Raw genomic sequence first — 230686 nt, 5'->3', positions numbered from 1 at the left:
TTATCCACGTCCGAAAAGCCACTGATTTTATTCCAGGCCGGAATCCATGCTGGAGAAATCGACGGGAAGGATGCGGGAATGATGCTGCTTCGCGATATTAGTCAGGGAGAGAAAATAGACCTATTAGATTATGCCAACCTACTTTTTATCCCGATTCTCAACGTGGACGGACATGAGCGCAGTAGCGAATACGGAAGGGTCAACCAGCGGGGACCAAAAGTGATGGGCTGGAGAACCAATGCACAAAACTTAAATCTCAATCGGGATTACACGAAATTGGAAACTGCAGGAATCAATGCGGTAGCAAAAGTTATCAACAGTTATGATCCGGATCTCTATATTGATATTCACGTCACGGATGGTGCCGATTATCAATACGACATCACGTATGGTTTCGTAGCTACCGGTGGGTATTCACCTGAGATTTCAAATTGGTTGAGCAGCTATTTCCAACCAGAAGTGAATCAGGCATTGAAGCAGGAGGGACACATTCCCGGACCGTTACTTTTTGCGGCAAACAATGAGGATTTTACAGAAGGAAATATCGCTTTTTCTTTTAGTCCACGTTTTTCGCATACCTATGGAGATATTCGCCACTTGCCATCCATTTTGATTGAAAACCACTCTTTAAAGCCATTTGAACAGCGCGTACTTGGAACCTATGTATTTCTAGAGCAAGCAATCAAATCCGTAGGAACTCACTTCTCTGAGTTGCAATCTGCTGTAGAAGCTGACAAAAAACAGGTAAAAGAAGCTGTGGTGGTGAAATATCAATTTCGCGATACACCTGCAGATTCTATGGAATTTCTAGGTATCTCCTCGAAAAAAGTGAAATCTAAAAACACAGGAAACGAATATGTGGCTTGGGAAGGAAAAGCAATCACCCAGCAGATCCCAAACCTGTTGATGGACAAACCTTCTGCTTTAGTACCTGTTCCCAAAGCTTATTGGATCCCAGCAGAATGGTCTGAGATCATCGGAAAACTTAGAACACATGGCCTTGAGATGGAAATCCTGAAAGAAGCAAAGGAAGTAAACATGGAGTTATCCACAGTTTCTGAATACAAACTCAGCAATCAGCCTTATGAAGGAAGATTCCGGTTTCAATCCTTCGAATTAGAAAAAGAATATAGAAAAGTGATGCTCAATCCAGGTTCTGTTCGTGTGGGAACAGACCAACCTTTGGGAGAACTATTGGTTATTTTGATGGAGCCGGAATCCGTGGACAGTTTTTTCCAATGGGGGTATTTTCACTCCATCCTTTCGCAAACCGAATACATGGAAACGTACATCATGGAGCCTTTGATCGCGAAAATGCTGGCGGAAGATGCTGATCTGAAAAAGCGGTTTGAGCAGAAGAAAGCGGCTAATCCTGAGTGGGAAAAATCACCGAGACAAATCTATAACTGGTTTTATGGGCAAACACCCTATTTCGACAAAAACTGGAAAGTCATACCGATTGGACGGGAATGGTAAACAGACATAACTATGAAAATTGAGCATCTCGCAATCTGGGTAGATGATCTGGAGAAAATGAAGGATTGGTATCGCCAGTCTTTCCACATGACATCCGGGGAAAAATATGAAAACCGCGACAAAGGGTTTAGCTCATATTTTCTCAGCTTTTCATCCGGAGCCCGGATAGAATTGATGAAAAGATCTGATAGTTTGAAATCCCCCAAGCCTAGAGGCATGGCTACCGGTCTGGCACATGTTGCGGTTTCGGTAGGATCAAAAGAAAAAGTAATACGGATGACTGAGCAACTTCAAACTCAGGGAATAACTGTCATAGGAAATCCCCGGACTACCGGAGACGGGTATTTTGAATCCGTGATCGAGGACCCGGAAGGAAACTGGATAGAGATTACTGTTTGATTTTCATCCGGCAGAATTGATCAAACCGGGATTTTCACACTTCAGTCCCTCAATTCCGCACTTCAGTCAGATTGACTTTTTTAACCTACCATGCCGGTTCATATTTGGTTCAAATCAGAGCCGAAATGAAGCCTTTTATCTTTTCAACAATATTTTTCATCCTCCACATGAGCCTAGCTTTAGGACAATGCACCATTTCCGGTAAAGTAATGGACGAAAAAAGCCAAGCTTTGCCAGGTGTGAATGTTTTTATCAAAGGGAGCTTCGATGGAAGTAGCAGCTCAGTAGATGGTTCCTTTGAATTAAAAACTGCTATTCAAGGAAATCAAACCTTGGTATTTCAATTTCTTGGCTTTAAAACACAGGAAATAGAGATCATCTGTGATCAGGAAATTGTTAGCGTTCCTGATGTCCATTTGATAGAAATAATCACTGAAATGAATTCCGTGACCATTTCCGCAGGAGCCATGCAGGCTTCTGACCAAAGCAAATCCGTCATTCTCAAACCGCTCGACATCGTCACTACACCAAGCGCGATGGGTGACATTATGGGTGCTTTTCAGACACTTCCCGGTACCAGCACGGTGGGAAATGACGGACGGCTATTTGTGCGTGGCGGAGATGCCAGTGAAGTCGGCATCTATATAGACGGGATGAAAGTGGGAAATGCCTATGGTACCACGACAGGCAATGTCCCGACTCGAACGCGTTTCAATCCAAACTTATTTAAGGGCACATTTTTTAGCACCGGGGGGTATTCCGCAGAATATGGTCAGGCACTTTCCTCAGCTTTGGCCCTGAATACGAAGGATCTTTCCATCCGAAGCCAGGGAGATCTGAGCCTGATGTCGGTCGGAGGAGGCTATTCTCACACCTTGGCAAATGAAGAGCATAGCATCACCGGCAGCATCAACTATTTCAACCTAGGTCCCTATCAGGGTTTGATCAAACAGGACATAGATTTTGTGAAAGCTCCCAAAGGATGGGATGTGGAGATGGCTGCGCAAAAGAAGACCAGCAAAAACGGATTGTTGAAAGTAATGGCAAGAACAGAATCCGGAGGTATGAGCCTGTGGCAACCCCTGCCAGGCTCAGAAAATAAAATCCTGATAGATCTCAAAAACAACTATTCGTACCTCCAGGCCAATTGGAGTAGTGCGCTGAAAAATGACTGGACGATTTTCACGGGAATTTCTTATTCCAACAACCTCGATAACATCTCTTATGACAGCTTAAACGTGGAAAGAAGCAATGAACTTACCCACCTGAAAGCTACTGTTATCAAGGACTTCTCAGACCGGCTTTCTGGCAAATTCGGAATGGAACATTTTATCCACCCCTTTTCAGAAAAATCGGTTAAGGAAAAATTGAGGAGAGCTTTCGAAGATCATGAAACCTATCTCTTTACTGAATGGGATTATTATTTCAACAAAGACCTGGTTCTCCGCACAGGCTTAAGAGCAGGTACCAGTTCTGTTTCGGGTGAAAGCTGGCTTGATCCCCGGATTTCTTTTGCCCATCAAGTAGGTAAGAACGGACAGCTCTCCCTGGCAGCAGGAAGATTCCATCAGCTACCCATAGAAAATTACCGGGTTTTAAACACGGATTTACAAAACTCAGAATCCGAACATCTGATTTTAAATTACTTGCTTTCAAAAGAAGGCTATACATTCCGTGCCGAGTCATTTTATAAATCCTATGACAATCTTGTAACATTCAAAGGGACAGAAGAAAGCCCGGAAGTGCTCAGCAATGGTGGCTCGGGCTATGCCAGAGGTTTTGATTTTTTCTTTCGGGATCGCAGAACTTTTAAGGATACTGACTACTGGGTCACTTACAGCTTTGTGGACAGTAAGAGAAGATTTAACCAATACAAAACCCAAGTCCACCCCGGATTTGCTCCTAAGCACAATCTCAGCGTGGTAATCAAGCGATTCATCGCTCCCCTAAAATCCCAATTAGGATTTTCCATGACCTATAACGACGGTTATACCTACACTGATCCTAATGTGGATGCCTCAGAGATGAATGCTAAAACCAAAAGCTTTCAGAATCTAAGCTTATCCTGGAGCTATTTGCCAAAACCTCATCTCATCATCCATCTGGCATGTTCAAATGTGCTGGGAAGAGAGAATGTGTTCGGATACACCTTCAGCCGGGAAGCAAATTCCCAAGGGACTTATGAATCCATCCCGCAGGGGCAGGTAGCACCACGATTTCTTTTTTTGGGAATCTTCCTGACGCTATCAAAAGACAAAACAGCAAATAATCTAAACAACCTTTAAAAACTATAATCATGAAAAAATCTCTCCTTACGCTCGCAGTGATGTTTATGTGGATCACCGTTACCTCTGCAAATGATCCGGCTTACGAAGCTGCCATGCAAAAGCAGATTAAAGCAATGAATTCCATTACAGATTTAGAAACTTCTCAGCAGGTAACCAATGGTTTTCTACGTATTTCGGATGCTAAAAGCGATGAATGGCTACCCCTGTACTACGCCGCATACAATCAGATTATTTCCTCATTTCGGTTTGATGTGAATAAGGATCAGTACTTCGACCAAGCCCTGGAACTGATCAGCAAAGCGAGTCAAATGGCTCCAGATAATTCAGAAGTCACGGCTCTTCATGGATTTGCCATCATGGGGAAACTGAGCGTAGATCCTGCTTCCCGTGGTCAGGAACTCAGTCCAAAAGCCATGCAACTGTTTGATAAGGCAATCAATCTGGATCGTGAAAATCCCCGTGCTGTTACATTGATGGCTCAAATGGAATTAGGTATGGCTCAATTCTTCGGCTCCGGACCGGAAAAAGCCTGTGGGATGGCTAGAATGGGGCTGGATCTTTTCAAAAAAGAAGCGGCAAAAACTACGGAAGACTACATTCTCCCTACCTGGGGAAAGTCACAAGCCCAAGAAGTGGCTGCAAAATGTGATTGATAAATCCTTAGGCATGTAATTCCATTCTTTCTTATCGGAGGAGAATGGAATTCTATTTTTAACTAAATTCCGTTCATGACAGCTACCTCAAAGAAAAACTGCAATAAATCCAATAATGGAATATGGTATGGATTGTCAAGTTTTTTGCTGATCAACTTAGCAATTGCGAGTATTCTGATGATTTATTTCTGTCCATCCTGCTTTCTGAGTTTAGAGGGTTTAAAAGGGCTATTTCCCGAATACTTGTTTTCATTTTTCATTTCGATGGTTTTGAGTTTTGGAGGAAGCCGGGTGGAAGACCTTATAGATCAGAGAATCTCTTGGGTTGATCATCCTTTTAAGCGATTGCTGGTTACGGTGAGCCTATATATGGCATATGCGTTTTTAGCTTCCTTTTTAGTGATATCCTTATACGCCTGGATAGACGGCCAATTCACCGCTGACAATATTCCATGGAAGAATATCGCATTGTACACCAAAATGCCCATGACCGTAGCGCTGGTCTTTATGGCGATATTCACTACTTGGTCATGGCTAGGCGAATGGAGAAAATCTGCACTGGAAGCTGAGATCTTGCGTAATGAAAAACTGGCCAGCCAATACCAGTCTTTAAAAGACCAGCTCAATCCCCATTTCCTCTTCAATTCCCTAAATGTTCTTTCCAATCTGGTATATGAAAATGCGGATAAATCAGCCGCTTTTATCCAGAAGCTTTCCCGCATTTACCGCTACGTCCTTGATGCCCAAAAAGAAGAACTGATCGAGCTGGAAAGAGAAGTTGATTTTGCTACAAATTACCTGGAGCTTCAGAAAATCAGATTTGAGGATAGCCTCCAATTTTCAGTTGACATCAAAGAGCAAACTGGAATGATCCCACCCTTATCACTTCAACTGCTCTTGGAAAACGCCATAAAACATAATATTATAAGCGAAGAAAACCCATTATTTATCCACATCTTTAGAAAGCAGGAAAATTTATGGATCAGCAATACCTTCCAGCCAAAATCGAGTCAGACTGAGTCCTCAACAGGTGTAGGTTTACAAAATATAAAAATGAGATATCAACTGATTTCTAACCGGGAAATGGAGGTCATACAAACAAAAGATGAATTCTTGGTAAAGCTTCCAATTTTAGAATTATCCACATGAGAATTTTAATCATAGAAGATGAAAAACCTGCCTTTAACCTGCTTGTAAAGCAAATAAAGTTGCATTATCCTGATGCTCAAATATTTGGAAATTTGGATAGCATCACAAAATGTATTCAGTGGTTTTCAACTAATTCACAGCCGGATTTAATATTCTGCGACATTCAATTGGCAGATGGTATCAGCTTTGAGGTTTTTGAAAAAGTACATTTATCCACACCTATTATTTTCACTACTGCATATGACCAATATGCCATTAAGGCTTTTCAGGTAAATGCGATAGACTATTTATTGAAACCAATTGATGCGAAGGAATTGGCTAGAGCTGTGGATAAGTTCAAACTCAACAGCATTCCGTCATCACTTGAAATAGATTTGCTAAAAAGCCTGCTTTCTCCGAATAAACTGACCTTCAAATCCAGATTTTTGGTGAAGTTCGGGGACAAAATCCAGAGCGTCCCGGTAGATCAGATTTCCTATTTTTATAGCGAAGAGAGAGTGACATTTCTACAGACAATCGAGGGCAAAAAATATGTTATCGAGAATACATTAGAGCAAACAGAAGCTCAGATAAATCCTGCTGATTTCTTCCGGCTTAACAGAAAATACCTGTGCGGTTTGAAATCTATCGACGGGATTTTTGCTTACTCCAACAGCCGTCTAAAAGTGAAATTAAAAAACTGCTCCGATCAGGATATTTTGATAAGCCGGGAAAAAGTATCGAATTTCAAATCCTGGCTGGATCAGTAATTTAGATTTTCGGAAAATCCAGTGTATTTTTTAGGTAATGAAAAAAGAAATAGATTACGACAGAAAGCAGGAAGAGCTCACCTGGCTGGAAAATCTTCAGCGGAATAGCTGGGAGCCGGAAGTTATCATCTCCGGCATCACACTTGCTTTTCTGTTTGTCTTTCCGGCAAAGATCTATGAGTTCTCTGTATATCTGATCCAGGAAGTAGGCATAGGATATTTGGGCAGCCTGATGATATTGTTTTACCTCACCACCATTGTCTCAGTCTTTAAAATCTTCTTTGTTGTTCATCTGTGTCTGAGGTTCGTCTGGGCGGGTCTTTTAGGACTTAGCTACGCATATCCGAAAGGTGTGATCAACCGGAACTTATTCAAAATGTCACAAGACTACAGCTACCAAAAGCCCGCTGATATGGTGCTGAAACTGGAAAAAACCTGTAGTACTACCTTTGCCTATCCGGTTTCCTTGATTCTGCTATTTCTTATTATCACCATATATCTGGGGTTACTGATCGGGTTTTATCTTTGGTTTAACCTTAACTTTTTCATCATTTATGTGATTATAATGATTAGCCTGGTCATCTTTTCGGTGCTGATGCTGAGCAAAAAAAAGACCAGGTTCAAGGTATGGTACGTGCAAAGCATGCTCAGTTCCATCTCAGCCATTTACCAAAGTAATCTAGGTAAATGGACAGCTGTAGTCTATGCGGTTTTGATTTTCGCTTTCGCTGTTCCTCTTATTATTTCGGACACGCAGGATTTTTCTATGTTCAGAAATGATAGGGCCATTGCTGAGAAGGAGATCGAGTGGCCGGCAAAATACCTTCATTTTGCAACTGATCACGAGATCGGTTTTAGATATCCCCGGGCATTTATACCTTCAGAGGAGATTAATGACGATTATCTCAGGCTTGGCATAGCCCGCTATGAGGGGGATGGGAAAATCATCGAGGAGCTCAATTCTGATTTTAAGAAAGTGCTGGATTCCCTGGCTTGGAGGCCACTTCGGGAGACTGCTGACCTTCACCGGATTTACATAGATGAGGTGCCGATAGAAATAGCTTCCTGGTCCAAGCATAGAATAGGTGTTCCCAAACAAAAAATATATCAGACAGGAATAGATATTTCACATTTGGAAGAAGGTACGCATACCCTGCGCGTAGAGAAGTTACTCTTGCACTATGGTTTCGTGGATAACTACGCGGAATTGATCAGTATAGAGCAATGGGATCAGTTTGAGTTTATTAAGCGGTAAGTTTTTATGTGCCGATTTGTTTAAATTTCAATACACTCTAAATCCTCTATTTATGAGAAAGATTGCTCTACTGAGTTTTTTAGCCTTGAGTTTACTTGGAATTTCTTGTTCACCTAATTCTCAAAAAGAAATACCTGTCCTCGATTTAAAGAATTTGATAGTGGATACGCTGTATTTGGAAAAAGATACGCTGACCAAAAATCTTGGGACAAATTTTAACTATGTAAAAAGTGGTGATGAGGAATTTCTCCTGACTTCAAGCCAACATAGATTCATGAAATATAGCTATCCTGAGGGAAAGCTTATCCGTGACCAATTTTATTTTGCAGAAGGGCCTGATGGAATAGGCAATTTTTTGCAGGTAAATTTCACTGATGACTCATCAGCTTGGTTTGTTTCTTTTCAAGAATTGATTAAAGCAGATCAATACGGCAGCGTTATATCTCGATATGATCTTCCGAAGGGTCCTGCAAAAAGATTAGCAATCAATTATAACACGTTGATGGGAACAAAAGCTATAAACATAGATGGGAAAATCATTATTCCCGATGTCCCATTTGTGCTAAAAGAATCCTTACTAGATTATGAAAACTGGCTATTGGAATTTGATACAAAAGATAGCTCAATCAGCTATGTAAAATTTAACTATCCAATGAAGTATGTAGAATTTTTGGATGACCCAACTTTTGCCGCTTATCAAAATGGGTACAATGAGGCAGACAATCTACACTTGATTTCCTTCCCGGCAGATGATTCTTTACTGGTCATTTCTCAAAATTTCAGAAAATGGGTCTATGCAGGTGTCTCAGATAAAATGCAGTTCTTAGTTGGAAGAACTGAGCAGAAAGGTGAGAACACCATTTTTTTGCCAAATGGTAATAGTAGCGTATACAGTTGGGTGGATTATGATCCAACGGGACAGGTATACCTTCGAGAAGCCATAATAACCAGTGATACAGAAACAAACCGCGATCAGGGCAAAATGCCGCTCACTAAACTAGTGGTTCTGGATAAGAATTTTGAAAAAATCGGGGAAGTGATTTTGCCCCATCTTTCGCGTGGTTTTTCAACCCCGGACGGCTACTATTTGTACATCGGTTATCCTCACTCCGAAGATGAAGTAGCTTTCGCGAAACTGGATTTTTCGAAAATATTTGGCTACTACTGAACAAGAAAAGTAGTTTTTCTTTCTGTAAATTACGAATGGAAGCCAATTTACACCCGCGCCCTTTGCGAAACCTTTATGGTTAAAAAAATCTCATAAAAAAAGCGAGACTATTCAGTCTCGCTTTTTACTTGTAGTTCGATTTCCTCTCCAGATTCATCTAAGAATCTGTATTCCGTCACGGGTAGGGAAGAATCTTTGATCAGTTTTATCCACTTATTATACTTGAAAAACCACTTCACTCTTCGGCTGATTATGCCTGTAGTGAAATATGCGTGCAGGTAGGGATGCAGCCCAATTTGTATTTTACTCACATTCTGGATAGTAGCAATATGATCCACGTCTTTTTCCAGCTTATCGGCGATCAAAATTGAAGCCTGGATTTTGCCGGTGCCGTTGCATGCCGGGCAAGTCTCTTTAGTCACTATATTGACCTCGGGTCTTACTCGCTGTCTGGTGATCTGCATGAGCCCAAATTTGCTCAGAGGCAAAACAGTATGCTTAGATCTGTCAGACTTTAGCTCATTATTCATCGCTTCGTAGATGGCCTTCTTATTCTCTGCCTTCTTCATGTCTATAAAATCGACCACAATGATTCCTCCCATATCCCGGAGGCGGAGCTGTCTACCAATTTCTTTAGCGGCGACCAGATTGGTTTTTAATGCCGTTGATTCCTGGTCACTTTCCTGGTTGGACTTATTACCACTGTTCACATCAATGACGTGCAGGGCTTCTGTGTGCTCTATGATCACATACCCTCCCTGCGGAAGGCTGACCGTCTGTCCAAACAGGCTTTTGATCTGCTTTTCTATTCCAAAACTTTCAAATAGTTTGGCTTTACCGTTGTAAAGCTTGACAATTTTTTCTTTTTCAGGAGCTATATTCCTGATGTAGGATCTGATCTGATCGTAAGTAGATTCTTCTTCTACGGTGATTGCGTCGAATGATTCGTTGAGCAGGTCTCTCACAAGTGAGGAAGCCATGCTCATCTCTCCGATAATTTTGTCGCGACTCTTGGCTTTCATCAATTTAGCCATGCCCTCTTCCCAACTGCTGAGAAGATTACGAAGGTCTTTATCTAAGTCACTGACTGACTGACCTTCTGCCACAGTACGGATAATTACTCCGAAATTGGCTGGCTTGATAGAATTGATGAGTCTCAAAAGACGTCTTCTTTCCTCATTGCTGCGGATCTTCTTGGATACGTTTACCGAATCCGAAAAAGGTACCAGCACGAGGTAGCGACCTGGTAGAGAGAGCTCACAGGATAGTCGAGGCCCCTTCGTAGAAATGGGTTCTTTGACGACCTGAACCAAAATCTGTTGATTTTTCGACAGTGGGCTGGAGATTTTTCCAATCTTGTCGATTTCAGGTTCGTTCTCAAAACCCTTCAAATTATAATTGCCGTAGTTGTTGTTGCGCACCATTTTGGTGAACTTCGTCAGGCTGTTGAAATTTGCCCCGAGGTCCTGGTAGTGAAGAAAGGCGTCTTTCTCATACCCTACGTCAATGAAAGCTGCATTGAGCCCATTGACGATTTTGCGGACCGTACCAAGGTAAATATCCCCAACTTTAAACGAGTTGTCCATTCCTTCGGAATGCAACTCAACCAGACTTTTGTCTTGAAGGAGGGCTATTCGACTTCCGTTTTGAGCAGAATCGATTAACAATTCCGTACTCAAAATCTCGTCTTATTATTATGTAAATGAACGTGTACTTAAATGACAATAAGAAGAAGTGTATTACTTCTTCTTATGTCTGTTTTTTCTTAGTCTTTTCTTACGCTTGTGCGTAGCGATCTTATGTCTTTTTCTTTTCTTTCCGCAAGGCATAGTCTTTGGATTTAGTAGTGATATGAATAATTTATAGCTTGTCGAGATAGCTTTCGATACTTCCGAGGATCATCTCATCATCAGTCATCGTTTTTACTTTCTCGAACTGGGCTTTCGCTTTGTTTTTTTGATTGGCTTCGAAATAGCTCACACCCAAATAAAACTGCCCCTGAAGATTGTCCGGATGATATTGAATCAATTCTTCGAATCGCTCCATGGCACGCTTGTACTGGCCTGATTGCATAGATAGCACGCCCATATTGAACAACCCGTCCTCATTTTGCGGATCCTCTTCTAAGATCTCTCTTAGCATCGTGATTCCTTGCATTGGATTGGACGAGGACACATAAGTCATCGCTATCTTGGTTTTCAAATCCATCCGGGTGGGATCATTATCCAACGCCTGGCTTAAATACTTTCGGGTCTGTTCGGCCGTGTAGTTTACTTTCTCTGCATCCAGCGCAAAGCTGAAAGCCTCATAGTAGGCGTTTCCTGCTTTTTCTGCTAGATCCGGGTCTGACTGCTGATCTGCCGCCAGACTAAGATAATATCCTGCACTATCGTACTTCCCAAGTTCCTGATAGATCCCGGCGATTTCCTCTGCGGAAGATTTCAGCTCTTCTTTGGAAGAATTCTCCGCGATCTGCAGCTTCAGCGTATTTATCTGAAGCCTCTGATCAGGACTTAACTCAGCCTCATGCATGGCTACCGGGTCAGTGGAAGAGGTGGCAGTTGATTCATTTTCCTGAGAAACTGCATCTGCCTTACTTTCATTGTCCACCACCACACTAGGAAGGACATACAGTCCTCCAACTGCGATGATCCCTAGTGCAATGAGTATGAGTTGAGATCTTTTCATGTCAAAAACTCTTCAGGATTAATCCTGAGGAGCTAGTTCCTTAATTTTCTTACTGTTTTTGATCTTCTCTACAAACACCTTAGAAGGCTTGAAAGCTGGTATATAGTGCTCGTCGATAACGATCGCTGTGTTTTTGGAGATGTTCCGTGCGATTTTTCTAGCTCTCTTCTTATTGATGAAGCTACCAAATCCTCTCACGTAGATGTTGTCTCCTTCGGACATTGAATCCTTCACTACTTTGAAGAACGCCTCAATGGCTTGTGTTACATCATCCTTCTGGATACCTGTCTTGTCCGAAATCTTAGTGATTACTTCTGCTTTAGTCACTGTAATATTAATTTAGAAATTACGAAATAAGCTTAACAACCTATTAACCAAGTGTTTTTGGGACTGCAAATGTAAGACAACCATTGTAATTAAAAAACATATTCATAAAAATTAGCGTGATTTGTATATTAGATTGTAATTGACTATGGATCATAAAACTACTGAATATCAGGCTTTTTCACATCAAATACTAACTTGGTATAGAGAAAATCCAAGAGATTTACCATGGAGAGGAACAGATGATCCATACAAAATTTGGCTCTCAGAAATCATTCTTCAGCAGACCCGCGTTGCTCAGGGATTACCTTATTATTATGCTTTTGTAACCGCATATCCCACAGTTAAAGATCTCGCTTTGGCTTCGGAAGAGGAAGTTCTAAGACTATGGCAGGGTCTTGGGTATTATAGCAGAGCGAGAAATCTCCATGCTTGCGCCAAGAGTATCTGGTTTGAAATGTCGGGAGAATTCCCAGATACGTACGACAAACTCCTAAAATTAAAAGGAGTCGGCAGCTATACTGCCTCAGCAATTGCAAGTTTTGCCTACGGCGAAGTAAAAGCGGTTGTGGATGGCAATGTATTTCGGGTACTCGCGCGCTATTTCGGCATTGAGACCGATATCGCAAGTTCCAGAGCAAAAAAGGAATTTGAAGCACTGGCCAATCAGCTTATTCCAAAAGATCATCCCGGAGAATTCAATCAGGCAATGATGGATTTTGGCGCCCGGCTGTGTACTCCCAGGAATCCAGACTGCGAATCATGTCCCTTCAAGACCTCCTGTTTTGCCAGACTACATAATATGGTGTCGGATCTACCCGTAAAGATCAATAAAGTGAAAATTAAGGAACGGCATTTCCATTACTATGTCATCAAGTGTGGAAATAGCTGGGTATGGAAAAAACGGACTTCAGGTGATATCTGGGAAGGACTACATGACTTCCCTCAGGTGGAATCAAGTGAAGAACTGCCCTCTCTGACTATGGATATTCCCTCTGCCTTAAAAGAAGAACCTCTGCTTTTGCCAAAAAATTACAGACACGTTTTGTCACATCAACGATTAAATGCCGTTTTCTCAGAAATGAAAATAAAAGAAGAAAATTTTGAGGAGCTTGAAAATTGGTGCGAAAATGAAGGATTTATGCTAGTGGCAGAAGATAAAATTGAATCCCTGGCCAAGCCAAAGTTAATCGTGAACTTTTTGAACGATCAAGGGATTTGACTAACTTCAAGAATTAGATTTTTTCAATCTAAAAATTAAACTAATTATGGCAGGAGTAAATAAAGTAATCCTAGTAGGAAATCTCGGTGCAGACCCGGAAGTAAAGTATTTGGAAGGCGACAACGCAGTGGCAAATGTAAGCCTGGCAACTACAGAAGCATACAAAAATCGAAACGGAGAAAGGGTAGAACAAACAGAATGGCATGATTTGGAAATGTGGGGAGCACAGGCAAAAATAGCTGAACAATACCTCAAAAAAGGGAGCCAGATCTACGTTGAGGGAAAAATAAAAACTGATAAATGGCAGGACGAACAAGGGCAAAATCGCTACCGAACCAAAATCAGAGTGCTAAGCTTCACTATGCTTGGCAGCAGGCCCGACGGAGCGGGAAGCTCTGGAGCTCCCCAACAATCCTCCCAACAAAGACCTGCATCGGCGGCGCATACTTCAGCGCCTAAAGCGCAAGAAATGGTTTCAGATACAGAAGATGACGATCTGCCGTTTTAATATTCCATTCCCCTGGAACCTATTTTCGGGGGAATGTTTTAATTTTGCATTAACCATTGCGGTTTAATACATGGACGATCCCTACCCGAGTTACCATTTACTCGCCCAGATTAGCTCACCTTCGGTAAGTTATCTGATTATAAATGGATTGCTTTTTATACTTCTATTAATAGGCTCTGCCCTAGTTTCTGGTTCAGAGGTAGCATTTTTTTCCCTTTCCAATGAAGACCTGGGCAATATCGAAGAAGAAAACAGCTCTCGCGGAAAAAAAGTAATCCGTCTGGTAGAGGCCCCTAAAAATCTCCTGAGCACTATCCTGATTCTCAATAACCTCATTAATATCGGGATTGTGACGCTAACAACCTTTGTGGCATGGTCCATTTTTGGAAAAAATGCCACTGGGATACTAATAATCTTAGTCCAAACAATAGGAGTGACTTTCGCAATTGTGTTTTTTGGAGAGATTGTCCCAAAGGTCTATGCCAATAAAGCCAAGGTGGAATTCAGTCTTATCATGGCGCCAAGCATCACTTTCTTTTCCACTATTCTAAGGCCTTTTTCCATGTTTTTGATGGCTTTTAGCAACCTGCTGGAAAAGCGGATCGAAAAGAAAGGCTATTCCCTTTCGGTAAACGAGCTAAATCAGGTGCTGGAATTGACTACCGAAGATGCCCCAAATGAAGAACGGGAGATCCTACGTGGGATAGTAAACTTCGGTACACTTACGGTGAAGCAAGTCATGCAAAGCCGTATGGATATTACGGCCGTTGATACGGATATGGATTTCCATGAGTTAATGGACAAAATCAACAAGAGTGGCTATTCCAGAATCCCTGTGTATGAAGAGACCATTGACAACATTCAAGGCATACTTTACATCAAAGATTTACTTCCGTTTATAGAACGGGATGAAGATTTCGCCTGGAATGAACTTATCCGCAAAAGTTTTTTCGTACCGGAAAACAAGAAAGTAGATACACTTCTGAAGGATTTTCAATTAAAAAGAGTCCATATGGCAATCGTCGTGGATGAATATGGAGGAACATCAGGACTAGTCACTCTTGAAGATCTGATCGAGGAAATAATAGGTGAGATCAACGATGAATTTGACGACCATGATGACATTTTCTTCCAAGAGATTGACCCGGCAACTTTTATATTTGAAGGCAAAGTCTCTCTGAATGATTTCTGCAAAAAACTTGACCTGGATTCCCAGTTATTTGAAGATGTGAAGGGTGAAAGCGAATCTCTCGGTGGATTGCTATTAGAGCTTAATTCTAAATTGCCGAAGAATGGCTCCAAGATCAAATTTGGAGATTTCGTCTTCACCATACTGGCCGTAGATGCCCGAAAAATCAAAAAAGTAAAGGTTCATATCAATTCTCTGGACAAGGACGCGCTAGGCCCTCATACCGATTGAGCAACAGCCAATTACAATATTCTTAGTTTTTCCAATTATTCAGAATATTATTCTTTTCTTTTATAACGGGTCGGCGATTCGAAGAGTTTGCTTCGAAATTCACGAAAAATAATTTTATTTTTTTTGACAGTATATTTTCGAACCCAAAAAATAGGATTTTCACATATTTTTTACTGGTTTTGGGTAAAAAACCACCCTATTTCTTCTAATTATGCTGTAAATTTTATCGACCAGTTCTGTTTTATATACCAAAAAGTTAATTGCCAAAAAGTCAAAAAAGTCAAAATCCATAAATAATAAGGCACTAAAGCAGCCGTTTTGTTGCCGAAATTTTAATAGGACAATTTTTTTCTGTAATTTTTGGAAATTTTGAACCTAATAAATTCTATAAAAATGCAAGAAGGTTTGTATCGATCGGAGTTTGAGCATGACTCCTGCGGTATAGGTGCGGTTGTTGATCTGAGCGCAGTACCCTCACATGAGACGATTAGCGATGCCTTATATATGCTAAGCAATATGGAGCACCGTGGCGGTCGTGGATCTGATCCTAAGACTGGCGATGGAGCTGGCATATTGATTCAGGTGCCTCATCAGTTCCTAAGGGATATTACTGCGCGTACAGAGATCTCGCTTCCTGAAGCTGGATCTTATGGTGTGGGTATGACCTTTTTTCCAAAGAATAAGCAATTATTCCACCGGTCAAAAGAGCTCCTCAATCAGCTGATTGAAGAGCTGGGTTTTGAACTGATAGGCTATAGATCTGTGCCTGTGGACGAAACAGTGCCAGGGTCCGGTGCACTGGAAGTGATGCCTAATATTGAACAGCTTTTTGTCAAGCATAAAAAGGGGCTTACCGGAATTGAGCTGGAGCGTAAGCTGTATGTGCTTAGAAACTACGCTACCTCAGAGATCAATACCAAAATCCCAGGTGTAAATCAGTCCTTCTATTTTGCCAGTTTGAGTAGCCAGACACTTATATATAAAGGACAGCTACGTACTGACCAGGTTTTGGCCTTTTACAAAGACCTTCAGAACTCCAAAATCGAATCCGCTTTTGCGATCGTGCACTCCAGATTCTCGACCAATACCTTTCCAAACTGGAGACTGGCCCAGCCCTTCCGTTTTCTTTCCCACAACGGTGAGATCAATACGATCAAAGGAAATCTGAACAAGATGAAATCAAAGGAAAACCTCATGAAATCCAAGTATTTCACTGATGAGGAGCTTTCCAGGTTGATGCCTATTACCGATAAACAAAAATCTGATTCGGCTAATCTCGATGCAATGGTGGAGCTTCTGACCCTGAGCGGAAGATCTCTTCCTCATGCCATGATGATGCTCGTACCAGAAGCCTGGCAGGATAACGAGGTAATGGACAGGGACAGAAAATCTTTCTATAAATTCCACGCATCACTTGTGGAGCCTTGGGACGGTCCTGCAGCTTTGTTGTTTACAGATGGAAAATCCGTAGGTGCTACACTGGACAGAAATGGTTTACGTCCATTAAGATATTTCATCACAAAAGATAACCGACTTATCCTTTCCTCAGAAGCCGGAGCCTTACCTATCCGTGAGGCTACCATTATAGAAAAAGGAAGAATTAGCCCAGGGAGAATGATTTGGGCGGATTTGGAAAAAGGCCGGGTAGTATTTGACGAGGAAGTAAAAGGAGAAGTATGTAGCAAGCAACCCTATGAGAAATGGGTAGCTGATCAACGAATCAAACTTCGCCTGGAAGATGCGCCTGTCACATTGACCCATCCTTATTCTACCGAGAATATTAAGAAGCATCAAACTATATTTGGATATACTTCTGAGGAGCTCAAAGTAGTATTAAGCCCCATGGGAGATATTGCTTATGAGGCAATCGGTTCTATGGGAGCGGATACGCCCCTTGCTGTTCTTTCCAAAGAAAGCCAGCATATCTCCAATTATTTCAAGCAGCTGTTTGCTCAGGTGAGTAATCCTCCGATTGATCCTATCCGGGAGCGGTTGGTCATGTCGCTGTTCACCCGGCTGGGCGTCGGACAAAACATCTTGGAAGAAAGCCCAAAACATACACGTCAAATCCACATTTCCCAACCTGTTCTTTTGAATGAGGATTTGGAAAAGATTCAAAAGATGGAAGGACAGGGCTATAGATGTGCTACTCTTTCGAGTCATTTCCTTGCCGATCATAAGCCGGGAAGACTTTTGGAAGCTCTCGACAAGATTTGCAATGAAGCAGAAAAGGCGATCAGTGAAGGGAAAAACATCATTATCATCTCTGACCGTAACAGCACTGTAGAATATGCACCGATCCCGTCTCTATTGGCGATAGGTGCCGTGCATCATCACCTGGTCAAGAAGAAGATCAGAACCAGCGCTGGCTTAGTTTTAGAATCCGGAGATATCCGTGAAACGCATCATTTTGCTACCGCTATTGGCTACGGAGCCTCTGCCATCAACCCGTATATGGCCCTAGAATCACTTTTGGCTATGTTTGAGAAAGGTGAGCTCCCAAATGTGAAAAGCCAGAAGAAACTATTTTCGAATTATCAAGCCGCGATAGGAAAAGGACTATTGAAAGTTCTTTCCAAAATGGGTATCAGTACACTTCAATCCTATCAAAGCGCCCAGATTTTCGAAGCCATAGGTCTTGGGCCTGATGTCATCGACAGATGTTTTAAAGGAACCATATCCAGAATATCCGGGATTTCCTTTGACGAATTGGCAGAGGAGGTATTAATCCGTCACAGAGCCGCTTATGAAACTGAATCTCCAATTCTAGAACAGGGTGGCGTGTATCAGTGGAAGCGAAGAGGTGAAAAACACTTGTTCAATCCTGAAACAATCCACTTATTACAAAAATCAACGCGCTTAAATGACTTTGGTCTGTATAAGAAATTTGCAGCCAAAATAAATGAGCAAAGCAAAGATGCATTGACATTGAGAGGCTTATTCGAATTCAAAAAGCGAATCACTGTCCCGATCGACGAGGTAGAACCGGCATCTTCTATTATGCGGAGATTTGCCACCGGAGCCATGTCTTTCGGTTCTATTTCCCACGAAGCGCATTCTACTTTGGCGATAGCCATGAACCGAATCGGAGCCAAAAGCAACTCTGGAGAAGGAGGGGAAGATGAGATCCGCTTTGCCAAAAAAGAAAATGGAGACTGGGAGCGCTCAGCCATCAAGCAGGTAGCCTCAGGTAGATTTGGAGTGACAAGTAATTATCTCACCAATGCAGCCGAACTACAAATCAAGATGGCACAGGGTGCCAAGCCAGGAGAAGGCGGTCAGCTTCCGGGGCATAAAGTAGATGATTGGATCGGTAGAGTAAGACATTCTACCCCTGGAGTGGGATTGATCTCCCCACCTCCTCACCACGATATTTATTCCATTGAGGATTTGGCCCAGCTGATCTTCGATTTAAAAAACGCAAATAGAAAAGCCAGAATTAACGTTAAGCTTGTTTCTCAAGCCGGTGTAGGTACTGTGGCAGCTGGTGTGGCAAAAGCTATGGCTGACGTGATCCTTATTTCTGGTGCGGATGGCGGAACCGGAGCTTCTCCGTTGAGCTCCATACGCCATGCAGGGTTGCCTTGGGAGCTTGGCCTTTCAGAAGCTCACCAGACCCTGGTAAAAAATAATTTGCGAAGCCGCGTCGTACTTCAGACCGATGGCCAGCTTAGAACCGGTCGTGATCTTGCAATAGCGACACTTTTGGGAGCTGAAGAATGGGGTATTTCTACTGCTGCACTTGTGGTAGAGGGTTGCATTATGATGAGAAAATGTCATTTAAATACCTGCCCTGTAGGTATCGCAACCCAAAATCCGGATTTGAGAAAACTATTTACCGGAGATCCGGATCACGTGGTAAATTACTTCCAATTCCTTGTTCAGGATCTAAGAGAAATCATGGCGTCATTAGGATTCCGTACTATAGATGAAATGGTAGGACAGAGTAACGTCCTTCAATCTACTGGCCACTTGAATCACTGGAAGTGGGATAAAGTAGATCTGAGCCCTATTTTCCACAAAGTCGAAGTTCCGGACCACGTGGGAATCCACAAGCAAATCGATCAGGAATTTGAACTAAAAAGAGTTTTGGATCGCCAGTTGATCAAAGCTGCGCTTCCTTCCCTTGAACAAGCCATGGCTTCATCGGGCAACTTCCAGATTAAGAATATAGACAGATCAGTGGGTGCAATGCTTTCCAATGAGATTTCTAAAATATACGGAAGTCCAGGATTGCCAGAGGATACGATCAACTTCAAATTTACCGGTTCTGCAGGCCAGACTTTCGGCGGATTCCTTACCAAGGGTGTCAACTTCGAACTAGAGGGGGAAGCCAATGATTATTTCGGAAAAGGTCTTTCCGGCGGCAAACTCATTATCTATCCAAGCAGAAATGCCAAATTCGCTCCGGAAGAAAATATCATCATCGGTAACGTAGCGTTCTATGGCGCCACTTCCGGAGAAGCATATATAAATGGAAAAGGCGGAGAGCGATTCTGTGTAAGAAACTCAGGGGTACAAACCGTGGTAGAAGGAATAGGCGATCATGGATGTGAATACATGACCGGGGGATTAGTGGTGAACCTTGGAGAAATCGGAAGGAACTTTGCGGCAGGAATGAGCGGTGGTATCGCTTATATACTCAAAGACTACATCACGGAAATCAATCCGGAATTGGTAGACATAGATATTCTCGAAGATGAGGATTTCACTACAATCAAGACATTCCTCAAAAGACATGTGAAACTGACCAAGTCGGCTTTAGGCACTAAATTCCTTGAAGATTGGGATAAAACCAAAGAGAAATTCATCAAGGTAATTCCTAGAGATTACAAGGCAGTTTTAGAGAAAAGAGCATTAGAACAATCAAAATCGTTGGCGTAAAATGGGAGCGAAAGAAGGATTTATTCAATTCAAAAGAGAAACCCCGGTTACCCGTGACGCGAAAGCTAGAATAGGTGACTACAAGGAAATATATGAGCCCTTCTCGGGCGAAAAATTAAATAATCAGGCTGCGCGATGCATGGACTGCGGAGTACCGTTTTGTCACAATGGATGCCCTCTTGGTAATGTAATTCCGGATTTTAATGATGCGGTGTACAATAACGAGTGGGAGCAAGCAATTAAAATATTAAGGAGCACAAACAATTTCCCTGAATTCACTGGGAGAATTTGTCCTGCTCCTTGCGAGGCCAGCTGTGTTTTGGGAATCAATAAAGATCCGGTTGCGATTGAATTGATCGAAAAAAACATTGCTGAAAAGGCCTATGAACTTGGCCTGATCAAAGCAAACCCTCCTAAAACAAGAACAGGAAAGCATGTGGCTGTGATTGGATCAGGTCCGGCAGGACTTGCAGCAGCAGACCAGCTCAATCAAGCGGGACATGAAGTGACGCTTTTCGAAAAAGACTCCAAACCTGGAGGACTCCTTAGATTTGGTATCCCCGATTTCAAACTGGAAAAATGGGTGATTGATCGACGGATAGAATTCATGAAGCAGGAAGGAGTGATTTTCTCCTGTGACACAGAAGTTGGCTTCAATATCAAAGCAGAAAATATTCTCAAGAATTTCGATGCCGTGGTGCTTTCCACCGGGGCAGGGCAGCCTAGAGGTTTGAGCATTAAAGGAGCCCAAGCCAAAGGAGTTCATTTTGCAATGGAATTTTTAGGTCAACAAAACAAGGTTGTGTCGGGTGAGATCAAAGAAAACCCGATATCGGCAAAAGGCAAACATGTGATCGTGATCGGCGGTGGTGATACAGGAAGTGACTGCATAGGCACTTCCAATAGACACGGAGCGGCTTCTATCATGCAGCTTGAGTTACTACCCAAACCTCCTCAGCAAAGAAATACACTCAATCCATGGCCGGAATGGCCTATGACCCTGAGAACTTCCAGTTCTCATGAAGAGGGAGCTGAGCGGGTATTCTCTGTGCTCACTAAAGAATTTGTCGTGAACGAAGCAGGTCAGGTCACTGGGTTGAATCTAGTCGATCTGGAATGGGTTCATAAAGACGGGCGAATGGTTTTTGAAGAAATCGCCGGAACAGAACGTACTGTTCCATGTGACTTGGCATTCTTGGCCATTGGCTACACTGGTCCTACTCAAAATGGCTTGCTGGAAGCTTTCGGAGTAGAATCTATGGAGAATACGCTTCCAAAATCAAAAAATTACCAAAGCACAAATTCTAAGGTTTTCCTGGCCGGTGATATGCGCAGAGGACAGTCCTTGGTCGTATGGGCAATATCCGAAGGTAGAGAGGCTGCAGTAAAAGTGGACGAATATCTAATGGGAGAATCTACCCTTCCCCAGAAAGACGAATCTTTCTTTCAGGTAGAAGAGGAGATTGCAGATTAAGCGAAATCTCTATCTCTTTATTCATACAAAAGCCATCTCGATTGATTTCGGGATGGCTTCTTTGTTGGAGACAATTATAATAGGGATTAATTATCCCCTTTTCTCCCTTTTCTGGGGTCATTTTCAATTTGAGCATTTGGTCTTCCTCTGCGGCGATCATTCATTTTCTCAGCTTTGATTTCAGTCCACTTCGCTCGTTGTTCCTCAGTCAATACAGCCTGTATTTTGGCGTCTTGCTCCCTCAACTGAACCCTTTTAGCTTCCATCTCTGCCTTACGGGCTTCCATCATAGCTTTTCTCTCCGCCATTTCTGCTTCATTCTTTTTGGCATATTCCAAATTGATAGCTAGAACCTGTTCCTTCTGGGCATCTGTGAGGTTGAGTTCCTCAGCAATCCGTTCGGTGTTTCTTTTAGCTCTATCCTCCGCACTTGGTCTTTCTCCGTCTCTTTTCTGTGCCATTGTGCTTAGGCTGATCATTACCATCAACCCTGTCGCGAAAATCCATTTCTTCATGTGTCCGTTGTTTAGTTACATGGATTAGACTGGACTTGCTTTAATCGGTTTAATCTGATCCAGAAGAGATTCTGTTAACAACAGTTAAAGCGCTCATCTTTCTTCGGTCAATTCCTTCTGTTCACTTGGACGTACCACCTTTGGCTTTATCAGTAACCTGAGACTTGGGTCAAAGCTCAGATAGTTCCAAGACCAATCCAGAAATATAAATACTTTATTTTTTACTCCGAGAATAGCCATCAAGTGCACAAATAACCAGGTAAACCAAGCCAATATCCCCTGGAACTTAATAAAAGGAAGGTCAACGACCGCAAGTTTTCTACCTACTGTTGCCATTGATCCGAGATCTTTATATTGAAAAGCCTTTCTTTCCTTTCCTTCTTCAATCTTGTGGAGGTTATGGGCCAGACATACCGCCTGCTGTATGGCTACCTGCGCGACTTGAGGGTGTCCCTTCGGATAAGCATCCTGAGTCATTAAGCTAATGTCCCCTAAGGCATAAACATCCGGACACCCTTTTACTTCTGAGAAATCATCTACAAAAATTCTTCCATTCGGCGCATACCTATCTTCTTCCAATCCTCCGATCCTGTTCGGTTTAATTCCTGCAGCCCAAAGCAATGTCTGAGTCTGGATCGCTTCTTTATCAGCAAGTATTACTTCATTGCCATTATAATCCTTCACCATGGTGTTCAACATTACCTCTACGCCAAGATTTTGAAGGTATTTTAAAGCACATTGTTTGGATTCTTTTGACATTGGTCCAAGTAATTCCGGGCCTGCTTCTATGAGTACAATTTTCATGTTGTGAAAATTCAACTCAGGATAATCCTTCGGTAATACCGTATTTCTCAGATCAGCCATCGCGCCGGCCAGCTCTACCCCTGTGGGTCCTCCCCCCACAATGACCACATTCATAAGAGATTTACGGTCTTCTGCTTTCTCGATATTGATAGCCCGTTCGTAATTAGAAATTATCTTGTTCCGGATATAAAGTGCCTCCGAAACAGTTTTCATCGGGGATGCTGATTCCTCTATGCTTTTTGATCCAAAATAGTTCGTGTCAGCACCCATTGCCATCACCAGATAGGTGTAGTCAATGAAACCCATATCTGTATAGAGCCGTTTGATTTCAGGATCAAAGTGATCCACCTGGGCCATGCGGAAAGTCACATTTCTAGAACCGTGAAAAACTTTGCGGAGTGGAAATGAAATCGCACTCGGCTCTAATCCTGCAGTTGCCACCTGATAAAAAAGCGGCTGAAACTGATGATAATTGTGCTTGTCCAATAAAATGACCTGAAACTGCTTATTCATCAACTTCATGGCTAATTTTAACCCGCCAAAGCCCGCCCCTACGATCACTACTTTTGGTAAATCCGATTTAGGAATATTCGGGAGGGGGTGTAATAGAAAATCCGACATTTTAAACGTGTTTTTAGTGCTTACAGTTTATGGGCTATTTTGGACTGATTCCTGGGCTGAAATTACCAAATCTTTGTCTGAAGGTCTTCATTTTTCAGCCTAAACGAAAAGAATTGCTAATTTTACCACCCTAATATTACTAACCATGGGAAGAGCATTTGAATTCAGAAAAGAGAGAAAATTCAAGCGTTGGGACAAAATGTCCAAAGTTTTTACGCGCCTAGGCAAGGAAATCGTGATGGCAGTGAAATCGGGAGGTCCCGATCCCGCTTCAAATCCAAGACTTCGTACCATTATCCAGAATGCCAAAGGTGCTCAAATGCCAAAGGACAGGATAGAGGCGGCAATCAAGAGAGCCTCCAATAAGGACGAAAAAGATTACGAAGAAGTAGTCTATGAAGGTTATGGTCCTTTTGGAATTGCGGTCATTGTGGAAACCTCCACGGACAATATCAATCGAACGGTTGCGAATGTGAGAAGCTATTTCTCTAAGGCCGGGGGCTCTTTGGGAACTTCTGGTTCAGTTGTCTTTATGTTTGACAGAAAAGCTGTGTTTCGTTTTGCGAAGGGTGACTTTGACTTAGAAGAACTGGAGTTTGAGTTGATTGATTTCGGGTTGGTTGATATCGATGAAAATGAAGGAGAAATTTTCGTTTACACCGAATTTGAAGATTTTGGGACCATGCAAAAAGTACTGGAAGAAAAAAATATAGAAGTGATCAGCGCAGATTTCCAGCGCTTCCCATCTACGCTTACTGAGCTCGATGAAGAGCAGGAAGAGATCATCAATAAGATGATCGAAAAGATGGAAGAAGATGACGATGTAAACCAAATTTTCACCAATATGGCCTAGGCATCCGCCTAGGTTTTTTTATTCTATGAATTTCCCCAAAAGAGAGAATTTTCAGGCTTCAGAAAAACCTTTAGTAATTGTAGGAAGTAAAAATCCTGTAAAAATAGCCTGTACCGAATCGGCATTTACAGAAGCATTTGCCACAGGATTCATCGTAAATGGAATCAATGCCGCCTCACAGGTATCTGACCAGCCAAAAGGCGATGAAGAGACTTATCTGGGCGCTAGAAACCGTGTGCTCAATTCTAAAAAAACTTTCCCGGAGGCAGATTATTGGGTAGGAATAGAAGGTGGCATAGGAGAAGACGGGCGAGGTATGTATGCTTTCGCCTGGATTTATATAGAAAATAAATCCGGACTTCACGGCAAAGCGAAGACAGGGACCTTCTACCTTCCTAAAGCTATCGCTGAGCTAATACGCTCGGGAATGGAACTGGGCATAGCCAATGATCAATTTTTTGCTCAGGAAAATTCTAAACAAAATGGCGGGGCCGTAGGAATACTCACTCGCGGGACAATTACAAGGCAAACTTATTATAATCAGGCAATTGTGCTAGCGTTAATTCCGTTTCTAAATAACGAGCTCTTCTAAAGAAAAATAATTTTTTTGTGTAAGTCCCTTTTAATTGGAAAATAATTGACTATTATTGAATAATTGAAATTTAAAACTTTGATTTATCCAAAAGGCGCGGAATATTACAAACTCCTTTTAGAAATCAACCGTAGTAAAAGTTGCTTATATCACCCCTAGCATTAAGTAGCTGTAGACCTCTCGTCCGAGAGGTCTACTTTTTTAAATTCTTCAAAAAACTATCTAACGCAACTCTCCAGTCCGGATCAGCATCCCATTCAGGGCCAATATAGAGTTCTTCCCGTACCAGGAGTTTAATGTAATATTTGACCACTATACGCGAAGACGACTCATCAGTTTTAGGCTCGAGTCCCATGCTTTTCATTAAATCTGCCTCCCTACCCTCCACTTTCACCAATAGAAATTGTACTCTATCGCGAATCAATTCCTCTACAGATTTTGGCTCTGTCAGCCATTCTATCTGATACGGATATTCCTGCTTGAGTACCTGCTCGATTCCAGCTTTCTGAGCGGCCTGTTCGGCCATAATAATTTCAGACGATTTACCATACCTATCGTATCTGAAATAACTTAACAAACCAGTCGCAGCAGATGATCCTTCAATGGGAATTCCCAATTTAAAAACATTCAGATTAAGTGGGTTTTTTGCCAAAAATTTCTGGCTTGAGGAAGACTCAGTGGAACCAATGGTAAGAAACGCTGGCACGTCCAACACAAGAAGATTTTTGGAAGGCTGATTCTCACCTATTGATTTAAATTGGTTGGTAACCTCTTCTATGTCAGCCCCACTGATACCAAATAAAGCGATGGAAGGAATGATCTGCCCATCTTCAGAAAACGGTGCAACATGAATACTCATCTGGTTTTTCTGACGGGTGACCAGGACAATATTTTTCACAAGCCGCTGTTGGAATATTTTGGCATAATCTGCCTGAACGGCTTCCGAGAGAGCGATCTTCTCCAGCTCAAAATAGGCCACAGGATCAGCTCCTGCCTTTACCAAAGAATTATGCACACTATCAGCCACTTCTTTCCAGGTCATCTTGGGTCTGGCACTGGGGTCAGTAGAGATAAAAACCACTGATTTACCATCAAAAAATGATTGGGGCAAACTCCCCTGGGCCGAAACCAACTGGAGATTTATCAAAAGAATAAAAGCAAGCAGGGTATTATATTTCATGAATTCAGAGGTGTGATCCACTAAGCTTATTAATTTTACCAATATACATAACGCAAAATACTTTCCCTGATGCAACCCACAATCAAAAACACGCTAAGTTGCTTATTCTTTCTGGTATTTTTCCAAGTAAATGGACAAAGTATTGCTGGCAAAAGCCTTATAGAAAATATTGAGTTTTTATCCGCAGACGCGCTTAAAGGTCGAAAAACAGGCAGTGCAGGCAATTCCAAGGCACGTGATTTTATTTTGGACCAGTTCACAAATATCGGACTTGAAACCCACTATACCGATTTTCAGCAAGAATTCAGTTTTGAAAATAAAAGAGATAAAAAGAACTATGAAAACGCGGTGAACATCGTTGGATTTGTTGCAGGCAGTTCTTCGAAAAAATTAATCGTAATCACAGCACACTACGATCATGTAGGCGCTGGCAAGCCAAATGCTGAAGGTGATTCCATCTACAACGGTGCAGATGATAATGCTTCGGGAACCGCTGCGTTGATAGAACTGGCAAAGTATTTCAACAAAAACAGACCAGCACATTCTATGATTTTTGCTGCTCTAGACGGTGAGGAGATGGGATTACAGGGTGCAAAAGCATTGGTAAACGATTTCCCGTTTCCTTTGGAGCAAATCGTCTTAAATATCAATATGGATATGATTTCAAGAAACGAAAAAGGTGAATTGTACGCCTCTGGAACCTATTACAATCCAAGTTTAAAAACAATCCTCAAAAGCGCGGCTGCGGGCTCCACACCGAAATTGATGTTTGGACACGATGAGCCAAACACAGGCGCAGACAACTGGACACAATCCTCGGATCATGGTCCATTCTTCAACGCCAATGTTCCGCACATTTATTTTGGAGTAGAAGATCATCCCGATTACCATAAACCGAGTGATTCATTCGAAAATATTGACCAGCAATTTTATATCAATGCGGTCAATCTTATCTTGAAATGTACCTTAGCACTGGACGCGGAATTGCCTAAAGAGTAAACCCCTTCTTTTCATTCATTCATATCTTACTTACCTTAGACTATAAAGCACGCTACTAACGCGAAATTTTGGCTAAAACAGACTTCATCACCAGGCTCTTGATATGGAGGCTCAGACACATGAGCAACCAAACCTTTATTCTCATTCTCAGTGGGATAATAGGAATTCTTTCGGGCCTTGCAGCAGTGATTCTAAAACAAGGGGTGCATGCCATCCAGCATTTTCTTACTGAGGGGTTTTATAAAGAGTATGCAAATTTTCTTTACATCATTTATCCGCTCATAGGTATTTCGGCGGCGTATCTTATAGGTAAATTTATTTTTAAAGATGCGGGAGGGCATGGGATCCCGGATATTTTATTTACTATTTCCAAAAAGCAAAGTATTATTGCCAGAGTAAAAACGTACAGCCGTGTTTTTACCTCAGCGATAACAGTCGGTTTTGGAGGGTCTGTAGGACTTGAAGCCCCTATGTTGGTAACAGGTTCTGCTATTGGTTCAAATGTGGGCTCTCTGGTGCATCTGAATGCAAAAAAACGCACATTATTGATTGGATGCGGTGCTGCAGCAGCGATTTCCTCCATTTTCGGTGCCCCTATTGGAGGCGTGATTTTCGCTATTGAAGTTATTTTAATGGAAATCAGCACAGCCAGTTTTATTCCATTACTAATTGCCACTGTAACCGGTTCGCTCACCTCTATGGTTCTTATTGGGAAAGACTCCGTGTTCAATTTCAAATTGACAGAAAGTTTCCAAGCTTCCCATATGCCTTATTACCTACTTTTGGGAATTGCATGTGGCTTAGTTTCCCTGTATTTCAGCCAGGCTGTAAGAAAAACTGAATCTCTCATGGAGGGGCTAGAAAGCCAAGCATTACGGATCCTATATGGAGGGGCTATATTAGGAATCATGGTATTCTTCCTACCTCCCATTTATGGGGAAGGATATGATACGCTCAACACGCTGATAGAGGGTAACTCCAGCCAATTACTTGAAAAAAGTCCGTTTTTCTCCCTTATAGAAAATCCCTATTTGATCATTATTTTTCTTGCATTTATTATTATGGTAAAGCCCATTGCCTCAGCAGTAACCCTCGGAGCTGGTGGCAGTGGCGGTATATTCGCCCCTTCACTCTACGTAGGGGGTATATTGGGTTTTCTCTTTGCTTACTCCAGCAATCTTTTTGATTTTACGATTCCTCTCCCACTCGCTCATTTCACTCTGGTGGCTATGTGCGGGGTGATGGCGGGTGCCCAGCATGCGCCGCTCTCAGCGATATTCTTGATAGCAGAAATTACCGGAGGCTACGAACTGTTCATTCCTTTGATGTTCGTCTCTGCAATCTCGTACGTCACAAAGACAGCCTATCAGAAGGACAGTATCTACATGATACAGTTGAAGGAAAAAGGGAGACATCTGCCAGAATCGAAAGATCAAGAACTGCTGGAACTCATAACGATTACCAATGTAATCGAACGGGATTTGTTACCAATTCATCCTGATGCTAAATTAAAAGACTTGATCAGCTTGGTTAAAATCTCCAAGAGAAATATTTTCCCGGTAGTAGATAAAAATGGCGCTTTGCGAGGCATAGTGACTCTGGATGACATCAGAGACATTATGTTTGATCGGGAAAAGCAGGAAATAATTTTGATACGGGAGCTTATGCATAGCCCTCCCGAAATCCTATTGGCTACTGAGAATATGCAAAAAGCGATGGAAAAATTTGAACTTTCCGGAGCTTGGAATCTTCCTGTAATTGAAGAAGGCAAGTATTTAGGCTTTGTTTCAAAGTCCAGAATCTTTAATGCATATCGGAAACGCCTGATCCGGCAAAAGCAAGATTAATCAATCTAAGAATAATCTTTGGGTTTGAATTTATCCACTATTCTGAATAGCAGTTTTTTGAGTTAGGCTTCTTTATCCACAAAATTACCTTTAAAAATAGCTATGTAACTCACTGATACACTTATGTTTAGAATAAAGGTATTTATAAGTGTGGATAAATTATCGAAAATGTGGATAAAAAACACTTGCATTTTTTAAACCTCAACAAGAGCCTCTAAACAAAGATTTTGAATCTTACCTCCTGCCCAGAAGGAAAATAAAAAGTGTATTTCCAAATGTCCAATTTCGCCCTATTCTAAAAGAAAATTTTGTTGGTCTTTTTACTGGTTTCAACCTAGTGGGTATTGGGCTCCAAAAAGCATCATTAAACTGATTCATTTAAATCCAACTCAGGAAAATCCAATTTTAACAGCGACAATACAACTCTTAAATCCCCATGCCGATTGGTGCCAGATTGTTCATTTGTCTGAGAATCCATTGTTGGCGACCAATAATATAGGAAGTGGGATTAGCAGGTGACCACCTTCTTGGATTGGGAAGTACTGCAGCTATCCTTGCGGCCTGATTGCGGTTAAGTTTGGACGCAGGTTTATTAAAATACGCCTGAGACGCTGCTTCAATCCCGTAGATACCCTCTCCCATTTCTATTACATTCAGATAAACCTCCATGATTCGCTCCTTGGACCAGATTAACTCTACCAAAACCGTGAAATAAGCCTCCAGTCCTTTTCTAAGGTAACTTCTTGATGGCCATAAAAAGACGTTCTTTACTGTCTGCTGAGTAATCGTACTAGCTCCTTTTATTCTTTTACCCTTTTTATTGTTCTCCCAGGCTTTTTCCATCGCTTCGAAATCAAATCCTTTATGCTCTAGGAATCTCTGATCTTCGGAGGCGTATACAGCCTGGGGGGCATGCTTCGAAATTTCGCTAATCGGAACCCAATCTCTGCTGTATCGAACTTCTTTCTCAGGATCAAATGTCTGTTCAAAAAAACGAATCACCATCAATGGAGTGAGGGGAACGGGCACAAAGCGATAGATTACCGTCATTCCTATAGACAGAATAAAAAACCAGATGGTAGCTTTCCAAACTATACGCCAAAGTCTTTTTAATAGCTTCATAGGAACTTAAACTGTTGCACTTACCTGTACAAATTGACAGAAAAAAACATCATTCCCGTCATAGCTAATAGTTTCTAAATCCTTTTCCATAGTAAAAACATCGTAACCGATAATTATTGTACAATGTAATCAAGATTTTCAAAGATATTCTCTGAATGCTTGACCAGGGTATCCAAAAGCTCAGCGCTTATTTCCGTCCAAGTCGCTCTCGTTTCATCAGTTACAGAACTTACAGAAAAGCTGATTTGAGCACTTCATACACGTGGCTGGCTTATCATACAAGCCTACAGATAATGTCATCGACGTTTCCCTCGCACCTATAACTACCGAAGAAATCCTCGGAAAGTTCTTTATCCGTCCGTAGGGGACACCCTTATCTGACACACAGCAAGCTGATCACACAATTTTTACAAAATTGCCCTAAGTTCATATATCAAGTACCTGAGTAGTTATACGAACCCAACGAAAGTGTAAACAAGACTTTTACTTACCCCTCACTTTTCCATACATTTAAACTTTTAAAAGACACAAACTCCATACGTAGCCCATGGCTCAAAATACATACGGAAAAACTTGGTGGGGAAGTCAATGGCTCAACTCCCTTAACGACATAGATTACGACAATCGCTTGCCCCGGGGCAAATCCTACGCCAACAAGGGAATGGTAGTTTCCATAAAAATCAAGGACAACCAGATTAAGGCCAAAGTGGCCGGTAGCCGGCGCACCCCGTACAAGGTGGATATTATCCTACCCCCATTTTTTGATCCAGACCTATCAGTATTTCTGCAAAAACTGGCTTCAAAACCCACCATAATTTCCAAATTGTTAAACCGTGAACTGGATGGTGAAGTATTACCCTTAGCTGAAAGTCTAGGTTTAAAGGTATTCCCCAGTAAATGGACCGATTTCAAAATGCAGTGTTCCTGCCCGGATTGGGCGGTTCCCTGTAAGCATCTGGCAGCTGTGATTTATAAACTGTCAGCAGAAATAGACAACGATCCTTTCTTGGTGTTCAAGTTACACAAGGTGGACCTTATCCAAGAATTCAATAAACAGGGTGTTTTCGTATCCGTAAAAACTACGAAAGTACCCAACCTCATTCAATTGTATTTTGGAAAAAAAGATAAATCATACCAAACTTTCAATCCCGAGGAAGCCTATCAAAAATTATCATTTTCCAAGCTTAGCCCCATACATGAGGCGCTGACTAAATTATTGAGCGACTACCCCGCTTTTTATCAGGGATCCGGAAATTTCAAGGAAAAGTACCAAAAATGCATTACCCGTACGGTAAAGAATGCCCAAAAAGTAGTCCAGGGCAAAATTTCAATGCAGAGTCTTTTCCTAAAAGCTATTGACCGGGAAAATATCGGTCACCATGCAACGCAAACCATTGGGATTGACCCTCAGTTTCAACCGAAAGTGTATGTAAACAAGAAATCATTCTCCTTTTTGGATTTCTTGAACCAACTGGCTCAGGTACCCGGCAATCGTACGGCTGATTATCAGCCCACCACTGCCGCCCTGCATACCGTGTTGCATTTTTCCGTTCATTTGTTGGCCAACGGAGCCATAATTCCCCAAATCATTCAACTTAAAGATAAAAGTTATACTATAAGGTGGCTACCGGCCATGCTGAGCAAAGAGATACGGGAGTTGGTAAACAAACTGGAAAGCATTGTCCCGCCCGGTTGTTTTGTCTGGGAAGAAGATGATTCCCAAAAGGAAATCAACAAAGACAGTACGTTCAACCTGCTAAGCCTGTTTCTAACCGAGCTGGTGGATATCCTCAACGACACTTCCTTAAATGATACCTTCCTGCAACTGTTTTTTCAGAAGTATAGTTACCCCTTTGAAAATCCGGGAGAGGAGGCTCTTAGCGGTGGAATCATGGCCTGGGTGCAAAAATTCTATATCACCCAAGGAAATTACCAGCCACAACTGGTGGTAGAAGAACTCATCAACGACCGGTTTGGGATTTCGGTCAATATTAAGGACAAGAGTACAGAGCTTCTGAGTATGCCCACCCCCCTGGCCGAAGTACTTACCGATAAAATACACGAACAATCGCGCTATGAAATTCTGCAAAGTGTTGTCCAGATCAGCGCATTCATAGCCGGCCTGGACGAATACATCAATAGTGACGGTAAAAAGACCATCGTGATGGATACCGGCAACTTCGCCCCATTTCTAATGGACATCATTCCTGCACTACAACTGCTGGATGTAGATATCCTACTGCCAAAGTCCTTGCAGGAAATATTGAAACCCAAGCCCAGTGTCAAGCTCAAAAAGACACAGAACAAATCATATATAGGACTCAAGGATATTTTCGACTTCGATTGGCAGGTAGCCCTAGGTAATGATCTGATCAATGAAGATGACTTTAAAGTTCTCATGCAGAAATCGAAAGGATTACTCAGGTACAAATCCAACTACATTTATGCTGACGAGCAGGACTTAACTAAACTGTATAAACATTTTGCAGCATCCAAGACCTTAAATTCTTTCCAGTTATTACGTACAGCACTTTCCGGTGAATACCAGGGTGCACCCATCGCCCTGACAGATGAGGTACGTGACATAATAAGAGAGTTTACGCAAATAGATAACATACCGCCACCAAAAGGACTCAATGCATTACTCCGCCCATACCAACAGCGCGGTTATTCCTGGATGTACCGCAATTCCAAAATCGGCTTCGGTAGTGTGATTGCCGACGATATGGGTTTGGGAAAAACCCTGCAGGTCATCAGCACCTTGATGAAATACAAAGAAGAACGCCTGCTGGAAAAGGAAAAAGTTCTGGTGGTTGCCCCGACGGGCCTCTTGAGCAACTGGCAAAACGAGATTGAAAAGTTTGCCCCGGGACTAAAGGTCAAAATTTACCACGGTCCAAAAAGGCGTATAGAAAAAGATGAGGACTTTGATGTACTCCTTTCCAGCTACGGCATTGTCCGCAGCGATGCCCAAAATCTGAAAAAACGCAAATGGCACTCGGTTGTCATCGATGAAGCCCAAAACATCAAAAACGTAGGAACCGAACAGGCGAAGGCTATAAAATCCTTGCCGGCCCGCAATTATATAGCTATGAGCGGTACGCCTGTAGAAAACCGTCTCAGCGAAATGTGGAGCATCATGGATTATTCAAACAGGGGCTTTTTGGGGAGCATCAAGGAGTTTAACGAAGAATTTGCCATTCCAATCGAGCAGCAGAATAATGAAGAGGCAGCCGAAAAACTTAAACAAACCGTTGCCCCGTTTATGATGAGACGGCTGAAATCAGACAAACGAATTATTTCTGATCTACCGGAAAAAATAGAAATGGACACGTATGCGACACTGGCCAAACAGCAAGCGAGCCTATATGAAGAAACCCTGAACAAAGCGATGGAAGATATTGAGGGGATCGAAGCGACCGATGCCAAAGCCATGTTTGCCCGCAGAGGGTTGGTATTGCAAATGATCCTGGCTCTGAAACAGATATGTAATCATCCCACCAACTTCCTGAAAAACAAAATATTAAAACCAGAATTAAGCGGAAAAACAGAACTATTGTTCAACAAGCTGGACACTATCCTCGAAAACGGTGAAAAAGTGCTCATTTTCACTCAGTTTACCGAGATGGGAAGGATGTTGCAATACTTCATCAAAGAAAAATATGGAGACACACCCCTTTTCTATCACGGTGGATGTAGTATGAAACAGCGCAACGAAATGGTCAATAATTTTCAGACCAACCATGCCGATAAAGTATTTATCCTTTCACTGAAAGCGGCCGGTACCGGCCTGAACCTCACAGCTGCCAACCACGTCATCCACTACGATCTTTGGTGGAACCCGGCCGTAGAGGCCCAGGCCACTGACAGGGCATACAGGATAGGTCAGAAAAACAATGTGATGGTACACCGCTTCATCACCAAAAACACCTTTGAAGAAAAGATAAACCAAATGCTGTTAGATAAAAAAGCTCTTGCCGAAATGACCGTGGCCACCGGGGAAAACTGGATTGGAAACCTAAGCAACAGGGAATTGAAGGATCTGTTTAAACTGTAATATCTTCTGGGCTCTTTCCCGATTGTAGGATTTTATGGTTTTCTATACCGTTACCTAAAACACATTGTTTCGGGACAGCTACCAGCAATACAAGTAGATAGAAATCAGGAATAAATGCTCATAAAGTTTGTGCTTTTTTCAAAACTAACTACGTCTTAAGCTATTTCTTAAGCAGATTTTTTTGAAAAACGCCGCTAATTTCCACTAGTTACTCAAGCTGCCGGGCTTGTAAATTCGAGCAAAACTTCCCTAATTTGGCCTTTTACCAATAGAAAAGCATGCCTCCAGTAATAATAGATAGCTTTGATGAGTTTGAAAAGTACAATGGTCAAAGCCTAGGTACATCCGAATATTTTCAAATTACCCAGGAACAGATTAATATTTTTGCAAAAGCCACACATGATCATCAGTGGATTCACACGGATCCTGAGCGGGCAAAGCAGGAAGGTGCTTTTGGAAATACCATCGCACATGGCTATCTCACGCTGAGTATTGTGCCGTTTCTGTGGGAGCAAATCGTAGAAGTAAGAAACCTTAAGATGATGATCAATTATGGTATCGAATCACTGAGGTTTGCAAATCCTGTGCTGGTGGACAGTGAAGTACGGCTGGCTGCAACACTCAAAAATGTAGCAAACCTCCGGGGAACAGTCAAGGCTGAAGTAGCAGTAAAGCTAGAAATCAAAGATCAAAAGAAACCTGCCTTTACGGGCGTTTTGATCTTTTTATACCACTTTCAGTAGGGATTTTTCAGTACATAGTCATAGCTGTCTTTTTTGGCTGCGGATCCCCCGGTGCAAACTCGACACTTGAAAATCCGGACCTCGTTTTAGTGACTGTCGATTCAATCCGGGTGAATTACATTGGCACGCTGAATTTAATGGATGTCAACCCTGAATTCGAAATGGTGCTGCTTTTTAATCCACAGAACATGAAATTTGTCAGCGCTGATTTTGATGGAAACATCTTGGGCCAGTTTAGCAAGGAAAGGGATGCTCCTGACGGATTCGGCTTCTATCCAATGGCCGCTGGCAAGTTCAACGCTTCGAGAAATATCCAAATCGTTTCTGCCTCTGGGATATTCGAGTATGACGTATCTGGAAATCTACTAAACAGTGCCAAAAGATGGAATCAAACCATTGTTGGGTATAGCTTTTTATTCAGACAACCTATTTTTCAAGTCCATTCGTTCGTGTAAAATTCTGATGACCTCAATTTTGTCTTCTGAAAGTGATTGGTAAAATATGATATGTTTCCCGGATTTTAGTCCGAGTAAGTTTTTACTTACTCCGAAATATTCTTTTCCAGCATCTGGGTTTTCTCCAATTCCGTTACAAGCAAGTTTTATTGTCGCATAATATTTGTCAGCTTGTTTTTCAGACCATTTTTCGAAAGTATAGTCCCAAATGTCATTCAAGTCATCAGGCTTCTTGTCGTAATATAACTTTAGCCATTTTCCCTTTTTTGAGCTTTCAATTTCTTTAGGTATTCATCAAAGTCAAAGTCCTCGACTAAAGGACTGTTCAAGCCTTCTTGAATGGCATTTCTTAATGCTATCACTTTACTTTCCTCGTTTTCTAAAAGTCGAAGTCCAGCTCTTATTACTTCGCTGACATTTTTATATCGTCCAGCAGAAACTTGACTTCTCACGAACTGGTCAAAATAATTTCCGAGTGATATTGATGTATTTTTCATAATTTCTATTTTTATTAAATTTACCAAATATTGGTAAAAACCCCGAATTTAACGATTTCGCTCAAATTACTCCCAACGAGCGTAAAGGGCAGTATTAGGAAAATAAGAGGGCTGACAGTTACTATACACAGGCTTCAACATTGACCAAACTTAAAAAGCAGGAAGATACTAGCTGGCTTAAAGAGGTTAACAGCCAAGCACCTCAATTTGCACTACGTTAGATACTGCCTATGTGAACTTTTCTAGAGGGAATGCACAATTCCCTAAATTCAAATCACGTAAACACAAAAACACTTCACAATACTCCAATTTGGAAAAATTGAAAACAGTAGATTGGACAGGTTGAATGAAGTAAGTTATGGGCTGGTTAAAGCTAATCAGGTACTAGCCATTGAAGACTTGAATGTAAAGGGTCTGGCCAAAAACAGGAAACTATCCAAGAATATAGCAGATGCAGGTTGGGCTAATTTTGTAAACCTGTTACAATACAAATGCGATTGGTATGGCCGTGAACCTGTTAAAGTGGATAGGTTCTATCTCACATCAAAAAAATAGAAAAGCCGGATCAATGATCCGGCTTTTTCAATTGATATTAACCTTTAGTCTAATCTATTACGCTCTTCTGAGCTTCCTGAGTTGCTTTTCACCTTGAAGCTTTCTCCTTTGGAGAAGGTATATTTCAGCGTAAATCGCACGCCTTGATTGCTACGATATTGCCGGAAACTTGTATCGATGGCAGCAAAGTCTATATCCGCTTTGATCACCTGTGTACGGAAAAGATCAGTGCCATTTACCGAAATCGTGAATTTATCCTTCATGATCGATTTGGTCACACCGGCATCTACCCAGCCAAACCCTTCAATTCTTCCTTGTCCCCAGATTTGTGGGCCTAGATAAATTCCCATTATCTCTGCTTTAAAACCTAACGGTAAGGTGAAATTATGCTGAGACCTTACCATAAAGGAGGTGTTGGAATTGTTCAGATAATCATCACCTATTTGGGATTTGTACTGATTATAATTCACCTGTACCATATTGGAAGTCGCCCACCATTCTTTAATATCTACCGGAATAATCGCTCTGAAGTTGGCATTTCGCGTTTTATCAAAGTTATCAGTATAGGTGGTTGTGGTTCTCTCTTCTTCATTCTGAACAAATACTTGCATAAAAGCATCTTCGGTCTCACTATAGCCGAGGGTAAATTGGTAAACACCCTTTACTACATGGTTCATCTCAAAGTTATTTGAATACTGAGGAGTCAAATTCGGGTTGCCGGTTTCTGTGGTCAGCGGATCAATGTAGTATACAAACGGATTCAGTAACCTATAATTTGGCCGGGTAATTCTGCGGTTGACATTATATACGATCTGATAGTTGTCACTTAGCTTATGCTGTAAGAATGCGCTAGGGAAAAGGTTGAAATACTTCTGGTTATTTACCTGGTTCAGTGTAACTGAATTCCCTGTGATATCAGAATGCTCCCCTCTCAAACCCACTTGATAAGACAATTTCTCTGAAAATTTACCCTTATAAGATACATAAGCCGCCAAAACATTTTCATTGTAAATAAACTGATTACTGCTTGGGTCTGGGATAAATGGTCCATCTTCCTGCGATTTGCTTAGGTCAAGGTTGTTATCAGACTTGACCCAACTTCCTTTCACACCTGTTTCTATTGTGTTTCCTTTTCCTACAGGTTTGACAAAGTCCACTTTCGCGGTAAAGATATTGTAATACATATCATTCAGGGTAAGAATCTTACTATCCATCACATCTGATATATTTTCTCCCACCCACTGCATATTTGTAAGCAAGGATTTACTGTCAGAATTCATTCTGGTGAAATCCACATCTGAGCTAATCTTCGTTCCCAATGTATCCAGCTTCGCATCATAATGAAGGTTTGCGAAGATTCTGTTCCCGGTTCCGGTAGCATCGTTTTTGGAGTCCAGATAACTTACCTCCGACATATCCGGAACAATAATATCTGTCAATGAACTGTTGTCATTCATATCATTATAATCCGATGCCTGTACATTTAGAGCGATGTTTTGATTCTCATTTATCTCATAATTCGCAGCCCCGTTGAAGAAGAGATTTTTATTTCTTGTTGTGATTCTGGACGTTTGGCTAAAGTTTGAGACACCTTCCGGCAACGTGAAATTCCTATAAATGTTCAGGTCATTATAATTTCCATAGTAGTTGTAGTTCAAATTGGCATTTGTACTCCATTTTCCTTTCTTCACATTAAGTGAAACCCCTGTATTTGGCAACCACTGCCCATTATACAATGCTCCAGCCTGAATATTCCCAAACATCCCATCTACTGTATTCTTTTTCAATTTTATATTAATCACGCCTGCAGAACCCTCAGCATCAAACCGTGCAGAAGGATTGTTGATCACCTCAATACTTTTGATGTTTTCCGCAGGCATGGCACGAAGGAAGTTGGCAAGGTCTGTAGCGCTCATATAAGTCAATCGGTCATTGATCATGACTGTAGCCCCGGTGCGACCATTGAGATTGATTATCCCGTCTTGATCCACATAGATCCCAGGAGATCTACCGATCACATCCAACGCATTTGCTCCTTCAGCCATTACTGTTCCTTCTACATTTATGGTTGTTTTGTCAGGCTCGATGATGATTTCAGGGCGTGATGATTTCACTGTCACCTCATCCAATCCTGTCATTTCATCTTCGATGGTCACAGATCCAAAATCCTTGATCAATCCTGGTTTGAGTTCAAACACCTCGGATTCAAACTGGGCAAAACCGATGGATGAAACCACTAATTTGACCTTCGCCGTCTTTGTCGATTCAATTAGAAAAGCTCCATTTTCATCTGAAACAGCACCATCCACAAGGTGGCCATCAGTTAAATCAATCAATGCTACATTTGCGTAAGGCACTGCCTGTTCGTTTTGGTCAGTAATTTTTCCTGATATCCGGCTGATATCTTTGGCAGCTAGATTACTTACTCCAAGAAGGTAAGTCAGTAATGTTAAAAAAAGCAAGTTGGTCGTTTTCATTTCAATAGTACTTTGTGTGTCGTTCTGTGCCATCTATTGAAAAACAAATGCCAAGGGTAGAAATCCTGCCCAATTAGCTCTACGGGTCACTTTATTCAAATCAACAAAAAGTAACTGTCTCGAAATCGTACAGTTTTATTTCAGCTGTGGACATAAAAAATCCCCGGACAATAGTCCGAGGATCTTAATAGAAATCCGTTTGCGAAGCTTATTTTTTCAATGCTTCTATGTAGTTGGCATTTGCCTGATCCCAATTGATCACATTCCAAAAAGCCTCAATATAGCTCGGACGCAAATTCTGGTATTTTAAATAGTAAGCATGCTCCCAGACATCAAGTCCGATGATAGGAGTACCCTTGACTTCGGCCACATCCATAAGAGGATTGTCCTGATTTGCTGTAGATACTACTTCAAGTGAGCCCGCAGCAGTCAAAATCAACCAAGCCCAACCAGAACCGAATCTGGTAGCTGCAGCCTTGTTGAATACTTCTTTGAAAGCATCAAAGTTTGTAAACTTAGCATTGATGGCATTAGCCAATTCCCCCGTTGGAGCTCCGCCACCTGCTGGGGACATGATTTTCCAGAAAAGGCTATGGTTATAGTGACCACCTCCATTATTTCTTACAGCGGTATTAGATCCTGCTACTTTAAGCAGCTCTTCTAGGGATTTGCTTTCTAGGTCTGTTCCCGCGATTGCGTTGTTAAGGTTAGTTACATATCCATTGTGGTGTTTACCATGGTGGATTTCCATAGTTTTTGCATCAATGTGTGGTTCCAGTGCCGTAGTGGCATAAGGTAAGGATGGAAGTTCGAAAGCCATTTTGTTTATAATTTAAGGTTAAAAGATTGATTGAAAATCCTACAAATAATCTGCCTTAGCAACCAAGGCGGAGAGAAAAAGGTTCTCAAGGAATCAATTTCCTCTTATTTTCTCAGTTTTTTGAAAAATTCCAATAAAAGCTGTTCACATTCCCGGGCTAGGCTACCTGAAAAGACCTTTGTTTTAGGGTGCAATATCCCCGGATTGCTTTGTAAATACCCTCTTTTCGGATCAGATGCCCCATAATGGATTTCTCCGATCTGTGACCAAAAAAGTGCTCCCCCACACATCACACAGGGCTCCAGAGTCACATACAGTCTGCAATCATTCAGGTACTTTGCCCCCATATAATTAGCTGCAGAAGTGATGGCGAGCATTTCAGCATGAGCCGTCACATCGTTGAGCTTCTCTGTCTGATTGTACGCTTTGGCGATAATTCTATTCTTCGAAACAATTACTGCACCTACAGGTATTTCCCCCTCTTCCCAAGCTTGTTTTGCCTGCTTTAGTGCTTCATTCATGAAGTACTCGTGGCTGTATAGTTCTATTTCCAAAATAGCCTAGAAAAAATCCAGTATCTCGTTTCTCACACCATCATTGATGATAATAGCAAGAATCAATGATACTACCAAGCCTATGAATGCTTTTGCCACGTCCTTTCTCGCCAATCTAAACGCCCTGAAAAGCCAAGCATTTCTTTTCTCCGCTTTAGCATGTTTTCCAAGAGCAATAGCTATTTCCCTACCTCCCAGCAAACCAATAAATACCCAGGTGGTACTCATCGGTACATTACTATACAGCTTGAAGTAGAACAGGATTATCGCATAGACAAAATCCACAATCGTCGCTGCTCGTACATCAGTTACATTGGTCTTCTCATTAACAATTCCTTGGATTTTATCCCCTTTCATATAGAAAAGGAAACCTAAACCTACAAATACAAAACCTGTATATACAGAGAACTCAGCTACACTCAATTGTCTGGGAAGGAACACTGCAATATTAGCCGCGTCCTGCATGATCCATACTGCCCAAAGCGTCCCTGAAGTGATCCACTGCAAAAAGATCCAATAAGGTGCTGGTTTCCCCTTTAGGTAATTTTTGACAAATCGCTCTAGAACAAACCAAACAGCTATTGCAATGGAAAAAGCCAACAGATACCCCACAAAACTTTTAAACATTACACTTACAATCGTGCCCGCTTTGTAAGTAAATACATTCAACAAAAGAAACGTAGTAGAAACCGGCATTCTCAGCCGGGTCATGATAAGGAGCACTATAGGCGCAGCCAGCTGAAGAAAAACAAAGTTTGTAGGTGCTCTGTCCAACCCAGGCACACTTAATCGTTGATAACTTACATCTCCATCAAAAGTAATCCAGCTGTACGTAACTGTTCCAACAAAAATCAACCCCATAAATAACCATAGCCAATACCACTTCTTGCTGTGATTAGAGGCTATAAATGTTCCGATGGTCTGGATACTATCATTTGCAATCGCAGAATATGCTGCCAGCGCAAACCCAAACCACATGGCAACATAAGTGTAAGGCGTCACTAATCCTGCGACAGAAATCAGGACACAGATGACTATCAAAAAAGATTTCTCTTTTTTGGTAAAATCGAACAGCGAATAGGCGGTTTTGGAGAGCTTATCCTGATTAATGTTTTGGTCTATTTTTTTCTTGGCCATGATTTGCCTTTTGGTCGGTCGCGCAAAATTAAAGAAGATATCCTTCTATCTGTGTTATCAAATTGTTAAGTAAACACTATTTCACTTTCAAACGGTAGTTTCACCTTGTTTTTCGCAAAAAAATTTCAACTTTTGCCCTAATATTTTATCAAAATTCTGGATTCTGGGCTGAAACTGCATGCGCTATAAACCCTTTCTCCCTTAGATAAATAGCAATCAGAATAAAATTCTATCCCTACCAGATGGAGAGCTTGGAGCTGAAAAAAGACAAAACAAATAAAACTAAAAGCTATCTGATGATGCTTTTGGCTCTTCTGCTATTCATCTTTGCGATAGATTTGCTCACTGTTGCGATGAGTAATCTGAACAATGATGTAGCTGAAAATATCCTTCTAGCCACTAGAAATCCCTTTGTCAGCCTTTTCATTGGGCTATTGATGACAGCCCTGATCCAAAGTAGCTCCACTGTTACTGCCAGTGTAGTCGCTGTGGTGGCATCAGGAAATCTGACATTGGAGCAAGCTGTGCCCATGGTGATGGGGGCAAATATTGGGACCACTCTGACTTCTACGCTGGTCTCACTTTCTTACATCATGAATAAGAAGCAATTCAAGCGAGCCTTATCTGCAGGGATGCTGCACGATATTTTTAACATCTTCACAGTTATTATTCTGCTACCATTGGAAGTTAGCTTTGGTTTCTTATCCAAAATATCAATAGCTATAGCCCAATTTTTTGTACCGGACGAATCCTATTCGGGTCCCATCGTTTATAATAAAGTCTTTACCAGGCCGGTCTCAGAATGGATCTCAGTTACCATAGATATTCCTTTCTTAACGATGATTCTTTCGGTTTTCTTGGTATTTGCAGCTATTAAAATCTTATCAACCTCTGTTTATAAAGCATTTGTAATCAACAGTTTCCAAAATATCAGTAAGTTGATTTTCAAAAATCCTTACATGGCATTTATATATGGAACTTTCTTTACAGCAGCCGTGCAGTCTAGTACAGTCACTACTTCTTTGGTAGTGCCTCTGGTCGCCAATAAAAAAGTATCAGTAAAAAAGGCATTCCCCTTTATTATTGGTGCCAATATTGGAACTACAATAACCGCGGCTATAGCAGCTATTTATAAAACAGAAGCTGCCATCGCACTGGCGATTGTTCATTTTCTCTTCAACTTAATAGGAGCTCTGATTTTCCTGCCATTCCCTTCGATGAGAAATATCCCTGTGATTTTGGCTTTATATATGGGTAAAAAATCCGTTAAAAGTAGATTTTTAGGCTTTGCCTATGTTCTTCTGACCTTTTTCATCATTCCTTTCTTGCTGATCTACTTCAGTAATGACTGAGAATTTCTCCAGGAATCCATCAGTGCTTTTGCTGAGCTGGTGCCTATCCTATCTGCCCCTGCCTGAATCAGTGCCAGAGTAAGATCCAGTGTTTTGATCCCTCCACTCCCTTTGATGCCGACAGAAGATGATAAAGTCTCTCGCATCACTATAATATCAGCCGCTTGGGCTCCGGTCGAAGCATATCCAGTGGATGTTTTGACATAATCTGCCCCAGCATCCTGGCAGATCAAGCAAGCTTCCACAAGCTGTTTTTCATCAAGATTGGCTGTTTCAATGATAACTTTCAAAATTCGCTCTTCATCATGACAAATCTTTGCGATTTGGGCGATTTCAACCTTTGGCCAATTCATCCCCGAATGATAAGCCGTCTGTGACCAAACCAAATCCAATTCATCTGCGCCCTGCCTGATCGCTTCCTTGCTTTCAAATACTTTTGTAGCGGAATCAGAATAGCCGAAGGGAAATCCGATAACGGTAACTAATTGTACATTCTCTTCGCCTAGCTCTCTTCTAGCTTTTTTCAGCCAGAAAGGTGGGACGCAGACTCCTACAAATTGCTCTTCGATTGCCTCTCTGATCAGTGAGTCCACCTCTGAGCCAGTCATTGTAGGCTTTAAAAGCGTGGATTCCAAAAAACGGTTCAGCTTATTCATCTTGATTTACAAAGTCTGCTAGGTACATAAACTCAATCGTCAGGTCTCCATCACGGGCAATAGTGGCCCGCTCCAAAATTCTCGAGTTTTCTTCCATAAGCGCAGGAATTACCCATTTTGTCAGCTGAATCCCAAACTCCCTGCTTGCCTCTCTTGGTAGCTCACAAGGCAAATTATCAATTGCCATTACCGAAATGCTCGTCTGACTTCCAAATGCCGGGATTTTCTCTCCCGATTGACGGTCTACATCATATACCGGATCAGTAATTGTAGAGGAAGAAATCGTAGTGGGAATAGCCCCACCCACATCGCAGCTCACATCTGCGATCACAGATAGCTGAAAATCTTCCCCTGAAATATCCCTCAGAGCAAATAGACGAGGTGCATCCGGATTCCAAAATGCCCCGGAAATCAGCATCTCTCCAGCTTCTGCGAACTTCTGAAAGTGGCTTTCATACCGCTCAGGGAACGTGTAAAATTCTTGCTTATCAAAACCTCCATCTGATTTTCTCCTATTGTAGTCCGCAGATCTCAATTTCACATACACAGGCTCATCAAAATACAGATGTAGGAAATCTGGAACCGAAACCTCTCGAATTTTCAAGGAATTCAAGACCTCTATGGCCCCATCGCCCACACGCCCTGAACCGGTAAGGACTATTTTAATCGGCGGGAGTTGCACCTTTGCGAGTTCACGATGAAGTTCTTGAAGATTTTGGCATTCATTGGCACGCCTAAGTTCGAAAAGAGCTGTTTTTTTTCCATATGTCCAAAAGGCATTATACGTACCTATTATTCCAGCCCATCTTCCAAAGGCAACAACCCTTCTTCCTTCATCATCCTTTAATACTTCATAATCAATTAGTCGAATTCTTTTATCCAAAATTGTCCTAAGGAGCTTCCTATTATAGGGTTGCTTTTTGATCGTATGGGAAAAGAAAAAATACGTCTTTCCCTCCACCAGCTGATCAACTGGCACTTCCTTCACTCCGAATAGCACTTCACAGCCAGATATATCTTCTACAACATCAATTCCTGCATCAAGAAATTCCTGGTCCGTATAGGCGCGGAATGGACTGGACTGCACTTGGAAAGTAAGTTCTCCCTGGTAATCCTGCTGAATAGTTTTCAGCTGCTCAGGAGTGAAGGGAACTCGTTTGTCAGGAGGGTTTTTTCCTTCGCGGATTATTCCGATTTTCATAAAAATTTTAGGTTACTCTGGAAATTACTATACGCAAATGAATTATGTACTGCTAGGGCTGAGCTGGGCCGTATTTTATTCACTTCATTCATTTCTGGCTGCAACCAAGATAAAAAGAATTCTGGAGGGAAAATTAGGAAATGCCTATAAATGGTACCGCTTGGCTTATATGCTGGTTTTACCGTTCCTTTTCTTCGGCATCATGATTCAAACGCTGCTAATTCCCAATACCTTTTTGATGACCAAAAGTGCTCTTACCGATTACCTCGGTTACATGATTGCAGGATTTGGTACTATCATCGCTACGAAATCCTACAAAAAATATTCATTGAAGAGATTTTTGGAATTTACTACTGCCCCACTAGATGAGCCTTTAAAAACTACGGGGCTATATTCTAAGGTTCGCCATCCACTATATGCAGGTTTGATATTGATTTTTCTTGGCTATTTCCTGGTTGCCGGGACGCTAAGTTCAGCCATTCATCTAGGTTGTTTACTTCTATATTTACCTTTTGGGATATATTTTGAGGAAAAAAATCTGGTGGCACAATTTGGTGAAGCTTATCAAAACTATCGTTCAGAGGTCCCAGCACTCATTCCTAGGTTTTGGAAAGGAAGAGCATAATTGCCGCCTAAACTGAACTCTAAAAAAAACGAAATATAAAGAAGCCCAGCATGAAATTTCTTATCCATGCTTTTTCCCCACATGCTTGATCTGTCCTCCTTTCACTTCCTTGATAGTCTGTAGGTAGAGAAATGCCGTAGGATCTATTTCCTGCACGGCCAACTTGATGCGGTGTACTTCCAGCCTAGTCACGACCGTCATAATGATATCACAGGGATTCTTAATATGAAAGGTCTCTGGCAGATATCCCCTTTCTCCTTTGTATACTGAAATCGCCTTTCCGAACTGGTTTACAATCAGATTTTTTACGTCCTCATCCTTTTTGGAAATAATTGTCAAGGCGGTATATTCCTCAAGTCCATCTACTATATAATCTGTCATCTTAATGGCTGTGAAGTAGGTAATAATAGAATACATCGCAGGCTCAATACCAAAGAATAAAGCGGCAAACAGAAAAATAAGGGAGTTGAAAAACATTGTGATCTCGCTTGCAGAGAGGGGGGAATTCTTATGGACAAATTCGGTAATCACTTCAAAACCATCGATCAGCCCGCCGCCGCGTAAAATAAGACCAATCCCCACTCCCATCAAAATCCCCCCGAATACCGCACTGAGCACCAGGTCATTTGTGACCGGAGTGAAAGTGATCAACTCAAGTACTAGAACCAATAAGGAAATTGAAAAAGTACATTGGACGGCAAAGGTTTTCCCGATTTTCTTCCATCCAAGCCAGAGAAAGGGAATATTAAGTGCCACAAGCAAAACATTGATATTGACCCCAAAATGTAAATTGACAATAATTGCCATACCTGTCACCCCACCATCTAGAAATTGGTTTGGCAGCAGAAACATTTCAAGTGCTGCAGCGGAGCAAAATACTCCAGCTATGATATAGAGAATAGAAAAAGGATCCAAAACGGATCTCCAATCCACGTGATTTTGAGTGAGATGCATATTAGCCTAGCTTATATAAGGGATATTCTTCCGACAAACCCGTGCTCAATATAATGCTATATTCACTCCGGATCACACTAATCCAACCTGGGAAGACTCAGTTTATACTTCATTGAAATCATTCTGATCGCAATAATCACTACTATGGATGCCAACAGATTAACATCTCTTGAAACCCCGATAGAATTTAGAATCAGATAGAATATTGCTCCTGCCAGACATGCCGACGCATAAATTTCCTTTCTGAATAAAATAGGTATTTCGTTGGTGAGGGTATCTCGTATTACACCACCCATTACTGCAGAGAACATACCCATAATCGCAGCAATCTCTGGTCTTACTCCCAAATGGAGGGACTTTTCTACACCCAACACAGTAAAAAAAGCTATTCCAAGCGTATCAAAAAGGAAGAACGTCTTACGTAACTTGCTTAGGAAATTAGGAAAAATAAATGCTGCCAATATTCCGGCCAATATCGCATACAGAAATTTAACATCCCCGATCCAAACAAGCGGATAGCTATCAAGCAATATATCCCTGAGCGTTCCGCCACCAATAGCGGTGATAAAGCCAGTAAATCCTGCCCCAAACATGTCGTGCTCACGCTCTCTGATTGCCAATGCACCAGAAATCGCAAATACAAAAGTCCCAATCAGTTCCAGTCCGTATTGTAATTCCATTTAAGAATCAATAGTGTCTATTCTCTTGACGATGTTAATCTCTTCACAAACATAAACTTTGGTTCGCAAGACATGAAGTTAGCCAGGTTGGATCTTCAAATCCTGTTTAGCTCAAATTTCCGGACTGGATCCCAGCTTAAGCTGCCTGCTGACCTATCAGTGCTACACATCAAAACCACTTCTCCATCACAAAAACCCCCATGGAACGCTGCCCATGCACCAAGACGGATTTTGGATGTTCCAGAAATTTCATGCCCATTCCCGCCAATTTATCCAAATGATTCTGGGTCAGCAAAAATCTTTCAGATGCATCAGGAAGCAGGTATTTCCCTCCTTCTAGCGCATGGCTTTGTTCTAAAATCCCTCCAAATGCTGTCGTCATTCTAAACCAGAGAATGCCTCCTGGCTTTAGGACACGCAGCATTTCATCGATCATCTGCCAGAAATTGGCTTCATCATGTGCAAAATGCAATACCGCCGAACAGATGACGGCATCAAAAGCCTCTTTATGAAAAGGAATCTCTTCCAACCCACCTACCTGAAATCGATGCACATCATACTCCTTATCCAGACTTTTTGCCATAACCCGACAATACTGTATGGCTGTTTCATTCTGGTCTATTCCAAATGCCTGATAGCCACCATTGATAAAATAAACTGTATTTCTTCCCTCACCACAGCCAGCATCAAGAATCTTCATGTCCGCTGAAAACCTGCCTTTCAGAATCTGGTCCAGCAGGTAGACATCAATATTTCCAAGTAATTTATTCAGTTCAGCGATTTCCATTTTCCCAGATATCTAAGGCCATAGCAGCTTTTTCCCTACCGATTTCTATCAGCTCCTCCGCACGGTAAAACTCCAGTATTCCCGCTTGATTTCTGGCCACTTGAACGGTAACATCTACATGATGTCTCTCAATCAACAAAGCAGAAAATCGGTCTTGAAGCAGATCAAACGAGCGCGTCATAAGACTAATTGAGCTGAGTGAAGCCGGCTTTTCAATTTTTCCTTGTTCTGGGAAATACTGCCTCATTTTATTCCTGTACTCAATCACCCAAGCTGGCATAGAAATGAATTTCTTGCCTTTGGAATCCTTTTTAGGAGGAACTACCAATTCAGAATCCCCGGCATTCAGGCCCACCACTACAACCATGTTTTCCGCTGCTTGTTGCAAAAGTGAAAGTGGGATGGGATTTAAAACGCCACCATCTATAAGTTCATAACGAAGATGCCGAGCAGGCTGAAAAACTGTAGGAATACTTCCTGAAGCCCGAATGGCAGCATATAAGCTGCCCGTCCTAAAAACCACCTCTTTCCCACTTATGTAGTCGACAGCATTGCAGTAAAAGGGAATGCTTAAATCCTCAATCTGGCAATCCTCAATCACTTTTTTCAGGGCATTGTATACCTTCTCCCCCTTGATAAATCCACGGGTCGAGAGTGTGAAATCCATTAACGAAAAAACATCCAGCCTATCCAGATTGCAAATCCAATCCCTAAATTCCTCCATTTTGCCCGCTGCATACATGCCTCCGACCAGTGCCCCGGCCGAGCAACCTGCAATTTCGGCAATATGATATCCTCTCTTCTCAAGCTCCTCTATCACCCCTACGTGTGCTAATCCCCGCGCACCGCCACTGCTCAAAACCAATGATACCGATTTACTTTTCTCCATAGTAGTTAGGGAATAAACAACTAAATTGAAGCCGAAAAACCCTCAACGAAAGTACACATTTATGAACCAATTTAAACCCTTTCATCTGGCTTTCCCTATCAGGGATATTGCAGAAACGCGGGAATTTTATGGAGAACTACTTGGCTGTGAGATTGGAAGAAGCACCGACAAATGGATCGATTTCAATTTCTTTGGACATCAACTTTCCGCACATGTCAAACCCGAGGAATTGGCATTGGCACACACGAATACTGTGGATGGCAAATATGTCCCTGTTCGTCATTTTGGTGCGATTTTGCCTTGGGAAGAATGGCACGAGCTTGCCGATAGATTAAAAGCCCGTGGCGTGGCATTTGTGATCGAACCATACATCCGTTTTCAGGGCGAGGTAGGGGAGCAGGCTACTATGTTTTTCCTGGATCCCTGTGGCAATGCCCTGGAATTTAAATCCTTTCAGGATGAAACTCAGATTTTCGCAAACTAATTACCTGCTTTGAAAAACCACTACCTAAATTCAGGAATCAATAGAACAATCACACTGCAGAGCAAGGAATACCTTTATTTCAGTGGAACTTCCTACCTGGGCATCGCACAGGACAGAACTTTTCTGAAAGCATTATCAGATAATCTTTATCTTCTTGGGGCAAACCACGGACAGAGTAGGATCAATAATATTCGATTACAGGTATTTGATGAGTTTGAAGATCACTTCTCGAATAAAGCAGGAGCTGAATCCGCTGCCGTTTTCAGCTCTGGATATCTGGCAGGCATTGCTGCTTGGAAGTCCCTTTATAAAGACTCAGATGAAATCTGGATAGCTCCAGATGCACACGCTGCAGTCGTTCCAGACAGTTATTTTCCTAGCACACAATTAAATTTTACACAATGGACAAGACATAACTCATTAATTTCCACTGACCTATCTCCAAGGAAAATTCTAATTATAGGGAATGCTGTCGATCCATTTTCCGGGGAAATCCATAACTATGATTGGGTAAAAAACATAGCTCAAAAACACGAAGTGACTCTTCTGATAGACGATAGCCACGCTTTCGGAACGTTGGGAAATAGTATCTATGGCACATATCAACAATGGGATGACCCTTCTATCAATTTGATTGTATCAGGATCTTTGGGAAAAGGACTGGGATTACCCGCAGGAATAATTTTGGGAAGAACTGCCCAAATCAACAAAGTCAAAGCAACTCCACTATTCGGAGGAGCTTCGCCTGGTTCTCCAGCACATCTGAAAACTTTCTTGGATAGGGAGAAGCTTTATCTAAAGAAAAAGCAGTGGCTAGAAGATGCCTGTGGGATTTTTGCTCAGGAGACTGCCGATATTCCCCAAATCAAAGGAAGCAGCTATTTCCCTGTATTCGTTTATACGGATGCCGATTGGGTATCTGAACTGGAAAAAGCGGGAATTATCACCTCTTCATTTTCATACCCTACACCTGAAAGCCCCAGTGTGAACAGAATCGTGATTTCTGCCTTTCATGAATTAGAGGATCTGATGTATCTCAATCAAGTATTACAACGTCTATCACGCTGATGAGATATTTTGCACAATTGACACTTTTAGCCATTCTAATCAGCTCTTGTTCGCCAAAGGAAAAAGTGCCGTTTGAAGATGGGCTGGAAAATTTTCCAACGCTCAGAAAAGTTCTCGAAAATGCAGATAAGTACAAAGTCCAACTAATCTATACCAGGATAGACCGGAATGAGCATGGCAATGCATTGTTCACTGATTATTCTGTAAATCTAGATGATACGCGATATTTCTATCCCGCCTCAACAATCAAATTGCCGGTCGCAATTCTTGCATTGGAATGGCTGGAGGAGCAAAATATTGAAGGGTTGACATCAGAGACAAGCATGTTGATTGATTCAGTCCGACCTTCTCAGGTTCCCGCATGGAAGGATTTCTCCGCAAAAGATTCTTTACCAAGCATAGCACATTATATCAAAAAGATCTTGCTGGTATCAGACAATGATGCCTATAATCGCTTGTATGAATTGCTGGGACAAGACTATCTCAATAAAAAACTCAAAGAAAAAGGGCTTGAACACATTATTATCAATCATAGACTCAGCTACTCTGCCAATGCTGAGGAAAATAGAATCTTCAACCCAATCCGTTTTGTGGATACCACTGGCAATGTGATTCTGGCCTTACCCGAACGGATCACTGACACTGTCTATTCAAACGTGGATAATCCAATAGTTGGGAAAGCCTTTTACTCGGATGATTCTCTGGTTCAGCATGGAATGGATTTCTCCAACAGGAATAAGCTCGCACTGTCTGACCTCCATGGAATAGTCAAAAGAATTATTTTCCCCATGTCATTTGTGGAGTCTGAGCGTTTTGCCATCACCGAAGTTCATCGGGAATTTATTTTGAAATATATGAGCATGCTTCCTGCTGAGAGTGATTTTCCCAAGTATGCACAGGACGAATATTGGGACACCTACTCAAAATTCTATCTGAATGGGAATGACAAAAATGATTTCCCCGAAAGTATTCGCATTTTTAATAAAACAGGACAAGCCTATGGCCACATGCTCGATGCGAGCTACTATGTGGATTTTGATAAAGGAATAGAGTTCTTTGTATCAGCCGTCATTTATGTGAATGAAAACGAAATCCTCAATGATGACCAGTATGAATACGATGAAATTGGATTCCCCTTTTTTGCAGAATTAGGAGAGTATCTGTACCAATTGGAAACTGAACGGAAAAAATCGGTTCCTGCAGATCTGAAAAGGGTTAAATTTGGGTACTAAAGGAATATTACTCCAAAAAATCACATGAAATCGAGCATGACTCCAGCGTCACACACAGGGATGATTATCTCCCATGCGAGATTCCATATGGCCTTTAAAAGACAAAATATAAACAGATGAATAAAACCCCATTCCTATACCGCTCAATTTTCAATTTTTGGCTAATCTATATCCTTCCAGCAAGTATTCTGACAATCATAATAATCCAGCTTTTCAAGGGCGAAATAAGCTGGGAATTCTTCAAGTTGCCTTCCACCTATGTCAAAATGTTTATTTTTCAGATTATTTTCGGGGCTTGGATGTATTTTAGAGATTTTAAGCCTAAATCCAAGAGATTTAAGGATGGTTTTTAATCATCCAGAAAGAGCTCTTTTCTTGCCAAATGAAAAACCGTAACTTAAAAAGTCTTCCTCCTACAAAGAAAATCCCCTTTCTTTATCGCTCCTTTTTCAATTTTTGGTTGATCGTCATACTTCCAGCAACAGTAATTGCTTTGACTATTTCCAAACTATATTATAATAACACAATCAATTTTGAACCGTTAAAATATCCACCAACTTGGCTTTATTTCGGGATCCTACAGATTTTTGCCACCTTTTTCATTTACCTGTGGGTGTATAGACTGAAATCGAAAAAATACCGGGACTAACTTCAAATACTAAGCAAGCGCAGAAAATTTATATCTTGGAACAAACAACAACCCAAGATGAAAAACCTGAGCTACTTACTATTTCTTTTGGCATTTTTGCCAACTTTTGCTTTTTCACAAAACCTAGCTGAAAAGCTTGGATACCCCGCGGATGCAAAACTTCTTATCATTCACGGTGATGATGTGGGTGTGTCACATTCCCAGACCAAAGCAACTTTCGATGCGATGAAAAATGGTGTGGTTAACTCCACCAGCATGATGGTTCCCTCCGGTTGGTCTGCCGAAGTGGGTGAAATGGCCAAAGAAATGCCTAATGCTGACATTGGAATCCATATAACACTGACGAATGAATGGCTGAATTTCAACTGGGGACCTGAAGCAGGAAAAACCGCAGTGCCTGGCCTGACAAATGAAAAAGGGCATATGTATCCTGACTGTGCGCAGGTCACTGCCAATGCCAGCCCTGAGGAAGTGGAAAAAGAAATCCGAGCGCAGATCAAAGCAGCCAATCAGATGGGGATCAGACCCACACATTTGGATTCTCACATGGGCTGTATCTTTTATGGCCGTCCCGAGTACCTGGCTTCTTATCTCAAAATCGCTCAGGAACTGAAAATCCCAGCCATGATCAACGAGCAAATGATAAATGGAATAGTGAAAAACAATCCAGTGCTTTTTTCAGAAATTGATGTAGATAAATTCCCTTTGGTCAACAAGATTATTATGGCTGAGCCAAAGGATTACGAGTCGGGAATGGACATCTTTTATGCAGATGAGCTAAACAATATTCAGCCAGGATTGAATGTGATTCTTATCCATTTGGCGTTTGATGACGATGAAATGAACTCAGTGACAAAAGGTCATGACTTCTTCCATGCTCCCTGGAGACAGGAAGATTATAATTTCTTTACCAGTGATAAAGCCAGGGAATTAGTAGAAAAAAACAACGTGAAACTGGTGACATGGAGAGAAGTAGGCAAAGCGATGCAGTTTTAAAGGAAAACAAGTATACCATGTCCCGCTACCATTTAGTTTTTCTTACTCTTTTTATAGTGAATTTTGCCTGCAAGGGACCGCAATCCGAGGAGTCTCTGCTCTTGGGAAGTTTAGATAAATTACCTTCTGTTGAGATTAAAGACATATCAGAATTCTCATTTGGAAATGAGCATATTTTGATCAGTGGGCCCCAGCAGGCTATTTCCCTAAAGACCATTCAGCTAGTAAGCGGATTTACCGTTGCTATCAAAACTGAAAAGGAATTGATCTGCTTAGATTCTCCAGATAGAATCATTAAATACCCCTTCGCTAACAAACAGTATTTTCCGCTTGAGAAAACTGGTTTGGATGTAAACCAACTCCAAATCCTCAGCCAGGATAAACTTGGAATTACAATGCTCTTTTACATCAAAAATGTGGGTAATTCAGTAAAAAATATGCAGTTCCAAGTTCAAGTCAGCACAGACCTTAAACCTAATCTCTTGATGGACAGCCTCTCTGAAAGCAATGCTGCAGATCAGGTTATTTTTGATGAAATGACAGACCTCTTCACCGCAAAAGATAGAAAATATGACTGGTATGCAGTCTGGGGAAGTACCGCAGATATAAGATTGAACCCCATTAATTCAGCTTGTTTTTCCCACATATCAGAATTGGGAGCCAGTGCTGGGTTTGAAATTTCCCTGACATTGGCTCCCCAGCAGGAGCAGATGATTCCTCTTTTTATCGCCGGTTCAGATCAAAATGAATTCGCAGCCATGGAGGTATTGGCAGATCTTCGTTCAGACTTGTTTTCAGATTGGAATGAAAATTTTGCTTTACTGGATTCTCTTCAGTCCACCTCAAAATTATCGGTTCCTTCTCCGGAAATTCAAGAAGCATATGAATGGAGCAAGTATAAGACTGGCCTATTTCAATTTAGTATCGATTCAAAACCGGACACTACAAGAACAGATTTCAGGGAAGACCTTTTCGAAGGAGTTCAATTTATAAGTAAGGATTTTGCACAGCATGTTGATCAAGCAATTTTTTCAACTAAAACGCCACGACACGTGTCCCCAGGATATCAGTTAATTCAGCCACTTCTACTACATCTTCTGGGAATCCGGGGCGATATAGAAAATCGGGTAACTTTCATTCGTCCAAATTTGCCTGAGGAATGGAAGGAAGCTTCCCTCGAAAACCTTTGGATAGATGATAACAAATTGAAGGTAAGTATCACTTCCGAGGAGAACCAAATGACAGTTGAAGTTACCCAAACCCAGAAGAAAGCCGGTATTTCAATTGAGCTCCCCCAAGAATTTTCAAAAATGAAAGTTCTTGGCAAAGAAATCAATTCAGATACCAAAGATGGGTTTCGTAGGATCTTAATGACCGGAGATCACGTGAGGATCGAAGCCAAAAAAGACAAGAACGCTACATACTTTCTCCAAAAGCTGTGAGAATTAAGCTCCTTCTGCCTCCATTTTTACGAAATTCGCACAGATAAATCCCCTGCCAAATTCCCATCACAAGTTTTCCACTGGAAATGGGGATTTGAAGGTTAGTATCAAAAAAGCTTGCTTTAATGTGTGCTGGCATATCATCCGGCCCTTCATAAGTGTGGATAAACCGTGGATAAGATTCTGGAATTAACTCGTTTACGAACGTCTGAAAATCCTTTCTCACGGTGGGATCCGCATTTTCATTGATGGTCAGGGCAGCAGAAGTATGCTGGATAAACACCTGCAAAAAGCCCGTTTTAATTTTGGCAATCTCAGGGATTGCATCTTCTATTTCATTGGTGATCAAATGATATCCTGCAGGAAAAGGTAACAACCGAAGTTTGTGCTGATAGAACTTAGTCATTCACAAAAATAGTATTCACTTATATATCTCAAAACAACCCTTCCAGCATTATTGCCTATTAAAATACAGTTTGTTTCCTTCGCATGCATCCCAAGTTCCCGTCAGCTGTCCCTTACTATTTAAAAAGTAAGTTTCCTTACCGTTAGTGCAACTGTGAATTAACTCTGAGTTTGGGTCCTCGAATTGGAATGTAAACTTCCTCAATCCATCCTCGAAACGCTCCTCATAGGTTCCTCCTATTCCTTGCTTTCCGATAGATTTCCGAAATGTTCCATCAGAAGCAAGGGAGTAAAAATAGGACGAATCCCGGATGGTACTATAGCTGGGATTCGGAACGCGACCGTCTTGATAACCTGCTAAAATCCACTTTTGATCACCTGACCTTGGACCTGAATCGTCATTAAAATCGCATGAAAATGCGAAAACAGCTAAAATTAAGAAGGGAATAAGATTTTTCATTGAATCACATGGCTACTACTTCTTTCCGTAGAAGTTTGAAATTCAATTACTTTGCCAGCATCCTAATTAACCAGTCTTATTATTTACTTCTTTTGGCAATAGGATTGTATTCTAAAGCTTTTTCTACCCAGAATTCCCAGTCTTCATCCAAATCAAAGCCTTCAGGGTCTACGTAAACAAATCCTCTCATCGGTCTGCCCGTAAACTCCATTTTTCGACAACCTGTCCGTTTCATACACAGACCTTGGGTTAATTCCCCGACTCTGACCATCATACGGTCTTCGGATGTAATCTTGTCCCGATTCAGACCTATACACATTTTATCATCAACCATGAAAAGCATTCCACCCATCATCTTTTTGGTGGTAAAAGCCACCCCTCTTCTCCGAAAGCTGGAAGCCAATCGCTCAACTAGGTATTCGTCGTAGGCCATAATCGATAATTAGTTCGGTAAAGATAAATTCAATGCTGGCCCATCACATGGAGTACTTCCTCCGACGAGCATCTGATTTTCACCACTATACATGTTCTCAAAGTTTGCAGCACAACCAGGTCTTAATTTATCATCAGGAAAATAAGTTTATAGCTTGTTCTTTTACCGTCCACTTCATACCCTACAAAACGCTACGAATCAAATCTTTTCGATGAAATTCTCCAGCACACCGATTTCATCAATCCCGATTCTTATCCGGTCCCCAACTTCAAGTGTAAAGTCATCCGGTACAATTCCTGTTCCTGTCATCAAAAAGCACCCAATTGGAAATGTATTCGCCCGGAAAAGCCAATCTGCCAATTCTTGGGGTTTACGCTTCAATTGCGTCAGGGGAGTTTCTCCCACAAATGCTAAAACATCACCTCTGAAAATCTCCAATCTGATATTGGCAGTTTCCTCCAGATCCTTATCGGTGATATAAAGACAAGGTCCAATCGCTGCACAGCCTGCATATACTTTTGCCTGAGGTAAATAAAGTGGGTTTTCTCCTTCAATGCTTCTACTGCTCATATCATTGCCGCAGGTGTAGCCTTGGATTTTTCCAGAGGGAGAAACTACCAAAGTCAATTCCGGCTCAGGCACATCCCAAGTAGAGTCTTTTCGGATATTCACCGCAGCTCCGGGAGCCGAAACCCGACTTGCAGTTGCTTTGAAAAACAACTCAGGCCGATCAGCATTATAGACTTTGTCATAGAAATCCGCTCCACCTGCATCTTGGGATTCTTCCATTCTGGCAGTTCGGCTTCTGAAATAGGTCACCCCTGCGGCCCAGATTTCCTGATTTCCCATGGGCGCCAAAATTCCCTTTGCAATCAGTTCTTCTCCTTCTTCCTTAGAGAGGGTTTTCCACGTTTTCGATTCCTTTTTCAGAAACTCTTTCAGATTTTCTTGGGCCAGCATGGTATCCCAGTTTATTTCCGGTCCAAAAAAAACTTGATTTTCATGAAGCAAAAGTGTGCCCGTAAGCAGTTTATAGATTTTCATAGGTTAATAGGGTTTGATCAGAAATTTAGGAAAAAGAATCGAGAGAAGATCAAAGAACAGATAGGAAAGACGTCATAAAAACTGATTAATTAAGATTCATGAAGATTATTTTCCCAAACATCGGATTTGCGAAGCAACTTTTCCCCATTACCTTTGTTCCTAGATCATAGGGGGTGCCTTAACAAAACGGGCTGAGATCATACCCATACGACCTGATCCGGGTAATGCCGGCGAAGGGAAATGAACAAGTGTAGCAGCCAACAAAACCAAAAAATTGAAGCGATGCCCTTCTGGATTTTGGATTTTGTCAATGCGACCGGGTAAACAAAAACGGGGAGCTTCCCTAGCGCTTTCTCATGTTTCACTCAACCTCCCGCAAGGGAAAAATTACAAATGAAAAATATATTTCTTGGCTTGGCTCTTTGCCTTGCCGCTATTTCTAGCTGGGGTCAGCAAAGCCTTAGTGGAAAAGTGCTGGACGCCTCATCTGGCGAAGCTTTGGAAGGAGCCTCAGTATGGGCAGAAAATCAAGGAAAAGGCAGTGTCACAGACGAAAATGGTCTGTTCACCATAAATAAACTACAATCGGGGAGGCTAGAACTTCGGGTTTCATACATAGGCTACCTTACTGTCAAGCAGACATTAGAAATTCCAAATTCCGGGGAATTAACCATCCGATTGAAGGCGACCGACTTGATGACAGAGGAGTTTATCGTATCTGCTACCCGAGCTTCCCAAAGTACTCCAACCACTTTTCAGGAGATCAGCAGGGAAGACCTTGCTAAGCGGAATCTCGGTCAGGACATGCCGCAACTCTTAAATTTCACGCCTTCAGTGGTGACTTTCTCTGATGCAGGAGCCGGAATCGGCTACACCGGAATGAGGATCAGGGGCTCGGACCAAAGCAGAATCAACGTGACAGTAAACGGTATTCCTATGAACGATGCCGAATCGCATGGCGTCTTCTGGGTGAACATGCCTGACTTTGCCTCTTCGGTGGACAACCTTCAGATTCAGCGTGGTGTGGGAACTTCCACAAACGGAGCTGCCACTTTTGGTGCTAGTTTGAACTTCCAGACAGACACTAGAAATGATGAAGCTTATGCCCAAATTGATAATTCTGTCGGATCATTTAACTCATTTAAACACACTGTAAAAGTAGGATCTGGACTATTGAACAATCGATTTGCGGTGGATGCAAGGCTTTCAAAAATCACCTCGGATGGTTTTGTGGATCGGGCTAGCTCAGATCTGAGCTCTTACTTTGTTTCAGCAGGCTATTTTGGTGAAAATCACGTATTGAAACTGAATGTCTTTTCCGGTAAGGAAAAAACCTACCAAAGCTGGTACGGGCTACCGGAATCAAAACTTGTGGATGACAGAACCTTCAACTACTATACCTATGAAAACGAGACGGATAATTATCAGCAAGACCACTACCAATTGATATATGCGGGTAAAATTGGCAACAACTGGAAAGCAAATGCCGCTCTCCATTATACCTACGGTCGCGGTTATTACGAACAGTATAGGGAGGATGATGCTTTTGAAAACTACAGATTGCCTAATGTGACGATCGGAGATTCTGTCATTACAAATTCAGATATCATCCGTAGGCTCTGGCTAGACAATGACTTCTACGGTGGTGTCGCTTCGATTAATTACGTCTCAGATGACGGCAGGTGGGATGTAGTCCTCGGAGGAGGTGCAAATCGCTACGATGGAGATCATTTTGGGGAAATAATCTGGGCGAGAATAGCCGGAGCTACCGAGATCCGGGATAGATACTACGATAATAATGCTGTAAAAGACGACCGGAATATCTATCTGAAAGCCACTCGGGAACTTGCCTCGGGTCTAAGCCTCTATGGAGATTTGCAATTACGATCCATAGATTATTCTTTTGTAGGTGTCAATGACGATGGAAGAATCGTGGATGGAGAGGAAAACTATACCTTTTTCAATCCGAAAGTAGGAATAAGTTATGAGGAGTCAGGCAGGACTTGGTATGCTAGCTATGCTGTGGCAAACAGGGAACCGAAAAGATCCGACTTCACTGACAACCCTATCGCAGAAATCCCAAGACCTGAACGATTGAATAATATCGAAGCAGGACTTAGAGCCCGAAGTGGAAGTTTCACATACAATGCTAATTTCTACTTTATGGACTACAAAGATCAACTGATCCCTACAGGTCAAATCAACAATGTGGGAGCCAGCATCCGGGAAAATGTCGCCGATTCCTATCGTGCGGGAGTTGAGTTGGACGTAGCCTATCAGATGTTTAAAAAGTGGACTTTGGGCGCTAATGTGGCACTTAGTCAGAATAAAATAAAAGAATTTACCGAATATGTAGATGACTACAGCACGGCAGAATTCACTCAGGAAACGTTCACTTACAGAGATACAGATATTGCGCTTTCTCCAAACGCGGTCGCCTCTGCAATGATCGAGTATAAGCCTGTCAAAAATCTATCACTGAACTGGCTGAGTAAGTATGTGAGCAAACAGTATTTGGACAACTCAGGTCTTGACGCTCGCTCGCTTGATGCTTTCTTTACAAACGATATCCGCATCAGCTACTCGGTGCAGCCCCGGTTTTTCAAAAGCGTGGAGTTGAACCTCTTGGTGAACAATATTTTCAATGAGATGTACGAGCCAAATGGCTATACGTTCAGCTATTTCCTTCCCGGAGAAACAGAGAAGGAATTGGTAACAGAGAATTATTACTACCCGATGGCCGGAACCAACTTTATGTTAGGGCTGAGTTTGAAGTTTTAAAATTTAAAAAAGAGATCCTTCAAATTGTTAAAACCGAAGGGTCTCTTTATTATTAAGGAATCCGTTATACTTATTAAGCCGGAAGATTTTCTGTTGGGACTTGGGTCTGCATAATTTTTTTTCAGGATGGATCATCCAAATTCCAATTGTTGCCTAGTACAGAAGCCTGAAGGAAATATAATACTAATCTAAATTTGCTTGCTTAATTTCTCTATCAAATGATATCCCCAATCCCTTCTCTATCTCATCCAAAGCCGCTACTGCATCCTTTTCTTTGGTATAATCCAGCACTAAAAACTTTTTGTTATTTGCTAGGAGAACAACCTTGTACAGTGTGATTTGACCATTGAGGGTAGGGGTAATCCCATTAGGAATATATGAACTTCGGAAGCTGTGATGAATCAATTCCAAATGTCCGACTTGCGGTAATGCTTCCCATTCACCAAAACTGAACCATAGGATCCTTTTATATTTTTTGAACTGATAGTTTTGAAAATCAATGAGAATTCCTGACTTAATTGAGGCCAAAATAAACCCAATAACTACCGCTCCCCCTGCTACTAAAACAACCTTCAGAGGGTCTGTCTCTACCTCAACAAAAAATGCTACAAGAATCACTAACAGGCCAGAAGCAAGAAAAATCTGACCAAGTATTCTGGGGCCCTTAGTCCCATCATTTTGATTTTTATAATTGAAATGCTTCAATTGAAATTTAAGCTGTTTATCTGCTCAATAACGTAAACTATCCCTTATTTACATAATAATTAACCCCTTAGGATTATGCCTCTATCCACCAAGGTTCGATCTATCCAGCTTCCGCTGTAAGCAATATCCCATAAAAAACGCTTAAGTTCGAGGTGTGTTTTGAAATGATTCATACCTACTTTTTCTGCCACAAAAGAGATAGGATTTGTGATTCCTTTGATAGTGAGAGAGCCTGTCAACAGGATTTTAATTTCCTGAGCTCGCTTGGCACTCCGTATACGAAGATGACATAGGATGCTTATCCACATCAAAAAAGTCAGGTCCTTTGAGATGATCCGTTAGGTTTTTAAGAGGAATGGGATCGCTCTTCGGGATATCTGTGACACATATATTCTGCATGTTTACATCCATTTCTCCTCCCGTAATTCTATTATTCTCAATCAATAAAAATCCTCCCTGTATTTCGATTTCTCCCTCATGCTTACCCAATCCATACATTTTCGTCCCTTTCCAGAAAATTTTTGAACGGGTAAGGTCCACTTCCAACGTATCTTCCTTATTGGACCAAGTGGGCTTAAGAATCTCCTTTGCCCCAATTGGAAAATTTTGACTTCTTGTATCTGGGTATCCCAAATAGATAAAAATCAACAAAGCCAGATAATATCCCATTTTTTTACTCATAGTCTGGGATGTTTTGACCCAGGATAATATCTCTATGAACTATAAGAATACCATTGGCTTGGTTTGGTTTCATTATTCCCGATCCTCCTCTATCAGCTAGGTTTTCTCTTTTTTCCTTAGTCAAAAGCGGATCATCCTCAAACACAAAATCGTCTAGATAATATGCAGTTTTTCCAGGTTCTTTAATGGTGATATGGATATGTTCAGGTTCATCTCTAGTCGGATAAGCAGCTGGTCTGAATGTAAAAAAAGAATACTTCCCGTCCCTATCCGTTTTCGCCCATCCCCGGATAATCCCGTGACGCGTTGCCCATCCTTTTTCACCTCCGAAAGTTTGATATTCTCCTTCCCGGTTCGTGTGATAGATATAGATAATCACATTAGCTGCCGGAGTTGTTCCATCTTTCTGAAACACACTGCCGTTAATTTTTAGTTTTGGCTCATTTTCGGAAAAAAGGGGAAGCGTATCTACGGGACTTAACTTCTTTGCGCCAAATTCAAAAACGGCTTCGCATCCTTCACAACCACCTCCCACTTCCCTATCCTTTTGTAAAGATGTAATTTGCGCCTGGCATGAAATTGAAGTCCATAAAATGACCAGCAAAAACAGAATATTTAGCGTTTTCATAGCGACTTGATTTATCCGAAAAATGGGATTTGATTTCGCTATAAAAAAACCGACTATGCCAAGCTGTGTATTTTTCTACTCAAGAGGATGAGCGTCTGGCAAATTTACTTTTGAAGTTTTCAACATAGTTTCTACTCAGACGCAAATCCTTCTGATTGGAAAGCCTCACATCGTAATCTCCGTTTAGCCGAGAAGTGTAGGATACAATCCTGTGAAGATTGACAATCGTAGACTTATGGATGCGGACGAAGGTGTCTGGATCCAATTTTTCGAGAATGGCCTTGAGCGTATCGGCGTGTAGCTCCTTTTTCTCCGCAGTATGGATTGCGATATAAGGGGAAGCGGCGGTGATATAAAAAATATCACTTGTTCTGATTGAAGTTATTTTCCTTCCTGAACCAATAATAACCTGATCGATGGGATACGGTACCTGATCTTTCGATTTTCGTTTTTTAATCAGTACCAGAGAAACTATCGAATAGATCAGCAGGTACTTATAAAAATCCTGAGAAATAGTATAACCCAGATTCTCCCCAAATGTAAATGTGTGTGCATAGAAAACCGCGGAAATCAGATGTACCAATGCAGCAAAAACTAGAATGTGGAAAATCGAAGCTGCCAAAACAAACATGAGTCTTTTCACCAACAACTCCCGAGTCTTTGCAAGTGCAGAAATTTTAGTAAAAACAACATTAAAAATTAGAGCTACCGGCAAGATCAAAATCCAGAAGATATTGAAAAGGAAAGATTCCGAAGCATAAAATGAATAATTGTTGTACCGTGAATGCAGGTAATCCTGGAAGATCGTCACCAGCAATACCAGCACAAGAATGGCTATGTATTTTAGGGTTGCTTTGATTCTTAGCTTTTTCTGTTGAAAAATGGGGGTCATGCAATCAGCAGTTTGCGTTGCTTTAAGTTACATAATTAAAAATTGGGGAGCTTTATTACATCTCTCACGTACTTTTATATTTGTACCATAAACCCCCTTCATCGCTTTAATGTGGATGGGATGTAAATCTCAAAGATTCTGACCTTGTGAAAGGATATGTTGACGGATAGTTCAGAAAAGCTACCGTTTCTTTGCAAAGAGAAAATGATAGGTAAAGATTTTGCAATTTTCATTTCCTATCAGGCGGAGTATGTAAAGCTGCTTGACATGTTATGAAGAAACTATGTACGAATCAACCTCCCCCTATTCATAAGTCTAGGAATTTAATTTGGCACAGATCCAAGAAGCCTCTGCAACAGGTTCGTTAATTACATAAGCGACCCCTTCTTGTTTAATTAATCGGTCACTAACCCGAATATTTTTTATTATGTATTTGACTTCAGTCTCGTAAGTGACTCCTTTAAAAACCTAACTTTATCCATACTGACAAGCCCAAAAAAACCATTTGCAAGTCCTAGTTTTTTAATACCAGCACCTCCACATTGAGCCATTGATTCAATCAAAATCATTCCGGGAATATAGCCGAAACCCGGAAAACTGCCACCTAGCATTTCATCCTTGGTTTTGCTAAATGTCTTCGTTCCGACAATTTCGTCGACCGAAACGCTAAGAATTTCACCTACAAACAAAAAGGGATATCGGTGAGGAATTAATGTTTCGATGTAATTATCCATAATTAAGAATATTCCATGGCGGAAGTGAATATAATCATATCCGTGCAATGTTTTGTCTTAATCTGGGAAGATGCTTCTATCCATTCCCGGCACAATCCGCAACGCATTTTTATAATACAACTTTTTCAAAACCTCATCCGAAAGACCCAGTCCGTACATCGCCCAAAATGCATGATACTTTTTGTAGTACGGAAAATACTCGTCCTCTGTCTCCAACACGCGGAAATAGGTGTAATACTCTTCCTTATTATAAGCATCTTTTCCAAATAGTAGCCTGTCCTGATACTTTTCAAAAAATTCTTTGGCACGTCTCGGCTGCCGTCCAAATTCTGCGATTACGGCTCCAATTCCAAAATTGACATTGGGATATTTCTCCAAATGCTCACTTGCAGCATCCAGATCATTTGCCATCCAACCCATGTGCGCATTGATAAATGTTGTCCCGGGATGCTTAGCAAAAACATCGTGTTGTTCTGCCATAATCTGCTCAAAAGGTGCAGGATTATCAGCTCCCCTTTGGCGATTGGGATGGGTCTTGAGTTCAAGCCAGCGTTCATTATTCGCATCCATGGGCTGCCAGAATTGGGCAGGATCTGCTGAATGTATGATCACAGGAATTCCCAATTCACCGGCTTTGGCCCAAACTGCATCCAAGTCTGGATGATTGACCGGAACCCGGTTTCCATCTATGTCATTCACATTCAGGCCAAGGCTTTTATAGATTTTTAGTCCACTAGCTCCAGCGGCTACATCTTCTTCAAGTTCCTTTAAGGCAATTCTGGTCCAATTTTCATCTCCAAATCCCGCAAAATTCAGATTGGTAAACACCATAAATCTCCCTGGGGCGTAGGTATTGAATTCCTTCAGCATGGATTTGATATATTCTTGCTGTGAATTGCTATCTCCACGGCCAAACCCTCTTCCACTCAGATTCACCAAAACGCCCATGTTCAATTCATCCATTTCTGAGACCAGTTCCCCGATGCGTTTCTCATTGATGCCGCCCTGATGTGAGTGAATGTCTACGAATGGAAACTTTGCCTTGATCACATGATGCTCAGCTACTTTCATTGTAGAGGGTGGATTGTATTCCTCAAAACCCATTTCCTGGGAGAAAGAAGGGGAACATAAGAGTGAAAAAGCTGAAAAAATCATGACTCTTGTAGAAATAGGCATAGACTGTTTTTTAAGAATTGATAGACCTGATTACGCAAAATGATTCCTAGTTGTTCGAATGATTCAAAACAGAAAATCCCGGACCTAAACCCGGGATTTAAAATGATTGTAATTCACTTAGTCGTACCACTTTGGATGACCTGGCCAAAGAAGATCGCGTTCATGTAAAGTTTGTTCGTCCCAAACCAGAATGCTCTAAAATTCATATTATCTGCAAAAGCGACGATACGTCCTCTCCCAATGCCGGAAACCTGGATCACAGAGCCATTCTGGATTCCCGGAAGATTGGAAGGATGAAGGTACCCTGAAGCCAATGGCTTATCAGTGTAAACCAGTGGATTTGCATACGGATTTTCTGAAGGTTCCAAAAATAAATTGTCATTTCTGAATGTATGGATAGCTGAACTGAGATAACCATAACCAATTGGGTGTGTCAGGTCAAGTTTCGAATTGAAAATCGCCCCTCCCGTCACTTTTGCTCCTCTTGCATTGTCATAGTCTGCATAGCTTTTTTGCAATCCCGCTTCTGGAGCTCCTGCCTCCCTAAATTTAAAATCCCCAACTTCATTCTCTGCAAGGAATTGAAGTGCTCCTCCTTTGGCCAGTAGCGTTCCTCCACGAGCTACCCAAGACTTGAGTGTAGCTGCACCGGACTTTCCTAAATTGCTGTATCTGCCATCGGGCATTAGGATAACGTTGTATCTATCCAGCGTATTCCCCCCTAGCTTATCCATTGAAAGTAATGTGATCGGTATTTCAAAACGCTGATCCAGCAAATGCCAGATTTCACCTGCTTCATAACTATCCACTCCGCCTTCTACAAGCAAAGCAATTTCCGGTTTTTCCAGTGGTATCATATTGGGAGAGCCAATATTCATACCCCCGGTATATCCGGTAGTCAAGCTATGGATATCCACCGTGGATTTTTCTGCTACTTCAGATAACTTATTGAAAAATGCCTGATCATCCATTCCACTTTCACCTTTACCAATCAATAAGGTGCCTCTTCCAAAACTCCTACCGTCTTCAGTTGTAAACTCACCGGTAGCAACTCTTATCTGAAAGCCTTCATCCATCAATTTGTAGGCGGCTTTTGGAGCATAGTAGTCCGTCCATTCCATGGCATATTGGTACGCCCCCACATCGCCCAAAACCTTTCCAGGAGCTAAAGCAATAGAACTTTTTGAAACTTCATTTACACTTGCCAGATTCAGAATCTGACTGTTCAGCGCCATGTAGTCCAAGTTGAAAGCCATAGGATAAGTCCAGGCTGAGATATCATAAAATAAGCTATCCTTGAACGTATTTCTAGTTTCAAACATTGCCTTGATCAGTCTATACTGTGGTTGGCCTGCAGGAACGATGTACGAATTTTCTTTCTTAAACTCCTCGCCGTTTACAGTAATATCATCATTTAGATTAAAGACCTTGATGTCGTGTTGCAAGATCAAATCGGCCAAATGATAGCTTCTGGCATCGTCTCTGGGACTTCCAAAAATGTAAGCTTTGTTTGGATCTGAATCCGCCTCTTGCTGTATGTCATTGTAGAAATCCTTCATGAATTGATTCAACTCCTGACGCATATCTTTGGCAGCTTGAAAGGAGGAGAGATTTGCTGTGAACTGGTTTCTGATGGTAAATGGAAAACTCAACATACCGTTCACACTTTCCTGTAAGTGACCCCTCGAGCTTGCCTGCTCAAATAAAATTCCAATGGAGCCCTGCACGTCCGGATAAGTGGATCCTTTCCCATAATAATAATCGTCATAATTCTCCTGATTAAAATATAGTGACCCTATTTGATCCAATGCCTTTGCATGGTAGGTACCAATTTTCTCTGTCAGCTCAAAATTTTTCTCAGGTGTGAGGGGATGCATTCGTGCAGGTACTCCTGGCTGGAAAAAGAACGTGCTGTTTGTCCCCATCTCATGGAAGTCCAAGTGAATATTTGGTAGCCATTCCTGAAAAACCCGTACTCTGTTTCTTGACTCAGGATGCTGAACAGGCAACCAATCCCGATTTAAATCAAACCAGTAATGATTTGTTCTGCCTCTGGGCCACGCTTCACTGAATTCAACATTATTAGGATCGCCGTTCATATTATACGACTTATGCGTATTTACCCACGAAGCAAACCGGTTGAGTCCGTCAGGATTAATGGCAGGATCAAGTAGCAAAACCATGTTTTCCAAGTCCCCAGCTACTTCTTTGGCGGCAGCAAAATGGTAAGCGGCCAATAGAGCGGCGTTGGCTCCACTAGCTTCATTACCATGAACTGAATACCCCATAAACATCACTACAGGCATCTTCGCAATATCCACCGATGCATTGGCCTCTCTGAGTTTCTTCCTATCGTCTTTGATCTGATCGATCTTGCCGAGATTAGTCGGAGAAGAAATCGTCAGGAGAACCTGAGGTCTTTTCTCGTATGTTCGGCCTGTTTCTTCGAAAGTCACACGATCTGAAGCCTCCGCTACAGCCTTCATATACATCACAAGCTGATCATGACTTACATGCCATTCTCCCACATCATATCCTAAAACTTCCTTTGGGGTCGGGATCGATTCATCGTAAGTATATCCCTCAGGCAGATAATAGCGCAAATCTACCTGAGCATAACTCAAGAGCGCAAAAAAGGATAAAAGCAGCGAAAGAGAGCTTTTTTTCATAGAGAATGGTGGTTTAACTTTTGACTAAATTCTTACTTTTCTTACTTAAAAAAAGCTATTTTGGTTCAGTGGTTAAAATAATTGAAGAAAATAGATGGTTTTAATACCTTCCGGAGACGGGCAGATGTTTTGGCAAATTTCATTCCTCTTTAGCATCATATACTTATGTTTCTGGGCATATGCCCCTTTTTATGTCTTATACCCAGAATTTAGAGTTACTCAAAGTAAATTTTCGTGAAAACTTTGATTCTTTTTGTGCCAGTCATCGCACCCTTTCTTTGTTAGCTATGGCCAGAGGCATCAGTAAAGACAGCAGTAATTATAATTCGATATTCTCAAAAAATAAACGCTCTATCTAATGACACTTTCTTTTATTCAAAACATGGGAGGTGGCTCCATTGTAGTCTTTCTTCTGTTTGGCATTCTCTACACAATCCTTTGGATTTATTGCCTAGTGGACATCCTTCGTTCAGAATTCAAAGATCCGAATATGAAATTAATCTGGATAGTGATTCTTCTATTTGCGCAGGGGATAGGGCCGATTATCTACTTGATTTTAGGAAAAAGTACAAAAACCTCTTATTCATCTTAATATGTTTGGACTTGGAATTATAGGCCTGGCTATTTATGCCTTTACGATTTATGATGTGATCACCAGTGACTTCGCCAATCAAAATGACAAACTCATCTGGATCATTATAGTAGTGCTGGTTCCACTTGTAGGGGCCGTACTTTGGTTTTTGGTCGGTAGGGGAAAGAGAATTTGAGGTAGATCTTTGAAGCTAAAGCACTTAGAAGAACATATACCTTTTCATTACGTAAGCCATAGCACATGAGAAGCCTATTTTTATTCTATAAAGAGATTCATAGTTTTAATATCCCTTTTTCTCTCGCGGTGGCCTTACTTGCCTATGCAGAAGGGGGAAGTTTTGATACCTTTTTCTTTCTACCACTATTGACACTTGGCTACCTATTTTCTCTTTATCTTTTTGAAGTCAGGTATGCGGACCAATACTTTTTCTACTACAATTTGGGTTTTGGCAAAGTTAAGTTGATTGGATTTTGCTTCGGAATAAATCTCGCGATTGTACTGCTTTATTTGTTGATATTTTAGATCACTATGAAGGAGCATAGATTAGAAGCTGACAGTATCATCAAAGGTTTTGGCAACAGTAATTTGCTCACGGATATTTATCTGAAATGTACCACGGGCGAAGTTTTGGGAATTTTAGGCAGAAATGGTGCGGGCAAATCAACTCTCCTTCAAATCATCTTCGGTTCTTTACAGGCGGAAAATAAAAGCATCAGAATAGATGGAAAACACTATGAAACTCCGTATGCTTTAGGAGACAAAATAGCTTACCTCCCCCAGAAGGCTTTTTTACCGAAATCTTTAACTGTGAAATCTGCAATTTGTACATTCCTCTCGAATGAAATCAGCAGAAATAAAGTCTTCGCAAACACAAGAATTCAAGCGCTACTCAACAGTAAAATTTCTTCACTTTCAGTGGGTGAAAAACGATACTTTGAGGTGGTATTGATTCTCAATTTACCGACGCTTTTTGCAATGCTAGATGAGCCCTTTTCTCAAGTTGAGCCTGTTTACAGAATTGATATCAAGTCACTTATAGATGAGTACAAAAAGGACAAAGGAATAATTATCACTGACCATGATTATATAAATCTGATGGATATCAGTGACAGAACATTTCTCTTAACGGGAGGAGCATTAAAACCGATCCTAAAAATAAACCAGCTGATCGAGTACAATTATCTACCTCCAGAAAAGTCTCAAAAAGAGGTGGAAGTTGCTGAAGAAATTTTTTTCATAGATAAGCAAACTTCCCGTGATCTGGGCTTGTCAGTCAACTATGATGAAGATAGTCTTTTGTCACTTTTTGACAAGCCAGAGTCAAAAGGAGGTAAAGCCTTTTTGGAAAAATTGTTTTGCAATCCGGTCCGCAGCAGGACTACTTTACAAAACAGGCAAGATTCCATCCGGTTTTTCCAGGAAAACGATGCATTGTTGAAGCTCAACAAGAAGCAGTTGGATTTTATCAGTGTATATCTGGATTCTGGTACCTCCGTTCTCTCACCTTCATATTACCAGTCCCTTAGCATTTATCTGAAGAATCTGTACCGGACTTCAAACAATTTCTACATTCAACAAACCGGGATGAGTTATGTCTTTGCACTGCTAGGTGAAGCATTCCAATTATCTCAAAAAATCCAAGAGAAAAATCCTCCTTGGTACTTATCAGACCTCGCCTTTAGATTCCAGGAGGCTATCAATGGAACAGATATACGGAGCTTTGTTGCCGATTTCCGCCTAAAACCACATCAGCTTCGTTTTTCCCATCACGATTATATTCTTCGAAAGAAGGCTCGGGCAGAGCTTCAGTGGCTTCTTGATGTCTTTTATGAGTTTGATGCTTACAATGCGGTAGCAAAAACGGGTAAAAGATTAAATTTTTCCTTTGCCCAGTATGACCTCGGGCGTGAGTCATCCATTGAAATTGAAGGGCTTTTTCATCCAAAGCTTAAGAAAGCTGTAGGAAATGACTTTCGTATCTCGAGGGATGAAAATATGTGTTTTTTGACAGGTGCGAACATGTCTGGAAAATCTACTTTCCTGAAAGCTTTTGGAATTTCTATATATCTTGCCCACCTCGGATTTCCGGTGCCGGCAACTAAAATGAAAACGGATATTTTCACTGGGCTTTTTTCCACAATTAACTTATCGGACAATATAAATCTTGGCCATAGTCATTTTTACAGCGAGGTGCAACGCGTAAAAGAAGTTGCCAGAGAAATTAAAAACAATAAAAAACTGGTGGTGATTTTTGATGAATTATTTCGGGGCACCAACGTAAAAGATGCTGCAACAGCTTCATCAATGATTATTTCAGCTCTCTCCCAACAAAAGGGAAGCGTTTATGTCATCTCTTCCCATATCATGGAGATAGCCCCTGAGCTAGCGAAGCAACAAAACATTTTTTTTAAGTGCTTTGATGTGAAAGTCGTCAATGGAGAGGTAGTATATACTCATAAGTTAGTAGATGGGGTCTCGAAAGACAGCTTGGGGCTACATCTCGTCATAAAAGAAGAAATCTTAGAATTATTGCTCGGAAAAACTCCTTCTATGCTCTAGCTTCTCCCTTCAGATCATCTATGATAAATATGCTTTAGTGCAGGTATCAAATCAGGACATTCAAATTCAAACCCTGCCTTTTGTATTTTTTGGGAAGAAACCCGATTGCCTCCCAAGACCATGGCAGCCATTTCTCCCAAAATAATCCGCAGTAAAACCCCGGGCACTCCAATCCCCACGTATGGCTTTCCCTTAGCTTTGGCAGCAGCTTGCGTGAGTTGTTGATTGGTCGCCGGATTTGGACCTACCGCATTAAATACCCCTTGCAAAGTCGTCTTCTCCAATGCAAAAACAAACATTCTAGCCAGATCCTCAATTGTAATCCAACTCATCCATTGATCTCCTTTTCCGAGCGGGGCAGCAATGGGGGGCTTCATCATCTCAGCAATTGCGCCACCATTAGCGTCCAATACTATTCCTATCCGTAGCATCACGGTACGCAGATGCAGCTCTTCCATTTTCTTTACCTCATTTTCCCATGCCACCACTACTTGAGCCAAAAAATCATCGCCCGGCTCATGATTCTCATCCATCAAGGACGCACAGGTATCAAAACCATAATAACCCACAGCTGAGGCAGAGATAAAAGCATTTGGCTTTTTGACCGCACTTTCTACTGCTTTATAAAGCAAGCGGGTGCCCTGAACCCGGGAGTCCAAAATGAGTTTCTTGCGCTCATCTGTCCAGCGCTTATCCGCGACTCCGGCACCTGCAAGATGGATTATTGCATCTGCCCATTCGACCGCGTCAGGCGCTATGGTTTGCTTTTCTACATCCCAGAGAAAACTCTTTTGCCTCTGCGATGATCGGCTCAGCCAGGCCACTGAATATCCTTTCAGTTCGAGCAACTGGGTAATTTTCTGGCCAATAAGACCTGAACCTCCAGAAATAAGAATATTTTCCATAATTGGATGATTTGTATCTAGATAACCCAGAAACTTCCGAATAAGTTGGGCGACTCTAAATGATTTAGGTTTATACTTGTCTCATTAAATTCAATATCTATTCCTAATTTGGGCTAACTAATTGGAAAAACTAGTTTGAAAAGCGAATCTATTTTTAGGTATTTACTACTCTGGATCGTCCTAGGCCTTTTGGTTGGTTTACTTTCCGGAGCTGCCTCAGCCATATTTCTTCTTTCCCTCAATTGGGTCACTTCCTATCGACAGGCCAATCTGTGGATCATTGGTTTACTGCCTGTTGCTGGGTTTATTATTGGATGGACCTATTATCGTCTTGGTGAAAATTCGGTGAAGGGAAACAATCTCTTACTTGACGAGCTTTACAAAACCGAAAAGCCAATTCCCCTCAGAATGACTCCTCTGGTGCTTTTAGGAACTATTATGACTCATTTATTCGGAGGATCTGCAGGAAGGGAAGGTACAGCAGTGCAAATGGGAGGGTCACTTGCCGATCAGCTTACCAAGTATTTTCACCTTGATCCGGAGAACCGAAGAATCATTTTGATCGCAGGAGTTGCCGGGGGATTTGCCTCAGTGTTCGGGACGCCGTTGGCAGGAGCTATTTTTGCATTAGAGTGGATGCTTCATCGGAAAATACGTTGGAAATCCCTATTTCCTGCGTTTTGGACAGCTTTGGTAGCCAATTGGGTTTGTGCATCCCTTTTCAGTGTAGAACACACCCATTATTTGGTAGATGTTGTCCCACCACATTCGTTGATTAATTTACTTTGGACCCTTCCCGCTGGAATAGCCTTTGGATTGGCAGGGAGATTATTTGCCCAATCAACTCACTTTTTTTCTCATCAATTTTCCAACTATATCCTTTACCCTCCGCTTCGTCCGGTCATAGGCGGACTGTTGATTGCCGCATCTGTATTCATTTCGGACAATACTACCTACATTGGTTTAGGTATTCCCAGGATTGTAGAAGCTTTTCAGACGCCCCTTCCATGGTACGATTGGTTGGCAAAAACAGGTCTGACCAGTTTTACTTTAGGAGCTGGGTTCAAGGGGGGCGAAGTCACTCCTCTGTTCTTTACAGGGGCTACATTGGGCAATGCACTTTCGGCTTGGATCCCTCTTCCGTTGGCTCTTCTTGCTGGAATGGGTTTTGTAGGAGTCTTTTCGGGAGCTACCAATACGCCGATGGCATGTACTGTGATGGGAGTAGAGCTTTTTGGCTATGAAAGCGGAATATTCCTGGGAATTTCCTGTCTCATAGCCTACCTTTTCAGCGGCAAATCAAGTATCTATTCTTCTCAAAATCTTGATAAGAAATTCCATTTGTACCCTGCTGAAGGGCTTTTTACATTTTTTCGAGATAAGACTCATACAAATGATTGATATTTCTCCAATGTCCATTTCTCAAACATGAACTTTAAGCTTAAAATCTTTTCCAACCCTGATCGAAATATCATCTTTCTAAAAAAGACGGTGAAAATCCAGGAAAAAGTAGTTCAGGTCAGCAGTTTTTTGGCTTTTGGAATACTACTTTTTCACTTGGGCTATTCTATAGACCCCCAAAACCAGGTCGCTACTTCTTTACTCTTCAATATCTTTCTGATTCTTATCGGACTGGGTTACTTCTTAAAAGTATTGTTAGTAGAGAAATCCTTCATCCCGGCCCGGGTAATCCTCGAATTACTTCTTTCGGTAGTATTAATATGTGCTGCATTAATCCGTTGGAATGTGCTCGGAGACGAAATAACACAACTTATTTTAGAATTTACAGGCCATTATCATCTCATTAACGGCTTAGTAATCATTCTCTTTTTTATAGAACTCAGCAAGTTCAGCCTTACTATAAATGAGCTCAAACTGAGCCCCTCGTTAGTATTTATTCTTTCTTTTATCCTTCTGATTCTTGTAGGTGCGGGACTTCTAAGTCTCCCGGAAGCCAGTACTGAGGGTATTAGCTTCATAGATGCGTTGTTTACTTCTACTTCCGCAGTATGTGTGACAGGTCTGATAGTCTTGGATACTGCCAAGGATTTCACCTTTTTTGGTCAGGTAGTCATTATGATTTTATTCCAAATCGGTGGGCTTGGAATCATGGTTTTCACGAGTTTCTTCGGGTTCTTTTTTAAAGGCAGCTATTCTATAGAAAATAGGCTTTTCATCCGGGATTACATCAATGAAAATAATGTAAACGAGATCTATACCACCTTATTTAAGATCATCTCTTTCACGGTTTTAGTGGAAGGCGTCTCCGCTTTTATGATTTACCAGTTTACTGATGTTGCGCAATTTTCGGGTCGGGCGGACCACCTGTTCTTCTCTATTTTCCATGCTGTATCTGCTTTCTGCAACGCCGGTTTTTCTACATTAAGTAACGGACTGTACGAAGAAGGTTTCCGGGAAGCTTACAATATGCATTTAACTATTTCCATAGCTATTATACTGGGCGGGATCGGTTTTCCTGTCGTTTTAAACTACTATTCTTATCTGAAGCATGTAATCGTAGGAAATGTAAAACACATCCTGGGTATAGAAAAATACCGGCACAGCCCAAGGGTTTCCAGTGTCAACACACGATTGGTAATCTATACCACAGGAATTTTATTGGTCATAGGAATGGTCGTGTATGCTATCTCAGAACAAGAAGCTACGCTGAAAGCACTAAGTCCATATGGTAAATTTGCGACCACGATATTTGGCGCGGTGACACCAAGAACAGCAGGATTCAACACAGTGGATATGCGGGAACTGGCCGTTCCTACAATATTGATTTATCTTTTCCTGATGTGGATTGGTGCATCTCCCGGGTCTACTGGAGGCGGATTAAAAACCAGTACTTTTGCGGTGGCAATGCTCACTACATTCAGTATTGCTTCAGGAAAATCCAGAGTAGAAGTCTTTCGTAGACAACTCTCCAATGAAACCCTTAAAAAGGCTTTTGCAGTAATTTCTCTTTCTGTTTTAGTAATAGGGATTGGCGTATTTCTTCTCATGATCTTTAATCCCGAACTTGCATTGATGGATGTCGCTTTTGAAGTGTTCAGTGCTTTTTCCACTGTCGGACTCTCGCTGGGGATCACTTCACAATTAAGCACAGGCAGCAAATTAGTAGTAATGGCGATCATGCTCATAGGTAGAGTAGGGACGTTGACCATCCTAATAGCAATCGTCCGTAAAATCGGTGAGCAACGATATAAATATCCTGAAGAAACAGTCTTTATTACTTAATCATGCACATAAAATCGAGCTTGACTAAAGCGTCACACACTAGGATGATTATTCAGCCATGCGAGGTTCCTTGAGACCTATAAAAATCAAAATATAAACACATGAAATCGAGCATGCTACAGGCAACACACAGAGGAATAATTATAATGCATGAGAGATTCCATATGGCCCTTTAAAGACAAATTATAATCATATGAAATATATCATAGTAGGCATAGGCAATTTTGGAGGCTACCTGGCAAAACGCTTGACAAATCTTGGACACGAGGTAATCGGTATAGATTCCAGCGAAAGCAAGATAGAAATGATTAAGGATAGCATCACTCATTCAATCGTAATGGATGCAACAGATCAGGCTGCCGTGAAAAATCTGCCTCTTAAGGATACAGATGTGGTCATTATAGCTATAGGTGAAGATATAGGTGCTTCAATAATGAGTACAGCTATTTTCAAGCAACTGAATTCCAAGCGAATAATTGGCCGCGCAATTAATGACCTTCATGAAACGGTGATTCAAGCTATCGGGATTGATGAAATCATACATCCCGAAGAAGAGACCGCTGATAGACTTGCTAAAAGACTACAAATGAAGGGTGTGCTTGATTCATTGGAAATTTCTGATGAATACAATATCGTAGAGGTGAAAGTCCCAAAACGCTATTTGGACATGACGGTGGCAGAAGCCAACATTCGAAAAGAATTTTACTTAAATATTCTCACAGTCATCAAAATAGAACAAAAGAAAAATCTCCTTGGAATTAATTCACCACACAAAAATGTGATCGGTGTGGTCACTCCTGAGTATAAGTTCGAGTCAGAAGACATTTTATTGCTTTTCGGAAAAATCAAAAACATAAAGGAATTCTTGCAACTCGGAGATTAGTTTAGCTTTTCACCGCAGAATTTACAATACTCATCCCATTCATCCAGGCCAGAATGCCTACAGGCAGGACAGGTAACCTTATTTTTATTTTCCATCTTTCTTTTCTCCGAGGCCATCTCAGAAGATACTATTCCTGTGGGGACAGCAATAATAGCGTACCCAAGAAGCATGATTAGCGAGGCCACGAATTGACCTATTGTAGTCTGGGGTGTAATATCACCAAAACCCACGGTGGTCAAGGTCACGATAGCCCAATACATCCCCATAGGAATACTATCAAATCCGTGCTCAGGCCCTTCTATAATAAACATCAGCGTACCCATAATAAGCACAATCGTCAATACAAAACCAATGAATATCATGATCTTGTGGGAGCTTGCTTTTAATGATTTAGTTAAGTATTCCGCTTCTGCCACATACCTTCCCAATTTCAAAATCCGGATTACCCTTAGCAATCTCAAGGCTCTGACCACCGTGAGTAGCTGGGAATTCACAATTAGAATGCTCAGATAAGCCGGTAAAATAGCCAGCAGATCCACCATACCGAAGAAACTGAATATATATCCGCGTGGATTGCGGGAGAGCCATATTCTTAGGGAATATTCTACCGTGAACAAAATAGTGAACAGCCATTCAAACAATAGAAACACTTCTCCATATTGTCTGTGCAGGCTAGCCACAGAATCCAAAATTGCTACTAGAATACTGCCAAAGATCAGAAACAGCAACACGATATCGAATGTCTTGGAAGCCCAATCGTCTGACTCAAAAACTATATGGGCCAATCGCTCTTTAGTGATTTTCATAGAGGAATTTAGAGAAATTTAATAGCCAAACCCAAGCTAGTCCAAGTAATAAACCCGCTTTACACGAGCACTGATATTTGTTAGCAATTCATAAGGGATGGTTCCTATCTGATCAGCCAGTTCTTTCAGCGATATTTTTTCGCCATAAATAATTGCATCATCCCCAACCTTCACGTCCATCCCAGTGACATCAACCATACACATATCCATACAGACATTTCCAATTACTGCCGCCTTCCGGTCATTGATCAGCACGTAGCCTTTGCCATTGCTGAATCTCCGGTCATAGCCGTCTGCATAACCGATGGCAAGTGTTGCAATTTTACCACCTAAAGGCAAAACACCTTTCCGGGAATAGCCTATTGTCTCGCCTGGACCAAGTTCTTTGATCTGAGAGATAGTAGTTTTGAGTGTACTGATAGCCCGAAGAGCCAACTCGTGCCTGCCCGTCACTTCTACCCCATATAGGCCAATACCCAATCTTACCATATCAAATTGATATTCAGGAAAGGCCACTATTCCTGCTGAATTGAGCGCATGGATCAGGGGTTTGTACGAAAGGATGTCGAGCACTTCATTTTTCATTTCTTCAAAATCCGCCAATTGAGCCAAAGAGTACTTCCTGTGCACTTCTTCATCTGCGCCAACTAAGTGGGTATAAATGGATGCAACTTCCAAGTGTGGATTCAAACGTATCAGGCTCACCAGGGTGGATAATTGTTTCTTCTCAAAACCCAATCTGTGCATTCCGGTGTCCAAATCCAGATGTATTTTTATCTTCTTATTGTGTACACTGCACCAAGAAGCAAGGCTCTCGAAAAACTCCGGGCTGAAAACCACCGGCTCCAAATCAAACTCGCTGCAAAGTCCAAAGGATTCCTGCATCGTATTGAGTACCATAATTGGGAGCTTGATCCCCTGTTTGCGCAATGCAACTCCCTCGTCCGAAAAGGCAACTCCGAGATAATTTGCGCCCATCATTTGGATTTGATTGGCAATCTCTACCGCCCCTCCACCGTAGGCAAAAGCCTTCACCATCACCATTATTTTGGTCGTAGGTGAAATAAGCTTCTTGTAAAAATTATAATTGTGTGTAAGTGCATTTAGATTGATCTCTAGCGTAGTGCCATGAATTCTCTGTTGAAGCTGATTTACAACTTCTTCGAAGCCAAAAACCCGTGCACCCGTCACTAAGATCAGGTCATTATGAAACATCTCAGGATCAAGACTCTTCAAAAGCTCCTGAGTCGAGCTAAATCCTTTGAATGTTTCTTGAAATATTTTTCCCAAAAAGAAAATCTCCCGGCCTACACCATACAGTTGATCGAACTCATATTTCTTGATCAGCTCAGCAACTTCTCCATATATTTTCTCTGCGGAGCCTTGTTGAAGTAAATCTGATAAAATCAGGATTTTTCTACGCTTAGGCCGCTGCTGCTGCATAAAGTCAAGCGCCACTTTCAATCCCGCCAAGTCGTTATTGTAAGTATCATCTATCAGCAGGGAATCATTTATCCCTGGCTTCAGCGTCAATCGCATATCTACGGATTTCAGATGGGAAATCCCCTTCTGGATAGCTTCTGCACTTTGTCCTAACGTCATCGCCGCAACGATCACATGAGTGATGTTTTCCAGAGAAGCGGCATCTGTAAACGGCACCTGAAAAGTATGGGTGCTTAGATCCGGTTTCATTAAGATCAAGCGTGCTCCATTTGCCTTCACTTTTAACGATCTGGTAAATTCCGTTCCTGCTCTATCTGACCAGCCGACTAGTTTTTCTGCTGAAAACATGGCCTCTATTTGCTCAGAAACCTCTTGCTGGTCCCTACAATAAATCAGGTAAGATGAGTTCTCAAAAAGAGAAAGTTTCTCCTTGAGCTTCTCTTGCGGGTTTTCAAATCCCTGTTGATGTGCGGTTCCAAGATTCGTGAAGATTCCAAGATTCGGCTTGATCATTTCTTCCAGAATAGCCATTTCCCCTGCTCTGGAGATTCCTGCCTCCAAAATCGCTACTTGATGATAGGGCTCTATCCCAAAGATTGAAAGCGGAACACCAACTTGGGAATTATAACTTTTTGGGCTTTTGGCCACGGCATATTTCTGTCCCAAAATCTGCCCCAGCCATTCTTTGACAATCGTTTTTCCATTGCTTCCCGCAATGCTTACCACAGGCTTCGAAAATAACGCCCGCTGGTATTGGGCCAGTAGCTGTAATGCTCTCCGGGTATCGGCAACTTTGATAAAACACAGATCAGAAAAGCCTCGCCCATCAAAATCGTGATGAACCAAAAATGTGCTTATCCCCAATTCTGCCAACTGTGGAATAAAATCTTTCCCATCAGCTTTAGCTCCTTTCAGAGCAACAAACAGCGTTTTTTCAGGATGAAGTATCTGTCTAGAATCAATGGCTATTTGAGAAATCATCAAGTCCCCATATCCATTGAGAATATCTCCATGGGTGATTTGAGCGATTTGTTCTTGATTAATTTCCCGAAACATCCTCCCTTGAATTTATTGTCTTTTTCTTAAAAAACACCTGTTTTACCCACCGGGGCAAGAAAAATGCTCCTAAAATCAAATAGGGATAGTAGGAAAGTAACCTCCACAAAATACTTGTAGGCAACGTGTAGTCAGTTAAGAATTGTGCAAAAAACTCACCAAAGAAAAACTCTGCGGTGCCGCTGCTTCCCGGAGTAGGGGAGATCATCATCACGATCCACATGATCACCTGTCGGGCAAAAATGATGATATGATCGTTAAGATTCAGCGAAACAAAAGCCGAAATCAAGGCATTCAACATCAGATACCTTGAACTCCAAATAAATATAGTTGCCAGAATAATAGGTAACCAATAATTCCACTTCTTGCCCGCAAGTTCTTTGGAAGCTTCTATGATCTGGTTTCCATATTCCTGAGCATCGTGTTTCCATTTTCTGAGCCATTTGATTGAAAAAATCTTTATGAGTACCCATTTAAAAACCCTTGGTCTATAAAATAGGGCTAAAGCCATTACCAGACTATACGCGGCATAAAGTGAGTAAGAAATCCAGAAAATGGCCTCCATGCTATTTTGGAGTTGCATTTCTAACATTTTGCTTTGTGGAAAAATATTCCCCTGCGCAAAAAATAAAATAACCGGTGCTCCTATCACAAAAAACAGATTGTCCAGAATCGCAGTTACCATCACAAAAGCTATGGCTCTGCCAAGCTTAATCCCTTCTTTATTTAAGATAAAAATCGCTACCGCTGTACCTCCGACCACTGATGGTGTCACTGCAGAGGCAAACTCCCAAAGTATTATGACATAAATAGACCGTTGCCAAGTAAGAGCTTGGTCAGTAATCTTCCTGATCCTATACACATAGCCCAGATCCCTAAACAAGATGACAAGTATGGCTAAAAAAATCCATGGCAGGGAAGCATCAAAAACGCCTTTCATCGTATTTGCATTGACCGAAGGGTCAAAATAAAACATAGCAAACACTATACTAAAGCCTATAAGAACAGGAACCCAAATCTTATTCGGATTGAGGGTTTGGAAAATCTTTTTGTTATCCAATTTCATACGCTATGTAGCAACTATTGGCTCAGTCTTTTCCACCCAAAAGTTATTGAAACCATCACCTATGACGATTGTAACCAGGGAAAGTTGAAGTAATTCTAAAATTGCCAGAAAGGTATAAATCACAAAAATTTTATCGGGTTTGTAGCTGATAAATTCAGCAAATGGTACTTTTTTCTTGAAACTGATTTTCTCTAAGACAAAGTCTTTTTGTTGGGCGATAGTATATGGATACTGAATTACGGTATGTTTTGTTTCATCCACCCGTGCGGCCATTTTGGCCATGGTCCGCTGGAAGACTTTCAGCAATTTATATAAATCCATATCCTGCATTTCTGCATCTACATCATCCACCTTGTTCAGCATCTTCAATTCTTCTGCTATATTTCCCCGCTTTTGCTTGGACAGCTCTTGCTCTTCCATGGAGCCTAGCACTTCGATGACTGACTTGTACTTTTTGTATTCCAATAAATTCCTTATCAGTTCCTCGCGGGGGTCTATTTCTTCCCCATCTTCATTCAACTCTGGTCTTGGCAAAAGCATCCGTGATTTGATCTTCATGAGCGTAGCCGCAAAGAGGATAAAATCACTGGCTACTTCCATTTCCATTTGCTCCATCTGATGGACATAATCCAGAAAGTCATTGGTAATCTTGGAAATAGGAATATCATAAATATCCAGTTCATCACGCTCGATGAAGAAGAGCATCAGATCAAAAGGACCTTCGAAGAGTGGTAATTTGATTTCGAAACTCAAAGGATATTTAAATTATTGGTTAATTTTGCCACCTTGTAGCCAAAGATATTCAATTAAGCTAAATTAATTGGAAACGGCAGGAGAAAGAGGCAATCGCCTTTTGTCCAAATTTACTTGATTGGAAAAACAAAGAAGCATAATTGTTGTTATTCTAATTTGACCATATTACCGCTGAAAAATGCTGATTGAACCAGGAAAATTATTAGCCCAAATAAATAACCCCGCAGACCTTAAGAAGTTTCCAAAGGACAAACTGGTTCAGATCTGTGATGAACTCCGGCAATTTATCATTGATAATGTATCGGTATATGGTGGCCATTTCAGTGCTAGCCTTGGAGTAGTCGAACTTACTGTTGCCCTTCATTATGCCCTCAATACTCCAGAAGATCAGCTGGTCTGGGATGTAGGACATCAGGCTTACGGGCACAAAATACTTACCGGAAGAAGATTGCGTTTTCATACCAACCGCGTGTATGGAGGGCTTTCTGGATTTCCAAAAAGAAAGGAAAGTGAATACGATACGTTCGGGGTTGGGCACTCTAGCACATCGATTTCTGCAGCTTTGGGAATGGCAGTAGCTTCGCAATACAAAGGTCTTACCCAAAAACAGCATGTTGCCGTGATCGGTGATGGCTCCATGACAGGCGGGATGGCTTTCGAAGCTATGAATCATGCCGGGGTTAGTGACACTAACTTATTGATTATTCTGAATGATAACTGCATGGCTATCGATCCAAACGTCGGTGCACTTAAAGATTATCTCACAGATATTACCACTTCAAAAACCTACAATAAGGCAAAGGATGAGGTATGGAAAATTTTAGGGAAGCTGAGCAAATTTGGAACTAGCGCGCAGGATGTGATTTCTAAAGTGGAAGGGGGAATTAAATCTGCCCTCTTAAATCAAAGCAATCTTTTCGAATCATTAAATCTCCGGTACTTCGGCCCCGTAGACGGGCACGATGTCAATCATTTGGCAGAAGTATTGAAAGATCTAAAAGATATTCCGGGCCCCAAAATCCTCCATTGTATCACAATGAAAGGAAAAGGATATGCCCCCGCAGAAAAAGGTAATCAAACTACCTGGCACGCGCCGGGAACATTTGATAAAGTGACTGGTGAAATATATAAAACCACTCCAAGCACTCCACAGGCTCCCAAGTATCAGGATGTCTTTGGGCATACCTTGGTGGAATTGGCTGAGCTGGATGATAGGATCATGGGGGTGACTCCTGCCATGCCCTCCGGTTCTTCTCTCAATATTATGATGAAAGCCATGCCACATCGGGCGTTTGATGTGGGAATCGCCGAGCAACATGCGGTGACATTCTCAGCCGGACTGGCAACTCAGGGACTCATTCCTTTCTGTAATATTTATTCTACTTTCATGCAGCGCGCTTATGATCAGGTGCTGCACGATGTATGTCTCCAAAATCTTCCCGTGGTGTTTTGCTTAGACAGAGCAGGATTTGCAGGAGCTGATGGCCCTACACACCACGGTGCTTATGATATTGCCTTTTTTAGGTGTATTCCAAATCTGGTCGTCTCGGCACCTATGAATGAGGAAGAACTTCGAAATATGATGTACTCAGCATCTATCCACAATGGCCCATATTCTATTAGATATCCAAGAGGAAAAGGCGTGATGCCAGAGTGGAAGACTCCATTTGAGCAAATCCCGCTAGGTCAAGGCCGTATTGTTAAAGAAGGCAAAGAGATCGCTATTCTGACTATTGGACACATTGGAAACTATGCGGTGGAAGCCTGCGAAACCCTTGAAAAAGAGGGTTTGGATCCAGCACATTACGATATGCGGTTCGTAAAACCACTTGATGGGGAACTGCTTCACGAAATATTTGGCAAATTCAAAAAAGTGATCACCATAGAAGATGGCTGCTTGATGGGCGGTTTTGGTTCAGCTGTGATCGAATGGATGATGGACCATGGATATCAGGCTCAAGTGAAGCGTCTGGGGATTCCCGATGACATAATTGAGCATGGTGAGCAACATGAGCTACATCGTGAATGTGGCTTTGATCCTGAAGGAATCGCCACCGCAGTGAGAAGCATGGCTTCAGTCACAAAAACGAGTTAAGTTATGTCCGAAATTTACTCTTTTGAGAAAGGTTCAGGACACCCAATTATTCTTATTCATGGCTTCTGTGAAATCAGCGAAATGTGGACGGATTTTGCAGCGCATCTATCTGATAAGTTTTGGGTAATCTGTCCCGATCTTCCAGGTTGCGGAAAATCCCCCATGACCCTATGCAGTAATACCTTAGAGGAAATCGCGCTTCTTTTGAAAGAATGGATGGAAGAGAAAGCTATCCAAAATCCAATCGTAATCGGTCATTCTCTTGGTGGCTATGTGACACTGGCACTGCTACAATTGATGGGGTCTAAGTTAAAGGCTGTAGGCCTTTTTCATTCTACTGCATTTGCCGATGATATAGAGAAAAAAGAGATGAGGGACAGAACAGTTGCATTTTTGCAAAAACACGGAGTAGACACATTTGTAACTTCATTCGTGCCTCCACTTATTCCAGAGAAAAAACGTGACGAATTCCAAGCGGAAATAACGTTGGCTATTGAACAAGCGAAGCAATCGACTCTAGAAGGCTTAATAGCTTACACTAAAGCTATGCGAGATAGAACAGACCGATTTGAGATCTTAAAGAATTATCCCGAACCAAAACTCATGATTGCCGGTACTGAAGATGGAGCTGTGAAAATCGATGCAAGTAGAGCTCATAAGCAAGCAATACCTGATTACTATGAGCTAAAAGGTGTAGGACACTTGGGAATGATCGAGCAGAAAAAAGCCTGTATTGATATTATAAGGGAGTTTTGCCTGAAGGCCGCTACCCATTAAAACCCTCCTGAAGACAGGTTTGAATTGTGAAAATAAGGTAGCTATCCTTGTGTCACTAGACAGCTCGACTACACCCGGAAATCAGGTATTACTCATTAGGAATGGAGGGGAGGTCTTACAGCTGCTTACCCAGCACACCCATCAATTTTTCCAAATATTCCTGGTCCACAGCATCAAAATCACCTAATTGGTCAGAATCCACATCAAGCACCATGGCGACCAATCCTCCTTTGAAAACAGGGACAACAATCTCTGATTTGGAAGCTGAACTACAGGCAATATGACCAGGAAATGCATCTACATCAGGAACCAATACCGTTTCTCCTTTTTGCCAAGCAGTACCACAAACTCCTTTGCCCAAGGATATTCTCGTGCAGGCGATTGGGCCCTGAAATGGACCTAAAACCAGCTGGTTCTCCTTTGCCAGATAAAACCCCACCCAAAAAAAGTCAAAAGCTTCCTTCAACGCCGCAGAGATATTGGCAAGATTAGCATAGAGGTCTGGTTCACTACTGATTAACGCTTCGATTTGAGGCAAAATTACTTCATATTTTTCGGCTTTTGTTGCCGACTTCGGAATGTAAAGACTTTCAGACATGACGATAAATTCTTAATGTGTCTTCCAAGACCTCAAACGTCTCGGAAACTGGGGCAGGGGGTATAGGTGCTTTTATCCCATTGCCAAATGTGATACTGCTTGTAAACACCCGGGCTTCGTCCCAAAGTTCGGATACCAGAAATTTATTCAGTAAATAGCTTCCTCCCTCGACAATCAAACTTTGAATTTTCCGCTGATGCAGGTCTTCCAAAATATCCTTCACGTGAAACCCTGGATTCAACTTAACATATTCCAAAGTTCCTTTCACTTCTGTTCTCTGCGAATTATAGCAAACCGTTGGTACTGCTTCATCAAATAATTTGAGCGAATTAGGAAGTTCCATTTTACTGTCAATTACCAGCCTGAGCGGATTTTTCCCTATCCAATCTCTTACATTCAAGGATGGGTCATCGTATTTTGCAGTATTTTTCCCCACCAGAATCGCATCTTCTTCCGCTCGCCATTTGTGTACTAGCTGGCGACTAGAGGCATTAGTAATCCACTTGGAAGAGAAATCTTCCCTAGCCACAAATCCATCAAGTGTCTGAGCCCATTTCAAGATCACATAAGGGCGGTTTTTCTCAATCATCGTGAAAAATCGCTTATTCTGAGCTCTAGCTTCTTTCTCCAGAAACCCTGTTTCCACTTCGATACCGGCTTCCTGTAAAATCCTAATCCCTTTACCTCCTACCAAAGGATTGGTGTCAAAAGCTGCTATAATGACTTTTTTCACTTTCTTCTCAACCAATAAATTGGCACAAGGAGGTGTTTTTCCAAAATGGGCACAAGGCTCGAGTGTTACATAAACTGTAGCCTCAGCAAGTTGCTCTTGGTTTTCCACAGAATTCACCGCATTTACCTCTGCATGTTCCTTTCCATAATCCTCATGATATCCTTCCCCTATAATTTTATCCTGATGAACGATTACACATCCCACCATAGGATTTGGACTTACTTTTCCCCTGCCAAACTCAGCAAGCTCAAGAGCTCTCTGCATGTAAAGTGCGTCGGCAGCCATCAGGGTTTAACTTTAAAAGTAATCTCCTTCAAGACACTATCAACATCTGCTGTGAGATCTAAACTAAACGTGGTGTCCTGGTAAAGCTCATTTTTTGGATCAAAGTAAAATCCATATTTACCCATTGGAACCCTAAAAAGGTACTGACCCGAGGTGTTGGTATGGGTAGTAAAAGTATCCGTTTCACTTATCATAAAGATGGCTGGAAATAGGGTAAGCGGCTTTAAAATCCCACTCAATTCGATAGTTCCTGCGCCCTTTACCAATTCAAAAGTCGGATCAAGTGCATAAGTCAACGGGGATTCCGAAGCTTGGACGATTGATTTTTCAAGATCCATATCCAGCAAAATATCATAAGATATTCCCTGCTCAATATCAATTGATGTTGACAAACTTATTTGATCGTCAGATGGATCAATGAGTTTCAATATATATTCCTTCTCATCAATAAACATGGAATGTTCATCGCCCAAAATAATTGTTGCATTGATAATTTGCCCTATTGGCAATTCATTTCTTCCTAAAAGTAAAGCATTGCCGCCGACCAGATCGCTTACTTTTATGCGCTTGTCCCCCGATTTATATTCTAGAAAAAAAATCTGGTTTTGATTCTCTCGACCATCCGCTAGAACCTCAATATCAACACCCTCTATTTCTACAAAAACAGAGTCCCATTTAGCTGGGCTATCTACCAAAAGAACGTTTAAAAGTGCTTTAGGGCTAGAATCCGGATCCTCACAGGCAGCGAAGAATAGCACGCAGATGATGGGCAGGAGATAAAATTGCAGTTTTTTCACCTGGTAAATTTAGCCCAAAACTTTGCAAATACTGAATCTCAAATGCTTGGACAGTAAAAAACCGGCCGAAGCCGGTTTCACATTTACTATTCTTTAAGTGAAAGTGTCACAGGATCGATAGAAGTAATCTCTCCATCCACTACCTGAACATCTTCAATGCTGGTAGGAAAATAAAGTTCATTCGGACTAAACGTGATGGAGTATATACCATCATCTAACCCTATGATTTTGAAGTTGCCATTTTCGTCCACAAAAGTATTGTATTGATCATCGCCATCATTGACAGTGACTTGTACAGGCTGTGCGTCAAGTGGTAAAACCTGCCCTGTAATACCCGCAGCAGCTTCATCCAAAAACGCTCTTAAGACTGGTTTTAAGATAATCTGACCAGAATTACCTGCCTCTACTATAGACTTTGCCGCATCAAAATCGATGATTAAATCATAAGTCATCCCACCGTCAATATCCTCATCCACTTTTATTTTCAATCCACTTTGTTGCGCGCTTGGAGTTTTCAATTCATGACGCTCCCCATTCTTGATCACATAATTATCTTCCCCAAGAATCAACCTAATCTGATCAATTTCCCCTTCGGGAAAGTCTTCCGCACCCAGTAATTCACTGTTGCCGCCCGTCAGCTCCAAAAGATTTATGGGTTGGCTTTCATCGTAGGTGATCTCAACCCATGAGGACTCATCATCGTCCTCATCCATCTCATCATCAACTCCATCCTGGTCCACTTTGACACGAACCGCCAGCACTTCTATCCACACTTCATCATAGGATGCCGGAGCATCTACAAGATAGAAATTCACTCGTGCAGAACCGCTGTTTGGATTGTCATCATCGGAAGAGCATGACATTGCTACTAAGGCAAGTCCTGTAAGAACCAGGTAAGAAAATATATTTTTCATACGATAATGTGTTTGGTATATCTAGTCCGTGAGATCCAATGACCATGCCAAGTCAAAAATCACAAATAATAAAGTAATGTCTAAAGAGCTTCTTATTTTTGGGGATGATGAAATGGGAAAAACTGCTCGCACGCGGGAGATTTGGTGATAAACCGGGATTTATACCTACACAAGTGGTCAGAAGTGAGTTTGAGGTTGATTACGACCGAATTATTTTTTCGGCACCGTTTCGAAATTTACAGGATAAAACCCAGGTTTTTCCCTTACCCGAGCAGGCATTCGTACATACCAGACTGACTCACAGTCTGGAAGTCTCCAGTGTAGGAAGATCCTTGGGAAAAGCAGCAGGGGAAATTTTACTCAAAAAATACCCTCAATTGATAAGTAATGGTATTTCCGCTTTTGAGATAGGAGCTATTGTGGCCGCTGCAGCTTTGACTCATGATATAGGAAATCCTCCTTTTGGTCATGCCGGAGAAGAAGCTATTTCAGATTTCTTCAAGTTTCACCCCTCAGGAAAAATTTGGGAAACCCATGTGCGGACCGAGCAGCTTGCAGATCTCTGCAATTTTGAAGGGAATGCTCAAGGATTCAGAATGCTGGTTTCAAAACAATTTGGGTTGAAATTAACCTATGCTACACTCGCGGCATTTACCAAATACCCAAGACCAAGCATGATCGCACAGCGGGATATTGCTCGTAGAAGTCAGAAGAAATACGGATTCTTCATTAATCAACTGACCGATTTTGAACAAATGGGTGTCGTCCTGGGAATAGAAAAATCCAGCCCTGAATGTTGGTATAGACATCCTCTTGCCTTTTTGGTAGAAGCTGCAGACGATATTTGCTATAGCATCATCGATCTGGAAGATGGCTGTACACTTGGTCTGGTCAGTTTCGATGAAACGGTGAAGCTTCTTGCCCCGATTTTGAAAGACAAGTTTGACCCTAAAAAACTAAAGGAGCCACGCACTGACGCTCAAAATCTTGGTGCTCTAAGGGCACTGGCGATTGGTGAACTAATCAACGAATGTGTGGAAGAATTCGCCAAATATGAAGAAGGTATGTGTAAGGGAAATTTTGACAAGGCGCTTACCGATGTCATTCCTTCTGCCAAATTCCTACAGAAAATCACTGAAGTCTCCATTCAGAAAATTTATAGATCACAGGTAGTTTTGGAGAAAGAAGCTGCAGGATTTCAGGTGTTAGAAGGTTTATTGGAGGTTTTTTCCAAAGCACTTTATCATCAATTTTATGATCCTGAGAAGTTCTCAGGTCAGGACAAAAGCATTCTACGCTTGCTTCCAGAGGATTTTCCGCTGAAAGGCTGGGGGGCAGAAGTAAATCCGTATCCCCTGCTTCGGTGCTTAGTAGATTTTATCGCCGGAATGACAGATAAATATGCACTGAATCTTTACAGACGCGTGAAAGGAATCTCATTCCCCGGATCTTAAATCACGGAAATAAACCACCAAAATCCTTGATTCCTCCGCTTCGATGGAACGCTATTGAACTAAAAAAAAATGCCCTAAAAGGTCACCGTCTTCAAATCATGCACTGTGCCCAGCCAAACCGTGCCGTTGTTTAGCTTGAGATCTGCACGGCTGGTAATTGAGAAATGCGGGGAAGAAAAATCAAAGAAAAAATCCAGTTCTTCTCCTTTTGGTACTGTTCCGAGGTTATAAGAAAATTCGAATACCTTGGATTGATTTCCACCAATCTCTGCAAGCCAGTCATTCGTCCAATAATTCCAGGGCTCGGGCGCTTCTCCTATAGTTTGGTCATATACATATTGGGGAATTTCAGGATTATAAAAGGTCAGACCGTTGGTGAAATAGTGAAACAGTGCATTCCCCATTTTGCCTGGATCAAGATGGTAATAGGAAATGGGGTCGAGATTTTCCAGCCTAAGTTTGGCTTTGATGTCTGTTCCACTTTTCTCAACCGAAACGATTTCTATGGAGAGACCTTCTCTCAATTTGCCGTGGGCCTTTAGGACTTTTCTAATAGTAGGATCTATTCGTGGGTCAGCGGTGATACTGCCTGAACCGTCATCCAGCTTGACAAAGCTGATTCTAAATGCAAAATCACCAAACATGTCCATCATTCGATTGATTTGAGTACCTGGAAAAATAGTAGAGCTGTGTATTTCTTGAATTTTCAGGGAGTAGATTTCCACGCCGTCTACGACAACGGAAGCACCCTCAAGTTTATCAAAATCACCATTCAGGCGATTGTTTTCATTCAAATAAAATATATGAGCTGAAAAATCATAATAGTCAATATCCGAAAGATCCAAGACGACTTCGCCATCCTTCAGGATTTTCAATTCTCCTGCCTCATCTAAATCCTCTGCGATTTCACAGCCTGATAACATCAGGGCCATTATCCAAAACAAGAACATAAATTGATTTTTCATCGCCACGTCTATTTTTCAAGCAAATAAGTTAAGCAAAATAGCAGATCAAAAGTGGAATTAGACGAAGAACTTCCTGTCCTAAGGTTCTCTAGATTGGATTCTAGTGCAGATTTTATGGATATCTTTGCCAAGTTCATTTATCATTCAATGTATGAGCACGGCTTAAAATTTGTTAGTAATTCATCCCCTATAGCCCTGGGTAGGTAATTCATCTGGATCTCTCCAGTCACATACATCCAATTTAGTTCACTAAGACCTGGTTTAAAACATTATCCATGAAAAAGACCCTGATCATCATTCTAGGAGTATTCCTATTTTTACTAGCCGCGGCAGTAGCCGTTCCCTTCATTTTTAAGGACAAAATCGCTGCCCGCATTGACCGGGAAATTGCCCAATCTGTGAACGCAAAGGTCATTTATGACATCGATAAGGTGAGCTTAAGCCTCTTTCGAAGATTCCCAAATGTTTCCGCCCGGATCCAGGATTTGGATATAGTAGGAAATGCCCCATTTGAAAATGATACGCTGGTCTCTCTTCGCGAACTTGCGGTTGATTTCAATCTGAGCTCTGTCCTTTTTGATGACTATCCTACCTTAACCGGCGTGCATTTGAACGGCGGAAATGTCTATATCAAGGTTCTCGAAGATGGTACAGCCAATTATGACATCGCTTTTCCCACAGAGGAAGTAACGGAAGAATCCACAGAAAGCAACTTTAAAATCGGAGTAGATGAAATGGAAATCAGCAATCTGAATGTGGTTTACGATGACAGGCAGCTCAGTTATTTTATGGCTTTGGGAGGAATACATGCTAAGGGCGCAGGTGAATTCACTGCTGATGTCTATGATCTTCCTATCGGCATGGAAGCATTGATTGCAGATATTACCTACGAAGATGTGAGCTATCTTTCCGATAAAACTTTCAAGGGTGAAACACTCCTGAATATCGACATGAAGAATATGAAATTCACCCTCGGAGAAGGTGATTTTCAATTGAATGACTTTCTGTTTGGCCTCAACGGCTATCTCGCCATGCCTGGTGAGGATATAGAAATGGATTTATCTATGGAAGGAAAAGACAATGAATTCAAGAATATCCTGTCGTTGGTTCCGGGAATTTACACGGAGAGCTTTTCGAGCTTGAACACGTCCGGCACGATGGATTTTCATGGAAAAATCAAAGGAATTTACAATGAGGCAAAAACCCCGACTTTCGATATTTCTCTCAAAGTAGCTGATGGGATGTTCCAATATCCCGACTTGCCAAGACCTGTAAAAAATGTAAACCTTGACCTTCACATAAAGAATGAAACGGATAATATCGACAACACGTCGGTGAACATTCCAACTTTCAATCTGGACTTTGGCAGCAATCCTATCTCCGGTAAGCTATACCTCTCTGATCTGGTCAGTTATACAATCGATGCAGCGCTGAAAGGTAAACTAGACCTGGAAGAACTAACCTCTATTTTCCCAATTGAAGGAATGACTTTGAAAGGAAATCTGGATGTAGATGCTACAGCAAAAGGCCGATATGATTCTGTGGCGGGTGTTATTCCAGCAATAAATGCAAGGTTGCTTTTGGCAAATGGCTATGCAAAAAGTGCTGATTATCCAGCTCCGATAGAGAAACTGAATGTCAATGCATCTATCCAAAACCCAAGTGGAAGCATGACTGATTTTTTTGTGGATTTGAGCCGGTTTGGATTTGAACTGGAGGGTGAAGCTATTAATGGCACGATGAAAATCAGGGATTTTGACAGGCTGATCTGGGACGGACAGATCAAAGGCGGAGTAGATCTAAAGAAAATTCTGGCCATTTTCCCTATGGAAGGAATGGATATGGAAGGCCGCATTCAGACAGATCTTAATACTAAGGGCTCTTATGCTGCTGTGGAAGCCAAAAATTACAATCAATTGGAGACTCGGGGCTTAATGGATGTGAGCAACTTCAAGTATTCCGCAACCGATCTACCCCAAAGCATACAGATCACCAAAGCCAAAGCGGAATTCAATCCTTCAACTATACTCCTCTCCGAGTTTGACTCGAAAATCGGCTCAAGTCCACTCCAGGCTACTGGATCCCTCACCAATTACATGGACTATTTCTTAGGAGAAAATGGCACATTGAAGGGGCAATTGGCCTTGATAAGCAGCAAATTCAATGTGAATGAGTGGATGGGCGAACAGACTGCTACGGATACGGGCAGTTCAGAACTCACAGTGATTGAGCTTCCCTCCACCATTGACTTTACCATGTCTGTCGATGCAGAGGAGGTACTTTATGATGATATGAATCTGAAGCAAGTGAAGGGAAATATGACGCTAAAAGATGGTATTTTGAATTTCTCAGACGCTTCGATGAATACAATGGGAGGAACCATCGCTTTGGACGGAACCTATGATCCAAGAGATCGTACTGCCCCTTTGTTCAATTTCAAACTGGACATCGCTGACCTTAGCATTGCTGAGGCTTTCAAATCATTTAATTCGGTAAAGGCTTTTGCCCCTATTGCTCAGCACTTAACAGGTAAATTCAATTCCAATCTTGATTTCTCGGGTAAACTGGGTCAGGACATGATGCCTTTGCTATCCAGTCTGGATGGGAAAGGATTGCTAAAAGTGGCTGAAACTGCCCTGAAGGATAGTAAAATCCTAGAAGGCATCACCAGTCTCACCAAGCTTAAAGATGTAAATACCCTGCAAATGAAAAATATTTCCATTCCGATCAGTATCGACAATGGGGTGATGGACGTGAAACCTTTTGATGTGAAACTCTGGGACTATCAGGCCAACGTCCAAGGAACGGCAGGCTTTGACGGTTCGATCAACTACCTAATTAATATGCAGATACCTGCAAACAAATTCGGTGCACAGGCAAATTCACTCCTGGCTACCCTCTCAGGTACATCTGTAGATGAAAACACAGCCATTCCCCTCGCACTTAATCTATCCGGAACATATAATTCTCCGAAAATAGCCCTTGCAGGAGGAAATAGTATCGAGTCCTTACTGGCGAATGCTTTGAAAGCAAGAGTAAGCGGTGAAGCACAAGGGCTACAAACTCAAGCCACAGAGCAGTTTAATGCTGCTCAGGATAGCATGAAGCAAGTGCTGAAAGCAAAATCTGAAGTGGCCCAGGACAGCGCAAAAAAGGAACTTGAGAAGCAAGTAGATGTCGCCAAGGATAAAGCTGTGGACGAGGCTAAGAAGCTCCTTAAAGGCTTTTTCCCGAAAAGTACTCCCGCTGCCAAACCTGATACTGCGACTGTGAAAAAGGATTAAACGTAGCAGTCATCGCCATACCTCCGCGAAGGAAATAAAAAAACAGGAGCTTCTAGCTCCTGCTTCTTGATTAATCTCTTTTTTTACTTTCCTTTTTAGCGGCTTTGGCGGCTCGCTTTTCCTTCAGCGTCTTTGTCGGCTGAGACTTGTCGTTTTTTGGTTTACCTTCTGGTTGCTTAGCCATAGTTTCATTGGAGAAATGATGTAACTGATTCCTGTTAAGGTAGGGGGAATTCTCCAACTCGCAATCCGACACCACAACTATTTTTCATCCAGTCTATTCCCTAAAATACTTATTTCACAGCAATGAATATCTCCACTTCCGAAGCATCCCCTAGTTGACACTTAGGACCATATATTTCAAAATCAGCACTATATTTTCTGTTTAATTCCCCGTCTTTTGCCCAGATTTCCTTCCAAGAATTTACGACTGCTTCTGGCATTATTCCCTTAGCTACAAACTTATTATATTTGCCCCCGTCAAATTCTCTCCCAACTAAACCTTCAGCTATTTTATTCAGGTTATTTACCTCATATCCAATCAGACAAGTATATTCTCCGGTGTAGTCAGTCTCGTAGTCTGTGTAGATTGCAAAAATTTCCTCACTGACTTTTCCCGATATTTTTTCCCCAATCTGCTCTACAAAGAATCTTTCCCAGAGAGCACCCAAATCTTCGGAAGCTTTATTATTTGCATTGGAAGTTCTGAGAGCTATTCCAATAATTTTAAACGGTCCTATAGCATACATTCTGGTCTTGGTCTTGGGTGTACTTCATTGTATTAAAGCTACAAGGTAACCAAATAGCCTCCGAAACTTTTCATTCCGGAGGTATGATATTTCAAGTAATCCTACTATTAAAAAGGATATTTCCCTTTGTCAATCATGTAATCAGCAAGCTGTCTGCGGAGCTCTTTTGTGTTATAGAGTTCTGATTTCGTAAAGCGCTTCAGACCCATCAGCATTACTTTCTGCTCATCACCTTTGGTGAAGCTACCTATTGCTTCTTTCGCAGCAGTGTTAATTTTGTCCACCGCTTCTGAAAGGTAAATCTGAGCCATGATAATCTGGTTTTTACACGCTTCCTCACCTTTCAGGGAAACGAGTTTTTCGGTTCGGAGAATTGCGGACTCGCTCGCGTAAATCTCAATCATTACATCTGCAAGATTCATCATAATCTCCTGCTCATCCTCTATCTTGTCCTGAAGTGCCATCGCAGCTTTTCCGCCAACCATCAAGAATACTTTCTTCAGTTTTTTCAAGACTTCTTTTTCAGCTGCAAAAAGCTCAGAAGTGTCAATGGTTTCAAATGAAGGTACTGAGGTAAGTTCTTTGGAAACTGCCATAGCTGGATCGAAAATATTGATCTCTCCTTTCATTGCCCGCTTCAGAAGCATTCCGACCATCAGCATACGATTGATTTCATTCGTCCCTTCATAAATTCTGGCGATACGTGCATCGCGGTAGGCTCTCTCCATAGGTGCCTCGGCTGAGTATCCCATCCCTCCATAGATTTGTACACCCTGATCGACTACATAATCCAATACTTCGGAACACTGCACTTTGGCAATGGTACATTCGATCGCAAAGGCCTCTACCCCTTTCAATTTGGCCTCGTTCGCTTCCATCCCGTCAGCTATCATTGCCTCAATTTTATTTTCAATATCCTGACCGGCCCGGTAGCATAATGCTTCAGAAACAAAGCACTTAGTAGCCATTTCACCCAATTTGGATTTGATCGCTCCGAAGGAATTGATACTTACTCCGAATTGCTTACGCTCAGTAGAATACTTGATTGCATTGGTAATCACTGTACGAACACCTCCAAGCACTCCTGAACCTAGTTTTACCCGACCAATATTGAGAACATTAACGGCGATTTTAAATCCGTTCTGACGTTCTGAAAGCATATTCTCCACAGGCACCGGACAATCATTGAAAAACACCTGACGTGTAGAGGAGCCTTTGATCCCCATCTTTTTTTCTTCCTCATTCATCGTGATTCCACCAAATGACTTCTCTACGATAAAAGCGGTAAGATTTTTATCATTCTCTATTTTAGCAAAGACAATAAAAAGATCTGCAAATCCCGCATTGGAAATCCACATCTTCTGACCATTGATGAGGTATGTTTTCCCATCTGTAGAAAGCGTAGCTTTTGTTTTTCCACTGTTCGCATCAGATCCAGCTTCTGGTTCTGTAAGGCAATAGCAAGCTGCCCATTCACCTGTAGCAAGCTTAGGAAGGTATTTTTTCTTCTGCTCTTCTGTCCCATAATATAGAATAGGTAGCGTGCCGATCCCTGTATGTGCTCCATATGTGGTAGAAAAAGAACCTGCTGCACCGATGATATCAGCAATCAGCATAGATGTAGTGAAGCTCATGCCCATTCCTCCATATTCCTCGGGAACAGCGATGCCCAGAAGGCCAAGATCTCCTGCTTTTTTGAATATGGATGGAACAAGCTCAGGATTCTTCATACTGTCGATCTCATCTATACGTGGAGTGATCTCCGTATCAATAAAATCCTGACAGGCCTGAGCCATCATTTGTTGTTCTTCGGTAAACTCTTCAGGAATAAAAATGTCTTTCGCATCAGTTTCCTTAATGAGGAATTCTCCTCCTTGGGTGGATTTAGTTTGGGTGGCCATTAGTATATTTTAAGACTTAAGATTTTAAATGCTAGACGTAAAACTCAGTATAGAACATGGTTATTCATCGCTTCTTATTCATTTGAGATTGAACTTGTAGAATGGTAAGATGATTAAGAAGCTTATTTCAAAAGCTCGTAAACCCCAGCGACTCCCTGACCGCCTCCGACACAAGCTGTGACTAACCCATACTTCTTATTCTGGCGTCTAAGCTCATTGAACATTTGAATAGAAAGTTTTGCTCCTGTACATCCCAACGGATGTCCAAGTGCTACAGCTCCACCATTTACATTGACAATTTCCGGATTGAGGTTTAACGCTTTGATTACCGATAATCCCTGAGCGGCAAATGCCTCATTCAATTCAATCAAATCAATGTCATTCAAACTTAGCCCTGCTTGCTTTAGTGCTTTCGGAACAGCCAATTTTGGCCCTATTCCCATAATTCTAGGGTCTACACCGGCAGCGCTATAAGACATCATCCTTGCAATTGGCTCCATATTCAATTCCTTCACCAGTCGTTCTGACATTACAACTACGAAAGCAGCTCCGTCAGAGGTTTGAGAGGAATTACCTGCTGTGACCTGGCCGCCGTTTTTAAATGCCGGCTTCAATCCTGCCAGTACTTCCATTGTGGTTCCGGGGCGTGGTCCTTCATCTGTATCAACTACATATTTTCGGGTTTTCTTTTTCCCCTTTTCGTCGAGATACGTTTCTTCTACTTCCACTGGCACGATTTCATCTTTAAACTTTCCCCCTGCTATTGCCGCTAAGGCTTTCTCGTGCGATTTCACAGAAAATTCATCTGATTCTTCACGGGTAATACTATATTCTTTTGCCAACTCCTCTGCTGTCAGTCCCATGCTGAGGTAATAGGAAGGATGCTCAGTGGCAATTTTATAATTCAACACAGTCTTATATCCCATCATCGGTACAAGGGACATAGATTCAGTCCCACCGGCGATGATACAATCCGCCATTCCGGTTTTTACTTTCGCAACTGCCAATGCAATAGCCTCGATTCCAGAACCACAGTATCTGTTCACGATAAACCCCGGGTTTTCTACTCCCAGAGCCAGAAGAGAAATCATCCTTCCCATTTGCATACCTTGTTCCGCCTCCGGGACTGCATTTCCAACGATCAGGTCATCTACCATTTTGGTTTCCAATCCTGGAGTATTTGCTACTAAGTGCTTGATCACATCTGCTGCCAGATCATCTGGGCGATAAAATCTGAATCCGCCTTTTTTGGCTTTTCCTACCGCCGATCTATATCCATTAATTATATAAGCTTCCATTTGAGATTATTGTAGTTACATGTTGAGTTACTTCGCACTTGGCCCTTCTTTCGTCGGGTTTCAATTCCGAAGCGGTTTTCCTTTGAATAAAATACTGTGGATACGTTCCAGTGTTTTCTGCTCACCAGTCAGGCTAAGAAACGCTTCTCTCTCCAAATCAAGAAGGTATCGCTCTGAAACTTCAGTAGGGGAAGACAAATCTCCACCCGACATGACCCATGCTAATTTTCTGGCGATTTTCGCATCATGCTCAGAGATGTATGCACCATACTGCATTCCAGTCACCCCTGCATCAAACAATGCCAACGACTCTCTGCCCAATACTTTAATAGTTGTCTGCTCTATTGGCTGGGTGTAGCCCGCTTCATACATGGAAAGCACCTTGGATTTTGCCTCTGCCAATTGGCGCTTTCTGTTCAGCGTAATTCCATCAGATTTTCTCAAGTAACCCAGATTTCTTGCTTCCTCCGCAGATGTGGACACTTTAGCCATGGCTATATTCATGAAATATTCCTGCAACTGGTTCAATTCCACGTCTCCGGAAATCAGACTATTGGAAAACCTCAATGTCATCTCCTTGGTACCGCCTCCGGCAGGAATCAAACCAACACCTACTTCCACTAACCCCATGTACAATTCAGCGTGGGCTTGAACGTGATCCGAATGAAGTGAGAGTTCACATCCACCTCCTAAAGCCATATTATGCGGCGCAACTACAACAGGCACCGAAGAAAAACGAGCGCGCATCATGGTGTTTTGGAATTGGGAAATCATCAGGTTGATCTCATCGAAATCCTGATCTCCCGCAAACATAAACAGCATAGCAAGATTAGCTCCAGCTGAGAAATTTGCCCCTTCATTCCCGATTACCAGTCCTTTGTGAGACTTCTCTGCCAAACCGATCGCTGTATTGATCCCTTCGATCACCTCAGCTCCCATAGCGTTCATTTTGGTATGGAATTCCAATCCAATCACCTCATCTCCCATATCATATACTGAGGCGCCAGCATTGTTCCAGATTTTTTTTCCGGCAGATTTTAGGGTGTCTAGAATAATAAATTCTTCAAGCCCCGGAATCTCTTTGTAGGACTTACTTGAAATGTCGTAATAGTGTTTTTTACCATTTTCTACTTTGTAAAAAGAATCGCTTCCTGCTTCCAGCATCTCATACACCCAAGCTGCCGGTTTTTCTCCGGCTGATTCCATCTTTTCTACCGTCTCTGTGACACCGAGCACATCCCAAGTCTCAAAAGGGCCAAGCTCCCAGCCAAAGCCGGCAGAAACTGCCTGATCAATTCTATACAACTCATCCGAAATCTCCGGAATACGATTGGAACAATACCTGAACAAATCATAATACGTGGCCCGGTAAAATTCTCCCGCACGATCATCAAAATTCACCAGAAATTTGATCCTTTCCCTTAAATTTTCAAATTCCTTGGAAGCTTCCAACGCTTTAAATTGTGGCTTTTCTACATCCTTGTATTCAAAAGTCTCAAAATCGATTTCTTTCAATTCTTTTGATCCATCATCATGGCGGATCATTTTGAAATATCCCTGACCTGTCTTATCCCCAAACCACTTATTTGTATGTAGGACTTCAACTATCTGTGGAAGCTTGAATTTATCCCTGGATTCGTCATTTGGTAAAGCTTTATAAAGATTATTGGCAACATTCACTGTAGTGTCCAGTCCCACCACATCCATCGTTCTAAAAGTGGCGGATTTAGCTCGTCCAATCACCGTTCCGGTCAATTTATCTACTTGAGATACTCCCAGCCCCATTTTCTCGATGGTGTGCATCGCGGAAAGAATTGCATAAACGCCTATCCTGTTCGCAATGAATGCAGGAGTATCTTTACATAGGACGGTTTCTTTCCCGAGAAATTTGTCCCCATATTCCATCATGAAGTCAACAATTTCAGGCTTAGTTTTGGGCCCTGGGATTATCTCCAGGAGTCTGAGATATCGGGGTGGATTGAAAAAGTGAGTTCCGACAAAATTCTCCTGAAAGTCTTCTGACCTTCCTTCACACATTAAGTGCATGGGTATTCCAGAAGTATTTGAGGTAATCAGCGTTCCTGGCTTTCTATGTATTTCGACTTTTTCAAAAAGAGATTGCTTGATATCCAATCTTTCGACTATTACCTCAATCACCCAATCGTAATCTTTTATTTTCGGAAGGTCATCATCAAAGTTTCCTGTGGTGATCCTGGATGCAAAAGCCTTATCATAGATAGCTGAAGGATTTGACTTCAACGTGCTTTGCAAAGCTGCAGTAACTATTCGATTTCTGACAATGGAGTCTTCCTTAGTGAGTCCCTTTTTCTGTTCCTGTTCTGTGAGTTCAAAAGGTACAATATCCAATAAAAGTACCTGAACGCCAATATTGGCAAAATGACAGGCTATTCTGGATCCCATAACTCCCGAACCTAAAACGGCAACTTTTTTAATGGTTCTATTCATATTCTTGGGCTTTTGGTCTTATTAATTTGTGGTTTTTGGTCTATAATTCAAATATCGGTCTGTTTATATCTATCCCTTTGTCCATCTGCACCTGGTCAATGACAAGCTGTATCCTTTCGAATACGCTAAAAAAGTGATTTAGATCTTCTTCAGAAACTATTTCACGTACCTGTTCATTAAACTCCCGAATGGTATTTACAGAAATGTTCTTCTTTCTTTTTCCTTCTTCGGTAAGGTAAATCCGCACTGAGCGCTTATCGATTAAATCGGGCTTTTTGAAAATGAGTCCCTTTTCTTCCATCGTCTTCAACATACGTGTTAAGCTTCGGGTCTCCAAGCCTATTTGCGGCGCAATCTTGGTAGCCGGGGTTCCTTCTTTTGAGTTAATGTTGATCAATACAAAACCGATAGCGGTGGTAAATCCCTCCGCAGCAGCTTGTTGGTTGTACATTCTAGATATGGCATGCCAAGCACTTTTAATATGATAATCAACTGTTTCTTCTCTCTTCATCGCTACTGATTGATTCAATTTTATTGATTTCTAATTTACAAATAATAATGTATGCATGCATACTATATTGAATAAAAGTTATGCATGCATCACAAATTAGGTCCTCGGGAAATTCCAAGTAAAAGTCAGGTTGCTATTGAACGCGAAAAAAAGCTAGCCGAAACAGAATATTTGCAAGAAATTAAGCGCTTAAACAATAGAATTTACTATTGTTAAAAAATTATAAAGTAATCTAAATCAGTGTATCACTCCTGGTAGATGCGCTCGATTTGGGATTGGAATTTCTGCAAAATCACTTTTCTCTTTAATTTCATAGTCGGAGTCAATTCTCCCGATTCAATTCCCCAAGGCTCTGCCAATAAACTAAAACGTTTGACTTGCTCCCACTTGCCAAAGTATTTGTTTAACTGCTCCACCTCTCTGTCGTATTTCTCCTGGATTTCAGGCTTCTGAATCATCTCCTCATTTGATGTATAAGGAATGCCTTTGTGTTGGCAATAATCCTTCAGACCACCAAAACTTGGGACAATAAGGGCAGCAGGAAAATTCCTGTTTTCTCCTACTACCATCAATTGATCAATCAGAACAGATTCCTTGAATTTATTCTCCATCAATTGAGGCGAGATGTATTTCCCGCCGGAGGTTTTGAACATTTCTTTCTTACGATCTGTAATTTTTAGAAATTCTCCGTCTAACGTCCCGATGTCTCCGGTATGAAACCAGCCGTTTTTAAGTACCTCTGCCGTCATTTCGGGCAGCCTATAGTAGCCAAGCATCACATTGGGCCCTTGGACCAGAATTTCGCCGTCTTCTGCTATTTCAACTTTTACATCCTGCACAAGCTTTCCTACCCAGCCGATCCTCATCTCATTCGGAGTACAAATAGAAGCAGACACTACCGGGGATGTCTCTGTCAGACCGTATCCCTCACAGACTTTTATACCTGCCGACCAGAATACCCTGGCCAATCTTGGCTGTAAGGCCGAAGCCCCCGAATTAATCTGAAGAACTTCATCTCCCAAAGCTTCCCTCCATTTACTGAAAATAAGCTTGTTGGCTATTTTCAGCTGAAAGTCATACCAAAATCCCATATTCTTCGCAGGATCATATTCCAGCCCAAGATTTAGCGCCCAAAAGAAAAGGCCTTTCTTGATACCGGTAAGCTCATATCCCTTGGTGACTATCTTATCATAAATCTTCTCCAAAAGACGTGGAACAGTATTAAAAGTATGTGGCCTGATTTCTTTCATGTTTTCTGCCAATGTCTCCATACTTTCTACATAATATATGGAAAATCCCAAGTACATAAAGCAAAATACGCCTGTACGCTCATATATATGGCAAAGGGGAAGAAAACTCAATGCTCTTGATGAACCAGCAGGAGGTGTCATTATCGAAGCAACCGCCAATACATTTGAAAGAACATTGGTATGGGAAAGCATCACCCCCTTTGGCCGGCCTGTGGTGCCTGAGGTGTAAATGATCGTAAACATATCAGCTGGCTCAACTTCAGCTTTCAATCGTTCCAGCTCAACTATACTCCCATTTTCCCCACTGGCCAAAAAATCCTCCCAAAAGACTGCACCTTCCAAAACCGAAAAACTACAAATCATCCGTTCGCCTGAGACCGTTTTAGCTTTATTATAAATATCCTGGTCACCGACGAAAATCATCTTGACATCGGCATGTTCAAAAATGTATTCAAAATCAGACGAAGTGATAGTAGGATAAACCGGAACTGAAATGACTCCGATCTGCTGAAGTGCCATATCAACGAAATTCCATTCTGGACAATTTTCAGAGATAATTGAAACTTTCTCTCCCTTATTCAAGCCTTTATTCAAAAATGCCAAACTTAGCTTGTCAACTGTCTCTTTGAAATCTAGTGAAGAAAACGACTCCCATGTTCCTTTCTTTTTTTTCGAAAGCGCAATGTTCTTGTCATACGTCTCAAGCTGGTAAGGAATTAAATCAAAAAGTCTTGTAGGCGTCATGTTTCATCATTTTGGGGTTCTTATAATATTACCAAAATATGAGACGATTACAAAGAGTTATCCACCTGCTCTTTATTTAATAATTGTAAAATAGATTTTTAAAAAAATTCCTTGTTAAGGTTATTAGGACTGTGGATTTGTGGAAAAGGAGGCAAATTTTTCTTCTCCACTTTATCGTCATGCGTTCCATTTGGTTTCCCACGGGTTATCCCCCTTTTGTCCACATGTAAGTAACTGTATCTTAATCTAATAATTGGTTCAGGTATTTTTTGTGGATTCAACGGTGTTTATTCACTGTTGGAAAAGGGTTGGTGGATAGTATTGTTTTATATGGTGGATAACTGTTGGCTTTTCCCCAATATATCTCCTTGCAGTAAAAGTCGAAAGATGGTGGGTGGATAACCGGTGAGTTCTCCTAGAGTTACCCCCTCTTATCCACAGCTATAGCTACATTTATCCACAGCTAGTTTTCTATCGTTTTCAAACCTGTTTCTGGTGAAGCTTTTATTCGAAGATCAGTCAGTGTCCATCCCCCTCTTATAGTAATATTCTTATTTCCTGTCTCTGGATCTATGTAGTAGAATGTCCGTTCCGCATAACGTCTTTCTTCATAATTGGCAGGATCCCAGCGACGGTTTCCGTTTGTATCTTCAATAACTCTGATTTGATAGTTTCCTGCCTCTAGTAATTTAAAAGAGAATGCATTGTTGGATTCTATGTAGAATTCTCTCTTTATCTCGCTTTTGCTATCTAGTAGTTGGATGATGAAGGGAGCCTGGGCACCCTCTATAGTCCCTGAAATAGCGTCTGCGAGTGTTTCCTGTTTGAGTTTCTTATAGTTAGCTGATAGAACCTCTTCATTAAATTGCCCTTCAATATCCATAAAAGTAGAGTCAGCTGCTTTGATGGTAAAAGTTTCATATGGTATTGAATCAGGAATACCCAGATTTATTTCAACGACATCCCTTCTCAATGAATCTTTGAAACGTAGCATATCAGGGGTAATGTGAATCACCGATGCTGTATCATATGCTATATAGAGCGAATCGTACTGTATGTTTTTTAATGGTTTATTGAAGGTTAATTCGATTGGTAATGTCTGAAAGAAGCTTTTGCCTGAATTGGGTGTTATGGTTAGTTTTTCAGGTTTTCTTTCAGATTCTTCAAATTTTGCCCATATGAGCGAATCAATTTCGTAGCCAACTGAATCTTTCAGATTGATTTTGAAAGGTAAGCTATCAGCTATTGGTTTTTCTGAAAACAGGTTGACTCGTTTATCTCCGAGGGTATAAAATATTTCCCTGCCCAGTTTCTCATTTTCCAGCGAGATTCCTATCGGGATTTTATTTAATACTATAGTGTAATTTGATCCTAAAGGAGATGATCTAAGTAGTCGAATGGGATTTTGGTCACCTTTCGAGAGATTGAACTGGACCCCATCTATATTTTGGTCGATAATGATAGTGTCTCTGATGAAATCGAATGCCTCTGATTTATATTCTGCCTTTAAGCTATTGTTGTCGTCCTGCCAGGCATATGCAAGATATTTTCCGGCTTTAATATTGGTGATATTAAATTTTCCTGCCGAATCTACCTGCGTCAAATAGTATGGAGGAGCGATGTAAACATCTGTAGTATCATCAAATGGATATAAGCCTACTATCGCATCTTCAAGTTTGTCATTCTTTCCCGGGAAATAGGTGTTGACGGAACCTGAGAATGTAAGGCTATCTATTTGTTGACCAGTTGAAAAAACAAGCTTTAGCTTTTCCGCTGGATTTCCTTCTGACAAGTCCTGAATTGATTTTTGGAAGTTAAATACATAGGTGGTGCTATCTTCTAATTCCTGGTTGAGCTCTATTACCAGCGTATTCTTAAGAGCAGTAAAAATCACCTTATCCTTATTTATTCTTGGTGTAATAAGAATGTTTTTGGTGGCATTGTCCAGTTTGATGTATTCATCAAAAGTGATGATAATTTCCTCGGGTTTTATACTTAGACTTTGATCTTTCGGACTCATGTCCACTACTACCGGAGGATTCTCGTCCCTAGGGCCGCCCATGGGTGAGCTTTGTTTAGCACATGAAAAAGCTAATAGGCTTAAAACTAAAAGAATTATTAGGTTAGTTTGTTTCACTTCTTTTTAAAGACAAATAAGTTACTTGAGTAATTTCCTGCGGATTTAGCCGCTTCTTTGTTGGATTTTTTTCCGGAGACAATTGCCTTCCAATACTTCTTTAACGTGGATTGGTCTGGGTACGTGTATCCTTCTGATAATAAGGAAACATAGTAACTATCAAATATCATTGGAATTTCGTTTGTAAGCTGTAGGTCAAAAATCTCTTCGAAGCTTTTTATAGCTTGGTGATTAAAGTGATACAGATGCCGTGGTATATCCCATCCCGCCCATTGCTTCCCGTACTTAATTGCGTCTGGGCTATCAGGATTTGGTACAGCAATTACTATGTAACTATCTGATTTTAAGTGTTTTAGTAATTTTTTAACAGTTTTTCTTAGTAAATGGATATGCTCTAGCACGTGATATAAGGTAATTATATCAAAGGAGCTTTCTTTGGGAAGGTCATTAATGGATTGATATACTTTTCCATCTATTTTTGTTTCGGCTAGTTTTTTGGCCTTTTCATTTGGCTCTATTCCGGTTACTTTCCATCCCTTGTTTTCCGCTTTGGCTAACAATTCAGCTGTCCCGCAGCCGTAATCCAAATAACTACCTTTAAGCGGTTTTAGGCTGGTCAAGTGTTTTAGTTTTTGGGAAGTAGTATAATTTCTAACTTTTTGATAAATAAATTGAGTAAGATTTTTTGCTTTATCGTCGTGGGAAAAATATTCTGGGAAATCATAGTATGGTGCAATAGTTTCTTCTGTTGGTCTTGGATTAGTAAATTTTAGCCCACAGTTGGTACAATTGCAAATTAGGAATGACTTCTGGCTTACTGCAAAATCTTTTATTTCTTGATAATTAAGAAAATGTCCACTCTTGCAAAGTGGACATTTGGTAAGTTTTTCAAGCATTTTATCTTCCAAGGTAAACAGTGATTATAGATAAGTCTGCTGGAGTTACTCCACTTATTCTAGCGGCTTGCCCCATGGTTTCAGGCCTTATCTTGTTTAGTTTTTGTTTTCCTTCTGCTGAGAGCGCAGGGATGGAGATATAGTCAAATTTCGATGGAATTTTGAAGTTTTCCATACTGCTCAACTTCTCTACCATTTGCTGTTCTTTTTCAATATAGCTATCGTATTTGATTTGTACCTCTGCCTGCTCTAGCACCTCATTTGAATAGTTGGATAAATATTCGCTAATTTCTGGATTAAATCCCTTCATCTGTTGAAGGCTGATTTGGGGTCTTTTGAGTAGTTTTTCCACTGATATTTTTTCTTTAATCAGTGCTGAACCTGATTGCTCCAAGCCAGGATTTATATGTTCAGGAGAGAGTTTCTTTTGTTTAAGGTCGTTTATAAGTTTTGCTGTTTGCTCCTTTTTAGTACTCATTTTTTGTAAGCGCTCATCCGAGGCTAAGCCTATATCGTATCCTTTTTGGGTCAATCTCAAGTCTGCGTTGTCCTGACGGAGTAATAGCCTGAACTCCGCTCTCGATGTAAACATTCTATAGGGCTCTTCGGTGCCCTTGTTAATTAGGTCATCGATGAGCACCCCTATGTAGGCATCGGATCTCTTCAGCAAGAAAGGATCCTTTTCTTGAGTTTTTAGACTGGCATTGATTCCTGCTACCAATCCTTGTGAAGCCGCTTCTTCATACCCTGTGGTCCCATTTATCTGTCCTGCGAAGTACAGGTTTTCCATCAATTGTGTCTCAAGGGAGAGCTTCAATTGTGTGGGGGGGAAAAAGTCGTATTCGATAGCATAGCCTGGACGGAACATTTTTGCGTTCTCAAATCCGGCAATTTTTCTTAAAGCCTTGTATTGGACATCTTCCGGAAGTGAAGTAGAAAAACCATTAATGTACATTTCTACAGTATTCCATCCTTCTGGTTCAACGAATATTTGATGTCTCTCTCGCTCTGCAAATCGATTAATCTTATCCTCAATTGATGGGCAGTATCTTGGACCAAGTCCCTTTATTCTACCGTTGAACATGGGAGATCTATCAAACCCTTCTTCTAGACTTGTATGAACCTCTTTGTTTGTATAGGTAATCCAGCAAGTTCTTTGCTCTTTTAGGGAAGAAGTTGAATCTGAGTAGCTGAATTTCTCTGGTGTTTCATCACCATGTTGAACTTCCATTTTAGAATAATCCAGGCTTCTTCCATCTACCCTTGGTGGCGTTCCGGTTTTCATTCTACCGGATTCGAAGCCTAGTTCTACCAGTTGTTCGGTAATTCCTTTTGCTGCTGCTTCTCCAGTCCGCCCTCCTCCAAATTGCTTTTCACCGATATGAATTTGACCATTTAGGAAGGTTCCATTGGTGAGTACAACACTTTTGCCTTGGATTTCTATACCAATTCCAGTTCTTACCCCTTTCAATTGTCCCTTTTTCACCAGTAGCCCTGTGATCATTTCTTGCCAAAAATCCACATTCGGAGTGCGTTCAAGTGCTAATCGCCACTCTTCAGCAAATTTCATGCGGTCATTTTGCGATCTTGGCGACCACATAGCCGGGCCTTTGGACCTATTTAGCATCCTAAACTGGATCATTGATTTATCTGAGATGATGCCAGACATACCTCCTAGAGCATCTATTTCTCTAACAATTTGCCCTTTTGCTACACCACCCATTGCAGGATTGCACGACATTTGAGCTATGGTATTCATATTCATTGTGCACAATAACACCTTTGAACCCATGGCTGCTGCTGCATGTGCAGCTTCACATCCTGCATGTCCCGCTCCTACTACTATGACATCATATATTGGAAACATCGTATTCTTTTATTTTACTGTTCCACGTGAAACACATGGTTCTCGGTGAAAGTATTTGCACATGTTTCACGTGGAACATTTAACTCTGTTCGAACAAATTGATTGCAAAATCCTCTTTACTTCTCATTAACTCTGCTTCAGCTTTGGATTTATCCTTATATCCTAGTAAGTGAAAAAGGCCATGGCTGATTACTCTACTGAGTTCTGTTTTCTCGTCAACCCGATGAATTTTTGAGTTTTCTTTTACCCGTTCTATACTAATGAATACATCTCCTTCTATAGTTGCCTTTTTCTCGGAATTATCGAAAGTGATAATGTCTGTATAATCATCATGATCTAGGTATTCTACATTAATGCTGAGTAGGTATTCATCAGAACAAAACACGTAATTGAGCGCTAGAATTTCATGGTTTTCAGCTTTTGCAAGCTGCTTTAACCAGACTTTCCTTTTTCTCTTTTCTTTCAGTGAAAATGAAACGTCTTCGGTAAAGAAATTAATAGACATAGCCTAATTCATGTAAAATGATAAAACTGCCTTTGTACCATTCTCCTCAAATTTTACATCGTCAGAAAGATGCTTTATCAAGAATATTCCCCTGCCTCCTGTCTTTTCAATGTTTTCCGGTGATGTGGGGTCTTTGAGTTCATTGTGGTCAAAGCCATCTCCTTCGTCCTGAATAGTGAATAGAAGCAGGTCTTCTTCAATCGTTAATTCTAGGTGAACTAGCTTATTTTTATCTCCTTGATTTCCATGTATGATTGCGTTACTAATGCACTCAGTTACCGAAATCATAATATTCCCATAGATATCATCATTGATCTCAAATTTTTCACGAGCATTGTCGATGAAACTTTCAATTATTTTTATATTCTCAAGGAGAGAGGGAATAGAAATTTTTATGCTTTTCATCATAAGTTGTTCAATGAGTAGTATCTACTTTTATTCTACTTCTATTAATATTGGACAGTGATCGGAATGCTTGGCATCTGCTAATATGGTTGAACTTTTTAGACGTTCTTCCATAGAACTGGTCGCCATATGGTAATCAATCCTCCAGCCTAAATTTTTTGCTCGGGAATTTGCTCTATAACTCCACCAGGTATAATTATGCGGTTTGTCATTAAATTTTCTGAAACTATCCACAAATCCGGATTCTGTAAATTTATCCATCCAGGCCCGCTCTTCCGGTAAGAACCCTGAAGTGTTCTTATTTGATTTTGGGTTATGAATGTCGATTGGCTTATGGCAAATATTGTAGTCCCCACTCAATATGAAATCTGGATTAGTTCTCTTTAAATCCTGGATGTACCCATATATATCGTCTAAGAATTCATATTTGAAGGTTTGGCGGATGTCACCCGTGGTACCTGAAGGAAAATATGCTGTGAGAAATGAGAAATCCTCAAAATCTACTTGAAGAAGCCTGCCTTCATCGTCATATTTTGAATAATCCATTCCGTGTTTTACAGACTTTGGTTTTATTTTGGTCAAAACAGCAACGCCACTATAACCCTTTTTGAATGCTGGGTACCAATATATTTCGTAACCTAAATCTTGGAAAATAGTAACATCTATTTGATCTAAGGTTGCCTTGACCTCTTGTAAACCAATTACATCTGGATTCACTTGTTTAAGCCAGTCGATAAAACCCTTATTCATCGCAGCACGAATGCCGTTTACGTTGTATGATACTATTTTCACAATTTATTCAATTACTATTTCGTATTCCTTTTCAAAATATTCCAGCACCTGAATCTTTAAAAGCTTCTCTTGATCCAATAGATCAAAATGTGGTAGCTCCTTTATTAATTTCCAATGTGGCCAACCATCTTGATCAACATAGTCAAGTTCATAAAACCCATCATAGCTCAAAACCTTACAAACTGCAATGTGCATCAGGTCTTGCTTTTGCTCTTTGCTAAATATCTTATTTCCCTGACCAAGTTCTTGAACGCCAATAAGAAACAGTACGCCATTTAGGTCCGCAGGTTTTTTACCTATGGTTTCCTTGAGACCTTCTAATAATTTTGACCAACGTTTTTCTAATTCTAAATCGCGCTTGAACATTATAACTTACTGATTTTCAAGTGTTTCTAAGTATTCCGTCGCTCTTCTCAAATGTGGAATCACTATTGTCCCCCCTATCAATGTAGCTATTGAAAATACTTCAAATAGTTGTTCTTTAGTCAAGCCTGCTTCATAGCATTTTCCTAAATGATACTTGACACAGTCGTCACACCTTAATACCATGGAACAAGCTAGCCCGATCATTTCCTTGGACTTGATATCTATAGACCCTTCAGCAAATGCATTTGTATCAAGATTAAATATACGCTTGATTACCTTATTGTCTTCAGCCAAGATCTTCTCGTTCATTTGGCTACGGTAGGCATTGAATTCCTCTATGAGATTCATTAACTTAACTGTTTAGGAAAGAATTAAGTAGCAAATATACCACTATTTGCCCTTGGCAGATAGGAACATGCCTTTTTCACAAAGCGTTTATTTTTTGAAGAAGTTTTTTTGGATTTGATAGTTCCTTACAAACGTTTGTGTGGAGGACATCTCTCCATAACCATGAGAAAAGGCTCTTGTATAGGTAAAGGCGCTCTTCCTATCACTAGCTATCAGTTAAGGCAGACTGATAATAAACTAAGTGATAAGGTAGATGCCTTAAGCACAGTGGGCTTGGTAATGGCTTAGTTGTAATTTATCAATAGTGTAAATTGCCAATAACATCTTCATCATCCAAACTATAGGAATAGGCAATAATTTGCTCAGTAATCAAGGGCTTTATAAGGCAAAATCCTTGGTGAAATAGGTACGGAAAGCACAGGGATGGTATTGTTTCTGTAGCGTTGCATCTGCTGAAGCAAAACCTTTGAGGCTAAAATCTGAGTGAGCAGTTTGGACTTGGGCTTAGGGGGGTATTCTTGAAGCTGGATATGGATTGAAATGTAAAAATTTTACAGTAACACAATCCCAAAAATCCAGGCTGGAGCAACTGTATTCTAGGAAAAAGTATGTGAAGATCGCCAATACAGTAATTCTCTTCCTTGATGATGTAAAGAGGACTGGCGTCTTTGTGTGCGCGTGTGTGCTTTTGGCTAATGGAGCAAAAAATGTAGATTTGGTTATTATTGCAGCTGGGGATAAACATTAGTTATGATTGATATAGAATTATTGAAGTATCCGATAGGCAAATTCCTGAAGCCTGAAAATATTTCAGACCAACATCTCAAAGAAGCGATCGATTATCTGCGTTTATTTCCGCAGTATTTGGAAGATACGGTTAATAAGCTCACGGAGAAGCAGTGGAACGCGCATTACCGTCCGGGAGGCTGGACTGTAAGGCAGGTAGTCCATCACCTTTCCGACAGTCATATGAATGCATTGATACGCTTCAAACTGGCTCTGACCGAACATAATCCCACCATCAAACCTTACGATGAAACTTCTTGGGCTAGACTGCCTGATTATTCGGGTCCAACTGATACTGCCCTTACATTAATAAAGGGAATACATCTAAAGTGGGCAGTTATACTGGAAAGCATGACCTCATCAGATTATCAACGAACCTATTTCCACCCGGAAAACCAAACAACTGTGCCACTATCCGAGGTGACTTTGATGTATCATTGGCATTCCATGCATCATTTGGCACAAATCCAGCATCTGATCATTCGTGAAAAGTGGTAAGTTTGAACTACTAAACCGATATTTCTAGTAGTATGCTTTTCAACGCTATTGAGCTTGGTGTTTTCCTTAAGCAACCCAGTGCTTCAGGAGATTAAAGAACTGACAGAAGCAAACCGGAGCAAGCTCATTATTTACATCGCACTATATGTGCGTGACGATATCACTGTGGAGGCAGAAGCTCCCTACCAGGTGTTCAATCACTCGAGACTGCTCAATGAACCAAAGTATTTCTCAGATCATATTCATTTGGTGACTTCTGGAAAAATGGTCGCTCCTGCTGCATTTATAAAAGATTTGAATAGCTTAAGAATGGAAAAGTGATAGTTTCATGGCATGAACATTTCCCTCAAAAATCAACGAATACTCGTTACAGGGGCTTCACGAGGTATAGGCAGGGCTATTGCCAGGCAACTTTCGGAATCAGGGGCTGAAGTAATTATTCATTATAACACGAATGCAGCTGAAGCAGAAAAGCTCTTGAATGAACTTGAGAATCCTGCTTATACAGAATCCTGTGATCTTTCTGACGTAAATCAAGTCATAGGCTTTATACCAAAACTGGTTAAGAAATACGGACCAATTTCAGCACTGATCAACAATGCAGGAATAGCACGATCAGCTTCAGATACCCTGCCGACAAAAGAATGGGTGATGATCTGGCAGGAAACGCTTCAAGTAAATACCACCGCTCTGGCAATTCTCTGTAAGGATTTTGTCGAACATGCACTGATACATCAAAATGGTCGAATCGTTAATATATCTTCCAGGGCAGGTTTTCGGGGTGATACAACAGATTACTTAGCTTATGCGGCTTCCAAAGGTGCTATTATCAGTTTGACAAGATCTATTGCCAGGCACTATGGCAAACAGGGAATCAAGGCCTTCTTGATTGCTCCGGGTTTTACACGGACAGATATGGCTGAGGAAATCCTGTCTAAATACGGAGAGAAGTTTGCTCTCAACGACATTGCGCTGAATGAGCTGACAAAACCTGAAGATATTGCACCTATGGTGACATTATTGTGTTCTGGATTAGCCGATCATGCTACCGGAGCCAGCATCGATATTAACGCAGGCTCGTATGTCCATTGAAACTGATTTGAAGTCTTAAGTAGCTTTTCCATGCCTAATAGGCAAAAAACAAACGATATATTATCTCCAGAACTGCTCAAAATTCTCAAAATTTTTGGCCTAGCATCAATTCTGCTCGTCTTGCTTCTATCTTTTTTTAATACTAGGCGAGCAAATAATACGGGTGAGGATTTGACTTTCCGAATGACATCATCCAGTCGTTTATATTTTTTGAATGTGCGTGCTATCAGATATGATAGGGAAGGTAGATCCGATGCAGGAATGCTCCTGTTTCGTCATGGAAATAGAGAAATCTCCCAGACTAAACCATTGTTGGATCTGGTCATAGTACTCAACTCGGTAAAAGACGAAGCTTATCTGTATTTAGAAGCAACAAATGTGGAATGGCCACTGGAAATCCGTGTTTTTACAGAGGGGAAGCAAGCAGAATTTCGGCTTGAAAACGGGAATAATTCTGAACTTCTTGCGTATGTTAGACAGCTCCGCCCTTGGATAGAAAAGGATGCGGATTTTGAAATTAAAGATGGAGCAACCTGGAAGTCTATCTGGTCAAAACCAAAAGAAAAGAAAGCCTTAAAAACTTTATTAGAAGACTATTTTAGATTGATAAATGAACAAGAATAATCCTATGGAAAACCATAATCCGCAGTTGGAGCAATTTAAGAAGTTGATTGGCCAGAAGCTAGATAAAACACCCTCTAGGGCAGGAAACTGGCTTGGAGGAACACTTCTGGAGATTAACATGGGATGGATAAAAGTATCCTATACGGTCACTTATGAGATGTGCAACCCTGCCAGAATCCTGCATGGTGGAGTAGCTTCATTGATGATGGACGATGTGATCGGAATGGGAAATTTTGTGGTAGGATCGGAATTTTTAATGACTAGTATCAACCTGAATGTCGATTACTTATCCTCTGCGCAGATTGGGGAGAAATTGGAAGTTTCAGCAAAATTAGTTCGGTCTGGAGCAAACCTAAATCATTGGGAATCCGTAATCACTAAAGATTCAGGTAAGCTTGTTGCAAAAGCCAGCTCCAATATGATTAAAACCCATATTAAGCTAAGTGAGCTTGGGTTTTGAATTTTTACTAAACTTAATTCTACACAAATGAAAAAATTCTTACTGATCTCCTTATTCGGTTTATTTTCTGTCTCTGCTTTTTCACAGACCACCATCACATTTCACCACAGCAATCTTCCTTTCATTGGGGTGAATTACCAATTTGGTGAGCGCTTTATTCCTGAATTCCGATTGGGAACTGATACTTACTTAGAGGATTTATCCGCCGAACTTGTCGCCAATTATATATTCAAAAAGACAGATCGGTTTGAGTTCTATGGTGGAGCAGGTTTAAGAGTCGGAAGTTTTGACGGGATTGTAGTTCCAGTAGGTTTGAATATCTACCCTTTTGAGCAAAAGGATTTTGGTTTTCATATAGAAGGGGCACCAATTCTTGGATTTGAAGATGATTCTTTATTTCGGGGGTCCTTTGGTATCCGGTACCGCTTCAGTAAGAATTAGAATTGCTCCGTTTTCACCATCAGATCCCAAACAGCTATTCCCAGCGATACGGAGATATTTAAGGAATGCTTAGTGCCCAGTTGCGGGATTTCCAATACTGCATCGCAGGCATTGAGCACTTCTTCTTCTACTCCAAAAACCTCATTTCCGAACACCAGAGCGTATTTTTTTCCTTTTTCAGGAATAAAATCATTCAGCATCATGGAGCGATCTACCTGCTCCAACGCACAGACCTGATAGCCTATTGCTTTCAATTTTTTCAAAGCTTGCATGGTATTCAGGCAATATTCCCATTCTACGGATTCAGTTGCTCCTAAGGCAGTTTTCTGAATATCCCGATGAGGGGGAGTGCCAGTAATTCCGCAGAGGTAAATTTTTTCTACACCGAAAGCATCTCCCGTGCGAAATGCAGAACCTACGTTATTCAAGCTTCGGACGTTATCCAGAACGAGTATAATGGGAGACTTATCCATTTTTTTAAACTCTTCAACAGAGACTCTTTCCAGCTCCTCCATGCTTAATTTTTTCATCCTTTTTTGTTCTGCTTTGTGAATGGCTTATTTTCGGGGATATTCCCATTGAATACCCTTCCCAAAATTAGTATAAAAGTAAGCATACCTCCATGAGTAAGTCAAAAGACGGAAAAGAAACGCCCTTAATGAAGCAGTATAATGCAATCAAAGCTAAACATCCTGGTGCTTTATTGCTTTTTCGAGTAGGCGATTTCTATGAAACGTTTGGGGAGGACGCTGTGCGGGCCAGTAAGATTCTGGATATCGTCTTGACCAAAAGAGCGAATGGCTCAGCGTCTCATATCGAATTGGCCGGTTTTCCCCACCATTCTTTGGATACTTATTTGCCAAAATTGGTGAGAGCTGGAAATCGTGTTGCAATCTGCGATCAGCTCGAAGATCCTAAGTCTGTAAAAGGCATTGTGAAACGAGGCGTGACAGAACTGGTGACTCCTGGGCTTTCGTTCAATGATCAGGTTTTGGATACCAAGAAAAACAATTACCTAGCCTCTATTTCTTTTGGCAAAGAGAAACACGGAATTGCTTTTTTAGATCTTTCCACCGGTGAATTTATGTGTGCAGAAGGTACTGCATCCTATCTCGAAAAGCTGATCCAAAGCTTTGCTCCGGCAGAGATCATTTTTTCCAAGGCAGCTAAAAAGCCAGCTGCTGAGATGCTCAAAAATGATTTTATCACCTTTCACTGTGAAGACTGGGTTTATCAATATGATTTCACTTACGAAAAGCTCAAAACACATTTTGGTACGGCAAATCTAAAGGGTTTTGGCATAGAAGAAATTGAATCAGGGATAATTGCCGCAGGCGCCATTCTTTATTATTTGGAAGAAACTGAACATAAAGAAATCCAGCATATTTCTTCTATTTCACGGATTGCCGAGGAGAAATATGTGTGGTTGGACAAATTCACCATCAGAAATCTGGAATTGGTATTTCCACAGCACGAAGGTGGGGTTCCTCTGATCAATATATTAGATCAGACAGTCACTCCTATGGGTTCACGTATGATGAAAAAGTGGATGGTTCTACCACTGAAGGAGAAAACAACCATAGAAGAGCGTTTGAATGTTGTAGACTTTTTCTACCAGAATTCAGGCCTGATTGAAGAAATAACTGATCCGCTCAAGCACATTGGGGACCTGGAGCGGCTGATTTCGAAAGTAGTGGTAGGCCGGGCAAATCCACGTGAAATAAACCAAATCAAACGGGCACTGAAGAATACGCTTCCGATCAAGGAACTCCTCAAAAATCAGAAGAACCCTACGCTGCAAAGACTCTCCGACCAGTTGTATCCCTGTGAGCTTTTGTTGGAGAAAATAGATAAGGAGCTGAAAGAGGATGCTCCTATGCTGACACATCAGGGAGGAATTATCAATGATGGAGTCGATACTGAATTGGACGAATACCGCGGTTTGGCGAATACAGGCAAGGATTTTTTGGTACAGATCCAACAGCGCGAAGTTCAAAAAACAGGAATTACCTCGCTCAAAATCGCATTTAATAAAGTATTCGGATACTATCTTGAAGTGACACATTCGCACAAGGATAAGGTGCCTGCAGAATGGATCCGAAAGCAAACACTTGTAAACGCTGAGCGGTATATCACTCCTGAGCTAAAAGAATACGAGGACAAAATCTTAAATGCTGAAGATAAGATGATTGCCATTGAGCTACGGTTTTTTCTGGCCCTTGTCCAGGAAACGGCTCAGTTTGTCACTCAAATCCAACAGAATGCCAGGGTTCTTGGTACGTTGGATGTATTACTTTCTTTTGCTCAAGTTGCTCTTTCCAATGGCTATTCCCGGCCAAAAATCTCAGAGACAGAAACCCTTGAAATTAAAGACGGCCGACATCCAGTGATAGAGAGGCAATTACCTCCGGGAGAGAATTATGTGCCGAATGATATTTACCTGGATCATGATTCGCAGCAGATCATGATTATTACAGGCCCCAATATGGCTGGTAAGTCTGCTCTACTGCGTCAGACGGCTCTGACAGTGCTAATGGCGCAAATGGGAAGCTTTGTGCCGGCATCCTTTGCCAGAATAGGCATTATCGATAAAGTCTTTACCCGGGTAGGCGCCTCAGATAATTTATCCAAAGGAGAATCCACATTTATGGTGGAAATGACAGAAACGGCAAGTATTCTCAATAATTTATCAGATCGTAGTTTGGTGCTAATGGATGAAATCGGCCGGGGTACATCCACTTACGATGGTATTTCCATCGCTTGGTCTATTGTGGAATACCTGCATAATCACCCGACTTTTAGGGCAAAGACTCTTTTTGCGACACACTACCATGAATTGAATCAACTGGCTTCTGATTTTCCGAAAATCAAGAATTTCAATGTTTCTGTAAAAGAAGTTGGCAATAAGGTGATTTTTATGCGTAAGCTTAAGGCCGGAGGGAGCGAACACAGTTTTGGTATCCATGTGGCCCAAATGGCCGGTATGCCAAATCCAATCGTCTTAAGAGCTGCGGAGATCATGTCTCATTTGGAAAAAGACAAGGCTGTCGCTGAGCAAAAGGAAAAGATAAAGGCTATTCCTAAAAACAACTATCAGTTAAGCATGTTCGAGTTGGACCCTAAGTTCCAGGAGGCAAAAGAGCTTATCGATGGAATTGACATTAATGCGATTTCGCCTATAGAAGCACTTTTGAAATTGCATGAAATCAAAAAGAAAATTGAAGCATAAGAGTTCATTTTTATGCCTTAAATGAGTTTTGCTACTACTAAGGATTTTTTATGGACAAGGTATTGTTGAAAGATTTGCGAAAGCAAAATAAGTATTCACAATTTTTTCATGAGTGGAAAGAGCAGGAGTTCCAAGAGCATCCTGAGAAAAACAGCAAGATTAAAGAGCTTGAGCAGCTGAGCCAGAACATTGGAATGAGAGAGGGGTTGACGATTGCGTGTTATGACTATAGAAGCTTGAATTTGGCCTTTTTTGCGGGAAATGTTGGGGAATTGACTGGTTACCCTTCTTCCATGTTTCGTGAGAAAGGGATGGAGACCACCTTTGCGTTGACTCATCCAGAGGATAGGCCTGAATTTATTCGCTTCCAAAAAATAGTTTTTGACAGTTTCCATCAGCTCACTTTGGAAGAGAAGCATACTTTTGAATTTTCATATACCACTCGTTGGGTACATCGAATAACCAATAAAGTCACCTGGGTGCTCGGAAAAGTAAGACCCTATTTAATTGATTCTGCAGGCAATTTTGCAATGGATTTACATATCATAATGCAGCTTTATACTCCTCCTAAGACCTCAAGTTACGATTGGAATTACTCCTACCAAAAAGAGGACGGCACGCGGATATTTGTTAGTAAGAATTCTCCACATAGTAGAACAGTCTCTCTGACAAAAAAAGAGAAAGTAATCGTAACCTTGATTTTAGAGGGGAAAGAGTCCAAGGAAATAGCTGAGCGTTTGAATATTTCTGTAAATACAGTGGCTACACACCGTAAAAACATTCTAAAGAAGCTCAAAGCTAAAAATGTGGGTGAAATGGTGAAAATATTATCAACCTATCCTTTTTGATATTCCCTTGAATATCAATGATAAGTATGATTAAAGAAGGGAATCACTAAAAAATAACGAAGTAATGTTTGTGATTTTATTTCTGGTGCTTACCTTTGCATCCACAATTCAACTGGATCACGTTCCGGTTTACATGACGCGAGAGTAGCTCAGCTGGTAGAGCACGACCTTGCCAAGGTCGGGGTCGCGAGTTCGAATCTCGTCTCCCGCTCAAAAAGCCCTTGATTCAAGGGCTTTCTTGTTTCACGGAAACAGTAGCTTGGGAATGACCAAGTGAAGCCGGGATGGTGGAATAGGTAGACACGCAAGACTTAAAATCTTGTGGCCGTAAGGCCGTGCGGGTTCGATTCCCGCTCCTGGTACAGCTGATAATCAGCAATTTAGAGCTTCCTCAAAAGGGGAGCTTTTTTTTTGGAATCACGGGCACAATATCCCTATGGAATCAATACTTTCTAGACTGAAAACGCTTGACGAAGGCATTCAAGGAAGTTATGTTGGAAAAGTTTCTAGGGCGCAAGCCAATCCAGATACAAATAGTCGAAGCGAAGGTGAAATTACATTCAATTTTATTGGCGATGACGAAAAAGTAGTAACAAAAATTTGTTCAAAAGTATTTTTTGTTACCTTTTTCATAGCTGTACTAATTCATAGCTAGTACTTCTGCCACCACCTAGTTGTTTTGCAAGCACTCCCTGCTCTTCAAGATTTTGAATATCCCTTAGCGCGGTGTCTGTAGAAACTTTGGTGATTTTTGCCCATTTCGAAGTATTGAGTTTCCCGTCAAATCCATCCAGAAGTTTGTTCATCATCAGCTTCTGACGTTCATTGAGTGATTTGGTATTCAAGAAATTCCAGTAATTCGCCTTATTGAGAACGGAGTTTAGCGTTTCTTCTGCCTGGACTAACGCTCGCTCAAGACAAGATAGGAACCAAAGTAACCATTTGGTGATATCAAGATCTCCTTTTTGAGTTTTTTCCAAAATCTCATAATACTGTTTTCTTTCTTTTTGGATCTGAGCAGACATACTGTAAAAGCGCTGTTTGCTTTCATCGGATCGCGCTAACTGCAAATCACTTACTGCTCGTGCTATACGCCCATTTCCATCATCGAACGGGTGAATAGTTACAAACCACAAATGAGCGATGGCCGCTTTTAGTACGGGATCTATATCTGCTTCAGAATTGAACCAGTCGAAAAACGCTTCCATTTCTTGAGCAACGATTTCTGATTGAGGAGCTTCAAAATGCACTCTCTCTTTTCCCATGGCACCGGAAACGACTTGCATAGCACCTGTTTCTGGTGTTCTCCATGACCCAACGGTAATTTTATGCATGCCACTTCTCCCTGTTGGAAACATTGCAGCATGCCAACCAAATAAACGTTCGTCATCTAGGGATCTCTCGTAATTCTGAGTGGCATCCAAAAGCATATCAACTACCCCTTCCACATGGCGATCAGCTGGAATTGATCCACCGATATCCATGCCCAATTTTCGAGCGACAGATGAACGAACCTGATCAACATTGAGATGTTCGCCTTCGATTTCACTTGTCTTAAGCACGTCTTGTGTAATCGTTTGCAGCATAGCTTCTTCTTGAAGATCAAAACCAAGGCTAATCATTCGCCCTGTGAGTTTTCCCTGCTTGTGGCGTACAGATGCCAATAGTGAAGCAAGTTTACTTACATCCCAAGAGAAGTCCGGCCATGTTTTTTGTTGGTAGACATACATTATTCACCGCATAATTTACGGTAAATATACCAGGTTTTCACCGCACCGTCAATATAAATCTTGCAAAAAATGCGGTGAATATTGGTTCTATTCACCGCATTAGTGTAGGAATGCGACCTTTCGGACAAAGCTGAACGCTACTCTCGATCCTCTAACTAAATCTTTTGAATTCACTCAAGATACAGAGAATCAATGTAGTCCGCATAGCTCCGGCCTTAACTTCTGTGACAAGCTTAGTCATTTCTTACGACCTCTTTTTCGCTCCCTACGGCCACCGTCTTTTAACACTTCGTCGATTGATGTGAAATTCGGCTTTGGAGGATTTAGAGAATGAAGAAGTTCTTCCAATCCACCGACAATCCACAGCAGCTTTAAAAAGGATTCCAGGGAGATGTGCCCCTTTTGCTCAAACTTTCGCAAGGTCGCAAGAGCAACCCCTGACTGCTCGGCTAACCCTTCTTGTGTCAGTTCCATCATAATACGTCATTTTCGGACGCTGTCAGCGATTTTTTGCTGGGCTTTATTTGGAGAAATAAACGATACCATAAGAGTACTTAATTAATAATAAAGCGTATTACTAATACTATGATAGTAGAAAATGGTAGTACAAAAATTCCGGATTTCAAATACAAACGAAGAATCTTTTGGCACGAAGCATTTCTATCCATAAGCAACCAAGCCCGCTATCGTCAAGGCACCAGGCGCGCACGATTGTGCCAGGATACCTTCGGTTTGGGTGATAGACCTCGCAGAAAGTTCCCTTTTTAATCAGGTGGCTTTTAGATTATTTCGTTTGATCGAACGTTATTCGATGCTATGGTGAAAAGTAAGGGATTTTGGCTGTGCTGGCAATAGGAAAAGGCCGGCTTTAATGCCGGCCCAGATTGGATATTCCACTCTATAATAGCCATGAATCCGCTACAACTGAAGAATTATCAAGGAAAACACTTGAAACGCTCCTCTTGGGGTTATTTTATGATTTGATGATCCCTTCTAGATCTGCAGGTGAATAGGCTACGGATTTCAATGTTTTTCTGTCCCCTTCCCTGAAGACCAAATACAACTCACCCTCTTTTTCGTAGAAGCATTCTGTGCCCTTTGCGTTGTAATGAGCTACTGTTGCTTTGGCCTCATCTTCGGTTTTACAGGCTTTGCTCATATTTGAGCGCTGCACTTCGTCGAAAAGTGTTTTGAATTTTTCTCCCAGGCCAAATTCTAAAATTGCCCCAGAAAGTACATATTGTAAATCGCAGAGGGCATCCGCCACTTCTACCAGGTCATTATTTGCAATAGCTTCTTGGAATTCTTTCAGCTCCTCAGCTAAAAGGGAGACGCGCAAATCACATCTTACTTTGTCCGGAATAATGGGGGAAGGTAAAACGGGATGTTTGAATGTTTCGTGAAATAAAGCGACTGAAGTAAGTGACTTAGGATCTTGCATAATTTTTGAATAAATGAAAGCCTGAAATAAATCAAAAAGACCGGATTTACCGGTCTTTTTGAAGAATAATCTAATCTGGCTTATCGTTTTTTCAGCACTACGGAGTTTTCAATATTAGCTTCTATCTGGACTAAAATTTCTGAATTTCCATCTGGGCTGTTTGGACTGATTTCAATTTTACCATCATTATTGGCATCTGTGGCGGTGCTAAAATCAACATCTGCGAAAAGCTTTTCCATTTCAAAAGAGAGTAGTAATTCTGTATTGTTTTCTACCTCAATTCCTGATTCAGATTCTGCCGTAGCTTCTATCACCTTTTCGGTTTCAGTCCAAAACTGAGTTGACTTGCCATTGATTTCTCCAGTGATGAACAAAGATTTCTGATACATCGGATCCTCACTGCTTTGAGCTTTATAAAGTGAAAAAGACACTTCTTTGTAATTTCCTTTTGGTGTACTTCCTTCACCTACCAAAGAAATTTTAGTTTCTCCATTGGATAGCAATGTAAGGGTTTTTTCCTGTGAGGAAGAGCTTTGTAATTCTGCGTTTAAGGCGGTTTTAAGCTGTATCCCGCCTAAATCAATTCCTGTCACTAAGTCTGCGGAAGTATAATACTTCATTTCTACATTTTGAGTCCCTACCATAAATTCATTCACAGTAAACCCACTGAGTGTAAACCTTCCGCTTTCTGAAGAATCTGAATTAGGGTGTGCAGCTGTGGCTTTCAATGAAGCCTGGGTTTCAGATTCTGAAATCGGGTTTTCATCTTCTGATTCGCAAGAGAATAGTCCCAAACCTGCCGGGATGACCAGTGCAGCAAAGGCTATTTTTCCAAGATTCAATTTCATAAGTTTTTAACATTTTGGTTCCTGATGCCTTTTCAACACAAATGCCATTTCGAAACTTTTCTCCATCCATTGATAGATTGAAGCGGATAGAAAGAAACATTTTCATAAAAATCTAAACGGGCACAATTATCCCTTGCCTGATAAGAAAAACAGACACTTACTGAGTTTTCAATTTGTTTATAAGTAGTTGACTAGAAGAAAAATAGATCAAATAATTCCTATAGATTTCACTTTTTAAGTTCTTTTTTTAACGAGATTATTGTTGTCAGATCATGGCTTATTCAGCAACTAATGAGAATGGTTTTTCACACGTCCCTAGATTTTCAGATTTAGACGCAGGTAAACAAATCCTTGTAGAAATTATTGGCAAGGTGTTGCTTTAAAGGACGGAATTGAGATGTTTTCGAAAGAGGAAATTTCATTTTAGATGAGTCAGCCTTATGAACCTTTCAGTTTGGTTGAGGATATTGCTAAAACAGAATTATCTGACGGATTTTAAATTGAGAATCAGACAATAAGTCTGAATTTGTGACAAGTTGCTTAAGTTTGTCCCGCAACATTCGCTTGGATGGGTTTTTGTCCAAGCGCATCATGAATAAAACATGGAAATCTCATTTTATAAATATCAGGGCACAGGCAATGACTTCGTCATGATCGATGATCGGGAGCTAAAGTTTGATGAAAAGGATTTAAGTCTAGTCAGTAAGCTGTGCGACCGAAAGTTCGGCGTGGGCGCAGATGGATTGATTTTGATCAGAGATCACAAAGAATTCGACTTCGAAATGATTTATTTCAATGCCGACGGAAGTCAAAGTATGTGTGGAAATGGCGCTCGCTGTGCTGTAGCATTTTCAGCTTTTCTTGGAATAGTAAAGACAGAAACTAACTTTCTGGCCATAGATGGAGCTCATGAAGCGATCATCGGGAGTGATGTAGTGCAATTGAAAATGGGGGATGTGGACCGAGTAGAGACTAAAAATGAAGATTATTTTGTCAACACAGGCTCACCTCATCATATTCGATTTGTAGATAATATACAGGATTACCCCATTTTCGCGGAAGGCAAGAAAGTAAGATACGATCAGGAATATGCTCCCTCCGGTACGAATGTCAATTTTGTGGAAAAAGTCGGTGACGATGAAATATACGTCCGGACCTATGAGCGGGGAGTAGAGGATGAAACACTCTCCTGCGGCACAGGGGTGACGGCAGCTGCAATTGCCTTTGGCAAAGATCAAGAAAAAGCGACTGTTAAAATCCAGACCCTTGGGGGGCAGTTATCAGTGAAATTTCAAGCTGTCGGAAATAATGGCTATAAGGAAGTATGGCTGATTGGTCCTGCAGAACAAGTATATTCTGGAAAAATAACCGTATAACCGGGCATTGGTATTCTGCTCCAATGGATTGGTTTAATTATCAATTGTAACAAAAAGGACTTAATTTTAAAGCCCTATTAGAGAATCACAAAAAGCTAGCATGTTAGATATTATAGCAAAAGGACTTGCAAAAGTATTTGGAACCAAGTCCGATAGAGATATAAAAGAACTTCTTCCTATCGTCACACAGATCAATGAGGTTTTTTCTGGATTAAAGAGTCTCAGCGATGATCAATTGCGAGCTAAAACTGAAGAAATCAAGGTAGAAATCAACACTCATCTGAAGGAATTTGATGATAAGATCAGTACCATCAGATCAAAGGTAGACGAGTTACCAATAAAAGCTATTCATGAAAAGGATCAGCTTTTCAATCAGATAGACCAGATAGAAAAGGACCGTAATGAAGCCTTGGAAGTAGTCTTGGAGAAAGTTTTGCCAAAGGCATTTGCAGTAGTAAAAGAGACGGCAAGACGCTTCAAAGAGAATGGAAAGTTAGCCGTACAGGCAACTGACCGTGATCGTGAGCTCTCTGCAAATAGGCCACATGTAGAGATCCAAGGCGATGATGCCATCTGGCATAACAAATGGATGGCTGCAGGGACTGAAGTAGTTTGGGACATGGTTCACTACGACGTGCAGTTGATAGGCGGTATGGTCCTTCATAAAGGTAAAATTGCCGAAATGGCGACAGGAGAAGGTAAAACATTGGTTTCCACCCTTCCAGCCTATCTTAATGCGCTGGCTGGGCGGGGAGTCCATATCGTGACTGTGAATGATTACCTGGCCAAGCGTGATTCGGAGTGGAATGCACCACTTTTTGAATTCCACGGGCTGACGGTGGATTGTATAGATAACTATACTCCCAACTCAGCAGGACGTAAGAAAGCCTATAGGTCTGATATCGTATATGGCACCAATAACGAGTTTGGCTTTGATTACTTAAGAGATAACATGGCCCGTGAGGCGGGAGACTTAGTTCAGGGTAAGCATCACTTTGCAATGATTGATGAGGTCGATTCGGTGTTGATTGATGATGCTAGAACGCCATTGATTATCTCTGGACCGGTTCCAAAAGGGGATGTGCATGAATTTGATGACATGAAGCCTAGGGTCTCTACACTAGTAGATGAGCAACGCAAGCTGGTTCAAGGTTTCTTGAGCTCAGCTAAGAAAATGATTGCTGATGGTAATGATAAAGAAGGTGGATTGGCGCTATTCCGTGCTTTCCGTGGAATGCCGAAGTATAAGCCATTGATTAAATACCTTTCTGAGCCGGGGATCCGTGTGATTCTTCAGAAGACAGAGAATTATTATTTGCAAGATAATAAGCGTCAAATGCCGGAAGCGGATGAGCCGCTTTTGTTTACCATTGATGAAAAAACCAATGTAGTCGATCTGACCGATCGCGGTATAGAGACAATGACTACTAAGAATGAAAATTCGGAGTTTTTCATCCTTCCCGATATCGGAGTCTTGATAGCTGATTTAGAAAAAACCCAAGGCATTTCTGATACAGAAAAGCTTGTCCGCAAAGAGGAAGCAATCAAGGATTACAGTGTCAAAGCGCAACGGATTCACACGGTCAACCAATTGCTCAAAGCATATTGTATGTTTGAGCGGGATACCGAATATATTTTGGTGGATGGCAAAGTGAAGATTGTAGACGAACAGACAGGGCGTGTGATGGAAGGACGCCGCTATTCGGACGGATTACACCAGGCGATTGAGGCGAAGGAAAATGTGAAGGTGGAAGATGCTACGCAAACTTACGCTACGATTACCCTTCAGAACTACTTTAGAATGTATCACAAACTGGCTGGCATGACCGGTACAGCTGAAACTGAAGCAGGTGAATTCTGGGAAATCTACAAATTGGATGTGGTTGTTATTCCTACTAATAAGCCAATTATCAGAGCTGACCGAGATGATAAAGTTTATAAAACTGTCCGCGAGAAGTTCAATGCAGTTGGTGATGAAATCAATGAGTTAGTCGCTGCGGGCAGACCCGTTTTAGTGGGTACGACTTCGGTGGAAATCTCTGAAGTTCTGAGCAGAATGCTGACCTTGAAGAAAATTCCTCATCAAGTACTGAATGCGAAGCAGCATGCTAAGGAAGCTGATGTAGTGGCAATTGCGGGTCAAGCAGGCACGGTAACAATTGCAACGAACATGGCTGGTCGTGGTACCGATATTAAGCTTTCCCCAGAAGCAAAAAAAGCAGGAGGTTTGGCCATCATCGGTACAGAGCGTCATGAATCCCGCCGTGTCGATAGGCAGCTTCGTGGTCGATCTGGCCGACAGGGTGATGTGGGTTCTTCCCAGTTCTTTGTGTCCCTGGAAGACAGCTTAATGCGACTGTTCGGTTCTGACCGTATCGCTAAGCTGATGGATAGAATGGGTCTGGAAGAAGGCGAAGTGATCCAGCATAGCATGATTTCTAAGTCTATCGAGCGGGCTCAACGTAAGGTGGAGGAAAATAACTTTGGTACCAGAAAGAGACTACTTGAATACGATGATGTGATGAACTCACAGCGTGAAGTAGTCTATAAAAGAAGAAGAAACGCACTGAAAGGTGAAAGGCTGGAGCTGGATATTTTGAACATTCTTTATGATGTATGTGAAGGACTGGTAGATTTGGGTAAATCCCACACTGATCCAGAAGATTTCAGAATGAATGTGTTCACTACACTTGGAGTCGATCACAATGTGTCTGAAAATGATTTGAAAGCTAAAGATGCAGCTCAATTGACCCAGGAGCTCTACACTATTGCTTTTGAAACCTATCAAAAGAAAAATGAAGTGATGATGAGCACTGCGCTTCCGATTTTCAAGCGGGTACAGGAAGAAAGGGGGGCTACGGTGAAGGATATCATGGTGCCGATTTCTGATGGAATCAAGCAAATCGGAGTGGTAGTGAACCTGGAGAATACAGTTAATTCTGAAGGTAGAGAACTGGTCAGAGCAATTGAGAAAAATGTATCACTTGCCATCATAGATCAGAACTGGAAAGAGCACCTAAGAGACATGGATGATCTGAAGCAGTCGGTACAAAATGCCGTTTATGAGCAAAAAGACCCTCTTTTGATCTATAAGTTTGAGGCATTTGAGATGTTTAAGCGCTTTATTGGTAAACTGAATGAGGACATGACCTCTTTCTTGACACGGGCAGATTTGCCTAAGCAAGATCCCAATCAGGTCCATGCTGCTGCTCCCCAACGGACCTCGGAGCCGCATGTACAAGCTTCTAAAGCTGATGCCGGAAGTACACTGAATCCTGGTGCCAACCGTGCTGCTGTTGCTGCTTCCAATGCCGGAAGACCAGCTCCTCAAGTAGTGGCTCCCCGGAAATCAGATAAGGTTTACGGAAGAAATGATAAAGTTTCTGTTCAATACACCAATGGTACCACCAAATCAGATGTAAAATATAAAAGTGTGGAACAGGATGTGCAGGAAGGTAAGTGTGTAATCATCGATAATTAAGGAAGCATGAGAATTTTCTGGATTTTAGGATTGGTATTGGTATTTGCGAGTTGCAAATCAACAGGAAAAGCATCGAGTACCGCATCCGGCTATGCGAATTATCAAGAAAATCTGGGCCCTTCATTGCCGTTATACCCAGATTATCGTGCACAGATGGCCAAATCATCCGATGGATCTTCGGAATCTACTGAGGCGATAGATGAGCAATTGGACCAAGTGCAGGCTAGTTTAGTAAGCAGGAATAAAGCTGAGCCCTATTTCAGCGGATACTCAGTATTGGTTTATTCTGGCGTAGATAGAAATAAGGCATTTACGACACGCGATGACATTGTTGCAAATTTTTCTGACCTCACTCCTGAAATGCAATATCAACAGCCTAGGTATTTGGTAAAAGTTGGAAAATTTGTGCACAAAATAGAAGCTCAAAAAAGCTTTGCTGAGCTAAAAACACAATTCCCTACAGCGCGGATAATCCAAGATCGCTTTCAACGGGGAGAATTTAAGACCCTAAATGAACTCAATCAAGAAGATGCTGAAGGACAAAATTAAATCTCTGGCGAAGGCCTATAAAGAAGAAGTAATTGCAAATCGTCGCCATCTCCATGCTAACCCTGAACTTTCTTTCCAAGAGTACCGCACCTCAACGTTTGTTAAACAGAAACTTCAGGAGATTGGAATTACTACTATTGAATCGAAGGCAGATACAGGTTGGGCGGCTTTGATTGAAGGCAAAAATCCGGGTAAGCGCGTAGTAGCTCTTAGGGCGGATATGGATGCCTTGCCGATCATTGAGGCAAATGACGTTACCTACAAATCCCAGAATCCCGGAGTAATGCATGCCTGTGGCCACGATGCCCATACCGCATCCCTCCTTGGCGCGGCCAAAATTCTTAATGAGGTAAAAGAGCAATTTGAAGGTACTATCAAACTGATTTTTCAACCAGGTGAAGAAGTGGCCCCTGGTGGCGCTTCGTTGATGATCGCTGATAAAGTGCTTGAAAATCCACGACCAAACGGAATTATTGGTCAGCACGTGATGCCCTTTATTGAAGTGGGCAAGGTCGGCTTCCGACCTGGAATCTATATGGCCAGTGCTGATGAAATTTACGTGACGGTAAAAGGCAAAGGAGGTCATGCTGCCATGCCCGAGACATTGATTGATCCAGTTTTGATCGCTTCCCATATGATCGTTGCGCTACAGCAAGTGGTCAGTAGGGCTGCCAGTCCGAAGATTCCTTCTGTCCTTTCCTTTGGAAGAGTGGAGGCATTGGGTGCTACAAATGTGATCCCTAATGAAGTGAAGATCCAAGGAACATTCCGTACGCTTGACGAAACCTGGAGAGCTAAGGCTCATGAGAAAATGCTATCGATCGCCAAAGGAATAGTAGAAGGAATGGGAGGAGAGGTTGATTTTGATATCAAAAAAGGGTACCCGTTTTTGAAAAATGACCCAGAGCTGACTCAAAGGTCCCATCAGGCAGCAATAGCATATCTTGGTGAGGATAATGTCCTTGATCTGGATATTTGGATGGCGGCAGAGGATTTTGCTTTCTATTCCCAGGAAGTTGCTGGCTGTTTTTACAGATTAGGGACAAGAAATGAAGCCAAAGGAATTACCTCCGGAGTTCATACCCCCACGTTTGATATAGATGAAGATGCGCTGGAAATTGGTGCTGGCTTGATGGCATTTTTGGCCGTATCCGAACTCGAAAAAGCGTAAACTTGCCTTAACTCCCTTTTAGTTCTTTTCCAGTAACTTTCTTGCTTTATTAGACATTTTCTAGAATGAAAAAACTCTTAACCACTTCAGCTTTTGTTTTTCTGCTAGTTAGCCAAACCTTTGCTTGGGGACAGCTGGGGCACTATTTGATTGGTTATATGGCAGAAAAACAGTTGAAAAAATCTGTTCGGAGGAAGGTAGAGAAAGTGCTTCACCCCATGTCTATAGGCAGAAGTGGAACTTGGATGGATGAGATCAAATCGGATCATGCGTTTGATTATGCCTATTCCTGGCATTACATGACCAGTAAAAACGGCGAATACGATGAGTCTATTCAGGAAAAAGGCGGAAATGTTTATGGAGAAATCAACCGTATCAAAAATGAGCTAAAAGCAGAAAACCTAGAACCTGAGAAAGAAGCGGAATTACTAAAAATGCTTATCCACCTAGTGGAGGATATCCATCAGCCTCTCCATGTGGGAACAGGAGAAGACAAAGGAGGAAATGATGTGAAGGTCGAATACTTCGGCAAAACCACCAACCTGCATGCTGTGTGGGATAGCGGCATCATTGATAGCAAATCGATGAGCTATACGGAAATTGGCGATGAGCTTTTTAGAAGATTAAATAAAGATTTGATTGCAAAGTACCGTTCAGGTACTATGCAGGATTGGCTGGCAGAGGCTGTTGCGGCAAGACCATCCCTATATGAGCTGCCCGAAAACAAGAAAATCTCCTATGCATATGGCTATGAAAATATGCCGCTACTGGAAGAAAGGCTGATTGCAGCCAGTGTTCGACTAGCACAGATTTTAGAAGAGATTTACGGGTAAGAACACAAAAAAACAACTAAATGCCGTTGGATAATAAATAGCCGACGGCATTTTCTTTTTGTTATTCAAGCCATTTATAGACTTGAACTGGTGTATGAAACTTCTTTGAAGTGGTATTAAATCCAGATTAATTTTTCACATCCCTTCAAACAAGCCACCCATTCCTTGAGCAGGTTTGATTTTTAGATGCTTATATGCCAGCTCAGTAGCCATCCTTCCCCTAGCGGTTCTTTTCAGATAGCCTTCCTGGATCAAGAAAGGCTCATAAACCTCTTCTATAGTCTCGGCTTCTTCACCGCAGGCAGTGGCGATTGTACTCAGCCCTACTGGCCCTCCTTTGAACTTCTCGATAATGGTGAGCAGGATTCTATTGTCCATTTCATCCAATCCATTGACATCTACATCTAATGCATCCAATGCAATTTTCGAGATCTCGAGCGTAATTGTACCGTCTCCTTTTACTTCGGCAAAGTCACGTGTCCGGCGAAGTAGCATGTTCGCGATCCTTGGCGTTCCCCGGCTCCTTCTGGCGATTTCAAAAGCGGCGATTTCATCTATGGGAGTCTGTAAAATGCCTGCGGAACGCGTAACGATATCCGTCAATAATTTTGCATCGTAGTATTCCAATCTGGAATTGATCCCGAATCTCGCTCGAAGCGGAGAAGTCAACAAACCTGAGCGAGTGGTGGCCCCTATTAAAGTAAATGGACTCAGCGAAATCTGAACCGAACGCGCATTTGGGCCAGAATCCAGCATAATATCTATCCTGAAATCTTCCATGGCAGAATATAAGTATTCCTCCACTATCGGGTTCAGACGGTGAATCTCATCTATAAAAAGGACATCTCCTTCTTCTAGATTGGTCAGCAATCCGGCCAGATCAGAAGGTTTATCCAGTACAGGACCTGAGGTGATTTTGATACCAGCATGCAGCTCATTTGCTATAATGTAGCTGAGTGTTGTTTTTCCCAAGCCTGGAGGGCCGTGCAATAGCACATGATCCAAAGGCTCATTCCGGCGCTTCGCAGCTAATACAAAAACGCGAAGATTCTCTACTATTTTAAATTGGCCCGTAAAGTCTTCAAAGCTTAGAGGGCGTAAAGCTTTTTCGAATTCCTTGTCCTTTGGGCTTAGACTTTCATCTTCCCCGCTTAAATAATCTTCTCTCATATGTTAATCCGTACACCTACAAATATAGAAAAATACGAATGTCTTCTCGCGCATTTTTGAATCCGTCCCTTTCCCTTCGAAACTGAAAAATAAACTTTAAATTTGCCCTCAAATTCAACTAATCATGCGCCGCAACGCCCGTAAAAATATAATTTATTCAATCCTCCTATTGACAGCTATCATGGTGGTATACTTATGGAGAAACCGTGATAAAACAGAAGTGATTCTGACGGAGACGCAGGTTGTGGCAGGGAAAATGATCCTTTCGGGAAAAACAATGGGAACCACCTACAACATTACTTATCTCGACAGGGAGAATCGTGATCTTCAGGCATCGGTTGATTCACTTTTACTCGTTTTCAACCAAAGCCTTTCTACCTACATTCCCGATTCCGAACTGAGTAAATTTAACCAAGGTGACACGTTGGACTTCAGCTTGCCTTATTTACTCCCTGTTCTGGATGCTTCCCAAACCGTCTACGAAAATACCAACGGGGCTTTTGATCCTACTGTGGGGCCTTTGGTAAACATTTGGGGATTTGGTCCCGGCGGACCAGAACTCAAGGACAGTGTGGATATCAAAAATCTTTTGTCAAAAGTAGGGTTTGACAAAATTGAATTTGATCAAAAGCAGCTTCGCAAAAAAGTTTCAGGGATTTATCTTGATTTTTCAGCTATTGCAAAGGGCTATGGCTCGGACGTGGTAGCTGATTTTTTGGATAACAAAGGTATCTCCGATTACTTGGTTGAGATAGGTGGAGAATTAGTGGCCCATGGGCTGAACGAGAAAGGAGAACTCTGGAAAGTCGGGGTGAACCGTCCTGAAGAGTCTGCCAATAGCACTGATCTAATCAGTATTATAGCCTTGCAAAATAGGGGAATGGCGACGTCAGGTAATTATAGAAATTACTATGTGCGTGACTCGGTGAAAATTTCCCATACGATCAATCCTGTCACAGGATATCCTGTCAGCCACACCCTACTCTCAGCTACTGTTGTGGCGGATAATTGTATGATGGCTGATGCTTATGCTACTGCAATGATGGTGATTGGAAAAGATAAGGCAATAGCCTTGGATTCTGCTCTTAATGAGATCGAAGTTTTTTTAATTTATGATGATGGAAATGGAGGGTTTAAAACTTTTGCAAGTGAGCGTTTGAAACCCTTCCTGTCTTTTCCGCTAGAGAATTAATTTTAAATGCAACAGTATTGAATTTTATTACCTTTGCAGGAGTTATAGCGTTCCCCTTTTCACCTGGAAAAATAGCTTAGGTCGATGGAATTTAAATTTTTACTTCTTTTTCTCACCGCCATGATCGCAGGATCGATGGTTTTTTTTGCCCCGCAATTTAGAGAGAAATACTTTCGGCTTGTGTTGGTATTTGCTGGATCTTATCTATTCTCGATTACAATCCTTCATATTTTACCTGAGCTATTTGACAGTGGATTTAACAGTAAAAGAATGGGGTTATACATTCTGATTGGATTTCTGCTTCAGCAATTGCTGGAATTTTGGTCTAGCGGTATCGAGCATGGCCATATTCATACACATGAACATCAGGGAAGCAAAGCCATGACCACTGTCATGCTCGGCTTATTTATTCATGCATTTCTCGAAGGGACCTTACTTTCACATGGAGATTTGATGGATCAGGGAGCGCATGCCCTTGGCCATACGCATAATAGTAAAACTATATTACTCGGTATTCTCCTGCACAAGGGACCTGCAGCTTTTGCGTTGGCAGCTGTACTTTCCAGTAGTTTGAGCAAGAAAGCAACATTGGTTTTATTGACTCTTTTTGCTTTGGCTTCGCCACTTGGCATGCTATCCAGTTCATTTTTGTTTGAAAGAGGATTGCTTGAAAAACAAGGGATAGGGATTCTGTACGGCTTGGTGGCTGGAGGATTTCTCCATATTTCTACGACTATCTTTTTTGAAAGCAGCCCCCACCACAAGTTCCAGCTGAATAAGTTATTGGTAAGCTTTTTTGCAGCTGGGCTCGCGATTCTGTCGGAATTTTTTATGCAGTGATTTGAATCTGCCTAGCTACATAAGCGTGTAAAATCCAAATTTTGCCTTCGGATTATCAATCAAGTTTGCCATCAAGCCAATGGATAATGTTAAGCAGGAATTGAATGTTTTGAAAGGCACTTTTTTGATTCATTCCTACTTTATGGCTGCCCTGAAGTTGTGCGGTGAACATAGCCGCTTCACCAAATAGGACTATTCTCCCTTCTCCGTAGTTCATGTAAGCTCCCTGGACTAGGTTATCCGCTGAAATTGTAGGTGTATCCTTCTCAAATTGCCAAGCTGTTTGCGGCATTTTCAACTCATATTTGGAATCAAGAACTACTATAGGGGTAGCATCTTTGGGGATTTCAAAAGCTTGACCGGTAAAAGTTTGCACGGATGTGACGGTTTCCTTTTCATCTCTACCTTTTGTAATGACGTTCTCGATTAGCCCATTTCCAGGTGAAAAAATAGCTTTATTACCTCCTTTTTTCATGGCGAAGCCATTGTAAAATTTGAAACCAAAGGATGCTGCCAAACTTTCTGCAGCACCTGGAAAAGGCATGTGGTCAGCAATTAAAAAAAGAGAGCCTCCCTCTTTGACCCATCCATTCACTGCCTCAATTTCAGTATCCGTAAATGCAGGCGGGGTTGGCAGGCTCCAGTTCTCAAGATTTGAAGCATTCAAGGCGTTCGCGACCACAAGGATTTTTCCTTTTCCGAGCTGTTCACTTGAAAAGGGTTCTATTGATGCCTTTACAACGTATCCATCTTTCTCCAGTACATGGGCAAATGTGCTAAACCTCCCGTCTAATGTATGAAAGTTGCTATGGGCTTCATCCAGTAAAAGAATTGGACCTTGTCCTTTTTTATACTGGGGGTTTTCGATTACAGGATTGAATGCTTTATCTGAAAGCTGCTGTGACCAGCCCGTCGCTGAAAATAGGAGTGCAACTAGGGTGAGCAATAGGGTATGGTGTTTTAGCATCGCTTACTTAAGAAATGGGGTTGCAGATTTTACATGAAGATGTAGCAATATACAGCCTTGAAGACTTGTCATTCGGGCTAAATGGCATGAATCTAAAAATAGGTCCGATCAAAAAAATAAAATTGTGTGAAAAACCCTTGGAGCATTAAAATTTCGCCTAATTGTTCCAATATATCTTGCATTCCTAAGCTGGTATTCACTAGTTTCAAGGGATAATTATGTTCTAATCCTAAACCCTGACCAATGCCTTCCCAAAATGAAAAAATGAAAGCTTACTGGAGGAAAAACCTCCAAACCCTTTTTATCCTGTTACTAGTTTGGTTTGCCGTCTCTTTCGGTTGCGGAATTCTTTTCGTAGATCAACTCAATGAAATTAGGCTTGGTGGATATAAACTAGGTTTCTGGTTTGCACAGCAGGGATCCATTTTCGCTTTCGTGATCCTGATTTTTGTCTATGTGGCCAGAATGAACCGGCTAGACAGGGAATTTGATGTAGATGAGGAATAATTTTTTAAACTAAAAAACTATGGAAATTTTAACCTGGACCTACATTCTAGTAGGGATTTCATTTGCACTTTATATTGGAATAGCTATCTGGTCCCGTGCCGGATCTACTCAGGAATTTTATGTAGCCGGTGGCGGAGTCTCTCCCTTGGCCAATGGCATGGCGACTGCTGCGGACTGGATGTCGGCTGCCTCCTTTATCTCGATGGCAGGAATTATTTCCTTTGCGGGATACGATGGCTCTGTTTATCTCATGGGTTGGACAGGAGGCTATGTGTTGTTGGCTCTTTTACTTGCCCCTTACCTTCGCAAATTCGGCAAATTCACTGTTCCGGATTTTGTGGGCGACCGATATTACTCCAATACCGCTAAAGTTGTAGCTGTGATCTGTGCTTTATTTATCTCCTTTACTTACGTGGCGGGGCAAATGCGAGGTGTTGGAATTGTATTTTCCAGATACTTGGAAGTACCCATAGAATGGGGTGTGGTGATAGGAATGTGTATTGTATTCTTCTACGCGGTACTCGGTGGCATGAAAGGAATTACTTACACACAAGTAGCCCAATACTGCGTGTTGATTTTTGCCTATATGGTGCCTGCGATTTTCATTTCCATGCAGTTGACAGGCAATCCTATTCCCCAGCTTGGATTGGGAGGTGAAGTAGCTGACGGAACGCCACTTCTGGATAAACTGGATGGGGTACTCGCCGAGCTGGGCTTTGCTGCTTACACTTCAGGAAGAAAAAGCATCACTGACATCTTTATGATCACCTTGGCTTTGATGGTGGGTACGGCTGGGTTACCGCATGTGATCGTTCGTTTTTTCACGGTTCCAAGAGTGAAAGATGCCCGGCTTTCCGCCGGATATGCGTTGGTATTTATCGCTATTCTTTACACCACCGCTCCTGCTATTGCTGCTTTTGGGATGTACAATGCAATAGATAGTACTTCTGAGAAGAATATTTCCGGGCTGCCGGAATGGATAAGCACTTGGCAGAAAACCAATCTGATCAGTGTGGAGGATAAAAACGGTGACGGGAAAGTGCAGTACGTAGCTGATCCTGTAGCAAATGAACTCACTATTGACAGAGATATCATGGTGCTGGCAAGTCCAGAAATCGCCCAACTTCCAAATTGGGTGGTGGGCTTAGTGGCTGCCGGAGCAATGGCTGCCGCTTTATCGACAGCGGCCGGTCTGTTGCTGGTGATCTCCACTTCGGTTTCCAGAGACCTTTTCAAAACATTTAAACCTGAAATTTCGGAGAAAAGAGAGCTGAGGATAGCACGAATTGCAGCTGCCGGAGCAGTACTTTTGGCAGGCTATTTCGGGGTGAACCCTCCGGGTTTCGTTGCCCAAGTGGTTGCTTTTGCTTTTGGCTTGGCTGCGGCCTCCTTCTTCCCTGTCATTATCATGGGGATTTTCTCTTCCCGTATCAATAAAGAAGGGGCCATATCCGGAATGATTACCGGCTTGGTTTTTACTATTGGCTATATCATTTACTTTAAATTTATTAGCCCAGAAACCAATAATGCAGAATATTGGTGGTTTGGTGTGTCTCCGGAGGGAATAGGATCCATAGGAATGATTCTTAATTTCATCGTATGCGTGACAATTTCCAAATTTACCCCAGCTCCGCCCCAAGCCGTGCAGGATATGGTACAGGAAATAAGAATTCCCCGTGGTGCAGGTAAGGCACAGGATCATTAAATTAGAGCATATTTTACCGAGAATTTGAAAATAATAAACCAAGATTACCATGAGTGATAGAATACATACCCTCAGTGGGTACCTCTATGAATACCAAAAAAGTGTAACGCAACCAGAAGAATTCTGGGCTAGAATTGCGGATTCATTCCACTGGAGAAAACGCTGGTCAAAGGTATTGAAATGGAACTTTGAAGAGGCGGATGTAAAGTGGTTTTTAGATGGTAAACTCAATATCACAGAAAATATTTTTGAACGTCACCTGTTTACCATCGGTGATCGTCCGGCTATTATCTGGGAGGCAAATGACCCCAATGAAGAAGGAAGAACACTAACCTATCGAGCTCTTTTTTATGAAGTGAATCGTTTTGCGAACGCACTCAAAAGTAAGGGTATAGGCAAAGGCGACAAGGTAATCATCTACATGCCGATGGTGCCTGAGGCTGCTATTGCCATGCTTGCCTGTGCTAGAATCGGTGCAATTCACTCTGTAGTTTTTGCTGGCTTTTCCAGCTCTGCATTGGCCGATAGAGTCGTTGATTGTGGAGCCAAGGCAATTTTGACTTCGGACGGAAATTTCCGGGGGAATAAAAAAATAGCAGTGAAAGCTGTAGTGGATGAAGCATTGGAGAAAAGCACAGTGGAAACAGTAATCGTCTATGAACGCACCAAGCAGGAAGTGACAATGAAAGAGGGGCGGGATTTCTGGTGGCATGAGGTGATAGCAAGGGAATCTGAGCAATGCGTAGCTGAAGAAATGGATAGTGAGGATATGCTGTTTATTCTTTACACCTCCGGTTCTACCGGAAAGCCAAAGGGTGTAGTTCATACTACGGGAGGGTACATGGTATATTCGCAGTACTCCTTTGATAATGTTTTCCAGTATTCGGAAGGAGATGTTTATTGGTGCACAGCCGATGTAGGATGGATTACCGGGCATTCCTATATAGTGTATGGACCATTGCTTGCCGGAGCTACCACACTGATGTTTGAGGGTGTCCCTACTTTTCCTGATGCAGGGAGATTTTGGGCTGTTGTGGAAAAACATAAAGTAAATGTATTCTATACTGCGCCCACTGCTATCCGGGCATTGCAGGCTTATGGTACTGATCCTATAACTAACTATGACCTGAGTTCTCTAAAAGTATTGGGGTCGGTAGGTGAACCGATTAATGAAGAAGCCTGGCATTGGTACCACACGCACATCGGAAAGAACAAATGCCCTATCGTCGATACCTGGTGGCAGACAGAAACCGGAGGAATCATGGTTTCTCCAATTGCGGGCATCACTCCTACCAAACCTGCCTACGCAACCTTGCCGCTTCCAGGAGTGCAGCTCTGCATCGTGGATCCTGAAGGAAATGAGCTTACAGGAAATTCAGTGGAGGGGAATCTGTGCATCAAGTTTCCTTGGCCTGGAATGATCAGGACTACCTATGGAGATCATGAGCGATGTAAGCAGACCTATTTTTCCACTTACAAGGGAATGTATTTCACCGGTGATGGAGTAAAGCGCGACCATGATGGTTATTATAGGATCCTCGGCCGGGTGGATGATGTGATCAATGTCTCTGGGCATAGAATGGGTACTGCAGAAGTGGAAAACGCGATCAATGAACACCCAAAAGTCATCGAGTCGGCTGTAGTGGGCTATCCACATGAAGTGAAGGGACAGGGTATTTATGCTTACGTGATCGCCGATTTGACTAACCGTACAGAAGATAACCTGATCAATGAGATCAAAGAAATGGTTTCCAAAATCATTGGCCCAATTGCAAAGCCTGATAAAATCCAGCTTGTACCTGGTCTACCGAAGACCCGGTCTGGTAAGATCATGCGTAGAATTCTTCGTAAAGTAGCAGAGGGATCTCTCGATAATATGGGGGACACCAGCACTCTTTTAGATCCGGATGTGGTGACGAAGATTATTGAAGGGAAAAAGTAACTATAGAAAAGAAGAGTCAAGATCTTTGAATCAAGGTCTTGACTCTTTAGCTATTAATCTTTTGGTGAGGAATCCTCTGCTTCCTCAACTAGTTGAATTGAAGAGAGTATAGAATCGGGGGAGTCCATTTCTTGTTTGTAAGAGTTGTGGATTCCGACCATAAAGGCTACTATCAGAGCCCAAATGAGGCGTCTGAAATAGCGCAGAATTCGAGTTGTGAACCTCATAATCCTTAAGCTTTGTTTCGCCGCTTCAAAAGTCTAGCCTTTACTGAAAATTAGCCATATTGTCAGTATTTATAGAAGTAATCACCCCGTATGTCATTGATAATCTGACTCTCCATCGCAAATGGCCAATGTAATAGTCAACAGAGTAGCTGAGTTTCTCAGGCGATTTCCTCCCTTCTCTTTTTTAGGGAAGGAGGAATTAGAAGAAATTTCAAGCGCTGTAGAAATCCAATTTTTAGAAAAAGGGGAAACTCTTTTCAAACAAGGCGACGCCCCCCAGGCCCATTTTTTTATCTTAAAGGAGGGTGAAATACATCTTACAGAAAGCAAGGCATCCGGAGAGGAAGTAAAAGAATATTTAGACGAAGGAGATGTATTTGGTGTATTGGCTCTTTTGGGTAAAAGAGCTTACGTCTTAAATGCGCGAATCAGTCAGAATAGTCTTATTTATGCTATTCCAGTCCAGGTTTTTGAAGAAATACTAGCTACTAATAACCGCGTGGCACTTTACTTCGCTGCTGGGTTTGCCTCTGGACAGGTAGTCGTTCGACAGGATTTATCCCAAGGACAGAAAGCCCGGGGAGCACTAAAAAATGAATCAAGAGAGAACTCTTTGCTTATTTTCTCGGATCAGTCTGAGGTGAAAATTTCTGATAAAGTTCTCACCTGTGACTCTTCCAATACAGTTCAGGAAGCTGCCCAGCTAATGGTGGATGCGGACGTTAGTAGCATAGTAATCGTGGATGATAGTTTTAGGCCTACTGGCATAATCACTGACAAAGACCTACGCTCTAAAATCCTGGCAAAAGCGCTTCCTCTGTCCACCACCGTATCGGAAGTCATGACTTCTCCCGTGATCACGCGCAAGAAGGACGCTGGTTTTTCAGATCTTTACCTTACGATGATCAAAAACCGGCTTCATCACCTGATACTCACCGAGGATGGCTCAGATCAATCGAATGTCTGTGGAATAATCTCAGATCATGATGTTCTTGTTTCCATGGGCAATAGTCCGGCAGTGCTCATTCATGGCTTGTTGAATACTCAGGAAGTAAAAGAAATCAGGGCTATCAGGGAGCGGGCAAGCAAGATGCTGGCATATTATCTGGAAAATGAGGTGGCCATGGATTTCGTGGCTTCCATCATGACCGAAATCAATGATGTGATTATTCAGCAGGCAATTAAAATTTCTGAAAAATCTCTGGCCGGACTATATCCAGAAATGCAGTCTGTACGATACTGTTTTTTGACTTTGGGAAGTGAGGGACGTGAAGAACAACTACTCAGAACGGATCAGGACAATGCTCTGATTTATGAAAATGTCGCGGAGGGACTTAGGATAAAAGCAGCTGAATACTTTTTGAAACTGGGAACTGCAGTGGTCGAGATCCTCATTGCGTGCGGATTTGCACCATGTCCAGGAGAGATCATGGCCAGCAATCCCAAATGGGTACAGCCCGTAGCTCAATGGGAAAAATATTTTGCCAGTTGGATTTTGACTCCTACCCCGGAAGCTTTGATCTCTGCCTCAATCTTTTTTGATTTTCGGGCAATCAGCGGAAGCAAAAGCCTATCGGAAGAGTTGAGTTTGTTTATCTATGATTCACTGAAGAAAAAGCCTGTTTTTCTAAATTTCCTGGCGCAAAATACTCTTGCTACACCTCCTCCTTTGGGATTTTTCAGGAATTTTGTGGTGGAAAAATCCGGAGAGCACAGAGATCAGTTTGACATCAAAGCCAGAGCTATCCGGCCCTTGGTTGATCTGGCACGATTGCTTACCTTAAGCCATGCCATTATCGGTATCAACAATACGTTTAAGCGATTTGAACGCTTGGCTGAACTGGAACCCAATTACAAAGAACTATTCAGCGAAGCAGCAAAAGCATTTGAGATCCTCATTAGAATAAGGGCGATAGAAGGGATGAAAACCGGGAATGATGGAAGATTTATCGATCCCGAATCTCTTGGGAAACTTCAGAGGCAATTGCTTAAAAACACGTTTGTGCCTATCGATGAGCTTCAGGATATTGTGAAGGTACGTTTTCAGCTAGACCATTTCGGACAATGACCTGGTGGCCATTTTCGCAATCAAAAAGAATGCTTCCTGATTTTGCTAAAGAATATCTGGCAAGAAACGAATTGCATATCCCTGCTATCCGGGCGCTAAATCAGTTGGATTTTGTAGTACTTGATACTGAGACCACCGGACTTGATACGAATAATGATTCCATAGTGTCATTTGGTGCAGTGAAAATTTCCAATGAGAGAATTCTAGTCCGTTCCGCAGTAGAATGGTATCCGGAATCCAATCAAAGTCTTAAACAATCGCCTTTGATCCATGGCCTTGTGGAGAGAAAGAATCAGCTCCCTAAGTCGCTTTTTATAAAGCAGGTGCTGGAATACATCTCCAATGCTATTCTGGTTGGGCACCATCTGGGCTTTGACTTGGACATGCTATTACAAAGCACAAAAGACTATGGGTTGACCCAATTCAAAAACCCGATCATCGACACCATGAATTTGGCGATCCGACTAGACCATGGGCCACAAACAAACCTTAGCCATATTCAGGTGAAAAATTATAGTCTGGATGCCTTGTGCGAGCGTTTTAAGATCCCGCTCGACGATCGTCATACTGCTGCGGGGGATGCGCATCTTACAGCTTTACTTTTTCTGAAATTAGTGAAAATTGCAGAGGCAAAAGGGATAAAGACCTATGCCCAACTCATTCGCTAATAGTTCTTGCCAGAAAAAATTTATCAATAATTGAATTCCGCCAAAGCAAAATTCATAAAACCCTTTTTTACAGGAAGTTAAGGGTAAATTTGAGTGATACTTTTATTTTCACTTTAAACTTTTAATTCAATGGCAAAACTCACAATTGACCCAAAGGTAACTTTGAAAAAAGATATCAATGTGGAGCTTCTCAAAGAGCTGCAAATTTTGCGGGCTCATCCCATTACAGTCAAGTATTGGGCTTTGGGAGGAGCTAGCGGTTGGCTCGGAACAAACATTACTCCGATTAATACCTGTCCGGATGGAATAGGCAGATATCAGCATTATGTAAATGGCTCGATTTATTATCACCCATCTATTGGGGCGCATGAAGTCCACGGGCTTATTCGGGCCAGATGGCAATCCTTAGGTTGGGAAAAAAGCTTCTTGGGCTATCCATTGACAGATGAATCTACCTGTCCGGACGGAATTGGCAGGTATAATCATTTCCAGGGAGGGAGCATCTATTGGAGCCCGTCTTCGGGAGCTTGGGAAGTACACGGAGCAATACGAGCAAAGTATTCCAGCATGGGTTGGGAAAAAAGTTTTCTCCGCTATCCTCTGACCAATGAAAGCACCTGTCCGGACGGAGTAGGTCGATATAATCATTTCCAAGGAGGCAGTATCTACTGGACACCGAGTACCGGAGCACATGAAGTTCATGGTGCTATCCGTTCTCATTGGGCTTCTATGGGATGGGAAAAGAGTACGTTGGGATATCCTACATCAGATGAGTTGGTAGTTTTTGGTGGAGCAGGCCGAATTTCTCACTTTCAGAAGGGTAGCATCTATTGGTCACCGACTGCTGGTGTGAGGGTTTTGAAAGAGCGCGTACGGGTGCATGTGAAAATTTTAGAAACACCAACCTCTTTTACTATCAACGAACAGTTTGCGGCGATGCAGGAAGTATATGCTGTGGCTGGAGTGAGAGTAGATTGCGCATCTACAGAAAACCTTAATTTACCTACCCTCAAGGATGTGGATGTGGGAGGCTGTACCATGGGGTCAGTTTCTGCTGAGCAAGTGAGTCTGTTTGGCCATAGGAATTTCGTAGGAGCGAATGACGTGGTTGTGTATTATGTACGAAGTACGGTACCAGGCTATAATGGATGTGCAGCTCATCCTTCTGGAAGACCGGGCTGTGTAGTGGTACGCTCGGCAAGCCGATGGACGCTCGGCCACGAATTTGGTCACGTATTGGGAATTCATCATGTAAATAATAATAACCGTCTGATGACCGGAAACGGAACCTTCAACATTACAAACCCTCCCCCAGACCTAACTTCTGGTGAATCCACCACAATGCGTAATTCAACTTTAACAACCCCACTCTAAACTGAAAAAAATCATGGCAAAGTCAAACGGTAATACAGCAGTGCAGGATTATGATGCACAGGAGCTCCTTGCCTTTCTCAGACAAGATGAGCTGGACTATCCGGCCGGCGCAAAGAAATTTGGCTCAGCAGCTCTTCCTTTCTTGGCGGAATTGGTTCAGGGAGGTGACGAAAATTTATCAATTAAAGCAGCCTACTTGGTAGGTTATATAGATGATGAAGCAGGAGACAATATTCTGGAAATGGCTGCAGAAAAAGGCAGCGCTCCGATTAGAATTGCTGCAGCTTTCGGCGCACAAAAGCGAAATGCAAAAACAGCCGAATCCATCTTGAATAAGTCCCTGGATGATAACGATCCTTCCGTGGTCAAGTTTGCGTTGAGATCAGCATCGGCAATGAAGATGGGCAATACTTTCAAATCCAAAATTGACAGGATTTCTAAATCATTCCTGAATGATGAAATCAAATCAGAGGCACTGAACGCTTTAAAAAAAATGAAATAAACTAAACCAACAAATCTGAAGGGCTATCATTTCGATAGCCTTTCTCATTTCCAGACTGCATCCACTTTCCCACTAGCCTTCATATGGATAACTAATTCTTTTGCCATTGGATAAAATCCTGAAGGTTCAATTGTAAGGTTAGCGACTTTCAAATCCACAATCGGAGTACTTAATCCCAGGCGATTAGTGATACTTCCAAAGCTCTCTTCTAGTACGTCGCCGATTGGAAAAATAGCTTTGCGTTCTACCCGACGGATAATTTTACGTTTTTTCAGACCAACTCCCGCCTGTGCACCGAAGTTTCCACTTTCCATTCTGAAATTCACATCCTCAAAAATCAGATTTTGGGAAGTCGCATCATATTCTGGTTTGCCGACGATAAACAATGTTCCATTCAGTTTTTTTCCGTTATTCTGTTTGGCGGTGAAATCTAGGTTAATTGCCAATAGGTCGCCAAAAGCTTGAGTTTTAATGCGACTTGGAGTCATGGTCGTTTTCTTATCCACCCTAAATTCCTTCCCTTCCAGATTCTCTTTGAGGAGTTCATCGAGTGTAGCATAAGTTACTGTCAAGGGTATAAGCATCTCAAATTCATTCTCTGGATTTTCATTCGGGCTGAGTCCTGGAAGTGGAAAAGCGCGGGATGGAGCAGCATTAGCTGGATGGGAATTCACTTTTCCTTCCATTCCGAGCCAGAGATTATAATTCTCATTCCCATCAAAAAACTCTCGGAGTTTTATTTGCTGAGGTTGAATGGAAAAAGCAGTTTTTCCTCCTATCCATTCAATAGAAAAAGGTTTACCTACTTGGGCCCAGGCAAGGTCTGTCACTGTTTTTAAACTTGCTAGCTCCTTTCCTCCAGCTAGATTTTCGCCTCCCCATTTTCTTAATTCCTTGCTCAATATGCCAGTGAGATCCACTTGCATACCCAAAACTTCAACAGTTAGATTTCCGCCTAAATCCAGTAATTCGAAGCTTTCCGATTCAATACCCCAGTTGGCATTAATCACTGGATTAATCACAAAAACAGGTGAAAAATTCTCATTGAGAGGTAATTTGGACTGAAATAAACTTCCTAAGCCTTTTGGCTTTAAGCCTATTTCCCCCATAACATTAATCGGGACGGTAAGCTGAATTCGTTGGCTATCTAACGCTGACCACGTGATTTTGCCGTTCCTTTTCAGTTGTAAATCACCTGTAATACCACTGCCCATATCCAAGCCCTTTTCCTGAAGTAAAACCTGAGGGGTTTGCCCGTTTAATAACTTGCTTAAAGTTTCTTTGGGGATGGTTAAGGGCATATTCACACCAGCAATGGCGGGAGGCGGTGGAGTGGAGCCGGAATTGACTGATGGATTAATACTTTTGCAGGAAAAGAAAACAAGACCTATAAAAACAATAGATGTTGGAAAATTTATAAATCGCCTAAGGAACTGTATTTTCATAAGTTAAGTTTGGTTTTCGATGGCTGATAATACAGCTACAACTATTGCCCCAAAAATATAAAATCAAGGAAATGAATTGGAATAAACTCACTGAAGCGATCCAAATACAAGAAATCAAGACACTCAGTGCAGATAAACCTGTACTAATATTCAAGCATAGTACCCGATGTTCCATCAGTAGTATGTCTTTGGATCGCTTGAGCAGAAAGTGGAAAACCGAGGACGAAGATAAAATAACCCCTTACTATTTGGATCTGATAACACACCGGGATTTATCGGATTTGGTAGCCAGAGAGTTCCGTGTTCCTCATGAATCCCCGCAGGTATTGTTGGTGAAAAACGGCCAGGCAGTCTATGACAATAGCCATTTTGGCATTTCCTATGCTGAGCTAATGGACAAAATTTAGTTTATCTGATTTTTAAATGGTTTTTATACCTTTTATCCGCCTAAACATCCACTCTTGTTTTTTCCCCAGATGCCGAGTAAACCTTTGATCCTGTCTTGTGGTCAAAGTAGTAGAAATTTACATCGGCATGAAGAAAAACTACTCTTTTATTTTCCTGATTTTTAGCTTATTAATCGGCGTATCAGCCTTTGGACAACGGCCTACGGGGCAAGACCGACCAGAACGTAAATTCACGGGTACAGTGATGGATGGGAGCACCAAGAGCCCAATGGTGGGAGCAAACATACTCATAAAGACTGTCACCGACTCACTTTTAGCCGGCACAGTGACCGATGCCAAGGGTCGGTTTGAAATTGCGAGGCCTAGAATTCCTTCTGTAAAAATTGAAGTCAAATTCATAGGATATGAAACGATATCCAAAACCCATACTGGCAGAGAGCCTGTTGAGCTCGGAGTATTGACACTAGAGGAAGATGCCCAGGTACTCGGAGAGGTCGTCATAGAAGGCCAAAACCAACTAGGTGAAATGAGAGGTGATACTACTTCATTCAATGCCAATGCTTTTAAGACCAGGGAAAATGGAATGGCCGAAGATCTAATTGGAAAGCTTCCTGGTGTTACTATCCAAAACGGCGAAGTTCAGGCACAGGGTGAAGCAGTGCAAAAAGTCTTGGTAGATGGACGCGAATTCTTTGGTTCTGATCCTAACATCGCCTTGCGAAATCTTCCTGCTGATGCAATTGATCGTGTAGAAGTATTGGATCAGAAGTCGGATCAAAGCCGATTGACGGGCTTTGATGATGGAACTTACACGAAGACAATTAATATCATTTTGAGAGAAGACAGGAAAAATGGTCAGTTTGGCAGGGCATACGCTGGTTATGGAACGGATGACAGGTACAATGCCGGAGGAAGTGTAAACTTATTTAGCGGAGACAGACGGGTTTCTATCCTAGGGCTGTTCAACAATATAAACCAACAGAACTTCTCCAGTGATGATCTTGCCGGGGTTAATGCAAATGCATCAGGTGGTGGTAGAGGCCGTGGAGGTTTTGGTGGCGGAAACAGGAATTTCTATGGAGGAAATGACATTGGTTCTATTACGACCAATGCAATGGGACTCAACTACAGCGACAAATGGGGTTCTAAGGTCAATTTTACGGGAAGTTACTTTTTCAATAATACACAGAACACGTTAAGGCAAATCACCAACCGCCAAACAGTAATCAATGAAAGCACCACACAGAATTATCAAGAAAATCTGATCAATTCTGTGGAAAACTTCAATCACCGGGCGAATGCACGGATCGAAGCTGATCTGAATGACAAAAATTCCTTGATTATTACGCCAAATATCTCTTTCCGATCAGGTAATACATTTAGTGACAGAGATGCATTGACTTTGGCAAATGATATGGATTCGCTTTCCGCACTCCGTTCTATTACAGAAGCGCAATCAAATTCTTATAGTATCGGAAACAACGTGACTTATCGGTATAAGTTTGATAAAAAAGGGAGGACTTTCTCCACAGATATCAATACATCCTGGAGTAATAGCGAAGAAGATTCCGAGCTTTCTGGAGCCAGTGTGGATTATCAAAAAAACCAATTAGACACAACGCTGCAAGAAACGAACCTAGTCTCCAAAGGCTTTAACTACAGAGTAAATGCAACGTTGACTGAGCCTATTGGTGAAAAATCCATTGTGACCGTCGGCTATCAGGTCGGCAATAACAAAACTGATTCCGATCAGAAGACCAGAGTGCTCAATGATGAAAATATCCCTGTTTTAGACACGGCTTTGAGTAATGAATTTAACAATAAATTCATCACTCAAAGATTAAGAACTGGCTATGCTTACAATAGTCAAGGGTGGAATTTGAGTGCCAATTTGGACTATCAATATGCTAAACTGGATAATGAAGCTTTTTTTCCTACAGAAGGTGTTTTCGTACGGGACTTCAACAATATCCTACCAAGCGCTAGCATCAGCTATAGAAATAGGGAATCTGGTATGAACTTCCGACTGAGATATAGAACTGACACAGACGAACCTTCTGTCAGCCAGCTTCAAAATGTGGTAAACAACCAAAATCCGCTCAATCTAAGCGTAGGTAACCCGAGCTTGGCCCAAAGCTTTGAAAATAGCATTTTTGCAAATATTGGTAAGTTCAACATGGAGAAAAACCGCACCTTCTTCGTGTTTGCCAACATCTCAACGACCAAAAATGCGATCGGGACCAGTACATATATTGCCTCACAGGATACGCTCATCAATAATGAAATTTTGCTGCGTCCAGGAGGGCAGATTTCACAGCCGGTCAATCTGGATGGGAACTTTAGAGGGAACATGTTTATGAATTACGGGGCTCCATTAAAAGGAATTAAAACCAATATCAACTTAAACACACGGGTAGGATTCAACAGGACTCCTGGCCTCATAAATGGCGAGAAAAATATCAATGACAATATTAATCTTGGACAGGGAATCACCTTTACTTCTAACATCAGCAAGGATTTTGACTTTACCATCAGTACAACTGGAACGTACACAATCGTGAATTCCAGCTTGCAGGAAAACCTAGAAAATAACTACTACATCCAAGAGTCCAATCTTCGGCTCTATTATTCTCCAAACGGTGGAAAACTTTTCATAGGTAATACTGTCAACAACAGCTTGTATCGCGGACTTTCGGAAGGATTTGATCAGTCCGTATGGCTTTGGAACATGGAAGCTGGTTACAGATTTACTAAAAACAACAAGGCCGAACTGAAAGTTGTAATTTTCGATTTGCTCAATCAGAACAATAGCATCACCCGTACCATCTCTGATGTATCCGTATCGGATGTTTATACCAATGTCCTAACACGCTATGGCTTACTTACCTTCACCTATATCTTAGGCAATTTCAAACAACCAGAGAATGAGGGTGGCCAGATGCCGTGGAGAGGTGGTCCTCCAAGAGGAGGAAGAACGTGGTAACCCCCCTTATACAAGCCTTGAATTAAAAGTTATATGGCTTAAAAAGTGGACTGCAAAAATTTCAGTACGCTTTTTATTGCTGCATTACTAAATTTTAGTAATTTAACTACAATGGCTGCGCTATGAGGTTTTTATTCCCAATCCATCTATTTATTTTTCTTTTTTCTTGTACATCTGAACGAGAGAATAAGTCCACAATGGCAATAGAAATTACTGATTTTGAGGAGATCAAACTTAGTTCTGAAAAGCACTATTTCGATGAGATAATTAATGCTTCAAGTTTGGCACTTCAAGGTGATAAGATACTGATAAGCGAATACCACAACGTGCCTGAGGAATATCCTCGGATGCATATTATAAATTCCAGTAATTGGACTTATAACAAATCCAAAGGAAGGTATGGGAAAGGTCCTTTGGAAATAGTTGATCCTCAAATTATTGTTTCAAAAGACAGAGACAATTTTTTGGTATATGACTTTAATAATAGAAAGATCTCGACTTTCTCATTTCATGACACCACCCTTTTGGCCAGTAGTGACCGGAAAATCGTAGATCCAAAAATGGGTCCCGTAAGATTAGTTTTAGCCTCTAAGGGAAATTATTTGGGAGTTCCAAAAGAGAGCGAAAACAAAATATTGGAGTTTGATCCTGAGGGAAAGCTGATTGGCACTTATGGGGAATTTGAAACATTAGAAGAAAATCCAGAACTAACAAAACTTCAAATCAGTCTTCTGAACGGTGGACGCTTCCATGGAAATCAGCAAAATGGGATTTATGTGAGAGCAAGCGTATACCGAGATCTTCTGGAAATATTCGACTACAGGACCAAAAGATTTTTCTCCGTTATTGGTCCGGAAAGCAAGCTGCCGGAATTTGAATATCACCAATCTGCTTTTGGCGGCATGATGAGTTTTGCTCTTGACGAACCTACTAAATATCAAGCAATTGCTGTATCCGAACGATATATTTTTGTGCTGTACTCTGGATATTCTCATTTGGACTACGTTAATTCTGGATTATCTGCTAAAGAAGTCCGGATATTTGATTTAAAAGGAAATCCTAAATGGAGGCTGACATTGGACAGGTCAATCTCAGAACTGGCCATCAACGAACAAACCAATGAAATCTATGGGCTGACTACAGATGAAGATCCGGGGATAGCGGTATTTCAGATTCCAGAAGAGCTTTTATAGAAAATCAAAAAAGCCAATCCCTACTGGAACCGGCTTAGTAATTGGGTAACAAGAAAGGATTACATTTTTGGAAGAACCACTGTATCTACGGAGTGGATTACGCCATTTGATTGCCATACATCGGCGATAGTCACCTTGGACTCTCCGCCATTTTCATCCGTGATGTAAAGATCCTTACCTTTCATCCAAGCAGTCAATTTTGCGCCCTGAACGGTAGTTAGTTCAGCTTTTCCGTCTCCTTTTTTGATCGCAGCGGCGATTTCCTTTGAGCCCATTTTACCTGGGACTACATGATATGTCAAGACCGCCTGTAATTGGGCTTTATTTTCTGGCTTTAAAAGGGTTTCGACAGTTCCTGCAGGAAGTTTCTCGAATGCCATGTTATCAGGAGCAAATACCGTGAAAGGGCCGGTTCCCTGAAGAGTTTCTACCAAACCAGCAGCTTTCACTGCTGCCACCAGTGTTGTGTGATCTTTAGAGTTCACTGCATTTTCTATGATGTTTTTCGTAGGGTACATTTCTGCTCCACCTACCATCTTTGTTTTTTCCAGTTGAGCAAAAGCTAAGTTTGCCGAAAGAAAAATAAAGGCTGCAAAAGCCACTTTGAAGAAATTTTGAATGTTCATGATCCTGTTAGTTTGATATTTTTTGGTTTCTTATTTTGGGAGAGATACGTTTACCTCTTGGAAGTTGGATTGCGTGCATTACGAAATAATTTCTGCTTTATAGCACCGGGCTACCTTTACTCACTTGTGATTAGCGTATTCCCTAAGCCTTTTCTACCCAAAAAACCTCAAAAGCATTAGCTTTGTGGCTTGATTAACAAGTAAGTGATGTACCAGGAAAAAATCGATTCTATTAAAGCCGCTATTACAGCCGCCGATGCTACAAATCCGGAGGAGTTGGAGTCCTACAGAATGGAGTATATCTCCAAAAAGTCTGTGGTGGGGGCACTTTTTGCCGATATGGGAAAAATTCCCAATGAGGAGAAAAAGGCTTATGGACAATTGGTAAATGGTGTAAAACAGCTCGCTGAGGCTAAATTCCAAGAACTGATCGAAAAAGTCAGTCAAGTGAATAAAAAGTCAAAATCTGCCGGTATAGATCTAACACTTCCTCCTTCCAACCAAAGCCTGGGAGGAATTCACCCCTTGACTGCTGCCAGACAGCGGATTATAGAGATTTTCGAGCGTATTGGATTCAACCTTTCTGAAGGGCCCGAAATTGAGGACGATTGGCATAATTTCACCGCGCTGAATTTCCCTGAAAATCATCCTGCCCGTGAAATGCAGGATACGTTTTTCATTGAGAAGAACCCCGATATTGCACTAAGAACACATACTTCTTCGGTACAGGTGCGGGTAATGGAGAACCAGAAACCTCCCATTCGTACACTGTCTCCGGGAAGAGTCTATAGAAATGAAGCAATTTCAGCCCGCGCACATTGTATTTTCCACCAGGTGGAGGGACTGTATGTGGATGAGAACGTAGGCTTTGCTGATTTGAAAAATACACTTTATCACTTTGCCAAAGAGATGTTTGGAAAGGACACCAAAGTGCGTTTCAGACCATCATATTTTCCATTTACCGAGCCAAGTGCAGAAATCGATATCACTTGTCTAATCTGTGGCGGTAAAGGCTGCAATGTCTGCAAAGGCAGCGGATGGGTAGAGATCGGCGGTTCGGGGATGGTAGATCCCAATGTGTTGGAAAACTGTGGGATTGATTCTAAAAAGTATACAGGATTTGCCTTTGGAATGGGTATCGAACGCATCGCTATGCTGAAATACCAGATCAAAGATCTTCGTCTATTCACCGAGAATGATGTGAGGTTCCTGAGGCAGTTTAGGGCACTAGTATAAAAATCAAAGGCGTTGAGAAATCGGCGCCTTTTTTATGTGAGTTTTTACCGCAGTACGTGGAGTTTTTATCACCTACTTCTTTTGAAGCTGGATTTTCCCATCCAACAACATGGTCATAGGTTCAGAACAACTCTTTGGATTCAATAGCACGCTATGTTTTGGCGATTTATTAAAAACAAATACCGGCAAGTGTATCCAAAAGTAGGCTAGCCTATAAGTTAGGCTCTCCTGCGAAGCCTTCGTGTCCTCGGGGTTAAAACAGGATTAAACCGCCTTTGCTGTTTCCATTTTATAAATAATGTCTTCGTAGTCGAGTTTATTCCAGTTCTCGGTGATCAAAGGATCAGCCATTACACGGTCCATTATCGCTTCCTGTAGCTTGCCTTGTATATAAGCTTCTGAGTACCGCATATCCGAGAAAGTCACCATGGAATACAAAGGAATCCAGTCATTGGGATACAATTCGTATAATTTTGCCTCGATTTTCTTTCGAAGGATAAACTTAGGGTCGGCCACAGAATCTTTCATTTCTTCAAAATTCTCCATTGCCAATTGACAGATAGCATCGGTATCTACCTTTCTTTTCTTCTGGAATTTCTCAAAAACCAAATCCCAGGAATTGGTCCCGAACTTATCTATTAAACTATTCAAAATAGAGCAGTCTTCAAAACCGCAGTTCATGCCCTGCCCATAGAAAGGAACCATTGCATGACTGGCATCTCCCATGAGTAAGCTGCTGCCCTGAACCCATGGAAAGCATTCCACGTTGATCAAAGCCGAAGTGGGATTGGCAAAAAACTCAGCTTTGATATCAGGCATCAGTTGATACGCATCGTCAAAGTAGTTGGAAAATAAGATTTCAAGATCATTCTCGTCATTGATCTTGTCAAAGCAGACTTTAGAGTTACTGTGTGGCAAAAACAATGTGCAGGTGAAAGTTCTATCTGGATTTGGAAGTGCGATCAGCATAAATTTGCCTCTTGGCCAGATATGGAGTGCATTTGGATCCATGGCAAATTCACCGGCTGAAGTGGCTGGTATCGTCAGTTCCTTGTATTCGTGCGTGATGTATTCCTGTTTGTAGTTGAACCTGATTTGCTTTTGCATAGCAAGTCTAAGTGCGGAATATGCCCCGTCAGCTCCAAAAAGGACCGGTGCTAAGACCTTTTTTTCCCCGCTAAGAGTCTGGAAGCTGATCTCCTGATTGCGGAAATCTACATCGGTGCACTTGTGCTCAAAGTTGAAATGCACGCCCAAGCGTTCTCCTTCCTCTACAAGTAGCTGATTAAATTTCCCTCTTGAAAGGGAATAAATAGCTTGATTTTCTTTTCCGTAGGAAATAAACGTAGTGCCGCCATGCTCATCATGAATCTTGCGCCCATACATAGGAATAGCCAGGGGCATTACTTTTTCTTTCAGCCCAACTTCCTCCAAGCTCTTCCACCCACGATGGCTCAAAGCCATATTGATGGATCTTTTGCCTTCTTCGAAAGTTGATTTGCGCTTGTCAGGTCTCTTGTCATAGACTTCAACTTCCAGCCCCTGCCGCTTCAGATATATAGCCATTAGCGAACCGATAAGTCCGGCTCCCAATACGGTAACTTGATTCTTTTCCATTTGGATTGTTTTATCCACGCTTCCTTTAAGCGAATTTCTTCAGAGATTGTTCCAAAATCTGTGCAAAACGGAACACATCTAGGAAGCTGTTATAGAGCGGAGTGGGTGCCAGACGGATCACGTTTGGATTTCGCCAGTCGCCTACAACTCCTTGTTTATACCATTCATCGAATACATCCTTGCCTCCGCGATGAATGTGCAAAGATAACTGACAACCTCTTTCCGCAGGATTTTTAGGGGTAATAATTTCCAAAACTCCGGATTTTCCACTGATTTTCTCAACCAAATAAGCCAAATATGCGGTGAGCTGTTCTGATTTTTGTCTCAAATTTATCATTCCTGCTTCGAGAAAAATATCCAACGATGCCTGATGAACTGCCAGTCCAAGGATATCAGAATTGGAAAGCTGCCATCCATCAGCCCCGTGCATCGGCACAAAACCTTTTTCCATCTTAAAGCGCTGCTCCTGATCATGACCCCACCAGCCTGCAAAGCGGTTCATATCTGCCCGCTCTGCAAATCGCTCATGTACGAATACACCTGAAACATTGCCAGGACCTGAATTCATATATTTATAGCTGCACCAGGTAGCAAAATCCACGTTCCAATCGTGCAGATTTAAAGGCACATTGCCTGCAGCATGCGCCAGATCAAATCCGGCATACGCCCCCACTTCGTGAGCTGCAGCCGTTATGGCTTTCATATCAAAAACCTGGCCCGTGTAATACTGGAGACCTGCCATATTCACCATTGCCAGCGAAGTTCCTTGCTTTCTTATTTCTGCTAAAATATCAACTGTGCGAAGCGTATGCTCACCCTCTCTCGGCTTGAGCTCAACGATAGCATCTTCGGGCTTTAATCCATGAAACTTCACCTGAGTTTCCAACATGTATTGGTCAGATGGAAATGCTCCAGCCTCTACGATGATCTTATATCGATCGTTGGTCGGATGATAAAATGAAACCATTAACAGATGGAGATTTACCGATAGATTATTCATGGCCACTACCTCATGCTCATGCGCTCCAACGATCTCTGAAAGTGCGGGCTTTGACTTTTGCTTTGCAAAAAACCAGGCATCTTCTCCATGAAAATGTCCATCTACTCCCATTTCTGCCCAATTTGTCAATTCCTTAGCGATGTAATCACCGGCTGATTTTGGCTGGAGTCCCAGGGAATTTCCGCAAAAATAAATGGCATCTTTTCCATCAATCTTTGGAAAAAGAAAGCGATCCCGGAAGTGTTTGAGAGGATCTTTCTCATCCATTTCACTGGCAAACTCGGATGAATACTGGTAGTTCATTTTTTGAAATATAAAGTCGTCATAAAAACTTAAGGAAATGCGAAGCGCTTATTTTTAAGCCTTACTACTCACTGCCATGTTATTACCTTACAATTTTACTTCTCCATTACTGTCCCGCAATTTTTGCAGGTGAAATGCGCAGGGTCGCCCCAAAATCGCTGTTGTACTGGAGGAAGCTGCTTGACAATGTCTGTAACTTCAAAAAATTCTTCATAAAGTTTCTCTCCACAATTCTCGCAATGCCAGATAAATCCGTCCTTTTCCCCTACTCTTCTGTAGCGTTCGATCACCAGTCCGATTGTATCGGCAGGTCGGCGAGGGGAATGGGGGACTTTAGCCGGAAGTAGGAATATTTCACCTTCCCGGATTGGAATATCCTTTGGCTTTCCGTCTTCAATAACTTTCAAGATTATATCGCCTTCTAGCTGATAAAAGAACTCCTCACCTTCGTTAGAATGGTAGTCTTTTCGGGAGTTTGGTCCGCCTACTACCATTACAATAAAATCATCATTCCCTTTGTAAACCTGCTGATTCCCAATTGGTGGCTTGAGAAGAGGTCTATTTTCGTCTATCCATTTTTTAAAGTTGAAAGGTTGAGCTAAGGCCATATCGCTTATTTATCTGGTGAAATTGAAAATCTTTCCGAAGATTAACTAACTGTAATCCTCCCTAAAAGTATTAAAAAACGTACGCTTTTTTGGCTTACTTTGTCCTAACCTCTAAATACTCTGAAATCGAGCATGACTCAGGAGTCACACGATGGGATGATTATAATGCATGCGAGATTCTCCCAAATTAAGTTCGGGATAGGCTATCTGACAATGAAAAACAATTATAATATATGAAATTCCCAATAAGCGATATGCACTGTGATTTGCTTTCCTATTTGGCAAGAATCCCAGGGGCAAACCCCTATGCAAAAGATGATATCGCCTGTGCGGTTCCGTGGCTGCATGCAGGTGGAGTACGCATGCAGATTTTGGCAATTTACACGGATGTAAAATCTGAAAGCATGGATTTAGCCGCTAGGCAGGCAGTGATCTTTGATGAACTATGTCAAAAACATAAAGATGATTTTACATTAATTGATACAGATTTTTTACAAAATTGGGAAAAGCAAAATTGTATAGGCATAAAAGCTTCTGTGGAAAATGCTGCAGGTTTTGGCAATGAATCTGCGAATTGGGATGATATTTATAACCAGTTTGATTTTATTCTTGGAAAAGTAAAGTCCCTCGCTTACATCAGCCTCACTCATCATACCGAAAATCGTTTTGGGGGAGGAAATTATACAAAGGGGATTGGACTAAAGGAGGATGGGAAAAAGCTTTTGGATTATATGGCTGGAAAGCAAATTCCAGTTGATTTATCCCATTCTTCAGATTTGCTCGCGGAAGGGATTCTAAACCATATTGATAGTAATAAACTTGATATTGCGGTGATTGCAAGTCATTCTAACTTCAGGACAATCTGGAATCATCCTCGAAATCTTACCGATGAGTTTGCCAAGGAAATTATACACCGTGGAGGGATTATCGGGGTGAATTTTCTTAGAGCTTTTCTAGACCCGGAAGTGCCTGAGCGTTTATTTGATCATATTTTCCATGGTTTTCAGATCGGAGGGGAAAAGTCCATCTGTTTTGGGGCAGATTATTTCTATACCAAGGATTTCGAAGATTCATCACGTCATCCTTTTTATTTTCCATTGGTAGAGAATGCCGGAAAATATCCTTCATTGATTGAAAGCCTGAAAGATAAATTGACAGGTGAAGATCTGGAGAACCTAGCTTATAGAAATGCATTGACGTTTTTCCGTAAAATACAGTCTTAATGTCCTCACATCATTTTGTAAAAGACCAACAGGAACCCGCGGTGCTAATTTTAGGAACTTCCGGAATTCGATTTGATCAGGTTTCGCCGCTTCTGGAATGGGTTCCTACTGTGCTTGTCAGTGAAGGGGCAGTTGATCAACTATTGAGTTGGGGGATTAAAATTGATGTTATCCTTGCATCTGATGTTTTTCAGGAAGGAAACCAGCAATTGCTGGAAGAGCAATATCCGCTGAAATTCATCACTTCGGTACATGAAAACTATCTGCAAACTGGGTTGGATTATCTAGTGTCTTCAGCGCACAAAGCAGTGCATCTGATAGGGATCTCACATCTGGATGCACTTGATATTCAGGATAAACATGAGGGATTGAATCTAACAATCATGGATGACGACTGGAAGTATTATCCTGTTAAATCAGGGGAATTCAAAAAATGGTTTGCTGAAAGCACTATACATATTCATGGCAAAGAAGGTATGCCGGTGCAGATTCAAAATGAAAACGGAGAATTAATTTTGCCTATTGCTTACGCGACCATGCTGGAAGTACCAGAAGGATTTACTACTATTAAAGCGCCGGGAACTTTTTGGATTGGTGAACAAATCAGCTAGTTGTAGTAGCTTTCGCTATTCTATCCTTCCCATTCAAATCCTTCAGTACTTTTACTTCTAAATAGCCAAGCTCCTGTAGCAAATCAGCAACCTCTTTTCCGTATTTTTCATTGATTTCAAAATAAAGTTTCCCGCCAGGCTTCAGCAGTTGTTTTCCCTTTTCTGCTATAGTCCTGTAAAAAATCAAAGGATTCTCATCACTTACGAAAAGAGCTAACTCAGGCTCAAAATCCAACACATTTTTCTGCATTTGATTTTTCTGCTGAACAGGAATATACGGAGGATTGCTTACCAAAATGTCCAAGTTACTTACTTCTGGCACTTGGGTAAGAATATCACACGTGGAAAAAATCACATTTGCACCTAGCAAATCTGAGTTTTGTCTGGCGATCTCTAATGCTTCTTCAGAAATATCTACTGCAAAGACTTCAGAGTTAGCCATTTCCAAAGCCAGGGTAATCGGAATACAACCTGTGCCCGTGCCTACGTCCAGAATTTTTAATCCAGCCACACGATTTTCTTTGATGATCAAGTGAACCAACTCTTCGGTTTCATTTCTAGGAATTAAGGTAGCTGGAGCTACCAGAAATTCTCTCCCGTAAAATGGGCCTTTCCCAAGAATATACTGAATAGGTTCTCCAGATTTCATTCTCTCAAAATCTTTAAACATTTTCGGAGGAAATGAAGCTGGGTCAGCTTTATTCAAACTATCACTTCTTTTCCATCCCAGATGATGCTCAAATAACCAGCTTACCAGTGATTCGGATTCTTGTTTGTCGTAAATGTCAAGGTTGTCTGCCCAAGAAGACATAAGCTTTTGAAAGGTTGGCATAGCTGAACAGTTAAAACGCAAAGTTATCAAAACCAACATTACGATTTTGAAACTAAGATCGGATTCCTAAGGGAAGGTTTGCACCCCTTTTTAAATCTCACTCTGACAGACTCAGAAAGAAAAACTACCTTTGTGAAGAATTAATCTCCCATGAAGCTACACAATAATACTATCCGTGGAGTGCATACTGCACTTGAAGCCATTTTTGAAGAAGGTCAATATGCCGATAAAGTGATCGAGCGTACCTTAAAGTCAAACCCAAAATGGGGAGCTCGTGATAGATCCTTCATTGCGGAGACTACTTATGAGATGGTTCGTTGGTGGCGCCTGATCAACTATTTGAGCCCTAGCAAAGAGCCTTATGATCTTTTTGGAACGTATTGGTTGATGCAGGGGCATAGCCTCCCGCCTTGGGAAGAATTCGCCAAAATCAATCCTGGCAAACTCAAGGAGAAGTATGAGAAATTGGATGATCCGGCTAAGTTGGAATCTGTGCCAGATTGGCTTTTTGATCTTGGGAAAAAGGAATTGGGTGAAAAGTGGGAAGCTGAAATCCACAGTTTGAATCAGGAAGCGCAAGTGGTCTTGCGTGTAAATACGCTGAAAACTACCCGTGAGCGTCTGAAAAACAGACTGGCCGAAGACAATATTCATACACATATCATTAAAGGCTATCCGGATGCCTTGATTCTAGATGAGCGTACCAATGTATTCCGCCATCCTGCTTTTAAAGAAGGGATGTTTGAAGTACAGGACGCTTCCTCCCAGTTGGTGGCTGCAGCATTGGCCGTGGAGCCTGGGATGAGAGTAATAGATGCCTGCGCCGGTGCTGGGGGAAAATCCCTGCATATCGCCGCTCTAATGCAAAACAAAGGAAAGGTCCTTTCCATGGATGTGGAAGAATGGAAACTTCAACAAACCAAACTTAGAGCTCGACGAGATGGTGTTTCCATCATTGAACGCAAAGTGATTGAAGGATCCAAGACAATCAAAAGAATGAAAGAAACAGCTGACAGATTGCTATTGGATGTTCCTTGTTCCGGACTGGGTGTTCTTCGCAGAAACCCTGACACTAAATGGAAACTAAGTGAAGAATCTATCGAGAAAGTGCGTCAGACGCAACAGGAAATCCTCCAAAGTTATCCATCCATGGTAAAGCCAGGTGGTCAGATGGTTTATGCTACTTGTAGTATTCTGCCATCTGAAAATCAGGATCAAATCGCCAAATTCTTGGCCAGTGAGGCAGGAAAAGACTTTGAATTATTGGAGGATCAGAAAGTTTTGGCTCAGGAAAGCGGCTTTGATGGCTTCTACATCGCTAGACTTCAGAAGAAGTAGAAACAGCAAGTTCTTTATCGTAATCTTGAATTTTGCGAAATAGGTACGTGTAGGGAAATCCACTTTTATTTTATCACATAATTATCCTGCATCCTAAAAGTTGGTTTTAGGAGGAAATAGAGCCTATTCCCAAATTTATTTTGGAGCACATTAGTTTGGCATTGAATTTTGTGTGTAACTTTGACGGGCAAATAGGGTTACCTCACACCAATATTTGCCATGAATAGAAACTCCGATAAGTTCCTCTACGAAGCACTCACCTATGATGACGTGCTTCTTGTCCCAGGTTATTCAGAAGTCCTTCCGCGCGACACGAATACCTCTACCCAACTCACCAAGAAAATCAGGTTAAACATTCCTTTGGTTTCCGCTGCTATGGACACGGTGACTGAGGCGGAATTGGCTATTGCGATTGCTCTTGAAGGTGGACTTGGTTTTATTCATAAAAACATGTCTATTGAGCAACAGGCGGCTCAGGTACGAAAAGTAAAACGCTCGCAAGCAGGTATGATTTTAGACCCGATTACGCTTCACATCGATGCGAAAGTTCGCGATGCTGAGACTATTATGAGGGAATATCATATTGGGGGTATTCCAGTAGTGGATGAAAACAAGGTCCTTAAGGGAATCATCACCAACCGTGACCTTCGTTTTATCAAAGACCAGAATCGCCCTATACGGGAGATCATGACTATAGAAAACCTTATCACCGCCAAATCCGGGATATCTTTGGAGCAGGCCGAGGAAATTCTTCAGGAATATAAAATCGAAAAGCTTCCAATAGTAGATGATGAATATAAGCTTTCCGGGTTGATTACATACAAGGATATTTTGAAGCGTCGTGATAAGCCGAATGCCTGTAAGGATGAATTTGGAAGACTAAGAGTAGGTGCTGCTGTGGGGGTGACTGCTGATATTGTTGACAGGGTCGAGGCATTAAAAAACGCAGGAGTAGATGTGGTTTCCATAGATACAGCGCATGGCCATTCCAAGGGAGTAATCGAAACTTGTAAAAAAATTAAAGATGCTTTCCCTGAATTGGAGGTAATCGTAGGAAATATTGCCACACCAGAGGCAGCAATTGCCTTAGCTGATGCAGGAGCAGATGCCGTCAAAGTAGGGGTTGGGCCAGGATCTATATGTACTACCAGAATCATTGCAGGTGTAGGTGTACCACAATTATCGGCAGTCTTTGAATGCTCAGAAGCGTTAAAAGGACGTGGTGTGCCTGTAATTGCTGATGGAGGGATACGTTATTCAGGAGACTTGGTAAAAGCGATTGCTGCGGGCGGAAGTTCTATTATGATTGGCTCGCTGTTAGCCGGGACAGAAGAAGCCCCGGGAGAAATGATAATTTTTGAAGGAAGAAAATTTAAATCCTATAGAGGAATGGGGTCTCTGGAAGCTATGGAATCCGGATCCAAAGACCGCTACTTCCAGGATGCTGAAGACAATATCAAAAAATTGGTGCCAGAAGGAATTGTTGGTCGGGTTCCCTTCAAAGGATTGGTTTCTGAAGTTCTTTATCAGTTGGTAGGTGGGCTACAGGCAGGTATGGGCTACTGTGGTACGCAGACCATCCAAGATCTTCAGAACAATGGTAAATTTGTAAAAATCACCGCAGCAGGGGTCAAAGAATCACATCCACACGATGTAAGTGTGACCAGAGAAGCTCCTAACTATAGCTTAAAAGGGTAATTCAGAATTAACGTACAGAAGAAGTATTAGAGTAACAAAAGAGACCGGCAATCGCCGGCCTCTTTGCTTTATAGGGATTTTCAGATTTTGTAATCTTCCAATTTTCAATTCTATGAATTCACCTCTAAACGGACCTCCCCAACAGTCTCTTGAAAAAATAATAGGAATCACCGCCTGAGAATGGACTCATCCTCTGCTCCTTCAAATGACATTTTCCAAGCGTGAGTCATAGCTATTTCGTTAATTCATTCTAAGTAACGCTATTTCCTAATCAAGAATTTGCTTGATTTCGTAGTCTTGGAGATGCGCATTCAGCCATCCAGCCTCTAGGGTGGCACCATATTTTCTATAAAAATTGATAGCAGGCTCATTCCAATCCAGTACTTGCCACATCATTCCTGTGCAATTTTCTTCCAGACCTTTTTTCATAATTCGATCAAAAAGCAATTTTCCGGCACCATTACCCCTCTCCGACTGGGTGACCACAAGGTCTTCCAAATAAATTCTCCTTCCTTTCCAGGTACTGTAGCGGTAATAGTAAATAGCGAGGCCAACGATCTGGGATGTCTCATCTTTTACACATAGAAAGGTCCCGAAGACTGGATTTTCGCCAAATCCGTCTTTCTCCATCATTTCAAGTGTATTAGTCACTTGCTCAGGTGCTTTTTCGTAGAGCGCCAATTCATTTATCAATTCCAATATACGAGGCAAATCCTCGATTTTTCCTTCTCTTAGCGTGTACATGTTCAAAGTTTATAAAACCGTTTAATTTTGGGAAAGGCTAATTTAATCAAATCTGAGAAACAATGTTTTTAGCAATCGATGCAGGCAATTCCAATGTGGTTTTTGCACTGAATGATGGAGTGAAGAAAACCTGGAAGAACCACTTTCGGATAGAAACTCATACTTCCAAATTCGCAGCACAACTCCATAAAAAAGTGCCCCTTTATTTTTTGGAGCACGATATCAGCCCGGGTGATATAAAGCAAATTGGTTTTAGCTCAGTAGTTCCTGAGATAAATGAGCAGATTTTTCAATTTTGTGAAAATTACTTTGGAACCCAGCCGTACTTGGTTTCTCCGGCAAGTTTTAAAAAACTTCCGATCAGAAGTCTTCGACCAAATGAAATAGGAACAGATCTGATGTGTAATGTCATGGCTGGCTTCTCAAAATACAGAACCCCGTTAATGGTGGTGGATTTTGGAACAGCCCTCACCTTCACCGCGGTAGATCATACAGGCGAAATACTAGGTGTAAATATTGTCCCAGGACTTAAAACTGCGATAAAATCACTTTTCACAAACACTTCAAAACTCCCTGATGTGCCCCTAAAGCTTCCAAAATCTGCACTTGGCAAAAATACAATTCATGCGATTCAAGCAGGAGTGCTTTATGGTTATACGAGTTTGGTAAAAGGAATGATTGAGACCATTAAAAAAGAAACCAAACTTGAATTTACGGTAATTGCCACAGGAGGATTAGCCGAAATACTTACGCCTCTGGAGGCCGTATTTGACGAAACGGATCGAAACCTTACGCTGGAAGGATTGCGATTAATCACACTAGCCAACACTTAAATGACCTCGCTTCTCAAAATCAAATTGGGATCCGGGCAGTTAGCCACATAGTTACCAATTTCCCGCGTAGAACATACGCCGGGAAAGTCACCAACATTCCCCATTAAATCCCACATCAGCTGAAAATGTAAGTGTGGAGGCCAATCTCCGTTTTCAGGAAAGGGTCCTATATGAGCAAGCAAGTCTCCCGGTTTCACTACTTGACCCAGTTTGAGATTAGTGAGGTCTGACAAAAAGAGATGGCCGTACAGCGAATATAACTTCCTTGAAAAGAGTTCATGTTCAAGGATAATAGTGGCTCCATAGTTTCCAAAACCTGCATTGTCCCGAAAACTATGGATAATTCCATCGAAATGGCAGTAAAGAGGTGCCCCCGCTTCTGTCCAAATATCAATACCGAGATGAATATTCCTGAAATCCGCCTCTTCTATCCCAAAAACAGGGCTTCGGCGATAAATAGCTCTATGCTCAAGGTAGCCACCTATCCCATATTTAAGCCCTGATTTTTTTATTTGCTGAGCCACATATTCATCAAATACTGTGGTACTCGACAAATCCAAGTTCATCAAATCAGGGTTGTTGGGGCTAAAATCCAACGCAATAGTGTTCTGATGATTCAACTTCTCTCCCATGACTGGGAAAAATTCAATTTCATTCCAATTCATGACTGGAAGGTAGAAATATCATATGGTAAATCTAGCCTACTCAATCTCATTTTATGCTAATTTCAAGCCATGAAAACTACCTTCCCCTCTCTTGCAGCTATTGAAGCTGCGCATAAGCGCATCCAGCCATTTATACACCGTACGCCAATTATGACTTCGTCGGCCATAAATGAGATTGCGGGTTGTGAGGTGGTTTTTAAGTGTGAAAATTTCCAAAAAGTTGGGGCTTTCAAAGCCAGGGGAGCTGCAAATGCAGTTATGAAACTCAAAGAAGCTCAGAAGTCAAAAGGAGTAGCGACGCACAGCAGCGGAAATCATGCTGCGGCGTTGGCAAGGGCCGCCACTGTGGCAGGAATCCCTTCCTACATCGTCATGCCTTCCAATGCTCCAGAAATTAAAAAGAAGGCCGTGAAAGGTTATGGTGGAATTATTATAGAATGTGAACCAACCCTCAAAGCCCGGGAAACAGCTCTGGAAGAAACTGTTAAAAAGACAGGGGCAACTTTTATCCCTCCTTACGACAATATGGATGTAATAGAAGGTCAAGCGACATGTGCATTGGAGCTGATCGAGGATCAAGAAGATTTAGATGTCATTCTGGCTCCTGTTGGCGGGGGCGGCTTACTTGGAGGTACTTCTTTAGCAGCACAATACCTAAGTCCGGGAATTGAGATAATCGGTACAGAACCACAAGGTGCTGACGATGCTTTTCAATCTTTCTATGCAAACAAATTGATCCCTCAAACTTCTCCAAATACCATCGCCGATGGATTACGTACTTCACTGGGCGCATGGAATTTTAAATTAATTCAAACCTACGTTTCTGACATACTGTTAGTCTCGGATTCACAGATAATAGATGCAATGCGACTGATCTATGAGCGAATGAAGATCGTTGTAGAACCGTCATGCGCTGTTCCCTTAGCCGCTTTATTGGCAAATCAAGATCGATTCAGGGGCAAAAAAGTCGGAATCATTCTTTCCGGAGGTAATGTAGATTTGGAAAGGCTTCCTTTCTGATCAATTCTATTTTTTCCCCATCGCCTCGTAGATTATATCATGAATCTCTGTTCTGATATTTTCTTTGTAAAGTTTGGTATTCGTCGCATCTGGATAGATACGATTGGAAAGGAATACATAGATCAAATCATTGTCAGGATCCGCCCAGACACAGGTGCCTGTGAATCCGGTATGGCCAAAAGTGGATTTAGGAGCCAGATCACCCGTAGAGCCCCCATTTCCCGCTTCCACGTTTGGCTTGTCCCATCCCCATCCTCGGCGGCTTTGACGGGACTGGTTTTTGGTGAATTGCTTCACTGTCTCTGGACGTATAAGATTTACATTGCCATAGCTTCCACCGTTTAGCATCATTTGCATCATTACAGCCAGATCATTCGCCCTGCCAAATAGCCCGGCATGACCTGCAACCCCTCCAAACATGGCCGCCCCTTGGTCATGAACATATCCATGGACTTGTCTTTTTCTCCAAGTGATGTCATTTTCGGTAGGTGCGATATTATCGATTGGCATTTTAAATGCCGGATTAAAAGTCAAGGTGGTAAGTCCCAGGGGAGCATAGAAGTTCTGATCCAGGAAAGCCTCCATTGGTTGATTCACTACACGTTCCACCACCGCTTGCATCAGGTACATGGTAAGATCAGAATACACGTATTTATGCTTGCTGGCTCCTCTGGGTATCGGGGTGATTTTCGAATCCACCGTCCAATGCCAGATGCTGTCACGAAGCGCATCCATCCCAAACATGTTATTGGAAACCGGTCTGGTAAAACCGGGAGCAGCCATTGGCTTATAATAATCACCTCGCCATTGGCCGGATTCTACTGTCCGCGCATAATAAGGAATAAAAGGCACCAAGCCTGCCTCGTGTGCCATCACATCACTGAGAACCATCTTTCCTTTGTTTGTGCCTTTGAGTTCCGGCAAATAATCCTGCAATGAATTCCCCATATCCAACTCCCCCCTGCTTTCTAGAAACATCACAGCCTGCGTCGTAGCCAACACTTTAGTGATTGATGCCAAATCAAACACTGTTTCAGAATTCATGGCAGGACTAGGTTTGTACTCTAAGTTTCCATAAGACCGTTCAAAAACTACCTTTCCGTCTTTTGCCACCAATACGTTGGCTCCCGGGGTAGCCTGAATTCTAATTGCTTTTTCGGCTACCGCATCTATTTTATCCAATATCTTTCCATCTAGGCCCACACTTTCAGGAGTGCCATAAGAAAGTCTGTTAGCCGGAGCCAGATAGCCTCCCACCCCATGAGAAAACTCTCCATTCACCGTTACAGGCAAAATGCCTTTTGCAGCTCTGGCTCCAAAAAGTATCTGTGGAGCCAATTCTTGAGTTACAGAATTATTTTCATAGGCGAAAACTACATTTCCGATTCCATCTAATTGCTGCGCAGCATATGCATTTCCAAAAAGAACCGTCACTACTTTTTGACGCTTTGCCAGATCTTTGATCAACTGCACGTCACTTGGAGAAATCCCAAAATTCCTTTTTGGGCTATTTGAAACCCCCATCAGGCCCACCACCACTACATCATAGTCTTCAAGCTGTTTCATGGTATTGAAGTGAGTAGTCTCATTGGCTGCTTTTTCAATACTGAAATGCTCAAACTTTGCGTATTTACTTAGGTATTTCTGAAAATTCTTGCCTTCATCTCCAATGCTCAGGCTTGCGAAACTTGTAAGATCCAAAAATTGAAAGGGAAGTAAATCATCCTTATTTACCGCGACAGTCATCGCATCTGCATACAATTCCTCAATGATAGTTTTAGTCTCGGGAGTGTCCAGTCTCTCCACTAATTTATAGGTGTCAATTGGCTTGTATTCATTCAGTCCCGCCCAATATTTTGCACGCAACACTTTCTTTACTCTTCTATTTATTTCCCTCTCAGTTATCCTTCCGTCCGCAATAGAAGCTTTAATCAGCATTTTTGCTTTTTTTACATCCTGAGAATAAAGCAATACATCATTGCCAGCCAATAATGCTTTCAAATCTACCTCTCCAGGAGCATTTGCTATCGCAACACCTTTCATATTTAGCGCATCAGTGAAGATTAAGCCCTGAAAATTCATTCGGTTTTGAAGTAGGTCGGTTACTACTTTTTTGGAAAGACTCGTTGCCATATTTCCGGTAGCATCTAAGCTGGGCACATTTAAGTGGGCTACCATGACGGACATGAGATTTTCTTTGAAAAGCTCCTGATAGGGATACAAATCCACATCCCATATCCTTTGTTCCGGATTCTTGATTACCGGTAACGAATAATGGCTGTCAGCCTCAGTATCCCCATGGCCTGGAAAATGTTTGGCATTCGCTATCACCCCGTTTTCCTGCAGGCCATTCATGTATGAAATCGCGTGTGTAGTCACCACCTCTCTATCTCCTCCAAAAGCCCTGTAACCGATCACCGGGTTTTCAGGATTTGAATTCACATCCACCACGGGGGCAAAATTGATATGCATGCCAAGCTCCTTAAACTGCCGTGCCATTTCTTTCCCCATGGCATATACCAAATCATTGTTTTGCACCGCTCCCAACGTCATTGCCTTTGGAAAATCAGGTACAGAATCCAATCGCATACTGATCCCCCATTCTGCATCCATAGCTATGAAAAGCGGTGTCTTGGCTTGTGCCTGATAATAATTTGTCAATCTAGCCTGTCTGTCCGGACCGCCCTGGAAAAAAATCAGCCCTCCAAGATTCTCTGTTTTTATAAGGTTACTGATTTCATCTACATGTTTTTGATCCTTGTTGGAATAAGCGGCCACCATAAAAAGCTGTCCTAACCGCTCCTCAAATGTCAGGCTGTTGAAGACAGAATCTACCCAGTTCAGTTGGGCCATTGAGTCGGTGGTGGATAAGGGATCCGCCACCATTAATGATTCATCGAGTTTCCCGGAGGAAAAAGTAAGAGCTATAATACCAACTGCGAAAACTCTCCAAAGCTTACTGCTCATGCCTGAGTAAATTTTTAATCCTTAACTTTCTAAATAAATTTGTATATCGAACCGATTCGATTTCCTTTTGGTTTCTGCAAACCTCTTAGGTCCCGTGGTTACTCCATCTACAGAGTTTGGGACTTATGCAGTTGAAGATACTGAAAGATAAGATAACATTCAGTCCTAAATCAGGTTAAAAAGATCCTAAATTTGATATCTGGTCAATATACAGGAACTTATTCCTCCAATGTGCTTTTACTTAACGTGAATCACACCTTATAAATTATGAGTTCATGAAATCGAGCATGTGGAAACCAACACACCCACAGGGATGATTATCCTACTTGCGAGATTCCATGGCACCATAATAAATCAAATAGAAACACATGAAATCGAGCATGGCGTGCGAGATTCCATATGGCCTTTTAAAGACAAATTATAATCATATGAAATTCCCATCCGTATTTCGTACTGCTACTCCAATGAGATTTGATATCAAACCTAGGTATTATGATCCTGTGAGGGAGGAGATCGAACACAGAACTGCCCAAATCAAAAGAGATCTTGAAGCTCAGGGACTTTTGGATACCGATGAAATGACTTCACGTGATATTGGATCTTATGGCGCTGGAATCCGTGGGTCTTTTGCGCAGCATAAAGGCATTAAAGCGCGTGACGGAGTGACTATGTTCGCTTCTACAGCAATGATCCGAACCTTCATTTTTCTATTGCTATTGGGCTCTATATTCGGTTATGTATATTTAGGGCCTGTGATATTTGAATACATGGGATACGCCGTGGCACTTGGAGCAGCCATCTATTTTTTCTTCAGGCTAAAACCCAAGAAGAAGCATGAGTGATATTATCCAACTCCTTCCCGATGCGATAGCCAATCAAATCGCAGCAGGAGAAGTAGTTCAAAGACCTGCTTCCGCACTCAAAGAACTTCTTGAAAATGCCGTAGATGCAGGTGCAACGCAAGTGCAGGTGGTAGTAAAAGAATCCGGGAAACAGCTAATCCAGGTGATAGACAATGGTAAGGGCATGTCCGCCATTGATGCGCGGATGAGTTTTGAGCGTCATGCGACTTCCAAAATCCGTAGTTCTGCGGATCTTTTTTCAATCCGGACTTTCGGATTTCGAGGGGAGGCTTTGGCCTCTATCGCTGCGGTAGCACAGGTAGAACTTAAGACCCGACAGGCTGAATCTGAGCTTGGTACCTGGATTCAGATCGAGGGGTCTGAAGTAAAAAAACAGGAGCCATTTGCAGGAAATGTAGGGACTTCAGTTTCAATGAAAAACCTGTTTTACAATGTCCCTGCACGTAGGAATTTCTTGAAATCAAATTCCGTGGAAATGCGCCATATCGTGGATGAATTCCAGCGGGTAGCACTTTCGTATTCTGAAATCGGATTTTCTCTATTTCAGCAAGACTTGGAAGTATTCAACCTCATGCCAGGCAAGCTCAGCCAAAGGATTGTAGGTATTTTTGGGAAAAACTATCAAGGGCAACTCGTACCATGCGAGGAACTGACACCGCATGTGAATGTAAAAGGATATATAGGCAAACCTGAAAATGCCAAGAAAACCCGCGGTGAGCAGTTTTTTTTCGTTAATAACCGCTTCATTAAAAGTAGCTACCTGAATCACGCTGTAAGCTCTGCTTTCGAAGGTTTATTGCAACCGGATCAGCATCCTTTTTACGTGCTTTTCCTGGAAATAGATCCTACACATATCGATATCAATGTCCATCCCACCAAAACAGAAATCAAGTTTGATGATGAACGGACTATCTATGCGGTCATTCGATCAGCAGTAAAACAGGCATTGGGAGCGCATCATGTCGTCCCTTCACTCGATTTTAGTCTTGATGTGAATTTTAATGAAAAATGGGACAGCGATCCAGAGAAAAAGGCTCAGGTGGATCGTGAATACAGCTACAAATCATTTAATACCCCGGAATTCAAGCAGGCCAGCACATCCGGCTGGGAAAAATTATTTGAAGGAACCCCGCAGGCAACCAGAAATAGTAGTCGCGCAGTCCAACCTGATGAAACAGAAATTCTGACGTTTGAGAGCAGGGCTAAACCCGATGATGCGAATGAGTTCATTCCTAGGCCAAGTGTGACCGAATCAACCGGAACTACATTCCAGGTTGAGCTAAGCTACGTGGTTGCCCAGATGTCTACAGGATTTCTGATCATTGATCAGCAGACGGCGCATGAGCGGATTCTTTATGAGCGCTATTTGCGTCAGCTGAAACTTGCCCAAGGCACCTCCCAGCAATGCCTTTTCCCTCCAACCATCAATCTCGGCCCCTCCGATTACGCATTGGTGATGGATATCATGCCAGAACTCCACAGTTTGGGCTTTATGGTTTCAGAGTTTGGCAAAGACACCGTACTCATTCAGGGCGTACCCGCAGATATTCACGTCAAAAACGAAAAGGAGCTTTTCGAAGGGCTTCTGGAACAATATAAACATTTCAAAAGTGAGCTTTCTCTTGATACCAGAGAAAATCTGGCGCGTTCTTTGGCGCGAAAATCGTCTTTGAAAAAGGGACAAAAACTAAATTCTCAAGAAATGGAAACCCTAGTGGGACATCTATTTGCCTGCCAAAATCCAAATTATGGATTGGGAGGGAACAAAACGTTCGTGAAATTAGATTTAAGCAGTATTCATTCATTCTTCGGCAAATAGCATGTTTAGAAATATAACCCCGGTAGTTCAAAATCTACTTATTCTCAATATTGGGCTACTGATTGTGTCACAATTTATTTTCCCGCAACTGAATCAGTGGTTTGCGCTTTATTACATTCACAGTCCCTATTTCAAGCCATTTCAGTTTTTGACATACATGTTTATGCATGCGGATTTCTGGCATCTATTCGGTAATATGTTCGGATTGCTGATTTTTGGGCCTTTGCTGGAGCAGTTTTTGGGACCAAAGAAATTACTGATATTATGGATGGTCTGCGGTGTAGGATCAGGAGTTCTTTACTCGGGATATTCTGCATACCGAATGAACAATCTGGAGGAAAAAGTAGCCATGTTCCAAAACAACCCTAATCCAGATGCATTTAATAAATTGGTGCTGGAAAACCGTGGGTTTTTTAAAAGGTCAGTCTTTGATTTCATAGACAGCTATAGCCGGAATCCTGATGATCCAAATATAATCAGTCAGGCAAGTCAAACCTTGGATGCTATACTGGAGGCGCAGGGAAATATCCCGATGGTGGGTGCTTCAGGAGCTCTTTTTGGGGTTTTGATCGCATTTGCAATGCTTTTCCCCAACACACAATTATTTTTACTCTTTCCGCCGATGCCGATCAAAGCAAAATATATGGTGCTTTTCTACAGCCTTTACACGATATATAACGTATTTGTGAATAACCCGCTGGATAACGTAGCACACTTTGCCCACCTGAGTGGACTGCTGATTGGTGGGGTTTTGGTTTACTTCTGGAAAAAAGACAGAAACAGCTTTTATTGATTATGTACGGTAACTTTTGGGACAATCTTCGAAACGCTTTTAAGCATAGCGACAATAGCCTTTACAAGCTGATTGCCATCAATATTCTGGTGTTCTTCGTAGTGCTTGTATTTAGGGTATTTATGACTATAGGTGGATTGGGAAATGTATATTCCACCGTTCTTTCCTATCTGATGATGCCGGCTTCTTTGCCAAGGTTGGCTACTCAGCCGTGGAGTATTTTCACCTACATGTTTTTACATGAGGGCATATTCCACATTCTTTTCAACATGCTTTTTCTCTTCTGGTTTGGACAGTTGATCCATCAGTTTTTGGGAAGCCGTAAATTGGCCAATCTTTACATTCTTGGTGGGTTGGCGGGAGCCGTGTTTTATGTATTGATTTATAATTTAGCGCCCTATTTCAGTCAATCGGTGGGAAGTTCTCTGATGCTGGGCGCGAGTGCAGGAGTCTTTGCAATTGTAGTCGGTGCAGCCACACTCAGTCCCAATACTACGTTCTTCCTATTATTGTTAGGTCCTGTAAAAATCAAATATATAGCGATTTTCTATGTTATTATTTCTTTTGCCAATTCTGCAGGCGCAAATGCAGGCGGAGAATTGGCTCACTTGGGAGGCGCATTACTTGGCTACTTATATATTGTGCAGCTACGCAGAGGAAATGACTGGGGACTGCCTGTTCAGAAAGTCGGGATTTTCTTTGAGGATCTTTTCTCACGGAGAAAAAGTAATGTAAAAGTATCCTACCGTAAAGCAAAAACCACTAGCGGGGGAGGATTCTCTTCTTTCAAAAAATCCTCAAAATCTACCCCTTCTCCCGCCAATTCCGGAGAGGCAACCCAAGAGGAAATCGACAAGATATTGGATAAAATAGCTGATCGTGGCTACGAAGCGTTAAATAAAGAGGAGAAACGGAAGTTATTTGAATTTTCTAAAAAATAAAGAAAGGAGAAGAAAGGGAGGTTGAGCCTCAAACTTGTTGCTCAAACAACCAATTCCGCGCCAATTCCATTTCCCTCTGGGAATGTTACTTTTGCAGGAGTAATATTAACGCCCCGGGCCGGATCCTTTGATAAGAGCATTGCACCATCCATATCCACATAGTCCAAAAGCGGAGCAATGTGTGCAATTGCCGTAATCCCGATAGAAGATTCTGTCATGCATCCCACCATTGTTTTCATTCCAAGTTTCTTTGCTTCGTGAATCATCCTCAGTCCGGGGGTGATACCTCCTGCTTTAACCAGCTTCACATTGATTCCATGAAATAGGCCATGGCATTTTTTCACATCTGACTCTACAATGCAGCTTTCGTCTGCGATCACCGGTAGTTTGCTGTGCTCAAACACCTCCTTCATCCCCTCCAAATCATCTTTTCCCAGTGGCTGCTCCATAAATTCAACACCTAGCTTGGCAAGCTCCCCAGAATATGCTATCGCTTGCTCCGCCGACCAGGCACAGTTTGCATCGATTCTAAACACAGCATCTGTATGTTTTCTGAGCTCACGGATGACGGCAAGATCATCAGCTGTCCCTAATTTTATTTTGTATATTGGCCAGTGAACTTCCTTCATTTTTGCCACCATTTTTTCAATGGTGTCGATACCAATTGTAAAGTTGGTCACTGGTATATTGGAAGTATTCAGCCCAAGCAGTTCGTATAGTTTTTTTCCCTGTTTTTTTGAATAAATATCCCAAGCAGCCATATCCAGTGCACACTGCGCAAACGGATTCTCTTTGAATACCTCCCTGCCCAAGTCCCATAGTTCCCCCGGAGTTTTCCATTCCCCTTTTTCTACTATAGTCCTGAAATTCTCCAAACATTCTGACATGTTCGTAATAGTCATGCCGTAAAATGGATTTGTAGTGGACTCTCCCAAACCAAAAAATGCGCCATCTTGCAGTTTTACTATTAGAGTATCTTGCACATCCCGGCTTTGGTGGGCAATGGTAAATGTATGTTTCAGCGGAAGATCTTCGACTAGATAGGATAAATTCATTAGGGCAAATATTCAATTTCAAGCAAAATTAACCAGTTTTTTGCTTATACGATGCTTAGCATTATATTTAATTATATGAATATAGGAATAACCATGAAAGATCAAGTCACCCGTTCGATAAGCCTGTTTTTGCTGTTTTTGACAGTTTTCAGTTGTAAAACTGCACAAGTGCCGATCCATGAAACCACAGCGGCATCCGTGTTGGAATCCGCGTATTTGAAGTATAAAGAGCCTGCAATCACTCATCGCCGATTTAAGCATGCGGATATACAGCCACTGATTCAGAAGCATTCCGATGCATTTCAGATCACCAAGCTTGGAGAGTCCATAGAAGGCAGAAGTATTTCTAGCCTGGATTGGGGAGACGGAAAAATAAAAGTGATGCTTTGGTCGCAAATGCATGGCAACGAAAGTACGGCTACCATGGCGCTATTTGATTTGTTCAATTTCCTGGAAGCTAGTGGCGATGAATATCAGGGCTTGAGATCCCTTTTGAAAAGCTCCCTTGATCTGAAATTTATTCCGATGATCAACCCGGATGGAGCAGAGGCTTTCAAACGGAGAAATGCCATAGACATAGACCTGAACAGGGATGCGATTTCGCAGATTTCCCCTGAGGCTATTATTCTGAAAGGTGCCAGAGATGATTTCGAGCCTGAATTCGGCTTTAATCTTCACGACCAGCAAACTTATTATAATGCTACCGGTACGCCTAAGCAGGCCACGATCTCTGTTTTGGCTCCCGCATATAACTACGCTACCGACGTAAATGAGGTACGTATCAGAGCCATGCAGACAATCGTGGGAATGAATAAAATCCTTCAGGAAGTAGTCCCTGGTCATGTGGGAAAATATGATGACGCATTTGAGCCCAGGGCTTTTGGGGATAACATTACAAAATGGGGAACGAGTACCATTTTGATCGAGTCTGGCGGATATCCAAATGATCCGGACAAACAATACATCCGTCAGCTGAATTTTATGATAATCCTCAATGCGTTGGAGCAAATCGCCAAAAGAAGCTATGAGCAATATACTACTGCGGAGTATTTCGCCATTCCTGATAATGACATGCAGCTAGTCGATCTTCTGATCAATGAGCTGCAGGTGCCAGTGGAGGGGAAATATTATCCTGTGGATCTGGGAATCAGAAGAAGAGACATTACAGCTGGAGATTCCTACTACATGTCCGCATCGGTGGATGATTTGGGAGATATGCAGGTATATTATGGTTTGGAGGAACTTGATGCCAGTGGACTGAAATATGCAGAAGGTAAAGTTTATGTAACAGCTTTTGATTCTGTAGAAGCCATAGATGAGACAAAAGCTATGGAGTTGCTCAAAGAAGGTTATCTGGCTGTGAAAGTAAGGAATGGAGCAAAAGGTGATCTGCATCAACTGCCTATTTTGGTTTTGAAGAGTACAGATGTGTTCTCTTCGGGTTGGAAAACCGGCACGGACACGAATTTCTTTTTGGAAAAAGAAGGAGTTCGGAAATATGCAGTAGTCAACGGCTACTTAATTGATTTGGAAAATCCAAAAAATCAGGAGTTTAAGCAGCGGATATATTGATGCTTTCCCTTCCAAAGGGTAGCTAACTGTTTACCTTTTGGAGTCAATATTTAGTATGTATGTTATAGTAAGCGTTCCGAACTGCTGAGGTTACCAAATATGGGAGGTTTGCAGTTTTCATTACATCTTAAAATGAAATATACGTGCAATTAAGGGGACACCCCTTTTATCCTTTTAGCAGGTACGTTCATTTACGTTCTGATTTCACTAAATTTGAACAATGAGCGAAAAGGCGGCAAAAAGTGAACTCCATCCCAAAAACCTCCATCGTGAGCGGTACGATTTTCCCAATTTAATTACTTCTCATCCAGAACTTGAGAAACACGTTTCAGCCAATAAATACGGTGATCTAAGCATTGATTTCGCAGATCCTAAGGCTGTAAAAGAACTTAATAGGGCATTGCTAAAGCATTTTTATCAGATTGCTGAGTGGGATATTCCTTCTGGTTACCTATGTCCGCCGATTCCCGGAAGAGCAGATTACCTCCATCATTTGGCAGAATTACTCTCTGAGTCCAATTCCGGCAAACTTGCTGCCGGAGAAAAAATAAATGTCTTGGACATCGGAACGGGCGCGAACTGCATTTATCCGCTGCTTGGAAATTCGATTTATAACTGGAAATTCATTGGATCAGAGATTGACCCAAAGGCGCTTGATGCTGCCCAGGATAATCTGTATGCAAATCCTCAGTTCCGGGGAAAAGTAACGCTGCGACTTCAGCAAAACCCTAAAGAAACCCTTACCGGAATCATTAAGCCGGACGATGTTTTTGATCTTGTGATTTGCAATCCGCCATTTCACGAATCTCAGGAAGCAGCACTCGCTGGGAGCACCAGAAAAGTGAAAAATCTAAAAGGAAAAGGTGGTAAGAACGTTACGTTGAATTTTGGAGGACAAAGCAACGAACTTTGGTGTGAAGGTGGGGAGCTCGCTTTTATCCAAAAGATGATCCAAGAAAGCAAAACTTTCAAGTTCAATTGTTTTTGGTTTACCTCACTTGTTTCAAAAGAAGAACACCTCAGAGACCTTGTTTTGGCTTTGAAAAAAGCGCGTGTTGCTGATCGAAAAATCATCCAAATGATTCACGGGAATAAGAAAACCCGATTTATAGCCTGGACTTTTCTCAATCCGGAACAGCAGGAAAATTGGAGAAAGAGGCGTTGGTATTAATACATTGCCTGTTCCAGGCGTTATTAAAAATTTGAAATTCTTATCCATCATGATGCAAAAAAGGCGGTTTGAAATTATTCAAACCGCCTTTTAGTACTATTCCTAAATTTTGGACTTCCCGATCTAGACCCCAAACTTTAGGTTTTTGACTTTGATATCAAGCATTCAAGGTACTTTCCACGCTGATTGCCAGATCCAAAACTCTGGAGATTGGACAGTTTTCCTCCGCATCTTTTACCAGCTCATTAAACTTCTCCTGGGAAATCCCATCTACTTTTGCCTTAAGTACCAAATGGGATTTTTTCAATGTTCCTTCCTCAAAAGTGATATTTGCAGTCACATCCAGTTCATCGGCGGTGTAGCCAGCCTCCTGAAGATTAAAGCTCAGTTTCATCGCAAAGCATCCTGAATGCGCTGCTGCGATCAATTCTTCGGGATTGGTCCCCACACCGCTTTCAAACCTGGAGCCAAAAGAATATTGTGTTTTGTCCAAAACGGTACTTGGGGTGCTCAAATGTCCTTTACCGTCTTTGCCTGTTCCTTGCCATACGGCAGTTGCTTTTCTGATCATGGTTAAACTATTTTAAGGTTAAAAGTTATAGGTATGAAAGGAGATTTTTTCTGGGAAAGTTCATTGAATATCCCTCTGGATCTCATTTTTCCACTTCTTCCAATATGGGAATTTGAGGAGGGTTTTTGAAAACTTCCTTGCCGGACAATTGTTCAAAAACCTCCAGGTATTGATCTGTTACATAGTCCCAAGTATACCGCTGTATCAATCCTTCACGTGCTGTTTCTCGGAAATAAGCCATTCTTTCCTGACTATTTTCTGCTGCTTCCACAATGTCCTTTACAGAATCTGTGGATTTCTTAAAATACCATCCATGCTTTCCATTTTGAAGCATTTCCTGATTGAATGGGGTGTCCAAAGCCAGAATTGAGCATCCGAAGCCTAAAGCTTTTAACATCGCCGGATTGGTGCCGCCATATTCATGGCCGTGGAAATAAGCATAGCAATGCGAATACCAGGCAGCCAATTCATTGGGATCAGTTATGTATCCAAGAAATAGGACGCGGTCATCCTCTTTTTTCTTGAGAACCGTAGCGTAATCATCATCAAAAGGCACATCTCCCACAATGACTAGCTTCCGCCGGCTATCTGATTTCAAGAATCCTTCTATGATCAGATCCGCATTATTGTCCGGAATTAACCTTCCTACGATCAGAAAATAATCGTGGGATTTAAAGCCCCATTTTTCGATAGGAGTAGCAGCTACATCGGCACGGGGATTTGCACCGTATGCAATGACTTTGGATTCTGCATTGAACAATTCCTTATACACACGCTGCATTTCATCAGAATCGTTGATCAGCTGATCATAATATTTTGTGGCCATTTTTGATGCCCAGAAAAAATATTTGGAGGCAATTCCATGCCATTTTGGCCTGAGCCATTCTAGTCCATCGACGTTGATCACGGTTTTTTTTCTGAAAAATCTAGCAATCGCTCCGAAGGGACCATTTGCACTGTTCACCACAAAAATCACATCTATATCTGAGAAGCATGCATGCATCATGGAGAAAAAACTATGTGATAGCTGCGTAAGTTTTTTTGATTCTATGGCTGGCGTGTAAATGCATTCAATACCATTTACGTAGCGGGGCTTTTGCGGAAAAAGAGCCCTGTGATTATAAACACGGACATGTATACCCTTTTTCACAAGGCGCTCCCCTAACTCCCTAACCATCGTATCGTACCCCCCATAGACATAGGGATATCCTTTCGCTCCCATTATGGCGACCCTCAATTTCTTTTTAGCTGCTGCCATAAATGGTTTTTAATGTTTTCTCTAAAATTCTCCAAACTGAAGTTCTCCAGTACATGATTTCTACCAGCTTCGCCAAAAGTTTTCCGAAGCTCCGGGCTCAAAATTAACTTAATTAGCGCACTTACACCCTGCTCTATACCGTTTATTGGAATTAAGAATCCAGTTTGATCTTCTATTACCATCTCAGATGCTCCCCCTGAGCGGGTAGCAACAACAGGACAGCCTGACGCCATTGCTTCCAGAATAACCGTGGGCAAGGAGTCAGGAAGAATGGAAGGGAGGACAAATATATCTGTAGCGGCCAACACTCGTGGAATATCTTTTCTGAAGCCTAGATCAATTACATTGTCCTGAAGCTTGTTTTGCATAACAAACTCCGCAATTTCCTCTCCAATAGTCTCGTACCCCATATAGGCATCGCCTACCATTACAAATTTCAACTCTGGGAAAGTGATGCACAAACGTTTGGCAAGTTCCAGAAAAAACAGTTGGCCTTTGCCCGGGTTGATCCGACCAATCATGGTGATCACTAGTTTTTCTGCTGGGATCTGAAATGCTGATTTAGGATTCGGGTATACTTCGAGAAAATCTCCGTATGGAATTCCATTGTATATAACCTGTGGTCGGGCAATAGTTAGCTTTTCCTGCCAAAAATCCCCCACGGATTTGGATACGGCTATAGGTTGGGGAGTAGAGCTGTCAAGCAATTTGACCATCAGATCAACCAAAGCTTTGGGTCCTTCCAAGACTTCATGAATATGCCAAATATGTGGTAGTTTATGTCTTTTTGCCCAAAATGCCCCAACTAATACTCCAAGCGTGTTAGTATAAACAAGTGCAAATTTATATTGTTTATGTAAGGAGTTCAGAAATACATAAGTTTTCAGAATTCTACCGCCTCTATTCATCAATCCACGGGGGCTGTTGTATTTCCGTCTGAGCACACCCAGATTTTGAATTTTCACAGAGACATTTATCTCCCTCAAAGATTCAGCTAGAGGTCCTTCACCGGAAAGCACAACCACGGGCTTCACCCCCAATGAATTGTAAATTTTGATTACTTCGAGAAAAATTCTTGCGGATCCATAGAGATCAGATGTACTATGGAGAAAGAGAACGTTCAATTGTATATTAATTAGAAAATAACACTTGATGAAAAGCCTCGATAAATTTTTTGGATGAAAAATCCTGGGCACGAGTGGTGCCTTTCTGGATAAGGGCAGTTCTCAGTTCAGGATCACTGTTCAAAAGTATCATTTTTTCTATTAAATCTTGCATATTCCCAGTCTTTACTACTAAACCTGCATCTCCTGATATTTCTACTAACGCGGGCTGGTCTGAATGGATCACCGGTACGCCTAAACCCATAGCTTCTAGAATAGGAATTCCGAATCCTTCATTTTCGGAAGGGAATACATATGCAAATGCACCATCATAAAGTGCCCTGATTTGATCATCGCGTATATAACCAGGAAGGTAAACCTTGGATTCAAGATTTAGCTCCTGAATTAATTTCTCTACTGCAGGTAAGTCATTCAATTGGGTGTTTTGGCCAGCTCCACCTGCCAGTACCAGTTTCATGTCAGGGTTTTCACGATTGAGAAACTCTGAAAATGCGCGTACAAGCAAAGATAGATTTTTACGCTTATCAAATGTCCCGATATGAAGAAAATACCCCTTGGGTTTAAGTTGAAACTGATCTAAAAACGAGGAATCCACCCCATTCATTAAGGTCTTTGGAGCCTGGTAAATCACCGATATTGGATTTTTCTTTTTTAGGTATTTAAGAAGGGATTTTTTAGCGTATTCAGTGGTAGTAATTATTTCCGTTTGTTCCTTGAGCCCCTTTCTTATTAGATTCAGAAAATAAGTTCTCCACCATCTTGGGTAATTATTGGGCATTTGCCAGAAGAATGCGTCGTGGATCACAGTTAATCTGCGGCAAGGCAAACTTGCAACAGGAGAAACAAAATCAGGACAAATCAGCACATCCGGGTGATGTTTTTTTACTAAATCCGGCAATTGAAATTCCTTCCAACGAAAATAATCCAAATGATAATTAAGCCGTTGAATCTTGGATTGAGGTCCTTTAAAAGTCTGATCAGCGCTTTGTTTGGCAGGATCATGCGAAAAAATCCACTCAACATCAGGATGAGGATAGGTCACTGCCGCATTTGCAAGCTCCATCATATAGGTCTTTATACCTGTAGTGGCCACGTTCAAATATTGTAAATCGAGCAGTACTTTCATTAACTATAGCGCGCTTCAGTCCGGTTAATCAGGCATTTGTTATTTTTCCTTTGGTTTACTTACAAATACAGTACCACGGAATGTAAATTGTCTGAGCTCCAGAGCTTAGACCTATCATAACAGTCATGGGGGAACTAAGCGAGATCATTGATTTTTTGCTGTTCCACTTCCAAAGAATTTGTTCTTGGTCGAAACTAAAAAATTATAATTTTTAGCCAATAATTTTTTGAAAAGGTTGGAGTCTTGAGTCGGATGCCAATCCGTGGTTCTTGGCTTCTCTATTATGTAATTATGTTTTTGATAAGCATAAGTGGCGATCGAAGTTCTATATCTGCCTTCTGGAAATGCGGTCATATCATATCCATGCAAGGTATAGGGCGCGCACTGCTGAATGATCATCCGATTGAATGGAACTTCCAGTTCAGCTTCATTTCCAGTTCTAAGATCCAAAATCTTAAGGTCTCCCTTATATTCTGGTTTCCAGTCCTTATTCAGATAAAGCAAGAGGTTAAGCTCGCGGTACCAATTTTTATTGAAGGGATGATAGTTGAAATCAAGGTGCATATCCAGAAAACTGTTCTTTTTTCCCTGATGAAGTCCTCCTCCGTGATTTTTAGGATCTACAAATACATCCTTCGATGTGATAAAGGAGAGAATTTTATTGAACCGCTCTGAAGTAAGGTCTTCATATAATTCATGGAGCTCAGGGCAAAGCTCTTTATAATTCGACTTTTCAAATTTATTGTTGGCAAAAACATAGTCTCTGCTTTTATTACTCAGTTCGGGAATGGAATTGTAGGCTGCGGTCAGCTTTTCTTCATCACAAAAATTGTCGATTATTAAATGAGGAAAAGGCTGGGCAATATGATATGCTAACCTGAATTTCTCCAGATTCTCCTCAATTTCAATAAAATTAATCATATAATTTAATAGTTCATTTCCAGCTGTGACCCAAGTCGTAGCATATCAAATCAATCCAAAAATGGTGCAAACTTTTTAACCGGAAGCCGTTTTGATGACTCCTGAGTATTGCAATTCTGACCAAGAACCCGCAATCTGCCGCAAGATAAGAATATTTTATCCGCATTCCTGTTCATTTCAAATGCATAGATTTTTGAAAGGAAGAGATGCTAGTGGATCAGTTTTATCAACCGCAAAACAGTCGAATAAAGTTCTCAATTGACACCCCACTTCTATAACGTAAGTGGGGTGCCGATTGGATGTCGTTTTAGGATAAGCGGAAGTTAGCATGTTTATTTTTAAAAAAATGAGGTTTTGTTAACACTTCTCTTACTCTAATTGGGTATATGTCAGATCTCTAATAGAATTGCTGAGGCCTAGCATATCATTGCATGGATACCCGAGTACAAAATTCTCTTTTGAATCATCAAGGATCAAGCTTCCAACTCGAACGCTTCCATTATGGTTTGAATAGCTAATCAATTGATTTTTGGGAGTGCATTCTCCGGAGATTTCAAATGTTGCTGGATCAAGTCCGAAGGCGGCTGAAATAGTTTCAGTATAATTTTCTCCCTGTAGTTAATATGTTCCTTCCGAATATGACATTAAACGCTACAACGGGAATAGTAAAAACTTACACGAAACATACATGTTGAAATACTAGTTAAATTCGCATACTGAATTTTCAGGATGCCAAATTACCGTGTTGTTCTCAAGGTCACTTATAGAATAGTCATTTTCTATAGCATTTCCAGAGCAATCATATAAGGTTAACTGCCAATTGCAATTTGGGCAACAGGATCCATTGTAAAATACCGTTTCTCCATTATAAATCGCTTGTGCAATATAGCTGTACTGGGTAAATTCATCTGAAGCAGCTTCTTCTGACATTGACTTTAGCCATGGAAGATTTTCAACAGGGTCGCTCACGCCACATGCGGTAGCTGGATCTTCATCCTCTTTTTTATCGCAAGAGAACATGGCCATTGCCATTAGGCTGAGTAATAGTAGTTGTCTTTTCATGAGTTTATAATTTGTCTTTCAAAGGCCATATGGAATCTCGCATGGTGAATAATCATCCCAGTGTGTGACTCTTGAGTCATGCTCGATTTCATCAGTTATAAAATTTAAAAGGTATAGCTATATAAGCAACGAACCATTAAAGGTAAACGCTACAATTTCAGCAAAATATCGATTATCACAAGCAGGTATCTCCTCTTTCTTTGCAAGCAAGATAAGTATATGTTTACGCAACTTTATTGCATATTTTGCTTTATTCAATGATGATGATTCCTAAGTAAATTAATCGGGTTAACTTAATATTTGGAAAACGGTAAATCACGTCCCTAATAAAAAAAATTGACATAAAAAATACCCTGTACAGGGTATTTTTTGACCCAAAAAAGCAGACACATTAGAAGTTATTTTCACAAAGTATATTTATTGTATTATATAAAGCATTAAACTGTGTTTATGTGATTATGAGTATGTTTAAATTAACTATAAATACATAGAAATGTTTTAAACGCTATTTTCATATATTTTCTTGCGTTTTACTAATCAGAAACCTAAATTCCTGAACACTAAATTTTTACAGACTATGAAGACACATTTTAAAAAGCTGCTTTTTGCAGGATTAATCGTAACGTTTTTTGGTTGCGAGACAGAAGACAATTTGCCGTTGAATGAACAAGGTGAACAAGTTCAAGTCGAGGCGAAAAATGAAAGCCTGGATAGGTATCTAGACTTTGCTCAATTAAAGGGAAAGAAAACAGTACCCTTTCAAGATGGGTATTTAATTGATGGGGATATTTTTGTTTCCCAGGAAGTTCTAAAGAATTTGGGCAATATATCTCCTGATGTAAGCCCAAAATCAGGGATAGGAAAAGAGAATTTACAGTATAGACTAAATACATTAGTGACCACTTCTCCTGGAGTTACCAGAACAATCACTTATAGAGTTCAATCGAGTGTTCCCTCCTCGGGAGCCGGGTCTGATTGGAGGACGGCTCTTACAGCTGCATTCGCCGAATGGAATAATGTGAGGAATATTAATCTGAATTTCCAGCCAACGTCTGGAACAGCGAATATTAATATTACAGCATACTCCCAAGTCAGTGGCATAATCGCCTCCGCATCTTTGCCATCCAATGGGAATCCGGGCAATTCTATCCAGATTAATCTGCATCATAACAACCTTGATTTGGACTGGAAGGTACAGACTTTAGCCCATGAAATTGGTCATAGTATTGGGTTGCATCATACTGATTATAACACTCCAGGTGCAAATCCTTACAATATCCCTGGAACGATAATACCTGGAACATGGAATTCTGATCCGAATTCAATTATGAATCATCAAATTACAAAGGGGTGGACGGGATTTCCTTATTTAGACCAGCTGTCGATTAGAACTTTATATCCTCAGGATGCGAGCGAAAAACCACTGTATGCCTACCTGAAATCATCTACTGGAGGTTACAATTGGACCCCTAATTGGTCAACTTATGGTTTCGGAGCGCAAGGATTTTCCTACTGGGGATATATAGGGTATGTGTTTACTTCTCCCAAATCAGGAACGGTTCCTTTGTACAAATACAGGCATAATATTACGCATGTTGACTATTTGAGCCTTGATCCTAACCTCGGCGCACTTTATCCAGGGAACGTAAATCAAGGTGAAATTGCGCGAGTTTATACTAGTGGAAATTCTGAAAGAACACCAGTTTATGAATGGTATCACCCAAATAAAGGATTTTATTTTACAACTCTAACAAATGATGGCGTTGTATCATCTGGCGGTTGGACTGGTGGTGGAATTGCATTTTATACAATAAAACTTGATCAATACAATTAACCTACTATAGGAAGAAGCATGATTTCACATGTTTCTTCCTATAACATGCTCCTTTTTTGCTAATTGGAATTAATAGTAGCTTTATAACGCCATGCATTTTAAGTTAAGTTTTTTTAATTTTAATACTCCGGCTCTTCAATACCCCACTTATTTTTTTGTTTTAAACTGACTATCACTTCCAGATCTTCAGCAAAGGTATTAGTCATATTGCCTAATTTTGAAAGTAATTTAAACATCAAGTGGGGAGGCCTGAGGTCATATACTTTATAGCTATAAGGGTTCACTTCTACTTCAAAGTCAGGAGACAAAGCTTTGAAGTACTTTTTAATTTCTTTTGCAGAATATTCTTTCCAATGATGACCATAGGTTACTTTAGAAAATATATCGTCCACAGTGATCCCTATAGATTTTAATCCAAAAGCATTCTTAATAGCTCTTACATAATTGGGAAGAGCAAAAGCATTGGGAGTGGAAATGTAAATGAGTCCTCCGGGCTTTAAAATCTGATAAATTTGCTTCCAAAACCGTATGGGATTAAACGTGATATGCTCCAGAATCTCTGTAAATACCACGAGATCATATTTATTGTGAGTATTCTGAAATGACCTTAGTCTTGAAATGTCATTTTCCACGGTAGCACTTAATCCATATCTTTTTGCCCTTTCTTTTACAAAATCAAGCTGCCAAAATTCCCCTACATCCATTGCGTCTACAAGAAAACCTCTGCTGGATAGCAAAATTGAAGTGTGCAGATAATGACTTCCTATTTCCAGGACTTTGATATCCGTCGAAGAATTGGGCATCCTCTTGGGAAGGGTATTCAGAAATCGATCAAATCTTTTAAATCTGTTTTTATGGAATTCAAAGTATTCCCGGTCATTGGAGCCTAAGTTTGAATTATCATGTATTTCACTTTCGAGTGATTTGAAGTACTCTGTCATGTGTCTTTCCTAAAATAAAAACAGGCTTGATCACCTATGCTATTCGCATTATATTGAGTTGCCATTTTTTTAAAATTGATTAGCTCATGTTGACTGAACTCTTTTTCGATCAATGTCCCCACGTAGGGCTTTCCTCTCTTATAAAGCTCTGTCCCCCAAAATTGACTATCAAAACTATCAAATGAAATATGGAAAAGATCAAGTCCAAATCTTTCAGCCAATATCTTCATGGATTTAGTATGGGGGATGAACAAATGTCTCGGGGCATCGAGTTGATACCAGAATTCTCTATACTCTCTCCAGACTTCTCCATCTGTTACAGGAACCCTAATCAATACTTCACCACCAGGATTTAATATTTCAACCAGCTTCTCAAAGCAGTGGACAGGATCGGGAATATGCTCAAAGGCATGATGGAACATGACCAAGTCATACTTCTCCTCAATGTCAAAAAAATCTATCTTATTTAATGAAAATCCTTGTGAATTAATTGGTTCATTCAGAAATGGGTCGTAGCCATGAAGAGACTTAAACCCACAGTAAGATAACTCCGCCAAAAGCTGCCCATTGCCACAGCCAATATCTGCAATTTTGCTTTTCTTGCTTACGTTTAACTTGGAAAGCCAATCAAAATAATTAGGAGGCCTCAATGAAATCCCCAATTCAAATGCCTCATACCTTAGCTTTTTCAATGCCTTGGACAAGGAATTGCTTTTTGCATAGTTCCCAAAGGAGTAGTAGTTAGCTGGATAATATTTACCTAAATCTTCCGGAATATTCTGCAAGAACAAGCCTTTGCAAGAATTACATTCTAGGTATTCAAAAGGATCATTGAGTCCAAACATTCTTTCCTTTGCTTGGATTTTTGAGAAATCCTGAGCTCCGCAAACTTCACATTCTTTCATCGCTTTTTATAAAATCCCCCTAATTAGTATCTGGTAGACCATACAAAACTATAGCTTAAAAATTATAGATCGTATCTTCATTTCTATAAAATGGTATTCATTCTTTTCTATTTCTTACAGATAATCCACTGATTCACCTGAAACGCATTCTGGATTAGCCTGTTTAGTTTTTTCTTCATAGGCATTTTATACCGAAGTAGGTTGCTAAATTTCTCTCCTAAATTATGCGTATAATGGTCAGCTACAGTTAAACCCTGTTCTTCACAAACTTTTCTTAGAAGTGGTTTCGGAAAAATAAAGGTATGCTCTAATCCGTCGATGATGTCGGGAACCTGTAAACGGAGAAGTTTGGACCATCTATGAAACCGGTATAGGTTACTGGACATATTTGGGGTACCAATTGCAATATACCCTCCTGGCTTTAGGATTCTTTTCATTTCTGAAATATAGGCTTTGGGATCCAGCACATGCTCGATCACATGGGAGATGTGGATAAAATCAAAATAGCTATCAGGATAGTTAGCGTCCCAAATATCTCCCTGAAACGTCTTAACAGGGAAATGTTCTTTTATAAATTCCAAGGCCCCTGTGTCAAACTCTGTTGCATACAAATCGCAGTTTAGTTTATTCGCATAAGCCAATCCTAAACCCAATCCGCAACCCACATCTAGGAATTTATTACCACTCTCCAACATTTTGAGGAATCTTGCTTCCTGAGGAATTATCGCCTGGTCCATTTTCGAAATTCTTTCGAAATGATCCAAAATCAAATTTTTATAATCAAATGCTTCGTAATGATCTCTATCATAGTAATGGGTATAGTGTAATGCCAATTCCTTGCTGTCTGCCATTGGATTGGCAAACACCAATTTGCAAGAATTACATTGTACTCTAGATATATGCGGTCCGGGTCGTACTGTATCTATTGCAAACCCCTTTAAACTATTGCTATCGCAAAGAGGACATTTGGTATGTAATATCATCTAACTAACTCGTTTGTATGTGTCACTGCTTTAATTCTGGAATACTCGTTTATACTCACCCCCACCATCCACCAGGAAATCCAGGATACATAGGTATAGATTTCTACATTGGCTGTGAATAGTGGGAGCAATAAGCCTGCTTTCACAGTTCCCGCTACAAAGGCTATTCTTGCCAAATTCAGATTATCTGAATTTTTGAATACAAAAATGGAGTTCCGTATACCTGTTAAAAGTGTGCTTATATATAGGATCATTCCGATCCAGCCCAGTTGCACACCGTAGATTAAAAACTGATTCTCACCACCTACTCGCAACTCATCGGATACACTTCCGAAATTTCCACTCATCGCTAATCCGATACCCAGTGGATTTGTCAACATGGAATCCAATGCCAGGCCCCATTCTACCACATGGCCGATACTGGAGGTATCTGCAAAAGTCAGTGTATCCACTACAAAGAAGTAAAAATCCTCAGGAGCAAAAAACACTACAAATACTACAAATACCACCAAACTCAGGAACCCAAAACCAATCAATTTATACAGCTTAAAGACCAAAGCAACAAAAAATATCATTAAGAAAAATGCGACAAAAGAAGCTCTGGAAGAAGCGAATATAAGGCTTCCAATACAACAAAGCATAATTAGCAGATATTTCCATTGATGCCTTTTCTGTGAAGTCAAAAACCAGATCAGTCCAGCGGCAAATCCCAGCAGCACAGAGCTTGCCAGCTCCAAGGGATCTGAGTAAAAACTTCCCAACCGTTTCATCGCATTGGCAGTCTCGAAGGTCCAAGTCAAATTATAATTACCGGAAGGTTCAATACCATTTATTTCCTCATTGAACAGCGCGTAGCCTGTAAATTGTTGAAGATGGGCTCCCAGCAGGAAATTTTCTACCAGATTCATCAAAAAGGAGCTTATAGCAACTACAAATATGATCTGAAACAAGCGCTTGAATTCCAGCTTTTCAAAATGTGTATTGCGCCCCAAAAAATAAACCACGCTGGGAATCAGCATACTCTTAAAGTATAAAGCCTTGTTGATAAAACTTGCCTCTCCTATGGGAAGGAAAAGAAATATCACTGCCAGGCTAATAAATAGCAACATAAACCAGTCGGTTGACTGAAGGCGGAAAGGATAGGTATAGAGGTTCTTTTGATAGCTAATAAAAGTCAACCCTGCAATTAGGACGATGAGCTCCTTACTAATCTGAAAGAAGCTCACAAGAAGAGTTGATCCTGTGACCAAGAAAACTACACTAAGTGATGTGATATAAAAGGGAAGAAAGGCTGTCAGGAAAAAGATAAAGTAAGTCCATTTCCCTTTGAAAACCATTTGCTGTACCGTCCAGAGAAATCCGGCAGCCACGGCAAATGCGATAATAAGAAAAAATATCAATGCCATACTTCTGCTTTTTGGAGTGGTAATTTCCAACCATGGTTGATACCCCTAGCTACCGCTTTTAGCTTTTGAAATCTACCCCTCGCACAGAAATAGCCTATCCAACTAGCGAAACGGAACAGGTGATAGCCGTAGGCAAGCAGCCTCGGAAGACCACTAGATTGCTTGCGTACGAGATAGAATTGATTGCGTACATGGTAGTAAAACACGTTGGCACTTAGGGTTCCTTCAGCATGTTTTTTCTTGGAAGATGCCCCAGCCTCATGGTATATCATGGCATCAGCTGCCAATACAATTGTAAAGCCTTTTTCCCGAAAGCGTAAGGACCACTCCACGTCTTCAAAATAAGCAAAATAACTTTCATTAAGCAGTCCCGTTTTTAGAAGCGCATTTCTTGCAATAAGCATGCAGCAGCCGGTGGCCCAGCCCAATTCACAGTCTTCGGCTAAGTACCTATCCTTATATTTTCGATCCCCACGCGTGATTGCTCTGCACAGAAGCCGATTCCACTCTCCTCCTGCACTCCATATTTGCTCCCGGTCATGCACAAAGCATATTAGGGGCTGTACAACACCCAGCTGTGGTCTGCCTTCGAATTTCTTAATCATCTGGCCCAAAAAAGTTGGCTCCACAACAGTGTCATTATTCAGCAGCATGACGTGGGAATACCCCTCTTCCAGTGCTTTTTTGATTCCAGCATTGTTTCCTCCGGTAAACCCAAGGTTGGAGGTATTCTGGATTAAGTCAATTTCCGGGAATTCAGTTTTCAATCGTTTTGCTTCCTCGTTTTCAGAAGCATTGTCTACCAGTATTACCCTGAAGTCCGGGAATTCAACCATCCTGAGTGACCGGAGGCAATCAGCGGTGAAAGCATATCCATTCCAATTTACCAGGACAATTGCGACAGATGGATTAGGAGTAAAAGCCATGGAAAAGTTTACGGTTTCGCTTGTACAAAAGTACCATACAAATACTATAGGCTACAATCTCTGTGGACAGAATACCAAGGCAAAGTCCAATGCCCTGAAAAAGATAAGTCATAATAGAGGTGGCGACGATCATATATAGGCACATCATCCAACTTGCTTTAAATAACAGTTGCTTTAAATCTGCAACCAGCATCATGGTGATATTGGGAATGTTCAAACATGAAAGGAACAAAAGTGGAGACAGAAGCCGCAAATAAGTCACTGCTTCATTCAATTCCGATCTGGATAGCACCTGGATAATCCACGGGGCGGCAAGGTAAGCCAGAGTGGCAATGATTGCTCCAAATAGAAGTACTCTTATATATACAATCTTTAAAAAACGATAAAAAGAGTGCTCGTCTTTCTTGAAACGTTTGGAGGCATTCGGAAATATTGCCTGTATAATTATAGCGGGGAAAAGGCGTAACACCATTACAACGCGCTCGGCCAGACTATACATTCCCAGAGTCTCGGCTCCTGCAAAAAAACTGAAAATTATTAAACCCCCATTTACTGAAATATACCCCGAGAGGTTGCTGAAAAAGAATAATACATTCTCCTTTAAGCTGACCCAAATAGCTGAAAATTGTGGTTTGTAGAACCTAATTTGTAAGAATGTATGTATGTAGGTCAGCAAAAAAAGGTTGATTAGCAGACCGGAAAACCCCAGCATAAAATTTACCCATTTGCTCATCTCTGGACTGTGGATAAACAATACTATTCCCATCAGAAAAAGTAGTTTGCTGAAGATGTTGGCAATACTCACCAGCTTCATTTTTTCCATTCCCTGAAAAAACCAAAGTGGCAATGTAGCTTCAGAAAACAGCAGCAATACTGAATAAACGAGAATCAAGGAATATTCTTTGAAAAGGCCCAGCCCAAAAACCCCTACCAGGATCATGAGTGTGGCAATAGCGGCAAGAAGAATTTTGGCAGAGAATACGTTGCTAAGCAGATGAGAGAGAGCTACCTTATCATTTTGATTGACAGCTACTTCTCTGGGGGCACTCAGATTGTAGCCGAACCCAACCAGTATATTCAGCATGATAATAACGGAAAGTGCCAGATTCACGAGCCCAAACTGATCCACTCCTATTCCCTGAATCAGTAGGGGCATAGAAATGATCGAAATCAATACATTGGATGACTGAATGATTGCCAGAAACAGAAAGTTCTGGATTGATTTATTCCTGATAATGTCGCCAATAGGAATGAGTCCGAGTTTTTCTAGCATGGCAGCTTATAGGTTAGCTTTCCTGCACATGTTTTTGGTACAATCGGCGGAGGTAAAGTGCGAAAAGTGTTAATAATCCCACGATTATACATCCCAAGACCATCCCTTTTACTAAACGGATTTCGTCTCTTTCCAGTGGGAATCTCGGGGAATCTATGATCTGGATCAGCGGAGAATTATTTCGGTGATTGACTTTGGCGATTTCTAAATTTTTGACTACTTCTTCATACACTGCACCGGTAGCCTGCACATCGATTTGTCTCTTTTTTGTCTCTATTGTAGCTGTAGAAAGCAGTGGGTTTGCATTGGGCACGCGATCTGTAGCAGATGCGTAAGCTCCAATGCTCTCATCCAAAATCTTCCTTACAGAATCTGCCTGGGACTGGAGTATAGCCAGATTTTCACTGGTTTTTTTAGTTTTAGTCTCTCTGTAAAATTCATTTACGTTTTCTACCAGACGCTCATTGAAGACTTTGGCGTAAGCTTCATCCTCCGAGGAGATGCTAACATTGATAATTGTCAACTTCCTATCCGGTTTGGCTACGGAAAGCTGATTCTCGCGGATAAGCTTGGCTACTTCTTTGACTACCGAATCCTGGGAAACCGTAAAGTCCTCTCTGGGTATAGAAAAGTCCATGCCGGCAATATCGACTTTGGAAGCCCATCGTTTATCGATCTTCTCAAACTCGATAAACCGGTCTATCAGTAGTTGATTCTCATCAAATGGACTTAGCAATGCCTCATCAAGCATGCGGTCAGAACGGTAAAGCTCCATGATATTGTCACCCTGAAAAAGCCCGCTTGTGCCCCCCATGGAGCCGAGATTTACCCCCACCAAGGAAGCTAAGCCGGACATTTGACCCATGCCTGCTGTATCCCCATCTTCTAGTACAAAAGAAGTGCTGGCAATGAATAGCGGTTTATCAAGTACTGAGACCAAGGCTCCCAAAGCCATCCCTAGTATGCCTGATAGGATTAACGTTTTCCACTGGGAAATGAAATATGCAATCCAGCCGGAGAAGCCTTGGGCGACTTCCTTGAAGGTAAATTGATTATCCGAGAAATGCTGTGATCCTGACATTACCAGTTGATTTGAGAAATTACCAAGCCCAAGGTGGCCAATCCTGTTGTGATTCCTACCACTTCACCTAACCGAAGTGGTGTTTTTGGTCCTTTGGTTGGCACAATCACTTCTGCTCCAGGTTCTATCGGAGGATAATTTCTTATTCCCAGAAATCCCTTTGTACGCTTTACCGCGCCATTAGCATAGACTACATAGGTTTGTTTCCTGTTGGCGCGACGCTCAAAACCTCCAGCGCCGTTTATATAGTGCTTCAGGCTACGTCCAGATTCATGTCTCAGCGTCGTAGGATACACCACGTCTCCGCGCATTCTCACGGTTTGAAACAGTTTGGGAACCGAGAGAATATCGCCTTCTTCCAATAAAATATCATTTTCAGAGCCTGGATTTTTCAGAATTTCATCCAGATTGATTGCTACCGCTTCGGTTTCTTTTAGCTTCACCGCAAATCCGGGTGTTTCAGAAGCTATCTGGTCCAAGGACTCCTTTTTGGTTTGTGCCAGCTGATTATCTACTGGAGATACGGCATTGGGAGATTCGGTTAACAGCCGCTGTAGCAATTCTGCCTGTGCTTCGGAATTGCTTGGGTCTTCGGCCAGTTTCATCCGTAAACCTTCCAGGTTTCGTTGACGGCGAAGTTGCTCAGATTCTGTATTGAAAAATTCGGTCCGCCGGATTAGCGTAGCCCCTTTGGCATAAGCGAATTGATTGATCCCGCCGGCACGTTTGATCAGGTTTGAGATTCGTTCTCCACTACTTTGGATAGCAAATATTCCGGGAGAATTCACCTGACCTTCTACTGCGACCAACTTCTGCATGGTAAAGCTTGCCCTTTTTCTCACAATAACCTGATCAAATGGTACCAGAGAAGGAGAATCCGGATTATATCCTAAGTCTGGATTTACTTGGGTTGGAATGATATCGGCGAGGGTTCCCAAGTCAGAATCTTCCAGTCGTCTAGCGATTTCGATATCCTGTGAGTTTGCAGATTCCTGAAATCCTCCAGCCATTACAATTAAATCCTCTACTTTCATCTCGGCAGAATAGGGATAAACTCCCGGTTTTTTCACCTCTCCCAAGATCTGTACATATTCTTCATTATTGATATCATAGATACTGGCAATTCGAACCACGTCTTCGCGACGGAGTGGAATATCAGCGCTGGTTCCATCCAAAATCCCCTGTAAATTTACCTGGATCATTTCCGTACCCAGATCATCTTTGGTGCGTAAAATACTCGCCTGGGTAGTATAGGCATCCCCACGGAGTCCTTCTGCATTTTTCACCAACTGGGAAAGGGTAAGACCATCTGTCAGGGCAAAAGTACCTTCACGATATACTGCGCCTTTGATCTGAACCCGGTTGGAATAGCGATCAAGGATCCGCTGGACAGTGATTTCGTCCCCGCCTTTGAGGATGAACATATCAAATTGATTTTGATATACATCAGAAACAGAGCGTTGATTGCCAGTAATTCTAGAGATTGCCACGCGATCCTTGAAAGCATGGTCTGTAAATCCTCCGGCATAATGCAACAGGTCGCTTAAATTATCGTCTTCTCCCACCTCAAAAATCATCGGCCGTTTTATCTCACCTTTGATTTTCACATGTGAACTATAAGGCGGCACTAAAATGACATCTTGATCCTGAAGCTTTAGGTCAAGCTGGGCTGTGCCGTTGAGCAATAAATCATATACATCAATCTCAGCGATTTGCGTATTATTTCTTACCAGCTTTATTTTTCGCATGGAGCCGTTTTCATTGGGACCACCTGCGGCATACAGGGCATTGAATACGGTGGAAAAAGCACTTAGCGTAAACGTGCCAGGTAGGCGTACCTCACTGAGAATGTGTACTTTTATGGTGCCCACATTTCCTAAAGTTACTTGTAAAAAAGTATTGGGATTGTTGCCGAGTAGCCCAGGGTAATATTTGCCAATTCTGTTTTTCAATATACCCGTGGCTTCTTCAATGGATTTCCCTGCAACATTTACAGGACCTATATTATCCAGCAGGACAAAGCCATCCGGATTGACAGTAGCTTCATAGTACTGCTCAGATTGTCCGTAGATATCTATGTAAATTAAGTCTCCTGACCCTAGGATATAGCTTTTTGGGGTGGCTTGGTTCAGACTTGGCTCAAAACTTAGACGCCTGTCTTTTTGATAAAAAAGAGAAGAACCAAAAATTTCATTCTCATTCGGCTTTTTTACTGATTCAGAAGAAAATTGAAGCATTCCCTGGGAAATTTCTTCCTTATTTACCTGCTCACGATCATCCCGCTTGGACAGTTTGGAGATGCGACCGGTATCATTTTTTTCTTCGCCGATCCTCGCCCTCATCTTTTCTACTTCGCTGTCAGGCATTCCCTGGGCTTCCAGGGCCTTGAGAAATTCAGATTTGCTGAGTCCGGCATCATAGGCCCGGTCCAGTAAGTCCTGAACCTGTTGATCAGAAAGTTCATCAACTTTGATTTTGCTTGCCTGATTTAATTCTTGCGCAACAGCCTGGGGAATTGCCAACGCCAAGAAGGCCATGAATATGAAAAAGTGTGAGAATCGTATAAATGAAATCATATAGAGAATATAGTCCCGGTGAATCAAGAACAAATATGGGGATTAAAAATCCATGAATTTCTTAATTCTACCAAATATAGTTCCAAAAACCTATTGGACTCTTCCAGAAGTCCACATCTGCTGAACATATAATCCATGGGTGAACAGCCAAAAAACCTGCTGAAACTCTGCCTTCCCCGCCCCTCCTTCGTTGAGCATCTTCCTTCCGCTTAGAGCAGGTAATTACTCCGTACAGTTTTTACATATTTCGAGCTGACTTCGATCAGTTAAGAGCTGATTTCTAAAGTTTTGATACCGAAGAGAGAACCAGATAGAAGCTAGCGACTGTGTTTGCAATTCGCCCATAACGTACTGCGCGTCCTTGTCAAAGCAACAGGGCACTATTTTTCCGTCCCAAGTAGCTACAGCCCCTTGCCACATTCGCCAGCATTTGTTCTTCATTTTCTTCTTTAGCTTCCACTTCCCATTTCCTGCAGGAACATATCTGGAATAGCCCAAGTCTGCAGGAATCAACGCGGAACCATTCTCGAAATCGTAAATCTGGGTAGTTTTCAACTGCACTTCATCAACCTGCATTTTTTCAGCCCAACGTTTTAATTCAGGGAGTTGATGTTCATTCTGCCCTGTGATGAGAAACTGTAGGACAACCCGTGGGAAGGGTCTACCGGATTTTTTCCGCTCAGACAAAAGCAGGTTGATCCCATCCTGCACTTTAACCAGATTTCCGCCTATTCGGTATTTTTCGTAGATGTCCTGGGTAATCCCATCCATAGACACGATTAACTGTTTCAGCCCGCTATGTAGAACTTCAGCAACTTGATTTTCCTGTAAGTAATGGGCATTGGTAGAAGTGGACGTGAAAATACCTTTGGAATTAGCATAAAATACCATCTCCAAAAACCGCGGATTAAGAAAGGGTTCACCCTGAAAATATAAATGAAGCCAAGTGAGATGTCCTTTTGCCTGATCAATTGTTTTTGTGAAAAGCTTTTCTTGCAGCATTCCGGTTGGACGGGAAAAAGCACGTAATCCAGAAGGACATTCCGGACAACGCAAGTTACAGCTGGTCGTAGGTTCTATGGAAAGTGTCGTGGGTTTTCCCCAAATAATAGGAGTGCCAAGTATCCTGGAAAGCTGAAAAGAGCAAGCCAAAAGAGCGTAGTTGATGATTTTCTGAAAAGTCAGAAGACGAAAGAATGCTATGGCCGTGATCAGCGTATTTTTCACGTAGTGAAGTAAGGCATAGAAACAGGAAGAAGCAATTTGGCGGCGCTATTTCACGACTTCCAGCACAGAAACCGGTCTTGCTTTGTTTCTAAGGGCAATTTCCCCTAAATCTTTGAAAGTAAATAATGCTGAAATTTCACGGGTGCATTTCTCCAGGATCAAAATTTGACCCGGCAGCGCAGCATGTTGGAGTCTAGAGGCGATATTCACTGCATCGCCAATGACGGTATAGTCTAGCCTTTTCAAAGACCGGGAACCAATATTCCCTGAGACCATTTCCCCGGAATTCACCCCTATTGAGACCTTCGGGCTGAAGTTCGATTTTTCGGAGTACATGGGCATGGCATTCATTTTATCACGGATAGCCACACAGGCTCTGAGGGCTCTTTCCACCTGATCTGACCCTTTAAAAACGGCCATCACTGCATCGCCGATGAACTTGTCTACGGCACCTCTCTGATCAATAATTTCACGTACCATCAGATCAAAATACTCATTTAGTAAAGGCACTACCACATTGGGCTCTTCATTTTCCGAAATCTTTGTAAAACCAACCAAATCCACAAATACCACGGTCGCTTCTACGATTTCATTTTCCATCAAGGAAGTCTCAGACTCTTTTCCTACCATGAAATTGAGGACAGTTTCGTCCACATACATTTTCAGTATGTTATTTTCCCGCATGGCCGTCAGGGTGGATTTGATCTGATTGATATGTTGGAGTGTTTTCTCAATAGTAATCTCCAAATCCTGAAAATCAACCGGCTTGGTAATGAAATCAAATGCGCCCCGATTCATTGCTGTTCGGATATTATTTAAATCTCCGTAGGCTGAAATAATCACTGCCTTAAGCAAAGGGTTTTGCTCCTTTACCTTGGTCAATAGGGTCAGTCCGTCCATTTCCGGCATATTGATATCGCTAAGTATCATGTCGATATCCGACTGCTCGTGTAGAATCTCCAATGCTTCACGGCCATTCAGCGCAAATACAAAATTGTACTCTCCAGTCCGGATCTTACGCCTGAATTTCTGTGTGATAAGGATCTCTAAATCTGCCTCATCGTCTACTACAAGTATCTTAGACATAGCTTAACGATCTACTCTTGATTGATTATTTTACCGATTTCTTTTCTAAGGGAATCAAAGTCTATCGGCTTAGTGAAAAATTCCCTGGCCCCAGAATCCATTGCTTTTTTAAAGTTCTCTGTATCTCCATACGCAGAGATCATGCTTACGTTTATGGCAGGAAACTGGCGCTTTATCTTTTCCAATAATTCTAATCCCGTCATACCTGGCATATTGATATCGGAAAAAACATAAACTACTTCAGGTGGATGCTCGCTATCCAATAACCTGAGCGCTTCACTGCCTGAAAAGGCAAATGCGAGTTCTAAAAGCCCACTTCTAACTTCTTTTCTAAACTTCTGACGAAAAAGTAACTCTACGTCTCGCTCATCATCGACTATTAATATTTTTGTCATGGTGTTGGTGATATCTTTGGTAATGTAATTTCAAATCTGGTGAATTCCCCTGGACCGGATAGAATGGATAAGATGTTTTTGCCGCCTTTAGGATATCGCGCATTGCCGACAAGCCTTACCTTCCATAGTATTTGGTTCTCAGGGCATAGAAGTTCATATCAACAGGGAATAAAAATAAGAAATTCGGTCCATGTGTTTTCTCCAATTTCCGACTCCGAATTATGGCTGCTAACCGTCAATTTACCCCCATGCACTTTTATTATATCATAGCTCAAAGAAAGGCCTAAACCTGTTCCTAACCCAGTTGGCTTTGTTGTAAAAAAGGGCTGAAATATCTTATCTTTTACTGAATCCGGCATCCCAGTCCCATTATCCTTCACCCTGATCTCTATACCATTCACGCCCCTTTTGGTACTTAACCATACCGTAGGTTTGTACTTATTGGCAACCTCAGAAGCCCCATGTTTTTCGAGCTGTCTTTTCTTTTCGGCTACCGCATAAAAGGCATTATTTACCAAATTCAGGATCACTCTTCCTATTTCTTGCGAAACGACGTTTACAGAGCCCACAGCCTCATCAAAGTCAGTTTCCATACTTGCGTTAAATGACTTGTCTTTTGCCCTCAATCCGTGATAAGATAGACGAAGATACTCGTCTGCCAGTTCATTGATATCAGTAGGCTCTTTCACTCCAGAACTGCTTCGGCTATGTTGCAGCATGCCTTTCACAATGGCATCGGCGCGCTTTCCGTGATGGATAATTTTGTCTTCATTGCCCTCAATGTCACTTACAATAGCCCTGATTTCATCGAGATCCCCTTTTTCAAGTTCGTCTTTCAGTTCGTCCAGAAGCTCCTTGTTCAATTCAGAAAAATTAGTCACGAAATTCAGAGGGTTTTGAATTTCATGGGCAATTCCCGCTGTGAGCTCACCGAGAGAAGCCATTTTCTCAGATTGTATCAGTTGGGATTGCATTGCTTTGAGTTCATGAAGAGTCTTTTCCAGAGCTTCTTTTTGAGCGGTGATTTCTGCTGTCCGTTCTGCTACCTGAATTTCCAGCGCATCCTTTAATTTCTGTGACTGCTTGAATTGTAATTCCTGTTGAGCCGCTTTTATCCGTTCCAGCTCCAAGGCTTTCCGTTGCTTACGGTTGATAATGAATTGCGCTACCAGCCATATCCAGGCAAAAAGCTCAGCTGTCTCAAACCATGCCTCATAGGTCTCATAAAAAACAGGAGCCATAAGTTGTGCGAAATCCTGAAAAATATAGACGATTACCAAAGGGAAAAAAGCATAGACAAAATGCTTCAGTGGTGAAAACTCCTTTTTATTATATGCTGCATAGACAATATATAATGTCGCAGCATGAGCAATCCAGCTCAGGAAACTTCTTGTAGTCTGAAAGGATATCTGAATGACCAAAAGGGCACACGCCGCTACCAGTAATTTAAAGAAAATCGTTTGCCAATCAGGGTGAACTTGTTTGGTCTGCTCATGAGTTTGCAGGTACCTGAACGCAATAATCAGAAGTATAAAATCCATGTGAATTAAGCTTGTATTAAAAATAGAGGCTAAGCAAGAGGCAAAATAATAATAAATTCAGTATCAAAGGTCCAGAGAATATCTAAACTCTACTGCCTTCTTCTTAAGTTTTTGATCGAGCTTCTTGATACTTCAGATTATCTTACCTTTGCATAATGGAATCAATTCAGAAACCAAGCCTGCTTGGCGGCAGACAGAGGCATGATTATACGTGGTGCGAGATTCCATATGGCCGCTAAAAGCAAATTATCATATGAAATCGACACGATTAAAATCATCATTAAAACACACAGGGCAATGATTATTTTAATCGTCAAAGATTCCATCTGACCATTTTAAAACACTTATAATCAGATGAAAAAGGACATCCGTAAGCTTTCCCTGACACAGTTGGAAGAATTCTTTTTAGCTCATGGTGAGAAAAAATTCCGGGCCAAGCAGGTTTATGAATGGCTCTGGAATAAGTCTCTGAAGAATTTCGATGACATGAGCAATATATCGCTGAGCACAAGGGAAATACTCAAGGCTCATTTTGAAATCAACCACATTCTCGTGGATTTGATGCAGCATTCTTCTGATGGCACCATCAAAAATGCGGTAAAGCTCTATGACAATAAGATCGTGGAGTCAGTTTTGATTCCGACCACCAAAAGGATTACTGCCTGCGTTTCATCTCAGGTGGGCTGTAGTCTGGATTGCAATTTTTGCGCGACAGCGCGGTTAAAACGCATGCGAAATCTGAATCCTGATGAAATTTATGATCAGGTAGTGGCTATCAAGGATGAGGCTGAAAAATTCTTTAATCGACCACTTACCAATATTGTTTTTATGGGAATGGGAGAGCCCCTGCTCAACTACGCAAATGTCCTTGAAGCAATTGATAAAATCACTTCACCTGAAGGACTTGGCATGGCTCCAAGAAGAATCACTCTTTCTACTGTAGGAGTAACCAAAATGATCCGTAAACTCGCCGATGATGAAGTCCGATTCAACTTGGCTGTTTCGCTTCACTCAGCAATCAATGAAACCCGATCACGGCTAATGCCCATCAATGACAGCAATCCTGTGGAGGAATTGGGGGAAGCATTGAAATATTGGTATGATAAAACCAAACGCAAGGTTACTTATGAATATGTGATTTGGGATGGTATTAATGATGATGAGCCTCATGCCCGGGCGTTGGCAAAATTCTGTAAGATTATTCCGTCCAAAGTCAACCTAATCCAATATAACCCGATAGATGAAGGAGAATTCCGTCAGGCGAAGCAGGAAGCTGTGGATATGTATGTGCGTGTGTTGGAATCACAGGGGATTATCGCTAAAGTCCGAAAGTCACGTGGACAGGATATTGATGCAGCCTGTGGGCAGTTGGCAAACAAAAATGAGGTCGCAGAATTGATGTCCTAAAATTTGTTTTCTAAGTTGGCACCAGCTAATTTCTTGCCGAATGCCAATTATCCGGACCAATGAAATTGAGGCTGCCTGTGGTGAATGTAACGCACCTGTCATGGCAATCAGGTGCGGGATCGGGAGAGGTTATGGCCTATAAAAACCAAAATATAAACGCATGAAATCGAGCATGACTCAAGCGTCTCACACCGGGATGATTATTATGCATGCGAGATTCCATATGACCCTTAAAAGACAAATTATAAACACATGAAAAAGAGTTTCTTTATTTTTTGCACCGCTTTTATGCTCTCTTTTGTCGCGTTGTCACAAACGCAAGAACAGGGAAATGCTCGCTTTCACGGTTATGGAACCTACGGGTTGAGATATAGTAATTTCGGGGTCGGAGCAGGAATTGAATATTTCTTTGTGGACAAATTCGCTTTGATGCCAAGTTTTACATTTGTTTTTCCAGAGGTGGGCAAGGAAAGTAATTTAAGTGCTGATCTGCGCTATTACGTATCAGATGGGCCATCTCAATTGTATTTCATGGCAGGCTATAGCCAGACATGGGTAGATACCCAGCCAGACGGTGCGGGGACTAAAAGAAATCAAAAAGGAGCAAATGTGGGCGTTGGAGCGTATATACGAATAATTGAAGGTTTAGGACTTAGTACAGAATTTCGGTACCAGAGCCCATATCCAAGGGAAGTCGGATTTAGGGTAGGATTAGCGATTCCTTTGTAAATTGTAAAATAAGAGCAATAGCCCAAAAAGGCTTCTTCTATAAACGAACAAAAAGCAAAAGGTAGTGAATTCACTACCTTGTTTTTACTAGCTATCACTCACGATCAGCTTAAAGCCTTCGCCGTGTACAGTGATGATCTGGACTTTTGGATCGTCCTTCAGGATTTTACGGATTTTGCTTAGATACACATCCATGCTTCTCGCATTGAAATAACTATCATCTCCCCAAATTTGCTTGAGCGCATGGCTTCTGTTTACAAGGTTGTTGATTTCAGAAGCCAGTAAGCGGATAAGCTCATTTTCTTTGGAGGTTAGCTTGTGGCGGCCTTTTGGACCATCCAAGAATTGTTCATCGTAGTGTAGTACAAATCCACCAAATGAATAAACCTTCAATGGGTTGACCTCCTCATTTTTATGCGTTCTCCGCAGAATAGCATTTACGCGAAGCAAGAGTTCCTCCATGCTAAATGGCTTTGTCAGGTAGTCATCAGCGCCTATTTTGAGCCCCTCGATGATGTCGTCTTTTTGATTTTTTGCGGTAAGGAAAAGTATGGGAAGGGTTTCTTCCACTTTCTTAATTTCCTTGGCAAGCGTAAATCCATCCTTTTTCGGCATCATAATATCGAGAAGGCAAAGATCATATTTTCCCTTCTTGAATTTATTCCAACCTTCTTCACCATCCCGGCAAAGCGTAGGTTCATAACCTTTCATTTCCAAATATTCCTGTAGGATATCTCCCAGGTTTGGATCGTCTTCGACCACTAATAGTTTTGCTTTACTCATTGTTTCTTAGGTAAGTTAATGGTGAATGAGCTTCCTTTTCCAAGTTCGCTACTTACTTGAATCCCCCCTTTATGTGCTTCCAGCATAGTTTTCACATAAGATAGTCCCAATCCAAAGCCTTTGACATCGTGTACATTGCCGGTGGGAACCCGGTAGAATTTATCAAAAATTTTCCGTTGTGCATCTTTATTCATCCCTATTCCTTCATCCTTTATGGTAATATGAACTTGTTCGGGATCATCTTTTGCCTCAATGCTGATCGTTGGGTTCTCGGGGGAGTATTTATTTGCATTGTCCAGCAGATTATTGAAAATATGGGTGAGATGAAAAAGATCTCCTTCCACCATTGGATCTGTCAATTCATTGACAAAGGTAATTTGACCTCCTTTTTTCTCTACCTGAAGCCCAAAATGATCAACTGTGTTTTCTAAAATCTCTGCCAGGTTCAACAATTCAATTTTTAGCTTAAAATCCTTCTTATCCAACGCAGCGGCCTGAAGAACGTTTTCTACCTGGGAAACCAGGCGCTTATTTTCATCCTTTATGATACCCAGATATCTTGATCGGAACTTGTCCTGGCTGGACAATTCGGGATCTTGGAGTGCCTCCACAGCCAGACTCACCGTAGCCAAAGGAGTCTTAAATTCATGGGTCATATTATTGATGAAATCATTCTTTGTGTCCGATAGTGCTTTTTGACGGATAATCACCTTAATGGCATAGATAAAACAGGAAATGATCACCACAATAAACAGGATAGAGCTAGTGATCGGCAGCCAGACTTCTCGGATCACACGGGTGTTTTTGCGGGGAAAATAAACAGTCAGGTAATTATCTTTCCCGAATATATCATTCGGGAAAAGTTTTGCCTGGATTCCTTTTTGGCTGAGGACAAATTTCTGTTTTACAGGGCCTATAGAAAGTAGCCACCCATCTTCCTTGAGCAACCCCAATTCAAAATCCTCGTAAATATTCTGTTCAATCAGATAGCTTTTCAGCAATTGTCGGACTTGCGCTGTATCTAACCGATCTAAAATTGCTTGCTGACCGGCCGCCATTTCACTCCACATCCTGTTGAAGAACTCGATCTTCCTATTTGCTTTGGTGATTTTCTCGATCAGGTTGGGATCAAGATTTATTTCCCTGACAACTTCTTGGAAGTAAGGTTCTTGTTTAGACGTGATTTCTTGTTTGGCCGAATTCTCTACTCTATTAATATATTGTAACTGACGTTCTTTTTCCTGAAGAAGCACCTCCATTTCATCTGGGGTGAACATTTTAGACGCTAATTCGGGAGTCATGTAAGCAAAAAAAGTCTCCAAGTCTTCAAGTTGGTTCATATCCAACCCTCTTGACTCGAGGATCCTTCTGAAAGTTTGGCTTACTTTGGGGGCTGGTTCCTGAAAGAACGAGTCCACCAGAGAAGGCCTAGATCTATAAATCTGTCTGGAATTAACTGCAATATCTCTAAAATCAATCGGGTCAATTTTTTCGAATAGGCTTCTACTCATGATTGAGTCCTGAATGATATAATCAAATGCGGCAGACGACTCCCCTTTTTCCAATTTATCTACAGTGTTTGATAGTGCCTGGTGAACGTTTTGCTCAAATCGCTCATTATTAATCCTAACCGCATTTTTCACCCAATACAGTTGGAATCCCATCAGACCAAAGCTGGCCAGAGACATCAGCACAACGATTAGTATGATATTACTTTTCGACATTGCACAAATTTAACCCTATAATCAGGCCATAAAGGGAGCTTAACAATATTTAACCGCCTCATCTCACGTGGAAAAGAGATTAATTTCATCTCCTTCCTCTATATTTAGGTTCGAAAACAGCGTTTTCTTAATTACACTATAGCAAATGAAAAGAGGGGACAAATGTCTCCTTTTTTTGTTATTTGGCTATCTTTGCCCGCAAATTTCAGATAATGTCAGCACCTCAACATCCTACTCAACTCCAGGGAGTAAGCTTAGAATCTATAGCCAGTGAATTCGGCACACCGGTATATGTATATGACGGAGAAAAGGTAGTAAGTCAGATCAAATCTCTCCAGTCTGCTTTTGCTACAGTACCACTGAGAATCAAATATGCTACTAAAGCACTGTCCAACATCAATATCTTGAAGTTAGTGAAAAAGGCTGGGGAAGGTGTTGATGCAGTGTCTATTGAAGAAATAAAAAGCTGTATGCTGGCCGGGTTTGCTGCATCAGAGATTATGTACACGCCAAGCGGGGTCAATTTCAAAGAGATAAAGGAAGCAGTTGAATTGGGAGTCATGATTAATCTTGATAGTATTCCACTGATGGAGGAGTTTGGTGCTGCCTACGGCAATACTAAACCTGCATGCATCCGCCTCAATCCGCATATTATGGCCGGAGGAAATGCTAAAATTTCTGTAGGACATATCCAAAGCAAGTTTGGGATTTCAATCCAGCAACTTCCGGAGGTTCTCGAGGTAGTGAAAAAACATGACATCAAAATCGTTGGGCTTCATATTCATACGGGATCCGATATTCTGGATGCGGAGATATTCCTTAGAGGAGGAAATGTGCTGTTTGATGCAGCAATGAACTTCCCGGATCTAACTTTTTTGGATTTTGGAGGAGGTTTCAAAGTTGCCTATAAATCAGGGGATCCATCGACTGACATCGAAGAGGTGGGCACAAAAGTGTCAGCAGCTTTCAATCAGTTTTGTGAGAAATATGGTCGAAAATTGGAGCTTTGGCTTGAGCCTGGTAAATTCCTTGTGAGTGAATCCGGATATTTGATCGTGGAGTCAAATGTGGTCAAAAAGACTCCCCAGATTACATTTGTAGGAGTAGATTCAGGATTGAACCATCTGATCAGACCAATGATGTATGATGCGTTTCATGATGTGTATAACCTAAGCAATCCTGAGGGGAAATTGAACCCGTACAATGTAGTCGGTTATATCTGTGAAACTGATACACTTGCCAAAGATCGTATGCTAGCTACGGTTTCAAAAGGAAATCTATTGGTATTCAAAAATGCAGGAGCATATGGATTTAGTATGTCTTCCAATTACAATTCCAGGCTGCGACCTGCTGAAGTATTGGTTTGGGAAGGAAAAGCCCAATTGATAAGGAAACGCGAAGTTTTTGAGGATTTATTAAGGCATCAGGTTATTTTGGATATTTAATTTAAGATATTCAGCATATCATATCCTTTGGTATAATTATTGACTTCTAAAATGTTAATCCAAACATGTTTCTGAAGATACATGCTTGGATTAATTTGATTTGAAATTCAACTGATTGTAAGCCCCAATCATACGCCCTAGTACTTTCAAATCGTTAAATCATAATTATTTAACCTTTGCCATTTTACTAATGCATAGATTTGTGTATGGTGATGGTTTAGTTGTCTATGTTTAGGAGAATAATTGGTGTATTCGTTACTATTGGGGCTATATGTTGCATTTTTTCCAATGTAATAGCCCAGGATACCCAATACTCTCAATTTTACGCAGCACCTCTTTATTTGAATCCAGCGCTGACAGGAGCAAGTGAGCTCACGCGCATAGGGATCAATTACCGAAATCAGTGGCCAGGTTTAGACCAAAATTTCAATTCATATTCAGCTTACATTGACCATTACATTTTTGATTATAACAGTGGTATTGGATTGATATTCAATGGCAGTCAGGAAAGTCGGGCAAATCTCTCAACAAATGAAATAGGGCTCTCTTATGCTTATCGGCTGAAGCTTAGCGAGGAGATGTTTTTTCGGGTTGGTGGCATGGTTAGCTATATGCAACGTGATGCTTTCTTTGCCGACTTGGTTTTTGGAACTCAGATAGACATCATTGATGGTACGATTGGGGGAATCACGGATGAGCTTAATGGAATTCCGATAGATAGTCGTTATAGCTTTATGGACTACAGTGTCGGAGGAATGTTCTATTCCAAGAAAATCTGGCTAGGAGCATCAGCACATCATATTTCAGAACCTAATACCTCATTCGTAGAAGGCCAAATCTCCAAGTTGCCCATGAAGCTTTCAGCACAGGGAGGAATAAAGTTTGATCTTGGGGGTGGGCGTAGGAATTACTTTACTCATGCTTATGCAGAACGATCCATTTCCTTTGCTTTTAATTACAAGCAACAGGACCCCTTCAATCAACTGGATGTAGGAACGCAATTATATCTTGAACCTTTGGTTTTGGGGCTTTGGTATAGAGGATTACCCACAAAGAACAACCTGCCAAACAATGAGGCGATAATCGGATTAGTAGGTGTTTCATTGGAAAATGGGTTAGACATCGGTTATTCTTACGATGTCACTATTTCTAAATTAGGCCAGAAAAACAGTGGGGGTGCTCATGAGGTTTCACTTACTTATTCCTTTTTATGGGGTGATTCAAAAAGTAGAAACCAGAGAGAAAGAGTTATCCCATGCTTCAAATATTAATTGGGATAAGTGGCTAGGACATAATTCTAGCTGTTTTCGTTGTCTTGTGTGGGAGAAATCATGAGCTGTATTCTTTCATTGTTCACTAAATAGTAAGGAGACACTGGGTTTTAATTGGCATAAGTGTATTTTCACAATGTCTAATGTCTACAGGTATTTCAGGTTAAAATTTTTATATGCTTTCCGGGATTAATTTTATTGGGCATTATATCGAAAATTTCAGATACTAGCATAATTAGAACAATATCGTACGTAAAATAAGCATACTGTAAATGATACGTATTAACAAAGTAAGGAGTGAGTTATAATGCTGAAAAGGGAGTTTCATAAAGCACTTGTTTTTTACCTACAGCTGCTGGTCATCGTCCCCAGCGTTTCAATATATGTCCAAGCCCAAGATCCAAATACTGTTGAGATCTGCGAGGGTGAGCCTGTTACCGTTATGCCAGAGGAGATTAGCCAGACTGGTGGTTCTCCCTTATATTCTTGGTATCATGACTCAAATGGTACAATGGAAATCTTCTCGGGAACAGAGGACGGGGTAGAATATCAACTTGGAGATGATGGTAGCCTGACAATAATAGGTTTGACTTATGAGTCTACAGCTGATACATATATTCAAGCCTCTACCTATAATTACTATGTTGGAATAGCAGAGCCAAATGAATCTCCTCCCCTTTTAGACCAAGTGAAGGTGAGGGTTTTTAATGTTCCAGATCTTCAAACAACAAGAGCCTCCCCAGTATGCGACCCGAAGGGTTTCGTTGATTTGAGTACGTATATTGATGGTTTTGACCCCACAGTTTTTGATTATGAAATCATCTCTCCCTCCGGAAACGCTATCTCTATCGATGGAATAAACAAACAGAGTGAAAATGGCAGCTACTCTGTGAGAAGTAGTTATAAGGATTTTGGGTGCTGGTCTGATATAAAGACTATTGAAGTTACCATTGCCGAGACCGATTTGGAACCCAACTTTAATTATCATGTGGATATGGGGCAGGGAAACGCTCAAACAAACGGGATTGCCCAGGCATTCCAGCCAATTGATTTTGTTGATGCCACCTCTTGGAACACCACTTTCTGGCATTGGAGTTTTGGTGACGGAAATGAAAGTAATTTACAGAACCCTACGTACTCCTATACTGATAAAGGGAATTATTCTGTAATCTTCACTGCTCTAGATGATCTTGGCTGTGCCCATTCATTTGAGAGAGTCATTGAGGTCAGAGATGAGTATATGATTATAATGCCCAATGCCTTTTCTCCTTCCAGTTCGAAAAACTTTTACTTCAAACCTGAGCACAAAGGCATTGCCTCAATGAAATTCTTTGTGTTTGATCTCTGGGGAGAACTGATCTTTAGCACTGACAAGCTGGAATCACGGGGATGGAACGGTACTTGGAATGGAAAAGATGCTCCCAATGGAAATTATATATATAAGGGGATATTTTTGTCCAGTTCAGGAGAAGAAATAATCAAAGACGGCGTATTTATTCTGATCAGATAAGGGGAGTGACTATAAAGGAATAAATCTTTAAAATATCCCATTTTTAACTAATGTGAATTCAGGCTTTTTCTATTTGATCAACACCTATGCCTAGGACAGATAGAAAATCTGCTGTATTTTAACTACTAAGCTGGCATTTGGATCAAGACACTTCAGGAGGTGTAATACCATTGAACGGCGGCACATTTGTCATCAGTTCCACTCTGGTTTTCGGAAGGCTTTCCGGGTAATTCTTTTGGATAAACTCAATCATTTTTTCCCTCACAAATACGCGCAAATCCCAGGCAGTAGGCGAGTTCTTGGCGCTGACGAGAATCCGGATTTCCACTGTGCTCTCTTTGGCATCTGATACTTGTAAGACCTTCACTTTATTGTCCCATAGCATCGTAGTCTCCAAAATACGGTCCAGCTCTTTGCGAAGTGCATCAAAAGAGATGGTATAATCGGTATATAAATATACTGATCCTAGCAAGCTTGCTGAAGTTCTGGTCCAATTTTGAAACGGGGTTTCCAAAAAATAAGTAGTTGGGAGTACCAGCCTTCTCAGATCCCAGATCCGTACCACAATATAATTCAGGTTGATTTCTTCTATCCACCCCCACTCTCCTTCTACGACTACGGCATCCTCCAGACGGAATGGCTGCGTGATCGCTATCTGAATCCCGGCAATCAGAGTTCCAATTGCTTTCTGCGCCGAAAAACCAATGATTATCCCAGCCAAGCCCGCAGATGCAAAGAACCCAACCCCTACTTTTCGGACTGATTCAAATGAAATCAGAATTAACCCGATTCCGAGCAATATAATGACAAAGTTGGCAACCTTGACCAGGATATTGATCTGGGTAAGAACTTTTCTGGCTTTCAGATTATCCTCTTGTGAAATATCGTATTGTTTGATAAAGAGCTTTTTCAGAATCTGCATCAACACCAACAAACACCAGGTAAACCCACAGATGATCAAAACAGTATTGATATGCGGGAGATAAGACCAGATTCCTTCCCAGTTTTTCGAGACTGACCCATAATAAAGCTTGGAGAAAGCCAGCACAAGCGTAATTAGAAGTGGAATAATCAACCGACCATAATATTTCATAGACGCTACATTATAACAGTTTGATAGAGTTGGGCGAAAATCTTCAGGCTCTTAAAAAGGTGATCTTGGGTAGGATTCGTTTAGAAATTAGGGAATTGAACTTAGAATGCCAAACCTAACGTATCTCTCACTGGTCACAGGGAACCGGAGTCAGCACCATATCGTGGCTAAAGTCCAAAGAGTCTATATTTACCTGGACAGGAATGCCGTCCACAGATTTCATTTCTCCATATCCTTCTTTCCAGCCTTCCTCCGTGTTTTTGAAGACTACCTGGCGCTTGGAAGTAGTACCTTCTGACATAAAAGTATACTCCGCAATAATCATATTATCTCTAATTTCTCCTTCAATAGCCCCTGAGTTTTTATCTTTTTCAAAAAAGGAATAGTCAAGTGACCCCGTAATGTTAGTGCCGTCCACATGAGTAGTGAGTCTGACGGTGTCCTTTTCCCCCATGTACTGAAAACATTCCGTATTTATCGCTTCTACATGCTCTTCATCCGGGGAAAATGCTGCATCAATCGGGGAATCTTTTTTAGGACCACTGCATGATAGTAGTAATATGCTTGCTGACAAAAGTGCAAAGAGAGATTTCATAGTTGTTTTTCAAATGGTTAGGTGATCAAAATACAAAAAGACCGCCAGACTGTTTAATAGTAAATTGGTAATCTATTGTTAAGCAGTATCGGTTTTGGCAGTACAGGTAAAATAGCCTCTCCCTTGTTTCACTTTCATAGGCTGTCCGCTAATGTCTGTTAATTTGCTTCAAAGACAAAGAATCTATTTCTGGATTGCCCTGTTTGCTCCCTGAGAATTCCTTTTTCGAGCATTAATTGCACCAAGGCATTTGCTGTTTTTAAGCGTAATCCAGTCAGGGAAACTGCTTTTTCTACAGTAACAGTAGGTTCTTGGGAAAGCCCATTCACTATTCCTATTGCGCTTGAACTACTGCATACAAATTTTGCATTGATCATTTGTTCCTTAACATGGAAGCATGTGTTTACAGCTTTTGAAGGCGTCTCTTGGATGCTGATCAGGAAAAACCAATCCGCATCTACTTTGCTACACACAAAATAGGTGTACTTGAAAGCAGTTTCAAAATGTCCGGATTCATATTTTTCAATGCCTGGTATATCTAAACAGAGTCCATTTTATTTTTCTTTCGCTGTATTGTCAAGAAGGCTACAGTTCTAAAAGACTAGGATTTTTTTACTTGATCGGATTGGCTTCCACTCCTTCGAATGTCATTTTGATCGGTTTGATCGTTCCGTCTTCATTGAATTCCAGCACGTCAATCGCCGTTACACGATGATCTCTGCCTTCATTGGGGATGGGTCTGCGGTGATATACCATATACCAATCATCGCTACCCGGCTTTTGAATCACCGAATTATGCCCGGCCCCAGTGGCAATAGTGGTGTCTTTTTCTAGAATGGTTCCGATTTTTTCCCACGGACCATTGATATTATCGGACATGGCATAGGCTACCTTATAGCTGTCATTTGTCCAGCCTCCTTCAGACCACATAAAGTAGTATTTTCCCTCTCTGATAAATACAAAAGGTCCTTCTACATAGCCTTCCGGGGTGATTTCATGAAAAAGCTCTCCATCTTCCCAAGGTTCGAATCCTGTGAAATCAGCATTGAGTTTCCCAATGTTGCAATGACTCCAGCCTCCATACAACATGTAATAGGTGCCGTCGGTGTCTTTGAAAACGAACTGATCAATGGGTTGCGCGTCATTATAAAACTCCGAAAGCAAAGGTTCGCCAATATGGTCTTTGAATGGCCCGCCAGGTGAATCAGCCACAGCAACGCCTAACCCTCCAAAATGGTTGATGTTATTATTCGGATCCCAGCCCGGTCGACTTGGTCGCTGGATGTCGTTAGCAGAGAAGAAGAGGTAGTACCTGCCGTCTTTTTCAATAGCCGCGGGTGCCCACATCGCTTGTCTGGCCCATTTGATAGCGGCTGTGTCGAGGATATTCTCATGCTTTTCCCAAGTCACCAGATCCTTGGATGAGAAAGCATCGAAGTGCAATTGATCGGTATATCCTGCGGAAAAAGTCGGATAAATCCAGTACTCATCCCCAAAGACGATTCCTTCAGGATCTGCATACCAGCCTTCGAAAATAGGATTTCCTGCGCGCTTAGGAGCTTCAGTTTCTTCTGTAGTTTTAGGAGAAGAACAGGCAAAAGCTAGAGCCAAAGCACCTGTTATTATGGTATAGTTAAGTTTCATAATAGAGGTTGAAAGTGTAGGTTGAAATCAATTGTTCGGAAATTTAAGAAGAGCATATCAAATGGAAATGCTCTTGGTGTAAAAGTGCGAGAATCGGAAGGATTTAATTTATTGGTTCAACGAAACTGCTCCCGGCAATACCGATGCAATAAACAATCCGCTTATCAAGTCTGCGATCACGCACTTATATTTTGAAACGATTTACCCATTTGAGGATGGAAATGGACGAATTGATCGTGCTTTGGCAGAAAAAGCATTGCATCAGGGCCTGAGACATGCGACCTTGATCAGTCATTCCAGTAGGATTGAGGCGAAGAAAAATGAGTATTACAACGCTCTGAAAAATGGACAATGCTCAAATGAGATCTCTGCTTGGCTGGATTATTTTGCCAATACAGTCTATCATGCACAGCTGAGCGCGGAGAAACTGATCAACTTCACACTGCAAAAAGTCAAGTTTTTTGACCACTATAAGGAGGATTTGAATGAACGCCAAGTCAAAGTTATCAAGGGTATGCTAGCTGAAGGCCCTGCTGGTTTTGAAGGAGGAATGACTGCAAAAAAATATATTGCCATCACCAAAGCCTCGAAGGCAAGAGCCACACGGGATTTGCAGGCTTTGGTGGAATTGGGCGTCTTTTTGCCGCAAGGCGGAGGTCGAAGTGTGAGCTATGAGTTGGTCATTTAAGTATTGTAAGATTGGAAAATTTGAAGATTGGAAATTGAAACCGTGACTTCGTCTAGTGAAAGCTGGCATTTTTTCAGATTCACCCTCCCAGAAAGGGGGAATTCTCCTATCTTTGTGCCTGCTTTTGAGGAGGATGTTTCCTTGATTGTGTGAGGGATAGTAGCGACATCCACGTGCCCCGATAGTTATCGGTGGAACGAATGCAGCAGATAGCCCGCACCGGCCTTTTCAGACGGGGCCACGCCCAAAAATAAATTATCACCTACTTGCCTTAAGAAAGGATACAGTGAAGACATATCAGGAATTTAAACAAATGGATTATCCCGAGATCGGGGAATCTGTATTGAAGTACTGGAAAGAAAACCAGATTTTCGAGCAATCAGTAGCGAACCGTGATGGTGCGGAGACATTTACTTTTTTCGAAGGTCCGCCTTCAGCAAATGGTACTCCGGGAATTCATCACGTAATGGCGCGTGCGATAAAGGATGTTTTCTGTCGGTACAAAACGCTTCAGGGTTTTCAGGTGAAGCGAAAAGGCGGTTGGGATACACACGGATTGCCCGTGGAACTTCAAGTCGAAAAAGAGCTGGGCATCACCAAAGAAGATATCGGGAAGACAATCTCTGTAGAAGACTATAATAAAAGGTGCCGGGAGACGGTCATGCGATTCAAGGATGAATGGGATGAAATGACTGAGAAAATAGGCTACTGGGTGGATCTGGATGATCCTTATATCACCTTTGATCCGAAATATATTGAGTCACTTTGGAGCTTACTGAAGAGACTTTATGAGAAAAACCTGCTTTACAAAGGCTATACTATCCAACCGTATTCTCCTGCTGCAGGTACAGGCTTGAGTTCACATGAGCTCAATCAGCCGGGAACTTACAAGGATGTAAAGGACACTTCCATTACTGCGCAATTCAAAGTGAAAGGACAGGAAAACACCTACATTCTAGCATGGACGACTACACCTTGGACTTTGCCAGCCAACTCGGCTTTGGCAATCGGGGAGAACTTGGATTATGTGAAAGTGAAGACTTTCAATCCATATACTTACAATGCCTGTACAGTGATTTTGGCGAAAGCCAGAATGAATGCCTACCTGAACCCTAAAGCTGCGGAGCTGGAATTGGAAGAGTACAAAGACGGGGATAAACTGATTCCTTTCGAAGTAATCGAAGAATTCAAAGGAAAAGATATGCTAGGCTGGGAATATGAGCAACTGTTTCCAATAGCTGGTTTGGCGCTTCCGCATCCGGCATTTACGGTTGTCTCAGGAGATTATGTTACCACTGAAGATGGTACGGGAATCGTGCATCTTGCCAAAGCTTTTGGTGCGGATGACTTTAGAACGCTGGCACAGAATAATGTACCAGGGGTCTTCGTAAAAGATGAGCAGGGCAAGGATATTCCTATTGTGGATAAGCAGGGTAAATTCATCACTATGGTGGGGGAGTATCTGGTACGGAAAGTAGCTGAACATGACATCACGGCACATAAATCCTATGGCGTGGATGATTTCTATGTGAAAAACTACACTGAAGATGATGAAAGTGCGGCGGACTATAAAAACACCGACGTGATCATTTCCATCATCCTGAAAAATGAAAACAAGGCTTTCAAAGTAGAAAAGTATGAGCACAGCTATCCACACTGCTGGAGAACTGACAAGCCTGTGCTTTACTATCCTATGGATAGTTGGTTTATCAAGACTACAGCTTATAAGGACCGATTGGTAGAACTGAACAAGACGATCAACTGGAAGCCTGAAGCTACAGGTACTGGCCGTTTTGGAAACTGGCTGGAAAATCTTGTGGATTGGAACCTGAGCCGCTCACGTTTCTGGGGTACACCACTTCCGATCTGGAGAACTGAAGATGGAACGGAGGAACGTTGCATAGGATCGATAGCTGAACTTGAAAAGGCGATTGAAGAGTCAATTGCAGCAGGATTTATGCAGAAATCTCCCTACGAAGGCAAGGAAATAGATCTTCACCGTCCCTATGTGGATGACGTGACTTTAGTGTCTGCCAAAGGAGAAAAGATGTTCCGCGAACCGGATCTGATAGATGTGTGGTTTGACTCCGGAGCCATGCCCTATGCCCAGTGGCATTACCCGTTTGAAAATGAGGATATTTTCAAAGCAAACTATCCTGCTGACTACATCGCCGAAGGTGTGGATCAGACTCGTGGCTGGTTCTTTACGCTTCATGCAATTGCGGTGATGTTGTTTGATAGCGTGGCTTTCAAAAACGTAATAGCAAACGGACTTGTACTCGATAAAAACGGCAATAAAATGTCCAAGCGACTGGGCAATGCAGTGGATCCTTTCAAAACACTGAAAGAATATGGTCCGGATGCAGTGCGCTGGTACATGCTGAGCAACGCCAATCCTTGGGATAACCTGAAATTCAATCTGGATGGTGTGACAGAGGTGCAGCGACGCTTCTTTGGCACACTTCAGAATACGTATAACTTCTTCGCGCTGTATGCAAATCTGGATGCATTTGTCTATGACAAGTCAATGGCTGTGCCTGTGTCAGAGAGAGCAGAATTGGATCAGTGGATCATCTCCAAACTGCAATCATTGATTGCTGAGGTGGAAGATGCGATGGATAATTACGATGCTACTAAGGCGACCCGTGCGATCATGAGTTTCACCGTGGATCAGCTTTCCAACTGGTATGTGAGATTGGCGAGAAAACGGTTTTGGAGAGGTGATATGAATGCGGATAAGCAAGCGGCTTATGAGACTTTATATGAGTCTTTGCTCACACTTACCCAGTTGATGTCATCTTTTGCACCATTCTATGCGGATTGGTTGTACCAGAACCTGACCGAATCGGGAGCTGAAGCCAAAGCTTCTGTGCATTTGACAGATTGGGTTACTGCAGATTCTGCCTTGATCAATAAAGACCTGGAAGAAAGTATGGAGCTTGCCCAGACGATCAGCTCATTGGTTCACTCACTGAGGAAGAAGGAAAAAATGAAGGTGCGGCAGCCTCTGCAGCGCATTCTGATCCCAATTTTAAAAGAAAAGACCAAGGCACAGATTGAGCATTTGGATGAGCTGATCAAATCTGAGGTTAATATCAAGGATATTGAATTCATAGATGATGCTTCCGGCATCTTGGTGAAGAGTGTGAAGCCGAATCTTCCCGTTCTGGGTAAAAAATTAGGGCCAAAAATGAGGTTCGTTGTTGCTGCGATTAATCAATGGAGTCAAACGGAAATCGCTGAAATAGAGCGTGAAGGTAAAATACCAGTTGTGGTGGAAGGTGAAAGTCTGGAGTTGCTTTTGGAAGAAGTGTTGATCACTTCCCAGGATATCCCCGGCTGGTCTGTGGCTTCGGATCAAGGAGTAACAGTAGCGCTTGATGTAACTCTTTCTGAAGAATTGAAACAGGAAGGAGTTGCCAGAGATCTGGTGAACCGTATCCAGAATCTGCGTAAGGATATGGGACTGGAAGTGCAAGATAAGATTAACATTAAGATTGCTGACGAAAATGAATTGGTGAAAAATGCAATCAAATCGTTTGGTGAGTATATCCAAACTGAAACCCAAGCGTTAAATTTGTTGTTTGGTTCTGAACTCAAAGATGCAACAATGCTGGAAATGGATGATTTTGAACTAGCCGTACAGGTGAAAAAAGCCTAAGGCAAAAAGTAAATAATGAATAAATACATCAAATATTTTGGCATTGCCTTATTGGTGATCCTCATAGATCAGGCGGTAAAAATGCTGGTACATTTTCAGATGGACTTTGGTTCTCCGGGGCAGATTCCAGTATTCGGAGACTGGTTCAAACTGCATTATACCACCAACCCGGGCATGGCATTTGGAATGGAGTTGGGTTCTGAATATGGTAAATTACTCCTGACATCTTTTCGCTTGGTGGCGATGGTGGGGATAGGGTATTACTTATATCATATCATTGAAAAGAAGCAGCCCTCCCTATATATTGTGTGTATAGCCATGATTTTGGGAGGAGCAATAGGCAATTTAGTCGATTCTGTATTCTATGGAGTTTGGTTAAATAATGCTCCCTATAATGCTTCTACGCCTTGGTTTCACGGCCAGGTAGTCGATATGTTCTACTTTGATATCTGGGAGGGCAATCTACCGGGGTGGCTACCGATATGGGGAGGAAGTTATACTGCGTTGTGGCCGATTTTTAATGTGGCCGATGCGGCTATATTCATTGGTGTAGCAATGATTCTTATATTCCAAGGCAGGTTTTTCCCAGAAAAAAGAGAGGAAAACAAACATTTAAAGAAAGAAGAAGTAGATCAGATTTAGGAATAGCATCTCCATTGACTGAATTAAAAGTCTTTAGAAGCAAAAGTGATGATTTTAGGGACTTTTTATCTTTTCGGGCAGAAAATTGGCTCAAATCATGAATTTGAGCAGTATTTTTTGTAATTTTCAACTTGCATTTCCCTTTTTTGGGATATTAAACCCCGACTTAGCTTCCTTTGTTCAACCCTAACTACATGGAAGTTTTGTCACTTTGATAATTATATGATAGTTGATTCTGACAAACCCTTTCAGATAGTTTATTCTATTTATAGCCATGAATACCTAGGGCTTTTAATTGAATCTTTTGTAGTACAGATAGACCCACAAGGAAGACTGTCTCTGGCTTATCAAAATATCAGTTCAGCAAATGCTGGCGAATTTGATTCAGGATTGGACAAGACAGATTACGATTTGATAAAAATCATGGATTCAATGAATCCTGAAGTCGTAGTAAAGCCTTTTATCAAAAGAGGAAATATACGTCCAAAGCAGTACCTGGCTAAAATTTTTGATCCTAAAACTGAGGATAAAAAGACACAGGATGCCATTGAGGAAGTAATCGAAAAAAAGCGTTCCAAAATAATGCCTCTGCTGATCGGCAAGAGACTTTTTGAGATGGGCAGTGACGGTAATCCTGTATGGAAAGAAATCATAGTAAATGCGGAACGGGCCAGTGTATTGTTTCATTTTCACAAAAATGAAGAAAATACACATTACTGGCCTACGATCAAATTCAAAGGAGAGAAGCTTGACTGGCAATACAAGAATGGCTATTTCATCAGTAATGAGCCTGGCTGGCTGGTCGTCCAGGGCCAGCTCTTTCATTTTGAAAAAGGAATTGACGGGAGGAAGCTTAAGGCATTTCTGAATAAAAAATTTATTGTCATCGACAAGCGCATTGAGCCTAGTTACTATCGTGGCTTTATGGCCAATCTGATTTCCCAATTCGACGTAGAATCAGTTGGTTTTGACATTAATATTGAGCGTGGCACACCGGAAGTATTTATAAATATCAGTGATTTGCCGGGGGGATCAGGAAAAAATCTCTTTGGGGAGGAAGGGGAGAAACTGGAGGAAGATAAAATAGTGTTCGAACTTAGGTTCAAGTACGGAAGTATTGATTTTCCAGTGCAGACACCAAGTTCAGAAAAACACGGCGCTTCTGTAAGGCTGGAAGAAGGAAATGACAGCTATACATTCTATAAGACAATCCGCAGTACACAAAAAGAAAAGGCGTATTTGAAAATGCTCCGGGATAAAGGCTTGGAGTTCAAAATAGGAAAAGATGCGCTGCCTAAGACAGAGGCATTTGAGTGGATCGGTGAAAACGAGGATTTTCTGGATATTGAGAAGATCAAAATTGTACAAAAGCCAAATGCCAAAGGAAAGGTTTATAATATAGGCAAGGCACAGATTTCCATAGAAGTCAATGAAAATATCGATTGGTTTGATGTGAAAGCACTGATCAAATTCGGGATTTACCTTGTGCCTTTTGCAAAGCTCCGGAAGCTTTTGCTTCAGGGGAAAGCTGAATTTGAATTGCCTAATGGGGAAATTGCCGTGATTCCATCATCTTGGTTTGTGAATTACGCTGAGCTTTTTAATTTCATGGAAGACCGTGGAGATGAGAATACCATGGTGCTGCGCAAACATCATCTGGCGTTGGCTAAGGAAATGGAAGAAGGGAATCTCGTCCAAGTCACGCTCAGCAGGAAACTGGAGAGACTTAGGGATTTTGAATCTATTGAAGAGTATTCCCTGCCTAGTAATTTTGAAGGAATTCTGCGTCCCTACCAACACGCGGGCTACAATTGGCTTAGATTCCTCAATGAGTTTAAATTTGGTGGATGTCTTGCCGATGATATGGGCTTAGGTAAAACGGTCCAAACGCTTGCTTTGCTTGCCCACGAGATGGAAGAAAACCCTGGATTGACTTCACTTTTGGTAATGCCTACATCCCTGATTTATAACTGGGAGTTAGAGGCAAAGAAGTTTACTCCGGAATTGAAAATCCTAGTTTATTCTGGAACGCAACGTATCAAAGACCCATGGAGATTTGGGGAATATGATTTGGTATTGACTTCCTATGGAATTACCAGACTGGACATAGAAGTGCTAAAAGGATTCTACTTCAATTATATTATTTTGGATGAATCCCAAGCCATCAAAAATCCTGGGAGTAATATTGCGGCAGCTGTAAATCACCTGAAGAGCAAACAAAAATTGATACTGACAGGTACCCCAGTGGAAAATAGCACAATGGATCTCTGGTCTCAAATGAACTTCATCAATCCAGGATTGCTGGGGAATCAGAATACATTCAAGAAGCAGTTTTTGCTGCCAATAGAAAAACAGGGCGATCTGGATAAATCCGCCAAGCTTCATGCGATGATCAAGCCATTTATCCTAAGAAGGCTGAAATCGCAGGTAGCCACAGACCTTCCTGAGAAAATCACCAACGTGAAATATTCTACTATGACTTCTGCCCAAGAGGAAGTTTATGAAGAGGTGAAAAGCTATTATAGAGAAAAGATTATTTCTGATATCCAGAGTACAGGCAGAAATAATCAGCAGTTCACTTTATTACGTGGCCTTACCCAGCTTCGTCAAATCGCCAACCATCCGAAACTGGTCAGAGATGACTACGAAGGTGAATCGGGCAAATTGGAAGATGTGACCTATATGCTACAGTCTACTATTTCTGAGGGGCATAAAGTGCTGGTGTTTAGCCAGTTTGTAAGGCATTTGGCAATCGTAAAAAGTTATCTGGACAAAGAGGGGATTCCCTATGCATACCTTGATGGTGCAACTAAGGACCGTCAGGCTCAGGTGGAGAAATTTCAGGAAAACGAGGATATTAAAGTCTTCCTGATTTCCCTAAAAGCGGGTGGAGTAGGACTGAATCTGACCAGAGCAGGGTATGTGTTTTTGCTTGACCCATGGTGGAATCCTGCTGTGGAAGCACAGGCAATAGATAGGGCACATAGAATCGGCCAGGAAAACAAGGTCATCATTTATAAGTTCATCACACGAGGATCTGTGGAGGAGAAAATCATGGCACTCCAGGACCGCAAGCTGGCCTTAGCCGGAGAATTGATCAGTACCGAAGAGAGCTTTATGAAGAGCCTTGATCAGGAAGATATTGCTGCATTGCTGGACTAAAAAACGCTTATTTTTCTCAAAAGGGTAGAATCGCAAATTCTGCCCTTTTTTTATTGGTTTGATAGTCAAATATATAGGAAAGGATCACATTTAATTAACTATAAATTCTCATTGAAACTTTGTCAATAGCCCGAATATTTTTCTAAATTAAATCATATAGTACCACTACAATACCTGCGCATGCCTAGAGCCAAGTCCGAAAAAGATCGGAAAATCTTTGTGCTGGATACTTCGGTAATCCTTTATGCACACAACTCCATAATGAATTTTGCCGAGCACGACGTGGTCATCCCGATCACGGTGCTGGAGGAACTTGATCAATTCAAGAAAGGCAATGATACCAAGAATTTTGAAGCCCGTGAATTCATCCGACTGCTGGATAAACTCTCGCAGGATCATATGATCCACGAGTGGACCCCGCTCAATGGAAAGACCAGGGGAAACTTCAGGGTACTGATGAATCCCGAGAATCAGATCAACGCCAACGAGATTTTTGGCGAAGAGAAGAATGATCACAAGATTCTCAACTGTGCGCTTTACCTCAAACAGCATGAAAAAGGAAGAAAAGTAATCTTGGTCAGTAAAGATATTAATCTCCGCTTAAAGGCGAAATCAATTGATTTACTTGCTGAAGACTATGAGACCGGTAAAATCAAGAATATCGTTGAGCTCGAAAATACGGGAAAATATATCCTTGACAACATAGATCCATCGCATATAAACAAGCTCTATGATCAGGGCTATATTGAGGCTAAGACAGTTTTGGGTACGAGGAAAAGAAAGTCAAATGCTTACTACATACTCAAAAGTGATAAGAATTCAGTTTTGGCCTATTACAATTCTGAAGAAAGCATCCTTGAGCGTGTAGATAAAAAGTTGGCCTATAACGTAAAGCCAAGAAATGCGGAGCAGACTTTCGCTCTTCACGCAATTACCAACCCAAATATCCGCTTGGTTTCCATTCAGGGAGTTGCTGGTACGGGTAAGACTTTGCTGGCTTTGGCGGGTGCCCTGGAGCAAAGAAGAGAATACAAGCAGATTTTCTTGGCTAGACCCATTGTGCCCTTGAGTAACAAGGACATCGGATATCTTCCTGGGGACATCAAATCCAAACTTAATCCCTATATGGAGCCGCTTTGGGATAATCTGAAATTCATCCAAAATCAATATAAGGAAACGGATAAGGAGTTTCAGAAAATCACAGAGTTGGTAAATCAGGAAAAGCTGGTGATTCAGCCATTGGCCTATATCCGTGGACGCTCACTTTCCAATATCTTCTTTATCGTAGACGAAGCGCAGAACCTTACACCACATGAGATCAAGACCATCATCTCAAGGGCCGGTGAAAACACCAAAATCATCTTCACCGGGGATGTTTTCCAAATCGATACACCTTATTTGGATTCTCAGAGTAACGGATTGTCTTACCTGATCGATCGTGTCAAAGATCACCCGCTCTATGCGCATATCAAACTGGAAAAAGGTGAGCGCTCGGAGCTGGCAAATCTGGCGAATGAGTTGCTGTAAGCCCCTCTATATGTAGTTAAATGGCTGTCTCATAATCCGCTTTTCCTGTCAGGCGGAGCGAAATCTTCTATCGGAAAACTTAAGCACATTTCGGTTCCTTGCCAACCGACAGATGGCTCTCAATGTGATATGTATGGGTTTTGGGACAGCCTCTTTTGCTTTATCGGCTAGCTGACACAGAAGTATCCGCCATTAGGCTCTGTACGAAAAGGATAAACTGTGAAGTATTTTTTGAAAACGTCATCGTTTAGTGTAACCGATCAAGCGATGAATAATTGTCCACCTCTGGGTTTGGTGTGTTCAAAAGCGTACATATGATAAATCAAAAATATTGCTAACTATTTGATTTCAAGATACTTATGATTTTGGGTCGCTTTTTGGCATATAGCCAATATAGAAATTAAACCAACGTATTACTGCCATGATTACTTCACTATTTTCCCAAAAAAACATTTGTGCTGCACTGGGCTTCGTAATGGCAATTACCATTGTTTGGAAAGCTAAAGTTGAGACAAATCTTGCTAGGCAAACTGCCCTTATTGAATATACTGAACCAACTTACAATACCGGCATGCCGTCAAATTCAAAAGCTGAAAAAGCATTCGAATTCAAAAAATTAAGAACCGATACCTCGGTTCTTTAATAAGCTAAATGGGAGAAATTCCCATAACTAGTACTCGTAAGGGTAGATTTGGTTGATTGTTTGATCGAAAGAGGTGGGTAGTAGCCCACCTTTTTGTATTTAACTTTCTGTAATGGTACTTAATTTCGCCAGGAAACTATTATAGTATTGTCTTCCTACCTGTACTGTGGCTCCTGAGCGGAGTGTTATTTCTTTGGTATTGAAACTATCTATCTGCCCGAGTTGTACAATGAAGGACTTTTGCACACGAAGAAACAACTGAGAGGGAAGAATTTCTTCAATTTCCTTCATTGATTTTCGGATATTGTAGTCCCTGTTTCTAGTGAAAATGGTCACCATATTCCCATTGGCTTCGATATAATAAATGTCTTCATAAGATACACGTTCAAAGGCATTATCAGCTTTGATGAATACAGCATCGGTTACCAAATAAGGGCTATCGCTGCTTGTCGGGCTTACAGCAGCAACTTCACTTACTGGCTTTGTCCGCTTGTTATAGAGGACAATCTCCACAATAGCATGAATGTCATTCGTATTGAATGGCTTAACTATAAATCCGGCGGGATTTATTCTTTTTGCTCTTTCAATAATCGTTGGATCCGAATAGGAGGTTACATAGACCAGTGGGGCATCCACCATTTGTTTTACAATTTCCCCGAGTTCTATTCCATCTTTATCGCCTTTGAGTTTGATATCCATAAATATCAAATCAGGCCGATTCTTTTTGATGATTTTAATACACTGATTTGCAGAATTCGCAATGTCGGTGTTGACATAACCCAGGAGCTCTAATATTTCCTGAATATTTTCTGCAATGCTGATATCGTCTTCGACGATTAATATCCGCTCTTCTTTCATCTGATTATCCTTGGTTTTTAATGGTCAGATGGAATCTCGCATGGATTAAAACCATGACTTTGTGTATCGTTCTTCGTGTTGCTCGATTTCATAAGATGATGGCAGATGCTGCGTTTAAGTGTGGAACTGATATTTCATGCTGTTAAAAACAATTACTCCCTATTTACGGAAATTATAAATGAAATCAAATGCTTTTTACTGGATATGAAATATTATAAGCTCATCATTTCCTTGAAACGCGCCGCCTGTCTTCTGCTGACCTCAATTCTATCTCCGCCTTTAAGGGTGACCACAAGCCCGCCGTTAAACCAAGGTTCTATTCCTTCCACCCAGCCAAGGTTGATGATGTGCTTTCTGCTTGCGCGAAAAAAGGATTTCTCATCCAACCGTTCATCTAAAGCGTTCAGGGATTTATGTATCATTGGCTTGAAGTTGTCAAAGTACACTTTAATATAATTGCCGTCTGACTCAAACAGGCGGACATTGGAAAGCCTGACAAACCAGCACCGATCACCATCTTTTACGAATACCTGGTCTTCCAGTGTAAGTTTCTGGTGGTTTCTTGCTGAAGAGGATTCCTCATTTTTGCTGAACCCGTCTATTTTTCCCTGCAATTTGGTGATCGCCTCTTCCAGTCTTTGGGGTTCGATCGGTTTAAGGAGATAATCCAGTGCGTTCACCTGGAATGCCTTCAAGGCGTATTCATCGTAGGCAGTGGTAAATATCACATGGGGGACGTTATCCAATTCTTCCAGAAGTTCAAATCCCGTTTTCTCAGGCATTTGGATATCAAGAAAAATCACATCTGGATTCAGCTGGTCAATTTTATCTTTGGCATCATCCACATTTACCGCTTCGCCTACTACTTCTACACTTTCTAGTTGATTTAACAGGGTGATCAGTTCCTTACGTGCTAATCTTTCATCATCAATTACAATAGCTCTCATTTTTGTTGAGTTTGTTATTCAAATGTAACTTTTTGTTTAGGGATTTTTATTTCGGTGATAACGAATTGATTCCCTGAGTTGAAGATACGGAAGCTTGCTTTATCTCCATATATTAACTTAAGTCTTTGTACAGTATTGCTCAGTCCGTGGCCTTGTTCCTCATCTGGGATTAAAGAAGGTTGGTGGGTAAGGTGCCCACTGTTTTTGACCTGAATATACAAATCATCGTGCAACCCTTCTCTGCATTTCACCTCAATGGTCCCGCCTTTTACCAGGTTTGAAACGCCATGTTTCACTCCGTTTTCCACAATAGTTTGTAGCATCATAGGAGGGATTTTATAGCTGTAGGCCTCATCCTCAATATGGTATACTACACTCAGTCTCTCCTCAAAGCGAATGGATTCAAGTTCCAGGTAATCTTTTACGGTATTTAGTTCATCACCAAATTCAATGGTTTGCTTCTTGTCCATCATCAGTGAAAAGCGAAGCATATTTGATATTCGGGTTATGGCTGTTTTTGCTTTGGTAGGATCTTCATCCACCAATGCCCGTACACTATTCAGTGCATTGAAAATGAAATGTGGGTTGAGTTGACTTTTAAGGTGGTTAAGTCTAATCTCATTGATTTTGGCCTCGTACTTTAAGGTTGTGTTATAATTGTCCAAAAAATGCACCAGGAAATACATTACAAACCACAGCGCAAATAATAAGATTGCCTGGAATATGTTTGCCAATATCACTAAAATCTTAAAATCTTCGGCAGGATTCAGCGTGCCAAAGGCAATATTTATTAGAATCTGTGCAACGAAATTGGCTAATGAGAGCGCTAGTATAGCAAGAAATGACTGGAAGAATAGCTGACCAATGCTAAGCTTAAACCAATTGTACCTTTTAACTATATAGCGTAGAAAATGCGTAGAAATAAGGTTAGTGGCAGCGAGTACAATAAATGCCCAGATCTGGACAGCCGTTACTCCTTGGGAAAGAGAGGCCAAAAAAATGGTCACTGCGGCAAAACCACCCCAACCCAGTACTTGTAGTAACCAATATAGCCCTTTTCGGTTCATAATCGTTCAAAGATAACTAACACAGTGATCTCCCCTTTCTTAATTTGATAAAAGGAGGATACCCTTGATTATTACCCTTGCTGGCTATTTAATTCTATTTTGAGAAATTTTCCAGTGTAGCTCTTTGCCGTGTCTGCAACCTTTTCAGGACTTCCCTGAACAACAATAGTTCCTCCTTTGTTTCCTCCCTCTGGTCCAAGATCTACTACGTAATCAGCCATTTTGATCACGTCCATGTTATGTTCAATAATCAAGACTGTGTTTCCTTTGGAAACCAGTCCATTTACCACCAGCATCAATAGCTCAATATCTTGGAAGTGGAGCCCGGTAGTAGGTTCGTCAAGGATATAGAATGTCTTGCCTGTGTCTTTTTTTGATAGTTCTGTCGCTAATTTTACCCGCTGGGCTTCCCCACCGGATAGCGTAGTGGCATGCTGACCAAGCGTAATGTATCCTAACCCCACATCATTGAGCGTCTTGATTTTTCTTAGAATTTTTGGGAGCTTATCGAAGAATTCAACAGCCTGCTCTACGGTCATATCGAGTACGTCGGAGATTGATTTTCCTTTGTATCGAATCTCAAGTGTTTCCCGGTTGTAGCGTTTACCCTTACAAGTTTCACATGGCACATGCACATCGGGAAGGAAATCCATCTCTATGAGCTTCATGCCCGCACCTTCGCAGTCTTCACATCTTCCACCTTTTACATTGAAGGAAAACCGGCCAGGTTTGTATCCCCGTATTTTAGCCTCCGGGAGCTCAGTAAAAAGTGTCCGTATGTCTGAAAATACCCCCGTATAAGTAGCTGGATTTGATCTTGGTGTTCTTCCTATTGGGGACTGATCCACCTCTATCACTTTATCCAAATGCTCCAGTCCTGCTACACTTTTATAAGGCATAGGACTTTTCTTTGAGTGATAGATATGTTGATTCAGAATTGGATATAAAGTCTCATGAATCAAGGTGCTTTTTCCACTTCCGGAAACTCCGGTAATACATATTAGTGTGCCTAGAGGTAGCTTAAGGTCAACATTTTTAAGATTATTTCCTGTGGCACCCTTAATCAGAAGCTCCTTCCCTTTTCCTTTCCTTCGCTCTTTGGGTACAGGCAAGCCAATTTTACCTGAAAGGTACTTGGCAGTGAGCCCTCCTGTTTGTAAAATTTCCGCTGGAGTACCATCTGCAACAATACTTCCGCCATGCCGCCCTGCACCCGGCCCCATATCCAGGAGATAATCCGAGGCCAGCATCATGTCTTTGTCATGCTCCACCACCAAAACAGAATTACCCAGATTCCGCAAGCTTTGGAGTGCTTGAATCAGCTTCTCGTTATCACGCTGATGGAGTCCAATACTCGGCTCATCCAGAATATATAACACCCCTACTAATTGGGTCCCGATCTGTGTAGCAAGCCTGATCCGCTGTGCCTCACCTCCGGAAAGTGTCCGCAGAGGCCTATTGAGCGATAAATAATCCAAGCCTATATCCAGCAAGAATCCGATTCTTTTTCGGATCTCCTTCAAGACCTCCACTGCTATTACATTTTGTTTTTCAGATAGCCGATCTTCCAGTCCTACAAACCATTCTTTTAAGGAGCGGATATCCATCACTGCCAGTTGGCCAATATGCGTATTGTCTATTTTGATGTGTAGTGCCTCTTGTTTGAGCCTATAGCCATGGCAATCCGGGCAGGTCTGGGTAATGGTATATTCACTTACCCAGTCTTGGATCTTATCAGAACTGCCTTCCTGATATTTTTTCAAAAAGTTGATAATTCCTTCGAAAGTTGTATGCCACTTGGTGCCTGGGTATTTTACAGAATCTACAGCTACTTCTATTTTATCCCCATTGAGAAGAATTTCCACCACATGCTCCGGAAGTTTTTCTATAGGTGTACTCATGCTACACTTGTAGTGCTTGAGAATAGCTTCTATTTTCTTGAAAATCCAGATATCCCTGTATTCGCCGAGTGGCGCTATTCCACCTCTGGTAATGCTGAGTTTTGGATCCGGAATAATACTTTCACGGGTGATTTCTTCGGTAATCCCAAGGCCGCTACAGGTAGGACATGCCCCATATGGGCTATTGAAAGAAAAGGTGTTTGGTGCAGGCTCTTCATAGGAAAGTCCTGTCTCTGGATCCATGAGGTATTTGGAAAAATGATGAATCTCTCCCTCCTCATCGCGGATCATGATGACTCCCTTGCCATGTTGCAAAGCAGATTTCAGTGATTGAGTGATGCGAAAACGGTCAGATTCCTCCGCAACGATTCTATCAATTACAATCTCAATATCATGGATTTTGTAGCGGTCCACCTGCATTTTGGGCACCATTTCCATCACGACCCCATCAACACGTACTTTTGAAAAACCCATTTTACGGATCTGCTCGAATAGCTCACGGTAGTGACCCTTTCTACCCTTTACTACCGGAGCAAGGATGTAAAGCTTCTTGTTTAGGAAGTTGGTAAAGAGGAGATCGATGATCTGATCCTCTGTTTGCCGAACCATTTTGGATCCTGTCAAATAAGAATATGCTTCTCCTGCTCTTGCATATAGCAAGCGCATGAAATCATAAATTTCAGTGACTGTACCGACTGTAGAGCGCGGATTTTTGGAAGTAGTCTTTTGCTCGATTGCTATTACCGGAGAGAGTCCGTTGATTTTATCCACATCAGGACGTTCCATACCTCCCAGAAAGGATCTGGCATAAGCTGAAAAAGATTCCATATACCTACGCTGTCCTTCCGCATAGATCGTGTCAAATGCAAGAGAGCTTTTCCCACTACCACTCAGACCGGTGATTACCACAAGCTTGTTCCGTGGTATCTTCAGGTCTAGGTTTTTAAGATTATGCTCTCGAGCTCCAAATATCTCTATATATTCTTCCTGTGCAGGAGTGACTTGACTCATAGTAATCGGCGGGCAGTTTTAAACGGCGAAGGTACGGATTTTCAGCCGTACAAGGTAGTAAACTTCAAAGAGTATAACTCTAAACGGCAAGATTGGTTCCTTGATAAAATGAGTGATTTTTCTGCTCTCTTCCTTCACCTTAACCAACGAGGATTTTCTGCTATTTTCAAAGAAGCAATACTAATTTGAAATGTTACTCAGGGAGCAGAATTTCATAGGTTTTTCCCCGTTTCACATTCAGGTCTTTATCGCGTAGCCACGGGTTGTAAAGTTTCAATTCTTTATAGGTACTGTTTTGTTTCTTTGCCCAGTTTGCGAGGTTCTTTATATCGGCATCCACTGTAATTTTTCGCAGTGAAGGATTTTGATAATAGTCAGATTCACGAAGAAAAAAGCCAAACTCTCCCGGATTTTCGAAAATAACTTTGAACGCCAAAATCCGGAACAGATATCTGCTTGTTTCATCATTGAGGTACAGGTCATAATAATTCCTTACCATCTGATCTTCTTGTCTTCGCGAAAATCCTGATTGCCCCATATTATAGCTTGCCGCTACGCCTGTCCAATCACCAAATCTAGCATGAGCCTTAGTAAAGTACCTCGATGCTGCATAAGTCGCCTTTTTAAGGTGGTAACGCTCATCCACATCCTTGGATATTTCCAGTCCATATTCCTTGCCTGTGGATTCCAAAATCTGCCAAAAACCCTTCGCACCAGCCGGGGAAGCTACATTCATCAGGGCAGATTCTGCCATAGCGAGGTATTTGAAATCATCCGGAATACCGTTTTCTTCAAGCATTTTTTCTATGTCAGGGAGGAATTTGCTGGAGCGCTTCATTAGCAAAATCATGTTGGACTGCCAATACGCATTTACGTAAATTTCCCGTTCCAGGCGCTCCTTTACATCTTCTATCTCCAAAGGGACCTTCTCTCCGGCGAATGTCAGCTCTCCGGGAAGATCAAAAAGTCTGATCGTATCTCTTGAAGACAATGGCATACTTTGTAGCAGTTGTACATTTGCCACACTAGGTTCCACCGTAATTTCCTCGGGCGTTTTCCATAGCGCATATCCTGCCATTACCAGACAGATAATTATCAAGACATAAAGGGGGACTAGGTGAGATTTGTTCATTTAACAGGAGTAAGAAATGAATAGGAAAAACAAGTGAGAAGACGGACTTCCTGATTGGAGAGCAAGTGTCTGGCCTGAGTTAAAAACCTCTGCAGAAACCTGAGGGGTATTCTGGGCCAACCTGACTGCTATCAGGCCTGCTGGAACTTTTGAAGACTTTCAGAAACAACGGGGATGTTATTAAGACCAGGTTTAGAAATTCGGACTCAACAAATACTTGTTGTAAAATTCGTCAATCACTTTCACGGCCGCAGTTGCGTCTTCCACCACAGCGAACAGTTCGAGATCCTCCTCATTGATGTAGTGGTGCATTAGAAGCGTTTTTCTGATCCAGTCTACCAGACCTGACCAATAGTCTTTTCCTACCAAAACAATTGGAAACTTCCCGATTTTATTGGTCTGGATGAGTGTCAATGCTTCGAAGAACTCATCCATGGTGCCAAAGCCTCCGGGCAGCACCACGAATCCCTGAGAATACTTGACAAACATTACCTTACGTACAAAGAAGTAATCAAAGGTCATTAATTTGTCACGATCTATGTAAATATTATCAAATTGCTCAAACGGCAAAACAATATTCAGTCCAACCGATCTTCCTCCTTCCGAATGGGCGCCTTTATTACCTGCTTCCATGATCCCGGGTCCCCCACCTGTTATTACCCCATAGCCATGCCGAACGAGTTTGGCGGCAATTTCCTCTGCCATTTTATAATGACCATGGTCCCTGGGGGTCCTGGCAGAGCCAAAAATTGAAACGCACGGGCCGATTTTGGCAAGTTTTTCAAATCCCTCCACAAACTCCGACATTACCTTAAAAATCACCCAGGAGTCCGCACTTTTGATTTCACTCCAATCCCGCTCCTTAAAAGCCAGGCGAATTTTATCTTCTGCATTTTGATTTTCTAGATTGCTCATATCCTTCTTTTTTTTAAAGAAAACGATCTCTTGACTGAAATCGACGGTGTATTCGTTACAATTCAGATAGCTCCATGGTAAGTCTCTGATGCTCAATATAAAAAAATAGTAGCTTACGGGAATCAATAGACGCAGTCTGGTGTATTTTTGCGCTCTATTTGATAATAAAGAGATGAATCTCGCTGAAAAATCTCAAGCTATACTGAACGTGTTCGGTGAGCTAGAGTCAGAAACAAAGCAATTTGTATCTGAGAGTGGATTAGGCTGTGTATCCGGATGTGGCTTCTGCTGCGCCAATCCAAAAGTTCCTGCTTCACCATTAGAATTTCTTCCATTGGCCTTTGACCTCTATGAAAAAGGACTGGCCGAATCGACATTGGCACTTTTGGACAGTAAGGATGATGGGGCGAGCTGTGTGATGTACAGACCGTTGTCCGAAGACAGAAAGAAGGGGTTTTGCGGAAATCACACTAAAAGAGGGATGATCTGCAGGCTATTTGCGGCCTCAGCCCGTAGAACCAAATACGGCAAAAAAGACCTCATTATTTGCAAAGTATTGAAGGAAGAGAAAGCTGAAGAATTCCTACATGCCAGTGAGCGGATAAATAAAGACATGGATATTCCGCTTGCAACGGCATTTTATAGCCGTTTAGAAGAAATAGACCAGTCATTATGCCAGCAGTTCACAATAAATGAGGCTATAGCGTTTGCATTGGAATTAGTTTTGAGGTATAAGTTCTACCAAGAGCAGGAAGTTGATGTGATAGCATAATTTTTTTGCTCCTACCAATTGAAGTATATTGTGTCATATTTCAAGGGTAACCTCTCACAAGTTTTTAATTATGCTGAAAATCGGAGAAATAATACAGACTATCAAAGGGATAGTAGAGACCAAAGTAGATCTGGTCAAGCTGGAAATACAAGATCAGGTTGCCGGTATTTTAACCCGGATTATTTTTCTTGTTTTGATGGGAGGTAGCCTTCTATTGGTGCTATTGTTTTTTAGTCTTTCTCTGGCTTTTTACCTTAGCCAATATTTTGAATCCCCCTACATGGGCTTCTTGATGGTTGGATTAATTTATCTGATAATACTCTTTGGTTTATTCTTATTGAGAGACCATGATCCTACTGAGGAAAAAATGCAGAATGGGTTGAAAGGGTTTATTTTTAGGGTAAGAATGTTCAAAAAACGCCAGGAGAATGAATAAAGAACTGAAAAAGAAAGAAGAAGAGCTAGAGGAGACCTTGGCCAGACAGTTTGAGCTTTTTAGGGCCGAATCAGGGGATTGGTTAAAAATTGGAGGAGTAGTTTTGGCAGGTGGGTTGATTGCCTTGGCTATTGCCAAAACACGTAAAAAGCGTGAGGATCGTAGAACAGAAGAAGTACTTGAGGTACTTGAGAGAGAAGGACTGCTTACCAAAGAGATTGAAAAAAAGCTTACTAAAGGCTCAAAATCTTCGTTTTGGCCAAGCATGGGCCAGCGGCTTTTACTATTAGGGCTTGCTTTTGCAAAGGAAAAATTTCTCCCGAACCTATTTGCTGCCCAGCCAGAAGATGCCAAAGTCGATGAAGAGGGTCAGTAAGATTCTAAAAGAATTCCATACTACGGGCAGAAAAGGATTGGCGTGGTTGGTAGATCCAGACAAGGTTACAGGCGGCAGGTCTTTTGAAGAGAACTATTCCTGGGTTAAGAATTCAGCTCTCGATTTAATATTCGTAGGAGGCAGTCAACTAAGTCGTGATAACTTCAAAGAGGTGGTTCAGTCACTCAAGAAAATAGCGGGAGAGATTCCGGTTGTTATCTTTCCTGGTTCCCAGATGCAACTTACCGAAGAAGCTGACGCAATTTTATTCCTTTCTTTGATTTCAGGAAGGAATCCTGAGTACCTGATTGGTCATCAGGTGCTCGCCGCACCGCTGGTCAGGAAAATGAAATTGGAAGTTCTCCCCACAGCGTATATGCTGGTGAATGAGGGAGAAATTACCAGCGTGCAATACATCAGCCAAACGCTTCCATTGCCAAATTCCAAGCCCGCCCTAGCTGAGGCAACAGCGCTTGCGGGTCTTTATTTAGGCATGAAATACTTTTTCGTAGACGCCGGGAGTGGAGCAAAATCCCCCGTTTCGGGAGCTGTGATAAAGTCCGTAAGGTCGGTGACACATCGTCCCATCATCGTAGGTGGAGGATTGGATTCATTAGAAAAAGTAAAAAATGCATATGAAAATGGTGCAGATCTAGCGGTGATCGGAAATGCGGTAGAAAAAGACTCAGGCTTTTTGGCTGAGTCTTTGGAATATAAGGTGCTTTTGAATCTTTCTTTACACGTTAATTAAGGACTCTCTTCTCCGCATTTTACCAGCAGGCACCCCATACATCATCTTGAATCTGCGGCAGAAATATGCAGTGTCTTTATAGCCTACTTCTTTGCCTATATCCCGAATCGACTTTTTGGTAGTGCGTAAAAGCTCCACCGCAGCCTCCATTCTTTGGTATTCTATATAATCCTGAGGATTGATCCCTGTAAGCATTTTGAAATATTGCCCTACGTAATCTTCTGATACATTGGCTACCTTGGCCAGGATTTTATTGGATAAATCGCCTCCCAGATTTGTTTTGATGTAATTAAATAAGTCTATCAAACGAGGATCCTTAAAGTAAGTAGCATTGGTAGAAAGTTCCTCCAAGAACAATCTGTTTTTCAATATATGGCGAAGCAGCTCAATGACCAGCAATTCTGTGTGGGATTTTAATGCTCTTTCTTTCCCCACATTACTTACTTCTACTTCTTTCATCAAATCCTCAACTATTGTAGCCAGGCGGTCATTGAACCGGATTATAAATGGAGGGATATCCAATGAATTAAAAAAGTTAACCACATCAAATACTTTGGATTCAAAACCAAGTATAGAAATACAGTCATCTTCTGTGCTCTTTATGTCTCTGAAACTTATACTCTGCAGATACTTTTTCTTATTTTCCTGAAACTGATCTTTTGACAGTTCAGCTTTTTTGGAGCTGCTGCCAATAGTCAATTTTGTTTTTTGCTCAGCGGGCAGGAAAAGTACTTCACCTTCGTTAAGCAACTCCTGATCCTCACCAAATTTGAGCGTACCATGGTGAAGCAGAATCAATGTATTATCAGATTCTGTATAATCATTAACCGTAACGGGTTTTTCTACCTGGAAATTATTCCCACGAATAAACCTAACGTTGACTGATTCAATTACCTTGTTGTAATATTCCATGAATTAGTATTAAAAATACAGAATAGCAAAAATATGATTTTTCTAACGATAATTCATAGATTTTTGATAAATGGTGTTAAAAAAAATGAAAGAGCATAGTTTTATTTAACTATACCCTTTTCTAGATCAACTATCCATTACCGGAGGAGTCCTCGCGATATAACTATTTTCTGAATCTCGGACGTCCCTTCATAAATCTGGGTGATCTTGGCATCTCTCATCAGTCGTTCTACATGATATTCTCTCACGTATCCATAGCCGCCGTGGATTTGTACAGCTTCGATGCTCACATCCATTGCTACCTGGGAGGCATATAATTTTGCCATGGCTGATGCCTGGGCATAATCCTTTCCCTGATCTTTCAGCCAAGCGGCTTTGTACACCAAAAGTCTGGCGGCTTCAATGGTGGTTGCCATATCGGCAAGCTTGAACTGGATCGCCTGATGTTGACTGATTGGCTTGCCAAAGGTTTTGCGTTCTTTGGCGTAGGCTAGGGCAAACTCATAAGCTCCGGCCGCAATTCCAAGCGCCTGGGCTGCAATGCCGATTCTCCCGCCATTCAAGGTTTCCATGGCGTATTTGAAACCAAAGCCTTCTTCACCAATTCTATTCTCAACCGGCACTTTCACATCTGTAAACATAAGCGAAGTGGTATCAGATGCTCTGATGCCCAGCTTGTCTTCTTTATGGCCTGAGGTAAATCCATCCCAGCCTTTTTCTACTATAAAGACCGATATACCTTTATGTCCTTTACTGTGGTCGGTTTGGGCAAAAACCAAATAGGTGTCCGCTTTGGAGCCATTGGTAATCCAGTTTTTGGTGCCGTTTATTACATAATGATCACCATCAAGACGGGCTTCGGTCTTTTGTGATGTAGCATCAGAACCTGCTTCCGGTTCAGATAGGGCAAAGGCTCCCAGTTTCTGTCCCGATGCGAGGGGTTTAAGATACTTTTCCTTTTGATTTTCGGAAGCATAGTTCTCCATCCCCCAGCATACCAATGAATTGTTTACAGACATTGCCACCGAAGCAGAGGCATCGATTTTGGACAATTCTTCCATTGCAATGACATAGGAAAGCGCATCCATTCCACCGCCGTCATATTTCGGGTCGATCATCATTCCCATGAAGCCCAGTTCGCCCATTTTCTTGATTTCCTCAGCAGGAAACCTTGATTCTATGTCACGTTGGATTACTCCTGGAAGGAGCTCATTTTTGGCAAAATCCCTCGCTGCGGCCTGTACGGCGAGTTGCTCCTCTGTTAGTTCAAATTGCATATATCTCTTTGGGTTTAACTATCTGCAAGGAATATATGGCAAAAAAAGAAGAGGGGCAAAACCTGCCCCTCTTCCAAAATTTAATTTGATCTGGATCAATCCCTGTTTCCGAAGAAAACGAAAATATAATAGGCTAATGTGGCCAGGGAAGCTAAAGCGGCCACTACATACGTCATTGCAGCCCATTTCAAAGAATCCTTGGACATGGCATATTCATCCGGCGTCACAATATTTCTGGTCTTCACCCAGGCCAGTGCCCTATTGCTGGCATCAAACTCTACCGGCAGCGTAACTAAGGTGAACAGGGTCATCACACCATATGCCCCAACTACAATAAAGCCTATCCACTCATGCGGTAGTCCTAATGCAAACCCACCCAGAAGGGAGGCTATCAGCACAATATTTAAAATTTTGCTTGAAGCATTCTGAATCGGGACTAAGGCCGATCTCAGATTTAGCCAGGCATAGGCTGTGGCATGCTGCACCGCATGGCCACACTCGTGGGACGCTACTGCAGCTGCAGCTGCATTTCTTCCATAGTACACGTCAGGGCTTAGGTTTACGGTTTTGTTTGCCGGATTATAATGGTCTGTCAATTGCCCTTCTACCGCAAGTACTTGCACGTCAGATATATTATTATCGGCAAGCATAAGTTTGGCGATTTCTGCGCCGGACAGGTTAGCGTGAAGCGTCACCTGTGAGTATTGTCTGAATTTGTTTTTGAGCTTTCTGCTCACCACAAATCCCGCAATGGCGAATACGACTACAATTAAGATAAGGAGTATCATAAGTTATTTGTTTGCAGGAATGAATACGTTTTAAGATGTCTTAGGTTCTGTCCATGAGGGTAATTTCATCATTATTACCCAGCTTATAAGACCAGCCCCC

Annotated in this window: 201 protein-coding genes, 2 tRNA genes and 1 riboswitch (2 of these 204 running past the window's edge); of the genes, 97 read left to right on the top strand and 106 right to left on the bottom strand. The window is 41.6% G+C overall.

The genetic code is table 11. The annotated features are described in order from the left end of the window. From AS141_RS08025 to AS141_RS07990, 8 genes are all read left to right on the top strand, one after another. Positions 1-1476, top strand: partial view of a M14 family metallopeptidase gene (locus AS141_RS08025; RefSeq protein ID WP_157243412.1) — the 3' portion only. The gene continues 327 nt to the left of window position 1, outside the view; only the last 1476 of its 1803 coding nucleotides appear in the window; its start codon lies beyond the left edge, outside the window; the stop codon is at positions 1474-1476. A 12-nt stretch (positions 1477-1488) separates the two neighbouring features. Beyond that, entirely contained in the window at positions 1489-1875 is a 387-nt protein-coding gene (locus tag AS141_RS08020) for a VOC family protein (protein WP_057937118.1), read from the top strand. A gap of 167 nt (positions 1876-2042) precedes the next feature. Beyond that, positions 2043-4160 (top strand): TonB-dependent receptor, encoded by a 2118-nt coding sequence (locus tag AS141_RS08015; protein WP_232424848.1) that lies wholly within the window; start codon positions 2043-2045, stop codon positions 4158-4160. Between the two features lie 11 nt (positions 4161-4171). Then, positions 4172-4816, top strand: coding sequence for a tetratricopeptide repeat protein (locus tag AS141_RS08010; protein ID WP_057937117.1), 645 nt, complete (start codon positions 4172-4174; stop codon positions 4814-4816). A 75-nt stretch (positions 4817-4891) separates the two neighbouring features. Next, positions 4892-5965: a sensor histidine kinase gene (locus AS141_RS08005; RefSeq protein WP_057937116.1), complete on the top strand. Its 1074-nt coding sequence runs from the start codon at positions 4892-4894 to the stop codon at positions 5963-5965. Then, positions 5962-6714: a LytR/AlgR family response regulator transcription factor gene (locus tag AS141_RS08000; RefSeq protein ID WP_057937115.1), complete on the top strand. Its 753-nt coding sequence runs from the start codon at positions 5962-5964 to the stop codon at positions 6712-6714. The genes AS141_RS08005 and AS141_RS08000 overlap by 4 nt, the downstream gene beginning before the upstream one ends. A gap of 37 nt (positions 6715-6751) precedes the next feature. Further along, positions 6752-7969 carry a hypothetical protein gene (locus AS141_RS07995; RefSeq protein WP_057937114.1) on the top strand — a complete coding sequence of 406 codons (1218 nt, stop codon included), beginning with the start codon at positions 6752-6754 and terminating at the stop codon, positions 7967-7969. A 52-nt stretch (positions 7970-8021) separates the two neighbouring features. Beyond that, positions 8022-9137 carry a DUF4221 family protein gene (locus tag AS141_RS07990; protein ID WP_057937113.1) on the top strand — a complete coding sequence of 372 codons (1116 nt, stop codon included), beginning with the start codon at positions 8022-8024 and terminating at the stop codon, positions 9135-9137. 107 nt (positions 9138-9244) lie between these two features. Here the strand turns inward: AS141_RS07990 and AS141_RS07985 are convergent, their stop codons facing one another. The 3 genes from AS141_RS07985 to AS141_RS07975 form a co-directional block, all read right to left on the bottom strand. Then, a complete protein-coding gene (locus AS141_RS07985) occupies positions 9245-10816 on the bottom strand; it encodes an Rne/Rng family ribonuclease (RefSeq protein ID WP_057937112.1) in 1572 nt (523 codons plus the stop codon). Positions 10817-10997: 181 nt separating this feature from the next. Then, positions 10998-11825 carry a tetratricopeptide repeat protein gene (locus tag AS141_RS07980; protein ID WP_057937111.1) on the bottom strand — a complete coding sequence of 276 codons (828 nt, stop codon included), beginning with the start codon at positions 11823-11825 and terminating at the stop codon, positions 10998-11000. A gap of 18 nt (positions 11826-11843) precedes the next feature. After that, on the bottom strand, positions 11844-12152 hold the full coding sequence (locus AS141_RS07975) for an HU family DNA-binding protein (RefSeq protein WP_057937110.1): 309 nt from the start codon (positions 12150-12152) through the stop codon (positions 11844-11846). A 145-nt stretch (positions 12153-12297) separates the two neighbouring features. On the opposite strand from AS141_RS07975, the gene mutY reads away from it, so the two are divergent. From mutY to AS141_RS07950, 5 genes are all read left to right on the top strand, one after another. Beyond that, a complete protein-coding gene (mutY, locus tag AS141_RS07970; RefSeq protein ID WP_057937109.1) occupies positions 12298-13371 on the top strand; it encodes an A/G-specific adenine glycosylase in 1074 nt (357 codons plus the stop codon). Positions 13372-13417: 46 nt separating this feature from the next. Next, positions 13418-13879: a single-stranded DNA-binding protein gene (locus tag AS141_RS07965; protein WP_057937108.1), complete on the top strand. Its 462-nt coding sequence runs from the start codon at positions 13418-13420 to the stop codon at positions 13877-13879. 70 nt (positions 13880-13949) lie between these two features. After that, entirely contained in the window at positions 13950-15299 is a 1350-nt protein-coding gene (gldE, locus tag AS141_RS07960) for a gliding motility-associated protein GldE (RefSeq protein ID WP_057937107.1), read from the top strand. A gap of 393 nt (positions 15300-15692) precedes the next feature. Further along, positions 15693-20183 (top strand): glutamate synthase large subunit, encoded by a 4491-nt coding sequence (gltB, locus tag AS141_RS07955; protein ID WP_057937106.1) that lies wholly within the window; start codon positions 15693-15695, stop codon positions 20181-20183. Between the two features lies 1 nt (position 20184). Then, complete coding sequence (locus AS141_RS07950) at positions 20185-21657, top strand: glutamate synthase subunit beta (RefSeq protein WP_057937105.1); 1473 nt, start codon at positions 20185-20187, stop codon at positions 21655-21657. Between the two features lie 86 nt (positions 21658-21743). Here AS141_RS07950 and AS141_RS07945 read toward each other — a convergent pair whose 3' ends face one another. Continuing rightward, positions 21744-22172, bottom strand: coding sequence for a hypothetical protein (locus AS141_RS07945; RefSeq protein WP_057937104.1), 429 nt, complete (start codon positions 22170-22172; stop codon positions 21744-21746). 93 nt (positions 22173-22265) lie between these two features. Next, complete coding sequence (locus AS141_RS07940) at positions 22266-23597, bottom strand: NAD(P)/FAD-dependent oxidoreductase (protein WP_057937103.1); 1332 nt, start codon at positions 23595-23597, stop codon at positions 22266-22268. Positions 23598-23742: 145 nt separating this feature from the next. On the opposite strand from AS141_RS07940, the gene AS141_RS07935 reads away from it, so the two are divergent. Together AS141_RS07935 and yjjX are read left to right on the top strand one after the other, a co-directional pair. After that, complete coding sequence (locus tag AS141_RS07935; RefSeq protein WP_057937102.1) at positions 23743-24450, top strand: YebC/PmpR family DNA-binding transcriptional regulator; 708 nt, start codon at positions 23743-23745, stop codon at positions 24448-24450. A 25-nt stretch (positions 24451-24475) separates the two neighbouring features. Continuing rightward, the gene (yjjX, locus tag AS141_RS07930) at positions 24476-25042 is read left to right on the top strand and encodes an inosine/xanthosine triphosphatase (protein WP_057937101.1); all 567 of its coding nucleotides are present in this window, start codon (positions 24476-24478) and stop codon (positions 25040-25042) included. Between the two features lie 193 nt (positions 25043-25235). Here yjjX and AS141_RS07925 read toward each other — a convergent pair whose 3' ends face one another. After that, on the bottom strand, positions 25236-26222 hold the full coding sequence (locus AS141_RS07925; protein WP_057937243.1) for a hypothetical protein: 987 nt from the start codon (positions 26220-26222) through the stop codon (positions 25236-25238). A gap of 69 nt (positions 26223-26291) precedes the next feature. On the opposite strand from AS141_RS07925, the gene AS141_RS07920 reads away from it, so the two are divergent. Beyond that, positions 26292-27221: a M28 family peptidase gene (locus tag AS141_RS07920; protein WP_057937100.1), complete on the top strand. Its 930-nt coding sequence runs from the start codon at positions 26292-26294 to the stop codon at positions 27219-27221. Between the two features lie 119 nt (positions 27222-27340). Further along, the gene (locus tag AS141_RS07915) at positions 27341-29068 is read left to right on the top strand and encodes a chloride channel protein (RefSeq protein ID WP_232424847.1); all 1728 of its coding nucleotides are present in this window, start codon (positions 27341-27343) and stop codon (positions 29066-29068) included. 426 nt (positions 29069-29494) lie between these two features. Here AS141_RS07915 and mtgA read toward each other — a convergent pair whose 3' ends face one another. Then, complete coding sequence (gene mtgA / locus AS141_RS07910; protein ID WP_057937098.1) at positions 29495-30190, bottom strand: monofunctional biosynthetic peptidoglycan transglycosylase; 696 nt, start codon at positions 30188-30190, stop codon at positions 29495-29497. A 547-nt stretch (positions 30191-30737) separates the two neighbouring features. Here mtgA and AS141_RS07905 point away from each other — a divergent pair. The 3 genes from AS141_RS07905 (at position 30738) to AS141_RS07895 (ending at position 35445) form a co-directional block, all read left to right on the top strand. Further along, positions 30738-34247 (top strand): DEAD/DEAH box helicase, encoded by a 3510-nt coding sequence (locus tag AS141_RS07905; protein WP_057937097.1) that lies wholly within the window; start codon positions 30738-30740, stop codon positions 34245-34247. A 278-nt stretch (positions 34248-34525) separates the two neighbouring features. Continuing rightward, positions 34526-34990, top strand: coding sequence for a MaoC family dehydratase (locus tag AS141_RS07900; protein WP_057937096.1), 465 nt, complete (start codon positions 34526-34528; stop codon positions 34988-34990). A gap of 89 nt (positions 34991-35079) precedes the next feature. After that, positions 35080-35445: a hypothetical protein gene (locus AS141_RS07895; RefSeq protein WP_157243411.1), complete on the top strand. Its 366-nt coding sequence runs from the start codon at positions 35080-35082 to the stop codon at positions 35443-35445. On the opposite strand, the gene AS141_RS25945 is transcribed toward AS141_RS07895, so the two are convergent. Next, on the bottom strand, positions 35404-35664 hold the full coding sequence (locus tag AS141_RS25945) for a type II toxin-antitoxin system RelE/ParE family toxin (RefSeq protein WP_232424846.1): 261 nt from the start codon (positions 35662-35664) through the stop codon (positions 35404-35406). The two genes, AS141_RS07895 and AS141_RS25945, sit on opposite strands and share 42 nt — an antisense overlap. 29 nt (positions 35665-35693) lie before the next feature. After that, the gene (locus AS141_RS07890; RefSeq protein ID WP_057937094.1) at positions 35694-35942 is read right to left on the bottom strand and encodes a type II toxin-antitoxin system ParD family antitoxin; all 249 of its coding nucleotides are present in this window, start codon (positions 35940-35942) and stop codon (positions 35694-35696) included. A gap of 333 nt (positions 35943-36275) precedes the next feature. On the opposite strand from AS141_RS07890, the gene AS141_RS07885 reads away from it, so the two are divergent. Further along, positions 36276-36497, top strand: coding sequence for an IS200/IS605 family accessory protein TnpB-related protein (locus tag AS141_RS07885; protein ID WP_057937093.1), 222 nt, complete (start codon positions 36276-36278; stop codon positions 36495-36497). Between the two features lie 44 nt (positions 36498-36541). Here AS141_RS07885 and AS141_RS07880 read toward each other — a convergent pair whose 3' ends face one another. From AS141_RS07880 to AS141_RS07865, 4 genes are all read right to left on the bottom strand, one after another. After that, positions 36542-38974 (bottom strand): outer membrane beta-barrel family protein, encoded by a 2433-nt coding sequence (locus AS141_RS07880; RefSeq protein WP_057937242.1) that lies wholly within the window; start codon positions 38972-38974, stop codon positions 36542-36544. A gap of 208 nt (positions 38975-39182) precedes the next feature. Then, the gene (locus tag AS141_RS07875; protein ID WP_057937092.1) at positions 39183-39794 is read right to left on the bottom strand and encodes a superoxide dismutase; all 612 of its coding nucleotides are present in this window, start codon (positions 39792-39794) and stop codon (positions 39183-39185) included. A gap of 104 nt (positions 39795-39898) precedes the next feature. Then, positions 39899-40342 (bottom strand): nucleoside deaminase, encoded by a 444-nt coding sequence (locus tag AS141_RS07870; RefSeq protein WP_057937241.1) that lies wholly within the window; start codon positions 40340-40342, stop codon positions 39899-39901. Between the two features lie 12 nt (positions 40343-40354). After that, entirely contained in the window at positions 40355-41485 is a 1131-nt protein-coding gene (locus AS141_RS07865) for a hypothetical protein (protein WP_057937091.1), read from the bottom strand. Positions 41486-41727: 242 nt separating this feature from the next. Between AS141_RS07865 and AS141_RS07860 the strand changes: the two genes are divergently transcribed. Beyond that, positions 41728-42837, top strand: coding sequence for a Na/Pi symporter (locus AS141_RS07860; protein WP_057937090.1), 1110 nt, complete (start codon positions 41728-41730; stop codon positions 42835-42837). Here AS141_RS07860 and deoC read toward each other — a convergent pair. Both deoC and AS141_RS07850 read right to left on the bottom strand, forming a co-directional pair. Next, positions 42819-43493 (bottom strand): deoxyribose-phosphate aldolase, encoded by a 675-nt coding sequence (gene deoC, locus AS141_RS07855; RefSeq protein WP_057937089.1) that lies wholly within the window; start codon positions 43491-43493, stop codon positions 42819-42821. The genes AS141_RS07860 and deoC overlap by 19 nt on opposite strands. Next, the gene (locus AS141_RS07850; RefSeq protein ID WP_057937088.1) at positions 43486-44694 is read right to left on the bottom strand and encodes an NAD(P)-dependent oxidoreductase; all 1209 of its coding nucleotides are present in this window, start codon (positions 44692-44694) and stop codon (positions 43486-43488) included. The genes deoC and AS141_RS07850 overlap by 8 nt, the downstream gene beginning before the upstream one ends. A 37-nt stretch (positions 44695-44731) precedes the next feature. Between AS141_RS07850 and AS141_RS07845 the strand changes: the two genes are divergently transcribed. Further along, the gene (locus AS141_RS07845; protein ID WP_057937087.1) at positions 44732-45319 is read left to right on the top strand and encodes a methyltransferase family protein; all 588 of its coding nucleotides are present in this window, start codon (positions 44732-44734) and stop codon (positions 45317-45319) included. A 60-nt stretch (positions 45320-45379) separates the two neighbouring features. On the opposite strand, the gene AS141_RS07840 is transcribed toward AS141_RS07845, so the two are convergent. The 4 genes from AS141_RS07840 to AS141_RS07825 form a co-directional block, all read right to left on the bottom strand. Next, the gene (locus tag AS141_RS07840; protein WP_082632222.1) at positions 45380-46273 is read right to left on the bottom strand and encodes a YitT family protein; all 894 of its coding nucleotides are present in this window, start codon (positions 46271-46273) and stop codon (positions 45380-45382) included. A 77-nt stretch (positions 46274-46350) separates the two neighbouring features. Next, positions 46351-46953, bottom strand: coding sequence for a trimeric intracellular cation channel family protein (locus AS141_RS07835; RefSeq protein WP_057937086.1), 603 nt, complete (start codon positions 46951-46953; stop codon positions 46351-46353). A 169-nt stretch (positions 46954-47122) separates the two neighbouring features. After that, positions 47123-47740: a class I SAM-dependent methyltransferase gene (locus AS141_RS07830; protein ID WP_057937085.1), complete on the bottom strand. Its 618-nt coding sequence runs from the start codon at positions 47738-47740 to the stop codon at positions 47123-47125. Next, complete coding sequence (locus AS141_RS07825; protein WP_057937084.1) at positions 47727-48629, bottom strand: patatin-like phospholipase family protein; 903 nt, start codon at positions 48627-48629, stop codon at positions 47727-47729. The genes AS141_RS07830 and AS141_RS07825 overlap by 14 nt, the downstream gene beginning before the upstream one ends. Before the next feature lie 61 nt (positions 48630-48690). Between AS141_RS07825 and AS141_RS07820 the strand changes: the two genes are divergently transcribed. The 5 genes from AS141_RS07820 (at position 48691) to AS141_RS07790 (ending at position 54500) form a co-directional block, all read left to right on the top strand. Beyond that, positions 48691-49113 carry a VOC family protein gene (locus tag AS141_RS07820; RefSeq protein WP_057937083.1) on the top strand — a complete coding sequence of 141 codons (423 nt, stop codon included), beginning with the start codon at positions 48691-48693 and terminating at the stop codon, positions 49111-49113. A gap of 9 nt (positions 49114-49122) precedes the next feature. Then, positions 49123-50181, top strand: coding sequence for an aminotransferase class I/II-fold pyridoxal phosphate-dependent enzyme (locus AS141_RS07815; RefSeq protein ID WP_057937082.1), 1059 nt, complete (start codon positions 49123-49125; stop codon positions 50179-50181). Continuing rightward, entirely contained in the window at positions 50181-51413 is a 1233-nt protein-coding gene (locus AS141_RS07810; protein WP_057937081.1) for a serine hydrolase, read from the top strand. The genes AS141_RS07815 and AS141_RS07810 overlap by 1 nt, the downstream gene beginning before the upstream one ends. 706 nt (positions 51414-52119) lie before the next feature. Beyond that, the gene (locus tag AS141_RS07795; RefSeq protein WP_057937078.1) at positions 52120-53058 is read left to right on the top strand and encodes a polysaccharide deacetylase family protein; all 939 of its coding nucleotides are present in this window, start codon (positions 52120-52122) and stop codon (positions 53056-53058) included. Between the two features lie 17 nt (positions 53059-53075). Further along, complete coding sequence (locus tag AS141_RS07790; protein WP_057937077.1) at positions 53076-54500, top strand: hypothetical protein; 1425 nt, start codon at positions 53076-53078, stop codon at positions 54498-54500. Here AS141_RS07790 and AS141_RS07785 read toward each other — a convergent pair. The 4 genes from AS141_RS07785 to AS141_RS07770 form a co-directional block, all read right to left on the bottom strand. After that, positions 54475-54906 (bottom strand): secondary thiamine-phosphate synthase enzyme YjbQ, encoded by a 432-nt coding sequence (locus AS141_RS07785; protein ID WP_057937076.1) that lies wholly within the window; start codon positions 54904-54906, stop codon positions 54475-54477. The genes AS141_RS07790 and AS141_RS07785 overlap by 26 nt on opposite strands. 48 nt (positions 54907-54954) lie before the next feature. Continuing rightward, a complete protein-coding gene (locus AS141_RS07780; RefSeq protein WP_057937075.1) occupies positions 54955-55365 on the bottom strand; it encodes a hypothetical protein in 411 nt (136 codons plus the stop codon). A 79-nt stretch (positions 55366-55444) separates the two neighbouring features. Next, positions 55445-55798, bottom strand: coding sequence for a TfoX/Sxy family protein (locus AS141_RS07775; RefSeq protein ID WP_057937074.1), 354 nt, complete (start codon positions 55796-55798; stop codon positions 55445-55447). A gap of 198 nt (positions 55799-55996) precedes the next feature. Continuing rightward, the gene (locus AS141_RS07770; protein ID WP_057937073.1) at positions 55997-56842 is read right to left on the bottom strand and encodes a fumarylacetoacetate hydrolase family protein; all 846 of its coding nucleotides are present in this window, start codon (positions 56840-56842) and stop codon (positions 55997-55999) included. A gap of 159 nt (positions 56843-57001) precedes the next feature. Further along, positions 57002-57098, top strand: a riboswitch (TPP riboswitch). 137 nt (positions 57099-57235) lie between these two features. On the opposite strand from AS141_RS07770, the gene AS141_RS07765 reads away from it, so the two are divergent. Next, positions 57236-59623, top strand: a complete 2388-nt coding sequence (locus AS141_RS07765; RefSeq protein ID WP_057937072.1) for a TonB-dependent receptor — start codon at positions 57236-57238, stop codon at positions 59621-59623. A 183-nt stretch (positions 59624-59806) separates the two neighbouring features. Here AS141_RS07765 and AS141_RS07760 read toward each other — a convergent pair whose 3' ends face one another. The 8 genes from AS141_RS07760 to AS141_RS07730 all read right to left on the bottom strand — a co-directional run bounded on the left by AS141_RS07760 (position 59807) and on the right by AS141_RS07730 (position 67108). Beyond that, positions 59807-60328, bottom strand: a complete 522-nt coding sequence (locus tag AS141_RS07760) for a hypothetical protein (protein ID WP_057937071.1) — start codon at positions 60326-60328, stop codon at positions 59807-59809. A gap of 59 nt (positions 60329-60387) precedes the next feature. Continuing rightward, entirely contained in the window at positions 60388-60636 is a 249-nt protein-coding gene (locus AS141_RS27375; protein WP_394331074.1) for a YceI family protein, read from the bottom strand. Continuing rightward, positions 60575-61009 carry a YceI family protein gene (locus AS141_RS07755; RefSeq protein WP_057937070.1) on the bottom strand — a complete coding sequence of 145 codons (435 nt, stop codon included), beginning with the start codon at positions 61007-61009 and terminating at the stop codon, positions 60575-60577. Before AS141_RS07755 ends, AS141_RS27375 begins: the two co-directional genes overlap by 62 nt. Then, the gene (locus tag AS141_RS07750; protein ID WP_057937069.1) at positions 61002-61637 is read right to left on the bottom strand and encodes a dioxygenase family protein; all 636 of its coding nucleotides are present in this window, start codon (positions 61635-61637) and stop codon (positions 61002-61004) included. The genes AS141_RS07755 and AS141_RS07750 overlap by 8 nt, the downstream gene beginning before the upstream one ends. Positions 61638-61716: 79 nt before the next feature. After that, on the bottom strand, positions 61717-62529 hold the full coding sequence (locus AS141_RS07745; protein WP_057937068.1) for a LytR/AlgR family response regulator transcription factor: 813 nt from the start codon (positions 62527-62529) through the stop codon (positions 61717-61719). Positions 62530-62954: 425 nt separating this feature from the next. Then, on the bottom strand, positions 62955-63263 hold the full coding sequence (locus AS141_RS07740; RefSeq protein ID WP_232424845.1) for a 3-hydroxyacyl-ACP dehydratase FabZ family protein: 309 nt from the start codon (positions 63261-63263) through the stop codon (positions 62955-62957). Between the two features lie 57 nt (positions 63264-63320). After that, a complete protein-coding gene (locus AS141_RS07735) occupies positions 63321-64418 on the bottom strand; it encodes an amidohydrolase family protein (protein ID WP_087149396.1) in 1098 nt (365 codons plus the stop codon). A gap of 134 nt (positions 64419-64552) precedes the next feature. Continuing rightward, entirely contained in the window at positions 64553-67108 is a 2556-nt protein-coding gene (locus AS141_RS07730) for a M14 family zinc carboxypeptidase (protein WP_057937066.1), read from the bottom strand. Positions 67109-67466: 358 nt separating this feature from the next. On the opposite strand from AS141_RS07730, the gene AS141_RS07725 reads away from it, so the two are divergent. The 4 genes from AS141_RS07725 (at position 67467) to AS141_RS07715 (ending at position 70259) form a co-directional block, all read left to right on the top strand. Next, positions 67467-67700, top strand: a complete 234-nt coding sequence (locus AS141_RS07725) for a PLDc N-terminal domain-containing protein (RefSeq protein ID WP_232424844.1) — start codon at positions 67467-67469, stop codon at positions 67698-67700. Position 67701: 1 nt separating this feature from the next. Further along, positions 67702-67875, top strand: a complete 174-nt coding sequence (locus tag AS141_RS25940; protein ID WP_082632221.1) for a PLDc N-terminal domain-containing protein — start codon at positions 67702-67704, stop codon at positions 67873-67875. 65 nt (positions 67876-67940) lie between these two features. Then, complete coding sequence (locus AS141_RS07720) at positions 67941-68222, top strand: hypothetical protein (protein ID WP_057937065.1); 282 nt, start codon at positions 67941-67943, stop codon at positions 68220-68222. 6 nt (positions 68223-68228) lie between these two features. Further along, positions 68229-70259: a MutS-related protein gene (locus tag AS141_RS07715; RefSeq protein ID WP_057937064.1), complete on the top strand. Its 2031-nt coding sequence runs from the start codon at positions 68229-68231 to the stop codon at positions 70257-70259. 14 nt (positions 70260-70273) lie between these two features. Here the strand turns inward: AS141_RS07715 and AS141_RS07710 are convergent, their stop codons facing one another. Next, on the bottom strand, positions 70274-71164 hold the full coding sequence (locus AS141_RS07710) for a TIGR01777 family oxidoreductase (protein WP_057937063.1): 891 nt from the start codon (positions 71162-71164) through the stop codon (positions 70274-70276). Positions 71165-71299: 135 nt separating this feature from the next. On the opposite strand from AS141_RS07710, the gene AS141_RS07705 reads away from it, so the two are divergent. The 3 genes from AS141_RS07705 (at position 71300) to AS141_RS07695 (ending at position 75290) form a co-directional block, all read left to right on the top strand. Beyond that, on the top strand, positions 71300-72565 hold the full coding sequence (locus AS141_RS07705; RefSeq protein WP_057937062.1) for a voltage-gated chloride channel family protein: 1266 nt from the start codon (positions 71300-71302) through the stop codon (positions 72563-72565). 27 nt (positions 72566-72592) lie between these two features. Continuing rightward, the gene (locus AS141_RS07700; RefSeq protein WP_057937061.1) at positions 72593-74407 is read left to right on the top strand and encodes a TrkH family potassium uptake protein; all 1815 of its coding nucleotides are present in this window, start codon (positions 72593-72595) and stop codon (positions 74405-74407) included. Between the two features lie 193 nt (positions 74408-74600). Then, a complete protein-coding gene (locus AS141_RS07695; RefSeq protein ID WP_057937060.1) occupies positions 74601-75290 on the top strand; it encodes a potassium channel family protein in 690 nt (229 codons plus the stop codon). Here AS141_RS07695 and AS141_RS07690 read toward each other — a convergent pair. Genes AS141_RS07690 through AS141_RS07675 form a run of 4 tightly spaced genes read right to left on the bottom strand, consistent with a single transcriptional unit; the run spans position 75287 to position 80414 of the window. Then, a complete protein-coding gene (locus tag AS141_RS07690; RefSeq protein WP_057937059.1) occupies positions 75287-76096 on the bottom strand; it encodes an ion transporter in 810 nt (269 codons plus the stop codon). The two genes, AS141_RS07695 and AS141_RS07690, sit on opposite strands and share 4 nt — an antisense overlap. Before the next feature lie 36 nt (positions 76097-76132). Further along, a complete protein-coding gene (locus AS141_RS07685; protein ID WP_057937058.1) occupies positions 76133-78595 on the bottom strand; it encodes a bifunctional UDP-N-acetylmuramoyl-tripeptide:D-alanyl-D-alanine ligase/alanine racemase in 2463 nt (820 codons plus the stop codon). Then, positions 78579-79661 (bottom strand): lysylphosphatidylglycerol synthase transmembrane domain-containing protein, encoded by a 1083-nt coding sequence (locus AS141_RS07680; protein ID WP_057937057.1) that lies wholly within the window; start codon positions 79659-79661, stop codon positions 78579-78581. The genes AS141_RS07685 and AS141_RS07680 overlap by 17 nt, the downstream gene beginning before the upstream one ends. Positions 79662-79664: 3 nt before the next feature. Then, positions 79665-80414 (bottom strand): segregation and condensation protein A, encoded by a 750-nt coding sequence (locus AS141_RS07675; RefSeq protein WP_057937056.1) that lies wholly within the window; start codon positions 80412-80414, stop codon positions 79665-79667. A 178-nt stretch (positions 80415-80592) separates the two neighbouring features. Between AS141_RS07675 and dxs the strand changes: the two genes are divergently transcribed. After that, positions 80593-82509 carry a 1-deoxy-D-xylulose-5-phosphate synthase gene (dxs, locus tag AS141_RS07670; RefSeq protein ID WP_057937055.1) on the top strand — a complete coding sequence of 639 codons (1917 nt, stop codon included), beginning with the start codon at positions 80593-80595 and terminating at the stop codon, positions 82507-82509. 3 nt (positions 82510-82512) lie between these two features. Then, complete coding sequence (locus tag AS141_RS07665; RefSeq protein WP_057937054.1) at positions 82513-83286, top strand: alpha/beta fold hydrolase; 774 nt, start codon at positions 82513-82515, stop codon at positions 83284-83286. 115 nt (positions 83287-83401) lie between these two features. Here AS141_RS07665 and AS141_RS07660 read toward each other — a convergent pair whose 3' ends face one another. From AS141_RS07660 to AS141_RS07645, 4 genes are all read right to left on the bottom strand, one after another. After that, positions 83402-83884 (bottom strand): GAF domain-containing protein, encoded by a 483-nt coding sequence (locus AS141_RS07660; RefSeq protein ID WP_057937053.1) that lies wholly within the window; start codon positions 83882-83884, stop codon positions 83402-83404. Beyond that, a complete protein-coding gene (gene ribD / locus AS141_RS07655) occupies positions 83877-84902 on the bottom strand; it encodes a bifunctional diaminohydroxyphosphoribosylaminopyrimidine deaminase/5-amino-6-(5-phosphoribosylamino)uracil reductase RibD (protein ID WP_057937052.1) in 1026 nt (341 codons plus the stop codon). Before ribD ends, AS141_RS07660 begins: the two co-directional genes overlap by 8 nt. Beyond that, positions 84902-85699 (bottom strand): DUF4382 domain-containing protein, encoded by a 798-nt coding sequence (locus tag AS141_RS07650; RefSeq protein ID WP_057937051.1) that lies wholly within the window; start codon positions 85697-85699, stop codon positions 84902-84904. The genes ribD and AS141_RS07650 overlap by 1 nt, the downstream gene beginning before the upstream one ends. An 86-nt stretch (positions 85700-85785) precedes the next feature. Then, positions 85786-86613 carry a DUF4382 domain-containing protein gene (locus tag AS141_RS07645; protein ID WP_057937050.1) on the bottom strand — a complete coding sequence of 276 codons (828 nt, stop codon included), beginning with the start codon at positions 86611-86613 and terminating at the stop codon, positions 85786-85788. Between the two features lie 107 nt (positions 86614-86720). On the opposite strand from AS141_RS07645, the gene dgt reads away from it, so the two are divergent. Next, complete coding sequence (gene dgt / locus AS141_RS07640; RefSeq protein WP_057937238.1) at positions 86721-88067, top strand: dGTP triphosphohydrolase; 1347 nt, start codon at positions 86721-86723, stop codon at positions 88065-88067. 74 nt (positions 88068-88141) lie between these two features. Here the strand turns inward: dgt and AS141_RS07635 are convergent, their stop codons facing one another. Then, on the bottom strand, positions 88142-89032 hold the full coding sequence (locus AS141_RS07635; protein ID WP_057937049.1) for a hypothetical protein: 891 nt from the start codon (positions 89030-89032) through the stop codon (positions 88142-88144). 275 nt (positions 89033-89307) lie between these two features. Here AS141_RS07635 and AS141_RS07630 point away from each other — a divergent pair, with 275 nt between their 5' ends. Beyond that, positions 89308-92316 carry an AsmA-like C-terminal region-containing protein gene (locus AS141_RS07630; RefSeq protein ID WP_057937048.1) on the top strand — a complete coding sequence of 1003 codons (3009 nt, stop codon included), beginning with the start codon at positions 89308-89310 and terminating at the stop codon, positions 92314-92316. A 293-nt stretch (positions 92317-92609) separates the two neighbouring features. On the opposite strand, the gene AS141_RS07625 is transcribed toward AS141_RS07630, so the two are convergent. From AS141_RS07625 to AS141_RS07560, 14 genes are all read right to left on the bottom strand, one after another. After that, positions 92610-93065, bottom strand: coding sequence for a GyrI-like domain-containing protein (locus AS141_RS07625; RefSeq protein ID WP_057937047.1), 456 nt, complete (start codon positions 93063-93065; stop codon positions 92610-92612). 107 nt (positions 93066-93172) lie between these two features. Beyond that, entirely contained in the window at positions 93173-94966 is a 1794-nt protein-coding gene (locus tag AS141_RS07620) for an acyl-CoA dehydrogenase family protein (RefSeq protein ID WP_057937046.1), read from the bottom strand. Between the two features lie 122 nt (positions 94967-95088). Next, positions 95089-96264 carry a thiolase family protein gene (locus tag AS141_RS07615; RefSeq protein ID WP_057937045.1) on the bottom strand — a complete coding sequence of 392 codons (1176 nt, stop codon included), beginning with the start codon at positions 96262-96264 and terminating at the stop codon, positions 95089-95091. Between the two features lie 60 nt (positions 96265-96324). Continuing rightward, positions 96325-98730 carry a 3-hydroxyacyl-CoA dehydrogenase/enoyl-CoA hydratase family protein gene (locus tag AS141_RS07610; RefSeq protein ID WP_057937044.1) on the bottom strand — a complete coding sequence of 802 codons (2406 nt, stop codon included), beginning with the start codon at positions 98728-98730 and terminating at the stop codon, positions 96325-96327. Positions 98731-98770: 40 nt separating this feature from the next. Then, complete coding sequence (locus AS141_RS07605; protein ID WP_057937043.1) at positions 98771-99241, bottom strand: MarR family winged helix-turn-helix transcriptional regulator; 471 nt, start codon at positions 99239-99241, stop codon at positions 98771-98773. A 245-nt stretch (positions 99242-99486) separates the two neighbouring features. After that, positions 99487-101235 carry an AMP-dependent synthetase/ligase gene (locus tag AS141_RS07600; RefSeq protein ID WP_057937042.1) on the bottom strand — a complete coding sequence of 583 codons (1749 nt, stop codon included), beginning with the start codon at positions 101233-101235 and terminating at the stop codon, positions 99487-99489. A 463-nt stretch (positions 101236-101698) separates the two neighbouring features. Further along, a complete protein-coding gene (locus AS141_RS07595; RefSeq protein ID WP_232424843.1) occupies positions 101699-103297 on the bottom strand; it encodes an Ig-like domain-containing domain in 1599 nt (532 codons plus the stop codon). Positions 103298-103368: 71 nt separating this feature from the next. Further along, positions 103369-104280 (bottom strand): class I SAM-dependent methyltransferase, encoded by a 912-nt coding sequence (locus AS141_RS07590; protein ID WP_232424842.1) that lies wholly within the window; start codon positions 104278-104280, stop codon positions 103369-103371. Further along, a complete protein-coding gene (mnmG, locus tag AS141_RS07585; protein WP_057937039.1) occupies positions 104270-106135 on the bottom strand; it encodes a tRNA uridine-5-carboxymethylaminomethyl(34) synthesis enzyme MnmG in 1866 nt (621 codons plus the stop codon). The genes AS141_RS07590 and mnmG overlap by 11 nt, the downstream gene beginning before the upstream one ends. Positions 106136-106214: 79 nt before the next feature. Continuing rightward, positions 106215-106640, bottom strand: a complete 426-nt coding sequence (ybeY, locus tag AS141_RS07580) for an rRNA maturation RNase YbeY (protein ID WP_057937038.1) — start codon at positions 106638-106640, stop codon at positions 106215-106217. 3 nt (positions 106641-106643) lie between these two features. After that, positions 106644-107045 (bottom strand): ATP-binding protein, encoded by a 402-nt coding sequence (locus AS141_RS07575; RefSeq protein WP_057937037.1) that lies wholly within the window; start codon positions 107043-107045, stop codon positions 106644-106646. A gap of 30 nt (positions 107046-107075) precedes the next feature. Beyond that, the gene (locus AS141_RS07570) at positions 107076-107837 is read right to left on the bottom strand and encodes an exodeoxyribonuclease III (protein WP_057937036.1); all 762 of its coding nucleotides are present in this window, start codon (positions 107835-107837) and stop codon (positions 107076-107078) included. Between the two features lie 3 nt (positions 107838-107840). Beyond that, positions 107841-108203 (bottom strand): hypothetical protein, encoded by a 363-nt coding sequence (locus AS141_RS07565; RefSeq protein WP_057937035.1) that lies wholly within the window; start codon positions 108201-108203, stop codon positions 107841-107843. A 6-nt stretch (positions 108204-108209) separates the two neighbouring features. After that, positions 108210-108551: a carboxymuconolactone decarboxylase family protein gene (locus tag AS141_RS07560; protein ID WP_057937034.1), complete on the bottom strand. Its 342-nt coding sequence runs from the start codon at positions 108549-108551 to the stop codon at positions 108210-108212. 750 nt (positions 108552-109301) lie between these two features. On the opposite strand from AS141_RS07560, the gene AS141_RS07550 reads away from it, so the two are divergent. The 6 genes from AS141_RS07550 to AS141_RS07525 all read left to right on the top strand — a co-directional run bounded on the left by AS141_RS07550 (position 109302) and on the right by AS141_RS07525 (position 112452). Next, complete coding sequence (locus AS141_RS07550; RefSeq protein WP_057937032.1) at positions 109302-109835, top strand: YfiT family bacillithiol transferase; 534 nt, start codon at positions 109302-109304, stop codon at positions 109833-109835. Between the two features lie 78 nt (positions 109836-109913). Further along, entirely contained in the window at positions 109914-110156 is a 243-nt protein-coding gene (locus AS141_RS07545; protein ID WP_157243409.1) for a hypothetical protein, read from the top strand. 12 nt (positions 110157-110168) lie between these two features. Then, positions 110169-110927, top strand: a complete 759-nt coding sequence (locus AS141_RS07540) for an SDR family NAD(P)-dependent oxidoreductase (RefSeq protein WP_057937030.1) — start codon at positions 110169-110171, stop codon at positions 110925-110927. 216 nt (positions 110928-111143) lie between these two features. Continuing rightward, positions 111144-111551, top strand: coding sequence for a hypothetical protein (locus AS141_RS07535; RefSeq protein ID WP_232424841.1), 408 nt, complete (start codon positions 111144-111146; stop codon positions 111549-111551). A gap of 4 nt (positions 111552-111555) precedes the next feature. Then, positions 111556-112011 carry a PaaI family thioesterase gene (locus AS141_RS07530; protein ID WP_157243408.1) on the top strand — a complete coding sequence of 152 codons (456 nt, stop codon included), beginning with the start codon at positions 111556-111558 and terminating at the stop codon, positions 112009-112011. A gap of 27 nt (positions 112012-112038) precedes the next feature. Beyond that, complete coding sequence (locus AS141_RS07525; RefSeq protein WP_057937027.1) at positions 112039-112452, top strand: hypothetical protein; 414 nt, start codon at positions 112039-112041, stop codon at positions 112450-112452. On the opposite strand, the gene AS141_RS07520 is transcribed toward AS141_RS07525, so the two are convergent. Next, positions 112449-112982 (bottom strand): RNA methyltransferase, encoded by a 534-nt coding sequence (locus AS141_RS07520; RefSeq protein WP_057937026.1) that lies wholly within the window; start codon positions 112980-112982, stop codon positions 112449-112451. The genes AS141_RS07525 and AS141_RS07520 overlap by 4 nt on opposite strands. Positions 112983-113074: 92 nt before the next feature. On the opposite strand from AS141_RS07520, the gene mutS reads away from it, so the two are divergent. From mutS to AS141_RS25935, 5 genes are all read left to right on the top strand, one after another. Then, positions 113075-115681, top strand: a complete 2607-nt coding sequence (mutS, locus tag AS141_RS07515) for a DNA mismatch repair protein MutS (RefSeq protein WP_057937025.1) — start codon at positions 113075-113077, stop codon at positions 115679-115681. Positions 115682-115731: 50 nt separating this feature from the next. Next, positions 115732-116529: a response regulator transcription factor gene (locus AS141_RS07510; RefSeq protein WP_057937024.1), complete on the top strand. Its 798-nt coding sequence runs from the start codon at positions 115732-115734 to the stop codon at positions 116527-116529. A gap of 138 nt (positions 116530-116667) precedes the next feature. Then, positions 116668-116740 (top strand) — tRNA-Gly (locus tag AS141_RS07505). A 67-nt stretch (positions 116741-116807) separates the two neighbouring features. Beyond that, positions 116808-116891, top strand: a tRNA-Leu gene (locus AS141_RS07500). Positions 116892-116965: 74 nt separating this feature from the next. Beyond that, positions 116966-117184: a hypothetical protein gene (locus AS141_RS25935; protein ID WP_082632218.1), complete on the top strand. Its 219-nt coding sequence runs from the start codon at positions 116966-116968 to the stop codon at positions 117182-117184. Here AS141_RS25935 and AS141_RS07495 read toward each other — a convergent pair. The 4 genes from AS141_RS07495 to AS141_RS07480 all read right to left on the bottom strand — a co-directional run bounded on the left by AS141_RS07495 (position 117159) and on the right by AS141_RS07480 (position 120548). Beyond that, positions 117159-118259: a Fic family protein gene (locus AS141_RS07495; RefSeq protein ID WP_057937023.1), complete on the bottom strand. Its 1101-nt coding sequence runs from the start codon at positions 118257-118259 to the stop codon at positions 117159-117161. The two genes, AS141_RS25935 and AS141_RS07495, sit on opposite strands and share 26 nt — an antisense overlap. Positions 118260-118496: 237 nt before the next feature. Further along, positions 118497-118736: a helix-turn-helix domain-containing protein gene (locus AS141_RS07490; protein WP_198293509.1), complete on the bottom strand. Its 240-nt coding sequence runs from the start codon at positions 118734-118736 to the stop codon at positions 118497-118499. Between the two features lie 496 nt (positions 118737-119232). Continuing rightward, positions 119233-119700 carry a pyrophosphohydrolase domain-containing protein gene (locus AS141_RS07485; protein ID WP_057937022.1) on the bottom strand — a complete coding sequence of 156 codons (468 nt, stop codon included), beginning with the start codon at positions 119698-119700 and terminating at the stop codon, positions 119233-119235. An 80-nt stretch (positions 119701-119780) separates the two neighbouring features. Next, positions 119781-120548, bottom strand: coding sequence for a hypothetical protein (locus tag AS141_RS07480; RefSeq protein ID WP_057937021.1), 768 nt, complete (start codon positions 120546-120548; stop codon positions 119781-119783). 602 nt (positions 120549-121150) lie between these two features. Here AS141_RS07480 and dapF point away from each other — a divergent pair. The 5 genes from dapF (at position 121151) to AS141_RS07455 (ending at position 127958) form a co-directional block, all read left to right on the top strand. Next, complete coding sequence (gene dapF, locus AS141_RS07475; protein ID WP_057937020.1) at positions 121151-121924, top strand: diaminopimelate epimerase; 774 nt, start codon at positions 121151-121153, stop codon at positions 121922-121924. A 100-nt stretch (positions 121925-122024) separates the two neighbouring features. Next, the gene (gene secA, locus AS141_RS07470) at positions 122025-125405 is read left to right on the top strand and encodes a preprotein translocase subunit SecA (protein ID WP_057937019.1); all 3381 of its coding nucleotides are present in this window, start codon (positions 122025-122027) and stop codon (positions 125403-125405) included. A gap of 6 nt (positions 125406-125411) precedes the next feature. Beyond that, positions 125412-125954 (top strand): hypothetical protein, encoded by a 543-nt coding sequence (locus tag AS141_RS07465; RefSeq protein ID WP_057937018.1) that lies wholly within the window; start codon positions 125412-125414, stop codon positions 125952-125954. Continuing rightward, on the top strand, positions 125935-127125 hold the full coding sequence (locus AS141_RS07460; protein ID WP_057937017.1) for a M20 metallopeptidase family protein: 1191 nt from the start codon (positions 125935-125937) through the stop codon (positions 127123-127125). The genes AS141_RS07465 and AS141_RS07460 overlap by 20 nt, the downstream gene beginning before the upstream one ends. Before the next feature lie 65 nt (positions 127126-127190). Then, complete coding sequence (locus AS141_RS07455) at positions 127191-127958, top strand: S1/P1 nuclease (protein WP_057937016.1); 768 nt, start codon at positions 127191-127193, stop codon at positions 127956-127958. A gap of 135 nt (positions 127959-128093) precedes the next feature. Here the strand turns inward: AS141_RS07455 and ruvB are convergent, their stop codons facing one another. Further along, the gene (gene ruvB / locus AS141_RS07450; protein ID WP_057937015.1) at positions 128094-129128 is read right to left on the bottom strand and encodes a Holliday junction branch migration DNA helicase RuvB; all 1035 of its coding nucleotides are present in this window, start codon (positions 129126-129128) and stop codon (positions 128094-128096) included. Positions 129129-129252: 124 nt separating this feature from the next. Between ruvB and AS141_RS07445 the strand changes: the two genes are divergently transcribed. Further along, positions 129253-130320: an FAD:protein FMN transferase gene (locus AS141_RS07445; protein ID WP_057937014.1), complete on the top strand. Its 1068-nt coding sequence runs from the start codon at positions 129253-129255 to the stop codon at positions 130318-130320. A gap of 84 nt (positions 130321-130404) precedes the next feature. Continuing rightward, positions 130405-131160 carry a ZIP family metal transporter gene (locus AS141_RS07440; protein ID WP_057937013.1) on the top strand — a complete coding sequence of 252 codons (756 nt, stop codon included), beginning with the start codon at positions 130405-130407 and terminating at the stop codon, positions 131158-131160. A 55-nt stretch (positions 131161-131215) separates the two neighbouring features. Here AS141_RS07440 and AS141_RS07435 read toward each other — a convergent pair whose 3' ends face one another. Continuing rightward, entirely contained in the window at positions 131216-132127 is a 912-nt protein-coding gene (locus tag AS141_RS07435) for a DUF4350 domain-containing protein (protein ID WP_057937012.1), read from the bottom strand. Between the two features lie 243 nt (positions 132128-132370). On the opposite strand from AS141_RS07435, the gene AS141_RS07430 reads away from it, so the two are divergent. The 7 genes from AS141_RS07430 (at position 132371) to AS141_RS07400 (ending at position 141120) form a co-directional block, all read left to right on the top strand. After that, the gene (locus AS141_RS07430; RefSeq protein ID WP_057937011.1) at positions 132371-132634 is read left to right on the top strand and encodes a DUF4212 domain-containing protein; all 264 of its coding nucleotides are present in this window, start codon (positions 132371-132373) and stop codon (positions 132632-132634) included. Between the two features lie 19 nt (positions 132635-132653). Then, entirely contained in the window at positions 132654-134339 is a 1686-nt protein-coding gene (locus AS141_RS07425) for a sodium:solute symporter family protein (protein ID WP_057937010.1), read from the top strand. Positions 134340-134388: 49 nt separating this feature from the next. Continuing rightward, on the top strand, positions 134389-136281 hold the full coding sequence (gene acs / locus AS141_RS07420) for an acetate--CoA ligase (protein WP_057937009.1): 1893 nt from the start codon (positions 134389-134391) through the stop codon (positions 136279-136281). 348 nt (positions 136282-136629) lie between these two features. Then, entirely contained in the window at positions 136630-138576 is a 1947-nt protein-coding gene (locus AS141_RS07415; protein ID WP_057937008.1) for a DUF294 nucleotidyltransferase-like domain-containing protein, read from the top strand. After that, entirely contained in the window at positions 138573-139244 is a 672-nt protein-coding gene (locus tag AS141_RS07410) for a 3'-5' exonuclease (RefSeq protein WP_057937007.1), read from the top strand. Before AS141_RS07415 ends, AS141_RS07410 begins: the two co-directional genes overlap by 4 nt. A 129-nt stretch (positions 139245-139373) precedes the next feature. Next, positions 139374-140618: an LGFP repeat-containing protein gene (locus AS141_RS07405; protein ID WP_057937006.1), complete on the top strand. Its 1245-nt coding sequence runs from the start codon at positions 139374-139376 to the stop codon at positions 140616-140618. A gap of 13 nt (positions 140619-140631) precedes the next feature. Continuing rightward, positions 140632-141120, top strand: coding sequence for a HEAT repeat domain-containing protein (locus tag AS141_RS07400; RefSeq protein ID WP_057937005.1), 489 nt, complete (start codon positions 140632-140634; stop codon positions 141118-141120). Between the two features lie 44 nt (positions 141121-141164). Here AS141_RS07400 and AS141_RS07395 read toward each other — a convergent pair whose 3' ends face one another. Continuing rightward, entirely contained in the window at positions 141165-142565 is a 1401-nt protein-coding gene (locus AS141_RS07395) for a DUF4403 family protein (protein ID WP_082632217.1), read from the bottom strand. Between the two features lie 71 nt (positions 142566-142636). Between AS141_RS07395 and ytxJ the strand changes: the two genes are divergently transcribed. The 3 genes from ytxJ (at position 142637) to AS141_RS07380 (ending at position 147148) form a co-directional block, all read left to right on the top strand. Further along, complete coding sequence (gene ytxJ, locus AS141_RS07390; protein ID WP_057937237.1) at positions 142637-142972, top strand: bacillithiol system redox-active protein YtxJ; 336 nt, start codon at positions 142637-142639, stop codon at positions 142970-142972. 127 nt (positions 142973-143099) lie between these two features. Beyond that, on the top strand, positions 143100-145955 hold the full coding sequence (locus AS141_RS07385) for a TonB-dependent receptor (protein ID WP_057937236.1): 2856 nt from the start codon (positions 143100-143102) through the stop codon (positions 145953-145955). Positions 145956-146152: 197 nt separating this feature from the next. Then, on the top strand, positions 146153-147148 hold the full coding sequence (locus tag AS141_RS07380; RefSeq protein ID WP_057937003.1) for a BF3164 family lipoprotein: 996 nt from the start codon (positions 146153-146155) through the stop codon (positions 147146-147148). A 59-nt stretch (positions 147149-147207) separates the two neighbouring features. On the opposite strand, the gene AS141_RS07375 is transcribed toward AS141_RS07380, so the two are convergent. Further along, the gene (locus AS141_RS07375; RefSeq protein WP_057937002.1) at positions 147208-147774 is read right to left on the bottom strand and encodes a fasciclin domain-containing protein; all 567 of its coding nucleotides are present in this window, start codon (positions 147772-147774) and stop codon (positions 147208-147210) included. Between the two features lie 207 nt (positions 147775-147981). On the opposite strand from AS141_RS07375, the gene pheS reads away from it, so the two are divergent. Further along, positions 147982-149010: a phenylalanine--tRNA ligase subunit alpha gene (gene pheS / locus AS141_RS07370; RefSeq protein ID WP_057937001.1), complete on the top strand. Its 1029-nt coding sequence runs from the start codon at positions 147982-147984 to the stop codon at positions 149008-149010. Between the two features lie 264 nt (positions 149011-149274). Here pheS and AS141_RS07365 read toward each other — a convergent pair whose 3' ends face one another. The 3 genes from AS141_RS07365 to AS141_RS07355 form a co-directional block, all read right to left on the bottom strand. Further along, on the bottom strand, positions 149275-150627 hold the full coding sequence (locus AS141_RS07365) for an FAD-dependent oxidoreductase (RefSeq protein ID WP_057937235.1): 1353 nt from the start codon (positions 150625-150627) through the stop codon (positions 149275-149277). 25 nt (positions 150628-150652) lie between these two features. Beyond that, the gene (kynU, locus tag AS141_RS07360) at positions 150653-151930 is read right to left on the bottom strand and encodes a kynureninase (RefSeq protein WP_057937000.1); all 1278 of its coding nucleotides are present in this window, start codon (positions 151928-151930) and stop codon (positions 150653-150655) included. Between the two features lie 95 nt (positions 151931-152025). Next, entirely contained in the window at positions 152026-152538 is a 513-nt protein-coding gene (locus tag AS141_RS07355) for a 3-hydroxyanthranilate 3,4-dioxygenase (protein WP_057936999.1), read from the bottom strand. Between the two features lie 233 nt (positions 152539-152771). On the opposite strand from AS141_RS07355, the gene AS141_RS07350 reads away from it, so the two are divergent. After that, positions 152772-153761: a dipeptidase gene (locus AS141_RS07350; protein WP_057936998.1), complete on the top strand. Its 990-nt coding sequence runs from the start codon at positions 152772-152774 to the stop codon at positions 153759-153761. Further along, positions 153761-154372: a hypothetical protein gene (locus AS141_RS07345; RefSeq protein ID WP_057936997.1), complete on the top strand. Its 612-nt coding sequence runs from the start codon at positions 153761-153763 to the stop codon at positions 154370-154372. The genes AS141_RS07350 and AS141_RS07345 overlap by 1 nt, the downstream gene beginning before the upstream one ends. Here the strand turns inward: AS141_RS07345 and prmC are convergent. After that, positions 154365-155204, bottom strand: a complete 840-nt coding sequence (gene prmC, locus AS141_RS07340; RefSeq protein ID WP_057936996.1) for a peptide chain release factor N(5)-glutamine methyltransferase — start codon at positions 155202-155204, stop codon at positions 154365-154367. The genes AS141_RS07345 and prmC overlap by 8 nt on opposite strands. A gap of 150 nt (positions 155205-155354) precedes the next feature. On the opposite strand from prmC, the gene AS141_RS07335 reads away from it, so the two are divergent. After that, positions 155355-156542 carry an RsmB/NOP family class I SAM-dependent RNA methyltransferase gene (locus AS141_RS07335; protein WP_057936995.1) on the top strand — a complete coding sequence of 396 codons (1188 nt, stop codon included), beginning with the start codon at positions 155355-155357 and terminating at the stop codon, positions 156540-156542. A 219-nt stretch (positions 156543-156761) separates the two neighbouring features. Beyond that, a complete protein-coding gene (guaB, locus tag AS141_RS07330) occupies positions 156762-158240 on the top strand; it encodes an IMP dehydrogenase (protein WP_057936994.1) in 1479 nt (492 codons plus the stop codon). Between the two features lie 267 nt (positions 158241-158507). Here the strand turns inward: guaB and AS141_RS07325 are convergent, their stop codons facing one another. Then, a complete protein-coding gene (locus tag AS141_RS07325) occupies positions 158508-158984 on the bottom strand; it encodes a GNAT family N-acetyltransferase (protein ID WP_057936993.1) in 477 nt (158 codons plus the stop codon). Positions 158985-159046: 62 nt separating this feature from the next. On the opposite strand from AS141_RS07325, the gene AS141_RS07320 reads away from it, so the two are divergent. After that, positions 159047-159817 (top strand): type III pantothenate kinase, encoded by a 771-nt coding sequence (locus tag AS141_RS07320; protein ID WP_057936992.1) that lies wholly within the window; start codon positions 159047-159049, stop codon positions 159815-159817. On the opposite strand, the gene AS141_RS07315 is transcribed toward AS141_RS07320, so the two are convergent. Beyond that, positions 159814-160482 (bottom strand): peptidoglycan DD-metalloendopeptidase family protein, encoded by a 669-nt coding sequence (locus AS141_RS07315; protein ID WP_082632215.1) that lies wholly within the window; start codon positions 160480-160482, stop codon positions 159814-159816. The two genes, AS141_RS07320 and AS141_RS07315, sit on opposite strands and share 4 nt — an antisense overlap. Positions 160483-160551: 69 nt before the next feature. On the opposite strand from AS141_RS07315, the gene AS141_RS07310 reads away from it, so the two are divergent. Further along, positions 160552-161502, top strand: a complete 951-nt coding sequence (locus AS141_RS07310) for a pyridoxal-phosphate dependent enzyme (protein WP_057936991.1) — start codon at positions 160552-160554, stop codon at positions 161500-161502. Positions 161503-161508: 6 nt separating this feature from the next. Here the strand turns inward: AS141_RS07310 and AS141_RS07305 are convergent, their stop codons facing one another. After that, the gene (locus AS141_RS07305) at positions 161509-164469 is read right to left on the bottom strand and encodes a glycoside hydrolase family 3 N-terminal domain-containing protein (protein WP_057936990.1); all 2961 of its coding nucleotides are present in this window, start codon (positions 164467-164469) and stop codon (positions 161509-161511) included. 428 nt (positions 164470-164897) lie between these two features. On the opposite strand from AS141_RS07305, the gene AS141_RS07300 reads away from it, so the two are divergent. The 4 genes from AS141_RS07300 to AS141_RS07285 are packed head-to-tail and all read left to right on the top strand — an operon-like array spanning position 164898 to position 168885. After that, the gene (locus tag AS141_RS07300; protein WP_057936989.1) at positions 164898-165311 is read left to right on the top strand and encodes a hypothetical protein; all 414 of its coding nucleotides are present in this window, start codon (positions 164898-164900) and stop codon (positions 165309-165311) included. Continuing rightward, on the top strand, positions 165304-167151 hold the full coding sequence (mutL, locus tag AS141_RS07295) for a DNA mismatch repair endonuclease MutL (protein WP_057936988.1): 1848 nt from the start codon (positions 165304-165306) through the stop codon (positions 167149-167151). The genes AS141_RS07300 and mutL overlap by 8 nt, the downstream gene beginning before the upstream one ends. 1 nt (position 167152) lies before the next feature. Next, the gene (locus AS141_RS07290; protein ID WP_057936987.1) at positions 167153-167944 is read left to right on the top strand and encodes a rhomboid family intramembrane serine protease; all 792 of its coding nucleotides are present in this window, start codon (positions 167153-167155) and stop codon (positions 167942-167944) included. A 2-nt stretch (positions 167945-167946) separates the two neighbouring features. Next, on the top strand, positions 167947-168885 hold the full coding sequence (locus tag AS141_RS07285) for a rhomboid family protein (protein WP_057936986.1): 939 nt from the start codon (positions 167947-167949) through the stop codon (positions 168883-168885). Between the two features lie 41 nt (positions 168886-168926). On the opposite strand, the gene AS141_RS07280 is transcribed toward AS141_RS07285, so the two are convergent. After that, positions 168927-169940, bottom strand: a complete 1014-nt coding sequence (locus tag AS141_RS07280) for a dipeptide epimerase (RefSeq protein ID WP_057936985.1) — start codon at positions 169938-169940, stop codon at positions 168927-168929. A gap of 93 nt (positions 169941-170033) precedes the next feature. Here AS141_RS07280 and AS141_RS07275 point away from each other — a divergent pair, with 93 nt between their 5' ends. Then, positions 170034-171512: a M14 family zinc carboxypeptidase gene (locus AS141_RS07275; RefSeq protein WP_057937233.1), complete on the top strand. Its 1479-nt coding sequence runs from the start codon at positions 170034-170036 to the stop codon at positions 171510-171512. A 220-nt stretch (positions 171513-171732) separates the two neighbouring features. Further along, a complete protein-coding gene (gene rlmF, locus AS141_RS07270) occupies positions 171733-172683 on the top strand; it encodes a 23S rRNA (adenine(1618)-N(6))-methyltransferase RlmF (RefSeq protein ID WP_057936984.1) in 951 nt (316 codons plus the stop codon). 157 nt (positions 172684-172840) lie between these two features. Here the strand turns inward: rlmF and AS141_RS07265 are convergent, their stop codons facing one another. From AS141_RS07265 to AS141_RS07240, 6 genes are all read right to left on the bottom strand, one after another. Continuing rightward, positions 172841-173254 (bottom strand): OsmC family protein, encoded by a 414-nt coding sequence (locus AS141_RS07265; protein ID WP_057936983.1) that lies wholly within the window; start codon positions 173252-173254, stop codon positions 172841-172843. A gap of 82 nt (positions 173255-173336) precedes the next feature. Beyond that, positions 173337-174512 (bottom strand): DUF1972 domain-containing protein, encoded by a 1176-nt coding sequence (locus tag AS141_RS07260; RefSeq protein WP_057936982.1) that lies wholly within the window; start codon positions 174510-174512, stop codon positions 173337-173339. Next, positions 174488-175636 (bottom strand): glycosyltransferase family 4 protein, encoded by a 1149-nt coding sequence (locus tag AS141_RS07255; RefSeq protein ID WP_232424840.1) that lies wholly within the window; start codon positions 175634-175636, stop codon positions 174488-174490. The genes AS141_RS07260 and AS141_RS07255 overlap by 25 nt, the downstream gene beginning before the upstream one ends. A 7-nt stretch (positions 175637-175643) precedes the next feature. Next, positions 175644-176762 (bottom strand): glycosyltransferase family 4 protein, encoded by a 1119-nt coding sequence (locus AS141_RS07250; RefSeq protein WP_057936981.1) that lies wholly within the window; start codon positions 176760-176762, stop codon positions 175644-175646. 144 nt (positions 176763-176906) lie between these two features. Continuing rightward, positions 176907-177683, bottom strand: a complete 777-nt coding sequence (locus tag AS141_RS07245) for a 2OG-Fe(II) oxygenase (RefSeq protein ID WP_057936980.1) — start codon at positions 177681-177683, stop codon at positions 176907-176909. Positions 177684-178382: 699 nt separating this feature from the next. After that, entirely contained in the window at positions 178383-178745 is a 363-nt protein-coding gene (locus tag AS141_RS07240) for a hypothetical protein (protein WP_057936979.1), read from the bottom strand. A gap of 577 nt (positions 178746-179322) precedes the next feature. On the opposite strand from AS141_RS07240, the gene AS141_RS07235 reads away from it, so the two are divergent. After that, positions 179323-180579: a M57 family metalloprotease gene (locus AS141_RS07235; protein WP_057936978.1), complete on the top strand. Its 1257-nt coding sequence runs from the start codon at positions 179323-179325 to the stop codon at positions 180577-180579. Positions 180580-180698: 119 nt separating this feature from the next. On the opposite strand, the gene AS141_RS07230 is transcribed toward AS141_RS07235, so the two are convergent. The 12 genes from AS141_RS07230 to AS141_RS07175 all read right to left on the bottom strand — a co-directional run bounded on the left by AS141_RS07230 (position 180699) and on the right by AS141_RS07175 (position 194919). Next, the gene (locus AS141_RS07230) at positions 180699-181520 is read right to left on the bottom strand and encodes a class I SAM-dependent methyltransferase (protein ID WP_057936977.1); all 822 of its coding nucleotides are present in this window, start codon (positions 181518-181520) and stop codon (positions 180699-180701) included. Beyond that, a complete protein-coding gene (locus AS141_RS07225; RefSeq protein ID WP_057936976.1) occupies positions 181517-182425 on the bottom strand; it encodes a class I SAM-dependent methyltransferase in 909 nt (302 codons plus the stop codon). Before AS141_RS07225 ends, AS141_RS07230 begins: the two co-directional genes overlap by 4 nt. A gap of 107 nt (positions 182426-182532) precedes the next feature. Beyond that, positions 182533-183276, bottom strand: coding sequence for a class I SAM-dependent methyltransferase (locus AS141_RS07220; RefSeq protein WP_232424839.1), 744 nt, complete (start codon positions 183274-183276; stop codon positions 182533-182535). A 128-nt stretch (positions 183277-183404) separates the two neighbouring features. After that, positions 183405-184814 (bottom strand): O-antigen ligase family protein, encoded by a 1410-nt coding sequence (locus AS141_RS07215; protein WP_057936974.1) that lies wholly within the window; start codon positions 184812-184814, stop codon positions 183405-183407. Continuing rightward, complete coding sequence (locus AS141_RS07210) at positions 184805-185740, bottom strand: glycosyltransferase family 2 protein (protein WP_057936973.1); 936 nt, start codon at positions 185738-185740, stop codon at positions 184805-184807. The genes AS141_RS07215 and AS141_RS07210 overlap by 10 nt, the downstream gene beginning before the upstream one ends. After that, the gene (locus AS141_RS07205) at positions 185724-187013 is read right to left on the bottom strand and encodes an oligosaccharide flippase family protein (protein WP_057936972.1); all 1290 of its coding nucleotides are present in this window, start codon (positions 187011-187013) and stop codon (positions 185724-185726) included. Before AS141_RS07205 ends, AS141_RS07210 begins: the two co-directional genes overlap by 17 nt. A 13-nt stretch (positions 187014-187026) precedes the next feature. Next, positions 187027-188094, bottom strand: a complete 1068-nt coding sequence (locus AS141_RS07200; protein ID WP_057936971.1) for a GumC domain-containing protein — start codon at positions 188092-188094, stop codon at positions 187027-187029. Beyond that, positions 188094-190670, bottom strand: coding sequence for an SLBB domain-containing protein (locus tag AS141_RS07195; protein WP_057936970.1), 2577 nt, complete (start codon positions 190668-190670; stop codon positions 188094-188096). The genes AS141_RS07200 and AS141_RS07195 overlap by 1 nt, the downstream gene beginning before the upstream one ends. A gap of 222 nt (positions 190671-190892) precedes the next feature. Then, a complete protein-coding gene (locus AS141_RS07190; RefSeq protein ID WP_057936969.1) occupies positions 190893-191897 on the bottom strand; it encodes a radical SAM/SPASM domain-containing protein in 1005 nt (334 codons plus the stop codon). A 45-nt stretch (positions 191898-191942) separates the two neighbouring features. After that, the gene (locus tag AS141_RS07185) at positions 191943-192983 is read right to left on the bottom strand and encodes an adenylate/guanylate cyclase domain-containing protein (protein WP_057936968.1); all 1041 of its coding nucleotides are present in this window, start codon (positions 192981-192983) and stop codon (positions 191943-191945) included. Positions 192984-192994: 11 nt separating this feature from the next. Further along, positions 192995-193378 carry a response regulator transcription factor gene (locus AS141_RS07180; RefSeq protein WP_057936967.1) on the bottom strand — a complete coding sequence of 128 codons (384 nt, stop codon included), beginning with the start codon at positions 193376-193378 and terminating at the stop codon, positions 192995-192997. A gap of 158 nt (positions 193379-193536) precedes the next feature. After that, positions 193537-194919 (bottom strand): sensor histidine kinase, encoded by a 1383-nt coding sequence (locus tag AS141_RS07175; RefSeq protein ID WP_057936966.1) that lies wholly within the window; start codon positions 194917-194919, stop codon positions 193537-193539. 354 nt (positions 194920-195273) lie between these two features. Here AS141_RS07175 and rlmN point away from each other — a divergent pair, with 354 nt between their 5' ends. Beyond that, the gene (gene rlmN, locus AS141_RS07170) at positions 195274-196326 is read left to right on the top strand and encodes a 23S rRNA (adenine(2503)-C(2))-methyltransferase RlmN (protein WP_057936965.1); all 1053 of its coding nucleotides are present in this window, start codon (positions 195274-195276) and stop codon (positions 196324-196326) included. A gap of 252 nt (positions 196327-196578) precedes the next feature. After that, on the top strand, positions 196579-197055 hold the full coding sequence (locus AS141_RS07165; RefSeq protein ID WP_082632213.1) for an outer membrane beta-barrel protein: 477 nt from the start codon (positions 196579-196581) through the stop codon (positions 197053-197055). Between the two features lie 87 nt (positions 197056-197142). Here AS141_RS07165 and AS141_RS07160 read toward each other — a convergent pair whose 3' ends face one another. Then, complete coding sequence (locus tag AS141_RS07160) at positions 197143-197838, bottom strand: response regulator transcription factor (protein WP_057936963.1); 696 nt, start codon at positions 197836-197838, stop codon at positions 197143-197145. Continuing rightward, positions 197835-199562, bottom strand: coding sequence for a sensor histidine kinase (locus AS141_RS07155; RefSeq protein ID WP_057936962.1), 1728 nt, complete (start codon positions 199560-199562; stop codon positions 197835-197837). Before AS141_RS07155 ends, AS141_RS07160 begins: the two co-directional genes overlap by 4 nt. Positions 199563-199774: 212 nt before the next feature. Between AS141_RS07155 and lysA the strand changes: the two genes are divergently transcribed. From lysA to AS141_RS07140, 3 genes are all read left to right on the top strand, one after another. Continuing rightward, positions 199775-201007 carry a diaminopimelate decarboxylase gene (gene lysA, locus AS141_RS07150; RefSeq protein ID WP_057936961.1) on the top strand — a complete coding sequence of 411 codons (1233 nt, stop codon included), beginning with the start codon at positions 199775-199777 and terminating at the stop codon, positions 201005-201007. A gap of 227 nt (positions 201008-201234) precedes the next feature. Then, the gene (locus tag AS141_RS07145; protein WP_057936960.1) at positions 201235-202278 is read left to right on the top strand and encodes a PorP/SprF family type IX secretion system membrane protein; all 1044 of its coding nucleotides are present in this window, start codon (positions 201235-201237) and stop codon (positions 202276-202278) included. 307 nt (positions 202279-202585) lie between these two features. Beyond that, on the top strand, positions 202586-203788 hold the full coding sequence (locus AS141_RS07140) for a PKD domain-containing protein (protein WP_057936959.1): 1203 nt from the start codon (positions 202586-202588) through the stop codon (positions 203786-203788). Positions 203789-203930: 142 nt separating this feature from the next. Here AS141_RS07140 and AS141_RS07135 read toward each other — a convergent pair whose 3' ends face one another. The 4 genes from AS141_RS07135 to AS141_RS07120 form a co-directional block, all read right to left on the bottom strand. After that, the gene (locus AS141_RS07135) at positions 203931-204881 is read right to left on the bottom strand and encodes a mechanosensitive ion channel family protein (protein ID WP_057936958.1); all 951 of its coding nucleotides are present in this window, start codon (positions 204879-204881) and stop codon (positions 203931-203933) included. Positions 204882-205008: 127 nt separating this feature from the next. After that, the gene (locus AS141_RS07130; protein ID WP_057936957.1) at positions 205009-205476 is read right to left on the bottom strand and encodes a hypothetical protein; all 468 of its coding nucleotides are present in this window, start codon (positions 205474-205476) and stop codon (positions 205009-205011) included. A gap of 158 nt (positions 205477-205634) precedes the next feature. Further along, positions 205635-205949: a Fic family protein gene (locus AS141_RS07125; RefSeq protein WP_057936956.1), complete on the bottom strand. Its 315-nt coding sequence runs from the start codon at positions 205947-205949 to the stop codon at positions 205635-205637. A gap of 139 nt (positions 205950-206088) precedes the next feature. After that, positions 206089-207120 (bottom strand): glycoside hydrolase family 43 protein, encoded by a 1032-nt coding sequence (locus AS141_RS07120; protein WP_057936955.1) that lies wholly within the window; start codon positions 207118-207120, stop codon positions 206089-206091. Positions 207121-207226: 106 nt separating this feature from the next. On the opposite strand from AS141_RS07120, the gene AS141_RS07115 reads away from it, so the two are divergent. The 6 genes from AS141_RS07115 (at position 207227) to AS141_RS07090 (ending at position 217443) form a co-directional block, all read left to right on the top strand. Further along, a complete protein-coding gene (locus tag AS141_RS07115) occupies positions 207227-207808 on the top strand; it encodes a Fic family protein (RefSeq protein ID WP_082632212.1) in 582 nt (193 codons plus the stop codon). 286 nt (positions 207809-208094) lie between these two features. Further along, the gene (ileS, locus tag AS141_RS07110) at positions 208095-211469 is read left to right on the top strand and encodes an isoleucine--tRNA ligase (protein ID WP_057936953.1); all 3375 of its coding nucleotides are present in this window, start codon (positions 208095-208097) and stop codon (positions 211467-211469) included. A gap of 15 nt (positions 211470-211484) precedes the next feature. Next, positions 211485-212111, top strand: a complete 627-nt coding sequence (locus tag AS141_RS07105; RefSeq protein ID WP_057936952.1) for a lipoprotein signal peptidase — start codon at positions 211485-211487, stop codon at positions 212109-212111. Between the two features lie 222 nt (positions 212112-212333). Next, positions 212334-215273 carry a DEAD/DEAH box helicase gene (locus tag AS141_RS07100; RefSeq protein WP_057936951.1) on the top strand — a complete coding sequence of 980 codons (2940 nt, stop codon included), beginning with the start codon at positions 212334-212336 and terminating at the stop codon, positions 215271-215273. Positions 215274-215453: 180 nt separating this feature from the next. Next, positions 215454-216800, top strand: coding sequence for a PhoH family protein (locus AS141_RS07095; RefSeq protein ID WP_057936950.1), 1347 nt, complete (start codon positions 215454-215456; stop codon positions 216798-216800). Between the two features lie 421 nt (positions 216801-217221). Then, a complete protein-coding gene (locus tag AS141_RS07090) occupies positions 217222-217443 on the top strand; it encodes a hypothetical protein (protein ID WP_057936949.1) in 222 nt (73 codons plus the stop codon). A gap of 99 nt (positions 217444-217542) precedes the next feature. Here AS141_RS07090 and AS141_RS07085 read toward each other — a convergent pair whose 3' ends face one another. From AS141_RS07085 to AS141_RS07060, 6 genes are all read right to left on the bottom strand, one after another. Further along, positions 217543-218301, bottom strand: a complete 759-nt coding sequence (locus tag AS141_RS07085; protein WP_057936948.1) for a LytR/AlgR family response regulator transcription factor — start codon at positions 218299-218301, stop codon at positions 217543-217545. A 212-nt stretch (positions 218302-218513) separates the two neighbouring features. Next, positions 218514-219248, bottom strand: coding sequence for a LytR/AlgR family response regulator transcription factor (locus AS141_RS07080; protein ID WP_057936947.1), 735 nt, complete (start codon positions 219246-219248; stop codon positions 218514-218516). A gap of 14 nt (positions 219249-219262) precedes the next feature. Further along, a complete protein-coding gene (locus tag AS141_RS07075; protein WP_057936946.1) occupies positions 219263-220315 on the bottom strand; it encodes a sensor histidine kinase in 1053 nt (350 codons plus the stop codon). 71 nt (positions 220316-220386) lie between these two features. Next, on the bottom strand, positions 220387-223227 hold the full coding sequence (gene uvrA / locus AS141_RS07070; RefSeq protein ID WP_057936945.1) for an excinuclease ABC subunit UvrA: 2841 nt from the start codon (positions 223225-223227) through the stop codon (positions 220387-220389). A gap of 193 nt (positions 223228-223420) precedes the next feature. After that, positions 223421-224359, bottom strand: coding sequence for a lytic transglycosylase domain-containing protein (locus AS141_RS07065; RefSeq protein WP_057936944.1), 939 nt, complete (start codon positions 224357-224359; stop codon positions 223421-223423). Between the two features lie 192 nt (positions 224360-224551). Next, positions 224552-225274 (bottom strand): LOG family protein, encoded by a 723-nt coding sequence (locus AS141_RS07060; protein WP_057936943.1) that lies wholly within the window; start codon positions 225272-225274, stop codon positions 224552-224554. Between the two features lie 172 nt (positions 225275-225446). Here AS141_RS07060 and AS141_RS07055 point away from each other — a divergent pair, with 172 nt between their 5' ends. The 4 genes from AS141_RS07055 (at position 225447) to AS141_RS07040 (ending at position 227609) form a co-directional block, all read left to right on the top strand. After that, positions 225447-226046 (top strand): YkgJ family cysteine cluster protein, encoded by a 600-nt coding sequence (locus AS141_RS07055; RefSeq protein WP_057936942.1) that lies wholly within the window; start codon positions 225447-225449, stop codon positions 226044-226046. A gap of 70 nt (positions 226047-226116) precedes the next feature. Continuing rightward, complete coding sequence (locus tag AS141_RS07050) at positions 226117-226482, top strand: phage holin family protein (protein ID WP_057936941.1); 366 nt, start codon at positions 226117-226119, stop codon at positions 226480-226482. Beyond that, positions 226475-226858: a hypothetical protein gene (locus tag AS141_RS07045; RefSeq protein WP_057936940.1), complete on the top strand. Its 384-nt coding sequence runs from the start codon at positions 226475-226477 to the stop codon at positions 226856-226858. Before AS141_RS07050 ends, AS141_RS07045 begins: the two co-directional genes overlap by 8 nt. Continuing rightward, entirely contained in the window at positions 226842-227609 is a 768-nt protein-coding gene (locus AS141_RS07040) for a geranylgeranylglyceryl/heptaprenylglyceryl phosphate synthase (protein WP_057936939.1), read from the top strand. Before AS141_RS07045 ends, AS141_RS07040 begins: the two co-directional genes overlap by 17 nt. On the opposite strand, the gene AS141_RS07035 is transcribed toward AS141_RS07040, so the two are convergent. From AS141_RS07035 to AS141_RS07020, 4 genes are all read right to left on the bottom strand, one after another. Next, entirely contained in the window at positions 227595-228521 is a 927-nt protein-coding gene (locus tag AS141_RS07035; protein WP_057936938.1) for a helix-turn-helix domain-containing protein, read from the bottom strand. The genes AS141_RS07040 and AS141_RS07035 overlap by 15 nt on opposite strands. 137 nt (positions 228522-228658) lie before the next feature. Beyond that, positions 228659-229798, bottom strand: coding sequence for an acyl-CoA dehydrogenase (locus tag AS141_RS07030; protein WP_057936937.1), 1140 nt, complete (start codon positions 229796-229798; stop codon positions 228659-228661). A 95-nt stretch (positions 229799-229893) separates the two neighbouring features. Beyond that, a complete protein-coding gene (locus AS141_RS07025) occupies positions 229894-230586 on the bottom strand; it encodes a zinc metallopeptidase (RefSeq protein ID WP_198293508.1) in 693 nt (230 codons plus the stop codon). Positions 230587-230616: 30 nt separating this feature from the next. After that, on the bottom strand, positions 230617-230686 hold the end of the coding sequence (locus tag AS141_RS07020) for a lysylphosphatidylglycerol synthase transmembrane domain-containing protein (protein ID WP_082632211.1). The gene runs 935 nt beyond the window's last position; only the last 70 of its 1005 coding nucleotides appear in the window; the start codon falls outside the window, past its right edge; the stop codon is at positions 230617-230619.

The sequence above is a fragment of the Algoriphagus resistens genome, assembly GCF_001442615.1.
GTDB classification, from domain to species: Bacteria; Bacteroidota; Bacteroidia; order Cytophagales; family Cyclobacteriaceae; genus Algoriphagus; species Algoriphagus resistens.
The sequence above is the reverse complement of the archived record's forward strand: the minus strand, read 5'-3'. Positions and strand labels throughout refer to the sequence as shown.

Coding starts and splice junctions, on each gene's coding strand:
- AS141_RS08020 (WP_057937118.1), top strand. CDS start 1,489: ATGAAAATTGAGCATCTCGCAATCTGGGTAGATGATCTGGAGAAAATG.
- AS141_RS08015 (WP_232424848.1), top strand. CDS start 2,043: ATGAGCCTAGCTTTAGGACAATGCACCATTTCCGGTAAAGTAATGGAC.
- AS141_RS08010 (WP_057937117.1), top strand. CDS start 4,172: ATGAAAAAATCTCTCCTTACGCTCGCAGTGATGTTTATGTGGATCACC.
- AS141_RS08005 (WP_057937116.1), top strand. CDS start 4,892: ATGACAGCTACCTCAAAGAAAAACTGCAATAAATCCAATAATGGAATA.
- AS141_RS08000 (WP_057937115.1), top strand. CDS start 5,962: ATGAGAATTTTAATCATAGAAGATGAAAAACCTGCCTTTAACCTGCTT.
- AS141_RS07995 (WP_057937114.1), top strand. CDS start 6,752: ATGAAAAAAGAAATAGATTACGACAGAAAGCAGGAAGAGCTCACCTGG.
- AS141_RS07990 (WP_057937113.1), top strand. CDS start 8,022: ATGAGAAAGATTGCTCTACTGAGTTTTTTAGCCTTGAGTTTACTTGGA.
- AS141_RS07980 (WP_057937111.1), bottom strand. CDS start 11,825: ATGAAAAGATCTCAACTCATACTCATTGCACTAGGGATCATCGCAGTT.
- mutY (WP_057937109.1), top strand. CDS start 12,298: ATGGATCATAAAACTACTGAATATCAGGCTTTTTCACATCAAATACTA.
- AS141_RS07965 (WP_057937108.1), top strand. CDS start 13,418: ATGGCAGGAGTAAATAAAGTAATCCTAGTAGGAAATCTCGGTGCAGAC.
- gldE (WP_057937107.1), top strand. CDS start 13,950: ATGGACGATCCCTACCCGAGTTACCATTTACTCGCCCAGATTAGCTCA.
- gltB (WP_057937106.1), top strand. CDS start 15,693: ATGCAAGAAGGTTTGTATCGATCGGAGTTTGAGCATGACTCCTGCGGT.
- AS141_RS07950 (WP_057937105.1), top strand. CDS start 20,185: ATGGGAGCGAAAGAAGGATTTATTCAATTCAAAAGAGAAACCCCGGTT.
- AS141_RS07945 (WP_057937104.1), bottom strand. CDS start 22,172: ATGAAGAAATGGATTTTCGCGACAGGGTTGATGGTAATGATCAGCCTA.
- AS141_RS07940 (WP_057937103.1), bottom strand. CDS start 23,597: ATGTCGGATTTTCTATTACACCCCCTCCCGAATATTCCTAAATCGGAT.
- AS141_RS07935 (WP_057937102.1), top strand. CDS start 23,743: ATGGGAAGAGCATTTGAATTCAGAAAAGAGAGAAAATTCAAGCGTTGG.
- yjjX (WP_057937101.1), top strand. CDS start 24,476: ATGAATTTCCCCAAAAGAGAGAATTTTCAGGCTTCAGAAAAACCTTTA.
- AS141_RS07925 (WP_057937243.1), bottom strand. CDS start 26,222: ATGAAATATAATACCCTGCTTGCTTTTATTCTTTTGATAAATCTCCAG.
- AS141_RS07920 (WP_057937100.1), top strand. CDS start 26,292: ATGCAACCCACAATCAAAAACACGCTAAGTTGCTTATTCTTTCTGGTA.
- AS141_RS07915 (WP_232424847.1), top strand. CDS start 27,341: ATGAGCAACCAAACCTTTATTCTCATTCTCAGTGGGATAATAGGAATT.
- mtgA (WP_057937098.1), bottom strand. CDS start 30,190: ATGAAGCTATTAAAAAGACTTTGGCGTATAGTTTGGAAAGCTACCATC.
- AS141_RS07905 (WP_057937097.1), top strand. CDS start 30,738: ATGGCTCAAAATACATACGGAAAAACTTGGTGGGGAAGTCAATGGCTC.
- AS141_RS07900 (WP_057937096.1), top strand. CDS start 34,526: ATGCCTCCAGTAATAATAGATAGCTTTGATGAGTTTGAAAAGTACAAT.
- AS141_RS07890 (WP_057937094.1), bottom strand. CDS start 35,942: ATGAAAAATACATCAATATCACTCGGAAATTATTTTGACCAGTTCGTG.
- AS141_RS07880 (WP_057937242.1), bottom strand. CDS start 38,974: ATGAAAACGACCAACTTGCTTTTTTTAACATTACTGACTTACCTTCTT.
- AS141_RS07875 (WP_057937092.1), bottom strand. CDS start 39,794: ATGGCTTTCGAACTTCCATCCTTACCTTATGCCACTACGGCACTGGAA.
- AS141_RS07865 (WP_057937091.1), bottom strand. CDS start 41,485: ATGGCCAAGAAAAAAATAGACCAAAACATTAATCAGGATAAGCTCTCC.
- AS141_RS07860 (WP_057937090.1), top strand. CDS start 41,728: ATGGAGAGCTTGGAGCTGAAAAAAGACAAAACAAATAAAACTAAAAGC.
- deoC (WP_057937089.1), bottom strand. CDS start 43,493: ATGAATAAGCTGAACCGTTTTTTGGAATCCACGCTTTTAAAGCCTACA.
- AS141_RS07850 (WP_057937088.1), bottom strand. CDS start 44,694: ATGAAAATCGGAATAATCCGCGAAGGAAAAAACCCTCCTGACAAACGA.
- AS141_RS07845 (WP_057937087.1), top strand. CDS start 44,732: ATGAATTATGTACTGCTAGGGCTGAGCTGGGCCGTATTTTATTCACTT.
- AS141_RS07840 (WP_082632222.1), bottom strand. CDS start 46,273: ATGCATCTCACTCAAAATCACGTGGATTGGAGATCCGTTTTGGATCCT.
- AS141_RS07835 (WP_057937086.1), bottom strand. CDS start 46,953: ATGGAATTACAATACGGACTGGAACTGATTGGGACTTTTGTATTTGCG.
- AS141_RS07830 (WP_057937085.1), bottom strand. CDS start 47,740: ATGGAAATCGCTGAACTGAATAAATTACTTGGAAATATTGATGTCTAC.
- AS141_RS07825 (WP_057937084.1), bottom strand. CDS start 48,629: ATGGAGAAAAGTAAATCGGTATCATTGGTTTTGAGCAGTGGCGGTGCG.
- AS141_RS07820 (WP_057937083.1), top strand. CDS start 48,691: ATGAACCAATTTAAACCCTTTCATCTGGCTTTCCCTATCAGGGATATT.
- AS141_RS07810 (WP_057937081.1), top strand. CDS start 50,181: ATGAGATATTTTGCACAATTGACACTTTTAGCCATTCTAATCAGCTCT.
- AS141_RS07795 (WP_057937078.1), top strand. CDS start 52,120: ATGAAAAACCTGAGCTACTTACTATTTCTTTTGGCATTTTTGCCAACT.
- AS141_RS07790 (WP_057937077.1), top strand. CDS start 53,076: ATGTCCCGCTACCATTTAGTTTTTCTTACTCTTTTTATAGTGAATTTT.
- AS141_RS07785 (WP_057937076.1), bottom strand. CDS start 54,906: ATGACTAAGTTCTATCAGCACAAACTTCGGTTGTTACCTTTTCCTGCA.
- AS141_RS07780 (WP_057937075.1), bottom strand. CDS start 55,365: ATGAAAAATCTTATTCCCTTCTTAATTTTAGCTGTTTTCGCATTTTCA.
- AS141_RS07775 (WP_057937074.1), bottom strand. CDS start 55,798: ATGGCCTACGACGAATACCTAGTTGAGCGATTGGCTTCCAGCTTTCGG.
- AS141_RS07770 (WP_057937073.1), bottom strand. CDS start 56,842: ATGAAAATCTATAAACTGCTTACGGGCACACTTTTGCTTCATGAAAAT.
- AS141_RS07765 (WP_057937072.1), top strand. CDS start 57,236: ATGAAAAATATATTTCTTGGCTTGGCTCTTTGCCTTGCCGCTATTTCT.
- AS141_RS27375 (WP_394331074.1), bottom strand. CDS start 60,636: ATGTGGATAAGCATCCTATGTCATCTTCGTATACGGAGTGCCAAGCGA.
- AS141_RS07755 (WP_057937070.1), bottom strand. CDS start 61,009: ATGAGTAAAAAAATGGGATATTATCTGGCTTTGTTGATTTTTATCTAT.
- AS141_RS07750 (WP_057937069.1), bottom strand. CDS start 61,637: ATGAAAACGCTAAATATTCTGTTTTTGCTGGTCATTTTATGGACTTCA.
- AS141_RS07745 (WP_057937068.1), bottom strand. CDS start 62,529: ATGACCCCCATTTTTCAACAGAAAAAGCTAAGAATCAAAGCAACCCTA.
- AS141_RS07740 (WP_232424845.1), bottom strand. CDS start 63,263: ATGGATAATTACATCGAAACATTAATTCCTCACCGATATCCCTTTTTG.
- AS141_RS07735 (WP_087149396.1), bottom strand. CDS start 64,418: ATGATTTTTTCAGCTTTTTCACTCTTATGTTCCCCTTCTTTCTCCCAG.
- AS141_RS07730 (WP_057937066.1), bottom strand. CDS start 67,108: ATGAAAAAAAGCTCTCTTTCGCTGCTTTTATCCTTTTTTGCGCTCTTG.
- AS141_RS07725 (WP_232424844.1), top strand. CDS start 67,467: ATGACACTTTCTTTTATTCAAAACATGGGAGGTGGCTCCATTGTAGTC.
- AS141_RS25940 (WP_082632221.1), top strand. CDS start 67,702: ATGTTTGGACTTGGAATTATAGGCCTGGCTATTTATGCCTTTACGATT.
- AS141_RS07720 (WP_057937065.1), top strand. CDS start 67,941: ATGAGAAGCCTATTTTTATTCTATAAAGAGATTCATAGTTTTAATATC.
- AS141_RS07715 (WP_057937064.1), top strand. CDS start 68,229: ATGAAGGAGCATAGATTAGAAGCTGACAGTATCATCAAAGGTTTTGGC.
- AS141_RS07710 (WP_057937063.1), bottom strand. CDS start 71,164: ATGGAAAATATTCTTATTTCTGGAGGTTCAGGTCTTATTGGCCAGAAA.
- AS141_RS07700 (WP_057937061.1), top strand. CDS start 72,593: ATGAACTTTAAGCTTAAAATCTTTTCCAACCCTGATCGAAATATCATC.
- AS141_RS07695 (WP_057937060.1), top strand. CDS start 74,601: ATGAAATATATCATAGTAGGCATAGGCAATTTTGGAGGCTACCTGGCA.
- AS141_RS07690 (WP_057937059.1), bottom strand. CDS start 76,096: ATGAAAATCACTAAAGAGCGATTGGCCCATATAGTTTTTGAGTCAGAC.
- AS141_RS07685 (WP_057937058.1), bottom strand. CDS start 78,595: ATGTTTCGGGAAATTAATCAAGAACAAATCGCTCAAATCACCCATGGA.
- AS141_RS07680 (WP_057937057.1), bottom strand. CDS start 79,661: ATGAAATTGGATAACAAAAAGATTTTCCAAACCCTCAATCCGAATAAG.
- dxs (WP_057937055.1), top strand. CDS start 80,593: ATGCTGATTGAACCAGGAAAATTATTAGCCCAAATAAATAACCCCGCA.
- AS141_RS07665 (WP_057937054.1), top strand. CDS start 82,513: ATGTCCGAAATTTACTCTTTTGAGAAAGGTTCAGGACACCCAATTATT.
- AS141_RS07660 (WP_057937053.1), bottom strand. CDS start 83,884: ATGTCTGAAAGTCTTTACATTCCGAAGTCGGCAACAAAAGCCGAAAAA.
- ribD (WP_057937052.1), bottom strand. CDS start 84,902: ATGGCTGCCGACGCACTTTACATGCAGAGAGCTCTTGAGCTTGCTGAG.
- AS141_RS07645 (WP_057937050.1), bottom strand. CDS start 86,613: ATGAAAAATATATTTTCTTACCTGGTTCTTACAGGACTTGCCTTAGTA.
- dgt (WP_057937238.1), top strand. CDS start 86,721: ATGAAATGGGAAAAACTGCTCGCACGCGGGAGATTTGGTGATAAACCG.
- AS141_RS07635 (WP_057937049.1), bottom strand. CDS start 89,032: ATGAAAAATCAATTTATGTTCTTGTTTTGGATAATGGCCCTGATGTTA.
- AS141_RS07630 (WP_057937048.1), top strand. CDS start 89,308: ATGAAAAAGACCCTGATCATCATTCTAGGAGTATTCCTATTTTTACTA.
- AS141_RS07625 (WP_057937047.1), bottom strand. CDS start 93,065: ATGTATGCTATAGGACCGTTTAAAATTATTGGAATAGCTCTCAGAACT.
- AS141_RS07620 (WP_057937046.1), bottom strand. CDS start 94,966: ATGGCCACCCAAACTAAATCCACCCAAGGAGGAGAATTCCTCATTAAG.
- AS141_RS07615 (WP_057937045.1), bottom strand. CDS start 96,264: ATGGAAGCTTATATAATTAATGGATATAGATCGGCGGTAGGAAAAGCC.
- AS141_RS07610 (WP_057937044.1), bottom strand. CDS start 98,730: ATGAATAGAACCATTAAAAAAGTTGCCGTTTTAGGTTCGGGAGTTATG.
- AS141_RS07605 (WP_057937043.1), bottom strand. CDS start 99,241: ATGAAGAGAGAAGAAACAGTTGATTATCATATTAAAAGTGCTTGGCAT.
- AS141_RS07600 (WP_057937042.1), bottom strand. CDS start 101,235: ATGACGCCTACAAGACTTTTTGATTTAATTCCTTACCAGCTTGAGACG.
- AS141_RS07595 (WP_232424843.1), bottom strand. CDS start 103,297: ATGGGCGGCCCTAGGGACGAGAATCCTCCGGTAGTAGTGGACATGAGT.
- mnmG (WP_057937039.1), bottom strand. CDS start 106,135: ATGTTTCCAATATATGATGTCATAGTAGTAGGAGCGGGACATGCAGGA.
- ybeY (WP_057937038.1), bottom strand. CDS start 106,640: ATGTCTATTAATTTCTTTACCGAAGACGTTTCATTTTCACTGAAAGAA.
- AS141_RS07575 (WP_057937037.1), bottom strand. CDS start 107,045: ATGAAAAGCATAAAAATTTCTATTCCCTCTCTCCTTGAGAATATAAAA.
- AS141_RS07565 (WP_057937035.1), bottom strand. CDS start 108,203: ATGTTCAAGCGCGATTTAGAATTAGAAAAACGTTGGTCAAAATTATTA.
- AS141_RS07560 (WP_057937034.1), bottom strand. CDS start 108,551: ATGAATCTCATAGAGGAATTCAATGCCTACCGTAGCCAAATGAACGAG.
- AS141_RS07550 (WP_057937032.1), top strand. CDS start 109,302: ATGATTGATATAGAATTATTGAAGTATCCGATAGGCAAATTCCTGAAG.
- AS141_RS07540 (WP_057937030.1), top strand. CDS start 110,169: ATGAACATTTCCCTCAAAAATCAACGAATACTCGTTACAGGGGCTTCA.
- AS141_RS07530 (WP_157243408.1), top strand. CDS start 111,556: ATGGAAAACCATAATCCGCAGTTGGAGCAATTTAAGAAGTTGATTGGC.
- AS141_RS07525 (WP_057937027.1), top strand. CDS start 112,039: ATGAAAAAATTCTTACTGATCTCCTTATTCGGTTTATTTTCTGTCTCT.
- AS141_RS07520 (WP_057937026.1), bottom strand. CDS start 112,982: ATGAAAAAATTAAGCATGGAGGAGCTGGAAAGAGTCTCTGTTGAAGAG.
- mutS (WP_057937025.1), top strand. CDS start 113,075: ATGAGTAAGTCAAAAGACGGAAAAGAAACGCCCTTAATGAAGCAGTAT.
- AS141_RS07510 (WP_057937024.1), top strand. CDS start 115,732: ATGGACAAGGTATTGTTGAAAGATTTGCGAAAGCAAAATAAGTATTCA.
- AS141_RS25935 (WP_082632218.1), top strand. CDS start 116,966: ATGGAATCAATACTTTCTAGACTGAAAACGCTTGACGAAGGCATTCAA.
- AS141_RS07495 (WP_057937023.1), bottom strand. CDS start 118,259: ATGTATGTCTACCAACAAAAAACATGGCCGGACTTCTCTTGGGATGTA.
- AS141_RS07490 (WP_198293509.1), bottom strand. CDS start 118,736: ATGATGGAACTGACACAAGAAGGGTTAGCCGAGCAGTCAGGGGTTGCT.
- AS141_RS07485 (WP_057937022.1), bottom strand. CDS start 119,700: ATGCAAGATCCTAAGTCACTTACTTCAGTCGCTTTATTTCACGAAACA.
- AS141_RS07480 (WP_057937021.1), bottom strand. CDS start 120,548: ATGAAATTGAATCTTGGAAAAATAGCCTTTGCTGCACTGGTCATCCCG.
- dapF (WP_057937020.1), top strand. CDS start 121,151: ATGGAAATCTCATTTTATAAATATCAGGGCACAGGCAATGACTTCGTC.
- secA (WP_057937019.1), top strand. CDS start 122,025: ATGTTAGATATTATAGCAAAAGGACTTGCAAAAGTATTTGGAACCAAG.
- AS141_RS07465 (WP_057937018.1), top strand. CDS start 125,412: ATGAGAATTTTCTGGATTTTAGGATTGGTATTGGTATTTGCGAGTTGC.
- AS141_RS07460 (WP_057937017.1), top strand. CDS start 125,935: ATGCTGAAGGACAAAATTAAATCTCTGGCGAAGGCCTATAAAGAAGAA.
- AS141_RS07455 (WP_057937016.1), top strand. CDS start 127,191: ATGAAAAAACTCTTAACCACTTCAGCTTTTGTTTTTCTGCTAGTTAGC.
- ruvB (WP_057937015.1), bottom strand. CDS start 129,128: ATGAGAGAAGATTATTTAAGCGGGGAAGATGAAAGTCTAAGCCCAAAG.
- AS141_RS07445 (WP_057937014.1), top strand. CDS start 129,253: ATGCGCCGCAACGCCCGTAAAAATATAATTTATTCAATCCTCCTATTG.
- AS141_RS07440 (WP_057937013.1), top strand. CDS start 130,405: ATGGAATTTAAATTTTTACTTCTTTTTCTCACCGCCATGATCGCAGGA.
- AS141_RS07435 (WP_057937012.1), bottom strand. CDS start 132,127: ATGCTAAAACACCATACCCTATTGCTCACCCTAGTTGCACTCCTATTT.
- AS141_RS07430 (WP_057937011.1), top strand. CDS start 132,371: ATGCCTTCCCAAAATGAAAAAATGAAAGCTTACTGGAGGAAAAACCTC.
- AS141_RS07425 (WP_057937010.1), top strand. CDS start 132,654: ATGGAAATTTTAACCTGGACCTACATTCTAGTAGGGATTTCATTTGCA.
- acs (WP_057937009.1), top strand. CDS start 134,389: ATGAGTGATAGAATACATACCCTCAGTGGGTACCTCTATGAATACCAA.
- AS141_RS07415 (WP_057937008.1), top strand. CDS start 136,630: ATGGCCAATGTAATAGTCAACAGAGTAGCTGAGTTTCTCAGGCGATTT.
- AS141_RS07410 (WP_057937007.1), top strand. CDS start 138,573: ATGACCTGGTGGCCATTTTCGCAATCAAAAAGAATGCTTCCTGATTTT.
- AS141_RS07405 (WP_057937006.1), top strand. CDS start 139,374: ATGGCAAAACTCACAATTGACCCAAAGGTAACTTTGAAAAAAGATATC.
- AS141_RS07400 (WP_057937005.1), top strand. CDS start 140,632: ATGGCAAAGTCAAACGGTAATACAGCAGTGCAGGATTATGATGCACAG.
- AS141_RS07395 (WP_082632217.1), bottom strand. CDS start 142,565: ATGAAAATACAGTTCCTTAGGCGATTTATAAATTTTCCAACATCTATT.
- ytxJ (WP_057937237.1), top strand. CDS start 142,637: ATGAATTGGAATAAACTCACTGAAGCGATCCAAATACAAGAAATCAAG.
- AS141_RS07385 (WP_057937236.1), top strand. CDS start 143,100: ATGAAGAAAAACTACTCTTTTATTTTCCTGATTTTTAGCTTATTAATC.
- AS141_RS07380 (WP_057937003.1), top strand. CDS start 146,153: ATGGCAATAGAAATTACTGATTTTGAGGAGATCAAACTTAGTTCTGAA.
- AS141_RS07375 (WP_057937002.1), bottom strand. CDS start 147,774: ATGAACATTCAAAATTTCTTCAAAGTGGCTTTTGCAGCCTTTATTTTT.
- pheS (WP_057937001.1), top strand. CDS start 147,982: ATGTACCAGGAAAAAATCGATTCTATTAAAGCCGCTATTACAGCCGCC.
- AS141_RS07365 (WP_057937235.1), bottom strand. CDS start 150,627: ATGGAAAAGAATCAAGTTACCGTATTGGGAGCCGGACTTATCGGTTCG.
- kynU (WP_057937000.1), bottom strand. CDS start 151,930: ATGAACTACCAGTATTCATCCGAGTTTGCCAGTGAAATGGATGAGAAA.
- AS141_RS07355 (WP_057936999.1), bottom strand. CDS start 152,538: ATGGCCTTAGCTCAACCTTTCAACTTTAAAAAATGGATAGACGAAAAT.
- AS141_RS07350 (WP_057936998.1), top strand. CDS start 152,772: ATGAAATTCCCAATAAGCGATATGCACTGTGATTTGCTTTCCTATTTG.
- AS141_RS07345 (WP_057936997.1), top strand. CDS start 153,761: ATGTCCTCACATCATTTTGTAAAAGACCAACAGGAACCCGCGGTGCTA.
- prmC (WP_057936996.1), bottom strand. CDS start 155,204: ATGCCAACCTTTCAAAAGCTTATGTCTTCTTGGGCAGACAACCTTGAC.
- AS141_RS07335 (WP_057936995.1), top strand. CDS start 155,355: ATGAAGCTACACAATAATACTATCCGTGGAGTGCATACTGCACTTGAA.
- guaB (WP_057936994.1), top strand. CDS start 156,762: ATGAATAGAAACTCCGATAAGTTCCTCTACGAAGCACTCACCTATGAT.
- AS141_RS07325 (WP_057936993.1), bottom strand. CDS start 158,984: ATGTACACGCTAAGAGAAGGAAAAATCGAGGATTTGCCTCGTATATTG.
- AS141_RS07320 (WP_057936992.1), top strand. CDS start 159,047: ATGTTTTTAGCAATCGATGCAGGCAATTCCAATGTGGTTTTTGCACTG.
- AS141_RS07315 (WP_082632215.1), bottom strand. CDS start 160,482: ATGAATTGGAATGAAATTGAATTTTTCCCAGTCATGGGAGAGAAGTTG.
- AS141_RS07310 (WP_057936991.1), top strand. CDS start 160,552: ATGAAAACTACCTTCCCCTCTCTTGCAGCTATTGAAGCTGCGCATAAG.
- AS141_RS07305 (WP_057936990.1), bottom strand. CDS start 164,469: ATGAGCAGTAAGCTTTGGAGAGTTTTCGCAGTTGGTATTATAGCTCTT.
- AS141_RS07300 (WP_057936989.1), top strand. CDS start 164,898: ATGAAATTCCCATCCGTATTTCGTACTGCTACTCCAATGAGATTTGAT.
- mutL (WP_057936988.1), top strand. CDS start 165,304: ATGAGTGATATTATCCAACTCCTTCCCGATGCGATAGCCAATCAAATC.
- AS141_RS07290 (WP_057936987.1), top strand. CDS start 167,153: ATGTTTAGAAATATAACCCCGGTAGTTCAAAATCTACTTATTCTCAAT.
- AS141_RS07285 (WP_057936986.1), top strand. CDS start 167,947: ATGTACGGTAACTTTTGGGACAATCTTCGAAACGCTTTTAAGCATAGC.
- AS141_RS07280 (WP_057936985.1), bottom strand. CDS start 169,940: ATGAATTTATCCTATCTAGTCGAAGATCTTCCGCTGAAACATACATTT.
- AS141_RS07275 (WP_057937233.1), top strand. CDS start 170,034: ATGAAAGATCAAGTCACCCGTTCGATAAGCCTGTTTTTGCTGTTTTTG.
- rlmF (WP_057936984.1), top strand. CDS start 171,733: ATGAGCGAAAAGGCGGCAAAAAGTGAACTCCATCCCAAAAACCTCCAT.
- AS141_RS07265 (WP_057936983.1), bottom strand. CDS start 173,254: ATGATCAGAAAAGCAACTGCCGTATGGCAAGGAACAGGCAAAGACGGT.
- AS141_RS07260 (WP_057936982.1), bottom strand. CDS start 174,512: ATGGCAGCAGCTAAAAAGAAATTGAGGGTCGCCATAATGGGAGCGAAA.
- AS141_RS07250 (WP_057936981.1), bottom strand. CDS start 176,762: ATGAAAGTACTGCTCGATTTACAATATTTGAACGTGGCCACTACAGGT.
- AS141_RS07245 (WP_057936980.1), bottom strand. CDS start 177,683: ATGATTAATTTTATTGAAATTGAGGAGAATCTGGAGAAATTCAGGTTA.
- AS141_RS07240 (WP_057936979.1), bottom strand. CDS start 178,745: ATGAAAAGACAACTACTATTACTCAGCCTAATGGCAATGGCCATGTTC.
- AS141_RS07235 (WP_057936978.1), top strand. CDS start 179,323: ATGAAGACACATTTTAAAAAGCTGCTTTTTGCAGGATTAATCGTAACG.
- AS141_RS07230 (WP_057936977.1), bottom strand. CDS start 181,520: ATGACAGAGTACTTCAAATCACTCGAAAGTGAAATACATGATAATTCA.
- AS141_RS07225 (WP_057936976.1), bottom strand. CDS start 182,425: ATGAAAGAATGTGAAGTTTGCGGAGCTCAGGATTTCTCAAAAATCCAA.
- AS141_RS07220 (WP_232424839.1), bottom strand. CDS start 183,276: ATGGCAGACAGCAAGGAATTGGCATTACACTATACCCATTACTATGAT.
- AS141_RS07215 (WP_057936974.1), bottom strand. CDS start 184,814: ATGGCATTGATATTTTTTCTTATTATCGCATTTGCCGTGGCTGCCGGA.
- AS141_RS07210 (WP_057936973.1), bottom strand. CDS start 185,740: ATGGCTTTTACTCCTAATCCATCTGTCGCAATTGTCCTGGTAAATTGG.
- AS141_RS07205 (WP_057936972.1), bottom strand. CDS start 187,013: ATGCTAGAAAAACTCGGACTCATTCCTATTGGCGACATTATCAGGAAT.
- AS141_RS07200 (WP_057936971.1), bottom strand. CDS start 188,094: ATGTCAGGATCACAGCATTTCTCGGATAATCAATTTACCTTCAAGGAA.
- AS141_RS07195 (WP_057936970.1), bottom strand. CDS start 190,670: ATGATTTCATTTATACGATTCTCACACTTTTTCATATTCATGGCCTTC.
- AS141_RS07185 (WP_057936968.1), bottom strand. CDS start 192,983: ATGTCTAAGATACTTGTAGTAGACGATGAGGCAGATTTAGAGATCCTT.
- AS141_RS07180 (WP_057936967.1), bottom strand. CDS start 193,378: ATGACAAAAATATTAATAGTCGATGATGAGCGAGACGTAGAGTTACTT.
- AS141_RS07175 (WP_057936966.1), bottom strand. CDS start 194,919: ATGGATTTTATACTTCTGATTATTGCGTTCAGGTACCTGCAAACTCAT.
- rlmN (WP_057936965.1), top strand. CDS start 195,274: ATGAAAAAGGACATCCGTAAGCTTTCCCTGACACAGTTGGAAGAATTC.
- AS141_RS07165 (WP_082632213.1), top strand. CDS start 196,579: ATGAAAAAGAGTTTCTTTATTTTTTGCACCGCTTTTATGCTCTCTTTT.
- AS141_RS07160 (WP_057936963.1), bottom strand. CDS start 197,838: ATGAGTAAAGCAAAACTATTAGTGGTCGAAGACGATCCAAACCTGGGA.
- AS141_RS07155 (WP_057936962.1), bottom strand. CDS start 199,562: ATGTCGAAAAGTAATATCATACTAATCGTTGTGCTGATGTCTCTGGCC.
- lysA (WP_057936961.1), top strand. CDS start 199,775: ATGTCAGCACCTCAACATCCTACTCAACTCCAGGGAGTAAGCTTAGAA.
- AS141_RS07145 (WP_057936960.1), top strand. CDS start 201,235: ATGTTTAGGAGAATAATTGGTGTATTCGTTACTATTGGGGCTATATGT.
- AS141_RS07140 (WP_057936959.1), top strand. CDS start 202,586: ATGCTGAAAAGGGAGTTTCATAAAGCACTTGTTTTTTACCTACAGCTG.
- AS141_RS07135 (WP_057936958.1), bottom strand. CDS start 204,881: ATGAAATATTATGGTCGGTTGATTATTCCACTTCTAATTACGCTTGTG.
- AS141_RS07130 (WP_057936957.1), bottom strand. CDS start 205,476: ATGAAATCTCTCTTTGCACTTTTGTCAGCAAGCATATTACTACTATCA.
- AS141_RS07120 (WP_057936955.1), bottom strand. CDS start 207,120: ATGAAACTTAACTATACCATAATAACAGGTGCTTTGGCTCTAGCTTTT.
- AS141_RS07105 (WP_057936952.1), top strand. CDS start 211,485: ATGAATAAATACATCAAATATTTTGGCATTGCCTTATTGGTGATCCTC.
- AS141_RS07100 (WP_057936951.1), top strand. CDS start 212,334: ATGATAGTTGATTCTGACAAACCCTTTCAGATAGTTTATTCTATTTAT.
- AS141_RS07095 (WP_057936950.1), top strand. CDS start 215,454: ATGCCTAGAGCCAAGTCCGAAAAAGATCGGAAAATCTTTGTGCTGGAT.
- AS141_RS07090 (WP_057936949.1), top strand. CDS start 217,222: ATGATTACTTCACTATTTTCCCAAAAAAACATTTGTGCTGCACTGGGC.
- AS141_RS07085 (WP_057936948.1), bottom strand. CDS start 218,301: ATGAAAGAAGAGCGGATATTAATCGTCGAAGACGATATCAGCATTGCA.
- AS141_RS07080 (WP_057936947.1), bottom strand. CDS start 219,248: ATGAGAGCTATTGTAATTGATGATGAAAGATTAGCACGTAAGGAACTG.
- AS141_RS07075 (WP_057936946.1), bottom strand. CDS start 220,315: ATGAACCGAAAAGGGCTATATTGGTTACTACAAGTACTGGGTTGGGGT.
- uvrA (WP_057936945.1), bottom strand. CDS start 223,227: ATGAGTCAAGTCACTCCTGCACAGGAAGAATATATAGAGATATTTGGA.
- AS141_RS07065 (WP_057936944.1), bottom strand. CDS start 224,359: ATGAACAAATCTCACCTAGTCCCCCTTTATGTCTTGATAATTATCTGT.
- AS141_RS07060 (WP_057936943.1), bottom strand. CDS start 225,274: ATGAGCAATCTAGAAAATCAAAATGCAGAAGATAAAATTCGCCTGGCT.
- AS141_RS07055 (WP_057936942.1), top strand. CDS start 225,447: ATGAATCTCGCTGAAAAATCTCAAGCTATACTGAACGTGTTCGGTGAG.
- AS141_RS07050 (WP_057936941.1), top strand. CDS start 226,117: ATGCTGAAAATCGGAGAAATAATACAGACTATCAAAGGGATAGTAGAG.
- AS141_RS07045 (WP_057936940.1), top strand. CDS start 226,475: ATGAATAAAGAACTGAAAAAGAAAGAAGAAGAGCTAGAGGAGACCTTG.
- AS141_RS07040 (WP_057936939.1), top strand. CDS start 226,842: ATGAAGAGGGTCAGTAAGATTCTAAAAGAATTCCATACTACGGGCAGA.
- AS141_RS07035 (WP_057936938.1), bottom strand. CDS start 228,521: ATGGAATATTACAACAAGGTAATTGAATCAGTCAACGTTAGGTTTATT.
- AS141_RS07030 (WP_057936937.1), bottom strand. CDS start 229,798: ATGCAATTTGAACTAACAGAGGAGCAACTCGCCGTACAGGCCGCAGCG.
- AS141_RS07025 (WP_198293508.1), bottom strand. CDS start 230,586: ATGATACTCCTTATCTTAATTGTAGTCGTATTCGCCATTGCGGGATTT.